This window comes from Streptomyces sp. AP-93 (assembly GCF_022808175.1).
Classification (GTDB): Bacteria; Actinomycetota; Actinomycetes; order Streptomycetales; family Streptomycetaceae; genus Streptomyces.
Genome location: NZ_JALGBX010000010.1, coordinates 113,517 through 307,473, shown reverse-complemented (window position 1 = coordinate 307,473; position 193,957 = coordinate 113,517). Strand labels below are relative to the sequence as shown.

The 193,957-nt window shown below is 71.8% G+C and carries 174 protein-coding genes, 2 tRNA genes and 1 riboswitch (1 of these 177 running past the window's edge); of the genes, 78 read left to right on the top strand and 98 right to left on the bottom strand.

Translation table 11 applies throughout. The features are described from left to right. The first annotated feature begins 275 nt into the window (after nt 1–275). The 4 genes from MTF69_RS19230 to MTF69_RS19215 all read left to right on the top strand — a co-directional run bounded on the left by MTF69_RS19230 (nt 276) and on the right by MTF69_RS19215 (nt 3,223). On the top strand, nt 276–1,238 hold the full coding sequence (locus MTF69_RS19230) for a zinc-binding dehydrogenase (protein WP_243336127.1): 963 nt from the start codon (nt 276–278) through the stop codon (nt 1,236–1,238). Between the two features lie 80 nt (nt 1,239–1,318). Further along, nucleotides 1,319–1,528, top strand: coding sequence for a helix-turn-helix domain-containing protein (locus tag MTF69_RS19225; RefSeq protein WP_243336126.1), 210 nt, complete (start codon nt 1,319–1,321; stop codon nt 1,526–1,528). Next, the gene (locus MTF69_RS19220) at nt 1,528–2,040 is read left to right on the top strand and encodes a Clp protease N-terminal domain-containing protein (protein WP_243336125.1); all 513 of its coding nucleotides are present in this window, start codon (nt 1,528–1,530) and stop codon (nt 2,038–2,040) included. Before MTF69_RS19225 ends, MTF69_RS19220 begins: the two co-directional genes overlap by 1 nt. A gap of 103 nt (nt 2,041–2,143) precedes the next feature. Next, nucleotides 2,144–3,223: an ALF repeat-containing protein gene (locus tag MTF69_RS19215; RefSeq protein WP_243336124.1), complete on the top strand. Its 1,080-nt coding sequence runs from the start codon at nt 2,144–2,146 to the stop codon at nt 3,221–3,223. A gap of 85 nt (nt 3,224–3,308) precedes the next feature. Here MTF69_RS19215 and MTF69_RS19210 read toward each other — a convergent pair whose 3' ends face one another. Both MTF69_RS19210 and MTF69_RS19205 read right to left on the bottom strand, forming a co-directional pair. Further along, on the bottom strand, nt 3,309–4,220 hold the full coding sequence (locus MTF69_RS19210; protein WP_243336123.1) for a PadR family transcriptional regulator: 912 nt from the start codon (nt 4,218–4,220) through the stop codon (nt 3,309–3,311). A 1-nt stretch (nt 4,221) separates the two neighbouring features. After that, nucleotides 4,222–5,178, bottom strand: a complete 957-nt coding sequence (locus MTF69_RS19205; RefSeq protein WP_243336122.1) for a DUF4097 domain-containing protein — start codon at nt 5,176–5,178, stop codon at nt 4,222–4,224. A 140-nt stretch (nt 5,179–5,318) separates the two neighbouring features. Here MTF69_RS19205 and MTF69_RS19200 point away from each other — a divergent pair, with 140 nt between their 5' ends. Beyond that, entirely contained in the window at nt 5,319–6,152 is an 834-nt protein-coding gene (locus tag MTF69_RS19200; protein ID WP_279345922.1) for a hypothetical protein, read from the top strand. Nucleotides 6,153–6,171: 19 nt separating this feature from the next. Here the strand turns inward: MTF69_RS19200 and MTF69_RS19195 are convergent, their stop codons facing one another. Beyond that, on the bottom strand, nt 6,172–7,116 hold the full coding sequence (locus MTF69_RS19195; RefSeq protein WP_243336121.1) for a LysR family transcriptional regulator: 945 nt from the start codon (nt 7,114–7,116) through the stop codon (nt 6,172–6,174). Nucleotides 7,117–7,322: 206 nt separating this feature from the next. On the opposite strand from MTF69_RS19195, the gene snpA reads away from it, so the two are divergent. Next, nucleotides 7,323–7,982, top strand: a complete 660-nt coding sequence (gene snpA, locus MTF69_RS19190; protein WP_243336120.1) for a snapalysin — start codon at nt 7,323–7,325, stop codon at nt 7,980–7,982. Here snpA and MTF69_RS19185 read toward each other — a convergent pair. From MTF69_RS19185 to MTF69_RS19165, 5 genes are all read right to left on the bottom strand, one after another. Then, nucleotides 7,979–8,212, bottom strand: a complete 234-nt coding sequence (locus MTF69_RS19185) for a hypothetical protein (RefSeq protein WP_243336119.1) — start codon at nt 8,210–8,212, stop codon at nt 7,979–7,981. The genes snpA and MTF69_RS19185 overlap by 4 nt on opposite strands. A 36-nt stretch (nt 8,213–8,248) precedes the next feature. Beyond that, a complete protein-coding gene (locus MTF69_RS19180) occupies nt 8,249–8,833 on the bottom strand; it encodes a dihydrofolate reductase family protein (protein WP_243336118.1) in 585 nt (194 codons plus the stop codon). A 101-nt stretch (nt 8,834–8,934) separates the two neighbouring features. Further along, complete coding sequence (locus MTF69_RS19175; protein ID WP_243336117.1) at nt 8,935–9,534, bottom strand: GNAT family N-acetyltransferase; 600 nt, start codon at nt 9,532–9,534, stop codon at nt 8,935–8,937. A gap of 149 nt (nt 9,535–9,683) precedes the next feature. Beyond that, complete coding sequence (locus MTF69_RS19170) at nt 9,684–10,739, bottom strand: family 2 encapsulin nanocompartment cargo protein polyprenyl transferase (RefSeq protein WP_243336116.1); 1,056 nt, start codon at nt 10,737–10,739, stop codon at nt 9,684–9,686. A gap of 107 nt (nt 10,740–10,846) precedes the next feature. Then, on the bottom strand, nt 10,847–12,253 hold the full coding sequence (locus tag MTF69_RS19165; protein ID WP_243336115.1) for a family 2B encapsulin nanocompartment shell protein: 1,407 nt from the start codon (nt 12,251–12,253) through the stop codon (nt 10,847–10,849). A 223-nt stretch (nt 12,254–12,476) separates the two neighbouring features. Between MTF69_RS19165 and MTF69_RS19160 the strand changes: the two genes are divergently transcribed. From MTF69_RS19160 to MTF69_RS19145, 4 genes are all read left to right on the top strand, one after another. Then, nucleotides 12,477–12,929 carry an Rrf2 family transcriptional regulator gene (locus MTF69_RS19160; protein ID WP_243336114.1) on the top strand — a complete coding sequence of 151 codons (453 nt, stop codon included), beginning with the start codon at nt 12,477–12,479 and terminating at the stop codon, nt 12,927–12,929. 176 nt (nt 12,930–13,105) lie between these two features. Beyond that, the gene (locus MTF69_RS19155; protein ID WP_243336113.1) at nt 13,106–14,302 is read left to right on the top strand and encodes a globin domain-containing protein; all 1,197 of its coding nucleotides are present in this window, start codon (nt 13,106–13,108) and stop codon (nt 14,300–14,302) included. Nucleotides 14,303–14,394: 92 nt separating this feature from the next. Beyond that, nucleotides 14,395–14,985, top strand: a complete 591-nt coding sequence (locus MTF69_RS19150; RefSeq protein ID WP_243336112.1) for an N-acetylmuramoyl-L-alanine amidase — start codon at nt 14,395–14,397, stop codon at nt 14,983–14,985. A gap of 76 nt (nt 14,986–15,061) precedes the next feature. Continuing rightward, nucleotides 15,062–15,976, top strand: coding sequence for a 1-aminocyclopropane-1-carboxylate deaminase/D-cysteine desulfhydrase (locus tag MTF69_RS19145; protein ID WP_243336111.1), 915 nt, complete (start codon nt 15,062–15,064; stop codon nt 15,974–15,976). 98 nt (nt 15,977–16,074) lie between these two features. Here the strand turns inward: MTF69_RS19145 and MTF69_RS19140 are convergent, their stop codons facing one another. Further along, on the bottom strand, nt 16,075–17,652 hold the full coding sequence (locus tag MTF69_RS19140) for a Na+/H+ antiporter (RefSeq protein WP_243336110.1): 1,578 nt from the start codon (nt 17,650–17,652) through the stop codon (nt 16,075–16,077). 63 nt (nt 17,653–17,715) lie between these two features. On the opposite strand from MTF69_RS19140, the gene MTF69_RS19135 reads away from it, so the two are divergent. The 3 genes from MTF69_RS19135 (at nt 17,716) to MTF69_RS19125 (ending at nt 19,687) form a co-directional block, all read left to right on the top strand. Then, nucleotides 17,716–17,976 (top strand): UBP-type zinc finger domain-containing protein, encoded by a 261-nt coding sequence (locus tag MTF69_RS19135; protein WP_243336109.1) that lies wholly within the window; start codon nt 17,716–17,718, stop codon nt 17,974–17,976. 227 nt (nt 17,977–18,203) lie between these two features. Then, the gene (locus MTF69_RS19130) at nt 18,204–18,617 is read left to right on the top strand and encodes an anti-sigma regulatory factor (protein WP_214949331.1); all 414 of its coding nucleotides are present in this window, start codon (nt 18,204–18,206) and stop codon (nt 18,615–18,617) included. Continuing rightward, nucleotides 18,614–19,687, top strand: coding sequence for an RNA polymerase sigma factor SigF (locus MTF69_RS19125; protein WP_243336108.1), 1,074 nt, complete (start codon nt 18,614–18,616; stop codon nt 19,685–19,687). Before MTF69_RS19130 ends, MTF69_RS19125 begins: the two co-directional genes overlap by 4 nt. Before the next feature lie 26 nt (nt 19,688–19,713). Here the strand turns inward: MTF69_RS19125 and MTF69_RS19120 are convergent, their stop codons facing one another. Then, nucleotides 19,714–20,148, bottom strand: a complete 435-nt coding sequence (locus tag MTF69_RS19120; protein WP_243336107.1) for a hypothetical protein — start codon at nt 20,146–20,148, stop codon at nt 19,714–19,716. A gap of 85 nt (nt 20,149–20,233) precedes the next feature. Here MTF69_RS19120 and MTF69_RS19115 point away from each other — a divergent pair, with 85 nt between their 5' ends. After that, nucleotides 20,234–21,199 carry a diacylglycerol kinase family protein gene (locus MTF69_RS19115; protein WP_243336106.1) on the top strand — a complete coding sequence of 322 codons (966 nt, stop codon included), beginning with the start codon at nt 20,234–20,236 and terminating at the stop codon, nt 21,197–21,199. A 332-nt stretch (nt 21,200–21,531) separates the two neighbouring features. Further along, a complete protein-coding gene (locus MTF69_RS19110; RefSeq protein WP_004937597.1) occupies nt 21,532–21,789 on the top strand; it encodes a WhiB family transcriptional regulator in 258 nt (85 codons plus the stop codon). A 160-nt stretch (nt 21,790–21,949) separates the two neighbouring features. Here MTF69_RS19110 and MTF69_RS19105 read toward each other — a convergent pair whose 3' ends face one another. Together MTF69_RS19105 and MTF69_RS19100 are read right to left on the bottom strand one after the other, a co-directional pair. After that, entirely contained in the window at nt 21,950–23,419 is a 1,470-nt protein-coding gene (locus MTF69_RS19105; protein ID WP_243336156.1) for a sensor histidine kinase, read from the bottom strand. A gap of 402 nt (nt 23,420–23,821) precedes the next feature. Further along, entirely contained in the window at nt 23,822–24,436 is a 615-nt protein-coding gene (locus MTF69_RS19100) for a TetR/AcrR family transcriptional regulator (protein ID WP_243336105.1), read from the bottom strand. A gap of 78 nt (nt 24,437–24,514) precedes the next feature. Between MTF69_RS19100 and MTF69_RS19095 the strand changes: the two genes are divergently transcribed. Together MTF69_RS19095 and nagB are read left to right on the top strand one after the other, a co-directional pair. Continuing rightward, nucleotides 24,515–25,285 carry an SDR family oxidoreductase gene (locus tag MTF69_RS19095; protein ID WP_243336104.1) on the top strand — a complete coding sequence of 257 codons (771 nt, stop codon included), beginning with the start codon at nt 24,515–24,517 and terminating at the stop codon, nt 25,283–25,285. A 131-nt stretch (nt 25,286–25,416) separates the two neighbouring features. Then, the gene (nagB, locus tag MTF69_RS19090; RefSeq protein ID WP_243336103.1) at nt 25,417–26,202 is read left to right on the top strand and encodes a glucosamine-6-phosphate deaminase; all 786 of its coding nucleotides are present in this window, start codon (nt 25,417–25,419) and stop codon (nt 26,200–26,202) included. A 197-nt stretch (nt 26,203–26,399) separates the two neighbouring features. On the opposite strand, the gene MTF69_RS19085 is transcribed toward nagB, so the two are convergent. The 4 genes from MTF69_RS19085 to MTF69_RS19070 form a co-directional block, all read right to left on the bottom strand. Beyond that, nucleotides 26,400–27,890, bottom strand: a complete 1,491-nt coding sequence (locus tag MTF69_RS19085) for a glycoside hydrolase family 3 protein (RefSeq protein WP_243336102.1) — start codon at nt 27,888–27,890, stop codon at nt 26,400–26,402. A gap of 6 nt (nt 27,891–27,896) precedes the next feature. After that, nucleotides 27,897–28,772, bottom strand: coding sequence for a carbohydrate ABC transporter permease (locus tag MTF69_RS19080; RefSeq protein WP_243336101.1), 876 nt, complete (start codon nt 28,770–28,772; stop codon nt 27,897–27,899). Then, nucleotides 28,769–29,764, bottom strand: coding sequence for a carbohydrate ABC transporter permease (locus tag MTF69_RS19075; RefSeq protein WP_243336100.1), 996 nt, complete (start codon nt 29,762–29,764; stop codon nt 28,769–28,771). Before MTF69_RS19075 ends, MTF69_RS19080 begins: the two co-directional genes overlap by 4 nt. 76 nt (nt 29,765–29,840) lie before the next feature. Next, entirely contained in the window at nt 29,841–31,124 is a 1,284-nt protein-coding gene (locus MTF69_RS19070; protein ID WP_243336099.1) for an extracellular solute-binding protein, read from the bottom strand. Between the two features lie 296 nt (nt 31,125–31,420). Between MTF69_RS19070 and MTF69_RS19065 the strand changes: the two genes are divergently transcribed. The 6 genes from MTF69_RS19065 to MTF69_RS19040 all read left to right on the top strand — a co-directional run bounded on the left by MTF69_RS19065 (nt 31,421) and on the right by MTF69_RS19040 (nt 39,299). Beyond that, on the top strand, nt 31,421–32,185 hold the full coding sequence (locus tag MTF69_RS19065; RefSeq protein WP_243336098.1) for a GntR family transcriptional regulator: 765 nt from the start codon (nt 31,421–31,423) through the stop codon (nt 32,183–32,185). 387 nt (nt 32,186–32,572) lie between these two features. Next, nucleotides 32,573–34,735: a carbon starvation CstA family protein gene (locus MTF69_RS19060; protein WP_243336097.1), complete on the top strand. Its 2,163-nt coding sequence runs from the start codon at nt 32,573–32,575 to the stop codon at nt 34,733–34,735. Then, entirely contained in the window at nt 34,732–34,929 is a 198-nt protein-coding gene (locus tag MTF69_RS19055) for a YbdD/YjiX family protein (protein ID WP_243336096.1), read from the top strand. Before MTF69_RS19060 ends, MTF69_RS19055 begins: the two co-directional genes overlap by 4 nt. Nucleotides 34,930–35,018: 89 nt before the next feature. Beyond that, nucleotides 35,019–35,516: a GNAT family N-acetyltransferase gene (locus MTF69_RS19050; protein WP_243336095.1), complete on the top strand. Its 498-nt coding sequence runs from the start codon at nt 35,019–35,021 to the stop codon at nt 35,514–35,516. Nucleotides 35,517–35,607: 91 nt separating this feature from the next. Further along, nucleotides 35,608–35,690: riboswitch (cobalamin riboswitch) on the top strand. 181 nt (nt 35,691–35,871) lie between these two features. Continuing rightward, nucleotides 35,872–38,268, top strand: a complete 2,397-nt coding sequence (locus tag MTF69_RS19045) for a ribonucleoside-diphosphate reductase subunit alpha (RefSeq protein ID WP_243336094.1) — start codon at nt 35,872–35,874, stop codon at nt 38,266–38,268. Further along, the gene (locus tag MTF69_RS19040; protein ID WP_243336093.1) at nt 38,268–39,299 is read left to right on the top strand and encodes a ribonucleotide-diphosphate reductase subunit beta; all 1,032 of its coding nucleotides are present in this window, start codon (nt 38,268–38,270) and stop codon (nt 39,297–39,299) included. The genes MTF69_RS19045 and MTF69_RS19040 overlap by 1 nt, the downstream gene beginning before the upstream one ends. Here the strand turns inward: MTF69_RS19040 and MTF69_RS19035 are convergent. After that, complete coding sequence (locus MTF69_RS19035; protein WP_243336092.1) at nt 39,296–39,514, bottom strand: hypothetical protein; 219 nt, start codon at nt 39,512–39,514, stop codon at nt 39,296–39,298. The genes MTF69_RS19040 and MTF69_RS19035 overlap by 4 nt on opposite strands. Before the next feature lie 81 nt (nt 39,515–39,595). On the opposite strand from MTF69_RS19035, the gene MTF69_RS19030 reads away from it, so the two are divergent. Beyond that, nucleotides 39,596–40,576: a helix-turn-helix domain-containing protein gene (locus MTF69_RS19030; RefSeq protein WP_243336091.1), complete on the top strand. Its 981-nt coding sequence runs from the start codon at nt 39,596–39,598 to the stop codon at nt 40,574–40,576. A gap of 242 nt (nt 40,577–40,818) precedes the next feature. Here the strand turns inward: MTF69_RS19030 and def are convergent, their stop codons facing one another. From def to MTF69_RS18990, 8 genes are all read right to left on the bottom strand, one after another. Further along, entirely contained in the window at nt 40,819–41,454 is a 636-nt protein-coding gene (gene def, locus MTF69_RS19025; protein ID WP_243336090.1) for a peptide deformylase, read from the bottom strand. Nucleotides 41,455–41,519: 65 nt separating this feature from the next. Beyond that, nucleotides 41,520–42,527, bottom strand: coding sequence for a hypothetical protein (locus tag MTF69_RS19020; RefSeq protein ID WP_243336089.1), 1,008 nt, complete (start codon nt 42,525–42,527; stop codon nt 41,520–41,522). 117 nt (nt 42,528–42,644) lie between these two features. Continuing rightward, a complete protein-coding gene (locus tag MTF69_RS19015; protein WP_243336088.1) occupies nt 42,645–43,904 on the bottom strand; it encodes an HD-GYP domain-containing protein in 1,260 nt (419 codons plus the stop codon). Continuing rightward, nucleotides 43,901–45,562 carry an HD-GYP domain-containing protein gene (locus tag MTF69_RS19010; RefSeq protein WP_243336087.1) on the bottom strand — a complete coding sequence of 554 codons (1,662 nt, stop codon included), beginning with the start codon at nt 45,560–45,562 and terminating at the stop codon, nt 43,901–43,903. Before MTF69_RS19010 ends, MTF69_RS19015 begins: the two co-directional genes overlap by 4 nt. Before the next feature lie 228 nt (nt 45,563–45,790). After that, nucleotides 45,791–46,132: a mycothiol system anti-sigma-R factor gene (gene rsrA, locus MTF69_RS19005; RefSeq protein ID WP_243336086.1), complete on the bottom strand. Its 342-nt coding sequence runs from the start codon at nt 46,130–46,132 to the stop codon at nt 45,791–45,793. Continuing rightward, a complete protein-coding gene (locus tag MTF69_RS19000; RefSeq protein ID WP_008741505.1) occupies nt 46,129–46,773 on the bottom strand; it encodes a sigma-70 family RNA polymerase sigma factor in 645 nt (214 codons plus the stop codon). Before MTF69_RS19000 ends, rsrA begins: the two co-directional genes overlap by 4 nt. Nucleotides 46,774–47,052: 279 nt before the next feature. After that, a complete protein-coding gene (locus tag MTF69_RS18995) occupies nt 47,053–47,724 on the bottom strand; it encodes an alpha/beta family hydrolase (RefSeq protein WP_243336085.1) in 672 nt (223 codons plus the stop codon). 100 nt (nt 47,725–47,824) lie between these two features. Continuing rightward, nucleotides 47,825–48,640 carry an SOS response-associated peptidase gene (locus MTF69_RS18990; RefSeq protein WP_243336084.1) on the bottom strand — a complete coding sequence of 272 codons (816 nt, stop codon included), beginning with the start codon at nt 48,638–48,640 and terminating at the stop codon, nt 47,825–47,827. A 53-nt stretch (nt 48,641–48,693) separates the two neighbouring features. On the opposite strand from MTF69_RS18990, the gene MTF69_RS18985 reads away from it, so the two are divergent. From MTF69_RS18985 to MTF69_RS18970, 4 genes are all read left to right on the top strand, one after another. Continuing rightward, entirely contained in the window at nt 48,694–49,407 is a 714-nt protein-coding gene (locus MTF69_RS18985; protein ID WP_243336083.1) for a M50 family metallopeptidase, read from the top strand. 169 nt (nt 49,408–49,576) lie between these two features. Next, entirely contained in the window at nt 49,577–50,932 is a 1,356-nt protein-coding gene (gene aroA / locus MTF69_RS18980) for a 3-phosphoshikimate 1-carboxyvinyltransferase (protein WP_243336082.1), read from the top strand. Between the two features lie 8 nt (nt 50,933–50,940). Next, the gene (gene rsgA / locus MTF69_RS18975; RefSeq protein ID WP_243336081.1) at nt 50,941–51,951 is read left to right on the top strand and encodes a ribosome small subunit-dependent GTPase A; all 1,011 of its coding nucleotides are present in this window, start codon (nt 50,941–50,943) and stop codon (nt 51,949–51,951) included. Nucleotides 51,952–52,082: 131 nt separating this feature from the next. Then, a complete protein-coding gene (locus MTF69_RS18970; RefSeq protein WP_112447780.1) occupies nt 52,083–52,406 on the top strand; it encodes a multidrug efflux SMR transporter in 324 nt (107 codons plus the stop codon). Here MTF69_RS18970 and MTF69_RS18965 read toward each other — a convergent pair. After that, nucleotides 52,372–52,986, bottom strand: coding sequence for a TetR/AcrR family transcriptional regulator (locus MTF69_RS18965; protein WP_243336080.1), 615 nt, complete (start codon nt 52,984–52,986; stop codon nt 52,372–52,374). The genes MTF69_RS18970 and MTF69_RS18965 overlap by 35 nt on opposite strands. 133 nt (nt 52,987–53,119) lie before the next feature. On the opposite strand from MTF69_RS18965, the gene hisN reads away from it, so the two are divergent. Both hisN and MTF69_RS18955 read left to right on the top strand, forming a co-directional pair. After that, entirely contained in the window at nt 53,120–53,923 is an 804-nt protein-coding gene (gene hisN / locus MTF69_RS18960) for a histidinol-phosphatase (RefSeq protein WP_243336079.1), read from the top strand. Nucleotides 53,924–54,131: 208 nt separating this feature from the next. Beyond that, nucleotides 54,132–54,533 carry a cyclic nucleotide-binding/CBS domain-containing protein gene (locus tag MTF69_RS18955; protein WP_243336155.1) on the top strand — a complete coding sequence of 134 codons (402 nt, stop codon included), beginning with the start codon at nt 54,132–54,134 and terminating at the stop codon, nt 54,531–54,533. 129 nt (nt 54,534–54,662) lie between these two features. On the opposite strand, the gene MTF69_RS18950 is transcribed toward MTF69_RS18955, so the two are convergent. Continuing rightward, complete coding sequence (locus tag MTF69_RS18950; RefSeq protein WP_243336078.1) at nt 54,663–56,114, bottom strand: catalase; 1,452 nt, start codon at nt 56,112–56,114, stop codon at nt 54,663–54,665. Nucleotides 56,115–56,262: 148 nt separating this feature from the next. Between MTF69_RS18950 and MTF69_RS18945 the strand changes: the two genes are divergently transcribed. Then, nucleotides 56,263–56,679 (top strand): Fur family transcriptional regulator, encoded by a 417-nt coding sequence (locus MTF69_RS18945; protein WP_243336077.1) that lies wholly within the window; start codon nt 56,263–56,265, stop codon nt 56,677–56,679. Between the two features lie 117 nt (nt 56,680–56,796). Here MTF69_RS18945 and MTF69_RS18940 read toward each other — a convergent pair. The 4 genes from MTF69_RS18940 to MTF69_RS18925 all read right to left on the bottom strand — a co-directional run bounded on the left by MTF69_RS18940 (nt 56,797) and on the right by MTF69_RS18925 (nt 62,090). Then, nucleotides 56,797–56,870, bottom strand: a tRNA-Met gene (locus MTF69_RS18940). Between the two features lie 57 nt (nt 56,871–56,927). After that, nucleotides 56,928–58,847, bottom strand: a complete 1,920-nt coding sequence (locus MTF69_RS18935) for a tetratricopeptide repeat protein (protein WP_243336076.1) — start codon at nt 58,845–58,847, stop codon at nt 56,928–56,930. Nucleotides 58,848–59,049: 202 nt separating this feature from the next. Continuing rightward, nucleotides 59,050–59,123 (bottom strand) — tRNA-Met (locus tag MTF69_RS18930). Nucleotides 59,124–59,168: 45 nt separating this feature from the next. Continuing rightward, on the bottom strand, nt 59,169–62,090 hold the full coding sequence (locus MTF69_RS18925; protein ID WP_243336075.1) for a UPF0182 family protein: 2,922 nt from the start codon (nt 62,088–62,090) through the stop codon (nt 59,169–59,171). Nucleotides 62,091–62,216: 126 nt separating this feature from the next. Here MTF69_RS18925 and MTF69_RS18920 point away from each other — a divergent pair, with 126 nt between their 5' ends. After that, a complete protein-coding gene (locus tag MTF69_RS18920; RefSeq protein ID WP_243336074.1) occupies nt 62,217–62,789 on the top strand; it encodes a PPA1309 family protein in 573 nt (190 codons plus the stop codon). A gap of 28 nt (nt 62,790–62,817) precedes the next feature. Here the strand turns inward: MTF69_RS18920 and MTF69_RS18915 are convergent, their stop codons facing one another. The 4 genes from MTF69_RS18915 to MTF69_RS18900 form a co-directional block, all read right to left on the bottom strand. Beyond that, the gene (locus tag MTF69_RS18915; protein WP_243336073.1) at nt 62,818–63,909 is read right to left on the bottom strand and encodes a PDZ domain-containing protein; all 1,092 of its coding nucleotides are present in this window, start codon (nt 63,907–63,909) and stop codon (nt 62,818–62,820) included. A gap of 70 nt (nt 63,910–63,979) precedes the next feature. Continuing rightward, nucleotides 63,980–64,171, bottom strand: coding sequence for a hypothetical protein (locus MTF69_RS18910; protein ID WP_243336072.1), 192 nt, complete (start codon nt 64,169–64,171; stop codon nt 63,980–63,982). Between the two features lie 184 nt (nt 64,172–64,355). Further along, a complete protein-coding gene (locus MTF69_RS18905) occupies nt 64,356–64,817 on the bottom strand; it encodes a molybdenum cofactor biosynthesis protein MoaE (protein ID WP_243336071.1) in 462 nt (153 codons plus the stop codon). Nucleotides 64,818–65,064: 247 nt separating this feature from the next. Next, nucleotides 65,065–66,228 carry an SDR family oxidoreductase gene (locus tag MTF69_RS18900; protein ID WP_243336070.1) on the bottom strand — a complete coding sequence of 388 codons (1,164 nt, stop codon included), beginning with the start codon at nt 66,226–66,228 and terminating at the stop codon, nt 65,065–65,067. Nucleotides 66,229–66,420: 192 nt separating this feature from the next. On the opposite strand from MTF69_RS18900, the gene MTF69_RS18895 reads away from it, so the two are divergent. Both MTF69_RS18895 and MTF69_RS18890 read left to right on the top strand, forming a co-directional pair. Beyond that, on the top strand, nt 66,421–67,824 hold the full coding sequence (locus tag MTF69_RS18895) for a zinc-dependent metalloprotease (RefSeq protein WP_243336069.1): 1,404 nt from the start codon (nt 66,421–66,423) through the stop codon (nt 67,822–67,824). Continuing rightward, a complete protein-coding gene (locus MTF69_RS18890; protein ID WP_243336068.1) occupies nt 67,821–68,345 on the top strand; it encodes an NUDIX hydrolase in 525 nt (174 codons plus the stop codon). Before MTF69_RS18895 ends, MTF69_RS18890 begins: the two co-directional genes overlap by 4 nt. 66 nt (nt 68,346–68,411) lie before the next feature. Here the strand turns inward: MTF69_RS18890 and MTF69_RS18885 are convergent, their stop codons facing one another. From MTF69_RS18885 to MTF69_RS18870, 4 genes are all read right to left on the bottom strand, one after another. Continuing rightward, complete coding sequence (locus MTF69_RS18885) at nt 68,412–69,167, bottom strand: AIM24 family protein (RefSeq protein WP_243336067.1); 756 nt, start codon at nt 69,165–69,167, stop codon at nt 68,412–68,414. Between the two features lie 17 nt (nt 69,168–69,184). Next, complete coding sequence (locus MTF69_RS18880; protein ID WP_243336154.1) at nt 69,185–69,865, bottom strand: AIM24 family protein; 681 nt, start codon at nt 69,863–69,865, stop codon at nt 69,185–69,187. A 29-nt stretch (nt 69,866–69,894) separates the two neighbouring features. Further along, a complete protein-coding gene (locus MTF69_RS18875) occupies nt 69,895–71,547 on the bottom strand; it encodes a TerD family protein (RefSeq protein WP_243336066.1) in 1,653 nt (550 codons plus the stop codon). Nucleotides 71,548–71,686: 139 nt separating this feature from the next. Further along, complete coding sequence (locus tag MTF69_RS18870) at nt 71,687–72,226, bottom strand: M48 family metallopeptidase (RefSeq protein WP_243336065.1); 540 nt, start codon at nt 72,224–72,226, stop codon at nt 71,687–71,689. Nucleotides 72,227–72,493: 267 nt separating this feature from the next. On the opposite strand from MTF69_RS18870, the gene MTF69_RS18865 reads away from it, so the two are divergent. Then, complete coding sequence (locus MTF69_RS18865; protein WP_243336064.1) at nt 72,494–73,600, top strand: ThiF family adenylyltransferase; 1,107 nt, start codon at nt 72,494–72,496, stop codon at nt 73,598–73,600. Between the two features lie 5 nt (nt 73,601–73,605). Here the strand turns inward: MTF69_RS18865 and MTF69_RS18860 are convergent, their stop codons facing one another. Beyond that, the gene (locus MTF69_RS18860) at nt 73,606–76,728 is read right to left on the bottom strand and encodes a tetratricopeptide repeat protein (RefSeq protein WP_243336063.1); all 3,123 of its coding nucleotides are present in this window, start codon (nt 76,726–76,728) and stop codon (nt 73,606–73,608) included. 223 nt (nt 76,729–76,951) lie between these two features. Here MTF69_RS18860 and MTF69_RS18855 point away from each other — a divergent pair, with 223 nt between their 5' ends. Then, a complete protein-coding gene (locus tag MTF69_RS18855; RefSeq protein ID WP_243336062.1) occupies nt 76,952–78,283 on the top strand; it encodes an AarF/ABC1/UbiB kinase family protein in 1,332 nt (443 codons plus the stop codon). 74 nt (nt 78,284–78,357) lie between these two features. Here the strand turns inward: MTF69_RS18855 and MTF69_RS18850 are convergent, their stop codons facing one another. The 5 genes from MTF69_RS18850 to MTF69_RS18830 form a co-directional block, all read right to left on the bottom strand. Then, nucleotides 78,358–78,567 (bottom strand): hypothetical protein, encoded by a 210-nt coding sequence (locus MTF69_RS18850; protein WP_374323334.1) that lies wholly within the window; start codon nt 78,565–78,567, stop codon nt 78,358–78,360. Between the two features lie 112 nt (nt 78,568–78,679). Continuing rightward, complete coding sequence (locus MTF69_RS18845) at nt 78,680–79,012, bottom strand: hypothetical protein (protein ID WP_243336060.1); 333 nt, start codon at nt 79,010–79,012, stop codon at nt 78,680–78,682. Continuing rightward, nucleotides 79,009–79,380: a WhiB family transcriptional regulator gene (locus MTF69_RS18840; protein ID WP_214949242.1), complete on the bottom strand. Its 372-nt coding sequence runs from the start codon at nt 79,378–79,380 to the stop codon at nt 79,009–79,011. The genes MTF69_RS18845 and MTF69_RS18840 overlap by 4 nt, the downstream gene beginning before the upstream one ends. Before the next feature lie 168 nt (nt 79,381–79,548). Further along, nucleotides 79,549–79,908 carry a hypothetical protein gene (locus MTF69_RS18835; protein WP_243336059.1) on the bottom strand — a complete coding sequence of 120 codons (360 nt, stop codon included), beginning with the start codon at nt 79,906–79,908 and terminating at the stop codon, nt 79,549–79,551. Between the two features lie 169 nt (nt 79,909–80,077). After that, nucleotides 80,078–82,186, bottom strand: coding sequence for an ATP-dependent DNA helicase UvrD2 (locus tag MTF69_RS18830; protein WP_243336153.1), 2,109 nt, complete (start codon nt 82,184–82,186; stop codon nt 80,078–80,080). Between the two features lie 256 nt (nt 82,187–82,442). Here MTF69_RS18830 and MTF69_RS18825 point away from each other — a divergent pair, with 256 nt between their 5' ends. Next, nucleotides 82,443–82,703: a mycoredoxin gene (locus tag MTF69_RS18825; RefSeq protein WP_243336058.1), complete on the top strand. Its 261-nt coding sequence runs from the start codon at nt 82,443–82,445 to the stop codon at nt 82,701–82,703. 114 nt (nt 82,704–82,817) lie between these two features. After that, the gene (locus MTF69_RS18820; protein ID WP_243336057.1) at nt 82,818–83,720 is read left to right on the top strand and encodes an aldo/keto reductase; all 903 of its coding nucleotides are present in this window, start codon (nt 82,818–82,820) and stop codon (nt 83,718–83,720) included. A gap of 66 nt (nt 83,721–83,786) precedes the next feature. On the opposite strand, the gene nudC is transcribed toward MTF69_RS18820, so the two are convergent. From nudC to MTF69_RS18795, 5 genes are all read right to left on the bottom strand, one after another. Then, nucleotides 83,787–84,740, bottom strand: coding sequence for an NAD(+) diphosphatase (gene nudC, locus MTF69_RS18815; protein WP_279345916.1), 954 nt, complete (start codon nt 84,738–84,740; stop codon nt 83,787–83,789). 75 nt (nt 84,741–84,815) lie between these two features. Next, the gene (locus tag MTF69_RS18810; RefSeq protein WP_243336052.1) at nt 84,816–86,225 is read right to left on the bottom strand and encodes a dipeptidase; all 1,410 of its coding nucleotides are present in this window, start codon (nt 86,223–86,225) and stop codon (nt 84,816–84,818) included. Between the two features lie 10 nt (nt 86,226–86,235). Next, nucleotides 86,236–90,549 (bottom strand): ATP-dependent DNA helicase, encoded by a 4,314-nt coding sequence (locus tag MTF69_RS18805; RefSeq protein ID WP_243336051.1) that lies wholly within the window; start codon nt 90,547–90,549, stop codon nt 86,236–86,238. Nucleotides 90,550–90,782: 233 nt separating this feature from the next. Beyond that, nucleotides 90,783–94,727, bottom strand: a complete 3,945-nt coding sequence (locus MTF69_RS18800) for a UvrD-helicase domain-containing protein (RefSeq protein WP_243336043.1) — start codon at nt 94,725–94,727, stop codon at nt 90,783–90,785. Nucleotides 94,728–95,018: 291 nt separating this feature from the next. Then, nucleotides 95,019–95,366, bottom strand: a complete 348-nt coding sequence (locus tag MTF69_RS18795; RefSeq protein ID WP_243336041.1) for an MGMT family protein — start codon at nt 95,364–95,366, stop codon at nt 95,019–95,021. Nucleotides 95,367–95,544: 178 nt separating this feature from the next. Here MTF69_RS18795 and MTF69_RS18790 point away from each other — a divergent pair, with 178 nt between their 5' ends. Together MTF69_RS18790 and MTF69_RS18785 are read left to right on the top strand one after the other, a co-directional pair. Beyond that, entirely contained in the window at nt 95,545–98,394 is a 2,850-nt protein-coding gene (locus tag MTF69_RS18790) for a YbhN family protein (RefSeq protein WP_374323329.1), read from the top strand. Between the two features lie 42 nt (nt 98,395–98,436). Further along, nucleotides 98,437–99,318 (top strand): GNAT family N-acetyltransferase, encoded by an 882-nt coding sequence (locus MTF69_RS18785; RefSeq protein WP_243336038.1) that lies wholly within the window; start codon nt 98,437–98,439, stop codon nt 99,316–99,318. A 77-nt stretch (nt 99,319–99,395) separates the two neighbouring features. Here MTF69_RS18785 and MTF69_RS18780 read toward each other — a convergent pair whose 3' ends face one another. The 3 genes from MTF69_RS18780 to MTF69_RS18770 form a co-directional block, all read right to left on the bottom strand. Beyond that, nucleotides 99,396–100,658, bottom strand: a complete 1,263-nt coding sequence (locus MTF69_RS18780) for a hypothetical protein (RefSeq protein WP_243336035.1) — start codon at nt 100,656–100,658, stop codon at nt 99,396–99,398. Then, nucleotides 100,655–101,653: a hypothetical protein gene (locus MTF69_RS18775; RefSeq protein ID WP_243336034.1), complete on the bottom strand. Its 999-nt coding sequence runs from the start codon at nt 101,651–101,653 to the stop codon at nt 100,655–100,657. Before MTF69_RS18775 ends, MTF69_RS18780 begins: the two co-directional genes overlap by 4 nt. A gap of 80 nt (nt 101,654–101,733) precedes the next feature. Continuing rightward, nucleotides 101,734–102,474 (bottom strand): YwiC-like family protein, encoded by a 741-nt coding sequence (locus MTF69_RS18770; RefSeq protein ID WP_243336032.1) that lies wholly within the window; start codon nt 102,472–102,474, stop codon nt 101,734–101,736. Between the two features lie 311 nt (nt 102,475–102,785). On the opposite strand from MTF69_RS18770, the gene MTF69_RS18765 reads away from it, so the two are divergent. The 14 genes from MTF69_RS18765 to MTF69_RS18705 all read left to right on the top strand — a co-directional run bounded on the left by MTF69_RS18765 (nt 102,786) and on the right by MTF69_RS18705 (nt 122,065). After that, nucleotides 102,786–106,433 (top strand): nitrate reductase subunit alpha, encoded by a 3,648-nt coding sequence (locus MTF69_RS18765; RefSeq protein ID WP_243336152.1) that lies wholly within the window; start codon nt 102,786–102,788, stop codon nt 106,431–106,433. Nucleotides 106,434–106,437: 4 nt separating this feature from the next. Next, nucleotides 106,438–107,991, top strand: a complete 1,554-nt coding sequence (gene narH / locus MTF69_RS18760; RefSeq protein ID WP_243336029.1) for a nitrate reductase subunit beta — start codon at nt 106,438–106,440, stop codon at nt 107,989–107,991. Then, nucleotides 107,988–108,746: a nitrate reductase molybdenum cofactor assembly chaperone gene (gene narJ / locus MTF69_RS18755; RefSeq protein WP_243336027.1), complete on the top strand. Its 759-nt coding sequence runs from the start codon at nt 107,988–107,990 to the stop codon at nt 108,744–108,746. The genes narH and narJ overlap by 4 nt, the downstream gene beginning before the upstream one ends. After that, complete coding sequence (narI, locus tag MTF69_RS18750) at nt 108,746–109,471, top strand: respiratory nitrate reductase subunit gamma (protein ID WP_243336025.1); 726 nt, start codon at nt 108,746–108,748, stop codon at nt 109,469–109,471. The genes narJ and narI overlap by 1 nt, the downstream gene beginning before the upstream one ends. A gap of 65 nt (nt 109,472–109,536) precedes the next feature. Then, entirely contained in the window at nt 109,537–110,709 is a 1,173-nt protein-coding gene (locus MTF69_RS18745) for a TIGR04053 family radical SAM/SPASM domain-containing protein (RefSeq protein WP_243336024.1), read from the top strand. A gap of 68 nt (nt 110,710–110,777) precedes the next feature. Further along, nucleotides 110,778–112,157 (top strand): protoporphyrinogen oxidase, encoded by a 1,380-nt coding sequence (gene hemG, locus MTF69_RS18740; RefSeq protein ID WP_243336022.1) that lies wholly within the window; start codon nt 110,778–110,780, stop codon nt 112,155–112,157. Between the two features lie 255 nt (nt 112,158–112,412). Beyond that, nucleotides 112,413–113,099 carry a response regulator transcription factor gene (locus MTF69_RS18735; protein WP_243336151.1) on the top strand — a complete coding sequence of 229 codons (687 nt, stop codon included), beginning with the start codon at nt 112,413–112,415 and terminating at the stop codon, nt 113,097–113,099. A 5-nt stretch (nt 113,100–113,104) separates the two neighbouring features. Next, nucleotides 113,105–113,986 carry a histidine kinase dimerization/phospho-acceptor domain-containing protein gene (locus MTF69_RS43435; RefSeq protein ID WP_308401427.1) on the top strand — a complete coding sequence of 294 codons (882 nt, stop codon included), beginning with the start codon at nt 113,105–113,107 and terminating at the stop codon, nt 113,984–113,986. Continuing rightward, nucleotides 113,983–114,351, top strand: a complete 369-nt coding sequence (locus MTF69_RS43430) for an ATP-binding protein (RefSeq protein WP_308401426.1) — start codon at nt 113,983–113,985, stop codon at nt 114,349–114,351. The genes MTF69_RS43435 and MTF69_RS43430 overlap by 4 nt, the downstream gene beginning before the upstream one ends. A gap of 382 nt (nt 114,352–114,733) precedes the next feature. Beyond that, nucleotides 114,734–115,468, top strand: coding sequence for an ABC transporter ATP-binding protein (locus MTF69_RS18725; RefSeq protein ID WP_243336150.1), 735 nt, complete (start codon nt 114,734–114,736; stop codon nt 115,466–115,468). A gap of 120 nt (nt 115,469–115,588) precedes the next feature. Further along, entirely contained in the window at nt 115,589–118,135 is a 2,547-nt protein-coding gene (locus MTF69_RS18720; RefSeq protein ID WP_243336020.1) for an ABC transporter permease, read from the top strand. A 92-nt stretch (nt 118,136–118,227) separates the two neighbouring features. After that, nucleotides 118,228–119,814: an alpha/beta hydrolase gene (locus tag MTF69_RS18715; RefSeq protein WP_243336018.1), complete on the top strand. Its 1,587-nt coding sequence runs from the start codon at nt 118,228–118,230 to the stop codon at nt 119,812–119,814. Nucleotides 119,815–120,142: 328 nt separating this feature from the next. After that, nucleotides 120,143–120,967: a hypothetical protein gene (locus MTF69_RS18710; RefSeq protein WP_243336015.1), complete on the top strand. Its 825-nt coding sequence runs from the start codon at nt 120,143–120,145 to the stop codon at nt 120,965–120,967. 69 nt (nt 120,968–121,036) lie between these two features. Then, complete coding sequence (locus tag MTF69_RS18705; protein ID WP_243335997.1) at nt 121,037–122,065, top strand: hypothetical protein; 1,029 nt, start codon at nt 121,037–121,039, stop codon at nt 122,063–122,065. A gap of 101 nt (nt 122,066–122,166) precedes the next feature. On the opposite strand, the gene moeZ is transcribed toward MTF69_RS18705, so the two are convergent. From moeZ to MTF69_RS18665, 8 genes are all read right to left on the bottom strand, one after another. Next, nucleotides 122,167–123,345, bottom strand: a complete 1,179-nt coding sequence (moeZ, locus tag MTF69_RS18700; RefSeq protein WP_243335991.1) for an adenylyltransferase/sulfurtransferase MoeZ — start codon at nt 123,343–123,345, stop codon at nt 122,167–122,169. A gap of 63 nt (nt 123,346–123,408) precedes the next feature. Then, nucleotides 123,409–124,161 (bottom strand): spherulation-specific family 4 protein, encoded by a 753-nt coding sequence (locus tag MTF69_RS18695; protein ID WP_243335989.1) that lies wholly within the window; start codon nt 124,159–124,161, stop codon nt 123,409–123,411. Then, nucleotides 124,149–125,174 carry an NAD-dependent epimerase/dehydratase gene (locus tag MTF69_RS18690; RefSeq protein WP_243335987.1) on the bottom strand — a complete coding sequence of 342 codons (1,026 nt, stop codon included), beginning with the start codon at nt 125,172–125,174 and terminating at the stop codon, nt 124,149–124,151. The genes MTF69_RS18695 and MTF69_RS18690 overlap by 13 nt, the downstream gene beginning before the upstream one ends. Nucleotides 125,175–125,321: 147 nt before the next feature. Next, on the bottom strand, nt 125,322–126,719 hold the full coding sequence (gene iscB, locus MTF69_RS18685; RefSeq protein WP_308401425.1) for an RNA-guided endonuclease IscB: 1,398 nt from the start codon (nt 126,717–126,719) through the stop codon (nt 125,322–125,324). Nucleotides 126,720–127,034: 315 nt separating this feature from the next. Beyond that, nucleotides 127,035–127,943 (bottom strand): hypothetical protein, encoded by a 909-nt coding sequence (locus MTF69_RS18680; protein WP_243335983.1) that lies wholly within the window; start codon nt 127,941–127,943, stop codon nt 127,035–127,037. Continuing rightward, a complete protein-coding gene (locus tag MTF69_RS18675; RefSeq protein WP_243336149.1) occupies nt 127,940–129,754 on the bottom strand; it encodes a DUF3492 domain-containing protein in 1,815 nt (604 codons plus the stop codon). Before MTF69_RS18675 ends, MTF69_RS18680 begins: the two co-directional genes overlap by 4 nt. A 326-nt stretch (nt 129,755–130,080) precedes the next feature. Beyond that, the gene (locus MTF69_RS43425; protein WP_243335982.1) at nt 130,081–131,586 is read right to left on the bottom strand and encodes a DUF3152 domain-containing protein; all 1,506 of its coding nucleotides are present in this window, start codon (nt 131,584–131,586) and stop codon (nt 130,081–130,083) included. Between the two features lie 3 nt (nt 131,587–131,589). Continuing rightward, a complete protein-coding gene (locus tag MTF69_RS18665; protein WP_243335980.1) occupies nt 131,590–132,636 on the bottom strand; it encodes an alpha/beta fold hydrolase in 1,047 nt (348 codons plus the stop codon). Nucleotides 132,637–132,756: 120 nt separating this feature from the next. Between MTF69_RS18665 and MTF69_RS18660 the strand changes: the two genes are divergently transcribed. From MTF69_RS18660 to MTF69_RS18645, 4 genes are all read left to right on the top strand, one after another. Beyond that, nucleotides 132,757–132,972 (top strand): hypothetical protein, encoded by a 216-nt coding sequence (locus tag MTF69_RS18660; RefSeq protein ID WP_243335979.1) that lies wholly within the window; start codon nt 132,757–132,759, stop codon nt 132,970–132,972. A 146-nt stretch (nt 132,973–133,118) separates the two neighbouring features. After that, a complete protein-coding gene (locus MTF69_RS18655; RefSeq protein WP_214949215.1) occupies nt 133,119–133,757 on the top strand; it encodes a TetR/AcrR family transcriptional regulator in 639 nt (212 codons plus the stop codon). Between the two features lie 173 nt (nt 133,758–133,930). Next, on the top strand, nt 133,931–134,158 hold the full coding sequence (locus MTF69_RS18650) for a DUF3107 domain-containing protein (protein ID WP_243335978.1): 228 nt from the start codon (nt 133,931–133,933) through the stop codon (nt 134,156–134,158). A gap of 140 nt (nt 134,159–134,298) precedes the next feature. Next, entirely contained in the window at nt 134,299–134,601 is a 303-nt protein-coding gene (locus MTF69_RS18645) for a hypothetical protein (RefSeq protein WP_243335976.1), read from the top strand. 125 nt (nt 134,602–134,726) lie between these two features. On the opposite strand, the gene MTF69_RS18640 is transcribed toward MTF69_RS18645, so the two are convergent. Next, nucleotides 134,727–135,485 carry a ferritin-like fold-containing protein gene (locus MTF69_RS18640; RefSeq protein WP_243335974.1) on the bottom strand — a complete coding sequence of 253 codons (759 nt, stop codon included), beginning with the start codon at nt 135,483–135,485 and terminating at the stop codon, nt 134,727–134,729. 465 nt (nt 135,486–135,950) lie between these two features. On the opposite strand from MTF69_RS18640, the gene MTF69_RS18635 reads away from it, so the two are divergent. From MTF69_RS18635 to MTF69_RS18625, 3 genes are all read left to right on the top strand, one after another. Next, the gene (locus tag MTF69_RS18635) at nt 135,951–138,026 is read left to right on the top strand and encodes a DEAD/DEAH box helicase (protein ID WP_243335972.1); all 2,076 of its coding nucleotides are present in this window, start codon (nt 135,951–135,953) and stop codon (nt 138,024–138,026) included. Between the two features lie 106 nt (nt 138,027–138,132). Continuing rightward, nucleotides 138,133–139,044, top strand: coding sequence for an alpha/beta fold hydrolase (locus MTF69_RS18630; protein ID WP_243335971.1), 912 nt, complete (start codon nt 138,133–138,135; stop codon nt 139,042–139,044). A 93-nt stretch (nt 139,045–139,137) separates the two neighbouring features. Beyond that, nucleotides 139,138–139,290 (top strand): hypothetical protein, encoded by a 153-nt coding sequence (locus MTF69_RS18625; RefSeq protein WP_243335969.1) that lies wholly within the window; start codon nt 139,138–139,140, stop codon nt 139,288–139,290. Between the two features lie 79 nt (nt 139,291–139,369). Here the strand turns inward: MTF69_RS18625 and MTF69_RS18620 are convergent, their stop codons facing one another. The 4 genes from MTF69_RS18620 to MTF69_RS18605 all read right to left on the bottom strand — a co-directional run bounded on the left by MTF69_RS18620 (nt 139,370) and on the right by MTF69_RS18605 (nt 142,339). Further along, nucleotides 139,370–139,975 carry a MarC family protein gene (locus MTF69_RS18620; protein ID WP_243335967.1) on the bottom strand — a complete coding sequence of 202 codons (606 nt, stop codon included), beginning with the start codon at nt 139,973–139,975 and terminating at the stop codon, nt 139,370–139,372. A gap of 68 nt (nt 139,976–140,043) precedes the next feature. Next, nucleotides 140,044–140,910 carry a PHP domain-containing protein gene (locus MTF69_RS18615; protein WP_243335965.1) on the bottom strand — a complete coding sequence of 289 codons (867 nt, stop codon included), beginning with the start codon at nt 140,908–140,910 and terminating at the stop codon, nt 140,044–140,046. Between the two features lie 117 nt (nt 140,911–141,027). Continuing rightward, on the bottom strand, nt 141,028–141,675 hold the full coding sequence (locus MTF69_RS18610) for a DUF6758 family protein (RefSeq protein ID WP_243335963.1): 648 nt from the start codon (nt 141,673–141,675) through the stop codon (nt 141,028–141,030). A 79-nt stretch (nt 141,676–141,754) separates the two neighbouring features. Next, nucleotides 141,755–142,339, bottom strand: coding sequence for a suppressor of fused domain protein (locus MTF69_RS18605; protein ID WP_243335961.1), 585 nt, complete (start codon nt 142,337–142,339; stop codon nt 141,755–141,757). A 417-nt stretch (nt 142,340–142,756) separates the two neighbouring features. On the opposite strand from MTF69_RS18605, the gene MTF69_RS18600 reads away from it, so the two are divergent. Beyond that, on the top strand, nt 142,757–143,881 hold the full coding sequence (locus MTF69_RS18600) for a magnesium and cobalt transport protein CorA (RefSeq protein ID WP_243335959.1): 1,125 nt from the start codon (nt 142,757–142,759) through the stop codon (nt 143,879–143,881). 31 nt (nt 143,882–143,912) lie between these two features. Beyond that, nucleotides 143,913–144,428 carry a hypothetical protein gene (locus MTF69_RS18595; protein WP_243335956.1) on the top strand — a complete coding sequence of 172 codons (516 nt, stop codon included), beginning with the start codon at nt 143,913–143,915 and terminating at the stop codon, nt 144,426–144,428. A 70-nt stretch (nt 144,429–144,498) separates the two neighbouring features. Here the strand turns inward: MTF69_RS18595 and MTF69_RS18590 are convergent, their stop codons facing one another. Next, complete coding sequence (locus MTF69_RS18590) at nt 144,499–145,293, bottom strand: hypothetical protein (RefSeq protein WP_243335955.1); 795 nt, start codon at nt 145,291–145,293, stop codon at nt 144,499–144,501. A 256-nt stretch (nt 145,294–145,549) separates the two neighbouring features. On the opposite strand from MTF69_RS18590, the gene MTF69_RS18585 reads away from it, so the two are divergent. The 3 genes from MTF69_RS18585 to MTF69_RS18575 all read left to right on the top strand — a co-directional run bounded on the left by MTF69_RS18585 (nt 145,550) and on the right by MTF69_RS18575 (nt 148,772). Next, on the top strand, nt 145,550–146,857 hold the full coding sequence (locus MTF69_RS18585; RefSeq protein WP_243335953.1) for a magnesium transporter MgtE N-terminal domain-containing protein: 1,308 nt from the start codon (nt 145,550–145,552) through the stop codon (nt 146,855–146,857). A gap of 196 nt (nt 146,858–147,053) precedes the next feature. Beyond that, the gene (locus MTF69_RS18580) at nt 147,054–147,560 is read left to right on the top strand and encodes a DUF1003 domain-containing protein (protein ID WP_243336148.1); all 507 of its coding nucleotides are present in this window, start codon (nt 147,054–147,056) and stop codon (nt 147,558–147,560) included. Between the two features lie 96 nt (nt 147,561–147,656). Beyond that, entirely contained in the window at nt 147,657–148,772 is a 1,116-nt protein-coding gene (locus MTF69_RS18575; protein ID WP_243336147.1) for an Mrp/NBP35 family ATP-binding protein, read from the top strand. A 98-nt stretch (nt 148,773–148,870) separates the two neighbouring features. Here the strand turns inward: MTF69_RS18575 and MTF69_RS18570 are convergent, their stop codons facing one another. From MTF69_RS18570 to sigE, 5 genes are all read right to left on the bottom strand, one after another. Continuing rightward, on the bottom strand, nt 148,871–149,575 hold the full coding sequence (locus MTF69_RS18570) for a hypothetical protein (RefSeq protein ID WP_243335951.1): 705 nt from the start codon (nt 149,573–149,575) through the stop codon (nt 148,871–148,873). A 133-nt stretch (nt 149,576–149,708) separates the two neighbouring features. Continuing rightward, nucleotides 149,709–150,158 (bottom strand): sec-independent translocase, encoded by a 450-nt coding sequence (locus MTF69_RS18565; RefSeq protein WP_243336146.1) that lies wholly within the window; start codon nt 150,156–150,158, stop codon nt 149,709–149,711. A 118-nt stretch (nt 150,159–150,276) separates the two neighbouring features. Continuing rightward, a complete protein-coding gene (locus MTF69_RS18560; RefSeq protein WP_308401424.1) occupies nt 150,277–151,707 on the bottom strand; it encodes a trypsin-like peptidase domain-containing protein in 1,431 nt (476 codons plus the stop codon). A 167-nt stretch (nt 151,708–151,874) separates the two neighbouring features. Then, nucleotides 151,875–152,576, bottom strand: a complete 702-nt coding sequence (locus tag MTF69_RS43420; protein WP_308401423.1) for a zf-HC2 domain-containing protein — start codon at nt 152,574–152,576, stop codon at nt 151,875–151,877. Continuing rightward, complete coding sequence (sigE, locus tag MTF69_RS18550; protein ID WP_243335949.1) at nt 152,573–153,352, bottom strand: RNA polymerase sigma factor SigE; 780 nt, start codon at nt 153,350–153,352, stop codon at nt 152,573–152,575. Before sigE ends, MTF69_RS43420 begins: the two co-directional genes overlap by 4 nt. Before the next feature lie 143 nt (nt 153,353–153,495). Between sigE and MTF69_RS18545 the strand changes: the two genes are divergently transcribed. Then, nucleotides 153,496–154,158 (top strand): O-methyltransferase, encoded by a 663-nt coding sequence (locus MTF69_RS18545; RefSeq protein ID WP_243335946.1) that lies wholly within the window; start codon nt 153,496–153,498, stop codon nt 154,156–154,158. 43 nt (nt 154,159–154,201) lie between these two features. Here the strand turns inward: MTF69_RS18545 and MTF69_RS18540 are convergent, their stop codons facing one another. Then, entirely contained in the window at nt 154,202–154,819 is a 618-nt protein-coding gene (locus MTF69_RS18540) for a hypothetical protein (RefSeq protein WP_243335944.1), read from the bottom strand. A 123-nt stretch (nt 154,820–154,942) separates the two neighbouring features. Beyond that, nucleotides 154,943–155,110, bottom strand: a complete 168-nt coding sequence (locus MTF69_RS18535; protein WP_003966491.1) for a DUF3117 domain-containing protein — start codon at nt 155,108–155,110, stop codon at nt 154,943–154,945. 331 nt (nt 155,111–155,441) lie between these two features. Between MTF69_RS18535 and MTF69_RS18530 the strand changes: the two genes are divergently transcribed. After that, the gene (locus MTF69_RS18530) at nt 155,442–156,245 is read left to right on the top strand and encodes an enoyl-CoA hydratase/isomerase family protein (protein ID WP_243335942.1); all 804 of its coding nucleotides are present in this window, start codon (nt 155,442–155,444) and stop codon (nt 156,243–156,245) included. Nucleotides 156,246–156,511: 266 nt separating this feature from the next. Here the strand turns inward: MTF69_RS18530 and MTF69_RS18525 are convergent, their stop codons facing one another. Both MTF69_RS18525 and MTF69_RS18520 read right to left on the bottom strand, forming a co-directional pair. Continuing rightward, nucleotides 156,512–157,087, bottom strand: coding sequence for a DNA-3-methyladenine glycosylase I (locus MTF69_RS18525; RefSeq protein WP_308401422.1), 576 nt, complete (start codon nt 157,085–157,087; stop codon nt 156,512–156,514). Continuing rightward, nucleotides 157,084–157,437 carry a DivIVA domain-containing protein gene (locus tag MTF69_RS18520; RefSeq protein WP_243335940.1) on the bottom strand — a complete coding sequence of 118 codons (354 nt, stop codon included), beginning with the start codon at nt 157,435–157,437 and terminating at the stop codon, nt 157,084–157,086. Before MTF69_RS18520 ends, MTF69_RS18525 begins: the two co-directional genes overlap by 4 nt. Before the next feature lie 76 nt (nt 157,438–157,513). On the opposite strand from MTF69_RS18520, the gene folP reads away from it, so the two are divergent. Continuing rightward, nucleotides 157,514–158,374 carry a dihydropteroate synthase gene (gene folP, locus MTF69_RS18515; protein ID WP_243335938.1) on the top strand — a complete coding sequence of 287 codons (861 nt, stop codon included), beginning with the start codon at nt 157,514–157,516 and terminating at the stop codon, nt 158,372–158,374. A gap of 259 nt (nt 158,375–158,633) precedes the next feature. Here the strand turns inward: folP and MTF69_RS18510 are convergent, their stop codons facing one another. Together MTF69_RS18510 and dapE are read right to left on the bottom strand one after the other, a co-directional pair. Further along, nucleotides 158,634–159,392 (bottom strand): TIGR00730 family Rossman fold protein, encoded by a 759-nt coding sequence (locus MTF69_RS18510; RefSeq protein WP_243335936.1) that lies wholly within the window; start codon nt 159,390–159,392, stop codon nt 158,634–158,636. Between the two features lie 64 nt (nt 159,393–159,456). After that, nucleotides 159,457–160,536, bottom strand: coding sequence for a succinyl-diaminopimelate desuccinylase (gene dapE, locus MTF69_RS18505; RefSeq protein ID WP_243335927.1), 1,080 nt, complete (start codon nt 160,534–160,536; stop codon nt 159,457–159,459). Between the two features lie 77 nt (nt 160,537–160,613). Between dapE and MTF69_RS18500 the strand changes: the two genes are divergently transcribed. Together MTF69_RS18500 and MTF69_RS43745 are read left to right on the top strand one after the other, a co-directional pair. After that, a complete protein-coding gene (locus MTF69_RS18500) occupies nt 160,614–161,639 on the top strand; it encodes a hypothetical protein (protein ID WP_243336144.1) in 1,026 nt (341 codons plus the stop codon). 227 nt (nt 161,640–161,866) lie between these two features. Beyond that, nucleotides 161,867–162,193, top strand: coding sequence for an ATP-binding protein (locus MTF69_RS43745; protein WP_243335925.1), 327 nt, complete (start codon nt 161,867–161,869; stop codon nt 162,191–162,193). A gap of 82 nt (nt 162,194–162,275) precedes the next feature. Here the strand turns inward: MTF69_RS43745 and dapC are convergent, their stop codons facing one another. Then, a complete protein-coding gene (gene dapC / locus MTF69_RS18490) occupies nt 162,276–163,373 on the bottom strand; it encodes a succinyldiaminopimelate transaminase (protein ID WP_243335923.1) in 1,098 nt (365 codons plus the stop codon). Nucleotides 163,374–163,506: 133 nt separating this feature from the next. After that, complete coding sequence (gene fdxA / locus MTF69_RS18485) at nt 163,507–163,836, bottom strand: ferredoxin (protein ID WP_030713714.1); 330 nt, start codon at nt 163,834–163,836, stop codon at nt 163,507–163,509. A 117-nt stretch (nt 163,837–163,953) separates the two neighbouring features. On the opposite strand from fdxA, the gene MTF69_RS18480 reads away from it, so the two are divergent. Both MTF69_RS18480 and MTF69_RS18475 read left to right on the top strand, forming a co-directional pair. After that, nucleotides 163,954–164,946, top strand: coding sequence for an N-acetyltransferase (locus MTF69_RS18480; RefSeq protein WP_243335921.1), 993 nt, complete (start codon nt 163,954–163,956; stop codon nt 164,944–164,946). Beyond that, nucleotides 164,943–165,734, top strand: coding sequence for a transglutaminase-like domain-containing protein (locus tag MTF69_RS18475; RefSeq protein WP_243335919.1), 792 nt, complete (start codon nt 164,943–164,945; stop codon nt 165,732–165,734). The genes MTF69_RS18480 and MTF69_RS18475 overlap by 4 nt, the downstream gene beginning before the upstream one ends. A gap of 276 nt (nt 165,735–166,010) precedes the next feature. Here MTF69_RS18475 and MTF69_RS18470 read toward each other — a convergent pair whose 3' ends face one another. The 18 genes from MTF69_RS18470 to MTF69_RS18385 all read right to left on the bottom strand — a co-directional run bounded on the left by MTF69_RS18470 (nt 166,011) and on the right by MTF69_RS18385 (nt 188,095). Further along, nucleotides 166,011–167,948: a hypothetical protein gene (locus tag MTF69_RS18470; protein WP_308401420.1), complete on the bottom strand. Its 1,938-nt coding sequence runs from the start codon at nt 167,946–167,948 to the stop codon at nt 166,011–166,013. Between the two features lie 390 nt (nt 167,949–168,338). Further along, on the bottom strand, nt 168,339–168,734 hold the full coding sequence (locus MTF69_RS18465) for a DUF6113 family protein (protein ID WP_243335917.1): 396 nt from the start codon (nt 168,732–168,734) through the stop codon (nt 168,339–168,341). Continuing rightward, nucleotides 168,731–169,639 (bottom strand): N-acetyl-1-D-myo-inositol-2-amino-2-deoxy-alpha-D-glucopyranoside deacetylase, encoded by a 909-nt coding sequence (gene mshB, locus MTF69_RS18460; protein ID WP_243335915.1) that lies wholly within the window; start codon nt 169,637–169,639, stop codon nt 168,731–168,733. The genes MTF69_RS18465 and mshB overlap by 4 nt, the downstream gene beginning before the upstream one ends. 88 nt (nt 169,640–169,727) lie before the next feature. Continuing rightward, nucleotides 169,728–169,922: a hypothetical protein gene (locus tag MTF69_RS18455; protein ID WP_243335914.1), complete on the bottom strand. Its 195-nt coding sequence runs from the start codon at nt 169,920–169,922 to the stop codon at nt 169,728–169,730. Between the two features lie 360 nt (nt 169,923–170,282). Next, nucleotides 170,283–171,344: an ABC transporter ATP-binding protein gene (locus MTF69_RS18450; protein ID WP_243335912.1), complete on the bottom strand. Its 1,062-nt coding sequence runs from the start codon at nt 171,342–171,344 to the stop codon at nt 170,283–170,285. After that, complete coding sequence (locus MTF69_RS18445) at nt 171,337–172,311, bottom strand: ABC transporter ATP-binding protein (protein WP_243335910.1); 975 nt, start codon at nt 172,309–172,311, stop codon at nt 171,337–171,339. The genes MTF69_RS18450 and MTF69_RS18445 overlap by 8 nt, the downstream gene beginning before the upstream one ends. A gap of 12 nt (nt 172,312–172,323) precedes the next feature. After that, the gene (locus tag MTF69_RS18440) at nt 172,324–173,358 is read right to left on the bottom strand and encodes an ABC transporter permease (RefSeq protein WP_243335908.1); all 1,035 of its coding nucleotides are present in this window, start codon (nt 173,356–173,358) and stop codon (nt 172,324–172,326) included. Continuing rightward, complete coding sequence (locus MTF69_RS18435) at nt 173,351–174,274, bottom strand: ABC transporter permease (RefSeq protein WP_243335906.1); 924 nt, start codon at nt 174,272–174,274, stop codon at nt 173,351–173,353. Before MTF69_RS18435 ends, MTF69_RS18440 begins: the two co-directional genes overlap by 8 nt. 31 nt (nt 174,275–174,305) lie before the next feature. Further along, nucleotides 174,306–175,934, bottom strand: a complete 1,629-nt coding sequence (locus MTF69_RS18430) for an ABC transporter substrate-binding protein (protein WP_243335904.1) — start codon at nt 175,932–175,934, stop codon at nt 174,306–174,308. A 108-nt stretch (nt 175,935–176,042) separates the two neighbouring features. After that, nucleotides 176,043–176,972 (bottom strand): N-acetyltransferase, encoded by a 930-nt coding sequence (locus MTF69_RS18425; RefSeq protein ID WP_243335902.1) that lies wholly within the window; start codon nt 176,970–176,972, stop codon nt 176,043–176,045. After that, on the bottom strand, nt 176,966–177,121 hold the full coding sequence (locus MTF69_RS18420) for a hypothetical protein (RefSeq protein ID WP_374323310.1): 156 nt from the start codon (nt 177,119–177,121) through the stop codon (nt 176,966–176,968). The genes MTF69_RS18425 and MTF69_RS18420 overlap by 7 nt, the downstream gene beginning before the upstream one ends. Before the next feature lie 133 nt (nt 177,122–177,254). Then, complete coding sequence (locus tag MTF69_RS18415) at nt 177,255–178,307, bottom strand: ABC transporter ATP-binding protein (RefSeq protein WP_243335901.1); 1,053 nt, start codon at nt 178,305–178,307, stop codon at nt 177,255–177,257. Beyond that, complete coding sequence (locus MTF69_RS18410; protein ID WP_279345943.1) at nt 178,300–179,346, bottom strand: ABC transporter ATP-binding protein; 1,047 nt, start codon at nt 179,344–179,346, stop codon at nt 178,300–178,302. The genes MTF69_RS18415 and MTF69_RS18410 overlap by 8 nt, the downstream gene beginning before the upstream one ends. Before the next feature lie 21 nt (nt 179,347–179,367). Next, nucleotides 179,368–180,324 (bottom strand): ABC transporter permease, encoded by a 957-nt coding sequence (locus tag MTF69_RS18405; protein ID WP_243335897.1) that lies wholly within the window; start codon nt 180,322–180,324, stop codon nt 179,368–179,370. Further along, a complete protein-coding gene (locus MTF69_RS18400) occupies nt 180,317–181,264 on the bottom strand; it encodes an ABC transporter permease (RefSeq protein WP_243335895.1) in 948 nt (315 codons plus the stop codon). The genes MTF69_RS18405 and MTF69_RS18400 overlap by 8 nt, the downstream gene beginning before the upstream one ends. A gap of 97 nt (nt 181,265–181,361) precedes the next feature. Continuing rightward, complete coding sequence (locus MTF69_RS18395) at nt 181,362–182,990, bottom strand: ABC transporter substrate-binding protein (RefSeq protein ID WP_243335893.1); 1,629 nt, start codon at nt 182,988–182,990, stop codon at nt 181,362–181,364. 439 nt (nt 182,991–183,429) lie between these two features. Continuing rightward, nucleotides 183,430–185,334, bottom strand: a complete 1,905-nt coding sequence (gene typA / locus MTF69_RS18390; RefSeq protein WP_243335892.1) for a translational GTPase TypA — start codon at nt 185,332–185,334, stop codon at nt 183,430–183,432. Nucleotides 185,335–185,698: 364 nt separating this feature from the next. Further along, on the bottom strand, nt 185,699–188,095 hold the full coding sequence (locus MTF69_RS18385) for an ABC transporter family substrate-binding protein (RefSeq protein WP_243335889.1): 2,397 nt from the start codon (nt 188,093–188,095) through the stop codon (nt 185,699–185,701). Between the two features lie 362 nt (nt 188,096–188,457). Between MTF69_RS18385 and MTF69_RS18380 the strand changes: the two genes are divergently transcribed. From MTF69_RS18380 to MTF69_RS42910, 5 genes are all read left to right on the top strand, one after another. After that, a complete protein-coding gene (locus tag MTF69_RS18380) occupies nt 188,458–188,679 on the top strand; it encodes a hypothetical protein (RefSeq protein WP_243335886.1) in 222 nt (73 codons plus the stop codon). Nucleotides 188,680–188,775: 96 nt separating this feature from the next. Beyond that, nucleotides 188,776–189,600, top strand: a complete 825-nt coding sequence (locus tag MTF69_RS18375; protein ID WP_243335885.1) for a hypothetical protein — start codon at nt 188,776–188,778, stop codon at nt 189,598–189,600. Nucleotide 189,601: 1 nt separating this feature from the next. After that, a complete protein-coding gene (locus tag MTF69_RS18370; protein WP_243335884.1) occupies nt 189,602–191,530 on the top strand; it encodes a fumarate reductase/succinate dehydrogenase flavoprotein subunit in 1,929 nt (642 codons plus the stop codon). Further along, nucleotides 191,527–192,300: a succinate dehydrogenase/fumarate reductase iron-sulfur subunit gene (locus tag MTF69_RS18365; protein WP_243335877.1), complete on the top strand. Its 774-nt coding sequence runs from the start codon at nt 191,527–191,529 to the stop codon at nt 192,298–192,300. Before MTF69_RS18370 ends, MTF69_RS18365 begins: the two co-directional genes overlap by 4 nt. A gap of 84 nt (nt 192,301–192,384) precedes the next feature. Then, nucleotides 192,385–193,957 carry the 5' end (the start) of a serine/threonine-protein kinase gene (locus MTF69_RS42910; protein ID WP_308401419.1) on the top strand. Its footprint extends 2,687 nt past the window's final position, so the window shows 1,573 of its 4,260 coding nt (coding positions 1–1,573); its start codon is at nt 192,385–192,387; its stop codon lies off the right edge, out of view.

Below are 193,957 nucleotides of genomic sequence, written 5' to 3'. Positions count from 1 at the left end.
ACCCTCGCCGCATGACCACCCAAAACAGCCCGATACCCGGCACCACGTCCTTGACGAAGGACATAGAGACACCCCCCGGGAACGGCGCCGCACGCGGCAACGGGTCCGGGGCAGAGCCCCGGGGAACGGTGGAAGGGCGGGTAGGGGACATGCCCCGCAGGGCCCGCCCACAGGGAGCGGCACCGCCGCCGCCCGCCCGGGGCAGGGCCCAGATCCCCAGTGCCGGGCCGGGCACGCTCTGGATCCCAGGACTACCGGGCGGTAGCCTCGCGGCCATGTTCGCTGCCTACGCTGCCCGAATCGACCGTGACCAGCCCCTGAACGGCCTCGTGCTGGGCGACCGCCCGGCCCCGGAGACCCGCCCCGGCTGGGTGACCGTGAACGTCAAGGCCGCCTCCCTCAACCACCACGACCTGTGGTCGCTGCGCGGAGTCGGCCTCGCCGAAGACAAGCTCCCCATGATCCTCGGCTGTGACGCCGCCGGGATCGACCAGGACGGCAACGAGGTCGTCCTGCACTCCGTGATCGGCCAGAGCGGCCACGGAGTCGGCCCCGACGAGCCCCGCTCGATCCTGACCGAGCGCTACCAGGGAACCTTCGCCGAGCAGGTCACCGTCCCCGCCTGGAACGTCCTGCGCAAGCCCGCCGAGCTCTCTTTCGAAGAGGCCGCCTGCCTGCCCACCGCCTGGCTCACCGCGTACCGGATGCTCTTCACCAACGCCGGCGTCCGCCCCGGCGACTCGGTCCTGGTCCAGGGCGCCGGCGGCGGCGTCGCCACCGCCGCCATCGTCCTCGGCAAGGCCGCCGGCCTGCGGGTCTTCGCGACCAGCCGTGACGAGGCCAAGCGCAAGCGCGCGGTCGAACTGGGCGCCGTAGAGGCCTACGAGCCCGGCGCGCGGCTCCCCCAGCGGGTCGACGCCGTCATCGAGACGGTCGGCGCCGCCACCTGGTCGCACTCGGTCAAGTCCCTGCGCCCCGGCGGCACCCTGGTCATCTCGGGCGCCACGAGCGGGGACCGCCCGGCACACGCCGAGCTGACCCGGATCTTCTTCCTGGAGCTCAAGGTGGTCGGCTCGACGATGGGCTCGAAGGACGAGCTGGAGGACCTGCTGTCCTTCTGCGCGGCGACCGGGGTGCGCCCCGTGATCGACGAGACGCTGCCCCTGGACCGGGCCCGCGAGGGCTTCGCGAAGCTGGAGTCGGGCGACCTCTTCGGCAAGGTCGTCCTCACCGTCTAGCCCACGCCGAAGCCTCCGACACCACCACACGTGTCAATGTGGGTTGACACCCTCCCGTGCGTCAACCTACATTGACACCCATGACGGAAGCTACCGATCTGGCCGAGCGCGCCGGTGACCGTGACCCGCGCGTGGGCCTGCGTGCCGTGGCCGCCCTCCGGAGACTGCTGGAGCAACTGGAGGCCGTACAGGTACGCGGGGCCCGCGCGCAGGGCTGGTCCTGGCAGGAGATCGCGGCCGAGCTGGGCGTCAGCCGGCAGGCCGTACACAAGAAGCACGGGAGGCTCTGATGTTCGAACGCTTCACCCAGGACGCCCGCTCCACCGTGACGGGCGCGGTCGCCGAGGCCGAGCGGACCGGGGCACAGCGGGTCGGCGAGGAGCACCTGCTCCTCGCGCTGCTCGCGCTGGGCACCCTCGACCCCTTGGGCGTCGACCGGGCCGCGATCTCCGCCGACCTGGCGGCGGCCCGCCGCCGGGGCGGGATGTCCAAGGCGGACGAGGAAGCCCTCGCGGGCCTCGGCATCGACCTCACGGAGATCGTCTCCCGCATCGAGGAGACCCACGGCGAGGGCGCCCTGTCGGACCCGGCCCCCCGGAGCCGCTTCGGCCGCACCCGCTTCACCCCGGGCGCCAAGAAGGTCCTGGAGCAGTCCCTGCGCATCGCCCTGGGCCGCAAGGACCGCCACATCTCCACCCTCCACCTGCTCCTCTCCCTCCTCTCCCGCCCCGGCACGCCCGCCGAGGTCCTTAACGACCACGGGGTCACCTACGCGGGAGTCGAGGCGGCCCTGGCGAACTGAGAAGCGGTCACGCTCCCCCAGGTTCTTCGATGCGGCGTACAACCATCTGTGCGGCCGACGAGTCCTGCACTGCGAAAGAACATTCTCCACTGGGGGTTTTGCCGTGAAGTTGTCCCGGATCGCCGCGGCGGTCACCGTTGCCGCGCTCGCCCCAGCCGTGCTCCTGTCGTCCCCGGCCTTCGCCACCGGCGAAGAATCCACTGCGCCCGTCAGTCCCACGGCTCCGACCGCGCCCGACCAGCCCGCGGCGGTGCAGCCGCCGGCCGAGCAGCCCCCGGTGGTCCAGCCTCCGGCCGACCAGCCGGACGAGAGTCAGGCCGAGCGGGACCGCAAGACGATCCTCGCGATCATCGCCGACCCGATGGCCAGCGAGCACATGAAGGAAGCGGGCCGCAAGGCCATCGCCGCCGGCCCTGCGGCCATGCGCAAGTTCATCGAGACCGACCAGCACTCGATCCGCATCGACGACTACCGGATCCTGATCCTCCGCCTCCTGAACGGTGCCGGCCCGGGCCTGAAGGAAGGCATCAAAGCGGTCCTCAGCAACGACGGTTCGAACCTGGCGAAGCTGCGCCACTTCTACGAGGTCACCCAGCACGAGCTGCGCGACGACGACAACAAGGTCGCCATCGCCAGGCTGATCAACGGCGCCGGCCCCCATCTGAAGGAAGGCGCCAAGAAGGCGCTCAAGGGCACCCCCGCCGACCGCGTCGAGTTCCTGAAGACGGGCCAGCACCATCTGCGCGACCAGGACAACCGGATCGCGATCGCTCAGATCATCGACGGCGGCGGCCCGGAACTGGTCAAGGCAGGCCTCGCTGCGCTCAACGGCACTCCCGCCGACCGCGTCGAATTCCTGAAGACGGGCCAGCACGAGGCGCGCGCCAAGGACAAGAAGGCCCAGGAGGACAAGGAGAAGGAGAAGGAGAAGGAGGAGGGGAAGCAGCCGGACCAGACCACCCCCACGCCCACCCCCACTCCCGCCCCCGGGTCTTCCGGCGCCGGGACCGGGACCGGCTCCGGGAACACCGCCGTCACCCCCCAGGGCGGCGGCAGCGGCCCCCTCGCCGCGACCGGTGCCGGTGACACCGGCTGGATCGCGGGCGGCGCGGGCGCCGCACTCGTCGCCGGCGGGGGGCTCCTGCTCGCCGCACGGATGCGTCGCGCGGCTTCCGGGCGCTGACCCGGATCCTCGCCGCGGCCGTACAGGGGTCGGCCGCGGCGAGGATTCGAACGAGACGGGCCAGGCAAGATCCGAAAGAGACGGCCTAGCCCTGCGGGCCGAGGGCCGAGGCGATGCGGGCGGCCGCGTCCGCCAGGTGGGTACGGGCCTGCGCCAGCTGGTCGTCGGTGACGCCCCGGTCGCGGGCCGCGTCGCGGATGTCGTCGCGGAAGCGGTCCAGCAGCCGGTCCAGGTCGCGGGCCGGGTCCCCCGTCGTCGCTACGTCCCGTGCCCAGTCCGCGTCGGCAGCGGACGACGGCGCGGTGGGCGTCGTGGGCGTCGTGGGCGCGGTGGGGGCCGTCGTCGGGGCGGAGCCGCCGAGCCAGGCTCCCGCCAGGCTGCCCAGGACTCCGCCCGACTTCGCGAACTGCTCCTGCAGCTGGCCTGCGATGCGCTGGACCTCCTCGCGGGCCCGCTCCTGCGCCTCCTTGGCCTGACGGCGGGCCTGCTGGGCCTCCTCACGGGCCCGGCGGCTCTCGTCCTTCGCCCGGCGCGCCTGTTCCTTCCACTCGGCCTTCGCCTTGCGGAACTCCTCCTTGGCGGCCGTCCAGGACTCGCCCTCCACCTGCGTGGCCGACGCGCTGGCCGCGGCCCGCAGTTCGCGCCGCAGGTCGCCCGCCGCGCCGCTCACGTCCGCGCGGATCTCGGCGGCCAGCTCGGAGACCGAGTCGCGGATCTCCAGCTCCAGGTCGGCCAGTTCGCCGCCGCGGTCGGCCAGTTCGGCGCGGCCCGCGTCGGTGATCGAGTACACCTTGCGCCCGCCTTCGGTCGCGTGCGTGACCAGGCCCTCGGTCTCCAGCTTGGCCAGGCGCGGGTACACCGTGCCCGCGGAGGGCGCGTACAGCCCCTGGAAACGCTCCTCCAGCAGACGGATCACCTCGTACCCGTGGCGCGGGGCCTCGTCGAGCAGCTTGAGGAGGTAGAGGCGGAGGCGGCCGTGGGCGAAGACGGGCGGCATGTCAGAGCACCTTCTTGTCGAGCGCGAGGGGGGCGGCCGGGGCGGCCGGGTCTGCGGCCGGGCGGCGCAGCAGCGCGATGGAACCGGAGACGGTGGTGGCGCGCAGCGTGCCGGCGCCCGCACCCAGGGTGCCGGTGATCCGCTTGGCGCCCAGCTGGCCGGAGACCTGCAGGTCCTCGAAGGCGTTGGAGACGCCGCCGGTGGCGGTGTTGGCCTCGACTCGGGCGTCGGCCGGGTGCGGGAGGCGGATGGCGACCTGCCCGGACACGGAGGTGAGGGAGATGTCGACCGGACGCGGCTCGGGCCGGTCGTCGAGGGCCAGATCGATCAGCATGTCCCCGCTGACCGAGTCGGCCCGTACGCTGCCCACGGCGCCGTCGACGACCGTCAGGCCGCCGGACACGGAGTGGAAGCCGAGCTCGCCGGTCACGGACTGGGCCTCGACCCCGCCGGAGACCGTGTGCGCCTTGACCTTGCCGGAGAGGCCGACGAGCGTGGTCTCGCCGGAGACCCCGTGGATTTCGGTGCCGCCCTCGATGCCGGAGACGAAGACGGTGGCGCCGACCCTGGCCAGCTGGACATGGGCGGCGGCCGGGACGGTGAGGGTCACGGTCGCGCTGCGCTCCCAGGCCTTGCGGCCGAAGCCGCCGGAGGACCAGGCCTTCCAGGGCTTGGCCTCGAACCACTCCTTGAACCCCTGCGATCCGTTCCAGGGGAGGTCCTCGTAGGAGACGGTCAGGATGCCGCCGTCCTGCACCACGTGCAGGGGCGGGCCGTCGACCTCGGACACCTCCAGGCGGGCCGGGCCCTCATCGGCGGCGACGACGTTGACCGTGCCGCCGACCACCCGGACGCGGACCTCGGCCACCGGCTCCTCGAAGGTGAGCTTCTGCGGTTCGGCGACCGACCATATCTTCGGCGGATTCTGCGGATTCTGCGCTGCCTCTGCCTCTGCCATGGTGCTGACCCTCCTCGGCGTACGTGCACGCAACATATCGCGTCTTCTGACCAACACGATATATCGCGGTTGCGGGAAGTCAAGCGAGTCGGGATGATCCAAAATCATCACTTTGGGCCGGTTTGGCTTAGCGTGTGGGCATGTCGATCTCCCAGACCACGGCGGGCGGACTCCTCCTCTGCCGCGCCGATCCCCTCGCCGCCCGACCCGCCGCGCACATCCTGCGCGAGCGCCTGCTGCTGGCCCCCGCCGGCGAGTGGAGCGTGCTGGTACCCGAGGCCAAGCCCTGGATCGGCGGCGCGGAATCCGTGGCCGAAGTCCTGGCGGGCTGGGGTGCGGCGGTCGCGCTGAGCTCCAACTGGCCGGTGCTGAGCCTGTGGTGGGAAGAGGGCCGTACCGGCTTCGTCCTGTCCTCCGGATTCCGCCGGTCCGCGGCCTACGCGTGGGACGCGGCGGGCCGTCCGCACGGCGAGCCGTACGCCGCGTACGCCCCGGACACAGACGCCATGCGGACGCTGGCGGCGCGGCTCGGACTGGACCCGGTCCTGGACCTGGAGGAACTGGAGCGCCTCACCCGCCCCGACGCGGCGGCCGACGGCGAATCCCGGCTGCTCGGCGTCATCGCGCTGCTGGCCCGCGCGGGGCTGGCGCTGCCGGCGGGCCTGAACCCGGGCGAACCGGCCGACCGGCTGCGGGAAGCGGCCCGGGTCGCGCCGGCCGCGGAGCGGGTGGAGTGGGCGGGCTGGCGCGACACGGTGCGGGCGGAGCTCGCGGTGGTCGAGGACAGCCCCCTGGGCCCGTGGCTCCGGGGCCCCAAGGCGCGCCTGGCGGGAGCCGCCCAACTGGCCGCCGGAGCACCCCTGATGATGTGGGCGGCCCGCCGCCGCAGTCCGGGCTGGCTGGCCGCGGGCACCGTCCTGGTGACCCACGGCGCGGCCGCCCTGGCCTACGACCGGGCCCGCCGCCGCGCCTGAGGCCCCGGTCCGACAGGCCCTAGACCGCCAGCAGCGGGCTCGCGTTGCGGCGCAGCCAGGCCCGGTAGGGCGGAGTCCCCAGCGCCGCTTCGCGGTAGGCCGCGCGGAGGTCCTCGTACACCCCCTCGGACACCTGCGCGTGCACCCCGGGGCGGGTCGCGAGGAGGAGGCGCACGGCGAGCGGGTCGCCCGAGAGCGGCCGGATCGCCATGTCCTCGCGCACTCCGGAGGTGGGCTGGCAGGGCGCGACGGCCTCGCCGGAGACGATCAGCGAGGCGGCCGTGTGGTAGTCGGCGTGCAGCAGGGGCGGGTCGAGGCCGGCGCCCGCGAGGACCCGGCGCAGGCCGTCCCACTCCCCGTCCACCGACGGGTCCACGGTCCACCGGTCGGCGGCGAGGTCGCGCAGCTCCACCACGGACCGGGCCGCCGCCGGATGGTCCCGGGACATGGACACGAACTGCGGCTCCCGCTCCATCAGCACCCGTAACTCCAGCCCGGGAGGCACCCGCAGCGGGCTGCCCTCCACCTCGTGCACGAAGGCCACGTCGAGCCGGCCCGCGGCCGTCATCCGCAGCAGCGCGTTGGCGGACACGTCGACCATCAGGTCGGTCTCCGTGTCGGGCAGCCGCCGGTGGAGCCTGCGCAGCCAGCCGGGCAGGGCGCGGCTGGCCGTCGAGCCGATCCGCAGCCGGGGCCCCCGGGACAGCGCCCGGGCCTCCGCGACGAGGACGGCCATCTCGGCCAGGAGCGGCCGCGCCCGGCCGAGTACGGCGCGCCCGAAGGGAGTCGGCCGGCACCCGGTGCGCTCGCGCAGGAACAGCTCCCCGTCCAGGGCGCGTTCGATGCGCCGCAGCTGGGTCGTCAGAGAGGGCTGGCTCACGCCGAGCTGCCGGGCGGCCTTGTGCAGGCTGCCGGCGTCGGCGATGGCGCACAGGGCGCGCAGGTGCCTGACCTCAAGCTCCATGCCCCGAGAGTAGGCCGGTCCGAGCCGACCGCACCAGTAACCGGTATCCCCTCGAATCCCGCCATTCTCTTGGGAGTCGGCCTTCCGAAATCCTCCCGATAGCCCGGCGCTATCGGGAGCTGACATCATCCGCCGGCCCCTCCCGCTCCCGCAGACTCCGGTACCGAACGGCCCCCCACCGCACCGGATGAGCAGGAGTCCCCCACATGCGCCACTCCCGCAAGACCACCCTGTCCGCCGTCGGGCTCGGCATTGCCGCCGTCCTCGGCGCCGTCGTCCCGGGCACGACCGCCACGGCCTCCCCCGGCGCCGGCAGCCCGAGCACGTACGCCGCGTACGAGCAGTCGAAGGAGAACCAGGCCGCCAACCGCGCCTTCTTCGAGGCCGTGCAGCGCTCAGTGGCCGAGCAGCGCGCCGCGGCACCGGGCCTGGCGGCCGTGACCGTCACCTACAACACCCGCAACGCGCCGAGCTTCCGCACGCAGATAGCGCGCTCCACGCAGATCTGGAACAGCTCGGTGGTCAACGTCAAACTGCAGGAGGTGTCCTCGGGCGGGAACTTCGCGTACTACGAGGGCAACGACTCGCGCGGTTCGTACGCGAGCACGGACGGCCACGGCCGGGGCTACATCTTCCTCGACTACCGGCAGAACCAGCAGTACAACTCCACCCGCGTGACCTCGCACGAGACCGGTCACGTGCTCGGCCTGCCGGACCACTACTCGGGCCCGTGCAGCGAGCTGATGTCCGGCGGCGGCCCCGGCACCTCCTGCCAGAACGCCACCCCGAACTCCGCCGAGCGCTCGCGCGTCAACCAGCTCTGGGCGAACGGCCTCGTCGCGTCCGGTCTGGACGCGAAGGGCTAGGACCCCACGGGCTGGGACCCCTCGGGCTGAACCCCCTCGGGCACGTACGCCGTGCACTCCCGGTTCCGGCAGGGACCGGGGGTCCACACCGGGACGAAGATCCCGAGGGATTTGCGCCGTCCGACCATCGTGTCGACGGGGCTCCCGCAGGCCGGGCACGACTGCTGGTCGTGCCCGGCCTGCGGGGCGACCGTCCCGTGCGCCTGCTGATCCCGCTGTTCACCGGCCATACCTCCACGGTAGGCCGGTTTCGCCGGTTCGGCGGGTCAGCGCTTGACGGCGTACGAGGTGACGACCTGGCCGCCGCCGAGGGCCTTGAACCCGGTCAGCTCCAGGGGGCGCGCCCCGAATCCGGCGCGCGACATCGGCATGCCGGTGCCGACGAAGACCGGGTACGTCTTGACGACGAACGCGTCGATCTCGTCGATCAGCTGCCCCGCGAGGTCCGCTCCGCCGCACAGCCAGATGCCGAGCCCCTCCTCGGCCTTCAGCTTGCGGACCGCTCCCACCAGGTCGCCTTCGATCAGCCGTACCGCCGGGTCCGGCGCGGTGGTGAGCGAGCGCGAGACGACGTACTGCTCGCGCATGTGCCCGTACGGGCTGGTCAGGCCCTGCTTGAGGCCGGGCTCGTACGTACCGCGCCCCATGAGCACCGTGTCGAAGTGCCTGGGTTCGGCGTCCTCGATCCCCAGCTGGACGCGCCCCGGGGTGGAGATGGTCTCCGGGTACTCGGCCTTGAGGTGATCGATGAACTCCTGGTCGAGGTAGCTGTAGATGAAATCGGCGTCGCCGTCCGGGGCCCCGATGAAGCCGTCGACCGACGCGGCGACGAAGTACGTGAGCTTGCGCAAGCGATTCTCTTCCGTTCGACAGTGCACCCCCATCGAGGCACGTCGACCAAAGTACTTCAGCCGAAGTGGTCTTCCAAGGGATTACCGAGGTACTCGACCGGTCACTGCGGCTTGCGCCACATCGGCCACATCAGCGGCCCGTCCGGCAGCCGCACCGCCTCGCCCGTGAACTGCCAGCCCAGCCGCTCGTACAGCCCCTTGCTGCGCTCGCTGCTCGCCTCCAGGTACGCCGGTACGCCCTCGCGGTCGCAGCGCTCCAGCACCGGCCGGATCAGCTCCGTGCCCAGCCCCTCGCCCTGTCGCCCCGGGGCGACCGCGATCATCAGCAGGTATTCGTGCTCCTCCGCCATCGGGTGCACCGCGCCCGTGAGCCGGCCCACCAGCTCGCACCGCTCGTTGTCCGGGTCGGCCACGGCCCGCATCTTCGCCGGGACCTCGTCCTCGACGTGCTCCGCGTCCGGGTCGCCCGCCGGGACGCGCAGCCACAGCGCCGCCGCCGAACCGTCCACCGCGTAGTCGATCCGGCCCTCGGCCAGCGCCACGTCCACGAAGACGCCCAGGAACTTCCCGTGCACCGCGGCCCGGTGCGCAGGGTCCGGGAACACCCAGCTGCTCACCGGATCGCTGCGGAAGGCCTCGTCGAGCAGCCGCGCCACGGCATCGCGGTCCGACTGACCGGCTTGACGTATCTCCAGCCCCATGGGTCACACCCTTCACTTCGCTCACGCGTCAACCACCGTGAGCGATCCTAGAGTTGACCCACCGACGCAGAAAGGCCTGTTCCGGCACCGTACGGTGCCGGAACAGGCCTCCAGGGGTCCCCCTCACCCCTACGCGGTCACTTACGTGGTCACTTCGTGCGCCGCGTCACGAACTCCGCCAGCGCCAGCAGCCCGCCCGCCGCCCCGAGGTCCGGGACGGCCCGGGACAGCTGCTGCACCGCCCGCCCCATCCGGTCGGCGGCATGGGCCTGCGCCCAGTCCCGCCCGCCGGCCCGCTCCACCGCGGCGGCCGCCCTGCCCACGTCGTCCCCGGTCATGGGACCCGCGTACAGCGCGGCCAGCTCCTCCCCCGCCGCGGTGCCCGAGGTGAGGGCGGCCACGACCGGGAGGGACTTCTTACGGGCCAGCAGATCGGCCCCGGCGGGTTTTCCGGTGTGGCCGGGATCCCCCCAGATGCCGATCAGGTCGTCGATGAGCTGGAACGCCAGCCCGGCCTCCCGGCCGAAGGCGTCCATGGCGTCGACCTCGTCCGGGCCGGCCCCCGCGTACAGCGCGCCGAGCGCGCACGCGCAGCCCAGCAGGGCCCCGGTCTTGGCCGTCGCCATGGTCAGGCACTCGTCGAGGGAGACGCTCCGGCGCTGCTCGAAGGCGCAGTCCGCCTGCTGGCCCGCGCACAGCTCGACGATGCAGGCGGCGAGCCGCGCCGAGGCGGCCGCCGAGGCCGGATGCGGGTCCTCGGCGAGCAGCCGCAGCGCGAGCGCCATCATGGCGTCGCCCGTGATGATCGCGTCCGGCGTACCGAAGACCGTCCAGGCCGTCGGCCGGCCGCGCCTGCGCACGTCCTTGTCGATGACGTCGTCGTGCAGCAGCGTGAAGTTGTGCGCCAGCTCCACGGCGACGGCCGGCCGTACGGCCTCCCCGACCGCCCCGGCCGCTCCGCCCCCGCGCAGGGCCTGCGCGGCGGCGAGCACCAGGGCGGGCCGGATGGCCTTGCCGGCGCTGCCCGCCGCCGGGGTGCCGTCCTCCTGCTCCCAGCCGAAGTGGTACATCGCCACGCGCCGCATCGAGCCGGGCAGGCTCTCCACGGTCCGGCGCAGTTCCGGGTTGACCGTTTCTCTCGTCCGCTCCAGCAGGACGGCGGCTTCCTGCCCCTCGCTGGTGGTGATCGCCTCAGTGGTCGACATGGCGTGTGCGCTCCGTCCCGTCCCGTCCCGTCCAGTCCTGCCTCGTACCCTTCGCTCCGGCGCCGGGGCCGGCTCCAGCACCGGCGCCGGAGCCGGAGCCGGCCGGGTCAGCTCCAGCGGGCGATCTCGACGTTCTCCAGGACGCCGAGCGCGTCCGGCACCAGCACCGCGGCGGAGAAGTAGGTGGTGACCAGGTACGAGATGATCGCCTGCTCGCTGATCCCCATGAACCGCACCGAGGTGCTCGGCTCGATCTCGTCCGGGATCCCGGGCTGGTGCAGGCCGATCACGCCCGACTCGTCCTCGCCGGTGCGCATGCAGAGGATGGAGGTCGTACGGGCGTCGCTGATCGGGATCTTGTTGGACGGGAACATCGGGACCCCGCGCCAGGCCGGCACCCGGTGCCCGCCGATCTCGACCGACTCCGGGTAGAGCCCGCGCTTGTTGCACTCGCGCCCGAAGGCGGCGATGGCCTTGGGGTGGGCCAGGAAGAACTTGGAGCCGCGCCGCATGCTGAGCAGCTGGTCCATGTCGTCGGGGCTGGGCGCGCCGTCGTGGGACTGGATGCGCTGGTCGTAGTCGGCGTTGTGCAGGAGGCCGAAGTCGCGGTTGTTGAGCATCTCGTGCTCCTGGCGCTCGCGCAGCGCCTCGACCGTGAGCCGCAGCTGCTGCTCGGTCTGGTTCATCGGCTGGTTGTACAGGTCGGCGACGCGGGTGTGGACGCGCAGAACCGTTTGTGCGAGGGAGAGTTCGTACTCGCGCGGCCTGGCCTCGTAGTCCACGAAGGTGCCCGGCAGCACGGCCTCGCCCTGGTGGCCGGCGGAGAGGTCGATCGCGGCCTCGCCGTACTTGTTGGTGCGCTGCTCCGGCAGCGCCCGTACGGAGTCCACGTGCGCCCGCAGCGAGTCGACCCGGTCGGCGAGGATCTGGAAGTCCTGGCGGGAGAGGACGAGCACGGTGCCGGCGGTGGCGGCGCGGGCGGTGTACTCCCAGATGGCCTCCTCGTCGACGAGGGAGTCCTCGCCGAAGAAGGCCCCGTCGGCGACGGTCTGCAGCACGGCGTCGTCACCGTAGGGACCGGGGCCGATCTGGTCGATGCGCCCGTGGGCGAGCAGGAACACCTTGTCGGCGGGACTGCCGAAGGAGGTGAGCTCCTGGCCCGGCTCGAAGTCGATCTGGTGGCAGCGCGCGGCGAGTTCGGCCAGCGCGTCGGGGTCGTCGTAGTCGCGCAGCACCGGGAGCTCCCCCAGCTCCGCCGGAATCACCTGCACCTGCGTGCCGGTCTTGATGAACTCCACGATGCCATTGCCGACGGAGTAGCTCAGCCGCCGGTTGACCCGGTACGTGCCGCCCTGGACGGACACCCAGGGGAGCATCTTCAGGAGCCACCGCGAGGTGATCTCCTGCATCTGCGGCGCGGACTTGGTCGTGGTTGCCAAGTTCCGCGCGGCCGTGGTTCCCAGACTGCGCTGCGGTGCCTGGGTCTCGGATTCGGAACCTGCCTGGACCGACATGAATTTCCCCTTCGATCACTCCATGAATCTGCGGGAGGATCCTTTCAGCACGGAACGTGGTGGGACCATTACACAAAAGGGTGGGACTACTCCGTCCGTGGCTGGGCACTCTCTTGAGCTCAACTCCTGCCCCAGGGGGCACTTGGACCCCACCCGTTTCGGCCATCCCCCGCGATGGCCGTTTAAATTTGCACGGTGGATGCAAGTTTTCTACGCTGGACCCATGCGGCTGACCCGATTCACCGACCTCGCCCTGCGCGTCCTGATGCGCTTGGCCGTCGCGGAGGCGAACCTTCCCACCACCCGCGACGTGGCGGCGACCATGGAGGTCCCGTACACCCACACCGCGAAAGTGGTCGCCAAGCTGCAGCATCTCGGCCTGGTCGAAGCCCGCCGCGGACGCGGTGGCGGCCTGACCCTGACCCCCGCCGGGCGCACCGCCTCGGTGGGCGGGGTGATCCGCGAACTGGAGGGCGCCGGCGACGTCGTGGACTGCGACGGCACCGTCCCGTGCCCGCTGCGCGGCGCGTGCGTCCTGCGCGGGGCGCTGCGCCGGGCCCAGGAGGCCTTCTTCGCCTCGCTGGACCCGCTGACGGTGAACGACCTGGTCGCAGCCCCGACCGGGCCACTCCTGCTGGGCATTTCGGGCGGATCGCCGGGGGCCGGAAGACCCTGAGGACGGGGGCCGGATGGCCGGTTCGCACCGGCACTGGGCCCGCATAGCCTGAGACTCACCGACACTTCGAACGCAAGTCCGCACCCTGACGCACGCCCACACTCCCCGCACCTCCGCCTAAAAATACGCATCTCACATTCCACTTTTAAGATCCACCCCGACCCGAGGAGTCACCGATGCTTTCCGAGAAGTCGACCGCGACCGTACGAGCCACCCTGCCCGCCGTCGGCGCGGCCATCGGCGACATCACGGAGCTCTTCTACGGAAAGCTCTTCGCGGCCCACCCCGAGCTGATCCGCGACCTCTTCAACCGCGGCAACCAGAACGCCGGCCTCCAGAAGCAGGCCCTCGCCGGCTCGATAGCCGCCTTCGCGACCCACCTCGTCGAGCACCCCGAGGCCCGCCCCGACGTGATGCTGAACCGCATCGCCCACAAGCACGCCTCCCTCGGCGTCACCCGCGAGCAGTACCCGGTCGTCCACAAGCACCTCTTCGAGGCGATCGTGGAGATCCTCGGCGAGGCCGTCACCCCCGAGGTCGCGGAGGCCTGGGACGAGGTCTACTGGCTCATGGCGAACGCCCTCATCACCATCGAGGAGCGGCTCTACGCCGAGCAGCAGGTCCTCGCCGGCGACGTCTGGCGCGACTGGACGGTCGCCGCCCGCGTCGAGGAGACCGCGGACTGCACCACCTTCCACCTGACCCCGGCCGACGGCGCCCCCGCACCCGGCTTCAAGCCGGGCCAGTACGTGTCCGTCCAGGCCGAACTGCCCGACGGCGCCCGCCAGATCCGCCAGTACAGCCTCTCCAGCGCCCCCGGCTCCCCGGTCCGCTCGATCACCGTCAAGCGGGTCCACGGCCCGGCCGCCGCCGGCCCCGACGGCGAGGTCTCCAACCACCTGCACGCCGAGGTCGCCACCGGCGACACCCTGCGCGTCTCCACCCCCTACGGCGACCTGGTCCTCCAGGACTCCACCTCGCCGGTGGTCCTCGCCTCGGCCGGCATCGGCTGCACCCCGATGCTCTCGATGCTGGAGCACCTGGCCGACACCGCGCACGCGGCCCCGGTCACCGTCCTGCACGCCGACCGCTCCCCCGCCGACCACGCCCTGCGCACCGGCCACCGGGAACTGACCGGCAAGCTCGCGGACGGCTCGGCGCACTTCTGGTACGAGGCCGACGCTGAGCCGGGCGACCACGAGGGCCTCCTCGACCTCACCGCCGTCCCGGTCGCCCCGGGCACGAAGGCCTACCTCTGCGGCCCGCTCCCCTTCATGCGGGCGGCGCGCGAGCAGCTCATCGCCAAGGGCGTGGCGCCCGCGGACATCCACTACGAGGTCTTCGGCCCCGACCTGTGGCTCGCCGCGGCGTGAACCGTGCGCCGGGTGCGCGCCCTTGCGGCGGAATGACCACCTCCATTAAACGTTGGGTAATCATTCGACTACTCACAGCCAAGGAGGCGGTCATGTCCGCACCCCTGTCCGCGGACCGGTTCCTCAGCGCCCTGCGGGCCGAGGGCCTGACGGTCGTCGAAGTCGGCGACTGGCGCACCCACAACCGCAACCACAAGGGCCCCTGGGGCCCGGTGCACGGGGTGATGCTCCACCACACCGTCACGCACGGGGCCGCGTACACCGTCGAGCTCTGCCGCGACGGCCACGCGGACCTCCCCGGCCCGCTCTGCCACGGCGTGATCACCAAGGACGGCCGGGTCCACCTGGTCGGCCACGGCCGCGCGAACCACGCCGGCGCGGGCGACTCCGACGTCCTGGCGGCGGTGGTCGCCGAGAAGCGCCTCCCGCCCGACCAGCACGCGAACACCGACGGCAACCGCCACTTCTACGGCTTCGAGTGCGAAAACCTCGGCGACGGCGAGGACCCCTGGCCGGCCCCCCAACTCGACGCCATGGCCCGCGCGTCGGCCGCCCTGTGCCGCGCCCACGGCTGGTCCGCCCGCTCGGTCATCGGCCACCTGGAATGGCGCCCGGGCAAGATCGACCCGAAGGGCTTCACGATGGCCTCGATGCGCGACCGCATCACGGAACGCCTGAAGTAGCCGCCGGGGACGGCCGTCCGCAGCGGACCCGCTCTGACGTGCGACGCAGCGGGCCGCTGCGGCACACAATGGGCGGGTGGAACGTTCAGCCGACCCCGACCCCGCCCCCGCCCCCGACCCCGAGCTGGTCCTGCGACCCCGCCCGGCCTCGCCGTTGCGGGAGGTCCGCGACGAGCGGTTCGCCGCGCAGGGGGTGCGGCTGCTGCTCAAGCGGGACGATCTGGTGCATCCGGAGCTGCCCGGCAACAAGTGGCGCAAGCTCGCGCCGAATCTCCGGGCCGCGGTCGCGGGCGGGTACCCGGAGCTCGTGACCTTCGGCGGGGCCTACTCCAACCACCTCCGGGCCACCGCCGCGGCCGGCCGGCTGCTGGGGCTGGCGACCGTCGGGATCGTACGGGGGGACGAGCTCGCGGGGCTGCCGCTGAACGACTCGCTGGCCCGGTGCGCGGCCGACGGCATGCGCCTGCACTTCGTGACCCGGTCGGCCTACCGGGACAAGGCCGGGCTCCCCGCACTGGCGGGCGCGGAGGGGGCCTACGTGATCCCGGAGGGCGGCAGCAACGCGCTCGCACTGCACGGCTGCGCCGAGCTGGGCCGCGAGCTGAGCGGTGTCTGCGACGTGGCCGCCGTGGCCTGCGGGACCGGGGGCACGCTGGCCGGGCTGGCGGCGGGGCTCGGCGCGGGACAGCGGGCGGTGGGGGTCCCGGTGGTCGGGGGCGGCTTCCTGGAGGCGGAGATACGTTCCCTCCAGACGGCCGCGTTCGGCGGTCCGGCGGGCGACTGGTCACTGGCCGAGGGCTACGCCCACGGCGGCTACGCCCGCGTCCCCGCCGAGCTGGCGGAGTTCGCGGCGGACTTCGAGTCCCGCCACGGCCTGCCGGTGGAGCGGATCTACGTGGCGAAGCTCCTCTGGGCCCTGCTCGCCCTGACCCGCGCGGGCGCCTTCCCCCGCGGCACCACCCTGGCGGCGGTGGTCACGGGCCGCCCGTAGCCCGGGAGGCAGCTCGCGGCCGGGGCCCCCACCGGCCACACCGGGCCGCCACCGCGGCGGGCGGCCCCGGACCGCAGCCAGGGGCGCCGGCCCCGCGCTCAGCCCGCTTCCTCCCGGTATGCCGCCGCCTCCTCCAGGTCCAGACGGCGCAGCAGGGCCCGGAGCATTTCGTCGTCGATGCGGCGGGCGTCGCGCAGGGAGACGAACACCTCGCGTTCCGCCGCGATCATCTCCCCCGCCAGGCGGCGGTAGACCTCGTCCGCGGACTCGCCCGTCACCGCGTTGACCTCCCCCAGCCGCTCCCACACGGCGTTGCGCCGCCGCTCCAGCACCGTGCGCAGCCGGTCCGCCAGCGGGGGCGGGAGGGCGTTCGCGGGAGAGTCCAGAAGCTCCGTCAGGCGGTCCTCCGCCGCCCGCGAGGCCTCGCTCTGGGCCTGGGCCTCCGCCAGGGTCTCGGCGTGCGTGTCCTTGGCCGGCAGCCGCAGCAGCCGGATCAGCGGCGGCAGGGTCAGGCCCTGGACCACCAGCGTGCCGATCACGGTGGTGAAGGTCAGGAAGAGGATCAGGTTCCGGTGGGGCACGTCTTCCGGTACGGAGAAGGCGATCGCCAGCGAGACCACGCCCCGCATGCCGGCCCATCCCACGATGACCGGCGCCTTCCAGCTCGTCTCCGGCTCGCGCGCGCGGATCCGCGCCGAGAGCCTCGGCAGGAACGTCGCCGGGAAGACCCAGGCGAAGCGGGCCGCCACCACGACGAGGAACACGACCACCGCGTAGCCCGCCGCGGCTGCGCCCTCGTTCTCCCCCAGCCCCTTGAGCACCACGGGCAGCTGGAGTCCGATCAGCGCGAAGACCACCGATTCGAGGATGAAGGCGACCATCTTCCAGACCGCCTCCTCCTGGAGCCGGGTCGCGAAGTCGACCTGCCAGTTGCGGTGCCCGAGGTACAGCGCGACCACGACGACCGCCAGCACTCCCGACGCGTGCACCCGCTCGGCGGCGGCGTAGGCCACGAAGGGGATCAGCAGCGACAGGGTGTTCTGCAGGAGCGGTTCGCGCAGCTTCGTGCGCAGGACGTGGATCGGGACCATCAGCAGCAGGCCGACCGCGACCCCGCCCACCGAGGCCAGCAGGAACTCCTGGATCCCGTCCGTCCAGCCGGCGCTCGCCCCGACCGCCGCCGCCAGCGCGACCTTGAACGCGGTGATCGCGGTGGCGTCGTTGACCAGGGACTCACCCTGGAGGATGGTCGTGATCCGGTTCGGCAGCCCGAGCTTGCGGGCGATGGCCGTCGCCGCGACCGCGTCGGGCGGGGCGATCACCGCCCCCAGCACCAGCGCCACCGGCAGCGAGAGCCCCGGCACCAGCAGGTACGCCGCGTACCCGACGGCGACGGTCGCGAAGAGCACGTACCCCACCGAGAGCAGTGCGACGGGCCGGATGTTCGCCCGCAGGTCCAGGTACGAGCTGTCCACCGCGGCCGTGTAGAGCAGCGGCGGGAGCAGCAGGGGCAGCACGATGTGCGGGTCCAGGCCGTACTCGGGCACGCCCGGCACGTAGGCCGCGGCCAGTCCGGCGGCGACCAGCAGCAGGGGCGCGGGCACCGGAGTGCGGCGGGCCAGGCCCGCGACGACCGCGCAGCCGGCGACCAGCGCCACCAGCGGCAATACCTCCATCGAAGATCATCCTCGCTTGAGTCATGGCATCCCGGGCGCCCGTACCTCAGTACGCTGGCCATCATGAGCGAGTGCACCCACGTTCCCGAACTGCCGCGCCCCGAGCCGGCCCCGCTTGCCCAGACCTGCCCCGAATGTCTGGCACTCGGCAGTCATCCCGTCCAGCTCCGGCTGTGCCTGGGGTGCGGGCACGTCGGCTGCTGCGATTCCTCGCCCCACCGGCACGCCACGGCGCACCACCGGGAGACCGGACATCCGGTGATGCGCAGCTTCGAACCGGGCGAGACGTGGCGATGGTGTTTTGTCGACGGTTCGATCGTCTGAAGCGGGGTAGGTCAACCCTCCGCCGGTTCCCCTGATTTGGGCCCGCAGACCCCTAGCCACTGTGCGTCCCCATGGGCTTACCATCAGTCACTGGTCGCAAGGCACGGCCCTTCGGCCAGCTATGTTCGACGGGGCTCTGCACCCTCCGACAGGGGTGCCGCGACACGATCGCCCGGATCGCGATAGCGTCACCGGCGAACAGAGCTCGTACCACCTTGGAGGTGAGGGTGTCCCAGATCGCAGGCGAGCCCGGGACCCAGGACTTCGTGGAAGTCCGGCTGCCCGCTGCGGGTGCCTACCTGTCTGTGCTGCGGACGGCCACGGCCGGCCTCGCGGCACGTTTGGACTTCACCCTCGACGAGATCGAGGACCTCCGCATCGCGGTGGACGAGGCCTGCGCGATCCTGCTCCAGCAGGCCGTGCCCGGCTCCGTCCTCAGCTGCGTCTTCCGGTTGGTCGACGATTCGCTGGAGGTGACCGTCTCCGCCCCGACCACCGACGGCCGGGCACCGGAGCGCGACACGTTCGCGTGGACGGTCCTCTCGGCACTCGCCGGGAAGGTCGAGGCCACGGTCGAGGAGAACAAGACGGTGAGCATCAGCCTCTACAAACAGCGCGGCGCGGGACCAGGCCCGGCGTGAGCGGCGGGGAGGTCCCGGTGCGGGGCGGGGATCGGCCCCGGGTAGGACACGAGGTCGACGGTGGCATTCCGGAGCAGCAGCACGCCCGGCCGCACCCGGCTGACACGGATGCGGAAAACGGCTTTTTGGACTCGGCGGAGCGACGGGCGGGCCCTGTGAGCGAGAACCAGCACGACCAAACACTGCCGGTCCAGCCACCGGGGGCCGCTGCCACGGCCCAGCCGGCGGCTCCGGCCGCGGACGTAACCCCGGCCGCGGACACCACCGAAGCCCTTCGGGCTCCGGTGTTCACCGCGCCGCCGCCCCTGCCGGATCCGCGCGACCGCAGCGGCGCGCGGGCCCTGTTCATCGAGCTCCGGGAGCTGCCCGACGGCTCGCCGGAGAAGGCGGAGCTGCGCAACCGGCTCGTACGGATGCACCTGCCGCTCGTCGAGCACCTGGCCCGGCGCTTCCGCAACCGCGGCGAGCCGCTGGACGACCTGACCCAGGTCGCCACCATCGGTCTGATCAAGTCGGTGGACCGCTTCGACCCGGACCGCGGGGTCGAGTTCTCCACGTACGCCACGCCCACGGTGGTCGGCGAGATCAAGCGCCACTTCCGCGACAAGGGCTGGGCGGTACGGGTCCCCAGGCGCCTGCAGGAGCTGCGGCTCTCGCTGACCACGGCGACGGCGGAACTGTCCCAGCAGCACGGCCGCTCCCCCACGGTGCACGAACTGGCCGAACGGCTGGGGATCTCCGAGGAGGAGGTGCTGGAGGGCCTGGAATCGGCCAACGCCTACAGCACGCTCTCGCTGGACGTCCCGGACACCGACGACGAGTCGCCGGCGGTCGCGGACACCCTGGGCTCGGAGGACGAGGCGCTGGAGGGCGTCGAGTACCGCGAGTCCCTCAAGCCGCTGCTCGAAGGACTGCCGCCGCGGGAGAAGCGGATCCTGCTGCTGCGGTTCTTCGGCAACATGACCCAGTCGCAGATCGCCCAGGAGGTCGGCATCTCCCAGATGCACGTCTCCCGGCTGCTGGCCCGCACCCTGGCCCAGCTCCGCGAGAAGCTCCTGGTCGAGGAGTAGGGGGGCAGAAGAGCCGCCCGTACGGGCTATCGGGCCCGTTCCGCGGGCCCGATGCCCAGCGCTTCGGTGGCCTTCGGGTTCACCAGGAGGGCCGTGACGGCCACCGCGGCCAGGGCCAGCGCCACGGCGGCGGCCTTCATCGCCCCTCCCGCGGTCCACAGCATCCAGGCGACGGGCAGCGACATCAGCTGGGTGATCAGCGCCGGGCCGCGGCTCCAGCGCCGGCCCAGGAGCAGCCCGCGCGCCGCGACCAGCGGCAGCGAGGCCAGGACGAGCAGGGTGACCCCTCCGGTCAGCGCCTGCACGGGGTCGGCGCCCCCGGCGACGCCCATGTACAGATCGGCGACGCCGGGCCCGGCCAGGGCCAGCCCCTCCAGCGCGGTCAGCACGGCGGCCGCGGTCAGCCGGCGGGGCAGCGGGGAGCGGACGGCGGACTCGGTGGGGGTGGGCTTCGTACTCACCCCAGCAGGGTAGCCGCGCCCCTCCCGCACCCGGAGGGGACGGCCAGTATGGGCTGCGCCGGAAGGGGTCGGTAGGCTGACGCCCATGCGTGCACTCCTCGTGGCCAACCCAGCAGCGACGACGACCAGTGCGCGCACGCGCGACGTCCTGACCCACGCCCTCGCCAGCGAGATGAAGCTGGAGGCGGTCACCACCGAATACCGCGGCCACGCCCGGGACCTGGGCCGCAGGGCGGCCGAGACCGGTGTGGACCTGGTGGTGGCCCTGGGCGGTGACGGCACCGTCAACGAAGTGGTCAACGGACTGCTGCACGAGGGTCCCGATCCGGAACGGCTGCCCGGGCTCGCGGTGGTCCCCGGTGGCTCCACCAATGTCTTCGCCCGCGCGCTCGGCCTGCCCAACGACGCGGTCGAGGCGACCGGCGCCCTGCTGGACGCACTGCGGGAGCGGCGCGAGCGGACGGTCGGCCTGGGACTCGCGGCCGGCACCCCCGGCACCGAGGACGAGTCGGTTCCGGCGCGCTGGTTCACCTTCTGCGCGGGCTTCGGCTTCGACGCGGGTGTGGTGGGGCGCGTCGAACAGCAGCGGGAACGGGGCAAGCGTTCGACCCATGCCCTGTACGTGCGACAGCTGATGCGCCAGTTCTGGGAAGAGCCGCACCGCCGGCGCGGCATGGTGACCCTGGAGCGGCCCGGCGCGGATCCGGTGACGGATCTGGTGCTGTCGATAGTGTGCAACACGTCACCCTGGACATATCTGGGCAACCGGCCGCTCTACGCCTCCCCGGAGGCGTCGTTCGATACCGCACTTGACGTATTGGCACTGGACCGTTTGTCAACTCCGGCGGTCGCTCGCTACGCGACACAGCTCCTGACCTCGACTCCTGAGCGCGGACCGCACGGCAAGCATGCGGTGTCTCTGCACGATCTGACGGACTTCACCTTGCATTCGAAGGTGCCGCTTCCGTTCCAGATGGACGGTGACCACCTCGGGCTGCGCACCAGCGTTCGGTTCACAGGCGTACGCCGTGCACTGCGTGTGATTGTGTGAGTGGAAGGGCCGAAAGTCCTTCCACTCGAACGTTTACACGCCGGTCCACCCCTAGGAAGTAGGGCTGTGACCTAGTAGACACCGACGAATCAAAAAAAACTTTCCGGAAGGGGTTGTATCCCCGTCCGAGGTTTGCGAATCTCTACATGGCGATCGGGACAGCCCGCAGAACCCGGCACCCACACAGACCGCCAGAACCCCTCCACGAATCTCCGGCAGCCCAGGGCGAGTTTTTCCCCAAACTGGGCGGTCTCCCTTCCCTCACGAAGGGATTCGTGAAAGCGTTCACATTCACAAGCAACCTGCCCGCAATACAAGGAGATGGAGCAGCCATGGACTGGCGTCACAACGCCGTTTGCCGCGAGGAAGACCCGGAACTCTTCTTCCCCATCGGCAACACCGGTCCTGCGCTGCTGCAGATCGAGGAAGCCAAGGCCGTCTGCCGCCGTTGCCCCGTCATGGAGCAGTGCCTGCAGTGGGCGCTCGAGTCCGGTCAGGACTCCGGTGTCTGGGGCGGTCTCAGCGAGGACGAGCGCCGCGCAATGAAGCGCCGCGCCGCTCGCAATCGGGCGCGCAACGCAACCGCCTGACATCGACTTTCGAGCCTCGAGCCGCAGCGCGTAGTACCCATATAAGCGCTTCGTAACGTGCTCTTGAACCCCGTACCGAAAACCATTCGGTCCGGGGTTCAGTGCTGTCCGGACCCCTTCCGAGGCCCTTGACATCACTCTGGGTCACCGGCGCGGTGCGCTACTTCTGCGGACTGGCCGGCAGGTCGAGGACGACCTTGGTGCCGCGCGGCTCGGACGCCACCATGTCGAAGGTGCCGCCGAGTTCGCCCTCCACCAGGGTCCGTACGATCTGCAGCCCGAGGTTGCCGGCCCGTTGGGGGTCGAACCCCTCGGGCAGGCCGCAGCCGTCGTCGACCACCGAGATCAGCAGCCGGGCATCGTCGCGGCCGGTGCCCGAGCGGGCCGCGGACACCTCCACGGTGCCGCCCTCGCCCTGGGTGAAGGCGTGCTCCAGGGCGTTCTGGAGGATCTCCGTCAGCACCATCGACAGCGGAGTGGCGACCTCCGCGTCCAGGATTCCGAAGCGGCCGGTGCGCCGGCAGTCGACCTTGCCCGGGGAGATCTCGGAGACCATCGCGATCACGCGGTCTGCGATCTCGTCGAACTCGACCCGCTCGTCCAGGTTCTGAGAAAGCGTCTCGTGCACGATCGCGATCGAACCGACGCGGCGGACGGCTTCGTTCAGCGCCTCGCGCCCCTGCGGCGAATCCATTCGGCGGGCCTGCAGGCGCAAGAGCGCGGCCACGGTCTGGAGGTTGTTCTTGACCCGGTGGTGGATCTCCCGGATGGTCGCGTCCTTGGTGATCAATTCACGTTCGCGACGGCGCAGTTCCGTGACGTCGCGGCACAGGACGAGCGAGCCGATCCGGGTGCCCTTGGGCTTGAGCGGGATGGCGCGCAGCTGGATGACCCCGCCGCTGCCCTCGGCCTCGGTCTCGCGCGGGGCCCAGCCACTGGCGAGTTTGACCAGGGCCTCGTCCACCGGGCCGCGGGAGGGCGCGAGTTCGGAGGTGATGGTTCCCAGGTGCTGGCCGACCAGGTCGGAGGCGAGGCCGAGCCGGTGGTAGGCGGAGAGCGCGTTCGGGGACGCGTACGTCACCACGCCCTCGGAGTCGAGCCTGATCAGGCCGTCGCCGACGCGCGGGGAGGCGTCCATGTCGACCTGCTGGCCGGGGAACGGGAAGGAGCCCGCCGCGATCATCTGGGCCAGGTCGGAGGCGGACTGGAGGTAGGTGAGCTCCAGCCGGCTGGGTGTACGCACAGTGAGCAGGTTGGTATTGCGTGCGATCACTCCGAGGACCCGGCCCTCGCGGCGCACGGGGATCGACTCGACGCGGACCGGCACCTCCTCGCGCCACTCCGGGTCCCCCTCGCGCACGATGCGGCCCTCGTCGAGCGCGGCATCGAGCAGCGGGCGACGGCCGCGCGGGACCAGGTGGCCGACCATGTCGTCCTGGTACGAGGTGGGGCCGGTGTTCGGGCGCATCTGCGCGACCGAGACGTACCGGCTGCCGTCGAGGGTGGGAACCCACAGCACGAGGTCGGCGAAGGAGAGGTCGGAGAGCAGCTGCCACTCCGAGACCAGCAGGTGGAGCCACTCCAGGTCGGTTTCACTGAGAGCGGTGTGCTGGCGTACGAGGTCGTTCATGGAGGGCACGTGGCGAGCGTACCCCGGGTACGGGCCATGACTTTCCTCAGCGCGATTCCCCGAAGTGACCACGGAGTATCCAGGAGCCCCCGCTTCCGCGTAGGCTTGGAGGAAGCGACGGGATTTCGGGTCGCAGCATTGGATGGACAGAACAGATTGGTCTAGTCCACAATTGCATCAAGCTTCCGCCCTCCCCGCACAGGAGGACGGATCGAGGTAAGCCGCGCGCTCTGCCCTGACCGCGCGTCACCTCCCACCGGCCGTCGGGCACCGCACACCCGCCGGCCGTAAGTACTCCGGGCTACGGTGCCGGGCGGGCCGAGGGTCCCGTTCGGCACCGTGGCCCAGAGGAACGCGCGCCCCCGGAGGGCGCCCCCGCTTCGGCCCCCCTACGGCAAACCCCTACTGCGGCCCCTGCTGCGACCCCTGCGGCCAGGCCCGCATGGCCAGCTCCGCCACCGCCTCCAGCTCCTCCCGGCCCGCGCCGTCGCGCGACTGCTGGGACATCCCCTGCAGCACCGCTCCGGCGTAGCGCGCCAGCGCCCGGGAGTCCGTACCGGCCGGGAGTTCCCCCGTGGCGACATCGGCCCGGATCCGGCTCTCGCACGCCACCAGATTGGCCTCGCGCCGCACGCGCAGCGCCTGCGCCACCTCCTCCGAGGTGGTGTTGACGGCCGCGCTGATCACCATGCAGCCCGGCGGGTGGGCGGGGTCGGTGTACACCTCCGCCGCCTCGCGCAGGATGCGCCCCACCGCCGCGCGGGCGGTGGGCTCCTCGGCGAGGGCCGCGGCCGCGAAGTCCGCGTAGCGGCCGCCGTAGACCACCACGACCTCGTCGAAGAGCGTGCGCTTGTCGCCGAAGGCCGCGTAGAGGCTCGGGGCGCTGATTCCGAGCGAGGCGGTCAGGTCGGAGATCGACGTCGCCTCGTAGCCGCGCTCCCAGAAGGCGAACATCGCCTTGTCGAGGGCCTCGTCACGGTCGAAGGAGCGGGGCCTGCCGCGCTGTCCGGTCACCATGAACTCATTCTATAGCGGGCGCTACGAAATCTGATACGGTCCTTTCTGTAGCGACCACTATCGAAAGGGGGGCGCGCCATGGGCGTGCTCGAGGGGAAGACGGCACTGGTCACGGGCGGCAGCCGGGGCATCGGGCGGGCCATCGCGGAGCGCCTCGCCCGCGACGGGGCGCTGGTCGCGGTGGCCTACGGATCCAACGCGGCGGCGGCCGGGGAGACCGTGGGCGCCATCGAGGCGGCCGGGGGCCGCGCCTTCGCGGTGGGGGCGGAGCTCGGCGTCGAGGGCGGCGCGGAGGCGCTCTGGGCGGCGTACGCGGCCCATCCGCTGGCCACCGAGGGGGGCGGCGGGGTTGACGTACTGGTGAACAACGCGGGCGGGGCCACCTTCGCCGGCATCGGCTCCACCGACGAGCAGACGTACGACCGGGTGCACGCGCTCAACGCGAAGGCCCCGTTCTTCGTGATCCGCCACGGCCTGGAGCGGCTTCGGGACGGCGGCCGGATCGTGAACGTGACCGGCACCCCGGACATCGCCCTGCCCGCGATCCTCGCCACGGTCATGGCCAAGGGAGCGGTGAACGCGCTGACGGTCTCGCTGGCCGCCGAGCTCGCGCCGCGGAACATCACGGTGAACTCGGTGGGTCCCGGGATCGTGGAGACCGACCTGAACGCGGCCTGGCTCGCGGACCCGGCGGCCCGCGCGCACGCCGCCTCCCGCTCCGTCTTCGACCGGCTCGGCACCCCGCAGGAGGTCGCGGACGTGGTCGCCTTCCTGGCCTCCCCGGACTCCCGCTGGGTCACGGGCCAGCACCTCGCCGTCACGGGCGGGCTCCAGCTCTCACTGCTCTAGGGCCTGTCGCCCGGGAGGCCGGAGCCGCGGATCCGGCCCACCATGGAGTGTGCGAAGACCCGGCAACGGGGCCTCGCCTCTGCTAGATTGGTCTATACCACAACGTCACACTCCAGATCGGCAGGCCCCGCGTGGAAGTTGTCATCGTCCCGGACGCCAAGGCAGGCGGCGAGCTCATCGCGGAGGCCATGGCCGCCCTGGTCCGCCGCAAGCCCGACGCCCTGCTCGGCGTGGCGACCGGCTCTACCCCGCTGCCCATCTACGAGGCGCTCGCCGCCAAGGTGAGGGCCGGACTGGTCGACGCCTCCAAGGCCCGCGTCTGCCAGCTCGACGAGTACGTCGGCCTGCCGGCCGGGCACCCGGAGTCCTACCGCGCCGTCGTCCTGCGCGAGGTCGTCGAGCCGCTGGGCCTTTCCGAGGCCTCCTTCATGGGCCCGGACGGCTCGGCCGCGGACATCGTCGCCGCCTGCGACGCCTACGACCGCGCCCTCGCCGAGGCCGGCGGCGTGGACCTCCAGCTCCTCGGCATCGGCACGGACGGGCACATCGGCTTCAACGAGCCCTGCTCCTCGCTCGCCTCCCGCACCCGGATCAAGACGCTGACGGAGCAGACCCGCGTGGACAACGCGCGCTTCTTCGACAACGACATAGAGCAGGTGCCCCACCACGTCATCACCCAGGGCATCGGCACCATCCTCGACGCCCGCCACCTGGTCCTGCTGGCCACCGGCGAGGGCAAGGCCGAAGCCGTCGCGCAGACCGTCGAGGGCCCGCTGTCGGCCCTCGTGCCGGCCTCCGCGCTCCAGCTGCACCGCCACGCCACGGTGATCGTGGACGAGGCCGCCGCGTCCAAGCTGAAGCTGGCGGACTACTTCCGCCACACCTACGCCAACAAGCCCGCTTGGCAGGGCCTCTAGGCAGTACCGGCAAGCGATGAACGATGAAGGGCCGGGCACTCCCCACAGGGAGTGCCCGGCCCTTCTCTTGCGCCCGGCGCGCCGCAAAAACGCCGGCGGGCTGGACAATCCAGCCCCGGGGTGGAAAATCCAGCCCCGCCGGCGTTTGAGGCGCGGGGTCCGGGGCGGAGCCCCGGCAGCCGGCCCGCACGGGCCCGCTAAACCCCCGCGATGACCTCAGCGGCAGCGCGCCCGCACACCCGGGCCGCCCCGTGCGTCGCGATGTGCAGCGCACCCCGCGGCTCGGCCCGCGGCAGGCCCATCTCGACCACGATCGTCTCCGGCCGCGCCGCGACGAGCGCGTCCAGGGCCTCGGTCATCCAGGGATGCCGGTGCGCGTCGCGGACCACCGCCACGACGGTGCGGTTCCCCGCGGCGGCCAGGATGTCGGCGGCGGCGGACCCCTGCGGGTACACGCCCGAGTCGGTGCCCGGGATCAGCGCGGACACTTCCCCGGCCACCCCCCACGGGGTCTCGTCGCCGACCGCGATGTTCGCGACGGGGGTGAGCGTGGCGATGTACGGGGCGTTCACCGGGGACGCCGCCTTGGGCGAACCCGTCACCACCACCGCGCGGCGGGCCGCGGCCAGGCCGATGCCGGGCGCGCTGCTCCCCTCCGGCCGCGCGCCCTGACGGACCTGGCGGGTCCACTCGGCCAGCGAGCGGACCCGGGCGGCGGCCTCGGCGAGCCGCTCCTCCGGGAGCGAGCCCTCGCGGACGGCCGCGACCAGCGCGTCGCGCAGCCTCAGCACGGTGCCCTCGTCGGCGAGCCCGCCGCCGACGCAGATGGCGTCGGCGCCGGCCGCGATGGCCAGCACCGAGCCGCGCTCGATGCCGTACGTCCCGGCGATGGCGTGCATCTCCATGCCGTCGGTGACGATGAGGCCCTCGTAGCCGAGCTCCTTGCGCAGCAGACCGGTCAGGATCTGCGGGCTGAGGGTGGCCGGGCGGGTCGGGTCCAGGGCGGGCACCAGGATGTGGGCGCTCATGACGGCCTTGGTGCCGGCCTCGATGGCGGCCCGGAACGGTACGAGTTCCCGCGCGGCCAGGGTTTCCAGGTCCACGTCGATGCGCGGCAGCGCGTGGTGCGAGTCGACGTTGGTGTCGCCGTGGCCCGGGAAGTGCTTGGTGCAGGCGGCGACGCCGGCGGCCTGGAGGCCCTCGACGTACGCGGCGGTGTGCCGGGCGGTGAGGTGGGTGTCGGCGCCGAAGGACCGTACTCCGATGACCGGGTTGTCCGGGTTGGAGTTGACGTCGGCGGACGGGGCCCAGTTGAGGTTGACCCCGCACTCGGCGAGCCGGCGGCCCAGCTCGCGGGCCACGTCGCGGGTCAGGTCCACGTCGTCCACGGCGCCGAGGGCCAGGTTGCCGGGGAAGGACGAGCCGCCGCGGACCTCCAGGCGCGTGACGTCGCCGCCCTCCTCGTCGATGGCGACGAGGACGTCGTCCCGCTCGCTGCGCAGCTGCGCGGTCAGCGCGGCGAGCTGCTCGGGCGAGGTGATGTTGCGGCCGAAGAGGCCGACGGAGGTGAGGCCTTCGGCGACCTGGCGCAGCAGCCAGGCGGGGGCGGTGGTGCCCTCGAAGCCGGGCTGCAGGACCGCGAGGGCGTCCCGGGTCAGCGTATCCGTGTGGTGCGCAAGGACAGTCATGGGCCGTTATCCCTTCACGGCGCCGGCGGTCAGACCCGCGGCCATCTTGCGCTGGACGAGGAGGAAGAGGACGACGATCGGGATCGCCATCATGGTCGAGCCCGCCATCATGGGGGCGAACTCGGTGCCGTTCTTGGTGGTGAAGTTGCCGAGCCAGACGGTGGCCGTCTGGTTCTGCTGGCTCATCAGCATCAGGGCGTAGAGGTACTCGTTCCACGCCTGGATGAAGGCGTAGACCGAGGTGGCGACCATGCCGGGGGCCAGCAGCGGGAAGACCACCCGCAGGAAGGCGCCGGTCGGTGTGCACCCGTCGACCTGGGCGGCCTCTTCCAGTTCCTTCGGGATGTTGACGATGAATCCGCGCAGCGTCCACACCGTGAAGGGGAGGACGAAGGTCAGGTACGTGATGATCAAGCCGGTGAGCTTGTCGTACTGACCCAGGTCGTTGAGGAGCAGGAAGACCGGGATGATCATCGCGACGAGCGGGATCATCTGGACGGCGAGGATTCCGACGATCACGACCTTGCGGCCGCGGAAGGCGAAGCGGGAGATGGCCAGGGCGGCCAGCAGGCCGATGGCGATCCCGATGGTGACCACCACCAGCGAGACGATCAGGCTTCGGCCGACGGGACCCCAGAAGTCCGAGATCTCCAGCGCGCGCCGGAAGTTGTCCAGCGTGAAGGTGCGCGGGAAGAAGTGCGGACTCGGGTCGATCGCGTCCTTGGCCGGCTTGAAGGCCGTGTTCAGCATCCAGTAGACCGGGAAGCCCACGACGGCGAAGACCAGGAGCCCGACGACGTTCCAGCCGAGCTTCGACGTGAGCTTCTTCCGGCCGCCCCGCTTGCTGCGTGCGGCGGGCGGGGTCGCGGTGGTGAGGGTCATTCCACCTCTCCGATCTTGAGCATCTGGCGCATGTAGACGGCGACGACTCCGAGCAGCAGGGCCACGGTCACCAGGGCGATGGCGGAGCCGCCCGAGTAGTCGTTGACCACGAAGGCCTGCTGGTACGAGTACGTCGTCAGCAGCTGGAACTCGGCCTCGGGGTTGCCGTTTCGCATCACGAAGACCTGCGGGAAGACGCCCATGTCCCAGATCACCGAGAGGGTCGTCAGCATGACGATGATCGGCTTCAGGATCGGGAGGGTGACGTGGCGGAACACGCCCCAGGCTCCGGCGCCGTCGAGGCGCGCGGCCTCCTCCAGCTCCTTTGGCACCTGGGTCAGGCCGGCGGTGAGAGTGATGACCACGAAGGGCACCGCGCCCCAGACCACCAGGAGCATGATCACCATGAGGCCCTGGGGGCCGCTGGCGAACCAGTTGTGCCCGATCATGTCCACGCCGGGCAGCTTGCTCATCAGGTAGTTGAGGACGCCGTAGTCGGCGTCGAAGAGCCACTTGAAGACGGCGGTGGCCACGATGATCGGCATGCCCCAGCTCGCCACGAGAGCGATGCTGATGAGCGCCTTGACCACGCCCGAGACCTTCTGCAGCAGCAGCGCGATGAGCATGCCGATGACCATGGTCAGGATGACCGCGCCGAGCGCGAAGACGATGGTGCGAAGGACCACGGACCAGAAGACCGAGTCCCCGAGGATCTTCGTGAAGTTGTCCACGCCGACGAACTCGGCGTCCTTGAAGCCCCAGAGTTCCTTCTTGCCGAAGCTCTGGAAGGAGAGGGACACGAGTCTGTAGAGCGGGTACCCCATGACGAGGGCGATGATCAGCATGCACGGAGCCAGCAGCAGCCAGGGGGTCGCGCCCGAACCCTTGCGGGGCGATCCGTCCGGTGTGCCCTTGCTCCCCGTACCTGCTCCGGTGGAATTCGTCTGTTCCGCCGGCGGCAGGTCGGCGGTGGTTGTCTGTGCGGCACTCATCGCGCGCTCCTCGGGAGTCCCTCTCTTGACGGGCAGCAGGGCCCCGCCTGAGCGGCGGGGCCCTGCTGACTACAGGTCACTTGGTGTTGATGACCTTGTCGATCTCGGCGTCAGCGGCCTTGGCCGCCTCCTCCACCGACTTCTTGCCGGTGCCGATCTCCTGGAGCATCGTCTTGAGGAGGTTGCCCTTCTCGACCTGGCCCCAGCCCGGAGCGGTCGGGACGAACCAGGAGGACTCGGCCGCCGTGGCGCCGACCGCGGTCTTCGGGTCGGCCTTCAGCGGGCCGAGGTCCGTCTTGTTGTTCGGCAGGTTCCCCTTGCCGATCAGGCCCTTCTGGCCCTGCGAACCGGTGAAGGCGTTGATCCACTCGGCTGCTATGTCCTGAGCCTTGGACTTGGACGGGATCGCCAGGTCCGAGCCGCCGAGGAAGACGGGCAGGTTCTTGCCGTTCGGACCGGGCTGGACGAAGTTCTCCAGCTTGTCGGCCAGGCCGCCGACCTTGTCGTTCTTCGGGTCGGCCGCTACGGCGCCTTCCCACGCGGCGGCGAAGATGGCCGCGGAGTTGCCCTGGGCGAAGACGACCGGGCGGTCGGACTCGTCCTTGGTCTTGTCCGCGTGCATGTACTTGTCGAGGAGGTCCTTGTACTGCGTGAGACCCTTCAGCGACTCGGGGGAAGACAGCGAGGCCTTCCACTTGTCGCCGTCCTGCTTGGCGATGGCGCCGCCGGCGTCGTAGACGTAGGACATCGCGGCGTACCAGTCCGGAGAGGGCTGGTAGAGGGCGCTGAACTTGTCGCCCTTCGCCTTCTGGATCTTGTCCAGAGCACCGGTGTACTCGGCCCACGTCTTCGGGGCGGCGGTCACGCCGGCCTCGGCGGCCAGGTCCTTGCGCCAGGTACCGACACGGCCACCGGCGTAGTAGGGGACACCGTAGGACTTGCCGTTGTACGTGACGGAGTCCTTGAGGGCGTCCAGCCACGCGGCCGAGTTCTCGAACTTGGCCGGGTCGACCTCGGCGAAGGCGCCGGTCGACATGTAGCCGATCATCTCGGAGTTGCCCATCTCGACAACGTCCGGGGCCTTGTCCGTCGCGAGGACCGCGTCGAGCTTGGCGTTCTTGTCCGGCCAGCCGTAGTACTCGTGCTTGATGGTGAGGCCGGGGTGCTTCGCGATGATCGCGTCGTCGGCCGCCTTCACCAGCTCCGGCCAGTTGTTCTGGGCGTCGACCGTCAGCCAGACGGTCAGCTCCTTGGCGCCGGAGGCGGCCTTGTCGGTCCCCTTGTCGTCGGACCCACCACACGCCGCGAGGCCGATAACCATGCCCGCGACTCCAACCGCCGCGATGAGCTTGCGCTTCACGCCACCCTCCTCAGGGATGCTGCCTGCAACTTCCCTTGCCCGCCGCGGTGACTCAAAAAGCACCAAGTACTGCCCGTGGGGCCGGGATCCGATCCATATTGGTGTAGACCAGTAGCTGGAGCTTGGCCTAGACCTTTAGGGGTGTCAAGGGTCTAATGAGCGGGTGATCGGTCCGTTATCGGACCGACACCTGGGGGAGGGAGGAGGCCTGCCCTCCCTCCCGTGTCACGATGTGACCGCACATATCGGAGGAGCCGGTGACGGCAACGAAACTGGAGTCGGGAAGGCGGGCGGCGATGGCCACCGAAGGGGCGATCACGGAGCCGGACAGCGGGGCGGCCACCCGCACGGCACGCGTGCCCAAGTACTACCGGCTCAAGCGCCACTTGCTCGATATGACCGAAACCCTTCCACCCGGCACACCGGTGCCGCCCGAGCGCACGCTCGCGGCCGAGTTCGACACCTCCCGCACCACGGTGCGCCAGGCGCTCCAGGAGCTCGTCGTCGAGGGCCGGCTGGAACGGATCCAGGGCAAAGGAACCTTCGTCGCCAAGCCGAAGGTCTCCCAGCCGCTCCAACTCTCCTCGTACACCGAGGACATGAGGGCCCAGGGCCTCGAACCGACCTCACAGCTCCTGGACATCGGCTACGTGACGGCCGACGACACCCTCGCCGGTCTCCTCAAGATCGCCACCGGCGGCCGGGTCCTGCGCATCGAACGCCTCCGCCTGGCCAGCGGAGAGCCGATGGCCATCGAGACCACGCACCTGTCGGCCAAGCGCTTTCCCGCGCTGCGCCGTTCGCTGGTCAAGTACACCTCCCTGTACACCGCCCTCGCCGAGGTGTACGACGTGCGCCTCGCCGAAGCGGAGGAGACCATCGAGACCTCGCTGGCCACCCCTCGGGAGGCCGGGCTGCTCGGCACCGACGTCGGGCTGCCGATGCTGCTGCTTTCCCGCCATTCGCTGGACACCGACGGGGAGCCCGTCGAGTGGGTGCGTTCCGTGTACCGCGGCGATCGCTACAAGTTCGTCGCCCGCCTTCAGCGCCCCGCCGTGTAACACCCCCGTCCACGCCTGCCGGCGATGGAAACGGAAACTCTGCACCAAAATGCCCGGCCACGCGCTGAAGCGCATGACCGGGCATTTCTCTTTCATGTCGCGAACGACTTCCAGCCATAACCAGCAGCGATTTCACGTCACGCACGTGAACTCGGCCGACTCCCCGCGCGTAGAAGGCGCCCGCGTCGCGAGCGACCCAGGCTCCGATGCGGTACCGGATTACGGACGGGGGCTTACGCCCAGCGGTCGGACCCCGTAGATTCCCTGCGCTTACGCAGATGATCGACGAGGGGACCAGAGGTCATGCCGGAACCGGAAGCATCGAGAGCCGAACAGGAAGCGGCGGGCGGGGGCATCACGCCGGGCTCGCCTTCACCGTCAGGGGGCATGTCCCCCAAGGCCGTGGCCGCGTGGGTGCTCGTCGGGCTCGTGGGGGCCATCGGCTGGGGCGTGCTGGCGCTCTCGCGCGGCGAGGAGATCTCGGCCGCCTGGCTGCTCGCCGCGGCCCTGGGTTCGTACGCGATCGGCTACCGCTTCTACGCGCGCTTCGTCGCGAACCGCGTCCTGAAGGTGGACAAGACCCGCGCCACCCCCGCCGAACGCCTTGACAACGGTGTCGACTTCCACCCGACCGACCGACGCGTGCTCTTCGGCCACCACTTCGCCGCCATCGCCGGCGCCGGACCGCTCGTGGGTCCCGTACTCGCCTCGCAGATGGGCTACCTGCCCAGCACCATCTGGATCGTCGTGGGCGTGATCTTCGCGGGCGCCGTCCAGGACATGGTCACGCTCTTCTTCTCCACCCGGCGCAACGGCCGTTCGCTCGGCCAGATGGCCCGGGACGAGATCGGCCCGGTCGGCGGCGCCGCCGCGCTGGTCGGCGTCTTCGCCATCATGATCATCCTGCTGGCCGTGCTGGCCCTGGTCATCGTCAACGCGCTGGCGCACTCCCCGTGGGGCGTCTTCTCCATCGGCATGACCATCCCGATCGCCCTCTTCATGGGCTTCTACCTGCGCGTCATGCGCCCGGGCAAGGTCACCGAGGTCTCCGTCATCGGTGTCGCGCTGCTGCTGCTCGCCATCGTCGCGGGCGGCTGGGTCGCCGAGTCCTCGCTGGCGGACACCTTCACCCTGGAGAAGGAGACGCTGGTCATCTGGATGATCGCCTACGGCTTCGTGGCGTCCGTCCTGCCGGTGTGGATGCTGCTCGCCCCGCGCGACTACCTCTCCACCTTCATGAAGGTGGGCACCATCGGGCTGCTGGCCGTGGGCGTGGTCATCGCCATGCCGACGCTGAAGATGCCGGCGGTCACCGAGTTCGCCTCGCGCGGCGACGGCCCGGTCTTCGCCGGCTCGATGTTCCCGTTCGTCTTCATCACCATCGCCTGCGGAGCCCTGTCCGGCTTCCACTCCCTGGTCTCCTCGGGCACCACCCCGAAGATGATCCAGAAGGAGACCCAGGTCAGGGTCATCGGCTACGGCGCGATGCTGACCGAGTCCTTCGTCGCCGTCATGGCGATCATCGCGGCCTGCATCATCGATCCGGGTCTCTTCTTCGCCATCAACTCCCCCGGCGGCGTCGTCGGCGCCACCGTCGAGACGGCCTCCCAGGCCGTGACGAACTTCGGCTTCGCCATCTCCCCCGAGGCCCTCGCGCAAGCCGCGAAGGACGTCGAGGAGACCAGCCTGCTGTCCCGTACGGGCGGCGCGCCGACCTTCGCACTCGGGATGTCGGAGATCTTCTCGGCCGTGATCGGCGGCGCCTCGATGAAGGCGTTCTGGTACCACTTCGCGATCATGTTCGAGGCCCTGTTCATCCTGACCACGGTCGACGCGGGCACCCGCGTGGGCCGCTTCATGCTCCAGGACACCCTCGGCAACGTGCACAAGTCCTTCAAGGACGTCAGCTGGAAGCCGGGCGTCTGGTTCGCCAGCGCGGTGGTCGTCGGCGGCTGGGGCTACTTCCTGTGGGTCGGCGTCAAGGACCCGCTGGGCGGCATCAACCAGCTCTTCCCGCTGTTCGGCATCGCGAACCAGCTGCTCGCGGCGGTCGCCCTGGCCGTCTGCACCACCCTGCTGATCAAGTCGGGCCGGCTCAAGTGGGCCTGGGTGACGGGCGTTCCGCTGGCCTGGGACCTGGCCGTCACGCTCACCGCCAGCTACCAGAAGATCTTCTCCGACAACCCGAAGATCGGCTTCTTCGCGCAGCGGGACGTCTACCAGGACGGCATCGACGCGGGCAAGGTCCTCAAGCCCGCCAAGAACATGGACGAGATGCACACGGTGGTCACCAACGCCACGGTGGACGGCGTCCTGTCGGTGCTCTTCGCCCTGCTGATCATCATCGTGCTGGTCGACGCGGCCCGGACCTGCTTCAAGGCCATCCGCAAGCCCGAGTCGGTCACCCTGACCGAGGTCCCGTGGACCGAGTCCAAGATCGTCGCCCCGGCCGGGCTCATCCCGACCGCCGAGGAGCGCGCGGAGCTCGCCGCGGCCGGCCTCGACTCGGGCGGGGGCCGCGCGCAGGACTCCGTGCGAGAACCGGCGTGACGCGCCTGCGCCACGTGCTGGGCCGGGCCCGGTACTTCGTACGGGAGTTCTCGGGCGAGGCGGCCTACGACCGCTACGTCGCCCACGCCCGTACGCACGACCCCGACGCGGAGGTCCAGTCGCGCCGGGCCTTCGAGCGGGCCCGTACGGATGCCCGCGAGGGTGATCCGCGCGAAGGGTTCCGCTGCTGCTGAACCGGTGGGGCTCCTGAGGCCGCCGCGTCTGCCGTCCACCCGACGGAACGCGGCGGCCTCTTTTGCTGCCCTGGCGCACACTCGGTCCCATGGACATCATCATCAGGACGGCGACCGCCGCCGAATACGAAGAGCTCGGCGAGATCACCGCACGGGCCTACCTCGACGACGGACTGCTGCACTTCGCCGAGGACGACCCCTACCTGAACCGGCTGCGCGATGTCGCCGGCCGGGCCCCCGCCGGCGAGGTGCTCGTCGCGGAGTACGAGGGCACGCTGCTCGGCGGTGTGACCTTCGCCCCTCCCGGCAGCCCCCTGTGCGACATCGCGGGCCCCGGCGAGGCGGAGTTCCGGATGCTGGCCGTCTCCCCCGCGGCGCGCGGACGCGGCGCCGGCGAGGCCCTCGTACGGGCCTGCCTGAACCGCGCCCGGGAGCTGGAGGGCGTGAGCCACCTGGTCCTGTCGACCACGGAGAAGATGCTCGGGGCGCACCGGATCTACGACCGGCTGGGCTTCGCACGGACGCCGGAGCGGGACTGGTACCCGATTCCCGGCTTCCCCCTGCTCACCTACCGCCTGGAGCTCTAGCGGCGTACCGCCCGCGAGGAGCGACACAACATGTGGGGGCTACCGCGAGCACCGGCCCCCACATGTATGCTCGTGCTCGCTGTCGTCGCAGGGGAATCCGGTGAGAATCCGGAACTGTCCCGCAACGGTATGAAATGCACCGACCCGCTCGGTGCATCCGCAAGTCCGAGGACCTGTCGACAGTGCGCCCGGCTCGACCGAACCGGGTGCAGATACGTCCGGGCCTCGCGGTTGGGCCGGTGGACGCCACGTGGCGCACGCGCACGGCCCTGCCAGGCACGCGCTCCCCCACGTGCGCCCCCTCGCGCCCCGCACCAACGGTGTTCCCGGAGCCGAGCGAGGGAGAGCTCCCCCCGTGACCATCGCGCCTTCCGCACCGCGCGCCGAGTCCGACCCGTCCGCCCATGAGGGTCCGGGGGCCGCGCTGCTGCGCACGCTCACCGAGCTGACCGCCGACCTGCCCGACACCGACCCCGGCCGGGTCGCCGCCGCCGCGCTGCGCGGCCGCAGCGCCGCCGCCGACGAGGCGGAGCTCCGTACGCTCGCCACCGAGGCGGCCGCCGGACTGATCTCCGAGGACCCGGCCTACTCCCGCCTCGCCGCCCGCCTGCTGACGCTGGCCGTGCGCGACGAGGCCGCCGGCCAGGGCGCCACCTCCTTCTCCGGCTCCGTCGAGATCGGCCACCGCGAGGGGCTGATCGCCGACCGCACCGCCGACTTCGTACGCCTGCACGCGAACCGGCTCGACGCGCTCGTCGGGCACGCGCTCGCCGAGGGCGCCGACGACCGCTTCGGCTTCTTCGGCCTGCGCACCCTGCACAGCCGCTACCTGCTGCGCCACCCGATCACCCGCCAGGTCATCGAGACCCCGCAGTTCTTCATGCTGCGCGTGGCCTGCGGTCTCGCCGCGGACGAAAGCGTCCCGGCCGTGGAGGAAGTCGCCTCCCTCTACCGGCTGATGAGCCGCCTCGACTACCTGCCGTCCTCCCCCACCCTCTTCAACTCCGGCACCCGGCACCCGCAGATGTCCTCCTGCTACCTGCTGGACTCCCCGCTGGACGAGCTCGACTCGATCTACGACCGCTACCACCAGATCGCGCGCCTCTCCAAGCACGCCGGCGGCATCGGCCTCTCGTACTCCCGCATCCGCTCCCGCGGTTCGCTGATCCGCGGTACGAACGGCCACTCCAACGGCATCGTGCCGTTCCTGAAGACCCTCGACGCCTCCGTCGCCGCCGTGAACCAGGGCGGCCGCCGCAAGGGCGCCGCCGCGGTCTACCTGGAGACCTGGCACGCGGACATCGAGGAGTTCCTGGAGCTCCGCGACAACACCGGCGAGGACCAGCGCCGTACGCACAACCTGAACCTGGCCCACTGGGTGCCGGACGAGTTCATGCGCCGCGTGAACGCCGACGCCGACTGGTCGCTGTTCTCCCCGGCCGACGTCCCCGAGCTGGTCGACCTGTGGGGGGACGCGTTCGACGCCGCCTACCGCAAGGCCGAGGAGTCGGGCCTGGCCCGCAAGAGCATGCCCGCCCGCGACCTGTACGGCCGGATGATGCGCACCCTCGCGCAGACCGGCCAGGGCTGGATGACCTTCAAGGACGCCTCCAACCGCACGGCGAACCAGACCGCCGAGCCGGGCACCGTCGTCCACTCCTCGAACCTCTGCACCGAGATCATCGAGGTCACCAACGACGGCGAGACGGCCGTCTGCAACCTCGGCTCGGTCAACCTCGGTGCCTTCGTCATCGACACGGCCGACGGCCGGGAGATCGACTGGGAGCGCCTGGACGAGACCGTCCGCACCGCGGTCACCTTCCTCGACCGCGTCGTGGACATCAACTTCTACCCGACCGAGCAGGCCGGCCGCTCCAACGCCCGCTGGCGTCCGGTGGGCCTGGGCGCGATGGGCCTGCAGGACGTCTTCTTCCAGCTGAAGCTGCCCTTCGACTCACCCGAGGCGAAGGCCCTGTCCACGAAGCTCTCCGAGCGCATCATGCTCGCGGCGTACGAGGCCTCGTGCGACCTGGCCGAGCGCAGCGGCCCGCTCCCCGCGTGGGAGCAGACCCGCACGGCCCGCGGCGTGCTGCACCCCGACCACTACGACGTCGAGCTGAACTGGCCGGAGCGCTGGGACGCGCTGCGCGCCCGGGTCGCGAAGAGCGGCATGCGCAACTCCCTGCTCCTCGCCATCGCCCCGACGGCGACCATCGCCTCCATCGCGGGCGTCTACGAGTGCATCGAGCCGCAGGTCTCCAACCTCTTCAAGCGCGAGACCCTGAGCGGGGAGTTCCTCCAGGTCAACGGCTACCTGGTGCAGGAGCTCAAGCGGCTCGGCGTCTGGGACGCCCAGACCCGCGAGGCGCTGCGCGAGTCCTCCGGCTCGGTCCAGGGCTTCGGCTGGATCCCGGCGGAGGTGCGCGACCTGTACCGCACGGCGTGGGAGATCCCGCAGCGCGGACTGATCGACATGGCGGCCGCCCGTACGCCGTTCCTGGACCAGTCGCAGTCGCTGAACCTGTTCCTGGAGACGCCCACCATCGGCAAGCTCAGCTCGATGTACGCGTACGCCTGGAAGCAGGGCCTGAAGACCACGTACTACCTGCGCTCCCGCCCCGCGACGAAGATCGCCCGCGCCGCCTCCGGCAGCACGGTCCCGGCGGCCGTCACTCCGCTCCCGCAGGCCGTCGACGCCGACGCGCTGGCCTGCTCCCTTGAAAACCCCGAGTCCTGCGAGGCCTGCCAGTAATGAGCTCCAACCCCACCAAGAACCTCCTGGACCCGGGCTTCGAGCTCACGCTCCGCCCCATGCGCTACCCGGACTTCTACGAGCGCTACCGGGACGCGATCAAGAACACCTGGACCGTCGAGGAGGTCGACCTCCACTCGGACGTCGCGGACCTCGCGAAGCTGACGCCCTCCGAGCAGCACATGATCGGCCGGCTGGTCGCGTTCTTCGCGACGGGCGACTCGATCGTCTCGAACAACCTCGTGCTGACCCTGTACAAGCACATCAACTCCCCGGAGGCGCGCCTGTACCTGTCGCGCCAGCTCTTCGAGGAGGCCGTGCACGTCCAGTTCTACCTGACGCTGCTCGACACCTACCTGCCCGATCCGGACGACCGCGCGGCCGCCTTCGACGCGGTCGAGGAGATCCCCTCGATCCGCGAGAAGGCGCAGTTCTGCTTCCGCTGGATGGCTGCATTGGACGGAGAGGGGGTCGAGAAGATCGACCGCCTGGAGACGGCCGCCGACCGCCGCCGCTTCCTGCTGAACCTGATCTGCTTCGCCGCGTGCATCGAGGGCCTGTTCTTCTACGGTGCGTTCGCGTACGTGTACTGGTTCCGCTCGCGCGGTCTGCTGCACGGTCTGGCGACGGGCACCAACTGGGTGTTCCGGGACGAGAGCGCCCACATGAGCTTCGCCTTCGAGGTGATCGACACGGTCCGCAAGGAGGAGCCGGAGCTCTTCGACGACGCGCTCCAGCAGCAGGTCACCGACATGCTGCGGGAGGCCGTCGAGGCCGAGCTGCAGTTCGGCCGCGACCTGTGCGGTGACGGCCTGCCGGGCATGAACACCGAGTCGATGCGCGAGTACCTGGAGTGCGTCGCGGACCAGCGCCTGGTCCGCCTCGGCTTCCCGCCCATCTACGGCTCGCAGAACCCGTTCTCCTTCATGGAGCTCCAGGGCGTCCAGGAGCTGACGAACTTCTTCGAGCGCCGCCCGTCGGCCTACCAGGTCGCGGTCGAGGGCACGGTCGACCTGGACGAGGACTTCTAAGCGGCCTTCATGTGCTGCCGGCGCCCCCGCCCCTGGGGAGATCGACCTGGGTGACCAGGACCTCGGGCGGGGGCTCTCTGCTGTTCCCGGCGCCGCTCGGCGGCCGCGCGGATCTGCCGGTCGACGCGGCGCTCGCGCGCGGCTCCGTAGAGGGCGGGGGCCAGGAGCAGGGCGGCGACGGCCAGGACGACGAGGTAGTCGAGGAATGTGTTCATGACTCCACTCTCGCCACGGCGGCCGAAACCGGACAGTGGCAGGACTGTCATGAAAGAGCAAATTACTGCCACACTGGAAGCATGCTGAAGCCTTCCTCCCTCAACAACGTGGCCGTGGCCGTGGTGAACGGGGTCACCCCCTTCGAGATGGGCATCTTCTGCGAGGTCTTCGGGGTCGACCGCAGCGCCATGGGCCTGCCGACCTACGACTTCGCCGTCTGCACGATGGAGGAGAACCCGATCACCGTGGGCGACGGCCACTACAGCCTCACGCTCCCCCACGGACCCGAGCGGCTGGAGGAGGCGGACCTGATCTGCCTGCCCGCCGACCGCGAGGCACCCACCCGCGTGTACCCGGAGCCCCTCCTGGAGGCCCTGCGGCGGGCCGTGGACCGGGGCGCGCGGGTGCTGAGCGTGTGCAGCGGGGCCTTCGTGCTGGGCGCGGCCGGGCTGCTGGACGACCGGCGCTGCACCACGCACTGGATGCACGCCCCGACCCTGGCCCGCCGCTTCCCGCGGGCCAGGGTCGACCCGGACGTGCTCTACGTGGACGAGGGCCAGGTGATCACCTCGGCCGGGACCGCCTCCGGGATCGACGCGTGCCTGCACCTCGTCCGGCAGGCGCAGGGCACCGAGGTGGCCAACACCATTGCCCGGCGGATGGTCGTACCGCCGCACCGGGACGGCGGACAGGCGCAGTACATCCAGCGCCCGCTGCCCCGCACCTCCTGCGACACGGTGGGCGAGGTGATCGGCTGGATGGCCCGCCACCTGGAGGAGGAGATCACGGTCGAACAGCTCGCGGAGCGGGCCCACATGTCCGCGCGGACCTTCGCCCGCCGTTTCCTCCAGGAGACGGGGACCACCCCGTACCAGTGGGTGCTGCGCCAGCGGGTCCTGCTGGCGCAGGAGCTGCTGGAGGCCACCGACGAGACGGTGGACGCGATCGCGGGGCGCTGTGGATTCGGTACCGCGGCGGCCCTGCGCCACCACTTCCTGCGGACGCTGAGCACGACCCCGAACGCCTTCCGCCGCGCGTTCCGGGGCCCGGCCGCGGCCTGACGTCCGGCCGACTTGACGAATTGAGCAAGAACTTTCCCCGTCTTGATCGTTTTCGTCCTACGGTTTGCTCGTTCGCATACGACAGGGGATCCCATGACTCGCACCATCCGGACCGTCGGCCCGCACCCGGCCGCGCCCGAACCGAGCGACATCTCCTGGGACTAGCCCCCGCACCGCTCCACGCGAAAGGCGCCCCGCTCCGGTCGGGAGCGGGACGCCTTTTCGCGTACGGGTACGGGCGGCTACGCGTTCGGAACCGTGTCGTAGCGCGCGGTGCCCTCTTCCATCTGCCGCAGCGCGTCCTTGCGGTCGCGCTTCGAGAGCCGGTCGATGTACAGGTAGCCGTACAGGTGGTCGGTCTCGTGCTGGAGGCAGCGCGCGAAGTAGCCGGTGCCCCGCACCTTGATCGGGTTGCCCTGCGCGTCCTGGCCGGTCACCTCGGCGTAGTCCGGGCGGGCCAGCGAGGCGTAGGCGGTCGGGACCGACAGGCAGCCCTCGTTCGAGTCGTCCAGGATCCGGGCTCCGGCCGGCAGCTCGACGAGCTTCGGGTTGATCACCACGCCGGTGTGACGGTTGCCGTCGTCGTCCGGGCAGTCGTAGACGAAGACCTTGGCGTCGACGCCGATCTGGTTCGCGGCGAGGCCCACGCCCTCGGCGGCCTTCTGGCTGGCGAACATGTCGTCGATCAGCTGCGCCAGCTCGTCACCGAACTCGGTGACGTCCTTGCACTCCCGGTGCAGGACCGGGTTGCCGACGACCGTGATGGGGCGGGCGGTGCCGCGCTCACGGTGGGCGAGCTCGCGCGCCTCACAGTCCTCGGTGTCGACGACGTACCCGTCGTTCACGCTCTCGACAACGTCGTTCTCCTGCTGCGCCATGTCCGCCGTACGCCTTCCGTAATTCCACCAGTCACCGTTGTGCCGGTACAGACTACGGCCCCGGCTCAGCAGACTTCTTCGAGATCCCGCCACTCCCGGCTGTCCGGACTGTCCGCGACCCAGCCGTCGAGCAGCCCGCGCACCAGGCCCGCCGGCGCCGCGATCCCGCACTCCCGCTCGGGCACCCACAGGGATCCCGACCCGGTCGTACGGTGCCCCAGCGGGCCGGGGTGGCCAGGCTCGCTGTGGTCGTGCGGGTCCAGGTGCTCCCCGTCCCCCTCGCCGCTCGGCATCGCGCTCTCCGAGCAGGTCCGGCACAGCAGCCGCACCGAGGAGGACCAGTCCTCGGCGGCGAAGCCGGCGTCGGAGGCCAGCTGCTCCAGGGCGTTGCGGTCGGCCTCGGTGGCCGCCTCCAGGAGCACCACCCAGGTCGGCACCGGGGAGGGCGCCCACAGCTCGATCTCGTCGAACACGGGGTAGGAGGGCCCGGCCGCGGTGACGCGCTCGCCGTGCGGGACCCCGTCGTGCAGGACGACCTCGCCCCAGCGCCGGCCCGAGGAGGGCAGCGGGATCGACAGGACCTCCATGCGGGCCGGGTCCAGCCGGCGGCCCCAGACCACCTCGGCCTCACCCTCGGGCGACAGCCGTACGGCCGCGCTCCCGAGCTCCATGCCGACCGGTTCGCCGTTGGAGTGGCCCCCGCCGCCCGCGCCGTGCGGGTCTCCGGGCACCTTGAGCCCGTAGGCCTGCCAGGCGCGCCGGGCCAGCGGCCAGTCCTGCAGCGCGGTCGCGGCGATGCCGACGTTCCACCAGTCCGGGGCACCGGTCTCCCGGTCGAGCAGGGCCACGGCACGCAGCCCGGCGGCCCGCGCCTGCTCCCAGTCGTGGCGGAACTTGTGGAGCAGCGCCAGGTTGAACCAGGACTCGGACAGCCAGGGTTCCAGGTCCGCCGCTCTGGTCAGGAGCGCGCCCGCGTCCTCGTACCGACCGTCGCCGATCAGCGTGAACGCGCGGTCGGTGGCCTGCCGCCACGAGGCGGAGGGCCGATGCCGTACCTTCCCGAAGATCCTCACGATTCCCGCCTGCCGGACACTCTTGCTCGGGACACTCCTGCTGCGAACGCTCCTGCTGGAAACACTCTCACTGGCATCCAACCATGCCCACTCGGACGGCCGCTCATTACCCATGGGTTACCCAGGCGGGACGGGTACGACTCTGGCACGTCCGCCCCGGGCGAGCACCCTGGCGAGACACTCCACGACTTCCGGCTGGTAATCGCGGCCGGTCCCCAGGCGCAGCCGCTCCAGGGCCTCCAATGAGCCGCCCGGGTGACGGGCACCGCCGACGAGATCGTCGTACGCGTTGACCGCGCGCACGATCCGGGCGGCGACGGGCTGGTCGCGGTACGGGGCCGCCTGCAGCTCCACCACCACCGCGACCTCGGCCGGGACGCCCGTCTGGCGGGCCACCTCCCCGCCGAGCCCGGCGATCCTGCGGGCCTCGGCCTCGGGCAGCTCGGCGGTGGCCCCGGCCGGGACCGGGTCGACGAGGGAGAGCTGCCCGATGTCGTGCATGAGGGCGGCGTACTCCAGCACCCTGAGCTCCCGCTCCGAGAGGCCCAGCTCCCGCCCCACGGCGCAGCTGAGGGCGGCGACCCGGCGGGAGTGGCCGGGCCGGGTGTAGCCGGCGATCTCGGTGGCGCGGGCGAGGGAGGTGATGGTCTGGCGGTAGGTGGTGCGGATGGCGGTGATCCGGTGGAAGGACATCTGGGTCAGGAGCAGCGGCACGCTGAAGACGGGCACCGCCCACAGGCCGGCGACGGCGACGCCGAGGGCCATCACGACGCCCGTGGCGCAGATCGCGGAGCCGATGCCCAGCTGGGCGCGGAGCTCGTCGCGCAGCAGCGGGGCGAACGGCCAGCCGGTGCGGGCCCCGGCGAGGGCCGCGCCGAGGACCGCGTCGCACAGGGCCGTGAGCCCGAGGACGACGACCAGGAAGAACACGAGGTACGGGCCCTGGCCGACCCATTGCTCCAGCCGCCCGGAGTTGTAGAGCGGCTGGAAGCAGACGGCGGCGAAGGTGACGGTGAGGACGCGGCGGGCCAGGTGGTCGAGGGCCGGTCCGCGGCCCCGGGCGATGTGCGGGACGATCCCGAGGAGCGCGGCCGCGACGACCACGGCGACGATCTGCAGCACCCCGTGGTGGGTGGGGGCTCCGGCGTTCTGCCCGAGCAGGGCGTACGCGAGCGCCCCCGCGGATCCGAGCGGCGCGGGCTGCTGACGGGCGGCGTCGCCGCTGTCCCGGCGGGCGAGCTCGCCGATGGTGATCAGGGTGCCGAAGGCGAGGGCGATGCCCGGCTCGGTCAGGCCGTTCCACACGGTGTGCCCGAGCGCGGCCACGGTCAGCGCTCCGGCGGCCCCGCGCACGACGGCGACGGCCCAGCCCCTCATGCGTTCGCTCCCGCGGCGGGGGCGGACGGGGAGCCGGGGGCTCCCGGCTCCTCCTCGGCGGCGGCTCCGGGCTCGGCGGCGGGCCCCGGCACGCAGTGGCAGGGGTCCCCGGCACCGGCGGCCGGGAGCGGGCTCCCGCTCGCGCGGGCCTGGGCCGCGGCTCCGGCCGGGGCGGCCTGGGCGGGCAGTCCGGTCAGCGCCGCACCGGCGGGCACGGCCTCCCGCACGGCCCCCTCGGCCACAGCAGCGGGAACGTCGCCGCCGCCGGCCGGGATCAGCTCGGAACCGCCGGCCGGGATCACCTGGAGGTCGTCGTCCGAGGTCACCTTCGGATGCCAGCCCTGGTGGCCGATCGCGTCGACCAGCGCCCGCACCATCTCCGGGTCGAACTGGGCCCCCGCGCACCGTTCCAGCTCGGCCAGGGCGACCGGCACCGGGCGGGCCCTGCTGTACGACCGGGTCGAGGTCATCGCGTCGAAGGCGTCGGCGACCGCCACGACCCGGGCCAGCACCGGGATCTGCTCCCCGGTCAGCCCGTACGGGTAGCCGGAGCCGTCCACCCGCTCGTGGTGGTGCAGGATCGCCGCGCGGGCCTCTCCCAGGAAGCCGATGCCGCGCACCATCTCGTGTCCGTACTCGGGGTGGAGTTCGATGATCCTGCGCTCTTCGGGGGTCAGCGGTCCGTCCTTGCGCAGCAGCCGGGTCGGGACGCCGAGCTTGCCCACGTCGTGCAGGATCCCGGCGATGCGGACGACTTCGAGGCGTTCCTCGCCCATGCCCAGCTCGCGGGCGATCATCGCCGAGGCCTGGCCGACCCGCTCGCTGTGGCCGCGGGTGTAGCGGTCCTTGATGTCGACGGCCTGGACCAGCGCCCGGATGGTGGCCTGGTGGGCGGCGCGCTCGCGGTGGTACTGCGCGAAGACCCAGCAGGAGATGTACATCGGCAGCATGACGAGCAGTGCGGCCGGAAGTCCGTACGGGCTGCGCCACATGACGGCCATCATCAGCCCGGCGAGGCCGTGCACGCAGTGCGGGGCGAGGGACCGGGTCACCAGGCCCCGCCAGGCGGTGGCGGCGGGCCGGCGTTCGGCGGCGGCCAGGATGCCGCCGTCGAGGGCGGTCAGCACCAGGCAGAAGGCGACGGCCGCGGCGGCGGCGGGGAACATCACGTACGGGAAGTCGGCGACCCAGGCGGCCGGACCCCCCGGCGACACGGACCCGTCCGGCCCCGGCGGCCCGGTCCCGCCGGCGGAGCCCGCGCCCAGCGCCTCGGGCCCGCCCAGCAGCCCGTAGAGCTGCCCGGCGGTCCAGGCGGCTATGGACTGCTGCGCCCCGTGCCAGATGCGCCGCACCCGGGCGGGCCGCGCCGTCACGGTCCCGGCGAGTCCGCCGGGGAGCGCGACGAGGGCGGCGGCCGCCGGCGGCAGGAGGAACACGGCGGCCAGCACCACCGGGAAGAAGGAGCCGAGGCCCTCGGGCACCCGGCGCCCCATGAGCGGGCAGACCTTGACCAGTTCGCAGCCGAGGTAGAGCACGGAGAGCAGACCGATGGAGGGCCACGGTGTGGCGGAACCGGTGACGGCCGGGGCGACGCACGCGCAGGCGGCGATGACGGCGCACAGGACGTAGGCGCGCGCCAACGGCGGAAGTACCCGCATGGCGCTCTCCTCCCCCTGAGCCGTGCAAGTCAGGTACGAATCAAACCAGTACCGAATGGGGAGAATAAGTGGGGCCGGGAGCGAGGTGGGCCACATTTTTGCATTGCGCCATGCGGACGCCCCCGGATTACCACGTTCGAGTGAAGGAAGTGCCCTTCCGGGGGCGGCTGTTCAAGATTGTTCAATCGGGTACTACTTCATCGGCGAACCTGGCCGATTTTCAACTTTTCAGCCCGCCGCGGATCCCGGCATGGGCTCGGCGGCGACGGCCGGCTCGGGCGCCGGGGCCGTAATGTCATGGTCCGGCACGGCCTGCCCCGAACGGATGAGCTCGATCCGCCCCATCACCTTGGAGCGCAGGTCGGTCGGCACGTCGTCCGATCCGCAGCAGCGCTTGACCAGCTTCTTCACGGCCTGTTCCAGGCCGTACTTCTCCAGACAGGGATTGCACTCGCCGAAGTGCGTCTCGAACTTCGTGCAGTCACTGTCGGGCATCTCCTGGTCCAGGAACTCATAAAGGTGGTCCAGGACCTCGGAGCACTCCGTCTCGTGCGCATCTCCGCAGCTCATGAGCCCGAGCCTTTCAGGTCGTTCGACTCTCCCGCGCCGGCCGGGACGAGCCCGCGCTCACGGGCGTAGTCCTCAAGCATTCCACGGAGTTGACGGCGGCCACGGTGCAGTCGCGACATGACCGTACCGATGGGTGTACCCATGATGTCCGCGATCTCCTTGTACGCAAAGCCCTCCACGTCGGCAAGATAGACCGCGATGCGGAACTCCTCCGGAATGGCCTGGAGAGCTTCCTTCACGTCGGAATCGGGCAGGTGATCGAGAGCCTGCGACTCTGCGGAACGCAAGCCCGTCGACATGTGCGACTCGGCGCGCGCAAGCTGCCAGTCCTCGATCTCCTCCGCCGCACTGCGCTGGGGTTCGCGCTGCTTCTTGCGGTACGAGTTGATGAAGGTGTTGGTCAGAATGCGGTACAGCCACGCCTTCAGGTTGGTGCCCTCGCGGAACTGGTGGAAGGACGCGTACGCCTTCGCGTACGTCTCCTGGACCAGGTCCTCGGCGTCGGCCGGATTGCGCGTCATGCGCAGGGCGGCCGAGTACATCTGGTCGAGGTAGCCGAGGGCATCCCTCTCGAAGCGCGCATTGCGCTCCGGGGTCGTCTCCTCCGCGTGGCCTTCGTCGGTCCCGGCGACAGGACCCACCTCCTCCGACTGCGTGGCGGCTCCGAAAGCGGACCCGCTCGAATCGGAGAATAGTCGACCATCCCGGTCGCCCGCCGCCCGAACCAAGCCGCGCTTGGGCGCGGGCAGCACTGTCCAGTCCAGGTCAGCGGCCTGCGGACGGTTCTGGCTGATGACCTGGGTCATGCGGTGCCTCTCCTCCGACGTCTTCCCGTACGTACCGACATCCGGGACAACAGGCGGCCCGGGCGGCGCATTCCCCGGCGGGGCGCGGGTTTCGGGACCAACGTCACACCGACCTCACACCGGCAGCCGGCCGAGCCACCCGGCCACCGCCCCGGTGATCACCGCGAGGGCCTCCTCCTGCGTGGGCCCGGTCCTCTTCGGCACGGCGAAGCCGTGGTCCCCGCCCTCCACTTCCACCAGCTCGTACGAGGCTCCGCGCGCTCCCCGCGCCGGGAACTCCTCCGGCCGCCCGAAGGCGTCGCGGCCGCCCTGGACCACCAGCGCCGGCCGCCCGGCGCCCAGCAGCTCCTCGGCCCGGGACTTCTCCGGCCGGCCCGGCGGGTGCAGCGGGAAGGCCAGCGCGAGCACCCCGGCCGCGCCCAGTTCCGCGGCGGTGCGGCAGGCCACCCGGGCCCCGGCGCTGCGGCCGCCCGCGACGACGGGCAGACCGGGCTCCGCGAAGGCGGGCCACAGGGCGTTCCAGCCCGCGTCCAGCACCTTGGGCGCGGCTGCGACCTTCTTCCCGGCGACCCGCCAGGGCTGCTCGGCCAGCGCCACGGTGATCCCGAGGGCGGGCAGGGCCGCGGCCAGGGCCTGGAGGTCCCGGGCCTCGATCCCGCCGCCGGCTCCGTGGCCCAGGGCGAGCACCAGGCGGGCCTTGCCCGCCGGGGCCGGGTACCAGGTGATGCGGGCCTCGCCCGCCGGGGTGCCGATGATCTCGGTGCGCTCGGTGCGCGTGCTGCTCATGCCCCGATCATGCCGCTCGGCGGCGGCCGCCGGGGTGACGCCGGGGCCGCCGGGAGCGCCGAGCACTGAGGGCGCCGGAGCACCGGCGGCACCGGGGCCGTCAGAAGAGCGTGCCCTCCTCCGGCCCCTCCAGTTCCTCCAGCAGTTCGGGCCCGTTGTTGCGGACGTTGCTCGCGGCCGTGGACACCGGATACGCGCGCATCAGCCCGCCGGGCGGCGGGGCCAGCAGGGCCTGGAGCTCGTCGGGGTCGGTCCGCGCCGGGTCCAGCCAGGCGTCCCACCGGTCCGGGGTGAGCATCAGCGGCATCCGGGGGTGGATGTCGGCGAGCGAGCGCGGACCCTCGGCGGGGGCGACGCCGAGCGGACCGGTCTCGGCCTCGGCGGTGATCACCGAGCAGGTCGCCCACCAGGCGAGCGGATGCTCGTCGGGCAGGGTCCGGTCGCGCCAGAACTCGTATATCCCGGCCATGGCGAAGACGGAGCCGTCGGAGGGCAGGACGAAGTAGGGCTGCTTGCGCGTCCGCTTCTTCTTGCCCTCGACCTCGAGCTGCCGCTCGTCGTGGGCGGTGACCCACTCGTAGTAGCCGTCCGCCGGGATGATGCAGCGGCGCTGCGCGAAGGGGCGGCGGAAGGAGGGCTTCTCCGCGATGGTCTCGGACCGGGCGTTGATCATCCGGGCGGCGCCGTCGGGATTCTGCGCCCAGGACGGGACGAGCCCCCATTTCAGGACCCTCAGCTGGCGAACCGGACGCGGGCTCGGAGCGTCTTTCAGTGGACGGTCGAGGACGACGTGGACCTCTTTCGTCGGAGCCACGTTCCAGTCGGGCGCGAGCACCTCCTCGGGCTCCCACCGCTCCACCCCGAAGACTTCGGCCAGCTCCTCCGGCCCACGACTCGCTGCATACCGTCCGCACATGGCTGCCACACTGCCATGTCACCCGATCGCCGCCACAAGGAGTCCGCCACCCCATGAACACCAGCACCACGGCCGGCCTGTGGGACCGGCTCACCGGCATACAGACGGCGCCCGACCAGTGGCTGGTGATCGCGACGGGGCTGGTGGCGCTCGTCGCGGTGGGGCCCCGGCCGGTGTGGCGGCTGTCGCGCAACGCGATCACCATCGCCCACGAGGGCGGCCACGGACTTTTGGCGCTGCTGACGGGCCGGAGCCTGGACGGGATCCGGCTGCACTCGGACACCAGCGGGGTCACCGTCAGCCGCGGCAAGCCCACCGGCCTCGGCATGGTCCTCACCGCCGCCGCCGGGTACACGGCGCCGTCCCTGCTCGGCCTCGGCGGGGCGGCCCTGCTCTCGGCGCACCGGATCACCCTGCTGCTGTGGGCGGCGACCGCCCTGCTGCTGGCGGTGCTGGTGATGATCCGCAACGCGTACGGGCTGCTGTCGGTGCTGGTCACGGGTGCCACCTTCGTACTGGTCTCCTGGCTGGCCCCGGCGGACGTGCAGGCGGTCTTCGCCTACGCCGTGGTGTGGTTCCTGCTCCTCGGCGGCGTCCGGCCGGTATTCGAGCTGGGGGCGAAGCGCCGCGGCGGCTCGGCGCCCGACTCCGACGCGGACCAGCTCGGACGGCTCACCCACGTGCACCCGGTGGTGTGGCTGCTGTTCTTCCACGTGGTGGCGCTGTCCTCGCTCGTCGGCGGCGGCCGCTGGCTGCTGGCCCTCTGACCGGCCGCTGACCGACAGCTGACCGCCCGCCGACCGACAGCCTCCCTCCGACCGACCGCGGACCGACCGCGGACCGGCCCGGACCGGCCCGGGCCGGCGCGTGTCCGCCCGCCGAGACTCCCCCGGTGATCAAGATCTGTGGCCATGGGAAGCCACTAAAGTGGTGGCCATGACCGAGACCCCCGCGCCCCACGCCCTCTGGCCCGCCCCGCTCGCCGAAGCCGCCGTCCAGGCCACCGTCACCGTGCCCGGGTCCAAATCGGTCACCAACCGTGCCCTCGTGCTCGCCGCGCTCGCCTCCGAGCCGGGCTGGGTGCGCCGCCCGCTGCGTTCGCGCGACTCCCAGCTGATGTCCGACGCGCTGCGCGCGCTGGGCGTCGGCATCGAGGAGACGGTCTCCTCCAGCTCCGCCGGCGAGGGCGGCGAGGCCTGGCGCGTCATCCCCGCCGCACTGCACGGCCCGGCCACGGTCGACGTCGGCAACGCGGGCACGGTCATGCGCTTCCTGCCGCCCGTCGCCACCCTCGCCTCCGGCGACATCCGCTTCGACGGGGACCCGCGCTCCTACGAGCGCCCCCTGGGCCAGGTCATCACGGCGCTGCGCACGCTCGGCGCCCGCATCGACGACGACGGCCGCGGGGCGCTGCCGCTGACCGTCCAGGGCGGCGGGGCGCTGGAGGGCGGGACCGTCGAGATCGACGCGACCAACTCCTCGCAGTTCGTCTCCGCGCTGCTGCTCTCCGCCCCGCGCTTCAACCAGGGCGTCGAGGTCCGGCACGTGGGCACCAACCTGCCGTCCATGCCCCACATCCGGATGACCGTGGAGATGCTGCGCGCGGCGGGCGCGCAGGTCGACACCCCCGAGTCCGGCGGCGAGAAGAACGTCTGGCGGGTCGCCCCCGGCGCCCTGCTCGGCCGCGACCTGGTCGTGGAGCCGGACCTCTCCAACGCGCAGCCCTTCCTGGCGGCGGCCCTGATCACCGGCGGCACGGTCACCATCCCGGACTGGCCGCGCCGCACCACGCAGCCCGGTGACGCGCTGCGCCGGATCTTCACGGAGATGGGCGGTTCCTGCGAGCTTAACGACGCCGGCCTGGTCTTCACCGGCACCGGCAAGATCCACGGCATCGACGTGGACCTGGGCGAGGTCGGGGAGCTCACCCCGGGCATCGCGGCGGTCGCGGCGCTGGCCGACTCGGAGTCCGTGCTGCGCGGGGTGCAGCACCTGCGGATGCACGAGACGGACCGGCTGGCGGCGCTCACCAAGGAGATCAACGGGCTGGGCGGCGATGTCACGGAGACCGCGGACGGTCTGCGGATCCGCCCGCGCAAGCTGCACGGCGGCACCTTCCACACGTACGACGACCACCGGATGGCCACGGCCGGCGCGGTGATCGGCCTGGCGGTGGAGGGCGTGCTCATCGAGAACGTGGCGACGACCGCGAAGACCCTGCCGGACTTCCCGAAGATGTGGGCGGACATGCTCGCCCGGGCCGAAGCGGCTCCGGCAGGCGTGGGAGCGTAGGGCCCGTCATGCGCAGGTACGGGAAGCACACCGACGAGGACGACATCCGCCAGCGGCCCAACCCCAAGGGCAACCGGCCGCGTACGACCATCCGCCCCAAGCACGAGGACGCGGCCGAGGGATTCGTCCTGACCGTGGACCGCGGCCGGCTCACCTGCCTGGTCGAGGACCGCCCGGTGCACGCGATGAAGGCCCGCGAGCTGGGCCGCAAGGCGGCGGTGGTCGGGGACCGGGTCTGGATCGTCGGTGACCTGTCCGGCAAGAAGGACACCCTCGCCCGCATCGTGCGGATCGAGGCGCGCAAGTCCGTCCTGCGGCGCACGGCCGACGACGACGATCCGTACGAGCGCGTCGTCGTCGCCAACGCCGACCAGCTGGCCATCGTGACGGCGCTGGCCGATCCCGAGCCGCGCCCCCGCATGATCGACCGCTGCCTGGTGGCCGCGTACGACGCCGGGCTGCAACCGCTGCTGGTGCTCACGAAGTCCGACCTGACCTCCGCGGACAAGATCCTGGAGATCTACTCGACCTTCGGCCTGAACTACGTGGTCACCAACCGCGACGAGCTGGCGACGGGCGACGCGGCCGACCGGGTGCGCGAGCACCTGAACGGCCGGATCACCGCCTTCGTCGGCCACTCGGGCGTCGGCAAGACCACGCTGGTGAACTCGCTGGTCGCCGAGGGCCGCCAGCGCGCGACCGGCGTGGTCAACGCGGTGACCGGCCGGGGCCGGCACACCACCACCTCGGCGCTGGCGCTGCCGCTGCCGGGCGGGGACGGCTGGGTCATCGACACCCCGGGCGTACGGTCCTTCGGCCTGCACCACGTGGACCCGTCCCGGGTCATCCTGGCCTTCCCGGAGCTGGTGCCGGGGACGGAGGGCTGCCCGCGCGCGTGCAGCCACGACGAGCCGGACTGCGCGCTCGACAAGTGGGTGGAGGACGGCCACGCGGATCCGGCGCGGCTGTACTCGCTGCGCCGGCTGCTCCAGACCCGGGAGCGCCGCGAGGGCGACTGATCCCTGGGCGATCGATGCCCGATCGACCGGCGGGGTTTGCCGTACCCGATGTCTGGTAAATGCATAATCGCACCAAGTGACGCTCGGGTCCGCCCCGTGAGCGCGTCACGTGACGCGGGGAGGCGTACGCCATGGCGTGGCTGCTGGTCGTGGTCGCCGGGATCCTGGAAACGGGGTTCGCGGTCTGCCTCAAGCTGTCGCACGGCTTCACCCGGCTGTGGCCGACCATCGCCTTCGCGTGCTTCGCGCTCGGCAGCTTCGGTCTGCTGACGCTGGCCCTGAAGAAGCTGGACGTGGGGCCGGCCTACGCGGTGTGGACCGGCATCGGGGCGGCCGGTACCGCGATCTACGGGATGGTCTTCCTCGGGGACCTGGTCTCCACCCTCAAACTCGTCTCGATCTCGCTGGTGATCCTCGGCGTCATCGGGCTCCAGCTCTCGGGCTCCTCGCACTGAGGCCCGTCGTGCTGGCGCCCGCCGCGCTGAGGCCCATCGCGCCGAGCAGGGGCAGCAGCCCGGCGTGGCCCGGCTCCGGCGGCTCCCCCGGAGCGATCAGGTAGGACAGCGCGAGCCGTACGGCAAGCTCGCACCGCTGAGCACCCTCCTGCGCGCCGAACACGGCGTCGGCCCGCTCGCGGACTCCGCGGATCAGCTCGGCGGGCCCCAGGGCGGGAAGCCCCGGCCGGACCCCGCGGCCGGCCGGGACGGGTAAGTTGCCGTTCCAGCACCCGGTCAGCAGGGCCCGCACGAGGGGGCGCTCCCGGCCCGCGCGCACGGTCCACTCCACGACCGCCGCCAGCCGCTCGGCCGGAGCGCCCGGGGAGGTCAGGGCCCGGTCCACCCCGTCGAGGTACCAGGCCGCGTCGCGGCGGACCAGGGCGTGGCCCAGGCCCGTCTTGCCCGCGAACTCGTTGTAGAGGGTCTGCCGCGAGACCCCGGCGGCCGCGGCCACGTCGATCATCCGCACGGCCGGCCACGGGCGCGCCGCGAGCGCCGCTCCCGCCGCTTCGAGCAAGGACTCCCGGGCCGTCGGCACCGTCGCCTCCCCTTCGACGCCTCCGGTCGACGTCTCCGCCAGAGTTGACGGACCGACAGATCCTGTCAAGGGTGCCCGTGCCGCACCGTGGACGTCTTCCACGGCGCCCCGGCCGCCTCGGTAGGGTTCTGGCATGCCCGAGTATGACGATGACCTGCGCCTTGCCCTCGAACTCGCCGACGCGGCGGACGCCGCCACGATGGAGCGGTTCCGCGCCCTCGACCTGAAGGTCGAGACCAAGCCCGACATGACCCCGGTGAGCGAGGCCGACACCGCCACCGAGGAGATCATCCGGGCCGGGATCTCCGCCGCGCGGCCCTCCGACGCCATCCTGGGCGAGGAGTACGGCCTCAAGGGCGACGGCCCGCGCCGCTGGGTCGTGGACCCGATCGACGGTACGAAGAACTACGTGCGCGGCGTTCCGGTGTGGGCGACGCTGATCTCGCTCATGGAGGAGCAGCCCGACGGCGCCTTCCGTCCCGTGGTCGGCGTGGTGTCCGCGCCCGCGCTGGGCCGCCGCTGGTGGGCGGCGCGCGGCCGAGGGGCCTTCACGGGCGGCGCGCTCGGCGAGACCACCGCGCTCGGCGTCTCCAAGGTCGCCACCCTCGGCGACGCCTCCTTCGCCTACTCCTCGCTGAGCGGCTGGGAGGAGCAGGGACGCCTGCCCGGCTTCCTGGACCTGACCCGCGCGTGCTGGCGTACGCGCGGCTACGGCGATTTCTGGCCGTACATGATGGTCGCCGAAGGCTCGCTCGACCTGTGCGCCGAGCCGGAGCTGAGCCTGTGGGACATGGCGGCCCTGGCCGTCGTGGTGGAGGAGGCCGGCGGCCGCTTCACCGCTCTGGACGGGGTGGACGGCGTGCACGGCGGCAACGCGGCGGCCTCCAACGGGCTGCTGCACGCGGAGATGCTGGACCTGCTGCGCCCGCGCGGCTGACGCGTAGGGGACGGGCGCGCGCCGCCGTGGCGGCGCGGCCCGCGCCCGTGCGTGCCGAAAGCGCCCCTTACGCGCCTCCTTGCTGGCTTTCCGTGTGCGTGGGAATCTGAGACTCCTCCGCTTGTGCGCTTGTGAAGGGCTTCTCTAAGTGCGGCCCTTCGTGCGCACCCACCCAAGCGGAGGGACTCACCAGGAGGTGGCTCTCTTCATGCTCGTCCGCGACGCCATGAGCACCGTGATCCTCACCCTCGGACCCACTCACACCCTGCGGCAGGCGGCCTGCCTGATGTCCGGCCGGCGCGTCGGCGCGGCCGTCGTCCTCGATCCCGAACACAGCGGCATCGGCATCCTGACCGAGCGCGACATCCTCAACTCGATCGGCGCGGGCCACGATCCCGACCGGGAATCCGTGGGCGCGCACACCACCAACAACGTGGTCTTCTGCACGCCGGACGCCACCGTGCAGGAAGCCGCCGAGGCGATGGCCCACGGCGGCTTCCGTCATCTGATCGTCCTGGAGCACGGCGGCCCGGTGGGCATCGTGTCCGTCCGCGATGTCATCCGCTTGTGGGCCCCGAGCCGGCGCCGCACGGCCGCGCTGGCGAGCTGAACGCCAGGAGGGCCGGACCCCTGACGGGAATCCGGCCCTCCTGTTTCGGCGAGCAACCATCAATTGAGATGCCCCGACGGCGAGCAACCACATCCGCGAGAGCGGCGGCGGTTTAGCCGCAAAGGGGTGTCAGGCGCGGAGGGCCTGGACCGCGGCCTCCAGACGCTTGCCGAAGTCACCGTCCGCCTGACGGAAGTTGTTGATCGCACGCTCGACGATGTCGTCGCGGGAAACCTTGGCGATGAAGCCGGAGAGGTTCTCGATCAGACGGGTCTTCTCGTCCTCCGAGTACAGGCGGTAGAGGTTGCCCGCCTGGACGAAGTCGGTGTCCTCGGAGTGCGAGGGCGCGGCGTGGTTGCCCGTGCCACCGGTGACGGCGGAGGAGACCCACAGCGGACGGTCCGTCTGGTGCGGGCCGCCGAAGCTGTTCGGCTCGTAGTTCTTCGAGCCCGCGTGGCGGCCGTCGTACAGGTAGCCGTCACGGGAGTTGGTGCGCGCCTCGGTGGCGTGCGGACGGTTCACCGGCAGGTGGTCGGCGTTGATGCCGACGCGGTAGCGGTGGGCGTCGCCGTAGCCGAAGAGACGGCCCTGGAGCATCTTGTCCGGGGACGGACCGATACCGGGGACGAAGTGCGCCGGGGAGAAGATCGACTGCTCGACCTCGGCGAAGACGTTCTCCGGGTTGCGGTTGAGCTCCAGCTTGCCGATCTCGATCGGCGGGTAGTCCTCGTGCGGCCACACCTTGGTGAGGTCGAACGGGTTGAAGCGGTACTCGGCCGCCTCGGCCGCCGGCATGATCTGGACCTGCACGGTCCAGGACGGGAACTCGCCGCGCTCGATGGACTCGCGCAGGTCGCGCTGGTGCGAGTCGGGGTCCTCACCGGCGAGCTGGTTGGCCTCGGCCTGGGTGAGGTTCTTGATGCCCTGGTCGGTCTTGAAGTGGTACTTGACCCAGAAGACCTCGCCGGCCTCGTTGTTCCACTGGAACGTGTGCGAGCCGTAGCCGTTCATGTGGCGGTAGGTCGCCGGGATGCCGCGGTCACCGAACAGCCAGGTCACCTGGTGGGTGGACTCGGGCGACAGACCCCAGAAGTCCCAGACGTTGTCCGCCTCCTGCGAGCCCGTGTACGGGTCGCGCTTCTGGGTGTGGATGAAGTCGGGGAACTTGATGGCGTCCTTGATGAAGAACACCGGGGTGTTGTTGCCGACGAGGTCGTAGTTGCCCTCTTCGGTGTAGAACTTCAGCGCCCAGCCGCGGGGGTCACGGACCGCGTCGGCGCTGCCGAGGTTGCCCGCGACGGTAGAGAAGCGCAGGAAGGTCTCGGTCTCCTTGCCGACCTCGGACAGGAACTTCGCACGGGTCCACTGCGAGACGTCACGGGTCAGCGTGAACGTGCCGTACGCACCGGCGCCACGGGCGTGCACCACGCGCTCCGGGATGCGCTCGCGGTTGAAGTGCGCGAGCTTCTCCAGCAGCAGCTGGTCCTGCACCAGAACGGGTCCGCCAATGCCGGCGGTCTCGCTGTTCTGGTTGTCGGCGACCGGAGCTCCGGCCTCCGTGGTGAGCGGTCCCTGCGTCACGTGCGCCTCCTGCGTAAATTTGCTGCAAACCTGTCCTGCGCCCTAACGTAATCGATCCTACGATGGACTTTGTCTAAGTCAAGTCAGGATCCAAGTCGACACGCATTCGGGAGTTACACCGAATCCCCTCGCTGTTAGGCTGGCGTGCATGAGTGACCTGCTGGAACGACTTCGCGGACGCGGATGGCGCATGACCGCACAGCGGCGCGTCGTGGCCGAGGTGCTCGACGGTGACCACGTTCACCTGACGGCCGACGAGGTGCACGCGCGCGCCGTGGACAGGCTGCCGGAGATCTCCCGCGCGACCGTCTACAACACCCTGGGCGAGCTCGTCACCCTGGGCGAGGTGCTGGAAGTCTCCACGGACCGGCGCGCCAAGCGGTACGACCCGAACGCCCACCGCCCCCACCAGCACCTGGTGTGCGCACAGTGCGGCGCGATCCGCGACGTCCACCCGGCGGGCAACCCGCTGGCCGACCTGCCGGACACGGAGCGTTTCGGCTTCGTGGTGTCGGCGGTCGAGGTCACGTACCGCGGGGTGTGCCCGAACTGCGCCGGGGCCTGAGGACGAGAGCAAGAAGGAGGGCCGGGGCTCAGTGAGCCCCGGCCCTCCTTCTTGCGCATTGCATCCAGAAACGACCGAAGGCCCGGATCCAGAGGATCCGGGCCTTCGAGCCTTCAGTAGCGGGGACAGGATTTGAACCTGCGACCTCTGGGTTATGAGCCCAGCGAGCTACCGAGCTGCTCCACCCCGCGTCGGTAAACCTGACTTTACGTGAACGGGCACGGCAGATGCAAATCAGTTGGCGGGCCCTACGCGGACAGCTCCTCGGCCAGGGCCTCGCGCAGCCGGCCGGCCCGCTCCGAGACCTCGGCCGGGCCCAGCTCCATGGCCCGAACGCACCACTTCTGCCCCTCCGTGAGGTCCCCCTGCCGGGCCGCGAGCAGGCCCAGCCGCAGCGCCGCCCGCCCGTGTCCGGCCACCGCCGCCCGGGTCCACCACAGCGCCGCCTCGGGCTCGTTGCCCTCGCGCGCCAGCAGCAGACCCAGGTTGAAGGCGCCGTTGCGGGAGCCGGCCTCCGCCGCCTCCCGGTACCACCGCGCGGCGGCCGCGAGCTCGCCCCGCGCGGCGGCCAGCATGCCGACCCGGACCTGCGCACGCCGGTGCCCCAGCTCCGCGGCCCGCTCGTACCACTCCTCGCTCTCGGTGCGCGCGGCTCCGCCCACCGACTCGCCCAGGGCCACCGGCTCCGGCGGCGGCGCCAGCGACTCCAGCAGCGCGGCCAGCCGGAAGGCGGCCTCCGCGCTCCCGCCGCCGGCCGCGCACCGCAGGTGGCGTTCCGCCGCCCGCTCCTCGCCGTCGCGGACCAGCGCGATGCCGACCTGGAGGGCCGCGTCGGTGTGTCCCGCCGATGCCGCCCGCTCGTACCACTTCAGGGCTGTGCGGTCCTCGTCGCGGCTGGCGAAGAGGATCCCGAGGTTGAAGGCGGCGTCCACGCTCCCCGCCTCCGCAGCCTTCGAGAACCAGGGCTCCGCGCCCTCCGCGTCACCGCCCTGCAGCAGCAGGATGGCCAGCGCGTTGGCCGCCTCGCGGTGTCCCGCGTACGCCGCGCGCCGGTACCACTGCTCGGCCGGCCCGGTCCGCTCCTGGGCGGCGCAGAGCAGCGCGAGGTTGTACGCCCCGTTCTGGTCACCCGCGTCCATCGCGGCCCGGTACCACTTCTCCGCCGTCTGGGTCTCGCCGCGCGCAGCGTGCAGTGCGCCCAGCGCGTTCGCCGCGTTGCCGTCGCCGTCCTGGGCGGCCCGCAGCCACCAGGTGGCCGCGTTCTCCTCGTCGCCGGCGTCGCGCAGCAGGAAGCCGAGCGCGCACGCCGCCCGCGGCTCGCCCTGCTTGGCGGAGGTCAGGTACCAGCGGCCGGCCTCCTTCAGCTCCCCGCGCGCCTCCAGGAGCGCGCCCAGGTGCAGCCCGGCGCGGCGGTGCCCGCGTGCGGCGGCCTGCCGGTACCACTGCTCGGCCTCGGCCGGGTCACCCTTGCGCAGGTGCCGGGCCAGCCGGTACGCGGCCTCGCGGTGCCCCTGCTCGGCGGCAGCACGGAACCACCGCTCGACGCCCTTGTCCCCGCGGTGCTCCAGCAGGTCTGCGAGGCCGTAGGCCCCCAGGGCATGGCCGGATTCCGCCGCCTGGCGCATCCAGTACTCGGCGGCGGGCTCGTCGCCCCGCTCGCGGTAATAGCGGCCCAGGGCGTGCGCGGCGGGAGCGGATCCGGCCACGGCCGCCACGCGCCACCAGCCGGCGGCCTCCTCGGGGTAGCCGCGCTGGTGCAGCAGTACGCCCAGGTTGTTGGCGGCCGCACGGTCGCCCTCCCCGGTCGCCCCGCGCAGGTACGGCTCGGCTCCCGCGAGGTCGCCGCGGCGCAGCAGGAGCGCCCCGAGTACGCTCATCGCGCCCGGGTCCCCCTTGTCGGCGGCGACCCGGTGCCGGGCCTCCAGCGCGGCGTCGCCGGCCGCGTCGGTCAGCCCGAAGACCGCGTCGTCGAACAACGCATCGACTGACACGACCGACACGTCCGGCGTGGTCGGCGCCGCGGCCGTGGTCCGTACCGGCCGCGTGGTCATCGCGGTCCGCACGTCAACGGCCTGAGCCGCCCCATCGGCCTCCGCATCCGATTCGGAGTCCGCCCTCACAAACCGCCCTGTCTCCAGCAGAGTTGACCTGTCCCCCATAAATCCCATCGTCGCATCACCTGCTACCCGCGTACACCTGGTATGTCGCAGTCAGTGAGGTCACTACAGCGTTTTGTCGACATGCCCACAGAGAGACAAGTCAAACACGCTCACACCTCAACTCACCCACCCCAGTGACCCCGCGTCGGCGAAAAACTCGATTGGGCATGACGAAGGCCCGGATCCATCGGATCCGGGCCTTCGTCTTCAGTAGCGGGGACAGGATTTGAACCTGCGACCTCTGGGTTATGAGCCCAGCGAGCTACCGAGCTGCTCCACCCCGCGTCGGTAAACCAACAGTAGCACGACGCGGGGTGGAACCATTACCGCCTATCCGCTGGGCGTCGGGGTGGGCGCGGGCGCCGCCACCTTCGCCTCGGCCTCGATCGCCCGCTTCAGGGCGGCCTGCAGATCACTCTGGGCCTTTCCGTACGCCGTCCAGTCGCCGGCCTTGAGCGCCTTGTCGGCGTCGTCGACCGCCTTCTGCGCGTCCGCGAGGGCCGCCTTGACCGTCGGGTCCTGGCTGGCCGGCGGCGGGGTGGTGGTCCCGTCGCCCGGCGGGGTCGTTGTCCCGTCGCCTGGCGGGGTGGTCGCCGACTCGGCCCCGAACACCACGTTCAGCGCCTTCTCCAGCGTGTCCTCGAAGGCCGTCTGGTCCCCGTAGGTCACCAGGACCTTCTTCAGCAGCGGGTACTTGAGGCCGCCACCGCGCACGTACACCGGCTCGACGTAGAGCATTCCCTTGTCGAGCGGGACCGTGAGCAGGTTGCCGTACTCCACCTGGGAATCGCCCCGGCTCAGGATGTTGATCTCCTGGGCGATCTCCGGCTTGGAGTTGAATCTCGCCTGGACGAGCTTCGGGCCGTCCACCGGGTTCTGGGTGGGCAGCTTCAGCAACTGGATCTTGCCGTAGTCCGAGGTGGTGGGATCGGCGTTGACCGCCATGAAGGCGCTCAGGTTGTCCCTGCCGTTCGGCGTGAGCGTCGTGGTGAGCGAGAAGGCCTGGTTGGGATCCTTCTGGCCCGGCATCTTCATGGAGAGGTAGTACGGCGGGACCGCCGTCCCCGCCTTGGTGGTCGGGTCGTCCGGCACCGCCCAGACCTCGCTGCCGCTGAGGAAGGTCTGCGGGTCCGTGACGTGGTAGCGGGTCAGCAGCTCACGCTGGACCTTGAAGAGGTCCTGCGGGTAGCGCAGGTGCTCCATCAGGGTCGGCGAGATCTCCTTCTTGTCCTTCACCGTGCCGGGGAAGGCCTTCATCCACGTCTTGAGGACCGGGTCCTTTGTGTCCCACTGGTACAGCTTCACCGTGCCGTCGTAGGCGTCGACGGTGGCCTTCACCGAGTTCCGGATGTAGTTGACCTGGTTCTCCTGCGCGACCACGGCGCGCTGGGAGTTGGTCAGCGAGTCCGCCGTCGTGTCCCCGAGCTGGGTGCGGGACGCGTAGGGGTAGCCGTTGGTGGTGGTGTAGGCGTCCACGATCCACTGGACCCGGCCGTCGATCACCGCCGGGTAGACGGCTCCGTCGATCGTCAGCCACGGGGCGACCGCCTCGACGCGCGCCTTGGGCGTGCGGTTGTAGAGGATCTTCGACTTGTCGTCGATGGCGCCGGAGTAGAGGATCTGAGGCTCGCTGAAGGCCAGGGCGTACGCCGCGCGGTTGACCGGGTTGCCCAGGCTCACCCCGCTGTCGCCCTGGTAGGTGGTCTCCTTCTCGCCCTCGTCGTTGGCGTAGTCGAGCTCCTTCTGCGGTCCGCCGACGATCGAGTACTGCTTCGTCTGCTCGCCGTAGTAGATCCGCTGCTCGTACGTCCCGAGGTCGCCCTTCGCCGGCAGGCCCGACTCGGTGAACACCGGCTCCCCGTTGCCGGTCACCTCGGTGCCCTTGGCCGCGACCACGCCGTATCCGTGGGTGTAACGGAAGTGGTCGTTGATCCAGTTGTTCTTCGGGATGCCCGCGAGGTTGATCTCACGGAGCCCGATGACCGTGTCCTGGCCCTTGTACCGGTCGACCGCCAGCGTGGCCGGGAAACCGTAGTAGCCCTTGTTCTGCTGGAGCTGCTGGAAGGCCGGGGACACGATGTTCGGGTCGAGCAGACGGATGCTCGCCGTGGTGTTGGCGTCCTGGCGGAGCTTCTTCTTGTCCGCCTTGGGGTCCGGCAGGCCCGGGTAGTCCGTGACCGAGGCGTCGGAGACCCCGTAGGCGTCGCGCGTCGCCTTGATGTTCTTCTGGACGTACGGGGATTCCTTGGCCTGCTCGTTCGGCTGGACCTGGAACTTCTGCACGATCGCCGGGTACAGCCCGCCGATCAGGATCGCCGAGAGCACCATCAGGCCGAAGCCGATGACCGGGAGCTGCCAGGTGCGGCGCCACAGCGTCGCGAAGAACAGCAGCGCGCAGATCGCGGCGATGGCGACGAGGATCGTCTTGGCCGGCAGGTAGGCGTTGGCGTCGACGTAGCGCAGGCCGGTCCAGTTGTCCGCGGCCTTGAAGTCACTGGACTTCACGGCGAGGCCGTACCGGTCGAAGAAGTACGCGACCGCCTTGAGCGTGACGAAGAGGCCGAGCAGCACCGACAGGTGGCCGGTCGCCGCGGCGGTGGCCCGCGCACCCGGGCTGGTGACCCGCAGTCCGCCGTACAGGTAGTGCACGACGGCGGCGGCGATCACCGAGAGCACGACGGCGGCGAAGCCGAAGCCGAGCAGGAAGCGGTACCAGGGCAGGTCGAAGGTGTAGAACGACACGTCCAGGTTGAACTGGGGGTCCTTCGTGCCGAAGGGCACCCCGTTCACGTACATCAGCCAGGTCTTCCACCGGCCCGCCGCCGAGGCGCCCGCGATCAGGCCGACCAGTGCGGAGATGCCGAGCAGCAGCCACTTGCGGTACGGCGCGACGGTCATCCGGTAGCGGTCGAGGCTCTGCTGCTCCATCGACATCGCGCTGAGCGGCGGCCGCAGCCGGTGGGCCAGCCAGATGTTCAGCCCGACGGCACCGGCCATGAGGAGGCCGAAGACGGCGAAGAGGCCGACCTTGGTCCACAGGGTGGTGGTGAAGACGGTGGAGTAGTTGACGGAGCGGAACCAGAGCCAGTCCGTCCAGAAGCCGGCGAACATGATGAACGCCATGGCCAGGACGGCCAGCACGCCCAAGGTCATCAGAAGAGTCCGGGCGCGCCGGGACGGGCGGCCGACTCTCATCCGTGGCCCGGAGGGGCCTCCGCCGCGGTCCGGCATCTGGAAAGCCAAGGTGCGCACCTCGAAAGTCGCTGTGTGTAAGTGATGCTGAGATTTTTCAAAGCATGGGCCCCCGATCGTAGAGCCCACTCATGCAACTTACTGAGGCTTTAGTCAGTTCCCGGTATCCGGGGGAAAGGAGGCAGGATGTTGCCCATGTCCAACCTTTCGCCGTCCCCCGGCACCCCTATGGCGGCAAGCCCGCTGACCCGTGCCGTCCTCGAAATCGACGAGTACGCCTCCACCCTCGGCTGGGACAAGCCCGCCCGGCTCTTCGCTCTGGTCGACACGGCCAAGCTGCGCAAGGAGGCGCCGGGCGTCGCCCGTCAGCTCGGCCTCGACCAGGACGACACGGGCAAGAACCAGCTCACCCCGATCGAGCAGGACGAGGTGCCGGCCGGGACCCCGCTGGACAAGTTCCTGGGAACCATCGCCTGGCCCCCGTCGATCCTCGGCTGCGCACTGACGGTGGAGCGGTTGATGCTGCCGCCGTCGGCGGAGTCCTCCGTACCGGAGGGGCTCAGCGACAAGCAGCTGGCCAAGTGGGTCGCCTCCCACCCGGACCGGCAGGAGGTACGGCTGACCGTGGGCGTCCTGCGCAACGGCTCGCGCGAGTCGGCCGTACGGCTGCGGGACAAGGACTCGGCGAACGAGGTGCTGACCGGCGCGACGCTGGTGCCGGGGCTCGCCGAGGCGCTGGCCGCGACCTTCCTCGACTAGGTCGTCTCTGCCGGTGACGGGGAAGCGGTCAGGGCTTGGCGCTGCACTGCGTCAGCCCGGCCGTGTCCCCCTTGCTGATCTTCTCCAGCGCCTTCACGGCGTCGTCGATGGTGGAGACCTTCACCAGCGTCAGCCCGTCGGGCACGTCGCTCGCGGCGGAGGCGCAGTTCTCGGCGGGCGTCAGGAAGTACTGGGCGCCGGCCTGGCGGGCACCGATGGTCTTCATCTGGATGCCGCCGATCGGGCCGACCTTGCCCGCGTCGTCGATGGTGCCGGTGCCGGCGATGAACTTGCCGCCGGTCAGGTTCTCCGGGTTGAGCTTGTCGACGATGCCGAGCGCGAACATCAGGCCGGCGCTGGGACCGCCGACGTCGGCGAGCTTGATGTCGATGGTGAACGGGAAGGTGTGGTCGGTGCCGGCCCGGATGCCGACGATCGCGTGACCGTCGCCCTCCGCCTTGCCCGCGATGATCGTGACCTTCGTCGTGCCGGTGGGCTCGCGGTGCGCCTTCTCGGCCTCGGCGGCCTGGGGGGCGGGCACGATGGTGAACTCGACCGGCTCGCCCGGCTTGTGCTTCGTGACCAGCTTCGCCACGTCCTCGGGAGCCTTGACCGGGGTCCCGTCCACGGCCTTGATGACGTCCCCGGCGTGCAGCTTGCCCTCGGAGGGGCTGCCCTTGACCACGGAGGCGACGATCACGCGGGCGGCCACCGGAATGCCGAGCTGCTTGAGGGCCGCCACCTTGGCGCTCTCCTGCGACTGGCTGAACTCCTCGGCGTTCTCCTGCGTGGACTCCTGCTCCGTCTTGCCGTCCGGGTACAGGTTCTCGTGCGGCACGACGATGTTGTCGCCCGCGGCCCAGCCGTACACGGCTTCCAGCAGGTTCATGTCGTAGTCCGCGCCGGTGACGCGCACCGTCGTCATGTTCAGGTGCCCGGTCGTCGGGTACGTCTTGCGCCCCGAGATGTTCAGGACCGGCTCGCCGTGCGAGTCCCCGAGCGTGTTCACGGTCGGGCCCGGGCTCATCTCGGAGTACGGGGCCTTCATGAACACTCCCGCGCAGAGCAGCGCGAAGAGCATGAGGGTGGAGGCGAGCATCGTCGCAGTGCGGCGTGGCATGGATCGACAGTACGTGACGGCCCTGACGAGCGGCCCCCGGGGCCGGTCCGTACGGGGGCCCGGAGCCGCGTCAGACGGAGTCGACCGTGTCCTTCTTGCGGTGCGCGTCCGGTTCGCTCTGGCCCATGGCCTCGCGGAACCGCGCGTAGCCCGCGAGCTCGGATATGTCACCGGCTGTACGGTCGCGTGCCGCCCAGCTGCCCCATATCGCCGCTCCGATCGCGGCGAACAGCGGAATCAGCAACCACGCCAAAGACGCCATGGGCGTGTCTCCCTACCCCGAAGTACGTGTTGTTGGTGGCTTCAACGCTGCTGCCCGGGAGGGGGTTACGCAAATCGAGGGCGTGTTGCGCGTCCGAACGGGGCAATCCGAAGGCCCGGACCGTCCTTCACGGCCCCCTTCACGGCCCCTTCGCGGGCCGCGGACCACTCCGGCCGACCCTGCCTCAGCAGGCGCCGACCCACTCCTCCGTGCCGTCCGCGAAGGTCTGGTGCTTCCAGATCGGGACCTCGTGCTTGAGGTCGTCGATCAGCATCCGGGCGGCCTCGAAGGCCTCGCCGCGGTGCGGGCAGGACACGGCGACGATCACCGCGAGGTCGCCGACGGCCAGGTCGCCGATGCGGTGGACGGCGGCGAGAGCGCGGACCGGGTACTTCTCCACGACGCGCTCGGCGACGCGGCGCATCTCCGCCTCGGCCGAGGGGTGGCAGGAGTAGCCGAGCTGGTCGACGTCCGCCCCGCTGTCGTGGTCGCGCACCGTGCCGACGAACAGCGTCGTGCCGCCCGCCGCATCGTCGCCGACGGCCTGGAAGACCTCGTCGATCGAGAGCGGGGTCTCACGGATTTCGAGCAGCCGGATCGGGTCCGGAGCGGCGTGCTCGCCGGGGTGGTCGAAGTGCGGTGCCATACCTTCCATCGTGCCCTAGCCGCCGACCCGGCGGAATAGCAGTTTCACCAGGTCCCCACCGCCCCCCTTGGGAGCCTCCTACAGAAACCCCCTGGTCGCGGCACGACCTTTCACACCCGTCGGCCCGCACGGGCAGGCCGACCCCCGGCCACATCCAGCCCCGCCGGCGTTTGAGGCGCGGGGGTCCGGGGGCGGCGCCCCCGGCGACGGCGCCGCACCGGGGGCCGCGCCCCGACCCCGCCCGGGGTCAGATGCCCCGGCGCCGGCGGGCTGCGCGGATCGCGGCGGCAGCACCCAGCAGCGCGACCGTCGCCCCCGCGGCACCGGCAGCCGTGGCGTCCTTGCGCCCCAGCCGCCGCCCCGCCACGGTGTGCCGCCCCGCGACCTCCTGGAGCAGCTCCGCGAGCACTTCCTCGTTGGTCCAGCGCGGGCGCCACCCCGCCGCGTGCAGCCGGCTGACGCTGACCACCCACGGGTGCATCGTGTACGCGAGGTCCCCGGCCGGGGACGGGGTGAGGCCGATCCGGTGCAGCCGGGCCGCCGCGCCCAGGGCCACGGCCGACGGGAGCTCCATGCGGCGGATCCCGCTCAGCTCCTCGACCTCCTCCTGCTCCAGCCAGCCCTCGCAGCCGACCGCCAGCTCTCCCTCGACCTTCTCCAGGGCCGCGTACTCCAGCGCGCTGACCAGGTCCTCGACGTGGCAGAACTGCCAGGTCGGGCGGGAGCCCGCCACCACCAGCAGGCGCGGGGACTCGAAGTAGCGGGTCAGCGCGGTGTCCGTGCCGCCGACCAGTACCGCCGGGCGGACCACGGTGACGTTCAGGCCGGGGTGCGCGCGCGGCGCCCGGCGGCCCAGCCGCTCGATCTCCAGCAGGTCGCCGACGCCGGTCGCCTCGGCGGTGGCGCGCAGCTCGGCGTCCTCCGAGAGCGGGATGTCGTTGTCCGGCAGGGCCCCGTAGACCATGGCCGAGGTGCAGAGCACGACCCGGTGCACTCCGGCCGCCGCGGCGGCGGTGAGCACGGTCTGGGTCCCCCGCACATTGTAGGCCGTACGGGCCGCCGGGTCGGTCTCCAGGTCGAGGTCCAGCGCGAGGTGCACCACGACGTCCGCGCCGCGCAGTTTCTCCGCGATCGCGGGGTCCCGTACGTCCAGGAGGTGCCACTGCGCCTCGGTGCAGTCCCCGCGCCGCTCGTCGATCGCGACGACCCGCTTGACCTCCTCGGACGCGGCCAGCCTGGTCACCAGGGCCGCCCCGACCCCCGAGGCGGCGCCGGTCACGGCGATCACCGGGCCTCGGCGCGCGGAACCGCCCGGGTTTCGCGTCCGGCGAACGCCCTGGGCGTCCTCGCCGTGCTCAGGGCGGTCTTCGGGGCCCTGCTCGTCCAAAGCGTGCGGATCTGGGGAACTCACCAGGCGTCTCCAGCGGTTGTCTTCAGTAGGGACGCGCCGTGACGCGCACCCACCAGTTGATGTCCATCCTGCCGCAGCCCAGGAGTCAGCGGAGCACCGAGCCCGGAAGCGGGTCTGGTGTCTACGCTGGGTGGTGTTGTCGATCCATTGCCCGCCGGCTCCCGCCGGCGGCCCTACGAGCCGAGGAAACCCGTGAGCGACACCCCATTCGGATTCGGCCTTCCGCCCGAGGAGCCGGACAACGGCGACGAGGGCAAGAAGAAGGGCAACCAGGGCGGTCAGAGCGGCCCGAATCCGTTCGGGTTCGGCACGGGCCTGCCCGGCGGCCCCGGCGGTCCCGGCGACGCCGACAACCCCTTCGCCGCGATGTTCGGTTCCATGAACCCGAACGACCTCGGCGCCGCCTTCCAGCAGCTCGGCCAGATGCTGAGCTACGAGGGCGGCCCGGTCAACTGGGACATGGCCAAGGACATCGCCCGCCAGACCGTGGCCCAGGGCACCGCGGACGGAGTCAAGGACGCCAGTGTGGGCGTCGCCGAGAAGTCGGCGGTGGAGGAGGCCATGCGCCTCGCCGACCACTGGCTCGACGACGTCACCTCCCTGCCGTCGGGCGCCGCCACCGCCGTGGCGTGGAGCCGCGCCGAGTGGGTCGAGGCGACCCTGCCGGTGTGGAAGGAGCTCGTGGACCCGGTCGCCGAGCGCGTCGGTGCGGCCATGGGCAGTGTCCTGCCCGAGGAGATGCAGGCCATGGCGGGCCCGCTCCTCGGCATGATGCGCTCCATGGGCGGTGCCATGTTCGGCCAGCAGATCGGCCAGGCCGTGGGCACCCTCGCGGGCGAGGTCGTGGGCTCGACCGACGTCGGGCTCCCGCTGGGCCCGGCCGGCAAGGCGGCGCTGCTGCCGCTGAACATCGAGAGCTTCGGCAAGGACCTGGGCGTCTCCTCCGACGAGGTCCGGCTGTACCTGGCCCTGCGCGAGGCCGCCCACGCGCGGCTCTTCGCGCACGTGCCGTGGCTGCGCTCGCACCTCTTCGGCGCGGTCGAGGGGTATGCGCGGGGCATCAAGGTCGACACCTCGAAGCTGGAGGACGTGGTCGGCCAGCTCGACCCGTCGAACCCGGAGCAGTTGCAGGAAGCCCTCCAGGGCGGCATGTTCCAGCCGCAGGACACCCCCGAGCAGAAGGCCGCGCTGGCCCGTCTGGAGACGGCGCTCGCGCTGGTCGAGGGCTGGGTCGACGCGGTCGTGCACGAGGCGGCCAAGCCCCGTCTGACCTCGGCCGACGCCATGCGCGAGACCATGCGCCGGCGGCGCGCCTCCGGCGGCCCGGCGGAGCAGACCTTCGCGACGCTGATCGGGCTGGAGCTGCGGCCGCGCCGGCTGCGCGACGCCTCGCGGCTGTGGGCCTCGCTCACCGACGCGCGCGGCGTGGACGGGCGCGACGGGCTGTGGGAGCACCCGGACATGCTGCCGACCGCTTCCGACCTGGACGACCCGGACGGGTTCGTGCACCGCGAGCAGCTGGACTTCTCCGAGATCGACAAGATGCTGGGCGAGGCCGCCCAGAAGCGCGAGCAGGACGGCGACGACAAGAAGTGACCCTGCACGAAGACGCGGTCCTGGTCCTCAAGGGCTACGAGGACCAGCCCGAACTGCGCGACGTCTACCTGGAGCACCTCGCGGCGCATCCCGACGGGGTCTACAAGCCCTGCCGGGCGGGCCACATCACCGGCAGCGCGCTGGTGATCGACCCGGAGCGGGAGCGCGTCCTGCTGACCCTGCACAAGAAGCTGGGCATGTGGCTCCAGATGGGCGGGCACTGCGAGCCGGGTGACGCCACCCTCGCCGACGCGGCCCTGCGCGAGGCCCGCGAGGAGTCCGGCATCACCGACGGGCTGACCCTGCTGCCCGGCGGCCCGGTGCGCCTGGACCGGCACCCGATCCCGGCTCCGTGCAACTGGCACCTGGACGTGCAGTACGCGGTGCTGGCGCCCGCCGGGGCCCTCGAAGCGATCAGCGACGAGTCGCTGGACCTGCGCTGGTTCCCGTACGCCCAGGTGGCGGAGGTGGCCGACACCTCCGTGGTGCGGCTGCTGGAGGCGACGCTGGCGCGGCTCTGACCGGGCTGGACGCGCGACGGGGGGCGGGCCTGATGCGGCCCGCCCCCCGTCGCGTACGCCGTCCGGCTAGTTCCAGGCGTTGTTCTGGTTCTGCGCGTGGGCGCCCTGCTGGCCCATGCCGAACTGCGCGGCCGCGCCCTGCCCGATCTGTGCGTTCTGCGGCGGGAGCGCCTCGCTCGGCTGGACCAGGGCGAAACCGGTGCCGAGGAAGCTCAGCTCCCAGCCCTCGCCGGTGTTGCCGCGCCGCCGCCAGACGCCGGTGGAGTGCGTCTGGGCCTGCATCTGCACGCGCAGCGAGGTGGACCAGGCGACGATGGCGTCCGCGTCGGCGTTGACGTACTTGTCGGGCGTGACCTGCAGCATCAGCGGCTGCCCGGAGGTCATCAGCGCGACCTTGCCGCGGCCGGTGATGTTGAGCTGGTACTTGCCGGAGCCGGAGATCCCGTACTGGCTGTCCACCGCGATGGCCTCGGTGTGCAGGGTGGAGTCCAGGGCCAGCACGTAGCTGCTGTCGACGGTGAGGCCTTCCTGGTCCACGTCCACGACGTGGACGTACTGCGCCAGGTTGGCGAGGTAGACCGTGCCCTGCCCGGAGCAGCGCATCAGGTCGAGGCCCTCACCGGTGCGGGCGCGGGCATCGCGCTGGGTGGTGCTCTGGTACTCGCCGTCGAAGTCGATGATCCCCTGGTAGGCGACCATCGCGCCCTTGCGGGCGAGGACGTCGTCGGAGCCGCTCAGCGAGACCCGCAGCAGCTGCGGGTTCTGGACGGCGTACCGCTCCTGGGACTGCGCCTCTGCGTGGGCGAAAAGTGAGCTCTGCATGGTGTGTCTTCTCCCCCTCAGCCCCGGGCCCGGAGCCGGTCGGTGCTGTCCTCGCTGGGCTGTACGACGACGATGCCCTGGCCGGAGAAGGCCATCTGGTAGGCCTCCCCGCTGCCCCGGCCGAGCATGGACGAGGCCTTGAAGCTGCGCTTGCCCTTGACCTTGAGGTTCGGGGACCAGGCGACGAGCGCGTCGGGGTCGACGTACGTCTCGTCGTCGCCGCGCCCGCAGTCGACCACGATCGGCGTGCCGCGCGAGGTGATCGCGACCCAGCCGGTACCGGCGACCGACACGTTGAACAGGCCCTGGCCGGCGAACTTGGCCATGCCCTTGACCCGCTCGACGCCCCACTGGAGGTGGGCGTCGAAGGCGAGCAGGTTGGTGCCGTTGACGGAGAGCGAGTCGTTGTTGAGGTTGATGACGACGACGTCCGCGCCGTAGTCGGCGAGGTAGAGCAGGCCGTCGCCGGAGGCCTTCATCAGCGGGGCGCCTTCGCCGGTGAGCCACTGCGAGGCCATCTGGCGGACGGCCGGCGGGTTGGGCTCGTACTGCACGAAGCCCTCGTAGGCGACCATCGATCCGGTGCGCGCGAAGAGGTCCTGGCCGCTCTGCATGGCGACCTTGAGCATCGCGCGGCCGTGGTTCTCCATGCGGGCCGTGACGGGGGTCGGGGCGTAGCCCGCGAGCTGCTGGTTCATAGCGTTCATGGCATTCATGTGGGGCTCCCTCAGACCTCGTACGGCTGGACGACGATGAAGTTGCCGGGGGCGCCGCGGAACTGGAGGTTCACGGTCTCCCCGCTGTGGCCGGGGTAGGCGTTGCGGCGCAGCCGGACCTGGCTGGAGATGATCACCTGGGAGGCGGCCGACCACGCGACTATGGCGTTGCTGTCCGCGAAGGTGGTCGGCGTGACGGGCAGGACGACGGGCACGCCGTGCGTCTTGACGATCACCGTGCCGGTGCCCTGGAACTGCATGGTGAACAGGGCGCCGCCCGGGATGCCGTGGCCCTCGATGCGGCGGACCTCGTGCTGGAGCGACTCGTCGAAGGCGAGGACGTTCTCGGCGGAGACGCAGATGGCGTCGCCCTGGAGCTCGATGGCGTGCAGGTGGGCGCCTTCCTCCGCGAGGAAGACCTGGCCGCGGCCGGCACAGCGCATCAGCTGCATCTCCTGGCCGGTGGCGTTGCCGACGACGCGGCCGGCGAAGCCCGCGCCCTTGTAGCTGAAGTCGACCTTGCCCTGGTAGAGGACCATGCTGCCCTGGCGGGCGAGGACGGCCTGGCCGCCCATGGCCAGGTCGACGCGCATGAGCTGCTGGTTCTGCGGGGTCCAGCGGGCGCCCGTGGGGGCTTCCTTGTACGGCTGGAGGGCGGCGGCGAGTCCGGCGCCGGCGGCGGGCACCGCCATCGCGGGCTGGCCGTAGCCCTGGGGCTGCTGGCCGAAGCCGGGCTGCTGGCCGTACGGGGGCTGCTGCTGGCCGGGGACCTGGCCGTACGAGGGCTGCGGCTGCTGCCCGTACGGCGCGGGGGCCGGGGCGGGCGGCGGAACCTGCCCGTAGGGCGCGGGGGCGGGCGGGGCCAGGGGTGCGCCCATCGGTGCGGCCATGGTGGGGGCCGCGTGGACGGGCTGCTGGTACGGCGCGGGGGCCGGGACCTGTGCCGGGGCCGGAGCCTGGGCGGGCGCCGGGGCCTGGGGCGGGGCCTGCGCGGGAGCGCCGAAGGAGGGCGCCGGGGCCGGGGGCTGCGCCTGGGCGGGCGCGCCGAAGGAGGGTGCCGGGGCGGCGGCCTGCGGGGGCGGGGCGAAGCCGGGCGCGGCGGCCGGGGCCTGCGCCTGCGGTGCGGGCTGCTCCTCCTCGGCGACCTCGCCGCCGAAGTTCTGGAGCAGCGCGGCGAGCCCGCCGTCGAAGCCCTGGCCGACGGCGGCGAAGCGCCAGACGTCCTTGAGGTAGAAGTCGCCGATCATCAGCGCGCGCTCGGTGCTGAACTCCGAGCCCGAGAAGGAGTACCGGACGACTTCCTCGCCGCCCGCCACGATGCGGATGTAGCCGGGGCCGATCTGCGACATCTGCCCGGCGCCGTCGATCGAGGCGGCGAAGGAGAGCTTGTGGATGTTGGCCGGAATGCGGTCCAGGGTCACCCGGAAGGATTCCGTGTCGCCGGCCTGCGTGCCGAGCTGCTGGATGGACTCCTCCGGCGACTTCGGCTGGTTGAAGAAGACGAAGTAGCGGTCGTCCGAGAGCTGTTCGTTGACGTCGAGGCCGAAGCAGCTGATGTCGATGGCGAGTCCTGGCCCGGCGATCTGGACACCCACATAGAGGTCCGTGCCCGCCGTCAGATCACTGATTTTGGCCTTGTGACCGCGTTGGAATTCCCTGGCCATACGTAAGACCGTCCCCCATCCCGACTGTGAATGCGTGCCGCTCAGGCTAACGGCAACCTCGGACATCCGGCCAAGTCGGTACCGACCCGGTACATATCACGAGGTGTGACATCCAGGGCATATAGCGGGCAAATGCGGATCATTCCTCGCGGGCGGCGGGGACTTTCGGAAGGCGTTCGGCGGCGACGACTCCTTCGAGGTACCCGCGCGCCCGCTCGGTGCGCGGGTATGCCTCCAGGAGTTCCCAGAAGCTGGGGCCGTGGCCGGGCACGAGAAGGTGCGCCAGCTCGTGCAGCAGCACGTAGTCGACGACGTACTCCGGCATCCCCTGGATGCGGTGCGAGAGCCGGATGCTGCCTTCGGCCGGGGTGCAGGAGCCCCAGCGGGTGTTCTGATTGGTGACCCAGCGGACCGTGCGGGGGCGGGCGCGGCCGCTGAAGTACTGCTCGGACAAACGCTCGGCGCGCTCGGCGAGTTCCGCGTCCCCGAGGGTGCGCTTGCTCTCCTGCGCCGCCAGCTTGTCGAGCATGACGCCCACCCAGCGCTGTTCCTCGGCCTCGGACATCCGGGCAGGGATGAGGACGACCGTACGATCACCCTCGCGGTAGGCGGATACGGTCCTTCGGCGGCGTGCGCTCCGGCGGACTTCGACGGCGCGCTGCGGTGGATCGGCGGACACGCCATGACCGTACCCGCTCGCCACGGCGGAAGTCCCGCCCCGCTCGGAGTCGAACACGAACCGATGCGCAGTCGGCGGCACGGACAGGCCGCGGGCGGGCCAGAGGCGGATCAAAGAATCCCAACCATTCATTTCATATACCTAATACCCCTCACCTGTGGACAAACTTGCGCAGGCCTTTCGCCGGCCGGGCAATCTTGCGGAAAGCGACGCGGACTCACGGGAATGCGGCGCGTGAATCGAACCGCGAATCGAGGGAGGACCGCGATGTATCCAAAGGTGAAGCCGGCGCTGGCACGGGCCTGGCGGGATCTGCAGACGGTGCAATTCGGTGTGACGCCCGCCCACGCGGTGGTGCTCGGACCGGTGGACACGGCGACGGGCTCGCTCCTCGACCTGATCGACGGGACGCGGGGCATGGAGCTGCTCCGGTCGGAGGGCAAGACGATGGGGCTCCCGGACGGCCGGGTCGACGAGGTGGTGCGCAGGCTGGCGGCGGCCGGGCTGCTCGACGACGCCACGGCGGGCGGCCCCCACGCCCAGGCGGTGCGGAACCGCCCCGAGGCCCTGGAGCGGCTCGGCCCGGACCTGGGGTCGCTGTCTTTGGTGCGTCCCCGGCCGGGCGGGGACTTACAAGGGGTCGCCGCCCGCCGGGTGATACGGGTTCAAGTGCGCGGGAGCGGCCGGGTGGGGGCGGTGATCGCCTCGGTCCTGGCGGGAGCGGGCATCGGCCGGGTCGAGGTGCTCGACGGGGGCCGCGCGCAGCCGGCGGACGTGGCGCCGGGCGGTCTGGGCCCCGGCAGCGTGGGACGGCTGCGCGCCGAGGCGGCGCGGACGGCGGTCCGCGACGCGGCCCCCGGGCGCGGGCCGCGGGCCGGGGAGAGCGAGGGACCGGAGCCGGGGATGGCCCTGGTGGTGGTCGCACCCCGGGACGGGCTGCAGTCCTGGGCTCCCGATCCGCAGACGGCGGCCGACTGGGTCACCACCGGCACCCCTCACCTGTACGCGGGGGTACTGGAAGGCACCGGCCTGGTGGGACCGCTGGTCCTCCCCGGAGCCACGGCGTGCGCCGGCTGTATGGAGCGCGACCGGATCGAGCGGGACCCGGCCTGGCCACGCATGCTGGTCCAGTGGCGCTCGGCCCACCGCCGCCGCACCGCGGCCGCCTGCGACCTGGGCCTCTCCACCGCCGTGGCCGGCCTGGCCGCGGCCCACGCCCTGTCCTTCCTCGACGGCGAACTCCCCGCCTCCACCGCCACCCGCTGGGAGGCCTCCCTCCCGGCCCTCGACTGGCAGTCCACCCCCGTCCACCCACACCCCGACTGCCCGTGCGCGGCGGCCAGTGTCCCGGCGGGGCAGGGGGTGGGGGCGTGAGGGGGCTATGGGGGAGGAGGCACCGTGAGCCGCGCCTCGAGGATCTGGCAGAACCCTTCGATGCGGGGCTCGGCCGACGGGATCACGAGGAAAAGACTGCGGAGGTTGACGATCAGCGCGTGCAGTTGCCCCGGGAGCGGAGCAGCTTCCAGAAACTCCGCGAGGCGCTGCTCGGCCTGCTCCCAGTCGGGCCGCAGGCAGTGGGCGAGCAGGAGGCTGTCCGCTTCGAGAGCATCCTGCACTCCGGCGTCGTGAGAGCTCCGCAGTTCAATCACGCGCGCCAGGTGGTGGTCACGGTCCGGGTATCGGAGTGCGGTCCTGACAACGGCCATCTCGTAGTGCGTCCAAGCGTCATCGGGGTCGAGCTCGAGAGAGCGGGCGAGGTCGGCGAACGCCTCACCATAGCGGCCGAGCAGACGGTGAGTCAGACCCCGCGCGGTGAGCGTGGACGCGTCGGCGGGACGGAGCTCGACCGCGCGATCGTGGTTAGCCAAGGCCTCCTCGTACTCGCCCAGCATGCGGCGGCAATCGCCTCCCCTCCTGATGGCCCAACTGTGTTCGTGGCTGATCCCCTGAAGATGCTCCCAGTCGGCGAGAGCCCGCTCGAAGTGGCCGAGCTTCATCCGTGTCCCGGCGCGCAGGAACAAGGCCCACGAATTGTCCGGCTCGAGTGCGATGGCGCGATCGAAGTCGGCCAGTGCCTCATCGTGCCGGCCCAGCGACAGGCAGGTGTCGCCGCGGCCGGCGAGAGCCCAAACACCACCCAGGCTGAGCGCGATGGCTCGCGTGTAGTCCACCAACGCCTCTTCGTATCGCCCGGCCGCACGCTGGGTATCGGCTCTGCCGACTACCGCTGGGGCGTAGCCAGGACTCAGCTCGGCCGCCCGCGTGAAGTCTGCCAAGGCCTCCTCGTTCCGCCCCAGATTACGAAGGGTGAAAGCGCGGCTCGTGAAGGCCCAGTCATAGTCCGGCGAGAGCTCGATGGCACGTCTGAAGTCGTCGAGCGCCTCCTCGTAGCGCCCCAACACCTCGAAGGTGTGAGCTCGATTCACCAAGGTCTGGGCCCCGTTTGCAGGTTGGACCGCGAGGGCGCGCGTGAAGTCGGCCAGAGCTTCCTCGTAACGGGCCATCCCGTGATAGGTGACGCCGCGGCTCGTGATCGCCCACTGATCGTCTGGGACGATCGCCATCGCACGGTCGAGGTCGGCCAGGGCCTCCTCGTACCTCCCGGACGAGCGGTACGAGAGCGCGCGGCCGACCAGGCTGGAGAACTGGCCTGGATCGAGTTCTATGACCCGGGTGTAGTCCGCGATGGCCTCGTCGTCGCTCCGTGTGAGCGCGTGGGTCCACGCCCGGCCGAAGTAGGTGCGCTCGGCCTGGGGGTTCAGGGCGAGGGCATGGGTGTAGTCGGCCAGGGCCTGCGGGTATTGCTCGGCCTCGCGGTGGTCCCGGCCGCGGAGGGTCAGGGCCGCGGCCCTGGCGTCGGTGTCGAGAGCCGCCCGGGTCAGGAGCAGGGTCAGGGCGGCGATGCCCGGGGCTGGCTGGTCGAGGTTCGACCGGAGTTCTTCGGACCACCGGGTCACCTCGGCGGAGTCCGTGTCTCGGGCCGCTGCGGCCAGGGCTGCGGTCCAGCGGTGGAGGGTGGTGATGCCGTGGTCATAGGCGCCGACCAGGTCCCGGAGCACGGCCGGGAGGGCGGTGCGGGGGTCGGCGCAGAGGCGGTGGTAGGCCTCCTCCAGGCGGTGGCCGCGCCAGGTCTCGTCCGACCACCACCCTTCGGACGGGGCGGCCGCCTCCTCCAGGTGCTCGCGGCGCCGCCGGAAGGCATCGGCCAGCCGGGTGTGGAGCTGCTCCCACCGGATCGGGGACTGCCTGCGCTGCAGGCGCAGCATCGCGCCGCGGACCACCTCGTGATAGCGGCAGTGACCCGAGCGGTCGGTGACGAAGGGCATCGACCGGAGCCAGCCGAAGAGTTCGGCCGCTTCGTCCTCGACCGCGGCCCGGAAGACGTCCTCGTCCAGCTCCTGCGGGAACGCGCAGGCCAGGGCTGCGGCCCGGCGGGCGGGGTCGGGCACCCACTTCAGGAACCGCTCGACTGCGGTGCCGCTCGGGTCCCCGATCTCCTCCACCTCCTCCACCGTGCCCGGCTGCGTCTCGGCCAGGGTGGAGACCAGGACCGGAAGGCGGCCCGACAGGCGCAGGATCACCTCGACGACCCGCTCGTCGGTGACTCCCTTTCCGGTGAGGAGGAGCCGTGCCTCGGTGTCGGTGAAAACCTCCAGCGGCCAGTCGGTGACCAGGTCGTGCCAGTCCTCCCAGGTGCGGGCGGCCAGCTTCGACTGTCCGGCCAGGGTGACCAGCACGTTCGCGGGGAACTCCCCGTAGCGTTCGCTGCCCAGCACGTCACGGAGCCAGGTGTCCAGCATGGGGCCGGTGCGCTCGTAGGTGTCGAAGAAGAGCACGATCCACGGGTGTTTGCGTGCCACCTCGGCGAGCTCTTCGAGGAACGCCGGGGTCAGCGTGTCCAGTGGGGAGAGGACCAGCTCGACGTCGCCGTGGTTGCGCAGCCTGGTGCTGAGGAGGGCCTTGACCCGGTCCGCGCCGGCAGCGACCTGGTTCGGGTCGACCACGCCGGTGAGCGCGCCGACGCCCGGGATCATGCCGAGCCCGGCGAGGCCGAGTTGCGAGGCGATCATGCTGGAGGGGGACGGAGACGGGACGCCTCCGGTCACCGGGTCGGGCCCGGTGACCGCCGCGAGGACTCCGGCGTCGGCCTCGTGCCGGCGCTGGCGGTAGGTGGCCAGCAGCTTGTCGAAGCCCTTCATGGCCAGGCCGCGCTGGGCGAACTGGGCGCTGACAGCCTCCATCGTCTCGATGACGTCCGCGACCGACTCGTCCACGTACGCGGTGACCGCCCCGCCCTCGCGGGCGATGGTCTCCAGGTGCCGTACCAGGGTCGACTTGCCGACGCCGCCGGGACCGCGGATGTGGAAGAGGAACTGCGCCGCATCCTCCGGGGGCTGCCTGAGGGCGTCCCGGAAGGCGCTGACCTCACCTTGTCTGCCGATGAAGCCGACGGATCGGCGTCGCCGGATCAGTTCCTGCCTCGAAGGTCCCCGCCCCGCCATCCCCCAGCCCTTCCACCGGCATTACGCGGTCCGCTCCACCACCATGCTGTCCCATGGGTGCGGCCGGCGTCTGCCGACCGGTGGATTCCCGCCGGGTCCGGGCAGGAGACTCGGACGGGGTGGGCGCAGAGCGTCATGACAGGATGCCCTTGGCCGGGAAGGCCCTCGGGGGACTCCCCCGAAGGCCGCTTACGGCTCAGCTGTCTGGGAATTGGAGGGGCTCGTGTCTGATCTTCCCCGGAAGGCGGTCACCCGTACCGTCAAGCTGGCCGCGCTGCCGCTCGGCATAGCGGGCCGGGCCACCTGGGGGCTCGGCAAGCGGATCGGCGGCAAGTCGGCGGAGATAGTGGCTCGTGAGCTCCAGCAGCGCACCGCCGAGCAGCTGTTCCGCGTACTGGGAGAGCTGAAGGGGGGCGCCATGAAGTTCGGCCAGGCGCTCTCGGTCTTCGAGTCGGCGCTGCCCGAAGAAGTCGCCGGACCCTACCGGGCCGCGCTGACGAAGCTGCAGGAGGCGGCCCCTCCGCTGCCCGCGGCCACCGTGCACCAGGTGTTGTCGGAGCGGCTGGGCGCGGACTGGCGGGAGCTGTTCGAGGAGTTCGAGGACAAGCCCGCCGCGGCGGCCTCGATCGGGCAGGTGCACCGGGCGGTGTGGCACGACGGCCGCGAGGTGGCGGTCAAGGTCCAGTACCCGGGGGCCGGCGAGGCCCTGCTGTCGGACCTGAAGCAGCTGAGCCGGTTCGCGGGGCTGCTCGGGCCGCTGATCCCGGGCATGGACATCAAGCCCTTGATCAAGGAACTGCGCGACCGCGTCTCGGAGGAACTGGACTACGAGCTGGAGGCCGAGGCGCAGCGGACGCACGCGGACGCCTTCGACGGCGACGAGGACGTGGTCGTGCCGGACGTGGTGTACCAGGGCGACGAGGTGCTGGTGACCGAGTGGATCGAGGGGACCCCGCTGTCGGAGGTGATCGCCGACGGCACCCCGGAGGAGCGCGACCGCGCCGGACAGCTGCTGGCCCGCTTCCTCTTCTCCGGCCCCGCGCGCACCGGGCTGCTGCACGCCGATCCGCACCCGGGCAACTTCCGGCTGGTCTCCGGGGCGGACGGCCGGACGCGGCTGGGCGTACTGGACTTCGGGACGGTCGACCGGCTGCCGGGCGGCTGGCCCAAGCCCATCGGCCGGTCGCTGCGGATGGCGCTGGACGATGACGCGGAGGGGGTCTACGGGCACCTGCGCGCGGAGGGGTTCGTGCGCGAGTCGATCGAGCTGGAAGCCGACGCGGTGCTCGACTATCTGAAGCCGATGCTCGAACCGGCCGAGGCCGAGGAGTTCACCTTCACCCGGACCTGGCTGCGCGGCCAGGCCGCGCGGATCGCCGACCCGCGCTCCCCCGCGCACCAGTTGGGCCGGCAGATCAACCTGCCGCCCTCCTACCTGCTGATCCACCGGGTGACGCTGAGCACCATCGGGGTGCTGTGCCAGCTCGGCGCCACGGTCAGGCTCCGCGAGGAACTGGAGTCCTGGGCGCCGGGGTTCCTGCCCGACGAGGGCTGAGCCCGGCGGCGGGCGGCCCCGACCGGGCGCGCACACCACCGGGCCCGCACCACCAGGCCCGCACCGCCGGGCGCTCACCACCAGGCGGAGTCGAGGCGGCCTTCGATGGCGCGGAGGTTCGCACGCGCGCAGTCGACGCAGAAGTACTGTCTGGTCCCGTTCTCCACGGAGCAGGTCCAGGTGGGCGGGGCGCCGGCCGGGGACTGGGCGCCGCAGCGCGCGCAGACGACGGGCGGGGCCTCGGTTCCCGGCGGTGCCGGGTGGGGAGTCGGCTGGTCCACCACCAGACGATATCCCCGCGGGGGCCGACGGGCGGTCCGCAACGCACCGGGGGGACCGGCCCGTTCGGGCCGGTCCCCCCGGTGGTTTCCTCCGAGCTCTCTCTCGAGCTCTCTCTTAGTGCATGACGGCCATGGCCAGCGCGCGCCGGGCGCGCAGCGAGACGCGCTCGGCGCGACGCTGCATGCGGCGCGCGGCGACCAGGCGCAGGGCGAGACGCTCGGCGTCGGCCTCACGCATGCGGTCGTCCATATGGGCACGAGCCATGGCTTCTGGGATGAGTTGCATTTCGCGGGTCCTGTTCTGACGCGAGGTGATCGCGCCGGCGGTGATGAAGTCTGCGGTGGCGGAGCCGTGCGGCTGCTCGCTCGTGGTGGCGTGGGGGGACATGAGGGCCTGCTTCAGGGGGTCGCGCGTGAGGGGGCGGTCGATGGTTCCGTTGGCGGTCATGCCGCGACAACCGGGTTCTTGCGCGGACGGCCACGGGGACGCTTCCGGGCGACGACGACACCCTGGACGAAGAGCTCGCCTCCCCAGACACCCCAGGGCTCGCGGCGCTCCAGCGCGCCGGCGAGGCAGGCCTCGACCAGCGGGCAGGTGCCGCAGAGGGACTTCGCGTACTCGACGTCGGCCGGGGACTCGGCGAAGAAGACCTCGGGGTCGTAGGTGCGACAGGCGACGGGCACGCCGAGGTTCTCGATGGCGTCGTCGAGCGCGGTCAGCGCGGTGAGGGGAGTCAAGGTGGAGTCCTCCGGGACTGCGGGCGGGGAGAGGGTCTGGGTCTTCGGTACGGACGGGGCGTGCGCTTCGAGTTGCACGGTGGTTTCTTCCTCGTCTTGTTCGTCTAGTCGTTCCGGCCGGTCGGCCGGGGGCGGCTGGGGTACCTCGCCCCTTCGGTCCGTCGTCCCCTGTACGGGGACAAACAGAAGGGCCGCGGATCCCGGGTGGGGTTCCGCGGCCCTGAAGGCGCCGGCCTGATCGTCAGATCAGACTGGATCACTCCAGGGTTCGAGCCCGCGGTAGGCCCACATCAGGCGGTGCTGCTGCTTCTTCGCCTGCGTCGTCTTGGATCCGGCACCGGCTGCGGCCGCAAAGGCATAGGCGCCATGCGCCTGGGCTTCTGCTGCCAGTACTGCCACCGGTGCCTGGGTCGGTCGCTCATTGCGGTCACGGACCGGCAGCGCGCTCTGCGCGGCGGGCCGGACGGGGCTGTCAGCGCACATGGCGGACAGACCGGTGACCGGCAGACCGGTACCCGTGAGGGCAAGGAGCGTGGAGGAGCCGAGGGTGCAGGAAGCGGCGACCGAGCGATCGGTCATTTTGCTGGCGGTGATGAAGCTGGTCACTGGTCTCGCCTCCTCTCGGCGTCTCGGGGACTTCGGCCCGGAGGCCTGGTCCCATGCGTATTCGGATAAGTACAGCACGGATCAGGGGCTTCGGAGAAGCCACCGTTTCCGTTGCTAAGAACCTATGGGGCTTCGCTGGGCATGTGCAAACTATTTTTCCGACGAGTTTCTACGCGTCGTCAGGATCTTCCGTCCCGGGCTCCCCACCTGCACAGATGGCGAGCACGTCGGCTCCGTACCGCTCGAGCTTCCGGGCACCCACGCCGGAGATCATCGAGAGCTCTCCCTCCTGCGAGGGCGCGGCCTCCGCGATGGCCATCAGCGTCTTGTCCGTGAAGACGCAGTAGCCGGGCATGCCCTGCTCTTTCGCCTGGACGGCGCGCCAGTCGCGCAGGCGCTCGTAGAGCCCTTCGTCCATGTCCGAAGGACAGTCCTCACAGCGCATCAGTTTCAGCTCGCCGGCGTCGGTCAGGGTCTTGCGGCAGACCCGGCACACGGCCGGGCCGCGGCGGCCCCGCTTGCGGGCCCCGGGCTCGACCGGACCGCCCGGCCTGCTTCCCGGCGCCAGGGAGCCCGGCCTCAGGCCGTTCAGGAAGCGGCTGGGGCGTCGGGACCCGCGGCCGCCCGGAGTCCGGGAGAGGGCCCAGGAGAGCGTCAGGTGGTGCCGGGCCCGGGTGACGCCGACGTAGAGCAGCCGGCGCTCCTCCTCGACCTGTTCGTCGGTCTTCGCATAGGTGATCGGGATCATGCCGTCGGTCAGGCCCACGAGGAACACGGCGTCCCACTCCAGGCCCTTCGCCGCGTGCAGCGAGGCGAGGGTGACGCCCTGGACGGTCGGGGCGTGCTGGGCGGCCTTGCGTTCGTCCAGCTCGACCGTCAGGTCGGCCAGGGTCGCGGACGGCCGGCTGCGGGCGAAGTCCTCGGCGAGCCGGACCAGCGCGGCCAGCGATTCCCACTGGTCGCGGACGGCGCCGGAACCGGCGGGCGGTTCGCTGGTCCAGCCGGTGGAGCTGAGCACGGCCCGCACCTGCGAGCCGAGCTCCACGACGTCGTCGAGCAGCCGGTCGTTGCCGCCGGAACGGGCGGCTCCGCGCAGGGCGAGGATCGCCTTCTGGACCTCGGCGCGCTCGAAGAAGCGCTCGGCTCCGCGCAGCTGGTAGGGGACTCCGGCGTCGGCGAGGGCCTGCTCGTAGACCTCGGACTGGGCGTTGATGCGGTAGAGCACGGCGATCTCGCCCGCCGGGACGCCGGCCGCGACGAGGTCCCGGATCCGGTGGGCGATGCCCTCGGCCTCGGCGGGCTCGTCCGCGTACTCGGCGTAGACCGGGTCGGGGCCGGTCTCGCGCTGGGAGACCAGCTCCAGGCGGTGCTCGGCGGCGCGGCCCTTGGCCTGGGCGAGGAGCCCGTTGGCGAGGTGGACCACCTGGGGGGTGGAGCGGTAGTCGCGGACCAGCTTGACCAGGGTGGCCTGCGGGTACTTGGTGCGGAAGTTCAGCAGGTGGTCGGGGGTGGCGCCGGTGAAGGAGTAGATCGTCTGGCTGGCGTCGCCGACCACGCAGAGGGTGTCGCGCTCGCCGAGCCAGAGGTCGAGCAGCCGCTGCTGGAGCGGGCTGACGTCCTGGTACTCGTCGACGACGAAGTGCTGGTACTGGGTGCGGATCTGCTCGGCGATGTCGTGGCGGTCCTGCAGGATGCCGACGGTGAGGAGCAGCACGTCCTCGAAGTCGATCATGCCGCGGTCGCGCTTGAGCTGCTCGTACGTCCCGTAGATCTGGGCGATCTCGGCCAGGTTCCGGGGGGCTTCGCGACCGGACTTGCGGGCGGCCGCCGGGTAGTCGGCGGGCACGGTCTGGGTGACCTTCGCCCACTCGATCTCGCCGGTGACATCGCGCAGCTCGCCCCGGTCGAGGCGGATGCGGCAGCGCGCGCCCGCCTCGGCGACGAACTGGATCTTGCGCTCCAGCAGCCGGGGCACGTCGCCGCCGACCGCCTTGGGCCAGAAGTACTGGAGCTGGCGCAGGGCGGCGGAGTGGAAGGTCCGCGCCTGGACCCCGCCCGCGCCCAGCTCGCGCAGGCGGCCGCGCATCTCGCCGGCGGCCCGGTTGGTGAACGTGACGGCCAGCACGCTCGCCGGCATCAGCTGGCCGGACCGGACCCCGTAGGCGATGCGGTGGGTGATCGCCCGGGTCTTGCCCGTGCCGGCGCCCGCGAGCACGCACACCGGCCCGCGCAGGGTCGTCGCGACCTCGCGCTGCTCCGGGTCCAGGCCCAGGAGCACCGCGTCGGCCGAGTCGGCGCCGGGCGTGAAGGATGAGGAGTGCGTTGCTGATGTCACCCCGCCATGCTGCCAGGTCTCGTGGGGAGGCCGGGAAATCCGTCCACAGGCCGCCCGTGCTCGTCCGACAGGAACATGGTCGTACCGGAGCGGGGTACGAGCACCTGCCCGCGGGCGGGCGGGAATGGGCGCGCGGTCCCGTACGTTCAATCCCTCGGGCCAATCGGACCAACGAGCACCCACGAATGGAGAGCGCAGCATGCAGGACGCGGGAACGGTCACGATGTACAGCACGACCTGGTGCGGCTACTGCCGTCGGCTGAAGAGCCAGATGGACCGGGAAGGCATCGCCTACACCGAGATCAACATCGAGCTCGACCCCGAGTCCGCGGCGTTCGTGGAGAAGGCGAACGGCGGCAACCAGACGGTTCCCACCGTCCTCGTCACCTCCTCCGCGGGCAACGAGTCCGTCATGACGAACCCGAGCCTGGCCCAGGTCAAGCAGGCCCTCGCCGTCTGATGTGCTGAACGCCACGCACGGAAGGCCCCCGCCGAGGCGGGGGCTTCTGCGTCTGCGGGGACCGGCCGACCGGCCTGTCGTTTTGCTACGTGATCAAGGGGGAGGAAGCGGCACGTGACGACGACCGTGTTTCGCATCGGCGGAGATCTGGAAGTGCGCAGGCTCGGATTCGGGGCCATGCGCCTGCCCACGGACCCGGGTCCGGGCCGTGAGGGTTCGCTCGCGGTGGCCCGGCGGGCCGTCGAGCTGGGCATCACCCTGATCGACACCGCCTACCTGTACGGCTGGGGCGCCAACGAGGAACTGCTGGCCGAGGCGCTGCACCCCTACCCGGACGGGGTCCTGGTCACCACCAAGGTCGGCATCGCCCGGTCCGTCCCGTCGGGCGACTGGACGCAGGACGCGCGTCCGGCCGCGCTGCGCGAGCAGGTCGAGCAGGCGCTGCGCCGGCTGCGCGTCGAGCGGATCGAGCTGCTCCAGCTGCACCGGCTCGACCCGCGGACGCCCCTCGCCGACCAGATCGGCACGCTGCGGGACCTGCGGGCCGAGGGCAAGATCGGCCATATCGGGCTGTCGGAGGTCACCGTCGGCGAACTCGACGCGGCCCGGGAGATCGTCGACATCGCGAGCGTGCAGAACCGCTACAACCTGCTCGACCGGGAGCACGAACCCGTGCTCGCGGCCTGCGAGGCGGCGGGCATCGCGTTCCTGCCGTGGGCCACCGTCGCCTGGGGACGGTCCGGGGCGACCGCCGAGATCGCCGCCGTGGCGGCCGAGGCCGGAGCCACCCCCACGCAGGTCGCGCTCGCCTGGCTCCTCGGGCACTCGCCGGTGATCCTCCCGATCCCCGGCACGTCCCGGATCACCCACCTGGAGGAGAACCTCGCCGCGGAGGGCCTCCGGCTGACCGAAGCCCAGCGCGCCCGCCTCGACCGGCTGTCCGGCCAGTCCTCGGATCAGTCGTCCGGCCAGTCCTCTGGTCCGCCGTCCGACCGCGACGGTGGTAGCGCCGCCTGACCAGGGACGGACGAAGGCCCCCGCCGGAGCGGGGGCCTTCGTCGGTGTCCGGGCGGTGCGGGGGTGTCAGGCGGCCGTGACCGGCTTCGGGAGCGGCTTGCCGTACCAGAGCTCGACCAGGCGGGCCGCGATGGAGATGCCCGCCGGGGGGAGGATCTCGCCGACCTCGATCGCCGTGCGCAGGTCGTCGCGGGAGAACCAGCGGGCCTCCTGGATCTCGTCCCCGTCGACCGTGATGTCGAAGGTGACGGCGCGCGCCGTGAAGCCCAGCATCAGGCTGTACGGGAACGGCCAGGGCTGGCTGGCGACGTACTCGACCTCGCCGACCTTGACGCCCGCCTCCTCCCAGACCTCGCGGATGACCGACTGCTCGATCGACTCGCCCGGCTCGACGAATCCCGCGAGGGTGGAGAAGCGGCCCTCGGGCCAGTGCACCTGGCGGCCCAGCAGCGCGCGGTCCTGGTCGTCCGTGACCAGCATGATCACGGCCGGGTCGGTCCGCGGGTAGTGCTCGGCCCCGCAGCCCGGGCAGCGGCGGATGTGCCCGGCCGCGGCGACCACCGTGCGCTCGCCGCAGCGGGAGCAGAAGCGGTGCATGCGCTGCCAGTTCTCCAGCGCCACCGCGTGCACCATCAGCCCGGCGTCCCGCGCGGACAGCAGCATTCCGGCCTCGCGCAGCCCGGCCGGGCGGGCCGACTGGTCCATGCGGCCGGGCAGCGAGTCCTTCTGCAGCGCGAAGTACCGTACGCCGTCCTCGTCGGCCCCCAGGAAGTACCGGTGGGTCTCGGTGACCGGGGCCTCGAAGGCCGGGGTCATCACGATCGCGGTGCCGCCGTCGGGGGTGTCGTCGATCAGGACCTGGCCGCCCGAGACGACGAAGACGCGGGTGCTGGGGTGGCTCCACGCCGCGGCGAGCCACGCCTCGTCGAGGCGGTGGTGCGCGGCGCGGTCGATTCCGCTGGGCGCGGCCAGCGAGATCGGACGCTCGGACTCGGTATGGGTGCTCACAGGTACTTCCAACTCCCCCGGTGGTGGGACACAGGCAGGCTCAGCAGGACGGACGGGTGTGCGGGTACGGGTGCGGGTGCGGCGTCGTCAAGCGGACGCCGGCTTCCAGTGGGCGGCGAGGTCGCCCCAGAGGTAGGCGGCCGTCTCGACCCCCTTGGCGAGCAGGTCGAGCTCGACCTTCTCGTTCGGCGAGTGCCAGCCGTCGGAGGGTACGGAGATCCCGAGGAAGAGGACGGGTGCGTTCAGCACGTCCTGGAGGTCGGCCGCCGGCCCCGAGCCGCCCTCGCGGGTGAAGCGGACCTTCTGGCCGAAGGCCCTGCTCATGGCGCGTACGACCGACTGCAGCGCCGGGTGGTCCAGCGGTGTCAGGCATGGCCGGGTCGGGGCGCCGAAGGTGATGGAATGCCGGATTCCGGCCGGGACGCGCTCCGCGACCCAGGCGGTGACGGCCGTCTCGACCTCGTACGGGTCCTGCCCGGAGACCAGCCGGAACGACAGCTTCAGGTGCGCCGAGGCGGGCACGATGGTCTTGCCGCCGGGTCCCTGGTAGCCGCCGCCGATGCCGTTGACCTCGGCGGTCGGGCGGGCCCAGACGCGCTCCAGCGTGGAGTAGCCGGCCTCGCCCGAGGCCGCGTACGACTTGGCCGTACGGAGCCACTCGCTCTCGTCGAAGGGGAGCTCGGCGATCAGCGCCCGCTCCGCGTCCGTGAGCTCGGCGATGTTGTCGTAGAAGCCGGGGATCGTGACCCGCTCGTCGGCGTCGTGCAGGGCCGCGACGAGACGGGCGGCGACGGTGGCCGGATTGGGCACGGCGCCGCCGAAGGCACCCGAGTGGATGTCCTGGTCGGGGCCGAAGAAGTCGATCTCGCAGTCGGCGACGCCGCGCATGCCGGTGCAGACAGTGGGGGTGGTCTCGGACCACATGCCGGTGTCGGAGACGATCACGACGTCGGCGGCGAGGCGGGCCGCCTCGCGCTCCACGAGGGCGCGGAAGTGCGGGGAACCGGACTCCTCCTCGCCCTCGATGATCAGCTTGAGGTGCACGGCGGGGGCGGACGCGCCGGTCGCGGCGAGGTGGGCCCGGACGCCGAGGGTGTGGAAGAACACCTGCCCCTTGTCGTCGGCCGCGCCGCGCCCGTACATCCGGCCGTCCTTGATCACCGGCTCGAACGGGTCGGTGTGCCAGCCGTCTGCGAGGGCGGCGGGCTGCACGTCGTGGTGCCCGTAGACGAGGACGGTGGGGGCGGCGGGGTCCGCGCTCGGCCATTCGGCGAAGACGGCGGGGGCGCCGGCCGTCTGCCAGACCTCGGTGACCGGGAAACCGGTCTCCTTGAGCTTCGCGGCCAGCCAGTCGGCGCTGCGCCGTACGTCGTCCGCGTGCTCGGGCTGGGCCGAGACGGAGGGGATGCGGAGCCAGTCGGCGAGGTCGTCGAGGAAGGCGGCGCGGTGCGTGTCGATGTACGTGCGGACGACGCTGTCCGCCGGGGTGTCGCTCATGCCCCCGAGCCTAGCCGTCCGTGCGATGGTCACTTTCCGTGTCCGTTTTGCCTTGGAGGATCTGCTCAAGACGAGCGCGGTCGGGGAGGTTGCGGGGGCGGATCACGCGGCCGCTGCGGACGTGCAGGAACACGGCCGTGACCTTGGCGAGGGGGGTGTTCGTGGCTTCCGCCCAGGCCAGGCGGTAGACGGCCAGCTGGAGGGGGTCGGCCTCGGTGGTGCGGCCGGTCTTCCAGTCGACGATCTCGTAGCCGACGCTGCCGATGCCGATGCCGCTGCCGTCCGCGTCTGTGTCCGCGTCCGCGTCCGCGTCCGCGGTGCGGTAGACGGCGTCGATCCGGGCGCGGATCACCCGGCCGGCGAGGGTCAGCTGGACCGGGACCTCCATGCGGTACGGGGTCCGGTCGGCGTACGGGCTGCGCTCGAAGGCCGCCTTGAGGGACTCGAGGTCGGCCTCGTCGGCGATGTCCTGGTCGGAGGCGTCCCCGCCCGGGGGCTGGGCGCCGGGGAGGTCGGTGAGGGGGTCGAGGACGTCGAGGTGGGGCAGCGGGAGCTCCTCGAATCGGGACTCGACCCAGGCATGGAACCGGGTGCCCTGGCGGGCGGCGGGCTGCGGGGCCTTCGGCATGGGGCGGGCGAGGTCGCGTACGAAGCCCTGCTCGTCGGAGGCGAGGCGGAGCAGCTGGCTGGCGGAGAGCGCGGGCGGGAGCTCCACGTCTCGGACGGCCTCGCGGGCGCGGCGGAGCTCGCCCTCCAGGGCGTCGAGGTCGCGGTCCCAGGAGGCGATGGCCCGGGCGTCTTCGGGGGTGAGGCGCGGGCCGGGGCCGGGCCCGGCCTCTGTCCGCAGGTCGTCGCCGCGGGGCGCGGCGGGGCGCGGGCGGGGCTCCGCCGCGGCCCAGTCGGCGTCCCCGGCCTCGTCCTCCGGCCACAGGGCGTCGCCGCCGGGCACGGCGGGGCGCGGGCGGGGCCTGGCCCGGGCCGGGTCCTCGGCCTCCGGCCACAGGTCGTCGGCGGGCGCCAACCGGCGCAGGCCGGAATCGGCCACCGGCCACCAGTCGTCGGCGGGCGCCGACGGGCGCAGGCCGGGCTCGGCCTCCGGCCACAGGGCGTCGGCGGCGGGCGCGGCGGGGCGCGGGCGGGGCGCGGACCAGTCGGCGTCCTGCGGCCAGAGGGCGTCGGGGGCCGGGGGGGCTTCTTCTTCCCCCACCCCGCCCCTTCCCGAAACCGGGGCTGTGCCCCGGACCCCCTGCGGGGTTCCGCCTGCGGCGGCGGGCACAGCCTGGCCGGTGCGGTCGGCGGGCGCGCCCTGGCCTGCCCCGGCCTGCGGCCAGGTGGCGTCCGCGGCGGTGGGCCCGTCGGCAGGGTCCGGCCGCGGGGCGGCTGTCGCTGCGGCCTCGTCCGGCCACGGGATGGTCGTGTCTGCGGACTCGTCGGCCTCGTCCGGCCACGGGGCCGGGGGTTCCTCGTCGTAGGCGGGGTCTTCGCAGTGCGGGGGCCAGAGGTGGGGGTCCGCCGGTGAGACCGGGTGCTCCCGGGTCTTCCCGGAGGCCCCCCGACCCTCCGGGGTACCCGAGTGGCCCAGGTGGTCCGGGTCGCCCTGGTGGTCCGGGTCATCCGGGTAGCCCAGGTCGGCCGAGTCATCCGGGTAGCCCAGGTGGGCCGGGTCGTGCGGGTGGGCCGGGTCGTGCGGCTGGGCTGGGTAGCCCGGGGCGTCCGAGTAGCCCAGGTGGGCTGGGTAGCCCGGGTGGGCCCGGGGCCCCGCGGGGTCCGAGGGGGCGGCGGTCGGCCGGGGTGTCGGGTGGAGGTAGGACTCGACCAGGGTGGCTGCTTTGCGGCGGAGGGTGAGGGAGGCGGGGTCCAGGGGGAGGGGCCAGGAGTGGTCCGGGGTCGAGTCCGTGGAGAGGGCCGGGTTTTCCGCGTCCGGGGCCGGGGTGTCGGCCCAGGCTTCGATCTCGCCGTGGCCCGCGGCGCAGTGTTCGTACAGGGCGGTCAGGAACTCGGACGGGCCGCGCCGTTTCTTCTGCGTCGGGCCCCACCAGTGGCCCGAGGCCAGGAGGAGGGAGCGGGGGCGGGTGAAGGTGACGTAGCCGAGGCGGAGTTCTTCGGTTGCCTTGTGGGACTTGAGGGATGACTTGAAGGCGCGCAGGCCCTGTGAGGTCCATTCCGGGGTGGGCGGGAGGGTCGGCGCGTCCCCGCGCAGGGCATACGGGAGGACCTTCGCGTACGAGGTCCAGGCCTCCGGGGCCTTCTCCTTCGGGAATGAGCCGGCGGAGAGGTCGGGGACCACGACCACGTCCCACTCCAGGCCCTTGGACTTGTGGGCCGTCAGGACCTTGACCGTGTTCTCGCCGCCGGGGAGGGCGTGGTCCAGGCCCTTTTCGTACTGGGCCGCCGTGCGCAGGAAGCCGAGGAAGGCCAGGAGGGAGGCCTCGCCGTCCAGGGAGGCGAAGCCGGCCGCCACGTCCATGAAGCTCGACAGGGTCTCCCGGCGGCGGGCCGCCAGCGCGTGCGGGGACGAGGCCAGTTCCACGTCGAGGCCGGTCGTCGACAGGACCCGGTGCAGGACGTCCATCAGGGGGTCGGAGAGGGAACGGCGCAGGTCGCGCAGTTCCTGGGCCAGGTGCGCGAAGCGGACCCTGGCGGCGGCGGAGAAGGGCAGCTGGTCGGGGGCGGACTGGCCCGCGCCGTCCAGGAAGGTTTCCAGGGCGTCGGCCAGCGACACGATCTCCGCCGGGTCCACGCCCTCGACGGCTGCCGCGAGGCGGTCGTCGTCGCCGGAGGAGGGAGAGCGGGAGATCAGGGTGCGGGCGCGGCGGCCGAGCAGGGCCAGGTCGCGGGCGCCGATCCGCCAGCGCGGCCCGATGAGCAGGCGGACGAGCGCGGCGTTGGCGCCCGGGTCCTGGAGGACCTCGCAGACGGCGACGAGGTCCGCGACCTCCGGGAGGTGGAGCAGGCCGGACAGGCCGACCACTTCGACCGGGACGTCCCGCTCGACGAGGACCGCCTGGATCCGTGCGAAATCCCCGCCCGAGCGGCACAGTACGGCGATCTCGCGCGGCTCCGTGCCGGTGCGGACCAAGTGGGCGACGGAGTCGCCGATCCAGTCGAGCTCCTGCGCGTGGGTCTCCAGCAGCGCGCACCGCACGGAGCCGTCGCGCTCCGCGCCCGGTGCGGGGCGCAGGGCCTCGACTCCCTCGTGCATGGCGCGCAGCGGGGCGGCGAGGTCGTTGGCGAGGTCCAGGAGGCGGCCGCCGCTGCGCCGGTTCTCGCTGAGGGAGAAGCGGGTCGCGGCGCTGCCGTCGGCGTACGGGAAGTGCTCGGGGAAGTCGTCGAGGTTGGCCACGGAGGCGCCGCGCCAGCCGTAGATGGCCTGGCAGGGGTCGCCGACGGCGGTCACCGCGTGCCCGGTGCCCCCGCCGAACAGCCCGGACAGCAGCAGCCGCTGCGCGACCGAGGTGTCCTGGTACTCGTCGAGCAGGACGACGCGGAACTCCTCGCGCAGCAGGGCGCCGACCTCGGGCCGGGTGGTGGCGAGCCGCGCGGAGAGGGCTATCTGGTCGCCGAAGTCGAGGAGGTCGCGGGAGCGTTTGGCCGCGCGGTAGCGGGAAACCAGCTCGAGCAGCTCCAGGCGGCCGCGGACCGCCTCGGGCACCTTGCGCAGGTCCTCGTTGCTCAGCTTGACGTCCGCGAGGGCGGAGAGGAGCTCCGTGTCGTACGCGCGCAGGCGCTCCGGCGGTACGAGGTGCTCGGAGAGCTCCCCGTCGAGCGCGAGCAGGTCGCTGACCAGGTCGGGAACGGATTTGGTGAGGGAGGGGTAGGGGCCGGGGGCCTCGCGGAGCACGCGGGCGGCGAGCTGGAAGCGGGTGGCGTCGGCGAGCAGCCGGGCGCTGGGCTCCAGGCCGATGCGCAGGCCGTGGTCCTTGAGGAGCTGTCCGGCGAAGGCGTGGTACGTGGAGATGCGCGGCTCCCCGCCCGCGGAGTCGGCCTCGGCCGGGGAGGGGTCCGGATCGGTGATCCCGGCGCGCGCGAGGGCGGTCCGTACCCGCTCGGCGAGCTCGCCGGCGGCCTTGTTGGTGAAGGTCAGGCCGAGGACCTGCTCGGGCGCGACCGCGCCGGTGCCGACCAGCCAGACCACGCGGGCGGCCATGACGGTCGTCTTGCCGGAACCGGCGCCGGCCACGATGACCTGCGGGGCGGGCGGGGCGGTGACGCAGGCCATCTGTTCGGGCGTGAAGGGGATCCCCAGGAGCTCCTTGAGCTGCTCGGGATCGGTGAGGACGGACGCAGACCCGGACACGTCCAGAGACCCCCTTGAGCTAACCATCCGTAGCGATCCTATGACACTATGTATGCGCACGCCCGGCGCCCAGGCGACGTCGGGCACCCTCCTTGGCCCCATAGCCGTGCACGGGCCAACCAGCGTCCGGAGGGACGTGTTCACACGGGCCGTCGGCAAGCCGGTCGGCACCAGGGCACGAAGACGATTGGCATGGATTCCGAGGATAACTCGGGACCACTACGCCAATCAGAGACGCTAGCCGCCCCCTCTGACAGCTGTCACTCGACGGTCTGTCGGCCCTCCGGGCGGGCACTGCAGGCGCTGCGGAATGAGCAGCGCTTGCAATGCTCGCCGAGGACGGGCGCGAAGCGCTCGTCGAGGACCCGGCCGGCTGCGGTGGCGAGCAGGTCGCCGACCCATTCGCCGGGGGCGCCGCCCTCCAGGGCCTGCTGCGCCTGGATCTTGGGCACCGTGTCGCCGCCGTCGCGCTGGGCGGCGCCCTGGCGCAGCTGCACGAGTTCGGCGCCGCCCGGTGCGGGGCGCAGGCCGTCGAAGACCTCGTCGACGGCGCCCTCGCGCACGGCGAGCTGGTACACGGCGAGCTGCGGGTGGCGTTCGACCTCCTTGGCGGTCGGCGCGCCCTTGCCGGTCTTGAAGTCGACGACGTACGCGCGGCCCTGCGCGTCCGCCTCGACGCGGTCCATGGAGCCGCGTACCCGGACGGCGTACTCCCCCGCTTCGAGGGTGACGTCGAAGTCGTGCTCGGTGGCCACGGCCGCCCGGCCCCCGCGGTCGGTGGTGTGCCAGCGCAGGAAGCGTTCCAGGGCGGCGCGGGCGTTGTCCTTCTCCTGGCGGGACTTCCAGGGGGCGTCGAAGGCGAGCGAGTCCCAGACGGAGTCGAGGCGTTCCATGAGGACGGCGAGGTCGGCGGGGGTGCGGCCGGAGGCGACCTCGTCGGCGAGGACGTGGACGACGTTGCCGAAGCCCTGGGCGGCGGTGGAGGGGGCGTCGGCCTTGACCTCGCGGCCCAGGAACCACTGGAGGGAGCAGGTGTTGGCGAGCTGCTCCAGGGCGGAGCCGGACAGGGCGACCGGGTGGTCGCGGTCGCGCAGCGGGACGCTGCTGCGGGTGGGCTCGTACAGCCCCCACCAGCGCTGCGGGTGCGCGGCGGGGACGAGGGGGCGGTCCTCGTCGTCGGTGAGCACGGCGAGCCGGGCGAGGCGCCGGGCGGCGGCGTCGCGCAGTGCGGGCGAGGCGTCGGGGTCGACGGTGGTGGAGCGGAGTTCCGCGACGAGCGCGGGGACCGCGAGGGGGCGGCGGGGGCGGCCGGTGACGTCCTTGACGGGGACGCCGAGCTCGGTGAGGAGGCGGGAGGGCTGATCGCCGTCCTCGGCGGGGGCCTTGACGGCGGTGACGACGAGGCGCTCGCGGGCGCGGGTGGCGGCGACGTAGAAGAGGCGGCGCTCCTCGGCGAGGAGCGCGCCGGGGGTGAGGGGTTCGGCGAGGCCGTCGCGGCCGATGCGGTCGGCTTCGAGGAGGGAGCCGCGGCGGCGCAGGTCGGGCCAGAGCCCTTCCTGCACGCCCGCGACGAGGACGAGTCCCCACTCCAGGCCCTTGGAGCGGTGCGCGGTCATGAGGCGGACGGCTTCGCGGCGGGTGGCGCGGGGGGTGAGGGTGTCTCCGGCGATGTCCTCGGCTTCAAGCTGTTCGAGGAAGTTGAGGGCGCCGCGGCCGCCGGTACGTTCCTCCGCGCGGGCGGCGGTGTCGAAGAGCGCGCAGACGGCGTCGAGGTCGCGGTCGGCGTTGCGGCCCGCGGGGCCGCCGCGGCGGGCGCTGCGTTCGAGGCGCTGCGGCCAGGGAGTGCCGTCCCAGAGGGTCCACAGGACCTCCTCGGCGGTGCCGCCGCCGGCGAGGAGCTCGCGGGCCTTGCGCAGCAGCAGGCCGAGGCGTTGCGCTCCGCGGGCGTAGGCGGGGTCGTGGGCGACGAGCCGCTCGGGCTCTGCGAGGGCGCGGGCGAGGAGGACGTCGGAGGGCGCGGGGGTGCGGACCCCGGCGGCCCGCTCCTCGTCGCGCAGGGCGCGGCCGAGGCGGCGCAGGTCGGCGGCGTCCATCCCGCCGAGCGGCGAGGACAGCAGCACGAGCGCGGCCTCGACCCCGATCCACGCTTCGCCTGCGGCGGGCTCGTCGGCGGAGGCGCTCGCGGCGTCCGCCGGGGCCGGCCGGTCGACGCCGACTTCCGCGGCGGCGGGTGAGGTGTCCTCACGGGCAGGCCCGCCCGCCGCGGCGCCTGCGGCGCCGGAAGGAACCCCGACTCCGTCGGACAGGTCGGCCGGTGCCGCGTCCGGGTTGCCGGCGGAGCCGGGCAGACCGGTGCCGTCTCCGGCGGCGGGGGAAGTCCCCCGCCCACCCGCCCCAGAGTTGCGAGCGGGCTCTCCCGCACCGGCGCCTGCGGCGCCCGAAGGAACCCCGACTCCGTCGGACAGGTCGGCCGGTGCCGCGTCCGGGATGCCGGCGGAGCCGGACAGACCCGCTGCGGGAGCAGGCTCGCGCACACCGGCGCCTGCGGCGCCGGACGCAGCCTCGACTCCGGCGGACGGCTCGCCCTCGGCCCCGGCCGGGTCACCGGCGGAGCCGGGCACGGCCTCCGGGCCGGACGGCTCGGTGCCGCCTCCGGCGGCCGAGTTGGTGCCCCGACCGTCCGGCTCGGCGATGCCGGCGGGCTCGCTCGCGTCGGCGCCCTCGGCGCCGGGGAGTTCAGCCTCGGCCGGGGCCTCGGCGAAAGCCGGGACGTCTGAACCGAACGGGGCCTCGGCGGAGGTCGGGGCGTCTGGGGCGGGTGGGGTCGGCCGTGAGGGGTTTGCGGTGTTCGGGGTGGTGGATTCGGCGAGGGTGCGCAGGGCCGTGAGGAGGGGGGCTATGGCCGGCTCGTGGCGGAGGGGGGCGTCCGTGCCGTCCGTTTCGGCCGGGACTCCCGCCGCGATCAGGGCGCGGCGCATCTGCGGCAGGGTGCGGCCGCCCGCGCGGACCAGGACGGCCATGTCCTGCCACGGCACGCCCTCCTCCAGGTGGGCCCGGCGCAGGATGTCGGCGATGTTGTCCAGTTCCGCGCCGGCCGTGGGGTAGGTGAACACCTCGACCCGGCCGCCCTCGCGCGTCGACGCGAGCGCGCGGTGGGCCCGTACCGCCGCCGAGGGCAGGCGCGGCACCTGCATGCGGGTGGTCAGGTGCCGGGTGGCGGTGAGGAGGACCGAAGCCGAGCGGCGGGAGACCGTCAGGGCGCGGACCTCCGCTCCGGGGAAGGAGGTTTCGAAGTCCAGGATGTTGTTGATGTCCGCGCCGCGGAAGGCGTAGATCGACTGGTCGGGGTCGCCGAAGGCGGTCAGCCGCCCGGCGGGGCCGGCCAGTGCGCGCAGCAGGCGCAGCTGCGAGGCGTCCGTGTCCTGGTACTCGTCCACGTAGATCACGTCGTACGTGGACGAGAGTGACGGGGTGCGCTCCGCGAGGAGCACCGCGCGGTGGAGGAGTTCCGCGTAGTCCAGGGTGCCCTGGAGGTCCAGGACGTCCAGGTATTCGGCGAGGAAGGCCGCCGCCGCCTTCCAGTCGGGCCGGCCGAGGCGGGTCGCGAAGTCGGAGAGGGCCTGCGGCCCCAGCCCGAGCTCGCGGGCGCGGGCGAGCACCGCGCGAACCTCGTCCGCGAAGCCCCGCGTGGTCAGTGCGGCCCGCAGGTCGTCCGGCCAGCGGATCGAGCGGATCCGGCGCTGGCCCTCCAGCAGGGTGCGGACCATGACGTCCTGCTCCGGGCCGGAGAGGAGTCGCAGCGGGTCCGCGAAGAGTTCCGCGTCCTGGTGGGCGCGGACCAGTCCGTAACAGAAGGAGTGGAAGGTGGTGGCCTGCGGGGCGCGCGCCCCGCCGAGCCGCAGGGCGGTCCGGTCGCGCAGTTCCACCGCGGCCTTGCGGCTGAAGGTGAGGATCAGGATGCGGGCGGGGTCGGTCCCGGCCTCGACGCGGGCCGCGACCGCTTCCACCAGTGTGGTGGTCTTTCCGGTGCCGGGTCCGGCCAGGACCAGCAGCGGTCCGCCGGTGTGCTCAACCACCGCCCGCTGCGCTGCGTCCAGCACAGGGGGATCCACCCGCTCCGCACCGGTACGCACCAGGCGGTACGCGTCCGGGGTCCGCGTACGCCGCCGCTCGGTGCGGTGGCCGTCGGAGGAAGAGGTGTTCACGTGGGGTGCCGGTCCTGGTGGGTCTGCCGTTGCGGCGGTCGCTGCCGCAGCGGTTGCTGCTGCTCCTGTGGTGACGTCTCGGGCAGTGGCCGAAGCCGGAGCCGAGGCGGTGGCCCGAGCCGAAGCCGAAGCCGAAGAGGCAACGCTACGGCAAGGCGTGCGGCGGGCGCAGTTTCCCCGGGACTCCGGCCCTCGCTCCGGTCCTCACTGCCATCCGGTCCCGCCCATCCCCCGTACGGGGCTTCGCACGTCTCTTCGACCGCCCCTCCGGGCCGCACATGGCCGAAGCTGTCACATGTGACCTTCGTCCCGCGCCGTGTCCCCGCCGTACCCGTCCCAGCGTGCCCGCCGCATGTCGAGCCGCGGTTCGCCGTCGCCGGTGAGCCGCAGCGGGGTGGCCTCGGCCCGGTAGTTCTCCAGCGCCCGCCGCTCGCTGCCGGGCAGCGGACGGCCGTCCGCCCGCACCACGCGCCACCAGGGCACGGCTCCGCCGTACAGCGCCATGACGCGGCCCACTTGACGGGGCCCGCCCTCGCCGAGCCACTCCGCGATGTCGCCGTACGTCATCACCCGGCCGGGCGGAATCCGCTCGGCCGCCTCCAGCACCCGCTCCGCGTACGCCGGCAGCTCTTCGCTCATTCGGCCCATGGTGCCGCACCGGACCGGCAGGGGAGCGGCAAGCGCGTGGAAGCCGGTGTTCCGGACCGGCTCGCACCCTGCTGCCCCCTGCGGCCGTCGGTCCGTGCCACCATCTTCCGGGCGGTGACGCGTGATACGTGATCAAGAAGAGACGGAAGTGACGGGAAAGGAGCAGGGTGTGAGTCCTCCGGACGGCGCGGCGGCGAACGACGGCGCGCGCCCAGACGAAGGCCCGCCACAGGGTCGCGAGGACAACCACGCGGACCTGCCGCAGGCTCCGCCTCATGCCCCGGTCCCGGACCGGACCCCGGCCCCGGACCCGACCCCGACCCCGGCCCCGGCCCCGGCCCCCGAGGACGTCGAGACCCCGCACGGCCACACCCCGACAGCCGCCGATCAGGTCGAGGTCGACGAGCCGCTGCTCGCCGCCCGCGTGCACCGCCCCTCCGACCTCGTACGCCTCCTCGTCGGGATCCTCGGCATCGCCCTGGTCCTCGGCATCGCCGCCTTCGCCCACGGCACCACCGCGGGTCTGGAGGCCGACATCAGCAACGGCACCGGGCAGGCGCCCGACATGCTGATCAAGGTCGCCGGGCTGGTGTCCAGCATCGCCGTGCTCCTGGTCCCCGTGGCCTTCGCCATCGAGCGGCTGATCAAGCGCGACGGACTGCGCATCGCGGACGGCGTGCTCGCCGCCGTCCTCGCGCACGGGGTCACCCTCGCCACCGACCTCTGGGTCGCCCAGGCCGCGCCCGTGACCATCCAGGAGGCCCTCACCCGCCCCACCATGGCCGACGGGGCCCTCACCGATCCGGTGCACGGCTACCTCGCGCCCGTGATCGCGTACATGACCGCCGTCGGGATGACCCGGCGTCCCCGCTGGCGCGTCGCCCTGTGGGTGGTCCTGCTGCTGGACGCCTTCGCGATGCTGGTCGGCGGCTACACCACCCCCTTCTCGATCATCCTGACCGTGCTGATCGGCTGGAGCGTCGCGTACGGAACCCTGTACGCGGTCGGCTCGCCGAACGTCCGGCCCACCGGGCAGAACCTCCTCGCGGGACTGCGCCGGGTCGGCTTCCAGCCGGTCAGCGCGATGCGCGCCGAGTCCCCGGAGGGTCCCGACAGCACCGAGGTCAGCGACCGGGGGCGGCGCTACCACGTCACCCTGGAAGAGGGCCCACCGCTCGACGTCACCGTCGTGGACCGGGAGCAGCAGGCCCAGGGCTTCTACTACCGGGTCTGGCGCCGCCTCACGCTGCGCGGGATCACCACCCGGCGCAGTCTGCAGTCCCTGCGCCAGGCGCTGGAGCAGGAAGCGCTGCTCGCGTACGCGGCCATCGCCGCCGGAGCCAACGCGCCCAAGCTCATCGCCACCTCCGAGCTGGGCCCGGACGCCGTGATGCTCGTCTACGAGCACCTGGGCGGCCGGAGCCTGGACCAGCTGGCCGACGAGGAGATCACCGACGAGCTGAGCCGCAACGCCTGGCAGCAGGTACGGGCCCTGCAGTCCCGGCGGATCGCGCACCGGCGGCTGACCGGGGACGCGCTCGTGGTGGATCGTTCCGGCAGCGGCAGCGGCATCGGTAGCGCCGGCGGTGGCGCCGGCGGTGGCGCCGGCGGCGGCTCCGCGGCGGGCACCATCACCCTGACCGACCTGCGCGGCGGCGAGATCGCGGCCGGCGACCTCGTGCTGCGCATGGACATCGCGCAGTTGCTCACCACCCTCGGCCTGCGGGTCGGCGCCGAGCGCTCGGTCGCCTCGGCGGTATCGGTGCTCGGCCCGGACGCGGTGGCGGACTGCCTGCCGCTGCTCCAGCCGATCGCGCTGAGCCGCTCCACCCGGGCGACGCTGCGCAAGCTGGCGCGGGAGCGGGCGGACCGCGAGCGGGAAGCCGTACTGGAGTCCTCGCGGGCGGCGAAGGCGGCGCGGGAAGCCGCCTCCGGGTCGGCCGGATCGCGCTCCACCGCCGAGAAGAAGGCCGAGAAGAGGGCCCTGGACGACGCGCTCGACGGGGCCCGCGAGGAGGATCTGCTGAGCCAGATCCGCCAGCAGGTGCTGCTGATCCGTCCGCAGGCACCGGTGGAGCCGGCCCGGCTGGAGCGGATCCGGCCGCGCACGCTGGTGTCGTTCATCGCGGGAGCGATCGGCGCGTACTTCCTGCTGACCCAGATCACGCACGTCGATTTCGGGACGCTCGTCGACCAGGCGCAGTGGGGCTGGGTCGGGGTGGCGTTCGCCTTCTCCGCGCTCAGCTATTTCGCGGCGGCGATGAGCCTGCTGGGCTTCGTGCCCGAGCGGGTGCCGTTCCTGCGGACCGTACTGGCCCAGGTCGCCGGATCCTTCGTGAAACTGGTGGCTCCGGCGGCGGTCGGCGGTGTCGCGCTGAACACCCGCTTCCTCCAGCGGGCCGGCATCCGGCCGGGGCTCGCGGTGGCCAGCGTGGGCGCCTCGCAGCTCTTCGGACTGGCGAGCCACATCCTGCTGCTGCTGTCCTTCGGCTATCTGACGGGGACCGAGAAGACCCCCGAGATGACCCCGTCGAGGACGGTCATCGCCGGTCTGCTGACGGTGGCCGTGCTGGTGCTGGTGGTCACGGCCGTGCCGTTCCTGCGGAAGTTCGTGGCGACCCGGGTGCGGGCCCTGTTCGCGGGAGTGGTCCCGCGCATGCTGGACGTGCTCCAGCGGCCGCAGAAGCTGCTGACCGGCATCGGCGGGATGCTGCTGCTGACGGGCTGCTTCGTGATGTGCCTGGATGCCTCGATCCGCGCCTTCGGGGGCGGCGAGGACATCAGCTACGCGAGCATCGCGGTGGTCTTCCTGGCCGGCAACGCCCTGGGCTCGGCCGCGCCGACACCGGGCGGCATCGGCGCGGTGGAGGCCACTCTGACGCTGGGCCTGATCGCGGCGGGACTGGACGGCCAGGTGGCGGGCGCCGCGGTGCTGATGTTCCGGCTGATGACGTTCTGGCTGCCGGTGCTGCCGGGCTGGATCTCCTTCAACTTCCTGACGCGCAAGGAAGCGATCTAAATCCCCTGGAGTCCGTTCAGCCGCCCTGCCTAGGCTGGCCGGATGAACGGAATACGGGTCGTGACCGACCAGGGCGAGTGGCGGGACGGCTTCGAGGAGCGGGTACGGGCCGGGTACCGGGCCGCAGGGTGCTCGGAACCCCTCTCCGGGGCCCTGCTGGAGCGGGCGCTGAAGGGCGTCGACGGCTGGACGGTGGCCACGGACGGCGCCGGATGGATCGCGGTCGGGGTGTCCGAGGACAACGGAGCCGCCGTGGGCCGGATCCACGACCTGACGGCGGAGCCGGGGCCGGCCGCGGCGGCGGCCCGCGATTGGGCCGAGCGCTGGTGCGCCGAGCGGGGCGCCGGGCGGGTGGAGGTCCGGCTCACGGGCGCCGCCAACGGTTCGCACGCGCTCTTCGCCGGCTATCCCGTGCGGGGCCAGAGCCGGATGCGGGCCGCCGCCGAAGGTCCGGCCCTGCCGCCGGGCCTCGCCGTCCGCCCGCTCACCGAGGACGAGTACCCCGGCTGGTACGCCGGCGAGGAGGCCGCGTACGTGGCGGACATCGTCCGGGCCGGAGCCCTGACCCCGGAGCAGGCCAAGGCGAAGTCCGACCAGGACTTCGCCCAGTCCCTCCCGCAGGGCTACCGCACCCCCGGGCACGCCTTCTACGCGATGGAGGCCGACGGGCAGGTGATCGGCACGGGCTGGGTGAACCACGGCTACCTGCCCGGCGTCACCTTCGGCTTCTCCCTGGAGGTGTACGAGGAGCACCGCGGCAAGGGCTACGGCCGGGCCGCGATGGCCGTCGGCGAGTGGGCCACCCGGCAGGGCGGCGACGAGGCGCTGATGTTCAACGTGTTCGGCGGCAACGAGGTGGCGATGAGCCTGTACGACCGCACGGGCTTCGCCGTCCTGGACGAGTTCCGCTCGCTCCCCCTCTGAACCCGCTCCCCCTCTGAGCGCCCCGCGGACCCTCAGAAGACCAACACACGGTCTGGCTGCCGGTGCTGCCGCACGGATCAGGGGGACGGCTCGGGGGCGGGTCTCGCGGCCCCGGCCGGTTCCGCCCGAGTACCGGCGTCCGTCTCCGTTGCCCCTGCGCGGTGCGCGAGCCGCCCGCGCAGTGCGACGGCGGAGGCGGCCAGCAGGGCCGCGACCGGGGCGCCGTACATGGCGTGCGGGAGCCCGCGCAGGACGACCATCTCGCGCAGCGCCCAGGTCGCCCCGAGCGGCGTGGACCCTCCCGCGGCGACGTCGGTGAGTCCGGTGACGACGGCCACGCAGACGATGCTCCCGACCGTGTACCCGGCCGCGACGGACAGCGCCGTACGCATCACGGGCGGCAGAGCGCCCACGAGCCCCCGGACGTAGAAGTGCACCGCGAAGGCGCTCGCCCCGAACGTCGACGTGCCGTACGCCGCGAGCAGCCAGCCGAACAGGGAACTGCCCACGGCGAGGTCCCGGAACGGCATGGTGTGCGAGACCGAGCCGCTCAGGAGGCGCACGCACATCGCTTCCTCCTTGGCGGTTCCCGGATCGCACCAGAGCTCGGCGAACGGGGTGAGCACGGTGCCGGGGAGGTCAACGGCCAGGGCCAGCAGCACGATGACCGATACGGCGGTGGCGAGCAGCGAGCCGCCGATCCGGGCCGGGAGCCCGTCGAGGACGGCCAGGGCGCGCCGGGCCCGTCCGCCCGCCCGCCGGGGGGTCGGCGCGGCCGGCTTCGTGTCGACGTGCGCGAGCACCACCGCGCATCCGGCAGCGAATCCGCCCACCAGGCCGAGGAGCAGGGCATGGCCGGCCCACCGGTGGGCGTCGTCGAGCAGCAAGAGGGCCTCGTCCCCGCGCAGCGCCGGTTCGGAGGCCAGTCTCCCGGCCCTGCTGATTGCCAGGGCCACCAGGTTCACGACCGGGGCGAGCAGCGGGTACACCAGCTGGAGGGCGGGGACCAGGGCTGCGGCGTCATCAGACGGGCGGTCCGGGTCCTCGGCCGCGACGGCCCGGAGGAGGAGGGTGACCAGCGCGCTCAGCACGCCGATGAAGGCCAGGGTCCACAGGGCTTCCGTGCCCGCCGCCTCCCATGCGGCCCGCCCGTCCATCCGCAGGCTCGGCGAGACGAGCAGGAGCCGGGCGGAGACCCAGATCCCGCGCGTCTCGGGGACCCATCCCTGCGCGTCCGCCCACCGGACCACGGGCGGCAGCACCCCGACGCAATGGACGGCCGCCATGGCCAGGGCGGCCACGGTCACCGGCGCGTGCGGGGCCCGGAGCCGACCCGTCACGGCGTCGGCGCCGAAGCGGCGGACCCGCCGGCGGAGACGCGGAAGGGACGGCCCTGGTCGGTGAGCTGGGTCGTGTGCAGCCTCTCGCCGTCCCACCACGTGAGCGTGGCCTGCCATTCCGTGTAGTGCGCGAGGGTGCGGCCGACCAGCTGCATGGCGAAGTAGCTGTCCTTCCGGAGCTCGTAGGGCAGCGTGAGCTCCTCCCCCATGCCCTTCGCACGGGCCGCGGCCTGCTGTGGGCTGGACTGGAGGTAGCGGTACGAGACGGGAACGCCGACGGGCAGGGTGTCGAGGTCCACGTACAGCAGGGGGATGCTGTCGCCACCGCATGCGGCGCCCGTGGTCACCGCCCAGGGCAGGGGGGCGCCGCGCCGTTTCACCGTGATGGTGAAGTCCCGCAGCTGGACGCTGCCGCCCTTGTTTCCGTAGACCGAGATCCGGCTCCCCACCGCTGACTGGTGGGTGACCCAGCCCTCGCGCACCCATCGGTCCAGCGATCGGCGGCCGTCGGCCGTCATGTTCGCGCTGAGCGATGCGCGCAGCTCCTCGTGGCTGGGGGCGACGAACCAGCCGACGTGGCAAGGATCGTTGTCGGGGCTGGCGATCACGGTCAGGGGATCCCCCCCGAGCACCGCTTCGTACCCTGCCTTCACGACGGGGGTCAGCAACGGTACGAGTGCCAGGGCCAGCCCCGCGGCGGCGATCCTGTTGGCGAGGCTCGCGGCGGCGAACCGCTGCCGCCAGCGCCGCATCCGCCCCGGGGGCCTGGGGTCCGGCTCCGCCGCTGGCGGGACTGCCGCCGTGTGCGTGACCTCCGCCGTAGGTACGGCCTCCGCCACGGGCGCGACCGTCACCGTGGAACCGGCTTCGACCGTGGCGGTGTCCGCCGTCCCGCCCGTACCCCCCGGCTCCGCCCCCGGCCCGGCCGGCGCCACGGTGCCCCCCACCGGACCCGGCCCGCCCCCGAGCCCGTCCTCGCCGAATCCGGCCGCCATGGATCGCCCCCCGATTCAAGAATCCCCCAACTCGGTGAAAATATCCGAGCGTTGAATACCTAACCAGTGGGTTGCGGGGTTCAGAACACCAGCAGCAGCGAAGCCAGCAGAACCGCCGACCCGACGATTTCGACGGCTCCGACCACCGGGACGTTCACCCCCCACCCGGGGAGTACGGCGGCCCGGGCCAGGTAGGCCGCGAAGGGGATCGCCAGCCAGGGGGAGAGGCAGGCGGCGAGGGCGGTGGCCGCTGCGTGGTAGGTCACCGAACCGCGGTAGTACGTACGGGAGTTCCGCTCCCTGATCATCGTCTTCACGTACGGGACCGTGCCCGCGAAGTACAGCAGGCAGGCGGCGGCCGGCGCCCAGGGCAGGCCGCCGCCGCCCAGCCGCGCCGCCACCAGCAGCATCCCGCACGCCGGGACCACCGCGGCCAGCCCGTTGGCCAGGGACCGTTCGCGGTTCTGCCGCGCGTACCAGGAGTTCGCGGCCACGAAGGGCGTCGCCGCCGCGCCCGCGAGCAGCAGCCAGGGGTGGAGCACCGCGAGCGGGATCCCCGCCAGGGCGGTCGCCGCGGCGAGGACTAGCGCCGGGCGGACGTGCCGCCGCGCCACCTCCGGGCGGCGTGCGGCGACCCGGCGCAGGCGCAGCCACTGCTGGGCGTGGAAGACCGCCGCGTAGCCGAGGAGCCAGGCCGCCAGGAGCAGCGCGTGCTGCCATCCGGGCCGCGGCGAGAGGAACGCACCCGCGAGGAAGGGCACCGTGAGCATCGCCCACGCCCCGTGCTGGTCCGGGATCCAGGAGGCCTTCTTCGGCGGCACGCTCCCCAGCCTTCCGGTAATTGGTATTCGGGCTCGTAATTTCGGGCCGCGGGGCGGAGTTGGACCTTTCCAGCGTGGCATCCACTCGGCCTGTGAAAGACCGGAATTAGGTCACGCCCGTACGGGACCTTTGTCATCGGATTCGCCTCCGCGCCGGGCGTAGCGTCGTGTCTGGGTCATCTTGCCCGGACCCCACGCACCGCCTTTATCCCGGCCTGGAGGTCGCCTTGCACGAGCGCCACGTACGCGACGCACGCCACGGACGCGACGTACGCGACGTACGCGACGGACACCAGAACGCCGCCGAATCGCTGATCAAGGCGGGCAGTTTCTTCAGGACCGCCGAGGTGTCCGACGACCTGCGGACCGTCCATCACACCGGCGGCCGCGCCGGGGAGGCCTTCTACCGCGACCGGTGGAGCCACGACAAGGTCGTGTACTCCACCCACGGCGTGAACTGCACCGGCTCCTGCCGGTGGAAGGTCTACGTCAAGGACGGGATCATCACCTGGGAGACCCAGTCCACCGACTACCCCTCCGTGGGCCCCGACAGCCCCGAGTACGAGCCCCGCGGCTGCCCGCGCGGCGCCTCGTTCTCCTGGTACTCCTACTCCCCCACCCGGGTGCGCTACCCGTACGTGCGCGGCGCCCTGCTGGAGATGTACCGCGAGGCCAAGGCGCGCCTCGGCGACCCGGTCGAGGCCTGGGCCGACGTCCAGTCCGACCCGGTCCGCCGGCGTACGTACCAGCAGGCGCGCGGCAAGGGCGGGCTGGTGCGGGCGACGTGGGAGGAGGCGACGGAGATCGTCGCCGCCGCGCACGTGCACACGATCAAGGAGCACGGTCCGGACCGGGTCGCCGGCTTCTCGCCGATCCCGGCGATGTCGATGGCCTCGCACGCGGCCGGCGCCCGTTTCCACTCGCTCATCGGTGCGCCGATGCTGTCCTTCTACGACTGGTACGCAGACCTCCCGGTCGCCTCCCCGCAGGTCTTCGGGGACCAGACGGACGTCCCGGAGTCGGGCGACTGGTGGGACGCGGCGTACCTGATGATGTGGGGCTCGAACGTCCCCGTCACGCGCACCCCGGACGCCCACTGGATGGCCGAGGCCCGCTACCGCGGCCAGAAGGTCGTCACCGTCTCCCCCGATTACGCGGACAACACCAAATTCGCCGACGAATGGATGCATCCGCACCCCGGTACGGACGGTGCGCTGGCCCTCGCGATGGGCCATGTCATCCTCAAGGAATTCTTCGTCGACCAGCAGACCCCCTTCTTCACGGATTACGTCCGCCAGTACACGGACCTGCCATTCCTGGTTTCCCTCACCGAAACCGAACAGGGCCTGGTTCCCGGCAAGTTCGTCACCGCCGCCGATCTCGGTCAAGACACCGAGAACGCGCAGTGGAAGACCGTGCTGATCGACGACACGACCGGCGAGGCCGTCGTCCCGAACGGCACGCTGGGCCACCGCTGGGGCAAGAACGAGAAGCCCGAGTGGAATCTCGAACTCGGCGACACCGTCCCGCGCCTGACCCTGCACGGCACCGCCGGCGAGAGCGTGGAGATCGTCCTCCCCCGCTTCGAGGACGACGAACAGGGCGTCGACGAGGACGGGAAGCCGCGCGGCACGATCCGCCGCGGTGTGCCCGTACGGCGACTGGGCGGCAAGCTCGTCACCACCGTCTTCGACCTGATGCTCGCCCAGTACGGCGTCGGTCGCGAGGGCCTGCCCGGCGTGTGGCCCACCGGCTACGAGGACGCGAGCGCTCCGGGCACCCCCGGCTGGCAGGAGTCGCTGACCTCGGTCCCGGCAGCCCAGGCGGCGCGCGTGGCACGGGAGTTCGCGCAGACCGCAGAGCAGTCCCGGGGCCGCTGCATGATCCTGATGGGCGCGGGCACGAACCACTGGTTCCACTCCGAGACCATCTACCGCTCCTTCCTGGCGCTGCTCACCCTCACCGGCTGTCAGGGCCGCAACGGCGGCGGCTGGGGCCACTACGTCGGCCAGGAGAAGTGCCGGCCGGTCACCGGCTGGGCGACGCTGGCCGCCGCCTCCGACTGGTCGCGCCCGCCGCGCCAGATGATCGGCGCGGCCTGGTTCTACCTGCACACCGACCAGTGGCGCTACGACACCCTGCCGGCCCAGGCGCTCGCCTCCCCGCTCGGTAGCGGCGCCTTCGCGGGCATGACGGGCTCGGACTGCCTCGCGGCGAGCACCCGGATGGGCTGGATGCCCTCGTACCCGACCTTCGACCGCAACCCGCTGGAGCTGGGCGAGGCGGCCGATCCCGTCGCCTCCGCCGTCGAGAAGCTCAAGAGCGGCGAGCTCGGCTTCGCCGGGGAGGACCCGGACGCCCCGCACAACTGGCCGCGCGTGCTGAACGTATGGCGGGCCAACCTGCTGGGCTCCAGCTCCAAGGGCAACGAGTACTTCCTGAAGCACCTCCTGGGCACCCACTCCAACCTGCCCGAGGACGGGCCGCGCTGCACGCCGAAGGACGTGACGTACCGGGAGGAGGACGTGGAGGGCAAGCTCGACCTGCTCATGTCCATGGACTTCCGGATGACGTCCACGACGCTGCTCTCCGACGTGGTGTTCCCGGCGGCCACCTGGTACGAGAAGCACGACCTGTCCTCCACTGACATGCACCCCTTCCTGCACGCCTTCACCCCGGCCGTGGACCCGCCGTGGCAGGCGCGCTCCGACTACGACGCCTTCAAGGGGCTGGCGGAGCGCTTCGGCGAGCTCGCCAGGACCCACCTGGGCGTGCGCAAGGACCTGGTCGCCACCGCCCTGCAGCACGACACCCCGGGCGGCGAGATGGCGCAGCCCGGCGGGGTCGCGCTGGACTGGTCGAAGGGCGAGTGCGAGCCCGTACCGGGCCGGACCATGTACAACCTGGCGGTCGTGGAGCGGGACTACGGGGCGGTCGGCGAGAAGTTCGCCGCGCTCGGCCCGCTCGTCGACAAGCTGGGCGTGACCACGAAGGCGGTCACCTTCGACGTGGCCGAGGAGGTGGCCTACCTCGGCGCGAAGAACGGCACGGTGCGCGGCGGCGTCGCCGACGGCCGCCCGCGCCTGGAGACCGCCCAGCAGGCCTGCGAGGCGATCCTCTCGCTCTCCGGCACCAGCAACGGCCGCCTCGCCACCCAGGGGTTCGAGACGCTGGAGAAGAAGGTCGGCACCCCGATGGCCCACCTGGCCGCCGAGGCCGAGGGCAAGCGGATCACCTTCGCCGACACCCAGGCCCGCCCCGTCCCGGTGATCACCTCGCCGGAGTGGTCGGGCTCCGAGTCCGGCGGGCGCCGGTACACGGCCTTCACGATCAACACCGAGCACCTCAAGCCCTGGCACACCCTCACCGGCCGCCAGCACTTCTTCATCGACCACGACTGGCTGCACGAGGTCGGGGAGTCCCTGCCCGTCTACAAGCCGCCGCTGAACATGCACACCCTGTACGGGGAGCCCGAGCTCGGCACGGTCGACGAGAAGGCGAAGTCGGTGGCCGTCCGGTACCTGACCCCGCACAACAAGTGGGCGATCCACAGCCAGTACCAGGACAACCTCTACATGATGACCCTGGGCCGCGGCGGCCAGACGGTGTGGATGTCCCCGCAGGACGCCGAGGCGATCGGGGCCCGGGACAACGACTGGATCGAGGCGGTCAACCGCAACGGCGTGATCACCGCCCGCGCGATCGTCTCCCACAAGATGCCGCCCGGCACGGTCTACATGAACCACGCGCAGGAGCGCACGGTCGGCGTCCCCAAGACGGAGAAGACCGGCCGCCGCGGCGGCATCCACAACTCGCTGACCCGGGTGATGCTCAAGCCCACCCACCTCATCGGCGGCTACGCCCAGCTGACCTGGGCCTTCAACTACCTCGGCCCGACCGGCAACCAGCGCGACGAGGTGACGGTCATCCGTCGCCGCGACCAGAAGGTGGAGTTCTAAGAGCATGCCCCCTCGCGAAGCGAAAATCGGCCGGGTCATGGCACAGGTCGCGATGGTCATGAACCTGGACAAGTGCATCGGCTGCCACACCTGCTCGGTCACCTGCAAGCAGGCGTGGACCAACCGGCAGGGTACCGAGTACGTCTGGTTCAACAACGTCGAGACCCTCCCCGGCCAGGGCTACCCGCGCCGCTGGGAGGACCAGGAGAAGTGGAAGGGCGGCTGGGAGCGCACCCGCTCCGGCAAGCTCCGCCTCAAGGCGGGCGGCCGCCTCGCCAAGCTGGGCAAGATCTTCGCGAACCCGGACCTGCCGGAGATCGACGACTACTACCAGCCCTGGACCTACGAGTACAAGAACCTCACCGAGGCCCCGGCGGGCGACGACATGCCCACCGCGCGGCCCGTCTCCCAGCTCACCGGCGAGCCCATCGACAAGATCGAGTGGGGTCCCAACTGGGACGACAACCTCGGCGGCGCTCCCACGCACGCCCCGCAGGACCCGATCATCGAGAAGATCCGCGACGAGGTCGGCGAGAAGATCCGCTTCGAGTTCGAGCAGAGCTTCATGTTCTACCTCCCGCGGATCTGCGAGCACTGCCTCAACCCCGCGTGCGTCTCCTCCTGCCCCTCCGGCGCGATGTACAAGCGCGAGGAGGACGGCATCGTCCTGGTCGACCAGGACCAGTGCCGCGGCTGGCGGATGTGCGTGACCGGATGCCCGTACAAGAAGGTGTACTTCAACCACCAGACCGGCAAGGCCGAGAAGTGCACGTTCTGCTTCCCGCGCATCGAGGTCGGCATGCCGACCGTGTGCTCGGAGACGTGCGTGGGCCGGATGCGCTACCTCGGCGTGATGCTCTACGACGCCGACAAGGTGACCGAGGCCGCCGCGGTCGAGGACGAGCACGACCTGTACCCCTCCCAGGTGGAGTGTTTCCTGGACCCCGCGGACCCGGCCGTGATCGCCGCCGCCCGCGCGGCCGGCATCACCGACGAGTGGCTCGACGCGGCCCGCAACTCCCCGGTCTACGACCTGATCGCCACCTACCAGGTCGCCCTCCCGCTCCACCCGGAGTACCGGACGATGCCGATGGTCTGGTACGTCCCGCCGCTGTCCCCCGTCGTCGAGGCGGTCGCCGCCACCGGCAGCGACGGCGAGGACGCCGGCAACCTCTTCGGCGCCATCGACGCCATGCGCATCCCCGTCGAGTACCTCGCCGCGGTGCTCACCGCCGGAGACACCGTGCCCGTGGAGGCGGTGCTGCGCCGGATGGCCGCGATGCGCGCCTACATGCGCCGCGTCAACCTGGGCGAGGAGCGGGACGAGTCGATCGCGCGGGCCGTCGGGCTGTCCGGGCAGGAGATGGAGGACATGTTCCGGCTCCTCGCCATCGCCAAGATCGAGGACCGCTTCGTGATCCCCAGCGCCGCCCGCGCCGAGGCCGACGCGCTGGCCGACTCCCACCCGCTGAGCGAGGCGGACCAGGGCTGTCCGGTCGGCGCCGTGCCCGAACCCCGGGTGATGCTCAACCTCGGTGATACCAGGAGGCGTTCGTGACCCGGGACCCGATGAGTGGCGATGCACTGGTACGTCTGGTCGCGGGCTGCGTACTGCAGTACCCCGGCGACTACTTCCACGACGAACTCCCGCGGCTCCGTGCGGCCCTCGCCGGGGCGCCCGCCGAACCGGCCCGACTCCTCGGGGCGTTCCTCGACGAGGCCGAGGTGCAGACCCCGATCGAGCTGTGCTCCCAGTACACCTCGACCTTCGACACCCGCAACCGGCGCTGCCTCTACCTCACCTGGTGGGTGGACGGGGACACCCGCCGGCGCGGGCTGTCCCTGGTCCGGCTGAAGCGGATCTACCGGGACTTCGGCCTGGAGTTCGCGGGCGAGGAGCTGCCCGACTTCCTGCCGGTGGCCCTGGAGTTCGCCGCCCGCGAGGAGGAGGCCGGCACCCGGCTCCTCCAGGAGCACCGGGCAGGGCTGGAGCTGCTGCGCCTGGCGCTCACCGAGTCCGGGTCCCCGTACGCCCGGATCCTGGAGGCCGTCTGCGCGACGCTGCCCGGGCCCTCCCCCGAGACCAAGGCGGAGGCGAAGGCCCTCGCGAAGAACGGGCCGCCGCAGGAGCTGGTGGGCGCGGGCTCGGCGCTCGAACCCTTCGGGCCGGGCCTCGACATGCCGGCCGACCTTCCCCTCGGGACCCCGACCGACCTTCCATGGCCCACGACGGCTCCCGCAACCGCTTCCGTCGCTTCCGTCGCTTCCGTCGCTTCCGTCGCTTCCGTCGCTTCCGAAAGGATGCCCGCCTGATGGACCTCCTCCTGTGGGGCGTACTGCCGTACGTCTCGATCGCCCTGCTGATCGCGGGCACGGTCTGGCGGGCCCGCTTCGACAAGTTCGGCTGGACCACGCACTCCTCGCAGCTGCACGAGTCGCGGCTGCTGCGCATCGGCTCGCCGCTCTTCCACTTCGGCATGCTCTTCGTGATCGTGGGCCACGTGGTCGGCCTGCTCGTCCCCAAGAGCTGGACCGACGCGGTGGGCCTGAGCGACCACGCCTACCACCTGATGGCGCTCTCCACCGGCACCATCGCGGGCGTCGCGGCCGCCGCCGGCATCGGGATCCTGGTCTACCGGCGCTTCAAGGTGCCTGCCGTGCGCAGGGCGACCCTGCGCAGCGACCACCTGATGTACTCGTTCCTGCTCGGCGCGATGATCCTCGGGCTGACGGCCACCCTGCTGAACTCGGCCGGAATGACGGACGGTTACAACTACCGCGACGGAATCTCCGTCTGGTTCCGCAGCCTGTTCACCTTCACCCCGGACTACCACCTTATGGCGGGCGCCCCGCTCGCCTTCAAAATCCACATCCTCTTCGGCTTCACACTGTTCGCGCTGATCCCGTACTCGCGCCTGGTGCACATGTTCTCGGTGCCGCTGAAGTACCTGTTCCGGCCGTACGTGGTCTACCGCAAGCGGGACCCGGAGCAGCTCGCCAACCGCCCGAGCAAGCGCGGCTGGGAGCGCGTCTCGTGAATCCCCGCCCCGGTCCCGTGAACCCCCGACCCGGTCCCGCGAATCCCCGTCCCGCCCACACGGTCGTGCGGAGCCCCCGTCACGCGGTCTCCGACCGGCCCTTCATCGTCATCTGGGAGGCCACCCGGGCCTGCCCGCTGGCCTGCCTGCACTGCCGGGCCGAGGCGCAGACCCTGCGCCACCCCGGGGAGCTCGACGGGGCGGACGCCCGCCGGGTGATGGACCAGATCGCGGCCTTCGGCAAGCCGAGCCCGCTCTTCGTGATCACCGGCGGGGACCCCTTCCAGCGCGCCGACCTCACCGACCTGGTGGCGTACGGGACCTCGCTCGGCCTGCGCGTCGCGGTCTCCCCCTCGGGTACGCCGACGCTGACCCGGGAGAACCTCGTAGCGGTCCGGGAAGCGGGGGCCATCGCGCTCTCGCTCTCCCTGGACGGTTCCACGGCCGAGCGCCACGACGCCTTCCGGGGCGTGTCCGGGGTCTACGACTGGACGCTGGAGGGCTGGCGGGCCGCCCGGGAGCTCGGGCTCAAGGTGCAGATCAACACCACGGTCACCCGCGACAGCCTGGAGGACCTGGCCGACATCGCGGCGCTGGTCAAGCGCGAGGGCGCGATGCTCTGGTCGGGCTTCGTCCTGGTCCCGACCGGGCGCGGGGAACAGCTGGACTCCCTGACCGCCGCCGAAATCGAGGACGTGCTGCACTTCCTGTACGACTGCGGGGCGGTGATGGCCACCAAGACGACGGAGGGCCACCACTTCCGGAGGGTCGTACTGCAGCGGACCGTCCTGGACGCGCGCGGCGAGCGGCCCGTCCTGGGCCCGCTCTACGAGCGCCTCTCGGCCCGCGCCCGCGAGCTGGGGGTCTTCGACGGGGAGCGGCGGGCCGTGCGCCGGCCGCCCATGGACGTGTCCTCGGGCCGGGGCTTCGTCTTCATCTCGCACACGGGCGAGGTGCACCCCAGCGGCTTCCTGCCCCTCTCGGCGGGCAACGTGAAGAACCACCCGCTGACCGAGATCTACCGGGGATCGGCGCTCTTCACCAAGCTCCGCGACCCCTCGCTGCTGCGCGGCAAGTGCGGAGCGTGCGAGTTCAAGACGGTGTGCGGCGGGTCGCGCTCCCGGGCCTACGGCTTCACGCGCGACGTGCTCGAAGCGGACCCGTACTGCGCGTACGAGCCCGGCAGCTTCCCCTATCAGGAGGACCTCAGGGCTCTGACCGAAAGCATGAGGCGCTGACCCACCCCGTTCCCATAAGTTTCATACGGGAACATATCGACCACGGCCTCGGGGCCACGGGAGAAAAAATGCGTTCAGTGATCGTCATCGGTGGCGGGATCAGCGGTCTGGCCGCCGCGTGGCAGTTGCGCGGCCAGGCCGATGTCACCGTCCTGGAGAGCCACGCCAAGGTCGGCGGGAAGCTCCGGACCGGCACCATCGCCGGCATCACCGTCGACGAGGGCGCGGAGTCCCTCATGGCCCTGCGTCCGGAGGCCGTGGAACTGGCCGCCGCCGTCGGACTCGGCGAGGCCCTCTGCGACCCCGCGAAGGCCGCCACCACCATCTGGACCAACGGCGCCCTGCGCCCACTGCCCGCCGGACACGTGATGGGCGTCCCCACCGACCCCTCCGCGCTGGCCGGCACCGGGCTGCTCTCCCCCGAGGGCGTCCGGCGCGTCGCCGCCGAGGAGACCCTTCCGGCCACCCCGCTCACCGAGGACTGCTCGGTCACCGAGTACCTGGCCGGCCGCTTCGGCCAGGAGGCCGTGGACCGGCTCGTCGAACCGATGCTGGGCGGCGTCTACGCCGGCCTCGCCGACCGGCTCTCGCTGCGCGCGGCCATGCCCCGGATCGCGGCCCTCGCCGAACAGGGCACCCCGCTCCTCCCGGCCCTGCGCCGGATGCGCGCGGCGGGCGCCCCCCGCTCGGGAGCCGTGGCCGTCCAGGGCGTCGTCGGCGGCACCGGGCGCTTCCCGGCGGCCGTGGCGGAAGCCTGCGGAGCGCGCATCCTCACCGGGACGACGGCCCGCTCGCTCCAGCGGGTCGCCGACGGCCGCTGGCGCGTCCAGGCGATGACCGGCGACGGCGCGCTGACGATGGAGGCCGACGCGGTGATCCTCGCGCTGCCCGCCTTCGCGGCGGCGGAGCTGCTGCGCCCGCACTCCCCGATCGCCGAGGCCGAGCTCTCCTCGATCCCGCACGCCTCGACGGCCGTCATCACCATGGCCTTCTCCCGCGCGCAAGCCCACTTCCTCCCCGAGGGCAACGGCTTCCTGGTCCCGCCGGTCGACGGCCACACCCTGAAGGCCGCCTCCTTCCTCTCCAACAAGTGGTCCTGGCTGCACGACGCGGCCCCCGAGACCTTCGTGCTCCGCGCCTCCATCGGCCGCATCGGCGAGGACGAGCTGCTCAGCCGCCCCGACCGCCACCTGGTCCGCTCGGCCATCGCCGAGCTCCATCGCGCGGTGGGCCCCATGGGCGAACCCCTGGCCACCCGCGTCACCCGCTGGGACCGGGGCCTGCCCCAGTACGGCGTCGGGCACCGCGAGCGCGTCGCCCGCATCCGGGAGGCCGCCGGCAAGCTGCCGGGCATCGCCCTGTGCGGAGCCGCGTACGAGGGCGTGGGCGTGGCCGCCTGCGTCGCGACGGGGCGCGCGGCGGCGAAGCAGGTCCTGGCCCAGCCGTAGGGCGCGGCCATGCGCGCGACCTGAGGGCTCGCAGTCTTCGTATCGGGCGGGTATCAGTGAACGCTCGGCTGTTCATCTGATCGGTGCGCGGGGCCGCGATGAAAGGAATGACTGCTTCCGCGGCCCTATCGTTCCTTCCAGGTACCCGTTCAGGTACCCGTCCGCCGAACAGGAGCCGTCCCCGTGTCCTCCCCCACCCCGGCTCCCGCCGCCCCGCGACCCGTTCGCGTGCTGCTGGTGGAGGACGACGAGCTGATGCGCCGCTCGTTCACCGTCTCCCTGGAGCGCTACGGCTACACGGTGCGGGCCGCCGCCGACGGACTCACCGGCCTCGAATCCTTCCGCGACGAGGAATTCGACCTGCTGATCCTCGACGTGATGCTGCCCGGTCTCGACGGGATCGGCCTGTGCCGCAAGGTCCGGGAGACCAGCCTGGTCCCGGTCCTGATGATGTCGGCGCGCGGCGACGGGCTGGACATTGTCGCCGGTCTGGAAGCCGGGGCCGACGACTACGTGGTCAAGCCCGTGGACACCAACGTGCTCGTGGCCCGCATCCGCTCGCTGCTGCGCCGCGCCACCTACGCCCCCGCCCCGGCGGGCGGGCAGCCCGGGCAGCCCGGGCAGGTCACGGAGCAGGAGCCGGGACCGTCGGAGGGGGAGCTGCTCGCCTTCGGCGACCTGACCCTCCACACCGGCGGCCTGGACGTGGCCGTCGGCGGAACCCCGGTCGCGCTCACCCCGACCGAGCTGAAGCTGCTGCTGGAGTTCGCCGCGCACCCGGGCATCGTGCTGGAGCGGCACACCCTGCTGCGCAACGTCTGGGACTACGGCTGGGACGGCGACAGCCGGGTCGTGGACCTGTGCGTGCAACGGCTGCGCGGCAAGCTCGGCCGGGACCGGATCGAAACGGTCCGCGGCTTCGGCTACAAGCTCAAGCGCTGAGACCGGTGACCGCCTTCGAGACGCCGCGGCCGGGCCGCGTCCCCCTGCGCTGGAAGATCGCCGCACTGGCCGCGGGCACGGCCTGCCTGGTCGCGGCGGTGGTGGGCGTACTCGTACACCTCTGGACCGCATCGGACATCCGCTCCCGGGCCGAGATGCGGGCCTTCAACACCGTGCACTCGGCCATGGACACCTACCGGCGCACCGGAACCCTGATCGAGGGCGCCGAGCTCGACCCGCCCGGTCTGCCCTCCGCGCTGCGCGACCCGGACGACGGAGACCGGCACACGGCGTACGACGGGCACGTCGACGGGAACAGCGGCCCGACCGTCTGGGCCGCGCAGCGCGTCGGCGGCCCTGGCAGTCAGGTGCTGGCCTACCGCGTCAACACGAACCCCGAGCTCTACGGGCTGCGCCGGCTCGACGCCACCATGGCGGTGGCCTCGCTGATCTCCCTCGCCGCGGCCATCCCCCTGGCGGTCTACGGAGCCGGGCTGCTCGCCCGCCGGCTGAGCCGGGTCTCCGAGACCGCGAGCCGGATCTCCGCCGGGGACCTGGACGCCCGTACCGGACCCACCAAGGGCCGCGACGAGGTGGACGACATCGCCGCCACCGTCGACCTCATGGCCGACACCCTCGGCCGGAAACTGCGCGACGAGCGCCGGTTCACCGCCGACGTGGCCCACGAACTGCGCACCCCCGTCGGCGGATTGCTGGCCGCCGCGGACCTGCTGGCGCCCGGGGAGACGGAGGACCTGCTCCGGGCCCGGGTACGTGATCTGCGCGGGCTGGTCGAGGACCTCCTGGAGATCTCCCGGCTCGACGCCGGGGCCGAACTGCCGGTCCACGCCCGGGTCCCGCTCGGCGCGGTCGCTCCGAGGCCGTGACGCGCACCGGCCTGCCCACCGAGGTCGAGGTCGCCGAGCAGGCCGGGAGCGCGGAGACCGACCCGCGCCGCCTCGAACGGATCGTCGCCAACCTCGTCGTCAACGCCCACCGGCACGGGGACACCCCGGTCCGCGTCACCGTCGAGGGCCGCACGGTCGTCGTACGCGACCACGGCCCCGGCTTCCCCGCCGACCTGCTGCTGGCAGGCCCCCGCCGCTTCCACACGGGCCGGGCGGAGCGCGGCGCGGGCCACGGCCTGGGCCTGACCATCGCCCTGGGCCAGGCCCGGGTGCTCGGCGCCGAACTCCGCTTCGCGAACGCCCCGGACGGCGGCGCGGTCGCCACGCTACGCCTGCCAACCTGACCGCCGCCCGGCCCACCCGCCCTTCCCCCCCGTTCCCCGGGCTCTGGATTTTGCCGCTGCGCGGCAAAATCCAGCCCCGCCGGCGTTTGAGGCGCGGGGTCTGGGGCGGAGCCCCAGGGGGGCCGGGGCGCAGCCCCGGGGAACGGGCGAAGGGCGGGTAGGGGACCTCGCCCGCCCCGGGCAGCGGCAGCCCGCCCGCTACCGGACCGATACACACCGGAGCGGCCCCCGATGCCCGGCGGCCCGGGCCCCGATACGTCCCCCGGACACCCTTCGAAATGCAGCTTCCCGCGCCCGAAGAGGAGTCCCCGTGACCGCCGCCCCCCTTGCCCCGCACCCGCACCCGCACCCGAACCCGCACCCACTCCACGCGCCGACCGGCATCGCCGCCGAAACCACCGGCCTCTCGAAGGACTACGGCAGCGGCGACACCCGCGTCGTCGCCCTGGACGGCGTCAGCGTCTCCTTCCGCGAGGGCGAGTTCACCGCGATCATGGGGCCCTCCGGCTGCGGCAAGTCCACCCTGATGCACTGCGCCGCCGGGCTCGACTCCTTCGGCTCCGGCTCCGTCCGTATCGGCACCACCGAGCTGGGCTCCCTGAACGACGAGCAGCTCACCCGGCTGCGCCGCGACCGGATCGGCTTCATCTTCCAGGCGTTCAACCTGCTGCCGACGCTGACCGCCCTGGAGAACATCACCCTGCCGCTGACCATCGCCGGCCGGAAGCCCGACCGGCAGTGGCTGGACCACGTGGTGTCGATGACCGGCCTCGCCGATCGCCTCGGCCACCGTCCCGGGCAGCTCTCCGGCGGGCAGCAGCAGCGGGTGGCGGTGGCCCGGGCCCTGGTCTCCCGGCCCGCGATCATCTTCGGCGACGAGCCCACCGGGAACCTGGACTCCCGCGCCGGGGCCGAAGTCCTCGGCTTCCTGCGCGACTCGGTGCGCGGGCTGGGCCAGACCGTGGTCATGGTCACCCACGACCCCGTCGCCGCCGCCTACGCCGACCGCGTGGTCTTCCTCTCCGACGGCCGGCTGGTCGACGAGATGACCCGGCCCACCGCGGACCGGGTCCTGGACCGGATGAAGGCATTCGACGCCCGCTCGCGCACGAGCTGACCCCACCGCTCGCGCACCCGCGCACCCGCGCACCCGCACACCCCCGCACCCGCCCGCCCGCCCGCACCGACCCAGCCGCCCGCCCGTTCTCCCGGGCCCGCTTCCCAGGATCCGCATCCCATGTTCCGTACCGCCCTGCGCAACGTGCTCGCGCACAAGGCCCGCCTGTTGATGACCGTCTTCGCGGTCATGCTCGGGGTCACCTTCGTCACCGGCAGCCTCGTCTACGGGGACAGCCTGAAGCAGGCCGCCGTCGACCGGGCGAGCGCCGGCTACGACCGCATCTCCCTCAACGTCGCGCCCGACACCGTCCCCGGAGCCCCGCCGGCCACCCTCGACGCCCGCACCTCGGCCGCCCTGGCCGCGGTCCCCGGCGTGTCCACCGCAGCGGGCCGGGTCGACGGCTTCGCCGCCGTCGCCGACCACGAGGGCCGGCTGCTCGGCAACGGCACCTTCCGCAAGGGCGGCAACTTCGCCCCCGGCAAGGACGGATCGGACCCCGCGTACCGCTTCACCGCGGGCTCCGGCCCGGCCGGTGACCACGCGGTCGCCCTCGACGAGGCCAGCGCCGCCCAGGGCGGCTACCGGGTCGGCGACACCGTGCGCGTCGGCACGGGCACGGGCGCGGCCTCGTACACGCTTCAAGGCGTCTTCCGCCCCGACGCCTCCAAGCTCTCCCCGGGAGGCAGCCTCGTCCTGTTCGCCGACGCCACCGCCCAGCGGCTGTTCCTCCAGCCCGGCCACTACACCAACATCGAGATCACCGCCGCCCCCGGCACCGACGTCACCCAGCTCCTCCAGCGCGTGGACCAGGTCCTGCCCAAGGACAGCAGCGCCGTCACCGGCGCCCAACTCGCGCGACTCCAGGCGAACATGGCCTCCTCCGACAGCGACACCATGAGCCAGATCATGCTGGGGTTCGCGGCGGTCTCCCTGTTCGTGGCCACCTTCCTCATCTCGAACACCTTCACCATGCTGGTGTCCCGGCGCACCAGGGAACTGGCCCTGATGCGGGCCGTCGGCGCCTCCCGCAAGCAGGTGCGCCGGATCCTGCTCACCGAGTCCGTCCTCGTCGGGCTGATCGCCTCGGTGGCCGGCATCCTGGCCGGCACCGGGGTCGCCGCCCTGCTCCAGGCCTTCTTCTCCCCCGCCGACGGCCCGGCCGCCCCGCTGGTCCTGCTCCCCGCCACCGTGTTCACCGCGCTGCTCGTCGGCACCGCCCTGCCCGTGATCGCCGCGTGGGTGCCGGTCCGCCGGGCCATGGCCATCCCGCCCGTCGCCGCGCTCGGCGCCGCCGAGCCCGCGGCGCCCGCACGGGCCGGCTCCCTGCGCACCGGCTTCGGCGCCGCGCTCGCCCTCACCGGCACCGCGGCCGTGCTGTACGGGGCGGTCCTCGCCACCGGCCGGGACGCCCGGACCGTCATCGGCCTCGGCGCCGCCCTCACCCTGACCGGGGTGATCACCCTCATCCCGCTCCTGTCGCGGCCCTCCACCGCGCTGCTCCGGCCGCTGCTGGTCCGCGTGAGCCCGGTGCAGGGCGACCTCGCCGCCCGCAACACCGTGCGCGATCCCCGTCGTACGGGGGCCACGGCCGCCGCGCTCGCCATCGCCCTCACCCTCGCCTCGGGCCTGTCCGTCCTCGGGGCCTCCGCCACCCGGTACCTCGACGGCGCGACCACCCGCGACCTCACCGCCGACTACCTGGTCAAGGCCGCCCCGGGCGGCCAGCGGATGACCCCCGCCACCGCGCAGCTCCTCAAGGCCGAGCTCCTCAACAACATGCCGGACGCCTCCTCCAGCCCGCTCGACCAGTCCACCGAGTACCGGATCGGCGGCGTCTCCTCCGTCCTGACCGGCGTCGACCCGGCCACCATCGGCCGCCTCCTGCGCTACGAGGTCACCGAGGGCTCCCTCGACAGCCTCGGCGAGGGCCGGATCGCCGTGGCCGGCTTCAAGGCCAGGGAGAACGGCTGGAAGGTCGGCCAGACCCTGCCGCTGGAACGCCACGGCAAGCAGGGCGAGGTCACCATCGGCGCCGTCTACCAGGCGGACCGGCAGAGCAACCTGCTGCCCAGCATCACGGCGCCCGACTCCCTGGTCGCCCGCTACGACCGGACTCCGCACACCGACGCGATCGTCGTGGCCACCGGCGGCGGACCCGGCCGGGCCGCCCTCGCCGGCATCACCAAGGCGCTCGGCGACAACCCCGCCCTGTCCGTCCTGGACAGGGAAGCCATCCGCACCGAGGACACCAGCGGCATCGGCGACCAGGTGAACGTCTTCTACGCCCTGCTCGGCATGGCGCTGGTGATCGCCGCCCTGGGCATCGCCAACACCCTCGCGATGTCCGTGCTCGAACGCCGCAAGGAGATCGGCACGCTCCGCGCCCTCGGCCTGGACCGCGCCGGAGTGACCCGGATGATCCGCATGGAGGCCCTGCTCGTCGGCGCCCTCGGCGCGGCCGTCGGCACGGTCATGGGCGTGTTCACCGGCTGGGCGCTCGGCCGCACCCTCCAGGAGAGCGTCGTGGGTTACGCCCTGGTCATCCCCTGGGGACGGCTCGCCCTCGGGGTGCTGCTCGCCCTGGCCGGCGCCCTCCTCGCCTCCCTCTGGCCGGCCCGCCGGGCGGCCCGCGTCGACATCCCCGCGGCGACCGCGGCGCACTGACCGGCCACGGCGCAGAAGTGGACACCGCCCCCGCATGACCCGGATGGGTCAGCGCGGGGGCGGGGCGCGCAAGGCGCGCACAGGATGAGGACATGCCCACACACGCCCTCCGGGTCGCCGCTGCCGGCGCCGCTGCCGCCGCGTTGCTCGCCACCAGTGCCTGTTCCGACGGCGGAGGCGAGAAGAAGAGGGGCAAGGACGGCGCCGCGCAGGACATCAAAAAACCCGAGTGGGGGGAGTGCGAGGCCCCCACCCCCGCCGAGGGCGGCGGGCAGGTCCCCGGCAAGGACTGGCAGTGCGCCGTCCTCGACGTGCCCCTCGACTACGCCGAGCCCGAAGGGGAGACGATCCCGCTGGCGTTGATCAGGGCCAAGGCTCGGTCCGCCGACAAGGCAGACAAGCGGATCGGCTCGCTCGTCTTCAACTTCGGCGGTCCCGGCGGCTCCGGCATCACCAGCCTGCCCGGCGCGGCGAAGGAGTACGCGGCCCTGCGCGAGCGCTACGACCTGGTCAGCTTCGACCCGCGCGGAGTGGGCCGCAGCGCGCCCGTGCTGTGCGAGGACGACAAGCAGCTGGACGCGTACTACGCCTCCGACTCCAGCCCTTCGACGCCGGAGGAGGAGAAGCAGTTCCTCGCCACCTCCAAGAAGTACAAGGACGCCTGCGAGACGAAGTCCGGCAAGGTGCTGCCCCACGTCGGCACCGAGAACGCGGCCCGCGACCTGGACCGGCTCCGCCAGGCCCTCGGCGACGAGAAGCTGTACTACTTCGGCATCTCCTACGGCACCGAGCTCGGCGGGGTCTACGCGCACCTCTTCCCCAAGAACGTCGGCCGGGCCGTCTTCGACGCCGTGGTCGACCCGACCAAGAACTCCGAGCAGGGCGCCCTCGGCCAGGCCAAGGGCTTCCAGCTCGCGCTTGGCAACTTCGCCCAGGACTGCGTGAACCGCGGCGACTCCTGCGTCCTGCAGGGCAGCACCGCCAAGGAGATCGAGGCGAACATCATCAAGCTCCAGAAGCAGCTGGCCGCCAAGCCCATCCCCGGCTCCGGCGACCGGCTGCTCACGGAGGACGCCGCGACCAACGGCATCGCCTTCGCCCTGTACTCCAAGGAGGCCTGGCCGCTGCTGGAACAGGGCCTGGACGAGGCCGAGGGCGGCCAGGGGCAACTGCTGCTCGCCATGTCCGACGCCCTCAACGGCCGGGACCCGAAGGGCACTTACAGCAACATCGGATCGGCCAACACCGCCATCAACTGCGCCGACTCCAAGGACCGCTACACCCTCGCGCAGACCAAGGCGAAGCTGCCCGAGTTCCGCGCCGCCTCGCCCGTCTTCGGGGACTTCCTCGGCTGGGCCATGATGGGCTGCACCGACTGGCCCGTCGCGGGCGTCTGGAACACCCCGGACGTCTCCGCCCCCGGCTCGGCGCCCATCCTGGTGATCGGCAACACCGGCGACCCGGCGACCCCGTACGAGGGCGCCCGCAAGATGGCGGAGCGGCTCGGCCCCGGCGTCGGTGTGGAGCTCACCTTCAAGGGCGAGGGGCACGGCGCCTACAACAGCGGCGACCCCTGCGTGCAGCAGGCCGTCAACTCCTACCTGCTCGACGGGAAGGTGCCCGGCGCGGGCACGGTCTGCACGGCGTCGAAGTCCCCGGCGCCGACCTCGCCCGTCTAGCTAGCTGGCGGTGCGTGAGGCTGGTGCGCCACGCGATGGCTGCGAGGGACCCGGTTATCCAGCAGGAGCACCCAGGGCCGCCCGCACCCCGGCCCGGGTCTGAGGGCAGCGACGCCGGCGACCAGGACGAGGAACGCTTGACGGTGAGTCCGGTCCACTGGAGCAGGGACCTTGGGCGCAGGCTGATGACGTTGGCCTTCGACGCGGACAGAGATTGCAGACGTGCCGGACGGCAACCTTGAGCTGCGCCAATCCTCAACAGGGAGTCACCGATTTGGTGCACAGCGTGTCGATAGTCGGCTCAACCGTAACGGGGGGTGTGACAGTGGTGCGGGCTGCTCAGACGCGCAGGTTCCGGGGGAAGAGCAAGGCCCCGACGTGGAAGAAGCCCGATGACGGGCAGGTGTCGGTGATGGTGCTGCCGCTGGCCGTCACCGACCTCGGCGACCTGGCCCGGTTGGAGAAGTTGTTCGGCTCCATGTGGTCGATCAAGCGGGCCGTCCAGCGCGATGCCCGCGCCAAGGTCGATGCCTACTGGGCCGCGTTCCACGAGCGGGACCGCGACGGGGCGAAGGCCGTACGGCAGCGCCTCGGCCTCAACCGCGAGGCCCTGGAGCGGTGCGCGTACAAGCATCTCGAAACCTCGGGGCACTTGAAGCACCACGCCTCGAAGGCCCTGGCCATGCACATGGCCGACGAGGTATGGAACGGCGTCCAGCGGCACCTGTTCGCCGACACCACCGGCAAGCGGCACGGCCGTCCGAAGACGGGCCGCTGGAACGACTTCACCCGCATCCCCGGCCGTGCCCGCTCGCACACCGCCGACCGCAAGTGGGAGACCTTTCGCCTCGTCGGCACCCTCCAGGGCCACACGATTGGCCACGCCGACGGCGGTCGGCACACCCTTCAGCAGCCCCGCCGGATGCCCGTGTCGGCTGCGCCGTCCGGAGTCGTGCCCACCGGCAAGACCACGGCGTCGGGAAAGCCGGGCAAGCGGAAGGCCACGTGGTGGGACCACGCGGGCCCGCTCGCCGTGGTGTTCGCGGGCGGCCCCGACGGGAGCCGGGGTGACCTCGTACTCCCAGTGCGGGTGCCGCAGCAGCCCGGCCAGTGGGCGCGTGCCGAATACTTCCTGTCGAATCCCGGCCGCTGACACAAGGTCGATCTCGTACGCCGCCGCAAGGCGTCTGCGCCGGGCGGCTGGGTATACGAAGCCCACCTGATGATCCTCGGCCCCGGCTACACCGCCCCCAGCGTGCGGGCCATGCGCGAGCAGGCCGCCGCCCTGGACCGGATCGGCGGGGTGGACGGCAACGTCTCCAACGTCTCGATCGTCTCGTTCCCCGCCAGCCTGGGCCTCGCCGACGGCGCCCCGGCCTCCACGGAGATCACCCTCAGCCCCGAGGAACAGGCACTGCTGGAGCGCGAGGCGAAGAAGCGGCGCGGCCGGGCGCGGGCGCTGGAGCGCTCCCGCCGGGCAACGAACACCGCACAGTACGGGCTGTCCAAGAAGCAGACCCGACGGGCAGGGCAGCGGGCCGCCAAGGGCCTGGAGCCCAAGGCCGTCGTCGTTCCCGGTGGTGCCCGCGCTGCCCGCGTCGACGGGGTGCCCAAGCAGGCGTTCCGTCGTGACCGGCTGTCGGTGAACTACCGGGAGCAGCGCGCCCGCCAGGCCGAGCACACTGCCTCGATGGCAGAGCACCGCCGCCACCGCGCCCGCACGGTCGCCCGGCAGATCATCGCCGCCCACGGCCCCGTGCTCGTGGTCGAGGACTGCGACATCCGCACCTGGTACCGGCTGTGGGCAAGCGCCTGTCCCAGACCACACCCGGCCTGCTCATCGCCGCACTTGAACGTGAGTGCCAGGCTACGGACGGGCGACTCGTACGGGCCTCCACCTGGTCCACCGCCCTGTCCCAGCACTGCCTGTGCGGAGAGAGGGTCAACAAGTCACTGCGGGACCGGGAACACAAGTGCATCGCGTGCGGCCTGGTCGGCAAGCGTGACTTGGTGTCCGCCGCCCTGGCCGCATTCGTCCGCTTCGCCGACGTGGAGGACCCGAAGTCCGCATGCCTGGACACCACCGCGTCCCGGCACGCACAGATCATCTTCTCCGAAGGGCTGGAAGAAGCCCTGCGGGAGTCACCCACACCGTGCCAGACCACCCCTCGGGGTGCTGGTCGCGTGGCAGTCCCACGGCAACGCCGTGGAACCTCTGCTCCCCGAACCGCCGGACGGCGAGACCGAGTAACCCCAGATGAGACACGCCTTGTGCGTGACCACGCTGGAGCACCCGGCCCCCGCCCCGGCTGCGACCCGCAGCTCACCCTCTGGTGAATTGCGGATCAAGTCTTAGTAGACCGGCTTCTCGGGCTCGATCTGGTGGACCCAGCCGATGACGCCGCCGCCGACGTGGACCGCGTCCGCGAAGCCCGCGGACTTCAGGACCGCGAGGACTTCCGCACTGCGGACACCCGTCTTGCAGTGCAAGACGATGCGCTTGTCCTGCGGCAGGTCCGCGAGGGCGGTGCCCATCAGGAACTCGCCCTTGGGGATCAGCTTCGCGCCGGGGATCGAGACGATCTCGTACTCGTTGATCTCACGGACGTCGATGATCTCGATCGGCTCGTCGCCGTCGATCCACTCCTTGAGCTGCTTGGGAGTGATCGTCGAGCCGAGCGCGGCCTCCTGGGCCTCCTCCGACACGACGCCGCAGAAGGCCTCGTAGTCGATGAGCTCGGTGACGGTCGCGTTCGGACCGCAGACCGCGCAGTCGGGGTCCTTGCGGACCTTGACCTGGCGGTACTGCATCTCCAGGGCGTCGTAGATCATCAGACGGCCGACCAGCGACTCGCCGACGCCCGTGAGGACCTTGATGGCCTCGGTGACCTGGATGGACCCGATGGACGCGCAGAGCACGCCCAGCACGCCGCCCTCGGCGCAGCTCGGGACCATGCCCGGCGGGGGCGGCTCCGGGTAGAGGCAGCGGTAGCACGGGCCGTGCTCGGACCAGAAGACCGAGGCCTGGCCGTCGAAGCGGTAGATCGAGCCCCACACGTACGGCTTGTTCAGCAGCACGCAGGCGTCGTTCACGAGGTAGCGCGTGGCGAAGTTGTCCGTGCCGTCGACGATGAGGTCGTACTGGCTGAAGATCTCCATCACGTTGTCGGCTTCGAGCCGCTCTTCGTGCAGGACCACGTTCACGTACGGGTTGATGCCCAGCACGCTGTCGCGGGCCGACTCGGCCTTGGAACGGCCGATGTCCGCCTGGCTGTGGATGATCTGGCGCTGGAGGTTCGACTCGTCGACCTCGTCGAACTCCACGATGCCCAGCGTGCCGACGCCGGCCGCGGCCAGGTACATGAGGGCGGGCGAGCCGAGGCCGCCCGCGCCCACGGCCAGCACCTTGGCGTTCTTCAGGCGCTTCTGGCCGTCCATCCCCACGTCGGGGATGATCAGGTGGCGGGAGTACCGACGGACCTCGTCAACGGTGAGCTCAGCAGCTGGCTCTACCAGGGGTGGCAGCGACACGGGGACTCCGTAGATGATTAAGTCTTAACGGTGGTTCTTCCCGTAACACTGCCACGCCCTCCTTCATTCCGAGACACCCGGTCCGATCCGCGAGACGATTTCGTCCCAGTACCCGGGCATCGACGCCCACGGGTCCCGGCCCGCGGCCCCGCGCCGGTCGGTGAACCAGATGGTCCCCGCGCCCTGCCAGCGGGCGATCCGGAGCGCTTCCTCCAGGTGCGTGCGCGGTACTCCGTGCACGAGGTGGCAGAACGTCTCCGGCGGGTGGTCCGCCGTCCACTCCGCCACCTGCGACCACCGGTAGTCGGCCCAGGTCCCGGAGAAGGTGACCAGCTGGTCCGCGGTTTCCGTGTACCCCTCATAGGGGTGGGTGCCGTGTCCGAGGACGATCCGCAGGCCCTCGCCGAGCCCCCGCAGGGTGTCCGCGACCCGGCGCACGGAGGCCAGTTCCGCCTTCCCGGCCGGGGCGCCCGCGAGGTAGAAGCCGTCGGCTCCGTACCAGTCGCGGAAGCGGTGGGCGTCGGAGACGAGCTCCCCGAACGACCGCTCCCCGTCTCGCATCGCGAGATGCCCGAGGACCGCGCCGCCCGCCCTACGGAGCTTCGCGGCCGCCTCCGTGCAGTGCGGGTCGGGCCGGCCGCCCGGCCCGTCCGTGACGTTGAGGACGGCCCAGTGCAGCGGCGTGCCGGGCCGGGTCAGCTCGGCCCACTCCACCGGGGCCAGGAGCGGATGCGCGTACCCCGGGACCCCCAATCCGAGCCGGCCCGCCTCGGTGGCCGCCTGGCCGGCGGCCGGCGGGGTGGTCAGATGCGGCACGCCGCCTCCATCCAGATGTCCGCGAGGGACTCCTCCAGGTTGATCCGCGGCCGCCAGCCGAGCCGGTCGCGGGCGGTACGGACATCCGCCTGCTGCCAGGCTCCGCAGCCGTCCGGGTAGGGGTACGGCGGCTGGGCCGTCGCGGCGGCGAGCTGCTCGGCCGTGGCCTCGGAGCGCGGGGAGCCGATGGCGGCGAGCCCGGCGGGCCGCCCGGGGTGCCCGTGCGCCTGCGGGTGCTGGGCGTGCTGTCCGTGCTGCGGTACGTCGATCTCGTGCAGCGAGCCTCCGTACCCGGCGACCCGCGCCAGCACGGCGGCCGCGTCGCGCAGCCGGACCGCCCGGCCGGTGCCGATGTTCACGACGCCCTGGGCGGCCGACAGCGAGGCGGCGTGCACCGCCCGCGCCACGTCCCGTACGTCGACGAAGTCGCGCTGCACGCCGAGTCCGCTGAGCTTGAGCTCGCCGTCCCCGGACTGCATCGCGCGCCGCATGGCCTCGGCGAGCCGGCCGAGGGGGGATCCGGCGGGGGTGCCGGGGCCGACGGGCGAGAAGACCCGCAGGACGACGGCGTCCAGCCCGGAGCCCAGTACGAGCTCGGTGGCGGCGAGTTTGCTGACTCCGTACGGCCCTCCCGGTCTGGGCACGGCGTCCTCGGCCGTGGACGACCCGGGCTGGCTGGGCCCGTACTCGGCGGCGCAGCCGAGCTGGACGAGCCGGGCGCCGCAGCCGCTGCGGCGCAGCGATTCGCAGATGGTGGCGACGGCCACGGTGTTGTGCCGGGTGAGCTCGCGGGCGCCGCCCCGGGTGGCGCCGGCGCAGTTGATGACGACGCCCGGGTGGACGGCGTCGAGGAACCGGGTGAGCGCGCCGGGGCTGCCGGTGGCGAGGTCGAAGCGGACGTCGGCGTCGTCTCCGCGGCCGAGCGCGGTGAGCTGGACCGCGGGGTCGGCGAGCAGCCGGTCCGCGACGTAGCGCCCGAGGTATCCGTTGGCTCCGATCAGCAGCACCCTCATCGCGCGGCCCCTTGGTTGGTTGGCTGGCCGGTCATCGTGATCCCTTCGTGGAAACCCCCTGCTTTGGCTGGGGGAGGAAACAGAGCTCCTGCGGAGCCGGAATACGGCTGGGACTCGCCGCCGGGGCGAATCACAGTGCTCTGGCGGTCAGGCGGCATCGGTGGTCTTTCGTTCGGGCCTTGTGCTGTAGGCGTAGCCGTCTGCCCGCTGGAGGAGGCGGAAGTGTTTGTGCCGGACGCCTTGGACGGTGCCCTGAGCGGTGGTGATGTTGAAGCTGCCGGTGGATCGGACAGCGATGCGTCCGGTGTGGGTGCCCGCGTTCTTGCCTGTGGGAACGACTGCGCGGGCGAGGTCGCCGGTGGCGTAGCCGAAGAACTGTTTGCGCCGGGGCATCCGTAGTCGGGGGAAGCCGTGCTTGTCCGGCCGGGTGCGGGTGTGGGTGCCGCGCCCTGCGCATCCGGTGACCAGGACCGTGGCAACGGTCTCGGTGACGGTGTCGAGCTCGCCGACTGCGAGGGCGTCCAGGCTGTGGGTTTTCGCCAGCCCGGTCCGCTGCCGGTTCCACTTGGTGCGCCCACCACTGGCGGTGTGGGTGGGGAACAGGGCGTCGAGGGCCCGCTGTAGTGCCCCCCTGGTGGAGTTGACGGCTGCCGCGTCCCGGAGGGGGGATTTGGCCCGCTTGAGGATGTCGGCGGCCCGCCGGGGCGCGAACTCCTCCACCGGCCGGTTCGACTTGGCCTCGTTGCAGGGGATGCAGGCCAGGAGCAGGTTGGAGACCCGATCCGATCCACCCTTTGACCGGGGGTGGACGTGATCGATGTTGAGCGGCACGCCGGTGATACCGCAGTAGATGCAGGCCCGGCCGAACTTGGCCAGCAGGTACTCGCGCACCTCCATGCCGTGGAGGGTGCCGTGCTGGTACTCCGCGCCTTCCAGTGGTTTCCCGGCGCTGATTGCGTGTGTGTCGAACGCGACCCGTTCCACATGCACGCTGCGGACAGCAGCCCAGCGGGCCAGCCGGTTCGTCCACGACAGGGTGGTGACCACGCGATGACGGAGAGACGGGGCGAGCCAGCCCTTCGGCTTCGTGCGGTTGAGGAAACGCGGGGCGCGGTGACGCAGGTTCCGGGTACGGCGGCCCCGCCGGTAGGCGGCGCGCTGCTCCATCTTCTTGCGGATGGTCGCGCCCCGGTGATCAAGCTGGATGCTGTACCGGCCCCGGCGTTCCCCCGCCTCGGCGGTGAACACAGCGATACCAGTGCACTTGCTGCCGGGGTCGATACCCAGCTCTACCCCGTCGATCTCGCTTTCGGCGACGGTGCGGTCCTTCAACCGGATGACGAAGGGTGTGTGCCGGTGGACAACAGCACGTCCCTTCTTGAGCAGCTTCCGTGCCCGCGCTGGGTTGGTGGGCTGCAACGGCCTCTGGTGCTTGTCGAGTACAAAAACATGAGGGTGCCGCTCACGCGGCTCCTCCCCAGCCCCGGAGGACTGGAGGGTGACGCCTCTGCCGCCGGATGAAGCTGCAGAGGTCTCCTCTCGCACATGTTCCGCACCCGGTGCCTTACGGCCTTCGAGCCCCGTTTCGTCCCCGATCCGGGGGGTGTCTGCTGACTCGAATTCGAGAGCGAGCTGCTGAGGAAGCACAGCGCGGTCGGTCTTCTGTCGTGAGCGGAACGTAGCCAACTGGTTCACCTCCAATATGGGTGTTGGCTGGTGCTGGTAACGGCGGCCGTCAGCCCATCGGACTGAAAGCCCCCTCCTTCAGGAGAGGGATCCCGTTACGTCCTTGTTCTCCTTGTTGGATGGGTGGATCGGGGTGGGGGGGGTACGGCGCTTCGGTGTCTGCTTCCGAAGGAATCAAGGCCGCTGCGCGTGCGCGGAGGCCCGCGACAGCGCGAGGACGGCGGGTACGAGGACTCCCGCGGCGGCGGCGAACGGCGCCGCCGGGACCGGGAGCAGGGCGAGTACGAGGGCCAGGGCCGCCGCGAGGGCTCCGCGAGGGGCTCCGTGGCCGAGCAGCAGCCGGGTCAGGAAGAGCAGCACCGCAAGCGGTACGGCCACGGCCAGGGTGGTCCCGGCCAGTGCGGCCGCCCCCGCGGCGGCCCCGGCGTACAGCGCGAGCGTCCCCAGGAGCAGCGGTCTCACCCCGTCGGCGAAGTCCTCCAGGGCCCGGCTCCCGGCGAGGCGGCGCCGGGCGCGGGCGGCGAAGACCGCGCCGGCCAGGTGCGCGGGGGCGACGGCCGCGGCCAGGGCGATCCCGAGCGGGGTGCCGTGGCGGTGGACGGCCCAGCCGAGGGCGGCGGCGGCCAGCAGGTACACGGCGGCGGGGAAGCGGCCCCCGGCGGCCCGCCCCGGCCGGCCGAGCCCGGCGACGGTGACGAGCACCGCGAGGGCTCCGGCCCAGGGCACTGCGGCGGCGGCCGCGCCGAGGGCGATGGCCCCGGGCAGCAGGGCGTAGCCGAAGCCCCGTACCGCCTTGGCGTGGACCGGGATCCCGGCCGGCGGGGCGGGCGGGGTCCCGTCGCGGGGGGTCCGGGCGTAGAGCTCCTCCGCGAGGGAGAAGACGTCCCGGTGGCGGAACCGGGCGGCGGTGCGGTCGGTGATGCCGTGCGCCTCCAGCCCGGCGGCGATCTCTAGGGGGTCCACGGCGTGCTCGCAGAGCTCCCGGTGGCGGTGGAGCAGCGCCTTGACGGGGTCCCCGCGGTGCGGGGGCCTGCGGCTCGGGGGCGGGTCGAGGGGGACGGCTTCGTCCAGGGGCACGGTCATGCGGAGGCCTCCGCACTCGCGGCACCCGCGGCCCGGGCGGCGGGCACCATGACGCGGCCCGCGCCCGTGCCGGAGCCGGCGTCGGGCCCCGCCGCACCGGGCCCGGCGGGGCCGGTGTCCGGGTCACTGCCCGGGCCGGCGGAGGGATCGGCCGGGTCGGGCGCCGGATCGTCGCAGGGGGCGGCCGGGGGGCGGGGCTCGGGGTAGGGGGTGGCCCAGGTGGGGGTGGCCCAGTGGCCCGGGACCCGGGCTTCGGGCGGCTGCTCGAAGGGCACCCCGGTGCCGTCGGGGCGGGCCGGGCCGCGGGCGAGCAGCCGCAGGTAGGACTCCTGGAAGGCGGCGACGTTCTGCTCGACGGTGAAGAGTTCGAGGGCCCGCGCCCGGGCGGCGGAGCCGAGCCGCTGGGCCCGCTCGGGGTCCCGCAGCAGCGTGACGCAGGCCTCGGCGAGCGCGCGCGGGTTGCGCGGCGGCACCACGAGCCCGGTTCCGCCGATCACCTCGACGACGGCGCCGACGTCGGTGGACACGGTGGCGCGGCCGCAGAACATCGCCTCGGCCAGGGTGATGGGGAAGCCCTCGATGACGGAGGAGAGCACCACCACCCGCCCGGAGCCGTACGCGTCGGCCGGGGACGGCGCGTCGGGTCCGCCGATCTCCTCGAAGGTGACCGGGTTCTCGCCGACCGCGTGCGCGTCGGCGGCCTCGTCGGGGAAGAGCTGCGCGGCGAGCGAGCGGCAGTCGGCCAGGTAGCCGTGCCCGACCGCGTGGCCGTCCGCGTGGCCGTCCGCCCCGGCGGCCGTCGCGAAGATCCGCAGCCGCGCGCGCGGTTCGGCCCGGCGCACCTCGGCGAAGGCGTGCAGCAGGGCGATCAGGTCCTTGGCGGGGTCGACCCGGCCGACCCAGACCAGCGTGTGCGGGTCCCCGCACTCCGGGTCCTCGCCGACCGCGGCGAATCGGTCCGCCTCCATCCCGGGGTAGACCGTGCGCAGCCGCTCGCGGGAGGCCCCGCAGCGTTCCTGCCAGCGCCGGGCGTGCGCGTTGCCGGGGGTGAGCAGGTCGGCCTGGGAGTAGATCTCGCCGGCCAGCCGGGTGTGGAACGCCGCGAGCAGGGCCCGTACGGCCGGCCGCTCGTCCCGCGCGGAGTGCGCGGAGTGGGCGAGGTAGTGGGCCCGGAGCTGGACCCCGTACTCGGTGACCAGGAGCGGCACTCCGAAGAAGCGTTTGGCCAGGAGCCCGGGCAGCGCCGCGACGCCGCCCGCGGCGGCGTGGCAGACGTCGACCTCGCTGAGCTCCTCGTACCAGTCCAGGGACAACGGCCGCAGCATCCGCTCCAGTTCGTCCACGAACTCCAGCAGGTCCGCGACCTGCGCCCGCTGCACTTCCCTGCTCGACTCCGGGGCGCGGCAGGCGGACTCCACCGCCCGTACGGCCGTCTCGGAGCGCAGTGCCGCGTACAGCCCGCCCTGCTCCGAGGCGAGAGCGGCCAGCCCGTACAGCCCGTCCGCGAACCGCGCGGGGTCGGCTCCGCAGATCCCGCGGACCAGTTCCGTGAAGGCGGCGGCGAAGCGTCGGCGCTCGCGGCGCCGGTAGCTGCGCCCGTCGTCGGCCGGCGCCCACAGCGGGGCGGTCCGCACCCGGGTGACGTGGGAGGGCAGCGGCACCCGGCCGCGCTCCTCCTGCTCGGCGCTGCGGCTCAGGGCGTAGAGCTCGAACTCGTGCTGGGGAAGCCCGCGCACGAGCCGGTCGCACCACAGCCTCGCTTCCCCCGTCGCATACGGATAACCACCTTCCGTGAGCAGTCCGATCCGCACGAGTGGCACCCCCGATCTCCCGTTTCAGGCGGTCTCCGTCGGTCCGGCGACCCGCCGGATACGAACTCAAGCGGATATGCCGAAGGCGCGACGGACGGTTGTCCGTCGCGCCACCGGAAGGGGTGAAGAGTCGTAACTTTCCCGTACGGTTCGCGTTCGAGCACGCTAAGAACTACGAGTGGCGGCCTACGAGGCCCCCGCGAGCACTCCCCCGGACCGGCGCCGGCCGAGCCGGCGGGCGGTGGCCGGGGCGGGGTCGCCGGGGACCGGGTGGAAGAGGGCGCAGAGCGATGACCGGCCATCGGACGGCCTGTCAACGCGATTGGTCAATTCCCCGGATACGCCCAGGGGTTGGGCTTGCACTTGATATTGTTGATGTCCAGGGACTTCGTCTGCTGCTGCATGATCGGGGCGAGCGCGCCCGGTGTCTGGCAGCTCACGTGGCCGTGGCCGAGCCGGTGGCCGACCTCGTGGTTGATCAGCATCTGGCGGTAGGCGAACATCTGGTCCGCACCGTACGTCGCCGAGCCCTGCGACCACCGGTACGCGTTGATCATCACGCGGTCGGTCGACGCGGAGTCGCAGGAGACGTTGTCGATGGTGGTGTCGAGTCCGGACTTCTTGCACCAGACGCCGGTGGTACCGGGGCTCGCGAGCGTGATCACGAACGCGGCCTCGCCGCCCGGCACCCGCTCGAAGGTCTTCGTACCGCCGTGGCCCCAGCTCCGGTCGTCGTTCAGCGTGCGGTGCACGGCCTCGGCGAACAGCTGCGCATCCAGGCCGAGTCCCTGCTCCACGTCGACGCGGTAGCGGACCACCTGCCCCTTGCCGGGCGCCTTCGCCACACCGGGCACGGTGTCGAAGGCGCCGGAGCCCTTCAGCTTCTCGTCGATCGGGAACTGCAGCGCCATCTTCTGGTCGTACGTGAGCTCCGGCGCGGCCTTGATCGCCGCGGTGGCGTCCGGGGTGGGCCGGCCGTCGGAGCGGGAGGCGGCGGCGTCGCCCTGGGTGGCGTGCCTGTTCCCCTCGTCGGCGGCGCGGACGTTGTTCTTGGCGCTGTCGTTCTCGGAGGCCGCCTGGCCCGCGACGACGACGGCGAGCACGACGGTCACGGCAGCGGCGGCCATACCGGCGTACGTACGGCCCTTGACGCCGCGCCCGGCCGCGGGCAGCGCCTCCGCCGTCTCCTCGACGGGGGTGACGACCGGGGTACGCGGCGCGGGAATCCGGCGGTGCGACCCGCTGGTGGTGAAGGCGTCCTCGGCGAAGCGGTCGCCGACTGCGGGGACGGCGCGGTGGGGGCCCGTCGCGGTGAAGGCGTCCCCGTGGACCGGGATCCTGCGGTGCGAGCCCGTCGCGGTCATCGGCGAGTCGAGGGTGACCTGCGGGAAGCCGACCGCGGGGGTACCGAAGGCCGGAGTGTCGTAGACCGGGGTGTCGTAAGCCGAAGTGTCGTAGACCGGAGTGTCGTAGACCGGAGTGTCGTAAGCGGGGGCGCCGTGGACCGGGGCAGGCGCGCCCGCGCCGCCGGGCGCCGGACGGGTGCGCGGGGCCCCGCGCCAGTCCCCGTAGGCCGCGCCGGTACCTGCGGCCGCGCCCCAGGCTCCGCCGGGCTCGTGCTGTTCGGGATGGCCGCCGCGCGCTCCGGACACCGGCTCGTGGCGCGGCGCGGCCGCGTACCCGCGCGGGGCGGCGGCCGGCTCGGCCCACCCGGCCGGAGCCGGAGCCGGAGCCGGAGCAGCAGCCCGTACACCGGCCCGTTCGGCCGGCTGCGGATGGCCTGAGCCGGGGCCGGGAGCTTTGACGGGCTCCTTGCGACTATGTCGTCCCACGTCTCAGCCCTTGCCGTCCTCGTCGGTGTTCATGATGTGCACGGTCTTCACGGTATTCGCGGTGTTCACGGTGTTCACGGTGTCCCCGTCCCCGTCCCCGGTGGCGTCCAGCAGCTCCCGGAAGGCGGCCGCGACCACCTCGGGGTACTCCATCATCGCCACGTGTCCCGCCTCGGGCAGGGACAGCAGCCGCGAACCCCGGAAGGCCGCGGCGGCCTTGCGCGCCATACGGTACGAGACGAGCTGGTCCCGGCCACCGTAGACCAGCAGGGTCGGCGCGAGCACCCGCTGCGCCTGGCGCCACAGTCCGTGCTGCCCGCCGAGGGTGTAAGCGTCGACGATGCCGCGCGAGGAACGGGTCAGCGCGTCCCAGAAGTACGGCAGCGCGAGCCGCCGTTCCATTTCCTCGACGGCCGCCTCGAACACCTCGGGCTTCACCCGGGAGGGGTCTCCGTACAGGAGGTCCGTCAGCCCCCGGGTGCGCCGCTCGGCGCTCAGGCCGCGGGTGAGCCGGTCGAGCACCCCGGCCATGCCGGGTACGGCGAGCAGCGCGGTCGGCACGGCCGACTTCTGCACGCGCAGTTCGGGCAGGGCCGGGGAGACCAGCGTCAGCGTGCGCACGAGGTCGGGCCGGACGGCCGCGACCCGGGTGGAAACGGCCCCGCCGAGGGAGTTCCCGAATAGGTGCACCGGTCCGCGCCCGGCGGCGTCGAGGTGGCGGATCACGGCGCGCGCGAGCCCGGTGACGGAGTAGTCCCGGTCGGCGGGCGGCGGGGACCAGCCGAAACCGGGCAGGTCCACGGCCTCGCCGTCGACGGAATCGGCCAGCCGCCCCATGAGCGCGGACCAGTTCTGCGAGGAACCGCCGAGCCCGTGGACGAAGAGCGCGGGCGGCAAACCGGCCCGGACGGGCGGGCGTACCCGTACGTTCATTTCCAGCCCGGGCAGCCGGTCGGTGCGCAGCTGCTCCCCTTCGGCCACTCGCACGGCTCCCACCTGGGAAGACGGCGCGGCGGTGGACCGTACACCCGGCAGCTCGGTCGAAGACATGGGGCAATGTTACGAGACGATCACGCGGGTCCTCTTGTGTTCGCCGTCACAGATGCATGCGGAACCGCCTAGCGGGGTATGCGGGATCCTCCTAGGCTCGTAGGTGGAAAGGGGTGCTCCATGACTGTCGACCCTGCGGAACCGGACACCTTCCAGTCAGAGCTGCGGGAAACCCTCGATGTGGAAGCCCCCGAGGCGGACGCGGCGGAGCAGAACGCGGAGTTGAATCCGAGCGAGGACGATCCGCTGACCCCCGTGGGCCAGCGCGAAGCCTCCGACGGGGACGCCGCCGAGCAGACCCGGGTGGTGGCCCTGGACGAGGACGATTACCGCTGAGCAAGCGCTGACCAGCATCTCCGGCGGGTAACCGGCGGTCCGTACCGCGAGAAAACTCGGCTTGAACCCACCAGATTCGGTTACCGAAAAGTACGATGGCCGCGCGACGCAAGGCGCATTGTGTTCTAAAGAAAGTGGGAGGCGGCGTGACAGCCATCGAGCAGACCGAGGCAGCGCGTCCGCGGGGCACGCGACTTCCGCGCCGGGCCCGGCGCAACCAGCTCCTGGGCGCCGCCCAGGAGGTCTTCGTCGCGCAGGGTTACCACGCAGCGGCCATGGACGACATCGCGGAGCGTGCCGGAGTCAGCAAGCCGGTGCTCTACCAGCACTTCCCCGGCAAGCTCGACCTCTACCTGGCGCTCCTGGACCAGCACTGCGAGGCCCTGCTGCTCGCCGTGCGCACCGCGCTCGCGTCGACGAACGACAACAAGATGCGCGTCGCCGCGACCATGGACGCCTACTTCGCGTACGTCGAGGACGAGGGCGGCGCCTTCCGGCTGGTCTTCGAGTCGGACCTGACGAACGAGCCGGCGGTGCGCGAGCGCGTCGACCGCGTCTCGCTGCAGTGCGCCGAGGCCATCTCGGACGTCATCGCCGAGGACACCGGCCTGTCGAAGGACGAGTCGATGCTGCTGGCCGTGGGCCTGGGCGGGGTCTCACAGGTCGTGGCCCGGTACTGGCTGTCGAGCGAGAGCCCGGTCGCGCGTGACACCGCGGTGGGCCTGCTGACCTCCCTCGCCTGGCGCGGAATCGCCGGCTTCCCGCTGCACCCGACGGACGTCTGAGCAGCGCCGGCCCGGCTTTCCGGGCCGGCCCCGGCGGTCCCCGCCGGTCTGACCGGCGGCTGTTCGCTGCGAGCGTTTTCGCCGCGCGGCGGACACGTCCCCTCTCCGGGCTAATGTGGACCGGGTAACGGCGCGGCTGATCGCGCGAACCGGACCGTCGGAGGGACAAGGCCGTGGAGGTCAAGATCGGCGTGCAGCACGCACCCCGGGAGATCGTGCTCGAGAGCGACCTGAGTGCCGAGGAGCTGGAGAGCATCGTCACCGCCGCCCTGTCCGGCTCGGCGCCGCTGCTGAGCCTCACGGACATCAAGGGCCGCAAGGTCCTCGTGCCGTCCGAGCGCCTGTCGTACGTCGACCTGGGCGAGCCCAGCGCGCGCAAGGTCGGCTTCGGCGCTCTCTGAGCCGAACGCTCCAGAAGTACCGAGAACGGCCCGGCGGACGACCCGCCGGGCCGTTTCCGTTTCCTCCGCTTCGGGTAGGACCGCTGTAAGAGCACGCTCCCGGTACGCCCCGGTACGTCCGCCGTTCGAGAGGAACCCCCATGCTGCTGATCGAGGCGCTCGGCTCCGCTCTCCTGGGCCTCGCCCTGGCCGGGGCAGCCGTCCGTGCACTCGGCTCGCGGCTGCCCTCTCCGCGGGCGGTGCTGCTGAGCGGAGTGGCCGGCGCGCTCTTCGGCGCCTATCTCACGCACACCGCGCTGGGCCCCGGGCACAACAACCTGTTCGCGACCCTCATCGGCGGTGCGCTGGTCTCGGCGGTGGTCCTGTCCCTGCTGCTGCGGCCCGCCGGCCGGACTGCGAGGCCGTCCCACCGGACTCCGTTTTCGGTTCCGACGCGGGGCTAGACGGCCCCACTGACGGGCAGCCCCACTGACCGGCAGCTTCACTGACCGGCAGCCTCACCGGCCTACGGCATCGGCCCCCGCGCGGAGCTTCCGCGCGGGGGCCGTCGTACGCCTCGGGGCCGGGACTACGCCGCCAGGCCAAGGGCCGCCATGCGCTTGGTGTGCGCCTTGGTGATCCGGGTGAACATCTCGCCGACGGCCGCCAGGTCGAAGCCGGCCGCCATCCCGTCCACCCCGCCGACCAGCATGGTGGAGAGCGCGTCGCGCTCGGCGACCACGCGCTGCGCCTGCGACAGGGCCTCGCCCATCAGCCGGCGGGCCCACAGCGCGAGCCGGCCGCCGCAGCGCGGGTCGGCCTCGATGGCGGCGCGCACCTTCTCGACGGCGAAGCCGCCGTGGCCCGTGTCGTCGAGCACGCTCACGACGAGCCCGCGGGTGTCCGTGTCGAGGTGGGTGGCCACCTCGCGGTAGAAGTCGCTGGCGATGGAGTCGCCGACGTAGGCCTTGACCAGGCCTTCCAGCCAGTCGGACGGGGCGGTCTGGCGGTGGAAGTCGTCGACGCCCTTCGCGAAGGGCTCCATCGCGGCGGTGGCGTCCTCGTCGATCGCGGTGAGCCGGTCGCGCAGGCGCTCGAAGTGGTGGAACTCGGCGGAGGCCATCTTCGCGAGCTCGGCCTTGTCGCCGAGGGTGGGCGCGAGCTTCGCGTCCTCCGCAAGGCGTTCGAAGGCCGCGAGTTCGCCGTACGCGAGCGCCCCGAGCAGATCCACCACGGCGGCCCGGTACTGCGGCGAGGCGGAGGCCGTGGCCCAGTCCTGGGCGGCGATGCCGGCTGCCTCGGAGGGGGCGCTTTCGTCGGCGGGCGATGCGTTTTCAACGGTCGACATGCTCCGCACAATAGCTCGCCGAAAGGCACCATGAACCACCTGCTCAGTCCACGTAAACGCGCCTACCTGGTGAATTCACCCGACACAGCTGCGAGATTCCGGGGTACAGTGGTAATGCGCCTGCCGAACACTCGGCGGGCCATCCGAATGAGGATGCCCGGTCGGTGGCCCGATCGGCTCCACCCGACCGCCCTCGGCGTGATGCGTACGTTCATACGTACCGCCTCCCACGAGGGGCCCCCTCAGCGGCATAAAGCGCCTGAGCGATGGCTCGTGGTCCCGCGCAGCTTCGTACGTACGCAGTAGTACTGCAAGCCCGGCACGGTACGACCCCCTTCGCCGCCTCGCGCCGCGTCTCACAGAAGAGGCAGCACCCTGACTACGTTCCGAGACCTCGGGATCTTTCCCGAGACGGCCGAAGCCCTTGAGGCCGTCGGCATTGTGTCCCCCTTCCCGATCCAGGAGATGACCCTCCCCGTCGCCATGTCCGGCACGGACGTCATCGGCCAGGCCAAGACCGGTACCGGCAAGACGCTCGGTTTCGGCCTCCCCCTGCTGGAGCGCGTCGTCGTCCCCGCGGACGTCGAGGCCGGCCGTTCCACGCCGGATCAGCTCACCGACGCCCCGCAGGCCCTCGTGGTGGTTCCGACCCGCGAGCTCTGCACCCAGGTCACCAACGACCTCCTCACCGCGGGCAAGGTCCGCAACGTCCGCGTCCTCGCCATATACGGCGGCCGCGCGTACGAGCCGCAGGTCGAAGCGCTCAAGAAGGGCGTCGACGTCATCGTCGGCACCCCGGGCCGCCTGCTCGACCTGGCCGGGCAGAAGAAGCTCGACCTCTCCAAGGTCAAGGCCCTCGTCCTCGACGAGGCCGACGAAATGCTCGACCTGGGCTTCCTGCCCGACGTCGAGAGGATCATGAGCTACCTGCCGGCCAAGCGGCAGACGATGCTGTTCTCGGCGACCATGCCGGGTGCGGTCATCGGACTGGCCCGCCGGTACATGACGCAGCCGACGCACATCCGCGCCGTCTCCGAGGACGGCGAGGGCGCGACCGTCGCCAACACCACGCAGCACGTCTTCCGTGCGCACAACATGGACAAGCCGGAGCTCGTCTCCCGCATCCTGCAGGCCGAAGGCCGCGGGCTCGCCATGATCTTCTGCCGCACCAAGCGCACGGCGGCCGACATCGCCGAGCAGCTGGAGAAGCGCGGCTTCGCGTCCGGCGCCGTCCACGGCGACCTGGGCCAGGGTGCCCGCGAGCAGGCGCTGCGCGCCTTCCGCAACGGCAAGGTCGACGTGCTGGTCTGCACCGACGTCGCCGCGCGCGGCATCGATGTCGAGGGTGTCACCCACGTCATCAACTACCAGACGCCCGAGGACGAGAAGACCTTCCTGCACCGCGTGGGCCGCACCGGCCGCGCGGGCAAGAAGGGCATCGCCGTCACCCTGGTCGACTGGGACGACATCCCGCGCTGGCAGCTGATCAACAAGGCGCTGGAGCTGGACTTCCACGACCCGGTGGAGACGTACTCCACGTCCCCGCACCTGTACGAGCAGATGAACATCCCGGCCGGCACCAAGGGTGTCCTGCCGCGCGCCGAGCGCGTGCGGGCCGGCCTGAAGGCCGAGAACCTGGAAGACCTGGGCGAGACCGGCGGCCGCGGTGGCCGTGGCGGCCGCGACGGTGGCCGTGACAGCGGTCGTGACGCCGGTCGTGACCGTGGACGCGATGGCGGACGAGACGGTGGCCGTGACGGTGGCCGCAGTGCCGCCGCTCCGGTCGCCGAGGAGCGTGCCGCCCGGACCCCGCGCCAGCGTCGCCGCACCCGCGGCGGCTCGGACCAGGGCGCCGAGCTCCTGGCCCCGGTGACCACCGAGGCCACGCCGGTCAGCCCCGTCGCCGCGCCCGCCGCGGCGGTGCAGGCTCCGGAGGCTCCGGCCGCCGACGAGGCGCGCAAGCCGCGCCGTCGCCGGACCCGGTCGGCCGCTCCGGCCGCCACCTTCGTGGCCCCCGCGGCGGCGCTGGAGCCCCTGGCCCCGTTCGTCGTGGAGCCCGAGCCCGACTTCCAGATGGCTCCGATGGTCGAGCCGGTCCGGGAGCGCCGCACCGGCGCCGCCCGCACCAGCGCCCCGCGCGCCCGTGCCCCCCGCAAGGCCGCGGCCGCTCCGGTCGCCGCCCCGGTGGCCGAGATCGTCGCCCAGGCCGCCGTGGTCGAGGCTCCGGCCGCTCCGGCCGTCGCCGCGGCCGCTCCGGTCGCGGTCGCGGTCGCCGAGGAGGCCCCGGTCAAGCCGAAGCGCACGCGGACCCGCAAGGTCGCAGCAGCCGCCCCGGCCGCCGAGGTCGTCGCCGAAGCCGCCGCTCCGGTGGCGGAGGAGGCTCCGGTCAAGCCGAAGCGCACCCGGACCCGCAAGGTCGCGGCCGCCGCCCCGGAGGCTCCGGCCGACGACGCCGCCGCCCCGGCCGAGGAGGCTCCGGCCAAGCCGAAGCGCACGCGGACCCGCAAGGCCGTCGCCGCGGTGGAGACCCCGGAGGCGTAACGCCCTGCCGATGGCCCCGGTCCCCTTTCGAGGGGGCCGGGGCCATCGGCGTACCCGGACCCGGGCGGAGCTCCCGTACGGGCGTACGGGCCGGTAACCTCGGCCCATGAGCAAGCCGCCGACCCTCACGCTCCCGCCCGCAGCCCGCGCGTACCGGCTGACCACGGCCCGCGGCGAGTTCGCCGTGCACGAGGCGGTGCCCGGCGGGCCGGCCCGCGGTACCGCCCTGCTGGTGCCCGGCTACACCGGCAGCAAGGAGGACTTCATCGGCCTCCTCGGGCCGCTCGCCGACGCCGGATACCGCGTCGTCGCCGTCGACGGGCGCGGCCAGCACGAGAGCGGTGGCCCGCGCACGCAGGCCCCGTACGCCCTGGCGGAACTGGCGCAGGACGTCCTCGCGCAGACCGCCGCCCTGGACGCGGCGGGTCCGGTACACCTGCTCGGGCATTCGCTGGGCGGGCTGATCGTCCGGGCGGCCGTGGTCCGCGATCCGGCCCCGTACGCCAGCCTCACGCTGTTGAGCAGCGGCCCGGGCGCGGTCTGCGCGGACCAGCAGAGCCGCACGAAGCTGCTGGTCTCGGCGCTGGAGGCGATGGGCGACGACATGGAGGGCATCTGGGCGGCCATGCGCGCCATGGATCCGCGCGACGCGCCCCCCGAGGACCCGGCCCTCGCGGCCTTCCTGCGCGCCCGCTGGCTGGGGACCGTCCCCGAGCAGCTGATGGTCACCGGCCGGGCGCTGATCGAGGAGCCGGACCGGATCGACGAGCTGGCCGCCGCGGCCCCCGGGCTGGCCAAACTGGTGCTGTCCGGGGAGTCGGACCCGGTGTGGCCTGTGTCGGAGATGGACGCGATGGCGCACCGGCTGGGGGCGGCGCGGGTGGTGGTCGCGGGGACGGAACACTCCCCGAACGCCGAGGATCCGGCGGCCACGGCGGCGGCGCTGGCGGCGTTCTGGCAGGGCTCTGGCGGGGCTCTGGCGGGGTCTCCGACGTCTCCGGTACCCGTTAGTAGTTAGACAAGGAAAAAATTTCCTTAGCGTAGGGAATGTTTGCGGCTTACACTTCGTTAACCCTGTACAAGGAGAAACACTGACGAAGGGAGAAGCCCCGTGCGCTTCGAGATTCTGCGCCTGGACGACGTCGACGGATCTGCCGTGGACAGCACCGTCGTGGACGCGGCCTCCGTCAACCGGATCGTGCAGCAGGCCGCGGCCGTAGGCCAGCGCATCCTGATCCGACCGGCCGAGACCGTGTCCAACTGACCGCGTCCACCTATTCGCCGAACGCCCCCGCACCGATCCGTGCGGGGGCGTTCGCATGCGCGGCGGGTCGCGCGGGGCGCTACGCGGTCTGGATCACCTGGAGCACGCCGTTGATGATCTGCTGGACGGCGATCGCGGACAGCATCATGCCCGCCAGACGCGTCACGAGGACCACACCGCCGTCCTTGATCACGCGGATGATGACGAGCGAGTAGCGCATCACCACCCACAGCACGATGTGCATCGCGACGATCGCGGCCCACACCGAGAACTGCCCGGTCATCCCGTCGGCCTTCTGCACGGCCAGGATCACCGAGACGATCGCGCCGGGCCCGGCGAGCAGCGGCATGCCGAGCGGGACGAGCGCGACGTTCACGTCCTTGGTCTGCTTCGGCTCGTCGGTCTTGCCGGTGAGCAGGTCGAGCGCGATGAGCAGGAGCAGCAGTCCGCCCGCGATCATCAGGGCCGGCACGGAGACGTGCAGGTAGTCGAGGATCTGCTGGCCGCAGAGGCCGAAGACGGCGATGACGCCGAAGGCGACGCAGACGGCCTGCCAGGCCATGCGGCGCTGCACCTTGGCGGGGCGGCCGGAGGTCAGCGCGAGGAAGATGGGCGTGATCCCCGGGGGGTCCATAATCACGAAAAGCGTGAGAAAGAGGGATCCGAAGACGGCGAAATCGAGCACAGTGATGCCTTGCAGGTGAGGGGTGTCACGAAAAAAAGGGGCAGAGCGGGAGGGGGCGGCGGCAGCGGTCAGCCGCGCACGCGTCCACCGGCGCCGGGGACCGGGAACGCCCCGGTGGCACGGCGGGTGATCTCGCCGTAGATCTCGGGGTCGGTCGTGTACTCCCCGAGGCGGCAGGTCTTGCGGCTGCCGTGGTAATCGCTGGACCCGGTGGTCAGCAGACCGAGGTCGCCGGCCAGGCCGCGCAGGCGTGCGCGGGTGGCCTCGTCGTGGTCCATGTGGTCGACCTCGATGCCGTCGAGGCCGGCCGAGGCGAGGGCGGCTATCGCGCTCTCCGGCACGCAGGTGCCGCGCTTGACGGCGGCGGGATGCGCGAAGACGGTGACCCCGCCGGCCGCCTTGACCAGGCGGATCGCGTCGAAGGGGTCGAGCTCGTGCTTCTCGGCGTACGCGCGGCCGCCGTCGGCGAGCCAGTCCGCGGTGAAGGCGTCCGAGACGGTGGGCACGACGCCCAGCTCGACGAGCGCGGCGGCGATGTGCGGGCGTCCCACGGAGCCCTCACCGGCGATCCGGGCCACCTGCTCCCAGGTGATGTCCACCCCGAGGCCCTGCAGCTTGCCGATCATGGTCTGCGCGCGCGGGATGCGGTCGTCGCGGACGAGCTCCCGCTCACGGTGGAGCTCGGGCTCCTCGGGGTCGAAGAGGTACGCCAGCATGTGCATGCCGATGCCGTCGAGACGGCAGCTCAGCTCGGCGCCGGTGACCAGGGTCAGCCCCTGGGGCAGCGCGGCGATGGCCTCGCGGTATCCGGCAACGGTGTCGTGGTCGGTCAGCGCCACCACGTCGAGCCCGGCACCGGCGGCATTGCGCACCAGCTCGGCGGGGGTGTCCGTACCGTCCGAGGCCGTGGAGTGGGCGTGCAGATCGATGCGCACAGCCGAACTCCAGGGTTCACACGCGGACGGGGGACGCTCCAGGATACCGTCCGCTTCCCCCGGTACGGGCCCCACCGGACCGCCCGCGCCCCGGACCGCCGGACGGAGGCCGGCGCGTCAAGAAGGCTGGGAAACAATGCGTGGGCTCAGGGCGCCGCAAGGCAGCAGCTCCACCTCGGTTCCCGCGTCGCGCAGGTCGGTCAGGACCAGCTCGTCGTACATCAGCAGGCCCGACTGCTCCGGCCAGACGATCGCCCACAGCCACAGCCCGCGCGCCTCGCCGGCGAAGACGGCCCGGTCCTCGGGGACGCCGGTGACGTGCCACAGGGGCGTCGGGCGCCCGGCGGCGACCACCTTGGCGTGCGGCGGGGCGGAGACGTTCATGTAGCGGCCCGGGTCGGGGGCGTCGAGGCCGGCGAACCGCGCGCCCAGGCCGACGCCCAGCTCCTCGGCGATCAGCAGCAGCTCGCCGATGCCGCCGAGCGGGCCGGGACCCGAGCAGGCCACGGCGGTGGCCCGGCCGCCACTGCGGTCGTCACCGGCGGAGGCGACCCCGGTGAACAGCCAGCCGACGGGCAGCGGCCAGGGCATCCAGACCGGCACCTGCGCCCGGTTCACCACCACGCCCAGGCCTTCGACGCTCGGCGGGATCACGGGTTGCAGCGGATGGACGGTGCCGTGCAGCGCGCACTGCCAGGAGTCGGCGAAGAGACCGGGCGCCCTGACCCGTCCACCGCACTTCGGGCAACTCGGTTCGCCCCTCATAAGAAGCCACGCTCCTCCCCGCCACGCGCCCCGTCAAGATGCGATCACCCGTCCGGGCGGCCGGGCGGTGGCCGGATGCTCAGTCCAGTGCGACTGCCGTACGCAGAGGGTCCCGCAGATCCGTGCCGCGCGCGAGCCAGCGTTCCTGGAGGGCGGCCGCGCCGTGGACCCGCTTCCAGGCCGCCTCGTTCGCCGTCATCGGCAGGAGGGGGAAGAAGGAGACGGGGTCCATGGGGTCGTCCAGGACGATGTCCTCGACCAGGCCGCCGGGCTCCCCCACGAGCACGGAGGTGAACGGCGCCCCGTCCCACAGGGGTTCACCCACGTCCAGTGAGGCGCCGGGCGCCACGACGAGTCCTTCCACCTGGGGCGACGCCGCCAGCACGGCCAGCGGACGCAGCAGCTTGTCGGTGGGCGCGAGCCCGCCCCGTACGGTCAGCACGAGCTCCGCGCGCGGGCCTCGCACCGGGTCGGAGACCACCGCCGTCGGGTCGGTCATCGGCTGGGCGGACATGCCGAGGGTCGCGTACCGCACGAGGTCGCCCTCGGTGAAGCGGAGGACTTCGAAACGGTCGGTGCCCAGGAAGGTGACGGCGGCGCGGGCATCGGGTTCGCCGAGCACGGCGCGCAGCCGGGCTTCCACAAGGGCCAGAATTTCTGCCATGGAGCGAGCATAGAACTCGTATCAGCCGGGTAAAGAGCGCCTCTTGACCATCCGTCGGCTGATATCGTTGACCGCTGGTCGGGGACGCTCTCAGAAGAGAAGTTTCAGTGCCCCGGCGACAGGACGTCCCTTACGGGGGACCGGCCGGAGGAGGTGGGGCTGCGGTGCATCGAAGTCGATCGCACAGTACGTGCGGTACCTCTCGCTCTTCCCCTTCGCCGACGGGCGCGCCGCGCCCCCTTTGATCCGCGCGTCTTTGAATCAACACGCCGGATCGGTCGAAGAGCGACGGAAGAAACGTGTCCTCCCGTCCTGATCCTTCCGCCTGCCCGCCCGGACTGCCGACCGGGTGAGCGTGCCGTCCGGAAGGACCTCCCACCCGTACGGTCCGCAGCCGTGCGCGCGAAGGAGCCTGCCATGTCGATGCTGCCCTACCTCCGTGCCGCCGTCCGCCCCGCGCTGCGCAGGTCCACCCCGGCACAGCCGGGCTACGACACCACCCGCGACCCGTCCGCGGACAGCGCGGTGGTGGACTGCGCCGTCTACCGCGACGGGCGGCGCGACGTGCGCGCGCAGGGGGTCTCCTGTCTGACGCCCCGTGAGGCGCTGCGCGAGGTCCGCGCGGACGGCGGTTTCGCCTGGATCGGCCTGCACGAGCCGACGGAGGCCGAGTTCGCGGGGATCGCCGCCGTGTTCGGGCTGCACCCGCTCGCCGTGGAGGACGCGGTGCACGCGCACCAGCGGCCGAAGCTGGAGCGCTACGACGACACCCTATTCACCGTCTTCAAGACGATCCACTACGTCGAGCACGCCGAACTCACCGCCACCAGCGAGGTGGTGGAGACCGGCGAGGTGATGTGCTTCACCGGCCCCGACTTCGTCATCACCGTCCGGCACGGCGGCCACGGCTCCCTCAAGGGCCTGCGCCACCGCCTCCAGGACGACCCGGCGCTCCTCGCCAAGGGGCCGTCCGCCGTCCTGCACGCCCTCGCCGACCACGTGGTCGACGGGTACATCGCCGTCGCCGCGGCCGTGCAGGACGACATCGACGAGGTGGAGAGCGAGGTCTTCGCCGCCCCCGCCAAGGGCGCCGCGCGCGGCGGCGACGCGGGCCGCATCTACCAGCTCAAGCGCGAGGTGCTGGAGTTCAAGCGGGCCGTCTCCCCGCTGCTGCGTCCCATGGAGCTGCTCAGCGAGCGCCCGATGCGGCTGGTGGAGCCCGACATCCAGAAGTACTTCCGCGACGTCGCCGACCACCTGGCCCGCGTGCACGAGCAGGTCGTCGGCTTCGACGAGCTGCTGAACTCCATCCTCCAGGCGAACCTGGCACAGGCGACCGTCGCGCAGAACGAGGACATGCGCAAGATCACCTCCTGGGCGGCGATCATCGCCGTGCCCACCATGATCTGCGGGGTCTACGGGATGAACTTCGAGCACATGCCGGAGCTCCAGTGGCGCTACGGCTATCCGATGGTGATGGCCGCCATCGCCGGGACCTGTTTCACCATCCACCGGGCCCTGCGCCGCAACGGCTGGCTGTGAGGGTGCGGGGGCCGCTGGCTACCCTGTGCGCATGACTCTCAGCGCGCTCGATCTGGCCCTCGTCGAGGAGGCCACCAAGAAGTCCGGCCTCATCTGGGTCCGCGGCTCCGGGGCCGACCGCGGCCTGTGGCACGCCTGGGTGGACGGCGCGGCGCACGTGCTCGGCGACGGGCCCGGGGAGCAGCCGTTCCCGGGGCTCGCGGACGGGGCGGCGGCCGAGGTGACCGTGCGCAGCAAGGACAAGGGCGGCCGGCTCGTCGCGTGGACGGCGACCGTACGGGAGCTCGTGCCCGGCAGCGAGCCGTGGGAGGCCGCGGTGGCCGAGCTCAAGGGCAAGCGGCTGAACGCGCCCGACTCCGCCGAGATGACCGAACGCTGGGCGCGGGAGTGCCGGCTGCTGCGCCTGGAGCCGGAGTCGGTCCGGGCCGCCCTCCCCGGGGGTTCGCTCGCGGCGGCTCCGCTGGGCTCCCCGGCGACGACCCGGCGGCCCATCCCGGCCGGGCTGCCCAAGCTGCTGCTGAAGCGGAAGAAGAAGGCGGCCCGCTGAGCCGCGGCGGGACGGCCCGGAAGGCCCGGACGACCTGGACTGCCCGGACCGCCTGGACCGCCTGGACCGCCTAGCCCTGCGGGTTGGCGCCCTGGCCGGAGCCCTGGGGGGCGCCCTGGCCGGAGCCGCCCTCCTGCTCCTTGGTCGTGGGCAGCTCGGAACCGTAGTCCACCGTCTGGTCCGGCGCGGGCGCGGTCAGCTCGACCGGCGCGCCCCATTCCGCGAGGGTCACCCGGCCGGCGCCGCCCGCGCGTTCCATGAGGAGCGGGTAGGGGGTGCCCTCCAGGGAGACCGAGAGTTTGCCGCCCTTGCCCTTGTCCGCCGAGACCTGGACGGCCCGGGTGAGCCCGACCTTGGTGTAGTCCTCGCCCTTGGTGAGCTTCCCGTCGAGCCCGAGCAGCCCGTCGAGCATGACCTGCATGTCGGTGAACCCGCGGAACTGCTTGTACGAGGGGTCGCCCTCGGGCACCTTGACGAACTTGTCGCCGAGCTTGCCGGCCGCCTCGGACTGGCCCCAGAACGCGGCGCCCGCCTTGAGGTAGAGCTGCTCCCCGACCCGCAGCAGCTGGAAGGTGGTGTCGTCCTGGGACTTCACCTCGCCGGAGCCGCCGTCCGCGCCGAGCCGCATGTCCAGGGTGAAGGACTTGCCGCCGCTGACCAGCGTGCCGGAGAGGTGGACCGACTGGGCCCCGGTGACGGCCGTCTTCGCCTTGTCCTCGATCTGGTCGGCGGACAGTTTGCCGACCCCGTTCGTCCCCTCGTCGGGGTCCGCCCCGCACCCCGTTCCGACGACGGCCAGGCCCGCGCAGAGGGCACTGACGAAGGCGGCCCGGCGCAGCCGCAGGGCGGGGAAGTAGGCGGTCACGGGCAGGTGCCCCTCTCGTTGCGTCGGCGAGCAGCTGGCAGCGTACCCGCCCGTACGAGGGCCTCCGCGCGGCGCCCGTGCGCAGCTCGTGGGGACGCGCGTACGGAGGCCGTAGGGGCACCGCGGGGGCACCGCGCCGGTACCGGGGGGATGCCCGGGCGGACGGCCCCACCAGGAGGTTGTGTGCGGTACGGGCTAACCTGAGGGCGGCAGTACCGGTGATCGACGGATGACGCAGCTCGTAGGAGGCGCTCGGATGGCGGCAGGCGCCCCACGGATCTTCGTCTCGCATCTGTCGGGTGTGCCCGTCTTCGACCCCAACGGCGACCAGGTGGGCCGGGTACGCGACCTCGTCGCGATGCTCCGCGTCGGCGGCCGGCCGCCCCGGCTGCTCGGACTGGTCGTCGAGGTGGTCAGCCGGCGGCGGATCTTCCTGCCCATGACCCGGGTGACGGGCGTCGAGTCGGGCCAGGTGATCACCACCGGTGTGGTCAACATGCGGCGCTTCGAGCAGCGCCCCACCGAGCGGCTGATCCTCGGCGAACTGCTGGACCGGCGGGTGCGCCTGGTCGCGGGCGACGAGGAGGTCACCGTCCTGGACGTGGCCATCCAGCAGCTGCCGGCCCGCCGCGACTGGGAGATCGACCGGATCTTCGTACGGAAGGGCAAGTCGGGTGCGCTGCGGCGGCGCGGCGAGACCCTGACCGTGGAGTGGTCGGCGGTGACGGGCTTCTCGCTGGAGGAGCACGGACAGGGCGCCGAGAACCTGGTCGCCACCTTCGAGCAGATGCGCCCCGCGGACGTGGCGAACGTCCTGCACCACCTGACGCCGAAGCGGCGCGCCGAGGTGGCGAGCGCGCTGGACGACGACCGGCTCGCGGACGTCATGGAGGAGCTGCCCGAGGACGAGCAGGTGGAGATCCTCGGGAAGCTGAAGGAGGAGCGCGCGGCCGACGTCCTGGAGGCGATGGACCCGGACGACGCGGCCGACCTGCTCTCGGAGCTGCCGGAGGACGACAAGGAGCGGCTGCTGACGCTGATGCGGCCGGACGACGCCGCCGACGTGCGGCGCCTGCTGTCGTACGAGGAGAACACCGCGGGCGGTCTGATGACCACGGAGCCGATCGTGCTGCGGCCCGACGCGACGGTCGCCGACGCGCTGGCCCGCGTACGGCAGTCGGACCTGTCGCCGGCGCTGGCGGCGCAGGTGTACGTGTGCCGGCCGCCGGACGAGACGCCGACGGGCAAGTACCTGGGCACGGTGCACTTCCAGCGGCTGCTGCGCGATCCGCCGTTCACCCTGGTCAGCTCGATCGTGGACACCGGGCTGGCGCCGCTGCGGCCGGACGCCTCGCTGCCGGTGGTGACCAGCTACCTGGCCGCGTACAACATGGTCGCGGTCCCGGTCGTCGACGAGAGCGGCTCGCTGCTGGGCGCGGTCACCGTCGACGACGTACTGGACCACCTGCTGCCGGACGACTGGCGGGAGACGGACTTCCATGCGGAGGGTTCCGGGGGTCCCGAGGATTCCGAGCGTGCGGAAGGGGCCCTACGTGGGAACTGAGCGGGGGCGCGGCGAGCAGCCGGACCGGGAGCCGCGGCGCGAGCGGCGCCGGGAGCAGAGCCGGGAGCGGCGCGAGCGCGCGCGGGCCCAGGCGCGCGAGTACGGGCTCGCGGAAGCGGCCGCGGAGCGGGCGGAACGTTCCTCTTTCGAGCGCGGCGAGCGGGCGAAGGCCAGTCAGTCGAGCGGGGCGAGCGCGCTGACGCGCTCGCGCGCGCGGCTCGACCTGCCGCGCCCGGCCCGCCGGCGGCTGCTGCCCGAATACGACCCGGAGGCCTTCGGGCGGCTCTCGGAGCGGGTCGCGCGGTTCCTCGGGACGGGCCGGTTCATCGTCTGGATGACCGTCGTCATCATCATCTGGGTGCTGTGGAACATCTTCGCCCCGGCCGACCTGCGCTGGGACGAGTACCCCTTCATCTTCCTGACCCTGATGCTGTCGCTCCAGGCCTCCTACGCGGCTCCGCTGATCCTGCTGGCGCAGAACCGCCAGGACGACCGGGACCGGGTCAACCTGGAGCAGGACCGCAAGCAGAACGAACGCTCGCTGGCCGACACCGAGTATCTGACCCGGGAGATCGCGGCCCTGCGGATGGGTCTGGGAGAGGTCGCCACGCGCGACTGGATCCGGTCCGAGTTCCAGGATCTGATCAAGGAGATGGACGAACGGCGGCTATTCCCGCTCGAGAGTGACGAAGGTGACCGCTAGCGGGCTTTCCTGAGGCCCGCCACCGCGCCGTACCATCGGGGCATGGCTACCGAGACAAGCTCCGCCGACGCCGCCGCCGTGCCCGAGCAGGACGCGATCCTGGACGCGCTGGCGACGGTGAACGACCCCGAGATCCACCGGCCGATCACCGAGCTCGGCATGGTCAAATCGGTGGAGATCGGTGACGGCGGCGAGGTCGCCGTCACCGTGTACCTGACCGTGTCGGGCTGTCCGATGCGCGAGACCATCACCAACCTGGTCACCGAGGCCGTGCAGCGGGTCCCCGGCGTCACCTCTGTCGCCGTCACGCTGGACGTGATGAGCGACGAGCAGCGCAAGGACCTCGCGGCGACCCTGCGCGGCGGCACCGCCGAGCGCGAGGTCCCCTTCGCCCAGCCCGGCTCGCTGACCCGCGTCTACGCGGTCGCCTCCGGCAAGGGCGGCGTCGGCAAGTCCTCGGTCACCGTGAACCTGGCGGCGGCGATGGCGGCCGACGGCCTGAAGGTCGGCGTCGTCGACGCCGACATCTACGGCCACAGCGTGCCGCGCATGCTCGGCGTGGAGGGCCGCCCCACCCAGGTCGAGAACATGATCATGCCGCCGTCGGCGCACGGCGTGAAGGTCATCTCCATCGGCATGTTCACCCCGGGCAACGCGCCCGTGGTGTGGCGCGGTCCGATGCTGCACCGGGCCCTCCAGCAGTTCCTGGCCGACGTGTTCTGGGGCGACCTGGACGTCCTGCTGCTCGACCTGCCGCCGGGTACGGGCGACATCGCGATCTCCGTGGCCCAGCTCGTGCCGAACGCCGAGATCCTCGTCGTGACCACCCCGCAGCAGGCGGCGGCCGAGGTCGCGGAGCGGGCCGGCTCGATCGCCGTGCAGACCCACCAGAAGATCGTCGGCGTCGTCGAGAACATGTCCGGGCTGCCGTGCCCGCACTGCGACGAGATGGTCGACGTGTTCGGCTCGGGCGGTGGCCAGAGGGTCGCCGACGGCCTGACCAAGACGGTCGGCGCGGCGGTGCCGGTGCTGGGCTCGATCCCGATCGACGTCCGCCTGCGCGAGGGCGGCGACGACGGCACCCCGGTCGTCCTGTCCGACCCCGACTCCCCCGCCGGCGCGGCCCTGCGCGCCATCGCGGGCAAGCTCGGCGGCCGCGCCCGCGGCCTGGCGGGCATGTCCCTGGGCATCACCCCGCGCAACAAGTTCTGACGCGCGAAGTATCTGACACGCGCAAAAAGGGGGGCCCGGCGATGGAATTCCATCGCCGGGCCCCCCTTTTTGCGCGTCCTGCGCGCACTTCGTGCGTCCTACTCGTACGCCGCCAGGTCCCCGATCACCGAGAAGCCGAGCCCGTACGCGCTCATCCCGCGGCCGTACGCACCCAAGTGCACCCCGCTCCCGGTGGAACCCGCCAGGACCCACCCGAACTCCGACTCGCGGTAGTGGAACGGCGTCGGCTCCCCGTCCACCGGCAGCGACAGCGTCGACCAGTCCGGCCCCGCGAGGTCGTCCGCGAGTTCCCACGCGGCCTCGGTCTGCTGGTCGAGCCAGTCGTCGCGCAGGCTGTGGTCCATCTGCCCCGGCCAGCTGTAGGCCAGCAGCCCCGAGCCGGCCAGCCAGGCCGCCGAGGAGACCGAGGTGGCCTCCAGGACGCCGGTGCCGTCGGCGGTGCGGCGCAGCGGGTTGCTGGCCACGGTGACGACCACCGCGAAGCGCTCCTTCTCCCCGGTGGCGATCTCGCCGCGGGCGGACGGCTCGTCCCCGTGACCGGTCGAGCCGTGCTCCACGCTGCCGTCGGCGCCGGCGGCGACCTGCATCAGCCAGCGGGGGCCGGTGAAGGCCCCGTCCAGCCCGTACCAGGGGAAGTCGGCCCGCAGGTACCCCTCGGCCGCCCGGCGGGCGGCAGGGACGGGCGGGGCGGCCGCGTCCAGGGACTGCGGAGGGTCCTGGGGTGCGGGCGTCTGAGCCTCGGCAGGCTGCGTGCCTACCCGGCTACTGCTCGTCGTCTCCATCGATGCGGCCTCTCGTTCCGTGGGCTCCGGAACGGCCCACCCCCCTCGGGCGTCCTGGATCCGGACTCAAGGAGGATAGCCATCCGACCGCGGTTCGCCGGGCAGGCGGGCTCGCGCGTGGTCCCCGGTGGCGTCAGGTCGCGTCGGCGTCGTAGCGGGAGCGCTGCTCCTGCGCCGGGGGCGCGGGCTTCTTGACCATGTCCGGGCCGGTGCCCGGCGCGGCGGCGGGGAGGGCGCCGGCGGCGGCCTCGGCCGCGTCGGATTCCTTGCCGTTGACCGCGTCGGTGACGTCGGTCAGCTCCTTGCGGAGATCGAAGCTGCTCCGGATCTCCTTGAGGTCCTCGTTCTCGGTCAGCTGCTTGCGGATGAAGTTCTTCGGGTTCAGGTCCTCGAACTCGAAGTCCTTGAATTCCGGGCCGAGCTCGGAGCGGATGTCCTGCTTCGCGCTGTCGGAGAACGCGCGGATCTTCCGGATGACGCCCGTGACGTCCTGGATGACCTTGGGCAGCTTGTCCGGGCCGAAGATGAGAATCGCGAGCACCACGATCGTGACCAGCTCGAGTGCGCCTATGTCGTTGAACACCTTGCCCCGCTCCTCGGCTCTCTTCACGTCAGGCCTGTCACACGGTACCCGGCCCGGTCCCGAGGCCAATACACCAGGACCGGCTGACTACGGGACGGGTTCGGCATTCACCCGCCCGTCATGATCCGTTCGCCGATCCGAGGACCACCTCCAGCGTGCGCTCCCGGCCCTCGCGCAGCACGGTCAGGGTGAGCCGGTCGCCCGGCCGGTGGGCGCGGATCTTGATCACGAGCTCGTCGCCGCCGTGCACCCGTACCCCGTCGACCTTGGTGATCACGTCGCCCGGCCTGATGCCCGCGCGGGCTCCGGGCCCGCCCACGGTGACGGCCGACGTCCCGTTCTCGCCCTTCTCCCCCACCCGGGCCCCGTCGCCGGAGTAGTCCATGTCCAGGGTGACGCCGATGACGGGGTGGGTGGCGCGGCCGGTGCGGATCAGCTCCTCGGCGACGCGCTTGCCCTGGTTCACCGGGATGGCGAAGCCGAGGCCGATGCTGCCGCGCTGCTGTCCGGAGCTGTCCTTGCCGTCGCCTCCGCGGATGGCGCTGTTGATGCCGATGACCTGGGCCTTGGCGTCGAGGAGCGGTCCGCCGGAGTTGCCCGGGTTGATGGGGGCGTCGGTCTGGAGGGCGTCGACGTAGCTGACGTCGCTGCCGTCGCCCTTGTCGCCGCCCGCGGTGATGGGGCGGCCGGTGGCGCTGATGATGCCGGCGGTGACGGTGTTGGACAGGTCGAAGGGGGCCCCGATGGCCACCACCGGGTCGCCGACCTCGACGTTCTCGGAGTTGCCGAGCGCGAGCGGCCGCAGGCCCCGTACCCCGTCGACCTTGACGACGGCCAGGTCGTATCCGGTGTCGCCGCCGACCAGCTCGGCGGGGACGCTCTCGCCGGTGCTGAAGGTGACCGTTATGGTCCGGGCCCCGTTGACCACGTGGTGGTTGGTGAGGATGTGGCCCTGCCCGTCGAGGACGAAGCCGGTGCCGGTCGAACTGCTCTCCGCGCCGCTGACGTGCAGGGTGACCACACCGGGCAGCGCGGTGGCGGCGATCCCGGCGACGCTGTCGGGAGCCCGGCCGCGGTCGGCCGGGGCCGCCTGCGGGAGTTCGAGGCGGGTGGCGGCCTGCCGCTCGGCGAGGACCCCGGCGTAGCCGCCGATGCCTCCGGCCAGGAGGGCGGTCCCGACACCGAGGACGATGCCCTGGCGCAGCCGGAGCCGGCGGGAGCCCGCCCGGCCGTGGTCCACCGCCTGGAGCGGCCGCACGTCCCACGGGTCGTACCGCGGCGCCGCGTCCGCCTCCGGCGTGGTCGGCGGGGGCGGTACGGATCCCTCGTGCGCGGCCACGGGCTGCGCGGGCCGGCTCCACCACTGGGGGACCGGGGCGGGGGCGGGGGCCGGAGCGGTCACCGGGCCCCCGTCCGCGGGCGACTCGGCCCGCGGGGGCGGTACGAACGCCTCGTACGCGCCGACGGGATCGGCGGGGCGGCTCCACCACCGGGGCAGGGGGTCGGGGACCGGATCCGCCGCCGGATCGGTCTGCTGGCTGTCGGACATGGGCGCTCCCCGCCTACCTGTCGGTCTCCGCCGGCCGCCCGGGGCGGCGCATCTGGCGGAGATTCAACCAGGTCGTCCGGACCGCCCGCCCCGGCGGTCCGGACAGGCGGGAGGAGGAGGACACCCCTGGCCCGGCCCCGACGGCTATCGGTACAGGGACCAGACGGCTATCGGTACAGCGACACAGGGCGTGCGGAGGTGGTCGGGCGGGAGGGCGTGGGGGAGGCCGCGAGGGGGGTGACCGGGCGGAGCGTCGGGACGGTGCCCGGCTTCGTCATCCGCTTCTCCCGGACCACCGCGTCGACCATCGGGACCACCGGTCCCGTGCGCGCGGCCGGGGCCTCGCCCCGGGCATTGGGCTCGACCGCTTCCATCGGCAGCGAGCCGCCCAGCGCGATCGCGGCGAGCGACACCGCTCCGGCGGCAACGAACCCGAGGCGGCGCCGCTGGCGGCCCACTTCGTGTATCCGGAAGCCCTGTTGCTGCGGCGCGGCGGCGGCCGCGGGCGGCGCGTAGCCGAAGGACGCGAAGGGGTCGGCTCCCGCCGACGGGCCGAAGGGGCCGGACGGCCCTGAGGGGCCCTCGGAGCCGCCTCCCGGCAGCCCCTGCAACCGCGCCAGGAGCCCGGCCGACAGCGCAGGCGCCGCGCTCTCCACGAACATGGTCTTCAGGCGCCGCTGCGCATCGGCCTCGGCCTTGCACTTGGGACACGTCGCCAGGTGCGCCAGCACCCGCTCGCGCGCGTCGTGGCCCAACTCCCCGTCCACGAGGGCGGCGAGCCGGTCGCCCAAATGCTGTTCGGCAGAGGAAGCCTGTTCGGCGGAGAAAGCCTGTTCGGCAGGCGACGGGGACGGACTGATCCCACTCACTCGGCTCCGCCCTCTCCCCCGGCGCCGGGCGCGCCCACCGCCACACCGGCCAGCGCGCGCTGCTCGGCACGGGCCTCGGGAGACCGGTGCTTGAGCGCCTTGCGCAGGTGCGAACGGCCCCGGTGGATACGGCTGCGCACGGTGCCGAGCTTCACGCCGAGCGTGGCGGCGATCTCCTCGTACGACAGGCCCTCGATGTCGCAGAGCACGACGGCCGCGCGGAACTCGGGCGCGAGGGTGTCCAGCGCCTGCTGCACGTCCGCGTCGAAGTGGGTGTCGTGCAGGACCTGCTGCGGGGACGGCTCACGGCTCGGCAGCCGCTCGGCGGCGTCGTCGGCGAGGGCGTCGAAGCGGATCCGCTGCTTGCGGCGGACCATGTCCAGGAAGAGGTTCGTGGTGATCCGGTGCAGCCAGCCCTCGAAGGTGCCGGGCGTGTACGTGGACAGCGAGCGGAAGACGCGGACGAAGACTTCCTGCGTCAGGTCCTCGGCGTCATGCTGGTTGCCCGTCAGCCTGTAGGCGAGGCGGTAGACCCGCGCGCTGTGGGTGCTGACGATCTCCTCCCACGAGGGAGGCGTCCACGCCTGGGAGCCCGCATCGGCGGCGAAGGTCGCGGTGGTTGCGGTGTCTACGGTGCGGAAACGGTCAGCAATGTTGGTCACGGATTTCGGCTCACCGGCCGACCAGAAGAGGCGTCGGAGGACACCCCCACGATCCACAGGCGCAGCCGCACCTCCCCTGTCGGCTCTGGTGGTGTCCAGCGGAATCCCTACCATAACCACCCCTCCCGTCAGCTCTGGATAAGCTTTTTTGCAGTAACTTTGCACGGGCTCCGGGTCCCAGGCCGCTCTTGCGTCTCTACTGCTCTCAACGCCCGGTCCCATCTGCGGGTTCCCGACTCCAGCGGATACAGTCACCGTTGCGCCAACTATGGGGACAGGAGAGGGTCATTACCGGCAACCGGCAGACGAGCTGGGCGTTCGCCGACGCGTTTGTCGCCGAAGACGACGCTCTGCGATGGGCCCGCGACCGGTCCAGGGAAGCGGGACTCCGTTCCGTCTCCCCCGGCACCGGGGCCGCGCTGCGCCTGCTCGCCGCCACGGCCGACGCGAAAGCGGTCGCCGAGATCGGCACCGGAACCGGCGTGTCCGGCATCCACCTCCTGCACGGAATGCGCGCCGACGGGGTCCTGACCACGGTGGATCCCGAAGCGGACCGGCAGGCCTTCGCCCGCCAGGCCTTCCGTGCCGCCGGCTTCGCGGGCAACCGCGCCCGCTTCATCCCGGGCCGCGCCCTGGACGTACTGCCCCGGCTGGCCGACGGCGGATACGACCTCGTCTTCTGCGACGGGGACCCGTCCGAGTCCCTCGACTACCTCGCTGAATCGTTGCGCCTGCTCCGCCCCGGCGGCCTGGTCTGCTTCGAGGGAGTCTTCTCCGACGGCCGTACGGTCGACTCCGCGGCCCAGCCCGTGGAGGTGCTCCGCGTCCGCGAGCTGCTGCGCAGCGTCCGCGAGAGCCCGGCCCTGGAGGCCGCCCTGCTCCCGGTGGGCGACGGCCTGCTGTGCGCGGTCCGGCGCTGAGCCCACGCGGGTCAGCGGGTCGGCGGGTCGGCGCAGCAGCCGGTCAGCGCAGCAGCGCGAAGGTCAGCGCGGCCGTACCGCCCAGCACGGTTCCGGCGAGGAGCTGCACCGGGGTGTGCGCCTTCAGGACCAGCCGGGACCATCCCGCGCCGGCGGCGATCAGCACCGCGGGAAGCAGCGCCGGGCCGAAGACCAGCAGCAGGATCATCACGGTGCCGCCGGCCACCGACATGTGGATGGATATCTGCCAGCCGACCGTCACCAGCAGCGAGGAGACGAGGCCGGCGAGCATCGCGACGACGAGCGCGAGGACGTCGGCCGGGGCGCCGAGCCCGTGCAGGAGGGCGATCCCGGCGACGACCGAGCCCAGGCTCAGCCCCATCGGGACGACCCGCTGGCGCCGTATCCGGATGTGCTGGTCGGTCAGCGCCCCGCGCCGGACCCCGAGCAGGACGATGCCGATCGGGACCACCCCGCAGAACAGGGCCCCGAGCAGGCCCCAGCCGAGACCGGACCACGACCCGGTGCTGTGCCAGCCGATCAGCAGGAGCTGGGCCACCACCAGGTTCGCCGGCGCCAGGACCTCCGTGAGGGCCCGGGCCGCCTTCTGGCGGGGCGTGCAGTCGGCGAAGGCGGGCGGCGCGGGCGGGGAGAAGGTCACGGCACGGCTCCAGCGATCACGGCCACGGGCCACGGGCCACGGGGACACAACACTGCCCCGACCGCATAGCGCGGCCGGGGCAGTGCAGAGAACAGCGAAAGTACTGTCAGCGTCCTTGGGGGATCAGCCGACGACCTTCTTCAGGGCGTCACCCAGGGCGTCCGCCTCGTCCGGAGTCAGCTCGACGACGAGCCGACCGCCGCCCTCGAGCGGTACGCGCATGACGATGCCCCGCCCCTCCTTGGTGACCTCGAGCGGGCCGTCGCCCGTCCGCGGCTTCATGGCCGCCATGCTCGTTCCCCTTCCTGAAACCAGTTCATCGTCAGCCGACGGCCCCATTCAGGCGCCTAGTACCCGGCATCGAACACATTGCTTCCAGGCCATTATCCCGCATGTCAGGACCCGATGACCAACATCGGCTGGGAACGCTTGTGCAACGCGCTTGACCAAAACCACTCATTTCGGGGACCCGCCTGCGATACTTCGCCGCCGCGCCACGAGTCTGCCCTTCCGTTTATTTGACGCACATCACATGTCCGACCCCGGTCCGGTCCGCCATGCTGACCCTTGCACCGGCCGGTACCGGCCGGTAGCCAGCCCGCGACGAAGGGGGACCCCCGCCATGGCCGACAGCGTGCTCTACGAAGTGACCGACGGACTCGCAACCATCACGATCAACCGTCCCGAGGCCATGAACGCCATGAACACCGAGGCCAAGGTCGCCCTGCGCGACGCGGCCCGGGCGGCGGCCGCGGATCCGGCGGTACGGGCGGTCCTGCTCACCGCGGCCGGCAACCGGGCGTTCTGCGTGGGCCAGGACCTCAAGGAGCACGTCGGGTTCCTGGCGGCCGACCGCGAGCACGGCTCCTCGCTGACCATGAACACCGTGGCGGAGCACTACAACCCGATCGTCCGGGCGCTGACGGAGATGCCGAAGCCGGTGGTCGCGGGCGTGAACGGCGTCGCGGCGGGCGCGGGCTTCGGCTTCGCCCTGGCGGCGGACTTCCGCGTGGTCGCGGACACCGCCTCCTTCAACACCTCCTTCGCGGGGGTCGCCCTGACCGCCGACTCGGGCGTCTCCTGGACCCTGCCCCGCCTGATCGGCGGCTCGCGCGCCTCCGACCTGCTGCTCTTCCCGCGGTCCGTGAAGGCCCAGGAGGCACTGGAACTCGGCATCGCGAACCGCGTGGTCCCCTCGGACGAGCTGGCGGCCGAGGCGCTGGCCGTGGCCCGGCGGCTCGCGCAGGGCCCGACGGTCGCCTACGCGGCCCTGAAGGAGTCCCTGGCGTACGGGGCCTCGCGGTCGCTGTCCGACGCGCTGGACCACGAGGACGTGCTCCAGGGTCGTGCGGGGGCCTCCGAGGACCACGGGATCGCTGTCGCGGCCTTCCTCGCGAAGGAGGCTCCGCGATACGTGGGCCGCTAGCGGCTCCGCCGGGCGGTGCGGGTGCCGCTGCGCGGGGCGAGGTCCCCTACCCGCCCTTCGCCCGTTCCCCGGGGCTGCGCCCCGGACCCCCTGGGGCTCCGCCCCGGACCCCCTGGGGCTCCGCCCCAGACCCCGCGCCTCAAACGCCGGCGAGGCTGAAATTTTGCCGCGCAGCGGCAAATCCAGCCCGTCCGGCGTTTGAGGACCGGGTCCGGGCAGAGCCCGGGGAACGGTGGAAGGGCGGGTAGGGGACCTCGCCCCGCAGGTCAACTCAGGTCGCGGGCCACGCAGCGGGCCAGGTGGTCGTTGACCAGGCCGCAGGCCTGCATCAGGGCGTAGGCCGTCGTGGGGCCCACGAAGCGGATGCCCGCCTTCTTCAGGGCTTTGGCCAGGGCCGTGGACTCCGGGGTCACCGCCGGGATCTCGGTGGTGCTCTTCGGGGCCCGCCCTGGCGCCGGGGCGTGGGACCAGATCAGGGTGTCCAGTTCGCCCTCGCCCCACCCGGCCAGGGTCTTGGCGTTGGCGAGGGTCGCCTCGATCTTGGCCCGGTTCCGGATGATCCCCTCGTCGGCGAGGAGCCGTTCCGCGTCCGCCGCGCCGAACTCCGCGACCTTGGCGATCTCGAAGCCCGCGAAGGCCGCCCGGAACCCCTCGCGGCGGCGCAGGATCGTCAGCCAGGACAGCCCCGACTGGAAGGCCTCCAGGCACAGCCGCTCGTACAGCGCGTCGTCCCCGTGGACCGGACGTCCCCACTCCGTGTCGTGGTACGCGATGTAGTCCTCGGTGGACAGCCCCCAGGGGCACCGCAGGCCCCCGTCGGGTCCGGCGAGCACTCCGCTCACTGGTCGGCGGCCTTGGTCAGGTCCACTGAGCCGTCGGCCGGCCCGGCCGCGGGCGCCGGCGCGGCCGCGGCGGTGAGCTCGGCGATCCGCGCGTCGCGCTCCGCCAGCTCCGCCGCCAGCCGCTCCAGTACGTCGTCCACGTCGGCCATCCGGTAGCCGCGCGGGGCCACGGGCAGGCGCAGCTCGTCGATGTCCGCCCGTACGACGGGACGGTTCTCCGGCAGGGCGTCGGACAGCCGGTCGGGCTCGGCCTCCGGCAGCACGGCCTCGGCCCCCCCGCCCGCCACCGCGAGGGTGACTCCGGCGACGACCACGACCAGCGCGATGAGCAAGAACGCGAACACGATCAACTCCCCTGAGAGACTCCGGCCACCAGGTTAAGGTCGCTGGCGAGGCGCAAGGGTCGCCGAAGGAGGAAAGAGCAGGATGCTGCGACTGGGCAGGCGCGAGTTCGACGACCACGAGCCGGTGATCATGGCCATCGTGAACCGGACCCCTGACTCCTTCTACGACCAGGGAGCGACCTTCCGCGACGAGCCGGCCCTGGACCGGGTCGAGCAGGCGGTGGCCGAGGGCGCCGCGATCATCGACATCGGCGGGGTGAAGGCCGGTCCCGGCGAGCACGTGGACGCGGCGGAGGAGGCCCGGCGCACGGTGGGCTTCGTCGCCGAGGTCCGGCGCCGCCACCCCGACGTGGTGATCAGCGTCGACACCTGGCGGCACGAGGTCGGCGAGGCGGTCTGCGAGGCCGGGGCCGACCTGCTGAACGACGCGTGGGGCGGGGTGGACCCGAAGCTCGCGGAGGTCGCCGCGCGCCACGGGGCGGGCATCGTCTGCACCCACGCGGGAGGGGTCGAGCCGCGGACCCGGCCGCACCGGACCGAGTACGAGGACGTGATGGCCGACATCCTCCGCGTCACGGTCGGCCTGGCCGAGCGTGCGGCGGCCCTGGGTGTCCCCCGCGAGTCGATCATGATCGACCCGGGCCACGATTTCGGGAAGAACACCCGCCACTCACTGGAGGCCACCCGCCGTCTCTCCGAGATGACGGAGACGGGCTGGCCGGTCCTGGTCTCCCTCTCCAACAAGGACTTCGTCGGCGAGACCCTGGACAAGCCCGTGAAGGAACGCCTCCTGGGCACCTTGGCCACGACGGCCGTCTCGGCCTGGCTGGGCGCCCAGGTCTACCGCGTCCACGAGGTCGCGGAAACCAAGCAGATCCTCGACATGGTCCGCTCGATCCAGGGCCACCGACCCCCGGCAGTCGCCCGCCGGGGCCTCGCCTGAGCCCACACCCCGACGGCCGGAGGCCGACGCAGCCGCTCGAAGCCGGTAAGGCGCCCCGGCGCCGAACCGAGCGCGAGAGCGGCGTGAAGAAGGAGCTCCTCGACATGGTCCGCTCGATCCAAGGCCACCGACCCCCTGCGGTCGCCCGCCGGGGGCTGGCCTGAGGCAACACGGACCGGCCCGGCCCGGCCCGGCCCGCCTGAGGCAACACGGACCGGCCCGGCCCGCCGGAGGCCCGTGCGGCCTCCGGCGGGGTCTGCTACCTGCCGACTTCCTTCGTCACGAGCGCGATCGCCTCGTCCACGTCGTCGGTGACGTGGAAGAGGTAGAGGTCCTTCTCCGAGGCCTTGCCCTGCGCGATGACCGTGTTCTTCAGCCAGTCGATGAGCCCGCTCCAGTACTCCGTGCCGAACAGCACGATCGGGAAGCGGGTGATCTTCTGCGTCTGGACCAGGGTCAGGGCCTCGAACATCTCGTCGAGGGTGCCGAGCCCGCCCGGCAGGACCACGAAGCCCTGGCTGTACTTCACGAACATCGTCTTGCGGACGAAGAAGTAACGGAAGTTCAGCCCGAGGTCGACGTGCTGGTTGAGCCCCTGCTCGAAGGGGAGCTCGATGCCCAGGCCCACCGAGATGCCGTTGGCCTCCCGCGCGCCCTTGTTGGCCGCCTCCATCGCGCCCGGACCGCCGCCCGTGATCACCGCGAAGCCGGCCTCCACGAGCGCGCCGCCGATCCGCACGCCCGCCTCGTACTCCGGCGAGCCCGCCGGAGTCCGGGCGGAGCCGAACACGCTGATCGCCGGCGGCAGCTCCGCCAGCGTGCCGAAGCCCTCGATGAACTCCGACTGGATGCGCAGGACCCGCCACGGATCGGTGTGCACCCACTCGGAGGGCCCGGCCGTATCCAGCAGCCGCTGGTCCGTCGTACTGCCGGCCTGCACCTGGCCCCGCCTCCTCAGCACCGGCCCGAGCTGCTGCTCCTCGGGCCGACGACGAGCGGACCCTTCAGGGTTGCCCATGATGTGCTCCCTCCTGCTGATCGTTGGATCAGGTTAGGCGCACAAAGGTGACGAGAAGCGGAATTCAGGAGGTCAGCCAGGCGCGGAGTCGTTCCTCGCAGTGGAGGATCGCCTTCGTCTCCACGCGCTCGTCGGCCTTGTGGGCCAGCAGGGCGTCGCCCGGGCCGTAGTTGACCGCCGGGACGCCCAGGGCGCTGAAGCGGGAGACGTCCGTCCAGCCGAACTTCGGCATGGCTTGTCCTCCGACGGCCTCCATGAAGGCGGCGGCGGCCGGGTGGGAGAGGCCGGGGAGGGCGCCGGGCGAGAGGTCGTCGATGACGAACTCGTCGATGTCGCAGTCCGCGAAGACCTCGCGGACGTGGGCGATCGCCTCGTCCGTGGTCCGGTCGGGAGCGAAGCGGAAGTTGACCGTGACCGTGCACGCGTGCGGGATGACGTTGTTGGCGACGCCGCCCTCGATGCGGACCGCGTTGAGGCCCTCGTGGTACTCCAGGCCGTCGATCACGGGCTTGCGGGGCTCGTACGCCGCCAGCTTGGCCAGGATCGGGCTCGCCGCGTGGATGGCGTTGGAGCCCATCCAGCTGCGCGCGGAGTGGGCGCGCTCGCCGGCCGTGCGGAGCAGGACGCGCAGGGTGCCCTGGCAGCCGCCCTCGACCTCGGCGTTGGAGGGTTCGAGGAGGACGGCGAAGTCGCCGGTCAGCCAGTCGGGGTGGGCTTCTGCGACCTTGCCGAGGCCGTTGAGGTCGGCGGCGACCTCTTCCTGGTCGTAGAAGACGAAGGTGAGGTCCCGGTTGGGTTCGGGGACCGTGGCCGCGATGCGCAGCTGTACGGCGACGCCCGACTTCATGTCGGTGGTGCCGCATCCCCACAGGACGTCGTTCTCGTCGAGGCGGGAGGGCACGTTGTCTGCGATCGGCACGGTGTCGAGGTGCCCGGCGAGCACGACGCGTTCGGCGCGGCCCAGGTGCGTGCGCGCGACCACGTTGTTGCCGAAGCGGTCCACGGTCAGGTGCGGCAGGCCGCGCAAGGCGTGTTCCACGAGGTCGGCGAGTACCTTCTCGTCGCCGCTCACGGAGGGGATGTCGACGAGCCGGGCGGTCAGCTCGGCGGCGTCCAGGGTGAGGTCCAGCTCGGATTCGGACATGGAGTGACCCTAACGCCCCGGGCTGGGGCGAAGCCTTGTCCGTCCGGCCGATGGACGCGTCATATGGCTCAAGTACGGTGGGCGGCGTGCCGCAGACCGATCACTCCCGCCCCCGCCGCCGCCGTCGCCCGCTCCGCTGGGCCGCGGGCTTCCTGGTGCTGGTGGCGGTCGCCGGGTACTTCGTCGTGCAGCGCGCGTCGAACGACTACGGCGGCGTGCCCTACTGCACGGCCTCGGCCGACGGGAAGAACGGCGCGAAGGGCTCCGGCCAGTTCGACGAGATGTCCCCCGACCAGGCGGCGAACGCGGCGACGATAGCCGCGGTCGGGGTCTCCAAGGGGATGCCCGACCGGGCCGTGACCATCGCGCTGGCGACCGCCATGCAGGAGTCGGGCCTGCGCAACCTCGACCACGGCGACCGGGATTCGCTGGGCCTGTTCCAGCAGCGGCCCTCGCAGGGCTGGGGCACGCCGGGCCAGATCATGGACCCCGTGTACTCGGCCGGGATCTTCTACGACCGGCTGGCCGAGATCAAGGGGTACTCGAGGCTCCCGCTGACGGTGGCGGCGCAGAGGGTGCAGCTGAGCGGTTTCCCGCAGGCCTACGCGAAGCACGAGCCGGACGCCACGGTGCTGACCGCGGCCTTCACCGGCGGCGGCCACCTGACCTGTACCGGGCCCGCGCCCGCCCGGCCCGGCGATCCGGCGAAGGTCCGGGCGGAGCTGACCCGGCTGCTCGGCAAGAACCCGCTGTACACGCTGCCCGCTGCTCCGGGCGGTCCGGCGTCCGGGAAGGGCGCCGGGAAGGACGCCGGAGAGGGCGCGGGAGAGGGCGCCGGCGCGGCCGCCGAGTCCGAGGTGACCCTGGTGGCGAAGCCCGGCGGCGGGGATCCGGCGGCGCGGACCGGCCGGGTGCTCGCGCAGTGGGCGGTGGCCGGTTCCCGCGAGCTGGGGATCACGCGGGTCTCGTACGGCGGCAAGTCCTGGGTCGCGGGCAAGGACGGCGACCGGTGGCGGGAGCGGGGCGCCGCGGGCGCGGGGAACGGCGCCGGGGATCCCGGCGCCGCCGGTCCGGGCCAGGTACGGATCTTCGTACGCGGCTGATCGCCGGTGGACGGGCGTACGACCCGTCCCCCGTACGGGGGCGACCCGTACGGCGGACACGGAGGCCCCGGCGGGCGCACAACCGCAGGTCGGGGCGCGTTCCGGGCGGTCGACCCGGAAGCCGATTAAACGATCCGTTACCGATCCTTTACCCACCGGCTCCGCAACTCGCGCCCCCCTCCGAGCGGTTGTCACGGCGTACTCAGCCGCTACCGCTTAGGAGCAACATGTCCCTCCCCCTGACCCGTCGGATCGCCCGTGCCGCGCTGCTCCTCGCAGCCGGGGCAGCGCCCGTGGTCGGTGCGGCCGGCGCGGCCAGCGCCGCGGGCCTGGAGTCCGTGCCGCAGCTGGGCGCGCTCACCGCGCCGGACGCGACGGTCGCCGCCGCGGGCGACACCGCCACCGACGCCGTGCCCGCCTCCACCCTGCCGGCGCCCGCGCCCGCCGACGAGGTGACCGGCGCCGCGGGCAGCCTGCTGGCGGGCCTGCCGCTCGCCGGCGGCGGGCTGCCGGGCGGCCTCCCGGTCCCGGGCGGGCTGCCCGGCCTCGGCTAGCAGCCGCCGCCATGAACGGCCCGAGGGGCCCGGGAGCACGAACTCCCGGGCCCCTCGGGCCGTCTGCGCGTACGGGGCCGGCTTACGCCAGCCGCTTGACCGCCGCCGCGACGCGCTCGTCCGTGGCCGTGAAGGCGACGCGGACGAACTGCGCGCCCGCCTCGCCGTAGAAGTCGCCCGGCGCGACCAGGACGCCGAGCTCGGCCAGGTGGGCGACGGTGTCCCAGCAGGGCTCGTCCCGGGTCACCCACAGGTACAGGCTGGCTTCGCTGTGCTCGACGCGGAAGCCGTGCGCCTCCAGGGCCGTGCGCAGGGCCGCGCGGCGGGCCGCGTAGCGCACCCGCTGCTCCTCGACGTGGACGTCGTCGCCCAGGGCCGCCACCGTGGCCGCCTGCACGGGGGCAGCGGTCATCATGCCGCCGTGCTTGCGGATCTGGAGGAGCTCGCCCAGGACTTCGGCGTCACCGACGATGAAGGCCGCCCGGTAGCCGGCCAGGTTGGACCGCTTGGAGAGCGAGTGGACGGCGACGATGCCCTCGTACGAGCCGCCGCAGACCTCGTCGCGCAGGACGGAGACGGGCTCGGCTTCCCAGCCCAGTTCGAGGTAGCACTCGTCGCTGAAGATCAGGATCCCGTGCTCGCGCGCCCAGGCCACGATCCGTACGAGCTCCTCCTTGGGGAGGACCTTGCCGGTGGGGTTGGACGGGGAGTTGAGCCACAGCAGCTTCACGCGGGCCGGGTCGAGATCGGTGGTGGGGTCGTCGTAGACCACCGGCTCGGCGCCGCACAGCCGCGCACCGACCTCGTACGTCGGGTACGCCAGGCGGGGGTAGGCCACCTGGTCACCGGAGCCGAGGCCCAGCTGGGTGGGCAGCCAGGCCACCAGTTCCTTGGAGCCGACGACCGGCAGGACGTTGCGGTGCCCGGCGGCGCTCGCGCCGAGGCGGCCGCGCACCCAGCCGGTGATCGCGTCGCGCAGGGCGGGGGTGCCCCACACCGTGGGATAGCCCGGGGAATCCGCTGCCTCGACCAGGGCGCGCTGGATCAGCTCCGGCACCGGGTCGACGGGGGTGCCGACGGAGAGGTCGACGATCCCGTCCGGGTGGGCCGCCGCCGTCGCCTTGTACGGCTCCAGCTTGTCCCAGGGGAAGGCGGGAAGACGGTCGGATACTGCGGCCACGGTGGTCTCTGCTCTCTCTGGTGCTGGTTGCGGGGTACCGGTGCGGGGGGGGACGGCCAGGGGCCGGAAAACACCTCGGTCCCGTACGGCGCGCAGGCCGTACGGGACCGAGGGGCGCTACTGCCTGAAAAGGTCAGTGCTCGCCGTTGATGCCGGCGGGCAGCGCTGCGATGAAGGGGTGGTCGCGCTCGATCAGGCCGAGCTTGGAAGCACCACCGGGCGAACCGAGCTCGTCGAAGAACTCGACGTTCGCCTTGTAGTAGTCCTTCCACTCCTCCGGAGTGTCGTCCTCGTAGAAAATGGCCTCGACCGGGCAGACCGGCTCACACGCACCACAGTCGACGCACTCGTCCGGGTGGATGTACAAGGACCGCTGGCCCTCGTAGATGCAGTCGACGGGGCACTCTTCGATGCATGCCTTGTCCTTGACGTCGACACAAGGCTCCGCGATGACGTAGGTCACGCTCTCGTTCCTCCTCATAAGGGCTTTCCATATCGCGCGGGAGCGCGGCGTCGTCGATGCCCGCCTCTAGTATCTCCGTTCCCGGGCACGATCCGAACAGGAGGGGCGGACAGAGCTGTGGAAATCACTGCCGGTGGACGGCTGGAGATCCGGATTACACCCGCTGACGTGGGTAAACGTGTCTCTGTGCGACGGGTGGAGCACGGCTCGACCGGGGCCCCCTGTTTCACGGACACCGTAGGGGTTCTCACATCCTGGAACTCGGGTGTGGTGACGATCACACGAAAGACCGGCGAGTCCGTCCGCATCGCGGAATCCTCGCTGGTGGCGGGCAAGGTCGTACCGGCCGCTCCGGCCCGGCGCAGGGGGCCCGCGACCTCCTTCGAGGAGCTCGCGCGGGTCTGCGCACGGGCCTGGGTGCCGCTGGAGAGCGAGCCGCTGGGCGAGTGGACGCTGCGCGCGGCCGGCGGATTCACCCGGCGGGCCAACTCCGTACTGCCGCTCGGCGATCCCGGGACCCCGCTGGACGATGCACTCGCGCGAGTGACCTCCTGGTACGCGCGGAGGGATCTTCCGGCGTACATCCAGACCGCCACGGGGGCCGCGGGCACGCAGGAGGTGCTGTGCGCGGAGCTCGAGGACCGGGGCTGGGTCCGCGAGGTGTCGGCGGAGGTCCGGGTCGGCGCTCTGGCGCCGGTCGGGGACCTGGACGTGGACGAGTCCGTGGTCGCGGGCGTACGGCTGACCCGTACTCCGGACGAGGAGTGGCTCTCCCGCTACGGGCGGGTGAAGGACCCCGGGACCGCCCGACGGGTGCTGACGTCGGGACCCTCGGTGTGGTTCGCGGCGGTACCCGGCCGGGCGATCGGGCGGCTCGTGGTGGACGGCCGGTGGGCCGGGTTCGCGGCCGTCGAGGTCGACCCGGAGCACCGGCGCCTCGGCCTCGGCTCGGCCGTGATGGCGGCGCTGGCGCGGCGTGCGCTGGAGGAGGGCGCCTCGGCCGCCTGGCTCCAGGTGGAGAGCGACAACACCGGGGCGCGGGCGCTGTACGAGGGGATGGGCTTCGGGACGCACCACTCCTACCACCACTACCGCCGGGCGGCGGCGTGACCTCGCTCTGGCGGGAGCGCTTCGCCGCCGAGGCGCGGGCGGACCGGCCCGACCTGGCCACGCTGTGCCTGCTGCTGGCCGCGGAGGGGGACCCGGAGCTCGACGAGCGGGCCATGGACTGGGCGCAGATCGAGCTGGACCGGCTGGCGGGGATGCTGCCGTACGGGCTGCGGGGCGCTCGCGCGTGGGCTTCGGCGGTGTCCGAGCTGCTGGGCGGGCGGATGGGCTTCCACGGCACCCCGGCCGACTACGACCGGCTCTCCTCCTCGCTGCTGCACGAGGTGCTGCGGCGGCGCCGGGGGCTGCCGATCCTGCTGTCCGTGGTGTGGCTGGAGGTGGCCCGGCGGGCCGGGGCTCCGGTGTACGGGCTGGCCCTGCCGGGGCACTTCGTGGTGGGCTTCGGGGATCCCGAGGAGGGTGTGGTCGTCGACCCCTTCGCGGGGGGCGCCTCGCTGGGCGCGGGTCCGGCGGAGCTGGCGGCGGGGCCGCGGACCGCGGCGCGCACGATGGACATCGTGCTGCGGATCCTGAACAACATCCGGGCGTGGGCCTCGTCGCGGCCCGAGCACTCGGGGGTGGCGCTGTGGGCGCTGGACCTGGCGCTGCTGCTGCCCTCGCATCCCGCGGCGTTGCGGTACGAGCGGGCGAAGCTGCTGGTGGAGCGGGGGGAGTTCGCGGCGGGGGCGGCGGAGATGGAGTCCTACGCGGTGGTCGTGGACGTGATCGATCCGCCGTCCGCGGTGCGGATTCGCGCGGAGGCGATGGCCGCCCGGGCCCTGCTGAACTAGGCCGTCGGCCCGGCTGCCGCTGCGCGGGGCGAAGTCCCCGCAGCCACCCTTGCCGCTGCGCGGGGCCAAGTCCCCGCGGTGACCCTTGCCGCTGCGCGGGGCCTGTCCCCTACCCGCCCTTCCGCCGTTCCCCGGGGCTCCGCCCCGGACCCCGGTCCTCAAACGCCGGACGGGCTGAAAAGACCAAACGCCGGCGAGGCTGGATGTGCCGGAAGTGCCGATGTTGCAGCGGAGCCCCTCACCGGTGTTCGGGGAGGGGCTCCGGTCCGTGCGGGGTCAGCTCGGGTTGGTGGCGATGACCGCGGTGCGCTCGGGGGTGGTCTTGCCGCGCAGCGCCTTGCCGAGGACTCCGGCGACGTCCTGCGGGGTGACGGCGGTCTTCTCGCCGGTGCCGCGCATGATGAGGACTCCGTCGAAGGTGTTCCCGTAGGCCGTCTTGAGGGCTTCCAGGTCGTACTTCTCGACGAGGTGGCCGTCCACGACCTGCATGCTCAGGATCTTCGGCAGGGACTTGGCGCCGAGGGGGATGGACTTGGCGCCCGCCTTGACGAGGACCGGGGCCGACATCGCGGGCTGGGCGAACTCCTTCATGGCCCGGTCCAGTTCGGCCTGGTCGACGACCGGGTCCTTGGTGGCGACCGGGAGGCTCGCGGGCGCGGCCTGGCCGCCGCCGACCATGTCGCGGAAGGCCTTGGTGACCAGGGCGACGGAGCCGTCCACATCGAGCGTGGAACCGGGCTTGCCGGGGACGGCGACGGCCTTGCCCCCGTCGAAGGTGATGGTGCCCTCGGTGGCGGAGCCGGCGGTGCCGGCGAGCTCCTGGAGGGCGACCCGCAGCTTCTCCTCGTCGGTGGGCAGGACGGCTTCGGCCTTGCGCTCGCTGCCGAACAGGGAGCCGATGACCGTGATCGGGTTGTAGTCGCTGCCCGCCGCGTTGCGGACGGTGGTCTGGCTGTCCAGGCTCAGGCCGGCCTTCTCGGGCTTCAGCTCGACCGGCTTGCCGCCGACGGTGAGCTGGAGCGGGGTGGAGGCGCGGTTGCCGAAGGACCTCTGCAGCTTGGCGACGGCCTCGTCGCGGCTGCCGCTGATGTCGACGCCCATGACGGTGGTGCCCTTGGGGACGTCGGAGTGGTTCAGGAGCAGACCGGCTCCGTAGGCCACGCCGAACAGCGTGAAGAGGGCGCCGCCGAGCAGCACCAGCTTGTTGCGGCCCTTCTTCGCGGGCCGCGCCGGGGCCGGCGCGGGAGCCTTGGCCTTGTTCGCGGGCACCGGGGCGGGCGCGGGCACGGGCTGGGGGTGGCGAGCCGAGTCCAGCTCGGGGCCGGGCCAGCTCGGCTCCGGTCCGCCCACCGGTACGGAGCCCAGCGCGGGCCCGCCGGTCGGCCCGTCCGGGCCGCGGCCGGGGCCGGTACCGGGCCAGGCCGGGGCGGGCGGGACGGGGCCGGGGCCGGAGCCGTACGCGGCGCCGGGACCGGGGCCCTGCGCGGGGCCTACGGGGGCACCCGTACGGGGACCGCCGGGTCCGGCGGGCGGTGCGGGGTAGCCGGCGCCCGGCCCGGCGGCGACGCCGGGGCCGCCGGGGCCGGGGCCCATCGGCGCACCGGGACGCGGCCCGCCGGGACCCTGGGCGAAGCCCTGCTGCGCGGGCCCGTCGAAGCGCGGGCCGCCGGCCTGCGCCGGGGCGGGGCCCGGACCGCCGGGGCGGGAGCCCATCGGCGCACCGGGGCCGGGGCCCATCGGGGCACCCGGGCCGGGGCCCATCGGCGCACCCGGGCCGGGACCCATCGGCGCACCCGGGCCGGGGCCCGTCGGCGCACCCGGACGCGGCCCGGCCGGGCCGCCCTGGGCGAAGCCCTGCTGCGCGGGCCCGTCGAAGCGCGGGCCGCCGGCCTGCGCCGGAGCCGGTCCGCGTGCCGGGGCGGCGGCCCGGTCCGGCGCCGGGGTGGGCGTCGGGGCGGGCGCGGTGCCCGCCTTGCGGGGTGCGAACCAGTTGCTGGCCGTTTCCTCGGCCGGGGCCGGCTCGGGCGCGGCCGCCGGGGCGGCTGCGGGCTCGGGCGCCTGTCCGGCCTCGGCTTCGGGCATGGTCTGGCGTACGACCACGGGCGGAATCGGCCGCGAACCCGGAATGTTGATCCGGATCCGGGTCGTCAGCTGGGTCTCCGTCTTCGGCCCGTCGGAATCGGGTGTGGACGGCTTCGCGGGCGGTGCGGTCACTGAACTCTCCTCCGGGATGGTCGCCGCGCCCGGACCGGGGGGCACTGTCGTGGACGGATACTGGCCTGATCCGTACGGCGGCGTACCCGAGGGGTAGGCGGCTCCGCCACGCCCGTTGGGCCCGGAGGACGGACTGTCAGTTTCACGGCTCAAGGCAGGTTCTCCCGATCGGCTCCGCCGCCCGTCATAGCGTGCGCGGGCAGCTCGGCGGCCGGTCCACCATACTGGCCGCCGCCCGCACGCACCCGGCCGCCGGGAACGAAGGGTTCCCCTTGATCTCCCGTGCGCCCCTTGCGTGCACTCCCCGAGCACGTGGCGCCGGGCTGCGGGGGGTCCGATGCAGCACCGCCCGACCCGCTCGTCAAGGCGTCGCGCGCGGCCGACGCCGCGTCACTTGGCGTTCCCGGCGGCCGAAAGCGGCCGGTCCGCGGGGAAGCTCATCGTGGCGCAGATCACAGCGAGCACCACTCCACCCAAAAGGTAGGCGTACATGCCGATTCCGGACGAACCGAGCAGGAAGTCCCCTTCGGGCCGGGGCACACCGAGGATCACGTAGGCGAGGAACCAGCCACCGGTGGCCGCTCCCACCCCGATGCCGGTGCCCAGCGCGATCCGGCCGCCGAGGAACAGGCCGAAGAGCGCGAGGAGCGCCAGCACCAGTCCGCCCGGGAACCACAGGTCGACGACGAGCCAGCCGGCCGCGCCGGTCAGCACCCCCGCCGCCAACAGGCCCAGCAGGGCGGCGATCCGCCCCCCGTTCCCCATGGTCCACGGCGGCCCGGTCATGCCCGCACCCCCGCGAAGAGGTCGCGCTCGCGCTCGCCCGCCGGGACGCCCGGCCGGCCGGCGGCCAACTCGTAGTACTCGTGGGTGAACAGCGGCTGCGCCAGGTCGTTGGAGAGCGCGAAGAAGGGCCCGTCCACCGCGATCTGGGTGGCATGGGCGCGCATCGCGGCGGTCTTGGCGGCCACGAACGCCTGCTCCGCGGCCTCGTCCCCGCCGATCTCGGCGGTGATCCGCTCGTCGGCCACCACGCCCGGCACGTCGTCCGGTGCGGCCGGCGCCGGGAAGGGCACCTCGCTCCCGGCCTCGCGCAGCCGGGCGAAGCCCTCCTCGACGACCGTGCGCGGGACGCGGTTCCAGTAGAACTTCTCGATGGCGTGCGGTGCGCCGAGGTCACGGCGGTAGGTGGGCTCCGCGGCCAGTTCGGCGGCGCGGGTGGCGACGCGGTGGGCCTGGATGTGGTCGGGGTGGCCGTAGCCGCCGTCCGGGTCGTAGGTGACGAGGACCTGGGGGCGCAGTTCGCGGATCACCTCCACGAGGTACCCCGCGGCCTCGTCCACGTCGGCGGACCAGAAGGCGCCGGGCCGGCGGTTCTGTTCGGCGCCCATCATCCCGGAGTCGCGGAAGCGGCCGGGGCCGCCGAGGAAGCGGTGGTCGGCGACGCCCAGTTCGCGCATGGCCTCGGCGAGCTCGCCGATGCGGTGGGCACCGAGGGTGTCGTCGCGGTCGGCCGTCAGGTGGGCGAGTCCGGGCGGGATGACCTCACCCTCCTCGCCGAGCGTGCAGGTCACCAACGCGACATGGACGCCCTCGGCCGCGTACTTGGCCATGGTGACGCCGTTGTTGATCGACTCGTCGTCCGGGTGCGCGTGCACGAGCAGGAGCCGACGGGCGGGAAGACCGTTCATGGGGGTCACCCTACGACCGTGCCGAAGAACGGCGGACCCGCCACCCGCAACCCCGCACGGCGGCCTGCGCCGCGGGCCTCGCGGCGGCTTAGAACTTGAGGCCGCTGATCATGCTCGCCACGTTGTTAGTCAGCTGGGAGAGCGTCGGAGCCACGGTCGAGCTCGCCAGATAGAAGCCGAGCAGTACACAGACCACTGCGTGACCCGCCTTCAGGCCCGAACGCCGGACCAGCAGGAAGACGATTACTGCCAGCAGCACCACGGCCGAGATCGATAGTGCCACGGCTGTTTCACCTCCACGTCGAGCGGACATCGGGTTCGCGTACTCGCAACTCGGTGCTCGGCAGAGTCATACCCACCGTGCGCTACGGATCATAACTATCCGTACCACCACATCGATCGATTCCGGCAGCACGAGGGGCGCACGCCGCGCATGTCCGGGGTCACAGGAGTGCCGGCCGGGGACGCTGTACGCCTCCCCGGCCGGCTGTCGGCACCCGCACGGCCGCACGGGATCCAGGCTGCCCGGCCCAGATCTCGGGACAGAAACGGTCAAGTTGCCTGCGTGTAAACCGAGTTGTGAGGAAACCGTGGAGCCGTTCACAGCTGTGGCGAGAAATGAGCGGTGCCGGGGGCCCGGAGCTCACTCCTTGGTCGGCCATCCCGACGGCGGTGCGGGCGGCGGGCCCGGCGGAAGGACCACCCGCTCTGATGCGAAATGGCAGGCCGAGGGGTGGGCCGCCGGGCCGCCGGGGAGGAACGCCGGGATCTCCAGGAGCGGGACCTCCGACGCGCAGCGCGCCTCGGCCTTCCAGCAGCGGGTGCGGAAGCGGCAGCCCGACGGCGGGTTGGCCGGGGAGGGGACGTCGCCGGAGAGGATGATCCGGTCGCGGCCCGCGCGGGCGGCCGGGTCGGGCACCGGGACGGCGGAGAGCAGGGCCTGCGTGTAGGGGTGGGTGGGGTGGTCGTAGATCTGGGTGTCGGTGCCGATCTCGACGATCCGGCCCAGGTACATGACGCCGACCCGGTCGGAGATGTGCCGGACGATCGAGAGGTCGTGCGCGATGAACACGTAGGAGAGGTTGAACTCGTCCTGCAGGCGCTCCAGGAGGTTGACCACCTGGGCCTGGACGGAGACGTCGAGGGCGGAGACGGGCTCGTCGGCGACGATGATCTCGGGCTGGAGGGCGAGGCCGCGGGCGATGCCGATGCGCTGGCGCTGGCCGCCGGAGAACTGGTGCGGGTACCGGTTGATGTACTCCGGGTTGAGGCCGACGACGTCCAGGAGCTCCTGGACCTTGCGGCGCCGGTCACCCTTGGGGGCCACCTCGGGGTGGATCTCGTAGGGCTCGCCGATGATGTCGCCGACGGTCATGCGCGGGTTCAGCGAGGTGTACGGGTCCTGGAACACCATCTGGATGTTGCGGCGCACGGACTTGAGGGCCTTGGCCGACAGCTTGGCGAGGTCCTCGCCCTTGTACCTGATCGCCCCCGCCGTCGGGCGTTCGAGGTTGACCAGCATCTTGGCGACGGTGGACTTGCCGCAGCCCGACTCCCCGACGATGCCGAGGGTTTCGCCGGCCCGCAGGTCGAAGGAGACCCCGTCGACGGCCTTGACGGCGCCGACCCGCTTCTTGAAGAGGATGCCCCGGGTCAGCGGGTAGTGCTTGACCAGGTCCTCCACCACGAGGATGGACTCAGCCACCGAGGCACTCCTTCCAGAAGAAGCACGCACTGGCGCGGTCCGGTGCGACCTCGGCCAGCGGCGGTACGTCGAGGCGGCAGACGGCCTGGGCCATCGGGCAGCGCGGGTTGAAGGCGCAGCCGGGCGGGATGGCGAGCAGGTTGGGCGGCAGGCCCTTGATGGCGTAGAGCTCCTGGCCCTTCTGGTCCAGGCGCGGGATCGAGTCCAGCAGGCCGCGGGTGTACGGGTGGGCCGGGCGCTTGTAGATCTCGTGAACGGGGGCTGCCTCGACGATCCGGCCCGCGTACATGACGGCGATCTTGTCGGCCACGTCGGCGACGACGCCGAGGTCGTGGGTGATCAGGATCAGGCCCATGTTCAGCTCGCGCTGGAGCTCCGCGAGCAGGTCCATGACCTGGGCCTGGACGGTGACGTCCAGGGCCGTGGTCGGCTCGTCCGCGATGATGAGCGAGGGTTCGAGGGCCATTGCCATGGCGATCATGATGCGCTGGCGCATGCCGCCGGAGAACTGGTGCGGGTAGTCCCCCACCCGCTCGCGCGCCGCCGGGATCTTCACCCGGTCCATCAGCTCGACGGCCTTGTTCCGGGCGTCCTTGCGGGACATCCCGCGGTGGACCTCGTACATCTCGCCGAGCTGCGCGCCGACGCTCAGGACCGGGTTGAGGGAGGACAGGGCGTCCTGGAAGATCATGGCCATCTCGGCGCCGCGGACCTTCCTGCGCTCCTCCTCCTTCATCTTCAGCAGGTCTGTGCCCTTGAAGAGGATCTCGCCGCCCGCGATGCGGCCCGGCGGCATGTCGAGGATGCCCATGACGGCCTGGGCGGTGACCGACTTGCCGGAACCGGACTCGCCGAGCACGGCGAGGGTCTCGCCCTCGGCCACGGAGTAGTTGACCCCGTTGACGGCCTTGGCGACTCCGTCCCGCGTCTTGAATTCCACGTGCAGATCGCGCACTTCGAGCAGCATGTGCGGGGCTCCTCAGCGCAGTTTGGGGTCGAGGGCGTCGCGCACCGCGTCGCCGAGCATGATGAACGCGAGCACGGTGATGCTGAGCGCGCCCGCCGGATACAGCAGCATGTGCGGGGCGTTGCGGATCTGGGAGGCGGCGTTGGAGATGTCGATGCCCCAGGAGACCGTCGGCGGGCGCAGGCCCACGCCGAGGAAGGACAGGGTGGCTTCCAGGGCGATGTAGGTGCCGAGCGCGATGGTGGCGACGACGATGACGGGTGCGATGGCGTTGGGCGCCACGTGCCGCAGCAGCATCCGGGCATTGCTGGCGCCGAGCGCCCGCGCGGCCTGGACGTAGTCGTTCTGTTTGGCGGTGATGACCGAGCCGCGGGCGATGCGGGCCAGTTGGGGCCAGCCGAGCAGCACGATGAAGCCGACGACGGGCCAGACGGTGGTGCTGGTGACCACGGACAGGAAGACCAGGCCGCCGAGGACCACGGGGATGCCGAAGAAGATGTCGGCGACCCGGGAGAGCAGTGCGTCGCCCCAGCCGCCGAAGAACCCGGCGAGCCCGCCGAGCGCGGAGCCGAGGAGGGCCGCGCCGAGGGTGGCGCAGATGCCCACGGTGATGGAGGCGCGGGCCCCGTAGACGGTGCGGGTGTACACGTCGCAGCCCTGGGTGTCGTAGCCGAAGGGGTGGCCCGGGGAGGAGCCCTGCTGCGATTTGGACAGGTCGCACTGGAGCGGGTCGCCGCTCGCGATGAGCTGGGGCCAGATGGAGATGACCACGAGGAAGAGGATCAGCAGCGTGGAGACGAGGAAGACCGGGTTGCGGCGCAGCTGGTGCCAGGCGTCGGACCACAGGGAGCGTGCCCGTCCGCCGGAGGCGGCTGATGGATGCAGCTCCTGGGGGCCCGCGGGAGGGCCGCCGAGCTCCTTCTCCAGGCTCTCGGCCTCCTCCAGGGCGAGATCCATGGCTCCTCCCTGGCCGGTGGGGGCGATGGACTCGTGGGGGCCGGGTCCCAGCGGATCGTAGGCGGGGCGCTCGGGATCGGGCTCAGGCATAACGGATCCTCGGGTCCAGGACCGCGTAGAGCAGGTCGACGAGCAGGTTCGCCAGCAGGAAGACGATCACGAGGATGGTCACGAAGCCGACCACCGTCGGGGAGTTGTTGCGCAGGATGCCCTGGTAGAGCTGGTAGCCGACGCCGTGGATGTTGAAGATCCGCTCGGTGACGATGGCTCCGCCCATCAGGGCGCCGATGTCGGTGCCGATGAAGGTGACGACCGGGATCAGGGAGTTGCGCAGCAGGTGGCGGGTGATGACCCGGCGCCGGGGCAGTCCCTTGGCCACGGCGGTGCGGACGTAGTCGGCCTTGACGTTCTCGGCGATGGAGGTCCGGGTGAGGCGGGTGACGTAGGCGAGGGAGACCAGCGCGAGGACGATGCCGGGCAGGATCAGCTCGCTGAAGGGGGCGTCCGGGGAGACGGTGGGCCGTACCCAGCCCCATTTGACGCCGAAGAGGTACTGCAGCAGGTAGCCCGTCACGAAGGTGGGCACCGAGATCACCACGAGGGTGAGGACCAGCAGGCTGGTGTCGATGGACTTGCCGCGCTTCAGGCCGCTGATCACGCCCAGGGTGATGCCGACGACGATCTCGATCGCGATCGCAACGATGGTCAGGCGCAGGGTCACCGGGAAGGCGGAGGCCATGAGCTCGGTGACCTTCTGGCCGTTGAAGGCGGTGCCGAAGTCTCCCCGGAAGATCTGGCCCATGTAGTGGAGGTACTGCTTCCACAGGGGCTGGTCGAGATAGAGGTCCTTGCGGATGCGCGCGGCGGTGGCGGGGTCGGGGGCCTTGTCACCGAAGAGGGCGGCCACCGGGTCGCCGAGCGCGTACACCATGAAGAAGATCAGGAACGTGCTGCCGATGAACACGGGGATCATCTGGAGCAGTCGCCGGATCACATAACGTCCCATGGACTGCTCCAGGTTCGATCCGCGAGGAGGGTCAGCTGACCTTGATCTGGTCGTACACCGGAACGCTGAACTGGTTGAGCTTCACGTCCGAGATGCGCTCCGAGTGGCCCGCGCTGCCGTTCTGGTACCAGAGCGGGATCGACGGCATCTGGGCGGCGAGGATCTTCTCCGACTCCTGGAACGTGGCCGTCGCCTTGGCGGCGTCGCTCTCCCGGTTGGCCTCGTCGATGAGCTTGTCGAACTCCGGGTTGCTGAACTTGCCGTAGTTCGAGGAGGCACCGGTGTAGTACAGCGGCTCCAGGAAGTTCTGGATCAGCGGGTAGTCGGCCTGCCAGCCGGAGCGGAAGGGGCCGGTCAGCTTGAAGCTGCTCTGCTGGTTCCTGAAGTCGGCGAAGGTGCCGATGGGGTTGACGGTGCAGACCGGGCCCTCGCCCAGCGTGTTGTTGATGCTGTTGCAGACGGCGTCCATCCAGTCGCGGTGCGAGCCGGTGTCGACGTTGGACGTCAAGGTGACCTTGCCGCCGGGCAGTCCGCCGGCCTCCTGGATGAGCTTCTTGGACTCGGTGGGGTTGAAGGAGCAGGCCTCACCGCAGGCGGTGGCGGAGAAGCCGCCCTTGTCGCCGAGGGCCGGTGAGGTCCAGTCCTTGGCCGGGGTGCGGGTCTCGTGGAAGATCTGCTTGGTGATCTCGTCACGGTTGATCGCCATCGAGATGCCGCGGCGGACCTTCTCCATGCCCTCCTTGCTCCACTGCGGGTCGTACAGCGGGAAGGTGAGGGTCTGGATGATCAGGGCCGGCTGGTTGATGTAGCGGTCGCCGAGGTCGTTGGCGACGTTCTTCAGCTGCTGGGCCGGGATGTCGTCGACCAGGTCGAGGTTGCCGGAGATCAGGTCGGTGTAGGCGGTGTTGTTGTCGGTGTAGACCTTCAGGTCCACTCCGCCGTTGACCGCCTTGTCCTCGCCCGGGTAGGCGTCCCACTTGCGCAGCTTCATGCCCGTGCCCTTGGTGTACGAGTCCACCGTGTACGGGCCGTTGCCGACGGGCTTCTTCAGCCAGGCGTCGTGGTCGGTGAAGAAGGCCTTGGGCAGGGGGGAGAACGCCTGGTAGCCGAGGGTCTCGGGCCAGGTGGAGAACTTCTCCTTGAGCGCGACCGTGAAGGTCTTGGGGGCCTTGACGACCAGGCCGGACATGGTCTTGGCCTTGGGGTCGCCCTTCTCGGGGTGAACGTCCGCGTAGCCGACGATGTCGGAGAAGAAGGGCGCGTTGTTCTGCTTCTTGGTGACGTCCGCGCCGTAGTTCCAGGCGTCCACGAAGGACTGCGCGGTGACCGGCTCGTCGTTGCTGAACTTCAGGCCGTCCTTCAGCGTGATCGTGAAGTTCTGGCTGTCGGTGGTCTCGATCTTCTCGGCGAGGAAGTTCTTCGCCTCGCCGGTCTCGGGGTCGTATCGCTTGAGCCCCCGGAAGATCATGTCGAGGACCTTGCCGCCCTGGACCTCGTTGGTGTTGGCCGGCTCCAGCGGGTTCTGCGGGTCACCCCACGAGGAGCTGACGATTCCCGCTTCGCCGCCTGCGCCGCTGTCGCTTCCGCCGCCGCAGGCGGTCGCCGCGAGGGCGACGGCCGCCGCGCATGCGGCCCACTTGGCGTGGGTGGCTCCGCGCATGGAGTGCCTCCTACTGGATCCCAAGACTCACTTAGGGGCCAATGTCACCCTATGTGGGGTCCCGCACACTCCTGGTTGGCCCGATTGCACCCTCGCGCCGCCCGCCTGTCACCCCTGCGAGTGCAAAGCGAGCTGCCAGGTGTTCACCGCGTAATGCACCGTCATGCCGTGCGCCTCGTACAGCGCGAGCGCGCCGGTCTCGTTGTGGGTGTCCACGCCGAGGCCCAGGGTGTCGCGGCCGCGCGCCGCGTAGGCGGCGAAGCCGTGGCGCAGCAGGTACGAGCCGACGCCCCGGCCGCGCACCTCCTCGGTGACGCCGATGTGGCTCAGCCATCCCATGCTGGTGCGGTCGTCCCGGGTCAGCAGGACCCCGACGTCGCCGTGCCCGGGCAGGCTGGCGATCCAGACCAGCGACCAGTCCAGGCCCCGTCCGTCGATATGGTCCAGCCAGAGCTCGTACGGGCGGTCCACGTGCCCGAAGTGCGCGGCGAAGGTCTCCTCGATCAGGGCGTGGGCCCGCATCCGGTCGGCCTCGTCGCCGGCGCAGTCGCGCAGGGTGAGCCCGGCGGGTGCGGTCGGGGCGGTGGCGGCGGCCTCGTCGAGCGCCCGGGTCATCACCTTGTACTGGCGGACGGTGCAGTAGCCGCGGGCGGTGAGGATGCCGAGGTCGAGGGTGGGCTTCACGTTGAGCTGGAGGCGCAGCCGGCCCTCCCCCTCCCCGCCCTTCATCTCGTGGGCCCGGGCCTCCATCAGCTCCAGCAGCCGGACGGCGGCCTCGTCGTGGCCGGGCAGTACGTAGTGGTCACAGTCGACCCGGCCCGGCCCGGAGTCGGCCCAGACCAGGCCGTAGGCGACGAGCTGCCCGTCGGAGAAGGCGAGCCAGGAGTCGGTGGCGAGGTCAACGCCGGGGTGCAGGAGGTCGGCCTCGACGGTGCCCAGGTCGGTCTCGGGGCGGCCGATCTCGATCACGTCCACGGCGTTGAGGAGGGCGCAGACGTCCTCTGCGTCCCCGGGCCCGGCGGGCCGTACGGTCAGCATGCGAACCCCGCGACGATCTCCTCGCCTACGGCGACGAACTCCCGCTGGTCGTCGTGCGGGGCGATGTCGGCGACGGCGCGCCAGTTCTCCGCGTCCACCGGGCGCAGGGTGATGCGCCGGCCTCGGCGGTCGTGCTGGGTCTCGGTCATCCGGCCACTCTCGGCCGGGGCGGGAGGCGGACGCAACCGGCTTTTTCACGCCGCCGCCCGCGGGCGGACGCCGGAGCGCCCGGGCCGGACGGATCCGGCCCGGGCGCCCGGGAATGCGTACCGCGATGCGGGGTCAGACGGCCAGGATGGCCTTCTCTTCCGCGAAGTGGCAGGCCGACTCGTGCGCGGCCGGCGACGTGCCGCCCTGGAAGCGCTCCGGGATGGCGAGCAGCGGCTCCTCCACGGAGCACTTCTCCTCGGCCTTCCAGCAGCGGGTGCGGAAGCGGCAGCCCGACGGCGGGTTGGCCGGCGAGGGGACGTCACCGGTGAGGATGATCCGCTCGCGGCCCTCGCGGGCGGCCGGGTCCGGCACCGGCACCGCGGAGAGCAGTGCCTGGGTGTACGGGTGGGTCGGGTGCTCGTAGATCTGCTCGTCGGTGCCGATCTCGGCCATCTTGCCGAGGTACATGACACCGACGCGGTCCGAGATGTGCCGGACGATCGACAGGTCGTGCGCGATGAAGAGGTAGGAGAGGTTGAACTCCTCCTGCAGCTTCTCCATCAGGTTGATGACCTGGGCCTGCACCGAGACGTCGAGCGCGGAGACCGGCTCGTCGCAGATGATGATCTCCGGGTTGAGCGCGAGGCCGCGGGCGATGCCGATGCGCTGGCGCTGGCCGCCGGAGAACTGGTGCGGGTACCGGTTGATGTACTCCGGGTTGAGGCCGACGACGTCCAGGAGCTCCTGGACCTTGCGGCGCCGGTCGCCCTTGGGGGCCACCTCGGGGTGGATCTCGTAGGGCTCGCCGATGATGTCGCCGACCGTCATGCGCGGGTTCAGCGAGGTGTACGGGTCCTGGAACACCATCTGGATGTTGCGGCGCACGACCTTCATGGCCTTGCCGGACAGCTTGGTGATGTCCTGGCCCTTGTAGAAGACCTCGCCCGCGGTGGCTCGCTCCAGGCTCATAAGCAGCTTGGCGACGGTGGACTTGCCACAGCCGGACTCGCCGACGATGCCGAGGGTCTCACCCCGGTAGAGGTCGAAGGAGATGCCGTCGACGGCCTTGACCGCTCCGACCTGCTTCTTGAACAGGATGCCCTGGGTCAGCGGGAAGTGCTTGACCAGGTTGCGGACCTGGAGGATCGGCTCGCGCTCGGGGGCGTTCTTGGTGAGCTCAGCCATGGAGCTGCTCCTTCCAGAAGTGGCACGCGCTGCCGCGGCCCGGCAGCTCCGTACCGTCCTGCTCGGTCACCTGGTGCAGCACGGGAACGGCCTCGCGGCAGGCGTCCTGGGCCTTGGGGCAGCGCGGGTTGAAGGCGCAGCCCGGCGGGATGGCGAGGAGGTTGGGCGGCAGGCCCTTGATCGCGTAGAGCTCCTGGCCCTTCTGGTCCAGGCGCGGGATCGAGTCCAGCAGACCGCGGGTGTACGGGTGGGCCGGGCGCTTGTAGATCTCGTGGACCGGGGCGGTCTCGACGATCCGGCCCGCATACATGACGGCGATCTTGTCGGCCACGTCGGCGACGACGCCGAGGTCGTGGGTGATCAGGATCAGACCCATGTTCATTTCGCGCTGGAGCTCCGCGAGCAGGTCCATGACCTGGGCCTGGACCGTCACGTCGAGAGCCGTGGTCGGCTCGTCGGCGATGATCAGGTCGGGCTCCAGGGCCATCGCCATGGCGATCATGATGCGCTGGCGCATGCCGCCGGAGAACTGGTGCGGGTAGTCCCCCACGCGCGCCTTGGCGGCGGGGATCTTCACGCGGTCCATGAGCTCGACGGCCTTGGCCGTGGAGTCCTTCTTGGACATCCCGCGGTGGACGCGGAACATCTCGCCGAGCTGGGCTCCGACGGTGTGCACCGGGTTCAGCGAGGACAGCGCGTCCTGGAAGATCATGGCGATCTTCCGGCCGCGGACCTTGCGGAACTCCTCGGCCGGGAGCTTCAGCAGGTCGGTGCCCTGGAACAGGATCTCGCCGTGCGGGATCTTGCCCGGGGGCATGTCCAGGATGCCCATGATGGCCTGCGCCGTCACGGACTTGCCGGAGCCGGACTCGCCGAGGACGGCGAGGGTCTCGCCGGCGTTCACCGAGTACGAGACACCGTTGACGGCCTTGGCGACACCGTCGCGGGTGTGGAACTCGACGTGCAGGTCGCGCACTTCGAGCAGGGGGACATCCTCCGGCGCCGATCGGGGCGCGGGGACATTCGAGGTCTTGTCCATGATGATCACGTACGCCCTTCCTCAGCGCAGCTTCGGGTCGAGGGCGTCGCGCACCGCGTCGCCGACCATGATGAACGCGAGCACGGTGATGCTCAGCGCGGCGGCCGGGAAGAGGAGCACGTGCGGAGCCTGCAGCCAGCGGACGGAGGCGTCGCTGACCATCAGGCCCCAGGAGATCTCCGGGGGCTGGACACCGATGCCGAGGTACGACAGGGCCGCCTCCGCGGAGATGTACACACCCAGGCTGATCGCGCCGACCACGATGACGGGGGCGACGGCGTTCGGCAGGATGTGCCGGATCGTGATGCGCAGAGTGCCGGCGCCGAGGGCGCGGGCGGCCATCACGTAGTCGTTGTTCTTGTTCTGCAGCACCGAGGACCGCATGATGCGGAAGATCTGCGGCCAGCCGAGGGTGGCCAGCACCAGCGACACGGTCCAGGCGTTGCCCGGCAGGGCGGACATGATCAGCATGCCGCCGAGGAGCAGCGGGATCGCGAAGAAGATCTCGGTGAAGCGGGACAGGAGACTGTCGGTGATGCCACCGACCCAGCCGGCGAGCAGACCGAGGGAACCACCGACGATGACCACCAGCGTGGTGGTGACGATCCCGACGATCACGGAGTTGCGGGCGGCCCACACCGTGCGGGTGTAGACGTCGCAGCCCTGGATGTCGTAGCCGAACCAGTGGTCGGCGCTCGGGGTCTTGAGGGAATCCTCCAGCTTGCAGGCCGTCGCCGAGAAGGGGCTGCCGCTGGTGAACAACTGCGGGAACGCCGATATGACGAGCATGCACAGCACCAGGAAGGCGCCGATCAGGAAGACGGGGTTGCGACGCAGATCGCTCAGTGCGTCGGACCAGAGGCTGGCTTCGCGGCTCTTCTTCTTCGGCTCGGGCTTGTCCGCCGGGGAGCCGTCGGAGGGGGCTCCGGCTACCTGGGTGTCGGTCATCGAGTCCCCCACCGTAGTCGTGTCACGCATAGCGGATCCTCGGGTCGAGCACGGCGTAAAGCAGGTCCACGATCAGGTTCGCGAGGAGGTACACGAGGACCAGGATGGTCACACCGCCCACCACCACCGCACCGTCCTTGAGGTACACGGACTTGGCGAGCAGGCCGCCGACTCCGTGGATGTTGAAGATCCGCTCGGTGATGACCGCACCGCCCATCAGCGCGCCGAGGTCGGCACCCAGGAACGTGACGATCGGGATGAGCGCGTTGCGCAGTGCGTGGTTGACCACGACGCGGCGACGCGGAAGGCCCTTGGCGGTCGCGGTGCGGACGTAGTCCGCGCGCATCGTCTCCATCAGGCTGGTACGGGTCAGTCGAGCCACGTACGCGAGGGAGGTGGAAGCGAGGACGAACGCCGGGAGTATGTACCCGATCATGCCGTCGTTCTCGTTGAACGAGGGTGTGAACAGCTCGATGCCCCACTCGTTCTTCAGCTTCACACCGAGCGTCAGCTGCAGCACGAAGCCGGTGACGAAGACGGGGATCGAGATGACCATCAGCGTGGAGATCAGGACCAGCTGGTCGAGGAACCTGCCGCGGCGCAGGGCTGCCATGATGCCGGCCACCACACCGACGACGGCCTCGATGGCGAAGGCTATGAGGGCCAGGTTCACCGTGTAGGGGAAGGCCTCGGAGAACTGGTCGAGGACCTTGCGCCCGTTCAGGGACTCGCCCAGGTCACCCTGGAACACCCCGGTGATGTAGTTCCAGTACTGCACCAGGAACGGGTCGTCGAGGTGGTACTTCTCGCGCAGCATCGCCGCGACGAGCGGGTCCGCCTTCTTGTCGCCCGCCAGGAGCTGGATCGGGTCAGCACCCGGCATGTTGAACGTCAGCGTGTAGATCAGGAAAGTGGCACCGAGCAGTACAGGGATCGCCTGTATGAGTCGGCGGATGAGGTAGCGGCCCATCAGACCTCCAAGCAGAAGAACAGGGGGAAGGGGCAGGCAGGCGGAAACCTGATTCCGCCTGCCCGCCCCCGAGATCCCCTAGATGTGAAGAGGGGTGTTAGTTCAGCTCGACCTTGGCCAGGTCCATGCGGCCCTGGGCGTCGATCTCAACGTTCTTCACGGACTTGGAGTAGGCCGAAGAAGACATGTAGGTGAAGACCGGGATGTACGGAAGGTCCTTGATGATCACGTCATCGGCCTTCTGGTACAGCTTGATGGCCGCGTCCGCATCGGCGGTCTTGTCGGCCTCGTTCATCAGCCCCTCGAACTCCTCGCTGACGTAGCCACCGTAGTTGGAGCCGTTGTCGATCGCGACCTTCGAGAAGATCGGACGGAGGTAGTTCTCGGCCGCCGGGTAGTCCATGGACCACGCCATGCGGAAGGCGCCCTTGTACTTCTTGTCGCCGAGGTCGGTCAGCATGTCGCCGAACTTGGTGAACGGCTTGGCGGTGACCTCCAGGCCGAGGTTCGCCTTCAGCTGGTTGCCGACGGCCTCGATCCACTCCTTGTGGCCGCCGTCCGCGTTGTAGCCGATCTCCAGCTTGCCTCCGGGGATGCCGCCGGCCTGGGTGTAGAGCTCCTTGGCCTTGGTCGGGTTGTACGTACCGACCTCACCCAGGGCGCCCTTGCGGTAACCCGGGATGATGGGGCTGATGAAGTCGTCGGCCGGCTTGCGGGTGCCGTTGAAGATGGTCTTCGTGATGGCTTCCCGGTCGATGGCCATGGAGATGGCCTTGCGGATCTCCACCTTGCCGAACGACTCGGGGTTGGTGGCCAGCGGCAGGCCGATGTAACCGACGCCCGACTCCGGCTTGTACAGGTAGCGGTCGCCGAACTCCTGGGCCACGGAGGCCAGCGCCGAGACGGGGAGCTTGTCGACGATCTGGAGGTTGTCGGCGCGCAGGTCGTTGTACGCCGTGTCCAGGTTGTCGTAGATCTTGAAGGTGACGCCCTCGAGCTTGGCGCGGCCCTCGGCCGGGTAGGCGTCGAAGCGCTTGACCTTGATCTGCTTGTTGTGCTCCCAGGCGCCGTCCATCTGGAAGGCGCCGTTGCCGATCGGGGCCTCGCCGAACTTCTTCGGGTCGGCCTCGAAGGCCTTCGGCAGCGGGTAGAAGGCGTTGTAGCCCAGCATCGTCTTGAACTGGGAGAACGGAGCCTTCAGCGTGACGGTGAAGGTCTTCTCGTCGAGGACCTTCAGGCCCTTGAGCTCCTTGACGGTGGGCTTCTTGTCCTTGCCCGGCGCCAGCTCCTCGGAGCCCTCGATCTTGTCGAAGAAGGGCAGCGACTCGGCGGCGTTGTCCTGGTTGGCACCCCAGTTCCAGGCGCGGACGAACGACTGCGCGTCGACCTTCTCGCCGTTGTGGAAGGTGTAGCCGTCCTTGATCTTGATCGTCCAGACCTTCGAGTCCGTGGTCTCGATGGACTCGGCGACCGCGAGCTTGGGCTCGTTGGTCTTGTTGTCGTACTGGACCAGGCCGGTGAAGAGGGCGTTGAGCACCTCTGCACCTTCGGACTCGGCGGTGTTCTGACCCACCAGACCGTGCTGCGGCTCGCCGAGCACCACGGTGATGTTGCCGCCGGTCTTGCCGCCGGTGGACTTGGAGTCGCTGCTGGTGCTGCAAGCCGTCGCGGCCATCGCCACGATGACGGCACCCGCGACCCACTTGGCGCTCGTTGCTCCGCGCATGGGTAATTGCCTCCTCAGGCGTCACTGTCGATACATGAGGGAACCGGTGGCGCTGACACCCCTGACAGCGGCTTTCCGGACCCCTCGAGTGATGCTCGTGAGTCGACGCTCCCCACAGCGTGTGACCCATTGACCCGAGCTCAATGGAGCCATCCTCGGGGACGCTCTGACCGTAAACCACACTTAAGTGGTCTCGTTTTCACAACATCGCACTACGGCTAAAACCCGAAATCCGGACAAACGGATAGGAGACAGACATGAACGAAACGGACGGTTAGCTCTTCTTCCGGAGTGTCACGGTCGGTATGCGGACACCGGATCGAAATAATCCGCTTGACAAAAGCGAACAGCCCCTGTCGTCACGGAGACCGTGACGACAGGGGCTGTTCACATAAGCGCGTACCGGGCAGGACCCAAGTGTGACCTAGGTCCTACGCGACTACTTGCCGGACTTGGCGCGCGACGCGGAGCGCGAGCGGTCCTTCTGGTCCAGGACGACCTTGCGGATGCGGACGGCCTCCGGGGTCACCTCGACGCATTCGTCGTCACGGCAGAACTCCAGGGACTGCTCCAGGGAGAGCCTGCGCGGGGGCACCACGTTCTCGGTGTTGTCCGCGGAAGCCGCACGCATGTTGGTGAGCTTCTTCTCCTTGGTGATGTTCACGTCCATGTCGTCGGCGCGGGAGTTCTCGCCGACGATCATGCCCTCGTACACCTCGGTGCCGGGCTCGGTGAACAGGACACCGCGCTCCTGCAGGTTGATCATCGCGAACGGCGTGACCGAACCGGAGCGGTCGGCGACCAGCGAACCGTTGTTACGGGTCACCAGCGGGCCGAACCACGGCTCGAGGCCCTCGTGGATCGAGTGGGCGATGCCCGTACCGCGCGTACCGGTCAGGAACTCGGTACGGAAGCCGATGAGGCCGCGGGACGGGACGACGAACTCCATGCGGACCCAGCCGGAGCCGTGGTTCGACATGTTGTCCATGCGGCCCTTGCGGACGCCCATGAGCTGCGTGACCGCGCCCATGTGCTCCTCGGGGACGTCGACCGTCATGCGCTCGACCGGCTCGTGCACCTTGCCGTCGATCACCTGCGTGACCACCTGCGGCTTGCCGATGGTCAGCTCGAAGCCCTCGCGGCGCATCTGCTCGACCAGGATGGCGAGCGCGAGCTCACCACGGCCCTGGACCTCCCAGGCGTCGGGACGCTCGGTGTCGAGGACGCGGAGCGAGACGTTACCGACCAGCTCGCGGTCCAGACGGTCCTTGACCTGGCGGGCGGTGACCTTGCGGTCCTTGACCGCGGACTTGGCGTCCGCGCCCTTGCCGCTGCCGCCGCGGCCGACCATCGGGGAGGTGTTGGTACCGATGGTCATCGAGATCGCCGGCTCGTCGACCGAGATCAGCGGGAGCGCGATCGGGTTCTCCGGGTCGGCCAGGGTCTCGCCGATCATGATGTCGGGGAAACCGGCCACCGCGCAGATGTCACCCGGGCCGGCCACCTCGGCCGGCTTGCGGGTGAGCGCCTCGGTCATCATCAGCTCGGTGATGCGGACGTTGGAGATGGTGCCGTCACGCTTGATCCACGCGACGGTCTGGCCCTTGCGGAGCTCGCCCTGCTCGACGCGGACGAGCGCGATGCGGCCGAGGAAGTTGTCCGCGTCCAGGTTGGTGACGTGGGCCTGGAGGGGCGCCTCGTCGTCGTACACCGGGGCCGGGACGTGGGCCAGGATGGTCGAGAAGAAGGGCTCCAGGCTGTCGCTGTCCGCGGGGACGGTGCCGTCCTCCGGCTTGGTCAGCGAGGCCACGCCGTCACGGCCACAGGCGTAGACGATCGGGAACTCGATCTGGTCCTCGTCGGCGTCCAGGTCGAGGAAGAGGTCGTACGTCTCGTTGACGACCTCGTCGATCCGGGAGTCCGGACGGTCCGTCTTGTTGATGCAGAGGATGACCGGCATCTTCGCCTGCAGGGCCTTGCGCAGGACGAAGCGGGTCTGGGGCAGGGGACCCTCGGAGGCGTCCACCAGCAGGACGACGGCGTCCACCATCGACAGACCGCGCTCGACCTCACCACCGAAGTCGGCGTGGCCGGGGGTGTCGATGATGTTGATCGTGATGGGCGCCCCGCCGTCCTTGGGGTGGTACTTCACCGCCGTGTTCTTGGCGAGGATCGTGATGCCCTTCTCACGCTCCAGGTCGTTCGAGTCCATCATGCGGTCGTCGAGGTGCTGGTGGGCGGCGAAGGCACCGGCCTGCTTGAGCATGGCATCGACGATGGTCGTCTTGCCATGGTCGACGTGGGCGACGATGGCGACGTTACGGATGTCGTGGCGCGTGGGCACTTCGGCGCTTCTCCCGGGATCGTGGATGGCGACGCGTACGGTCCGGCACGCGCGCCTCGACCGGGCGGAAAACCTGCCACGGCCTTACCCCATCGTACGTCGGCTGGCGGGAACCGCCTGCCGTGGGGTCTGTCAAGAGGCCGGACGACTGAGCGCGGCCGGGTCCGGGGTGGGGGGACTCGGCCGGACTCGACGGGGCTGGTGCCTGTAAAAACACGCGGGTCAACGGGTACGAACGACCTTGCCCGCCGGCGATCCGGCGGGCAAGGGACTTGAGTCACATCTGAGCCTGAGAGCTTCGAATCAACCTTCGATGCTTCCCCGTCATCGGCTCGTCATCACTTCTTCTCGTTGCTCCTTCTCGCTACTTCTTCCCGTTCTTGCCCTTCGCCGGCGCCGGCTTCTTCCAGCCGATGTCCTGGTAGCGCGGGGCACCGAGGCCGAAGGCGCCCGCGTTGGTGAGGCCGGGCTTCACGGCCACCAGCTCGGGGCGCTGGTAGAGCGGGATGGAGCCGGCCGTCGCCCAGATCCGGGCGTCCGCCTTGCGCATCAGCTCGCGGGAGGCCGCCTCGTCCAGTTCGCCGAGCGCCTGGTCGAAGAGCTGGTCGATGTGGTCGGTGCCGACCCGGGTGTAGTTCTGTTCGACCAGCAGCGAGCCGTCGGCGGCCGGCTCCGGCTTGGCGAAGATGGGCCGGGCGTCGGTGGCCGGGTAGGCGGTCGCGGGCCACGAGTAGAGCGCCAGGTCGTACTGGCCCGAAGCGATGTGGTCCTTGAAGAAGCTCTCGTCGGGCACCTTGGTCAGCTCGGTCTGCACGCCGACCTTCCGGAGCATCTGCGAGATCCGCTCGCCGACCGTGCGCAGCGCCTCCGAACCGGGGCCGGCCGGCAGGACGAAGCGCAGGGCGAGCGGCTTGCCGTCCTTGGCGAGCATGCTGCCGGAGGTGCGTACGGCCTGCTTGGCGGGGGCCGGGGCGGTGCTCGCCCCGTCCTGGTCCTCCGGTTCGGCGGCGGCCTCGGCGTCCAGGGCCGGGCTGCGCTTGCCGTCGTCCACGACGTCGGCAAGGGCCTCGGCCTGGGTGCGCAGGTGCTGCTCCTGGAGGGCCGCGAACGGGGCCGGGGCGAGCACCGGGGACGGGCGGCTGTGCCCGCTCCCGGCGAAGGCGTCGGCGTCGACGATCTCGCCGTCGGGGGCGGAGCGGGCGTACCGGCCTTCGGGCAGGTCCATGCCGGCCGGGTCCCCGGGGCGGTCGCCGTTGCGCTCGTCGTCCTGGCCGACGATGTAGAGGCCGTCGTTCCCGGTGCCCGGGCCCGGGGCCGGGACCGGGGCCGGGACCGCCGGGGTCTTGGAGTCGTCCGTCTCCTCGGCGGCCTCCGCGCCCGCCTTGGCGCCCGCCGGCTCGGTGATCTTGCCGCCCCGGCGCCATCCGGCGTCCGCGAGCAGGGCCTGCGAGGCCTGGGTGTCCTGGCCGCCGAGGGCGTCGCTGTTGTCGGCGTACGCCTGCTGCCCGGCCAGCGCGAGGTGGCTGCCCACCGGCTTCGCGGGCAGGCCCAGCGGCTTCAGGACGATGTCGGCCAGCGCCTGGCGGTCCAGGGCGCGGGCCACGGCGCGGCGTACCCGCTCGTCGGCGAGCGGGCCGCTCGCGCCGTTCATCGCGAGCTGGGTGTAGGCGGGCTCCAGGGACTTGCGGACGGTGAAGCCGCGCAGGGCGCTCTGCTCCCCGGCGTACCGCTTCACCGCCTCCGCGTGCTTCAGGCGGGTGGCCTGCGCCTCCTTGGCCTTGTCCTCGTCCAGTCCGAAGGCGAGCGCCCACGACAAGGTGGCCTGCGCGGCCGTCACCGAGGCGGCGGGACCGTGGGCACCCGCGCCTCCGGCGCCCTTGTCGGCCTTGGCGGCCGCGCGGCGGGCCAGGGCGATCCGGTCGGCCCCGGTGCGGTCGATCTCCGCCAGGTCGAGCCTGCCGGCGGCCAGCGCTGCCGGGCGTTCGGAGCGCGGCACCGCGGTGAGGATCAGGGTGTCGAGCTTGGCGGGGCTGCCCCACCAGCGCGGGTTGCGCGTCAGGGAGGCCGTACCGGTCTTCTTGTCGATGGCGCCCAGCCCGAAGGGGCCCGCGGTGACCTTCAGGGCGCCCCGGGCTCCCTCGTTGAAGCTCTCCGGGGTGCCGGTGACCTGCTTGGGGTAAAGGGGGCTGAAGAGGGAGCGCCAGTCGGCGTACGGCCTGACGAAGGTGACCTTGACCTCCAGGTCCGTCTTGCCGCGCTCGATCTTCTCGATCCGGTCGTAGCCGGCGTTGCGCGCCGTCCAGTAGGCGGAGTCCTTGCCGTTCAGGGCCCGCCACTGGGCGACGAAGTCGGCGGCGCCGATCTCGCGGCCGTCGCTCCAGACCGCCTGCTGGTTGAGCTTGTACAGGACGACCTGCTTGGGCTCCCGCTCGACGACCTCGGCCTTCTCCAGGTAGTCGGGATTGGCCACCGGCCGCCCCTTGCCGTCCAGCACGAACAGCTGGGGCAGTACCGCCCCGGCGATCCGGTTGGTGGTGGCGTCCGCATCGGCCTGGAAGGCGTTGAGGGTGCCCGGCATGGAGTCCACGGCCCACCGCAGCACGCCGCCGTCGGCGACCTTGTCGCGGGTGGCGGCCGCGATGTCCTGCCCGGCGGCGGCCGGGCCGCCCTCGTCTTCACCCGCGCCGCAGCCCGCGAGCAGCGGCAGTGCAAGAACTCCCGAGGTCAGGAGCGCCAAGGACCTGCGCCTTCTCTGGGACATGGGTGGTACCTCCGGGACGGGGCGTGGGGGGAGCCGTGAAAGGGGATGTTTTGATCACGTTCGGCGGTATATGGAGCTGATCACACTGGGTGCCGAAACCCACTGAAATCGACGCCCTGCCATACCCGCCGCAGCCGACCCCCGCCACGCCGCGAACCCCACCCGTGCGGACCAATCCGGCTTGCTTTCCGAGCGAGCGTTCCCCCGTAAGAGGGATGAAAATGGGGGCAGGGAGGGGCGCACAGTTCGCGCCTGCGCGCCCGCAATCGCTGCACGTCCCTTCACAACCGGGGACGGGAGGCGCGACACTCGCAGGCGCACATGAGCGCTGCCACCGCACCCAGCGGAAGTGAGGGCAAATCATGTCCCTGCAAGACGACTTGACCGCCGTACGGCGCAACCTGAACGAGCTGGTCCGCTCCGTGGAGCAGCTGGAGAAGGATGTCGCACGGCAGGCACCGGCCGCCTCCCGGCCTGCGGGCGAGGGCGCGATGGTCAGCGTCCCGGACACCCCGTACGACAGCTCCCTGTGGACGGACGCCGACGACGAGGGTCTCGGCGCCCGCGATCGCCGCGCTCCCTGACCTACGCTCCGCGCACACCCCACCGGACCCGGTCACCCGCAGCGACGGAGGCCGGGTCCCCTGGGCCACCCCTCATCACTCCACCCGGAGTCCCCCTTGGCCACAGGCACCCAACCATCCTCACAGCGGCCCGGCGGCGTCCACGACGCCTCGCGGGCCGCGATCGCGGCCCGGCACCTGCGGACCGACCGGTGGTGGCTCTCCCCCGCCGGCACCGCGGCCGGGCTGCTCGCCTTCATCGTCTACTCGACCTGGCGGGCCTTCGCCAACGCCGACTACTACGCGGCGCCGTACGTCTCGCCCTTCTACTCCCCGTGCCTCGCGGAGAACTGCGCCGAGATGCGCGGCGGCCCGAACCTCGACCTCTTCGGCAGCTGGTGGGGCCTGTCCCCCGCGCTGCTGATCCTGGTCTTCCCGCTCGGCTTCCGGCTGACCTGCTACTACTACCGCAAGGCCTACTACCGGGGCTTCTGGGCCTCGCCGCCCGCCTGCGCCGTCGCCGAGCCGCACGCCTCGTACAGCGGGGAGACCCGCTTCCCGCTGATCTTCCAGAACATGCACCGGTACTTCTTCTACGCGGCGCTGCCGGTCGCGGGCATCCTCACGTACGACACCGTGCTGACCTTCCGCGACGAGCAGTACGCGTGGGGCCACATGGGCCTCGGGACGCTGCTGTTCGTCGTCAACATCGTGCTGATCTGGGCCTACACCCTGTCCTGTCACTCCTGCCGGCACATCATGGGCGGCCGCCTCAAGCACTTCTCCAAGCACCCGGTGCGCTACCGCCTGTGGGGCTGGATCAGCGGTCTCAACACCCGTCACATGCAGCTGGCGTGGGCCTCCCTGATCAGCGTCGCCGCATGCGACTTCTACGTGTACCTGCTGGCCAGCGGCGCCTTCACCGACCCGAGGATCTTCTGAGATGGCTCAAGTGGAACGGCAGCAGTGGGACGTGGTCGTGGTCGGCGCGGGCGGCGCCGGTCTGCGGGCCGCGATCGAGGCGCGCGAGCGGGGCGCCCGTACGGCCGTGATCTGCAAATCCCTCTTCGGCAAGGCCCACACCGTGATGGCGGAGGGCGGGATCGCCGCCTCCATGGGCAATGTCAACGAGGGCGACAACTGGCAGGTGCACTTCCGCGACACGATGCGCGGCGGCAAGTTCCTGAACCAGTGGCGGATGGCGGAGCTGCACGCCAAGGAGGCCCCGGACCGGGTCTGGGAGCTGGAGACCTGGGGCGCGCTCTTCGACCGCACGCCCGACGGGAAGATCTCGCAGCGCAACTTCGGCGGGCACGAGTACCCGCGGCTCGCGCACGTCGGCGACCGGACCGGGCTGGAGCTGATCCGCACCCTCCAGCAGAAGATCGTCCAGCTCCAGCAGGAGGACTTCAAGGAGTACGGGGACTACGAGGCCCGGCTCAAGGTCTTCCAGGAGTGCACGGTCACGAGGATCTTGAAAGACGGCGAGAAGGTGTCCGGGACCTTCTGCTACGAGCGCGAGACCGGCCGGTTCTTCGTCCTGGAGGCCCCGGCGGTGGTGCTGGCCACGGGCGGGATCGGGAAATCCTTCAAGACCACGTCCAACTCGTGGGAGTACACCGGTGACGGCCACGCGCTGGCGCTGCTCGCCGGGGCCCCGCTGCTGAACATGGAGTTCGTGCAGTTCCACCCGACCGGCATGGTCTGGCCGCCCTCGGTGAAGGGGATCCTCGTCACCGAGTCGGTGCGCGGCGACGGCGGGGTGCTGCGCAACAGCGAGGGCAAGCGGTTCATGTTCGATTACATCCCGGACGTGTTCAAGGAGAAGTACGCGCAGTCCGAGGAGGAGGGCGACCGCTGGTACGAGGACCCGGACCACAACCGGCGCCCGCCCGAACTGCTCCCCCGCGACGAGGTGGCCCGCGCCATCAACTCCGAGGTCAAGGCCGGGCGCGGATCCCCGCACGGCGGGGTGTTCCTCGACGTGTCCACCCGGATGCCGGCCGAGAAGATCAAGCGGCGGCTCCCGTCGATGTACCACCAGTTCAAGGAGCTGGCGGACGTGGACATCACCGCCGAGCCGATGGAGGTCGGCCCGACCTGCCACTACGTGATGGGCGGCATCGCGGTCGAGTCCGACACGGCCGCCACCCTCGGGGTGCCGGGCCTGTTCGCCGCCGGTGAGGTCGCGGGCGGCATGCACGGCTCGAACCGGCTCGGCGGGAACTCCCTCTCCGACCTGCTGGTCTTCGGCCGCCGGGCCGGGCTGCACGCGGCGCAGTACGCCGCGCGGGACGACCCGGCCGTCGGCGGGCGGCCCGAGGTGTCCCAGGCGCAGATCGACGCGGCGGCCGCGGAGGCGCTGGCCCCGTTCCATGCCGCCGAGGGCGCGGAGAACCCGTACACCCTCCACCAGGAGCTCCAGACGGCCATGAACGACCTCGTCGGGATCATCCGCCGCGAGGGCGAGATGGCCCAGGCCCTGGAGAAGCTCGCGGCCCTGCGCGTACGGGCCTCCCGGGCCGGGGTCGAGGGGCACCGGCAGTTCAACCCGGGCTGGCACCTGGCCCTGGACCTGCGCAACATGCTGCTGGTCAGCGAATGCGTGGCCCGTGCGGCCCTGGAGCGCACCGAGAGCCGGGGCGGGCACACCCGCGAGGACTGCCCGGCGATGGAGCGTTCCTGGCGGCCGGTGAACCTGCTGTGCCGGCCCGTCACTGTGCCCGATGGAAACCTGGCCCCCGAGGACCCGGCCGCGGACCGGATCGAGCTGACCCGGGTGCGCACCGATCCCATCCGATCCGACCTGCTCGCGCTCTTCGAGAAGGAAGAGCTGGTCAAGTACCTCGCCGAAGAGGAGCTCTACGAGTGAGTACCTACGATGCCGAGTTCCGGATCTGGCGGGGCGACGCGGAGGGCGGTGAGCTGCGCGACTTCATCGTGGAGGTGCACGACGGGGAGGTGGTCCTGGACATCGTCCACCGGCTCCAGGCCACCCAGGCCTCCGACCTCGCGGTGCGGTGGAACTGCAAGGCGGGCAAGTGCGGTTCGTGCAGCGCGGAGGTCAACGGGCGGCCGCGGCTCATGTGCATGACGCGCATGTCGACCTTCTCCCGCGAGGAGACGATCACCGTGACCCCGCTGCGGGCCTTCCCGGTCGTCCGCGACCTGGTGACGGACGTGTCCTTCAACTACCAGAAGGCGCGCGAGGTGCCCGCCTTCGTGCCGCCCGCCGGGGTGGCGCCGGGCGAGTACCGGATGCAGCAGATCGACGTGGAGCGCTCGCAGGAGTTCAGGAAGTGCATCGAGTGCTTCCTGTGCCAGGACACCTGTCACGTGGTGCGCGACCACGAGGAGAACAAGGGCGCCTTCGCCGGTCCGCGCTTCCTGATGCGGGTGGCGGAGCTGGACATGCACCCGCTGGACGCGGCGGCCGAAGCGGGCCTCGACCGCAAGCGCACGGCGCAGGAGGAGCACGGGCTCGGCTACTGCAACATCACCAAGTGCTGCACGGAGGTCTGCCCCGAGGGGATCAAGATCACCGACAACGCCCTGATCCCGCTGAAGGAGCGGGCCGTGGACCGCAAGTACGACCCGCTGGTGTGGCTGGGAAGCAAGATCCGGCGGCGTTCGGGCACATAGCCGCCCCCAGCTGTTCACTTGGCAGGACAGAATGCCCCCTGAGCAACGTCGTTGACGTGAAGTCAGGGGGCTTTCGCGGTGCGGGTGGGGGATCAGCTGGCGGGCCGGTACCGCCTCGAACAGCGGCTCGGCAAGGGCGGCTTCGGTGAGGTGTGGCGGGCGCACGACACGGCACTGGACCGGGCCGTGGCGGTGAAGGTGCTCCTGGAGACGGCCATGTCCGACGAAGCGGTCGTCCGCTTCCGGCGCGAGGCCACCATCGGGGCGCAGCTCCAGCATCCCGGCATCACCGTCGTGCACGACGTGGGCCAGGAGGAGGGGCGGCTCTTCATCGTGATGGAGCTGCTGGCGGGCGAGGACCTGCGCGCCACGCTGTCCCGGGTACCGGGCGGGCTGCCGGTGGCGGTCGCGCTGGAGCTGGCCGCACAGGTCGCGGAGGCGCTGGCCGCCGCGCACGAACGCGCGGTGATCCACCGGGACTTGAAGCCGGCCAATCTCTTCCTACTGCGCTCCGGGCGGCTGAAGATCTGCGATTTCGGCATCGCGCACTCCTCGGACGCCACGGCCGGCTGGACGGTCACCGGCCGGATCTTCGGCAGCCCGCCGTACATGGCGCCCGAGCAGTGGCGGGGCGAGCGGGTGGACGCCCGGTGCGATCTGTACGCGCTGGGGGGCGTGCTGTACGCGCTGCTGAGCGGGGAGCCGCCCTTCGGGGAGGCGGAGGTCCCCTACGTCCTGATGCGCCGGCACATCGAGGACCGGCCGCTGCCGCTGCGCGAGGCGGGTGCGGTGGTCGCTCCGGAGGTGGAGCGGCTGGTGCGGCGGCTGCTGGAGAAGGACCCGGCGGACCGGCCGGAGTCGGCGCTGGCCGTGGGCACGGCGCTACGGGCCTTGGCGGCGATGCCCCTGGCCGGGGATGACGGCAGCGGCGGGTCGGCCGGGGCCCGGGACGGGGCGCAGGCGGGGGGCGGGGCCGGGGGCGGGGCCGGGTCGGGGCCCGGCGCGGCGGCCGGGGGCGGGACCGGCCGGTCCGGACCCGGGTCCGGGAACGGGTCCGGCCGGTCCGGGCCCGGGTCCGGGAACGGGTCCGGCCGGTCCGGGCCCGGGTCCGGGAACGGGTCCGGCCCGTCCGGGCCCGGGTCCGGGAACGGGTCCGGCCCGTCCGGGCCCGGGCCCGGCAACGGGTCCGGCACCGAGGCCGGGCCCGGGCCCGGTAACGGGTCCGGCACCGAGGCCGGGAGCGGGCCTGGGAGCGGATCCGGCACGGAGGCCGGGAACGGGTCCGGCCCGTCCGGGCCCGGGCCTGGGAGCGGGTCCGGCGCCGAGGCCGGGAGCAGGCCTGGGAGCGCATCCGGTGCCGAGGCCGGAAGCGGGGTCGGCCTGGAGGCCGGGAACGGGTCCGGTGTGGGGAGCGGGGTCCGGCCCGGGTCAGGGGCCGGGACCGAGGTCGAGACTGCCGCCGGGTTCGGGCCTGCTGTCGGGTTCGGTTCGGAGGCCGGGGCCGGGGTGCATCCCGGGACTGGGGCCGGGGTGGCTCCCGGCGTCGGGACCGGGGCGGAGGCCGGGATCCGGGCCGGGGTGGCTCCTGGGACTGGAGCCGGGGCCGAGGACGGCGTCGGGATGGCTCCCGGGAACCGGGCCGGGGTCGTTCCCGGCG

Bases quoted from the DNA above. Each gene is read 5' to 3' on its own strand.
- MTF69_RS19150 (WP_243336112.1), top strand. From the start codon at position 14,395: ATGTCCGCACCCCTGTCCGCGGACCGGTTCCTCAGCGCCCTGCGGGCC.
- MTF69_RS18510 (WP_243335936.1), bottom strand. From the start codon at position 159,392: ATGGGCAACCCTGAAGGGTCCGCTCGTCGTCGGCCCGAGGAGCAGCAG.
- MTF69_RS18660 (WP_243335979.1), top strand. From the start codon at position 132,757: ATGACTGTCGACCCTGCGGAACCGGACACCTTCCAGTCAGAGCTGCGG.
- sigE (WP_243335949.1), bottom strand. From the start codon at position 153,352: ATGGTAGGGATTCCGCTGGACACCACCAGAGCCGACAGGGGAGGTGCG.
- MTF69_RS18705 (WP_243335997.1), top strand. From the start codon at position 121,037: ATGATCCTCGGCCCCGGCTACACCGCCCCCAGCGTGCGGGCCATGCGC.
- MTF69_RS19220 (WP_243336125.1), top strand. From the start codon at position 1,528: ATGTTCGAACGCTTCACCCAGGACGCCCGCTCCACCGTGACGGGCGCG.
- MTF69_RS18640 (WP_243335974.1), bottom strand. From the start codon at position 135,485: ATGTCGACCGTTGAAAACGCATCGCCCGCCGACGAAAGCGCCCCCTCC.
- MTF69_RS18910 (WP_243336072.1), bottom strand. From the start codon at position 64,171: ATGGCGTCTTTGGCGTGGTTGCTGATTCCGCTGTTCGCCGCGATCGGA.
- MTF69_RS18570 (WP_243335951.1), bottom strand. From the start codon at position 149,575: ATGGAGACGACGAGCAGTAGCCGGGTAGGCACGCAGCCTGCCGAGGCT.
- MTF69_RS19200 (WP_279345922.1), top strand. From the start codon at position 5,319: ATGTCGATCTCCCAGACCACGGCGGGCGGACTCCTCCTCTGCCGCGCC.
- MTF69_RS18690 (WP_243335987.1), bottom strand. From the start codon at position 125,174: ATGAGGGTGCTGCTGATCGGAGCCAACGGATACCTCGGGCGCTACGTC.
- hemG (WP_243336022.1), top strand. From the start codon at position 110,778: ATGCGTTCAGTGATCGTCATCGGTGGCGGGATCAGCGGTCTGGCCGCC.
- MTF69_RS18805 (WP_243336051.1), bottom strand. From the start codon at position 90,549: ATGGTTAGCTCAAGGGGGTCTCTGGACGTGTCCGGGTCTGCGTCCGTC.
- MTF69_RS43745 (WP_243335925.1), top strand. From the start codon at position 161,867: ATGTCCCTCCCCCTGACCCGTCGGATCGCCCGTGCCGCGCTGCTCCTC.
- MTF69_RS18985 (WP_243336083.1), top strand. From the start codon at position 48,694: ATGAACACCAGCACCACGGCCGGCCTGTGGGACCGGCTCACCGGCATA.
- MTF69_RS18880 (WP_243336154.1), bottom strand. From the start codon at position 69,865: ATGAACCAGCAGCTCGCGGGCTACGCCCCGACCCCCGTCACGGCCCGC.
- MTF69_RS19015 (WP_243336088.1), bottom strand. From the start codon at position 43,904: ATGAGGGGCTGGGCCGTCGCCGTCGTGCGCGGGGCCGCCGGAGCGCTG.
- MTF69_RS18595 (WP_243335956.1), top strand. From the start codon at position 143,913: ATGACTCTCAGCGCGCTCGATCTGGCCCTCGTCGAGGAGGCCACCAAG.
- def (WP_243336090.1), bottom strand. From the start codon at position 41,454: ATGGCGCAGCAGGAGAACGACGTTGTCGAGAGCGTGAACGACGGGTAC.
- MTF69_RS18440 (WP_243335908.1), bottom strand. From the start codon at position 173,358: ATGCCTGAGCCCGATCCCGAGCGCCCCGCCTACGATCCGCTGGGACCC.
- MTF69_RS18865 (WP_243336064.1), top strand. From the start codon at position 72,494: ATGTATCCAAAGGTGAAGCCGGCGCTGGCACGGGCCTGGCGGGATCTG.
- MTF69_RS18600 (WP_243335959.1), top strand. From the start codon at position 142,757: ATGTCGATGCTGCCCTACCTCCGTGCCGCCGTCCGCCCCGCGCTGCGC.
- MTF69_RS19085 (WP_243336102.1), bottom strand. From the start codon at position 27,890: ATGACTGTCCTTGCGCACCACACGGATACGCTGACCCGGGACGCCCTC.
- MTF69_RS19170 (WP_243336116.1), bottom strand. From the start codon at position 10,739: ATGTCGACCACTGAGGCGATCACCACCAGCGAGGGGCAGGAAGCCGCC.
- MTF69_RS18990 (WP_243336084.1), bottom strand. From the start codon at position 48,640: ATGTGCGGACGGTATGCAGCGAGTCGTGGGCCGGAGGAGCTGGCCGAA.
- MTF69_RS19205 (WP_243336122.1), bottom strand. From the start codon at position 5,178: ATGGCAGAGGCAGAGGCAGCGCAGAATCCGCAGAATCCGCCGAAGATA.
- rsgA (WP_243336081.1), top strand. From the start codon at position 50,941: ATGCGCAGGTACGGGAAGCACACCGACGAGGACGACATCCGCCAGCGG.
- mshB (WP_243335915.1), bottom strand. From the start codon at position 169,639: ATGAACGGTCTTCCCGCCCGTCGGCTCCTGCTCGTGCACGCGCACCCG.
- MTF69_RS18415 (WP_243335901.1), bottom strand. From the start codon at position 178,307: ATGGCTGAGCTCACCAAGAACGCCCCCGAGCGCGAGCCGATCCTCCAG.
- MTF69_RS19175 (WP_243336117.1), bottom strand. From the start codon at position 9,534: ATGGGGCTGGAGATACGTCAAGCCGGTCAGTCGGACCGCGATGCCGTG.
- MTF69_RS18680 (WP_243335983.1), bottom strand. From the start codon at position 127,943: ATGACCGTGCCCCTGGACGAAGCCGTCCCCCTCGACCCGCCCCCGAGC.
- MTF69_RS18845 (WP_243336060.1), bottom strand. From the start codon at position 79,012: ATGACCGCCAACGGAACCATCGACCGCCCCCTCACGCGCGACCCCCTG.
- MTF69_RS19035 (WP_243336092.1), bottom strand. From the start codon at position 39,514: ATGAACACATTCCTCGACTACCTCGTCGTCCTGGCCGTCGCCGCCCTG.
- dapE (WP_243335927.1), bottom strand. From the start codon at position 160,536: ATGTCCGAATCCGAGCTGGACCTCACCCTGGACGCCGCCGAGCTGACC.
- MTF69_RS19110 (WP_004937597.1), top strand. From the start codon at position 21,532: ATGGACTGGCGTCACAACGCCGTTTGCCGCGAGGAAGACCCGGAACTC.
- MTF69_RS18435 (WP_243335906.1), bottom strand. From the start codon at position 174,274: ATGGGACGTTATGTGATCCGGCGACTGCTCCAGATGATCCCCGTGTTC.
- MTF69_RS18585 (WP_243335953.1), top strand. From the start codon at position 145,550: ATGGCGGCAGGCGCCCCACGGATCTTCGTCTCGCATCTGTCGGGTGTG.
- MTF69_RS19040 (WP_243336093.1), top strand. From the start codon at position 38,268: ATGAGCTCCAACCCCACCAAGAACCTCCTGGACCCGGGCTTCGAGCTC.
- MTF69_RS18630 (WP_243335971.1), top strand. From the start codon at position 138,133: ATGAGCAAGCCGCCGACCCTCACGCTCCCGCCCGCAGCCCGCGCGTAC.
- aroA (WP_243336082.1), top strand. From the start codon at position 49,577: ATGACCGAGACCCCCGCGCCCCACGCCCTCTGGCCCGCCCCGCTCGCC.
- MTF69_RS18875 (WP_243336066.1), bottom strand. From the start codon at position 71,547: ATGGCCAGGGAATTCCAACGCGGTCACAAGGCCAAAATCAGTGATCTG.
- MTF69_RS18915 (WP_243336073.1), bottom strand. From the start codon at position 63,909: ATGCCACGCCGCACTGCGACGATGCTCGCCTCCACCCTCATGCTCTTC.
- MTF69_RS18720 (WP_243336020.1), top strand. From the start codon at position 115,589: ATGTTCCGTACCGCCCTGCGCAACGTGCTCGCGCACAAGGCCCGCCTG.
- rsrA (WP_243336086.1), bottom strand. From the start codon at position 46,132: ATGAGCTGCGGAGATGCGCACGAGACGGAGTGCTCCGAGGTCCTGGAC.
- MTF69_RS18715 (WP_243336018.1), top strand. From the start codon at position 118,228: ATGCCCACACACGCCCTCCGGGTCGCCGCTGCCGGCGCCGCTGCCGCC.
- MTF69_RS18825 (WP_243336058.1), top strand. From the start codon at position 82,443: ATGCAGGACGCGGGAACGGTCACGATGTACAGCACGACCTGGTGCGGC.
- hisN (WP_243336079.1), top strand. From the start codon at position 53,120: ATGCCCGAGTATGACGATGACCTGCGCCTTGCCCTCGAACTCGCCGAC.
- MTF69_RS18775 (WP_243336034.1), bottom strand. From the start codon at position 101,653: ATGGCGGCCGGATTCGGCGAGGACGGGCTCGGGGGCGGGCCGGGTCCG.
- MTF69_RS18560 (WP_308401424.1), bottom strand. From the start codon at position 151,707: ATGTCCGACAGCCAGCAGACCGATCCGGCGGCGGATCCGGTCCCCGAC.
- MTF69_RS18370 (WP_243335884.1), top strand. From the start codon at position 189,602: ATGGCTCAAGTGGAACGGCAGCAGTGGGACGTGGTCGTGGTCGGCGCG.
- MTF69_RS18605 (WP_243335961.1), bottom strand. From the start codon at position 142,339: ATGGCAGAAATTCTGGCCCTTGTGGAAGCCCGGCTGCGCGCCGTGCTC.
- MTF69_RS19105 (WP_243336156.1), bottom strand. From the start codon at position 23,419: ATGAACGACCTCGTACGCCAGCACACCGCTCTCAGTGAAACCGACCTG.
- MTF69_RS19115 (WP_243336106.1), top strand. From the start codon at position 20,234: ATGCGTGCACTCCTCGTGGCCAACCCAGCAGCGACGACGACCAGTGCG.
- MTF69_RS18420 (WP_374323310.1), bottom strand. From the start codon at position 177,121: ATGACCGAGACCCAGCACGACCGCCGAGGCCGGCGCATCACCCTGCGC.
- MTF69_RS18430 (WP_243335904.1), bottom strand. From the start codon at position 175,934: ATGCGCGGAGCCACCCACGCCAAGTGGGCCGCATGCGCGGCGGCCGTC.
- MTF69_RS19075 (WP_243336100.1), bottom strand. From the start codon at position 29,764: ATGAGTGCCGCACAGACAACCACCGCCGACCTGCCGCCGGCGGAACAG.
- MTF69_RS19095 (WP_243336104.1), top strand. From the start codon at position 24,515: ATGGGCGTGCTCGAGGGGAAGACGGCACTGGTCACGGGCGGCAGCCGG.
- MTF69_RS19210 (WP_243336123.1), bottom strand. From the start codon at position 4,220: ATGCCGCCCGTCTTCGCCCACGGCCGCCTCCGCCTCTACCTCCTCAAG.
- MTF69_RS18885 (WP_243336067.1), bottom strand. From the start codon at position 69,167: ATGCAGAGCTCACTTTTCGCCCACGCAGAGGCGCAGTCCCAGGAGCGG.
- MTF69_RS18970 (WP_112447780.1), top strand. From the start codon at position 52,083: ATGGCGTGGCTGCTGGTCGTGGTCGCCGGGATCCTGGAAACGGGGTTC.
- MTF69_RS19065 (WP_243336098.1), top strand. From the start codon at position 31,421: ATGGCCACCGAAGGGGCGATCACGGAGCCGGACAGCGGGGCGGCCACC.
- MTF69_RS18410 (WP_279345943.1), bottom strand. From the start codon at position 179,346: ATGGACAAGACCTCGAATGTCCCCGCGCCCCGATCGGCGCCGGAGGAT.
- MTF69_RS18535 (WP_003966491.1), bottom strand. From the start codon at position 155,110: ATGGCGGCCATGAAGCCGCGGACGGGCGACGGCCCGCTCGAGGTCACC.
- MTF69_RS18785 (WP_243336038.1), top strand. From the start codon at position 98,437: ATGAACGGAATACGGGTCGTGACCGACCAGGGCGAGTGGCGGGACGGC.
- snpA (WP_243336120.1), top strand. From the start codon at position 7,323: ATGCGCCACTCCCGCAAGACCACCCTGTCCGCCGTCGGGCTCGGCATT.
- MTF69_RS18665 (WP_243335980.1), bottom strand. From the start codon at position 132,636: ATGTCTTCGACCGAGCTGCCGGGTGTACGGTCCACCGCCGCGCCGTCT.
- MTF69_RS18935 (WP_243336076.1), bottom strand. From the start codon at position 58,847: ATGGGATTTATGGGGGACAGGTCAACTCTGCTGGAGACAGGGCGGTTT.
- MTF69_RS18920 (WP_243336074.1), top strand. From the start codon at position 62,217: ATGTTGCCCATGTCCAACCTTTCGCCGTCCCCCGGCACCCCTATGGCG.
- MTF69_RS18860 (WP_243336063.1), bottom strand. From the start codon at position 76,728: ATGGCGGGGCGGGGACCTTCGAGGCAGGAACTGATCCGGCGACGCCGA.
- MTF69_RS18635 (WP_243335972.1), top strand. From the start codon at position 135,951: ATGACCCTCCCCGTCGCCATGTCCGGCACGGACGTCATCGGCCAGGCC.
- MTF69_RS19160 (WP_243336114.1), top strand. From the start codon at position 12,477: ATGCGGCTGACCCGATTCACCGACCTCGCCCTGCGCGTCCTGATGCGC.
- MTF69_RS18905 (WP_243336071.1), bottom strand. From the start codon at position 64,817: ATGGCACCGCACTTCGACCACCCCGGCGAGCACGCCGCTCCGGACCCG.
- MTF69_RS18380 (WP_243335886.1), top strand. From the start codon at position 188,458: ATGTCCCTGCAAGACGACTTGACCGCCGTACGGCGCAACCTGAACGAG.
- MTF69_RS18465 (WP_243335917.1), bottom strand. From the start codon at position 168,734: ATGACCGGGCCGCCGTGGACCATGGGGAACGGGGGGCGGATCGCCGCC.
- MTF69_RS18400 (WP_243335895.1), bottom strand. From the start codon at position 181,264: ATGGGCCGCTACCTCATCCGCCGACTCATACAGGCGATCCCTGTACTG.
- MTF69_RS18530 (WP_243335942.1), top strand. From the start codon at position 155,442: ATGGCCGACAGCGTGCTCTACGAAGTGACCGACGGACTCGCAACCATC.
- MTF69_RS19185 (WP_243336119.1), bottom strand. From the start codon at position 8,212: ATGGCCGGTGAACAGCGGGATCAGCAGGCGCACGGGACGGTCGCCCCG.
- MTF69_RS18395 (WP_243335893.1), bottom strand. From the start codon at position 182,990: ATGCGCGGAGCAACGAGCGCCAAGTGGGTCGCGGGTGCCGTCATCGTG.
- MTF69_RS19050 (WP_243336095.1), top strand. From the start codon at position 35,019: ATGGACATCATCATCAGGACGGCGACCGCCGCCGAATACGAAGAGCTC.
- MTF69_RS19060 (WP_243336097.1), top strand. From the start codon at position 32,573: ATGTCCCCCAAGGCCGTGGCCGCGTGGGTGCTCGTCGGGCTCGTGGGG.
- MTF69_RS18735 (WP_243336151.1), top strand. From the start codon at position 112,413: ATGCGCCGCTCGTTCACCGTCTCCCTGGAGCGCTACGGCTACACGGTG.
- MTF69_RS19165 (WP_243336115.1), bottom strand. From the start codon at position 12,253: ATGTCGGTCCAGGCAGGTTCCGAATCCGAGACCCAGGCACCGCAGCGC.
- MTF69_RS18955 (WP_243336155.1), top strand. From the start codon at position 54,132: ATGCTCGTCCGCGACGCCATGAGCACCGTGATCCTCACCCTCGGACCC.
- MTF69_RS18945 (WP_243336077.1), top strand. From the start codon at position 56,263: ATGAGTGACCTGCTGGAACGACTTCGCGGACGCGGATGGCGCATGACC.
- narH (WP_243336029.1), top strand. From the start codon at position 106,438: ATGCCCCCTCGCGAAGCGAAAATCGGCCGGGTCATGGCACAGGTCGCG.
- MTF69_RS18795 (WP_243336041.1), bottom strand. From the start codon at position 95,366: ATGAGCGAAGAGCTGCCGGCGTACGCGGAGCGGGTGCTGGAGGCGGCC.
- MTF69_RS19135 (WP_243336109.1), top strand. From the start codon at position 17,716: ATGAGCGAGTGCACCCACGTTCCCGAACTGCCGCGCCCCGAGCCGGCC.
- MTF69_RS19010 (WP_243336087.1), bottom strand. From the start codon at position 45,562: ATGCGGGTACTTCCGCCGTTGGCGCGCGCCTACGTCCTGTGCGCCGTC.
- MTF69_RS18385 (WP_243335889.1), bottom strand. From the start codon at position 188,095: ATGTCCCAGAGAAGGCGCAGGTCCTTGGCGCTCCTGACCTCGGGAGTT.
- folP (WP_243335938.1), top strand. From the start codon at position 157,514: ATGCTGCGACTGGGCAGGCGCGAGTTCGACGACCACGAGCCGGTGATC.
- MTF69_RS19225 (WP_243336126.1), top strand. From the start codon at position 1,319: ATGACGGAAGCTACCGATCTGGCCGAGCGCGCCGGTGACCGTGACCCG.
- MTF69_RS18995 (WP_243336085.1), bottom strand. From the start codon at position 47,724: ATGAGCAGCACGCGCACCGAGCGCACCGAGATCATCGGCACCCCGGCG.
- MTF69_RS19230 (WP_243336127.1), top strand. From the start codon at position 276: ATGTTCGCTGCCTACGCTGCCCGAATCGACCGTGACCAGCCCCTGAAC.
- MTF69_RS19030 (WP_243336091.1), top strand. From the start codon at position 39,596: ATGCTGAAGCCTTCCTCCCTCAACAACGTGGCCGTGGCCGTGGTGAAC.
- MTF69_RS19080 (WP_243336101.1), bottom strand. From the start codon at position 28,772: ATGACCCTCACCACCGCGACCCCGCCCGCCGCACGCAGCAAGCGGGGC.
- narI (WP_243336025.1), top strand. From the start codon at position 108,746: ATGGACCTCCTCCTGTGGGGCGTACTGCCGTACGTCTCGATCGCCCTG.
- MTF69_RS19100 (WP_243336105.1), bottom strand. From the start codon at position 24,436: ATGGTGACCGGACAGCGCGGCAGGCCCCGCTCCTTCGACCGTGACGAG.
- MTF69_RS19195 (WP_243336121.1), bottom strand. From the start codon at position 7,116: ATGGAGCTTGAGGTCAGGCACCTGCGCGCCCTGTGCGCCATCGCCGAC.
- MTF69_RS19155 (WP_243336113.1), top strand. From the start codon at position 13,106: ATGCTTTCCGAGAAGTCGACCGCGACCGTACGAGCCACCCTGCCCGCC.
- MTF69_RS19140 (WP_243336110.1), bottom strand. From the start codon at position 17,652: ATGGAGGTATTGCCGCTGGTGGCGCTGGTCGCCGGCTGCGCGGTCGTC.
- MTF69_RS18610 (WP_243335963.1), bottom strand. From the start codon at position 141,675: ATGAGGGGCGAACCGAGTTGCCCGAAGTGCGGTGGACGGGTCAGGGCG.
- MTF69_RS18810 (WP_243336052.1), bottom strand. From the start codon at position 86,225: ATGAGCGACACCCCGGCGGACAGCGTCGTCCGCACGTACATCGACACG.
- MTF69_RS18445 (WP_243335910.1), bottom strand. From the start codon at position 172,311: ATGCTGCTCGAAGTGCGCGATCTGCACGTGGAATTCAAGACGCGGGAC.
- MTF69_RS18645 (WP_243335976.1), top strand. From the start codon at position 134,299: ATGCTGCTGATCGAGGCGCTCGGCTCCGCTCTCCTGGGCCTCGCCCTG.
- MTF69_RS18425 (WP_243335902.1), bottom strand. From the start codon at position 176,972: ATGCTGACCGTACGGCCCGCCGGGCCCGGGGACGCAGAGGACGTCTGC.
- MTF69_RS18405 (WP_243335897.1), bottom strand. From the start codon at position 180,324: ATGCGTGACACGACTACGGTGGGGGACTCGATGACCGACACCCAGGTA.